This is a genomic window from Nocardioides marinus, assembly GCF_013408145.1.
Taxonomy (GTDB): Bacteria; Actinomycetota; Actinomycetes; order Propionibacteriales; family Nocardioidaceae; genus Nocardioides; species Nocardioides marinus.
Genome location: NZ_JACBZI010000001.1, coordinates 2,403,862 through 2,632,654, shown reverse-complemented (window position 1 = coordinate 2,632,654; position 228,793 = coordinate 2,403,862). Strand labels below are relative to the sequence as shown.

The following is a 228,793-nucleotide window of genomic DNA, read 5'->3' as shown; positions in this document are numbered from 1 at the left end:
GAACCCAGGAACCGTGCGGTGCCCTCCGACGCGCTCCAGGCGACCTTCCACGACTGGACCCGTGACCACGCGCCGCTCGTCCTCGCGGCCGACAGCCGCCGTCGCCTCGACCACGAGGTGCGGCTCTCGCGGATGTCGGCCGACGTGCTGCGTCTGTCCAACGCCCGCTTCGGCTCCTCGGCGGACCTGCTGCAGGCCTGCCTCGAGGTCCTGCGTCTGGCCCTCGACGGGGCCGTGGCGTGGTCCCACCTGCTGACCGACGACACCTGGCGCCGGGTCACCGACGAGGACGTGGTGGTGCCGGACGGCGTGAACCGCGACTTCGGCCGCTTGCTGCTGCCCGCAGTGGAGCGGCTCCTCGAGCTGGAGGCCACGGCGGTCTTCGCGGGGGACAGGTTGGCGGGCCCGCGCGAGGTCGTGGAGCCGCTGGCGGCCCTGGTGGGGCCCTGGCTGGAGCAGGAGGGCCACCCGCAGCTGATGGTCCTGCCGCTGGGGGCGGGCACGGAGCTGCTCGGCTTCGCCGCTCTCGCCAAGCGTGCCGAGGCGCCCCAGTGGACGGACCTGGAGATCGCCGCCGCCCACCAGGTCGCGGGCGACCTCGGCGTCGCCGTGCGCAACCGGCAGTACGAGGAGCAGCGCACGGCGATGAGCGAGCTGAAGCGGACCTTCGTGGCGACGCTGGTGCACGAGCTGAAGAACCCGGTCACGTCGATCAAGGCCCACTCCGAGCTCCTGGGGTCCCTCGTCGCCGGCTCCGAGTCGGGCCTGCGGTCGGTGCGGGCGCTCCAGCGGGCGGGCGACCAGTTCGAGCGCACGGTCCGTGACCTCCTCCTCTTCGCCCGGTACGACGACGCGTCGGTCGCCCTGGACCTGGCGCCGGTCCGGCTGGGAGAGGTCCTGGCCGAGAGCGTCGAGCTCTTCGTGGCCGAGGCGGAGTCCCAGGGAGTCTCGCTGGTCGCCGACGTGTCCCTCGGCGAGGACGTGGTGGAGGCCGACCGCACCGCCATGGAACGGCTGGTCAACAACCTCGTCGGCAACGCCGTGAAGTACACCGATGCCGGCGGGGTGGTCTCCGTGGTGCTGCGCGAGAGCGACCAGGGTGACTGGAGCACCCGGGGGCTGGCCCTCGAGGTGGCCGACACGGGGATCGGCATCAGCGAGGACGACCTCGCTCACTTGTTCCGGGAGTTCTACCGCTCCTCGGACCCCTCGGCTCGATCCCGGCCGGGGACCGGGTTGGGGCTCGCGGTGGTGCAACGGATCGTCCAGCGTCACGGTGGCCAGATCGAGGTGGCCTCCGAGGTCGGTCACGGGACGACCGTGACCGTCCTGCTGCCCGTGCCGGTCTCCGACGGCGGCTCTCCCGAGCTGAGCGGGGGCGCAGGGGGTCCCGCGGCGATCGCGTGAGCGTCCGGTTCCTCACCGGGTTCACGAGCAGGGGACGACGCCCCGCGCGGCCGCCGCGTACCGGGGCGCGCGGGGGTGGCCGACGGCCGCGACGGCCAGCCCGGCGCTGATCATCTGCTCACCGAGGTCCGCGCCGTCGACGTCGAGGTACCCACCGAGCTCGTCGGTGGAGGGGTCGGCCAGGACGGTGAGGGCGATCTCGCGACCGGCGGCTGCGCGGTCCAACCACTTCTTGCCGTCGCGGTTCGTGTCGCAGGGCGTCGGCCCGAGTCCGAGCAACCGCAGACGACGTCCGTCGTCGAGCAGCACGCTGCGCGAGGACAGCACCCGTGCCACCCGCACCGGCGTCCGCTCGGAGGGGTCCGGTGCCGCTGCCGGCCCGACCGGAGAGGTCGGCTCCGTGGCCGCGGTGGCGGTGGCGGTGGCGGTGGTGGTCGGCGTACCGGCGGAGGTGGGGTTGGAGCCGCCGAGGGTGACGGCGAGGGCGGAGCCGGCACCGACGGCGAGGCCGACCAGGGCAGCGGCGACCGGCAGGCCGACCCATCGGACCGGACCGACCGTCGGCGCCGTCGCCGACACCACCCCGGCCGTCCCGGCCAGCTCACCGCCCCACGCGCTCCCGGTCCAGTAGCGCAGCGGGGCCCGGTGCTCGGGGTGCGGGTACCAGCCCGGTGTCGCGGTCCCCTCGGTCCAGTCGGCGCCGTTCCAGTAGCGCAGTGCGCCGGGGTGGTGCGGGTCCGGGTACCACGCCGGCGCCGCGGCGTCCTGGCGCGGTGCGTCGTGGGGGGTCTCGGGCACCCCGCCATGATGTCGGGTCCCGGGCGGTGGCGTACGCCGTTCCGGGCCTCGGCCCGGGTAGGCGGCCCAGCGACTAGGGTCGTGCCATGTCCGAGGCGCCCGTCACGCGCGACCCCGACCTGCCGCCGGGGAAGTCCGCCCGCACCCGTGCGGCCCTGCGCGACGTGGCGCTCCAGCACTTCGTGGAGCACGGGTTCGACCGCGCCAGCGTGCCGGCGATCGCGGCCCAGTGCGGTGTCACCGAGCGGACCTTCTACCGCCACTTCGCGACCAAGGACGAGGTGCTCTTCGGGGACCTCACCACCCGCCTGGAGTGGTTCCGCAGGGCGTTGCGCCAGCGGCCGGCCGAGGAGGACCTCCGGGAGTCGGTGCGCCACTCGCTGGCCTCGGCGCCCATCGACCTGCGGCTCATGGTCGAGATCGCCCGACTCCGCTCGGAGCTGCTGAGCCCCGAGCGGATCGAGCGCGTCTTCCGTGACCGCCAGGGGGCGATGGCCCGCGAGGTCCGTGAGGTGCTGGTCGAGCGGGGTGTGGACGAGCTCGCCGCCGCCGTCCGGGCCGAGGTGCTGGCGGGAGCCGTGTTCGCCGCCCTGGCGGTGTGGACCGAGGGACCGGGGCCCCACGACGTCGCGGCCCTCGGCAGGCTCACCGCCGAGGCGCTCGAGCAGGTGCGCGGCGCGCTGTAGCCGGCGTCAGCCGGCGGTGGTGCCGCGGCACTGGTACTTGCTGCCCTCCAGCGCCTTCCACGTGCTGCCGGTCCACGTGATGAAGCGCCAGCAGTCGCCGATCCGCTTGGCGCTGACCTTCTGCGGCGAGTGCAGGCCGTTGCTGGTCCACCCGTCGACCGACCCCATCGCCTCGATGAGCGTCTCGCGGCTCAGGTCGCCCCCCAGGCTGGCGGCACGCTGGACGAACAGGCGCGTGGCCGACCAGGCGAAGAGCCCGAAGAAGCCCGGGTCGCTGCCGGGGCTGACCCGCTCCAGCCACTGCAGGTAGAGCTGCATCTCGGCGTTGGACCGGGCCTCCTCGAAGGGCAGGAAGTTCACGAAGACGACCGTGCCGACCACGGCGTCGCCGCCGGTCTCGGTGAAGTTGGGGCTGTAGGCCGTGGGGTCGAGCAGGTAGAGCTCGGGCTTGAAGTCCTGCTGGGCCATGGCCTGCGCGAGCCGGCCGAAGAACGGGTTGGCGCCGACGAACTGCACCGTCTCCACCCCGCGCTCCTTCATCGCCTGCACGTACGGCGCATAGTTGAACTCCGCGGTGGAGACGCTCTGGACGTAGACGAACTTCATCCCGCGCTTCTCCATGTGCCGGACCTGCGCGGGGCCGTTCTCGGTGGCCGCGCCACCCTCGAGGTAGAGCATCGCGGCCTTCTGGCCGCCCCCGTGGTTGCGCATGATGTAGTCCGGGACCGCGTTCTGGAACTCCTCGGGCCCGGCCGGCTGTGCGGCGTAGCAGATGGTGCACGCGGTGCGCTGCTTGGTGGTCGTGATGGCGCGTACGTCGGGCAGCCCGCACTGCTCGGTGGTGGCCGCGCCGCCGGAGTCGAACGCCGACATCGACCCGACCATGGCGAACACGTCGTCGCAGGCCCGGGCCGCCGCCTGCTGGTCGGCCGACCCGTCGGTGCGGGTGTCGTAGGTGACCAGCTCGAGCTTCCGGCCGCAGATGGTCGAGCCGGAGGCGTTGAAGTAGGCCACGAAGGCCTGCGTGGCCTTCTGGGACTCCTCGAAGAGCCCGGGCACCGGTCCGCTGATGTCGGTGGCGTTGCCGATGGTGATCGAGTCGGAGTCCAGGCCGGTGTCGTCGGCGAGGCCGGAGCAGTCGACGCCCTTGTCGGTGCCCCCGGGGTCCGGGGCCCGCGGACCGGACGGTCCGGCGCTCCCACCGCCGTCGCCGCCGGTTCCGCCGGTCCCACCGCCGCTGTCGCCGGACCCGGAGCCGGTGCCGTCGGTGCTGCCCGAGCCGGTGTCGGTGGAGCCGCCGCCGTCGGTGGCGATGCCCCCGCCGTCGACCCCCGTGGGACCGGTGCCGGACCCGGTGGCACCGATCGCCGTGCCCGACCCGCCGCCGGCCAGGGCGACGGTCTCGGGCGCGACGGTGCTGCCGCAGGCGGCCAGCACGAGCGCGGCCACCGCGGTCGAGGCGGTGAGCATCGCCGTCCGGGTGGGGCCGCTCCGGCGCCTGGTGCCCGTGGTGCTCATGACCCCGCCGCCGGGACCGGACCCACGTCGAGCGTGACCGACTCCCACGCGTCGATGGAGGCGGAGAGGTCGGCCAGCTTGGCGCGCGTCGCCTGCAGGACGTCCGCCCCGAGGAGCAGCCGTAGCGGCGGGACGTCGAGGCCGACCAGCATCAGCACCGCCTCGCCCACGCGGCGCGGGTCGCCGGGCAGGTGGTCGGCGAACTGCTTGATGAGGTCCTTGCGGACGCCCACGTCGCCGGCGTACGCGTCGATCGGCGCGGCCGCCTCCTTCATCGAGCGCGTGGCCCAGTCGGTGCGGAAGCCGCCCGGCTCGACGGCCAGGACCTTGATGCCGAGGGGGCCGACCTCCTTGGCGAGGGCCTCGGTGAGCGCCTCGAGGGCGAACTTGGTCGAGGAGTAGTAGGCGTTGGGCGGGTTGGCCACCAGCCCGGTCATCGAGGAGATGTTGACGACGTGCCCGGCACCCCGCTCGCGCATCTGGGGCAGCACCGCCTTGATCATGTCGACGGCGCCGAAGTAGTTGGTGTCGAAGAGCCTGCGCACCTCGGCGTCGTCGCCCTCCTCGACCGCCGAGAGGTAGCCGTAGCCGGCGTTGTTGACCAGGACGTCCACGCCGCCGAAGGCCGCGTCGGCGGCGGCCACGGCCGCGCTGATCGCCGAGCGGTCCGTGACGTCGAGGGCCTGCGCGACCGCGAGGCCCGGGAACTCCGCGACCAGGTCCTCGACGTCGGCGGTGCGGCGGCAGGTGACCAGCACCTGGTGCCCCGCCTCGAGCGCGCAGCGCGCGATCTCGCGGCCGATGCCGGTGGAGCAGCCGGTGACGAGCCAGCGCGTCATCGGTTCCCTCCCTCGGCCGGTCCCTCCGGCAGCCGCCGCAGGTACGCCGCCCGGCGGGTGGCCAGCTGCTCGGCGCGTTCCCCGGGGGACAGGCGGCGCAGGTGCGGCACCTCCCGGTCGAGGTCGGCGAGGTCGACGACCCGTCCGGTGGCGGCGAGGTCGGGGCGCGGCCCGCCCTCGGGGAACTCCGCCATCCGCAGCGTGAGGATGCCCTCGCGCAGCCCGTCGGTGTCGAGCCAGTTGTGGACCCCGGGGTCCTCGGGCGAGAGCACGTAGGTCCAGGTCCCGTCGGCGTTGGGCTCGGACTGCGCCCGGTTGAGGCTCCCGGTGCGGTCCACGATCTCCAGCGTGGTGCCCCAGATGTTCGACAGCGGGACGGTGAAGTACTCCGCGCCGCCGTCGCTGACGTCGATGACGAAGGCCTGGCCGGGCTCGAGGTCGAAGCGCCCCGCGACGTACACCTGGCTGCGCATGGCGCCGGTGTGGTCGGCCGACCAGGCCAGCGAGAAGTGGTTGGGGGGCAGCTTGTAGGTGCCGTGGGAGAGCTTCCCGGTGAAGTCGGCGAAGTGCGCCATCATCGCGGCGGTCCGCTCGGCCTGCTCGTCGAGGCTCCACCGGGGGCGCGAGGGGGCGGGGCCGAGGCGGACGACCTCGAAGGAGTTGGGGTCGTCGCGCTCCCAGTCCAGCAGGACGTCGCGGACGTAGAGCTCGTGCGCGGTGGCGTCGGAGCGGATGTGGTTGGGCCGATCGCCGGCCGGGTCGCTGTCGATGGTGACCACGAAGCTGCCGTCGGGCTCGACGTGCATCCGGCGTCCGTCGAGGACGTCGACGGTGCCCATGTGCTGGTTCCACAAGGTGAAGTAGTTCTCGGTCATCCGGCCCTCGCCGACGCGGCCGCGCAGCTCGTAGCGCTCGTCCCCGGAGATCGGCACGACGCGGTAGACGGTGTCGGGGTTGTCGATGCCCCACCGCGAGCCGGGCACGCGGTGGCCGTCGACGCGGTGGGCGAGCCGGGTGATGCAGGTGACCTGCGGGTGCAGCGGGTCGGAGTTCGAGGACCACATCGCCGCCGAGAACATCACCTCCTCGAAGGCGGCCTCGAAGCGGTCGAGCATCGCGGGCGAGGCCTTGGCCCGGCCCAGCCAGGTGTCGGCGACGGCGGCGTGGGCGGCCCGGACGACCGGGTGCCGGACCAGCTCCAGCGCGGCCAGCTCCTGGGCGTGCTGGGCGGGAGTGGCGACGGGGTGGGTCCCGAGCGTCGTACCGGCGGTGGCCGTGGGGGGAGGCGTCATGCGGGGACGCTAACAGTGATCGGGGTCACATGTCAGTACTGACAAAAAGGATTCTCCCGCGCGAACCGCTCCGCGATGGCCGCCGGGGTCAGTCCGAAGTCCTCGGCCGTGTACGCCGGGCGGCGCGGGTCCGGTGGGCGCCGGTCCAGCCAGGCGCGCATGGAGGCCTGCGCCCGGTCGGTGAGGTGGGTCCCGAGATCGTCGTGCACCCGCGCGACCTGGGGCCAGGGGTCGGCCACCACGGCACGGAAGGCGATGTCGGTGACCCTCGGTGCGGTGGCGTCCCGCGCCCAGCGCTCACGGGTGTCGAGGGCGCGGTCGTGGGTCCATCCCATCCGCTCCAGCCACTCGCGGCCGATGCGCTGCGGGTCGACCGTGTCGCTGTGCATGCGGTGCAGCACGGTGTTCAGGCTCGCCCCCGAGGGAATCGTCTCCTGCGGGTCGCGGTGCAGGTGTACGAGGTGCAGGCCGGGGAAGCGGGCGCGCAGGGTGTCGAGGTAACCCAGGTGGGCGGGCGTCTTGAGGACCCACCTGCCCACGGGCTCGCCGCGCAGGCGCTTCTGCCACTGCAACAGCTGCAGCACCAGGTGCAGGTGGTCGTAGGCGGGGGTGAGGTCCTGGGTGTCGAGCCACGCCCGGTAGTCGGGGACGTGGGCGCCGGACTCGGGCACGTGGGAGAGGAACGCGTCGGCGAGGAAGACGATCTCCTCCTCGGCCTCCAGGGCGTGCATGGGGTGGATCGCGAAGAGCTCCGGTGCGTGCTCGCGCGTCTGGGCCTCCCGGGCCAGTCCGCGTTCGATGCGCGGGGCGGGGTCGGCCGGATCGGTGTCCAGCGGGGGAGCGGCCTCGAGGACCTCCCAGCCCGCCGCGGCGCAGCGGGCGGGGTCGGCCGCGAGCAGTCGCTGCACGAGCGTCGTGCCGCTGCGCATCATGCCCACGACCACGATCGGGTCCTCGACGCGCTCGGTGAGGATCTCCGGGTGGCGGCGCACCCACTCCTGCGTGCGCAGGCGGGTGCGCAGCGAGTGGACGAGTCCGGCGCGCAGGATCCAGCGACCCACCTCCGACAGCGGCGCTGCGTCGTACGCCGCACAGAGCACCCCGAGCGGTTCGCGGAACCCGGTGTCACCGAGGTCCTCGACGCCCTCCTTACGGCGGGCCTCGGCGACCAGGGTGTCGACGTCGAACGTCAGTACTGACATGTCGGCACCCTATGCTGCCGGCGTGCCCACCAGCAGCGCTGACAGCGCCCGCCAGATCGAGAACCTCCTGCACACCTACGCCGAGCTCATCGACGCCGGTGACCTCGACGGCGTGGCCGACCTCTTCGCGCACGGCCGCATCCACGGCGAGGAGGGCGGCGGTCCGGAGACGGTCTTCGAGGGCCGGGAGGGGGTGCGCAAGCTCTACGGCTTCAGCACCCGGATCTACGAGGACACCGGTACGCCGCGGACCAAGCACGTGACCACCAACGCCATCATCGACGTCGACGAGGAGTCCGGCACCGCCTCCTGCCGCTCCTACTTCACCGTCCTGCAGGCCACCGACGCCCTCGCGCTGCAGCCGATCATCGCCGGCCGCTACCGCGACACCTTCCACCGCCCCGACGGCACCTGGTGGTTCGAGAGCCGCACCATGCACGTCGACCTCGTCGGAGACCTCTCGCACCACCTGAAGTGGTAGCCGAGAGGTCGCTGGCGCACGGTCAGCGCAGCGCGTCGACCCCGGTGAGCTCGGCCGACCAGGCCCAGAGGCGAGCCGCCTCGGCCGGGTCGACGGCCCAGCGTCGTACGCCGTGGTCGCCCAGGCCCTCGCCGTCGACCAGCGGCGCCACCTCGCAGTCCTCGAGGTAGGCACCCGCTCGGTCGGTCAACAGGTCGGAGGTCGCGGCGAAGGCGGCCGTGGCCGCGCCCTGCTCGGGGGTCTTGAACGACGGGACGACGAGGTTGCCATCGGCGTCGGTGAGCAGCACGTCGTCCAGGTCGGCCTCGGTGAGGTGCTTGCCGAGGTCGGTGAGGATGGCGCCGGGGTGCAGTGAGTACGCCGCCACGCCGCTCTCCGCGAGGTGGACCGCGAGCAGTGCGTTGGCCGACTTGGACTGCCCGTAGGCGCGCCACTTCGCGTAGTCCTGCTCGAACATCGGGTCCTCCCAGTGCATCCCGCCGTGGTGGTGACCGAGCGAGGACACGCTCACGACCCGGCCGCCCGGGACGAGGTGGGGGAGCAGCCGGTTGACCAGCGAGAAGTGCCCGAGGTGGTTGGTGGCCAGCTGCAGCTCCCATCCCTCGGGCGTCCGGGTCTCGGGGCAGGCCATCACGCCGGCGTTGAGGACCAGCAGGTCCAGCGGCCCGTCGAGCGCCTCGGCGAGGGTGGCCACCGACTGCTGCTCCGACAGGTCGAGGGCGGCCACCGTGGCGCCGGGGACGTCGGCGAGTGCCTCGCGGGCCACCTGCGGTCGACGCGCGGGCGCGAGGACCTCGGCCCCCGCCTGGGCCAGCGCGCGCACCAGGGCGAGCCCGATGCCGGCGTACCCGCCGGTGACGAGGGCGCGCGCGCCGCTCAGGTCGACGCCGGAGAGCACCTCCTCGGCGGTGGAGGTCGCACCGAACGGCGAGCCCACCGGCCGCTGCCGCAGGGACGGGATGTCAGCACTGACGTCATGGGTCACGAGGGCCCACCTTGGTGGGTCCGCATGCGCGAGGGCAACCCCTGGGATGGTGTCCGGGTGTGGCACCCCCGGCAGGACTCGAACCTGCGACCAAGTCATTAGAAGTGACTCGCTCTATCCAGCTGAGCTACGGAGGCTGGGCGCGCCAAGGCTATCTCCCAGATGCCGGGACCACGGTGACGGGGAGCGCGGTCCGGAGTCGGCGACGGTAGTCTTCGCCCGTGGACGAGATGACGACGACGCCGGGCCGCCGGCTGCGGTTCCTCGTCGTCGACGACACCGACGACATCCGCGAGGTCATGACCCGGATGGTCGAGCGGCAGGGCCACCTCGCCGACCAGGCCGTCGACGGCGTCGAGGCCGTCGAGGCGCTGCAGCAGACCCGCTACGACCTGATGCTGCTGGACCTGTCGATGCCGCGGATGACCGGCGAGGAGGTCGTGCGCTGGGTCCAGCAGCACCCCGAGCACGCCGTCGGGCTGCGGGTCGTCGTGGTCAGCGCCTGGGCCGGCGACAAGCGTCCGGTGCTCCAGGAGCTGGGCATCACCGACGTGCTGCCCAAGCCGTTCCGGCGCCAGCAGCTCGAGCAGCTCATCGCCGAGTCGCTCTGAACGCAGCCGCGACGCCGCGCCCGCCCGGAGGTCGACACGGCCGGTCGGACGGCCTGAGCCGGTTCTTTACCCCATCTCCCGGTGGACGTGGTCACGACGATGTCAGCAGGGGTATCCTGCGCTGGCCGGTCGGGGAGGGAGGCCGCCCGGCCCGGGTCGCCCGGTCTCGGGGGCTCGGACGACCAGTGCGCAAGGGAGGTATGTCCATGCTCGCGAAGCTCCGTGCACGACGGGCCGCTCGACAGCTGTCCGCGGTCTACGCGTGGCGCCCGACCCCCTGAGGTCGGCCACCACCACGGACGACACCGCGGCGATCGGGCGCCTCGGTGCCGTCCTCGCGGCTCGCGGCCGTCCCGGCCCGGTCGCCCTCGGGCCGCACGGTCCCCACCTCGTGACCTCGGTCGCCGACACCCGTCGCGTGCTGACCGACGCAGAGGTCTTCCGGTTCCCCGTCGACGTGACCCGCCGCGCCACGACCGGCGAGCACGCCATGGTCGCGCGGCTGCGCCCCGAGCAGGTCGCCCGCGGCACGCGGACCTTCGAGGCCGAGCTGTCCCGCGCCACGACCGGCTGGGACGGCGGTGGTGCCGACGACGCGATGGAGGTGCTGCGCCTCCCGGTGGCCCGCTCCACCACCGATGCGGTCCTGGGTCCCCTCGAGACCATGTGTCGTGACCACGTCGCCGACCTTGTCCTCGACTGGGTCGACTCCCTGGCCCCGATCATCGCCGCCACCCGACCGCCGCGACGCTGGTCCCGCGCGCGCCGCGAGGAGCGACGCGCTCGCACCGCGCTGGAGCGCAGCCTCGAGGACCTGCGGGTCGAGCAGCCGACGGTCAGCGCCGTCGAGCTGGCCGCCGGGGTGCAGGTGCCGATCGCCGCCGGGGCCTGGCTGCTGGTGCTGCTGGCCCAGCACCCGCAGGCGGCGGCCGCTGCCCGCAGGCACGACCTGGCCGTCGAGGTCGCGTGGGAGACGCTGCGGCTGCGGCCACCCACCTGGGTGACGGCCCGGATGACCGCGCGCTCGGTGAGCCTCGAGCGCGGCACGCTGCCCGCCCACGCGGTGGTCCTGGTCAGCCCGCTGCTGCTGGGTCACCTCCCCGACCTGCTGCCGTCGGGCTCCGCCGGGCCCGAGGTCTTCGACCCGCAGCGGTGGGTGGGCGGGGACGTCCGTCCGGGCTCGTGGCTGCCCTTCGGTGCAGGGCCGCACGCCTGCCCGGGGCGCAGCCTGGGGCTGGCGCAGCTCACCGCCTTGGCCCGGTGGGCGGCGGATCGGCATGTTGTGCTGACGGAGCCCGCGCGCATCGACCAGACTAGGGGCATCTTCCCCTCCCCGGCGCTGCTGCGCTGCGGGGCGGTTCCTTCATCCCCCGAGGAGTGATGTGCCCCCCGCACCGGCTGAGGGTCTCCAGGAGCTGACGGACGACGTCGGCGTCTCCGCCGAGGCCGCGGCCCTGTCCCGACGGCTGCTGGTGGCCGAGGAGTCGGTCTCGGGTGCGTGCGAGCTCATCGCCACGCACTTCCTGGGCTCCGAGGAGGTGGAGATGGTCGTGGTGGCCCTGACGCTGACGCCTCCGGCCGACCGCGAGGCGTGGCTGCACCTCGGTGACCGGGTGTGGTTGCGGGAGTGGGTGTGCCCGGGGTCCCCGTGCCACTCGGTCCCGCGCGGTGAGGGTCCCGAGGGGGCCCTGACCATGCCCTACGTCTCCCAGCAGGCGCGCGACGAGATCGTGGCGGTCCCCGACCGCGACCTGCTGCCGCCCGAGGGGGCGAAGGACCGGGACGAGCTCGAGCAGTGCGATACCGCGGCGATCGTGACCTGCGCGCTCCAGCGCGACGCGATCATGTACGGCAGTCTCTCCATCGGCCGCAGCACGCCCGGGCGCTGGTCGGCGCAGCTGCTGGCCGACTACCGCCTCATCGTCGCGACGCTCGCCGCCCGCCTCGCCTCCCAGCACAGCCGACTACTGCTCACCGACGCGCTGGCCAACGGCGACCAGGCACGACAGCAGCAGCAGCAGTTCTTCGCCACCGTCGGCCACGAGCTGCGCACGCCGCTCTCCACGATCATCGGGTACGCCGAGCTGCTGACCGACCAGGCGGAGCGCCAGCCTGCCGGGGAGTTCGCCGAGGAGGTCGGTCGCGACGCCGGCCACGTCCTCACCGCCTCCGAGCACCTGCTGGCCGTCGTCGAGGACCTCCTCGGCACCGGCCGGCTGCTCGGCTCCGAGGACTCCCGCCGGGCCGTCGAGGTGGCCGGCGCCGTGGCCGACGTCCTGCACTGGCACCGGGTGCCGGCCGACCGGCACGGGGTCACGGTCGCCAGCGTCGTACCCGACGGGTTGACGGTGCTGGCGCGTCCCGCCGGTCTGCGCCAGGTGCTGACGAACCTGGTGGGCAACGCCATCGTGCACAACCGAGCCGGGGGCACCGTCGAGGTCGGTGCCCAACCCCTGGTGGGGGAGGGCGGTCAGTCGCGGGTGCGGGTGACGGTCCGCGACACCGGTCGCGGGCTGAGCCCCGTGCAGCTGCGTTCGGCGTTCGAGCCGTTCGTGCGCTTCGCCGGCCCGTCGGTCAAGGGCACCGGCCTGGGCCTGCCCCTGGCCCGCACCGTCGCCGAGCGGGACGGCGGCGAGATCGGTGCGGTCTCCACGCCGGGTGAGGGCTCGGTCTTCTGGGTCGACCTGCCCGCCGGCTGACGGGCCGTCGGGTCAGCGGATCCGCTGACCCATCCACGCCTCGACGGCGTCGGCGGTGCGCGGCAGGGACGCGGAGAGGTTCTCGTAGCCGCCGGCGGTGACGAGGATGTCGTCCTCGATGCGGATGCCGATGCCGCGCAGCTCCTCGGGGACCAGCAGGTCGTCCTCCTGGAAGTACAGCCCCGGCTCGACGGTGAGGACCATGCCCTCGGCCAGCGTGCCCTTGGCGTAGGCCTCGGGAGCGGCCTGGCCGCAGTCGTGGACGTCCATGCCGAGCATGTGGCTGGTGCCGTGGAGGGTCCAGCGTGCGTAGGTCTTGTTGTCGTCGGCCAGCGACTCCTCGGCGCTGACCGGCAGCAGCCCGAGGTCCTCAAGGCCGTGGGCCAGCACCCGCATCGCGGCGCGGTGCGGGTCCTGGAAGGCGGCACCCGGGCGGACCGCCTCGATGCCGGCCTCCTGGGCCTGCAGCACCAGCTCGTAGAGGTCGCGCTGCAGCGGGGTGAAGGTGCCGTCGACGGGCAGGGTGCGGGTGACGTCGGCGGTGTAGAGGTTGTGGCCCTCCACGCCCATGTCGACCAGGACGAGCTCACCGGGGGTGATCGCGCCGGAGTTCTCGATCCAGTGCAGGGTCGTGGCGTGCTTGCCGCCGCCGACGATGGAGTCGTAGCCGATGTCGTTGCCCATCGTGCGGGCGCGGCGGAAGAAGGTGCCCTCCAGCCAGCGCTCGCCGTAGCGCAGGACGTTGTCCCAGTCGGCGACGGCGTCCTCGAAGCCCAGCGTCGTCGCGTCACACGCCGCCTGCAGCTCGTCGACCTCCCACGCGTCCTTGACGAGCCGGAGCTCGGAGGCCACCCGCGCGAGGTCGCCGTCGGTGGTCAGGTCGCGGGTCTTGGTCGAGGTGGAGCCCAGGCGTGCCTCGAGCTCGTCGACGTGCCGGACCTCCAGGCCCAGGGAGTCGGAGATCTCCTTCAGCGAGGGCCGGCGCCCCGCCCACAGCTCGCCGTACTGCCGGTCGCGGAAGAACTCGTCGGTCTCGCGCGAGGACCGCGGCCGGGCGTAGAGCACGCCCTCGCCGTCCTCGACCACGAGCACGGCGTCGGAGGTGAGGTTGCCGGAGAAGTAGGCGTGCGCGGTGTCGGCGCGGAAGCGGTAGTCGGTGTCGTTGGCGCGCACCTTGTAGGTGCCGGCCGGCAGCACCAGTCGCTCACCGGGGAAGGCCTCACCGAGGCGGGCCCGCCGCTGCGCCGCCAGGTCGGCGACCGGGTGCCGGGGGAGGTCGAGCTCGCGGTCACCCCAGCCGGTGCGCATGAAGGCGGCGTAGGCCTCCGGCACCGCCGGGTCGTGCGACTCGGTCCGGGGCTCGGTCTGCGGGTCCTCGCTCATGGCGCCACTGTACGTCGGCGCCTGCGACTGGGGTGAGGGGCGCGGGTCGACGGCCGATAGGCTCGTGGCCATGGTCAGGACACGTCGCCAGGGAGTCGCGTTCACGGTCGTGGTGACCGTGCTCGTGGCCCTCGGGGCCCTGCCCATGCTGCTGATCCTGGCCCTCGCCGGGGCTCCCGGCTCGGTGCTGCTGGCCACCGTCCTCGCGGCCCTCCCGGTGGGGCCGCTCGTCGGCTGCTACCTGTGGCTGGACCGGTACGAGCCCGAGCCGAAGTCGCTGCTGGCCCTGGGCCTGCTCTGGGGCGGGTTCGTGGCGACGGCGGGCGCGCTGCTGGTGCAGGGCATCGGCGGGCTGGTGATCGGCGTGAGCGAGGTGGCCAGCCTGGCGATCGTCGCCCCCCTCACCGAGGAGGCCGGCAAGGGCGCTTTCCTGGTGCTGCTGCTGTGGCTGCGGCGCGCGGAGCTCGACGGCATCCTCGACGGCATCGTCTACGCCGGCATGGTCGGCATCGGGTTCGCCTTCGTCGAGAACATCCTCTACCTCGCCGCGGCCTACGACGGCACCGACGGGATGGGGCCGGGCGGCACCGAGGCGGTCACCGCGACGTTCGTCGTGCGCTGCCTTTTCAGCCCCTTCGCCCACCCGCTGTTCACCACCTTCATCGGCATCGGGGTCGGCATCGCGGTGACCAGCCGCTCCGGCGCCGTCCGGTTCCTGGCCCCGCTAGGGGGATACGTGCTGGCGGTGCTCGCGCACGGACTGTGGAACGGCTCGACCGTCTTCGGTCTCGGGAGCTTCGTCGTGGTCTACCTGGTGCTGATGGTCCCGGCGCTGGTGGGCATGTTCGCGCTGGCCTTCTGGGCCCGGCGTGCCGAGCAGCGGATGCTCGGGGCGGCCCTCGGGGACGCCGCCCAGCGCGGTCTGCTCCCCGCCACCGACATCGGCTGGGTCGTCGACCTGCGGGCCCGACGCACGGCGCGGGCCTTCGCCCGACGGCACGGTGGGCGGGAGGGCGAGCAGGCGATGCGGGTCTACCAACAGGCAGCGATCGAGCTCGGATTCCTGCATCATCGCTACCTGCGCGGCACTCCTCCGCCAGACTTCGCGGTGCGCGGCCAGGAGCACGTCCTCCGGATCAGTGCCGTGCGCCCATCCATCGCTTTCCCCGGACAGGTGGTCCCGACCCGCATGAGTGCCCGATGAGCGCCCGCCACGAGGCCTCGACCGACGTCGGCGCCGGTGACGCCCAGATGATCACCGCGCTCGTCCGTCTGCGGGGTGCGCTGCAGGCTGCCACCTTGCCGCTCGACCTGCCCGGCGTGGAGGAGGTGCGCACCTCCCACGGCGAGATGGTCGACCAGCTCGAGGACTACGTCATCCCGCGCGTGATGACCGTCGACGCCCCCCTGCTGGCGGTGGTCGGCGGGTCGACCGGTGCCGGCAAGTCGACGCTGGTCAACACCCTGGTCGGGCACCGTGTCACCGCGTCCGGCGTGCTGCGACCCACGACCCGCTCGCCCGTGCTGGTCCACCACCCCGACGACGGCCACTGGTTCGGCCAGGACCGGCTGCTGCCGGACCTGCGCCGGGTCGAGCACGCGACCAACGACCCCGACTGCCTGCAGCTGGTCGCCTCGGAGACGATCCCCCAGGGGCTCGCGGTCCTCGACGCACCCGACGTGGACTCCGTCGACGAGCAGAACCGTGCGCTGGCCGCCCAGCTGCTGGCGGCCGGCGACCTCTGGCTCTTCGTCACCTCCGCCGCCAGGTACGCCGACCAGGTGCCGTGGACCTTCCTCAAGCAGGCCGCCGACCGCTCGACCGCGGTGGCGATCGTGCTGGACCGCACCGCTCCCGAGGCCGTCCACACCGTCTCCACGCACCTCGCCCGCATGCTGGCCGCGCGCGGGCTCAAGGACTCCCCGCTCTTCGTCGTCCACGAGGGCGCCGTCGACGACGAGGGCCTGCTGCCCGCGGCGAACGTCGCGGAGGTCCGCGGTTGGCTGGAGTCGCTGGCCGAGGACTCCGGTGCCCGCTCGGCGGTGGTCAAGCAGACCCTCGACGGCGCGATCCGCTCCCTCACCCACCACGTGCACCCCGTCGCCGACGCGGCGGCGGCCCAGGTCGAGGCCGCCGAGCACCTGCGCCGCCTCAGTGACCAGGCCTACTCCGACGCGCTGGCCCGCGCCCTGCAGGCGACCTCGGACGGCACGCTGCTGCGGGGGGAGATCCTCGCCCGCTGGCAGGAGTTCGTCGGCACCGGTGAGCTGCTGCGCTCCCTGGAGACCAAGGTCGGCTGGCTGCGGGACCGGGTCGTGGGTGCGGTCAAGGGCAAGCCCGCCCAGGCCGAGCGGGTGACCGTCGCGGTCGAGTCGGGTCTGGAGCTGCTGGTGCTCGAGCACGCCGAGGAGGCCGCGGAGGCCGCGGAGCGGGCCTGGCGCCAGCTCGAGGCCGGCGTGAGCCTGCTCGCGACCGGTGGGCCGGACCTCGGCCGAGCCTCGCGCGACCTGCGCCGACGTGCCGAGCGCGCGGTCCGCGAGTGGCAGGGCGACGTGCTGGAGATGGTCCGTGCCGAGGGGGAGGGCAAGCGCACCACCGCCCGGTTCCTGGCGCTGGGCGTCAACGGCCTGTCCGTGGCGCTCATGGTCGTGGTCTTCTCCCACACCGCGGGTCTCACCGGGGCCGAGGCCGGCATCGCCGGTGGCTCCGCGGCGCTGGGCCAGAAGCTGCTCGAGGCGGTCTTCGGCGACCAGGCCGTGCGCGGCATGGCCGAGCGCGCCCGGCAGATGCTGGAGGAGCGGGTCACGGGCCTGTTCGCCACCGAGCAGGCGCGATTCACCGCGCTGGTCGACGGCCTGGGCCTGAGCAGCGACGCCCCCGAGGCGCTGCGCGCGGCGGCCCGTCGCGTCGACGACGTGCGCTTCTCCAGCGCCCAGCGCGAGCACTGAGCCCGGCGACCCCCTAGGGTGTGGGCCAGCACCACGACGGGTCGAGCGGGTTGGGGGATCATGACGTCCTTGCTGGAGGGGGCCAAGAAGCTGGTCACCCGGGGCACTGACACCGGGGCCCGGCTCGAGGGCCTGGGTGTCGCCGCCGAGGCGGCCCGGGGTCGCCTCGACGACGAGCTGGTCGACCGCGCCGCGACGGTGGTCGAGCGCGGCACCAGCCGGTTGCGGCTCAGCGCCCACCACACGGTCGTCGGGATCGCCGGGGCCACGGGCTCGGGCAAGTCCTCCACGTTCAACGCCCTGACGGGCCTGGAGCTCTCCGCCGTCGGCGTACGCCGCCCCACGACGTCGTGGGCGACCGCCTGCGTCTGGGGCACCGAGGGGGCCGGCGAGCTCCTGGAGTGGCTCGGCATCCCGCCGCGGCACCAGACCACCCGGGACTCCATGCTCGACACCCGCCGCGAGAGCAACGCGCTCGAGGGCGTCGTGCTGCTCGACCTCCCCGACCACGACTCCACCGAGGTCGCCCACCACCTCGAGGTCGACCGGCTGGTCGCCCTCGCCGACATGTTCGTGTGGGTGCTCGACCCGCAGAAGTACGCCGACGCGGCCATCCACGACCGCTACCTCGCGCCCCTGCGCACCCACGCCGACGTCATGGTCGTGGTGCTCAACCACATCGACACCGTCCCCGAGGACCGTCGCGACGCGATGGTCGACGACGTCCGGCGGCTGCTGGCCGCCGACGGCATCCCGGACGTGCCGGTGATGCCGGTCTCGGCGCGCCACGGCATCGGCATCGACCGGTTGCGGAGCGAGATCGAGCAGCGGGTGGCCGACAAGCGGATGACCGCGGGGCGCATCGAGGCCGACGTCCGTGCCGCGGCCGCCGAGCTGCGCGCCGCCGCCGGTGACGCCCCGACCCGTGCCCTGTCCGAGGAGCGGGTCGCGGCCCTGGAGTCCGCGCTCGCCCGAGGCGCCGGCGTGCCGGCGATCGTCGAGGCGGTGGAGCGTTCCACCCGGTGGCGCGCCGGGCGCGCCACGGGATGGCCGCTGGTCTCCTGGGTCGGTCGGTTCCGACCGGACCCGCTGAAGAAGCTCGAGATCGACCTGGGCGCCGACTCGAAGGCGCTGCGCGGGCAGGGCGGCTCCACCCCGCAGGCCACCGCCGTGCAGCGGGCCACGATCGACGCCGAGGTCCGCTCGCTCGCCGACGACGTCTCCGAGGGGCTCGCGCCACCGTTCGCCGAGTCGGTCCGACGCGCCTCCACCGCGCGGCTCCCCGAGGTGGGGGACCGGCTCGACGACGCGCTGCGTGCCGTCGACCTCGACGCCGAGCGGCTGCCCGTGTGGGCCGGTGGCGTGCGGGTGCTGCAGTGGCTGCTGGTGCTGGCGGCCCTGGTCGGCGGGGCCTGGAGCATCGCCGCGATGGTCTCCGGCGGCCTCGGCGACCTGCCGCGGGTGGCCGGGATCGCGCTGCCGCTGGTGCTGCTCGGCGGCGGTGTGCTGCTCGGCGTGCTGCTGGGCCTGGTCTGTCGTGGGCTGGTCTCCGCGACCGCACGCTCGCGGGCGTCCGCCGCCGACACCAGGCTGCGCGCGGCCGTCTCGGAGGTCGCCGCCGAGCTCGTGGTCGCCCCCGTGCAGGCCGAGCTGACGGCGTACACCGCGCTGCGCACGGGCCTGGACCGCGCCCTGGCCTGACGTCGGGCACGCCCGGCACCACCGGGCACCATCGGGTACGCCTAGTCGCCGGCCCGCCCACGAGCCGCGGACCGTCCACAGCGACTGCTCGCGACGTGGTCGCCCCCAGGCTGCTGCCGCTGCGGCCCGTGCCGTCCCGGTCCGCGGCAGGCTCTGGCCCGTGGGGACGCCCGTCCCCGAGGAGGAGGACGCCGTGCTCAACGACACCCTGGTGACCATGGAGGGATGGCTCGGCAGCAACGTCACCGTCCGCCAGGCGGGTGGGGCCAGCGTGGCCAGCTTCCGGCTGGCCGCGACCCCGCGCCGCTTCCACGCCGCGAGCGGGCAGTGGAGCGACGACACCACGCAGTGGTTCACCGTCAACGCCTGGCGAGCGCTGGGGGAGGGCTGCGCCGCCTCCCTGCGACGCGGCGACCCGGTGGTCGTCGTGGGTCGGCTGCGGGCCTCGACGTGGACCAACGCGCAGGGGGTGCAGATGACCTCCTTCGAGGTCGACGCCCAGGTGGTGGGCCACGACCTCAACCGTGGCACCAGCGAGTTCACACGCACCTCGCGCCCGGCCGGCGAGGAGGGGCAGGCCGCCTGAGTCCCGGTCGGTGCCCGTGGGTAGGCTCGCGGACCATGGCGGAATATGTCTTCACCCTGCGCAACGTCCGCAAGGCCCACGGTGACAAGGTCGTCCTCGACAACGTCACCCTGTCGTTCCTGCACGGCGCCAAGATCGGCGTCGTCGGCCCCAACGGCACCGGCAAGTCCACGCTGCTGAAGATCATGGCCGGCCTGGAGCACGCCAACAACGGTGACGCGATCCTCGACCCCGAGGCCACCGTCGGGATGCTCCAGCAGGAGCCGCCGCTGACCGAGGGCACCACGGTCCTGGAGAACGTCCAGGAGGCGGTCGGCGAGATCAAGGCGAAGATGGACCGGTTCAACGAGATCGGCGAGCTCATGGCCGAGCCCGACGCCGACTTCGACGCCCTGATGGCCGAGATGGGCGACCTGCAGACCGACCTCGACAACGCCAACGCCTGGGACCTCGACTCCCGCCTCGACCAGGCGATGGACGCGCTGCGCTGCCCCCCGCCCGACGCGATCGTCGACACCCTCTCCGGTGGCGAGCGCCGTCGCGTGGCGCTGTGCAAGCTGCTGCTCCAGCAGCCGGACCTGCTGCTGCTCGACGAGCCCACCAACCACCTCGACGCCGAGTCGGTGCAGTGGCTGGAGGGGCACCTGGCCAGCTACCCCGGTGCCGTCCTCGCGATCACCCACGACCGGTACTTCCTCGACAACGTGGCCCAGTGGATCCTCGAGCTCGACCGGGGCAAGACCCACCCCTACGAGGGCAACTACTCCACCTACCTGGAGACCAAGAAGGACCGCCTCAAGATCGAGGGGCAGAAGGACGCCAAGCGTGCCAAGATGCTGGAGAAGGAGCTGGAGTGGGTCCGCTCCAACCCCAAGGCGCGCCAGGCCAAGTCCAAGTCCCGTCTCGCGCGGTACGAGGAGATGGCCGCCGAGGCCGACCGGATGCGCAAGATCGACACCTCCGAGATCAACATCCCCGCGGGTCCGCGCCTCGGTGACGTCGTGCTCGAGGCCAAGGAGCTGACCAAGGGCTTCGACGGCCGCACCCTCATGCACGACCTGTCGTTCTCGCTGCCGCGCGCCGGCATCGTCGGTGTGATCGGCCCCAACGGCGTCGGCAAGACCACGCTGTTCCGGATGATCACCGGCAACGACGAGCCCGACGAGGGCGCCCTGGACGTCGGGCAGACCGTGAAGATCTCCTACGTCGACCAGAGCCGTGGCGGTATCGACCCGAACAAGAACGTCTGGGAGGTCGTCTCCGACGGCCTGGACTTCATCAAGGTCGCCAACTTCGAGATGAACTCCCGGGCCTACGTCGCCTCGTTCGGCTTCAAGGGCCCGGACCAGCAGAAGAAGGCGGGAGTGCTCTCCGGCGGTGAGCGCAACCGTCTCAACCTGGCGCTCACGCTGAAGATGGGCGGCAACCTGCTGCTGCTCGACGAGCCGACCAACGACCTCGACGTCGAGACGTTGTCCTCGCTCGAGGACGCGCTGCTGGACTTCCCGGGCTGCGCCGTGGTCACCTCCCACGACCGGTGGTTCCTCGACCGCGTCGCCACCCACATCCTCGCCTGGGAGGGCGACGACGAGGACCCGGCCAAGTGGTTCTGGTTCGAGGGGAACTTCGCCGCCTACGAGGAGAACAAGATCGAGCGGCTCGGCGCGGAGGCGGCGCGGCCGCACCGCGTGACGCACCGGCGGCTCACGCGGGACTGACGGTCCGGCTGTTCCCGCCAGCGACTGGGTCTCGACACGCGGGTCGCGACCTCGTCCCTCGGTCGCGCCGCTCGCTCGACCACCATCAGATCCGCTGAGAGGCTCCGCCTCTCAGCGGATCTCCGCCTCGGGGTGACCGGCGACCAACCGGTCGGCGACGGCGTCGAAGACTCGTGCGACGGCGCGGAAGTCCTCGGGGTCGGCGAGGTCGACGAGGTGGGCACGCACGCCCCGCACGTGGACCTGTGCTGCCCGCTCGAGGAGCGTGCGACCCTCGTCGGTCATCACGCACACGATGCCCCGTCCGTCCTCGGGGGAGGTGGTGCGTCGCACCAGCTGCGCGCGCTCCATGCGCGCCACCGTGTGGGTGACCCGGCTGCGTGAGTGCGCCAGGGCGTCGGCCAGCTGGGCCATCCGCACCCGACCGTCGCGTTCGGAGAGCCGCACGAGGATCTCGTACTCGGTCAGCGACAGGTCGAAGGCCCGGCGCAGGTCCGCGTCGAGACGGTCGAAGAGCAGCGTGGTGCCGAGCACGAGCGATCGCCAGGAGCGTTGCTCGTCCTCGCTGAGCCAGCGGGTCTCGGCGGAGAGGTCGGGCGTGGGCACCCGCGTACTTTACGCGGCTGCCCACCCCGATCAGCCCAGCCGGGGCCGGTCGGGCGTGAGCCCGACCGGCCCGGCGCGGCGCTGCGGGGGAGGCAGGGTGTCGGTCAGGACAGGCGCTCGAGGATGAGCGCCATGCCCTGGCCGCCGCCCACGCACATGGTGATCAGGCCGGTGGTCTTGTCGTGCCAGTCCAGGCTGTTGAGCATCGTGTTCTGCAGGCGGGCACCGGTCATGCCGAACGGGTGGCCGACCGCGATCGCGCCACCGTTGACGTTGAGGCGGTCGATGTCGATGCCGAGGTCCTGGTAGGAGGGCACGACCTGGGCGGCGAAGGCCTCGTTGATCTCGACGAGGTCGATGTCACCGATGCTCATGCCCGCGTTGGCCAGCGCCTTCTTGGTGGCCTCGACGGGACCCAGACCCATGATCTCGGGGGAGAGGCCCGAGACGCCGGTCGACACGACGCGCGCGAGCGGCGTCAGCCCGAGCTCGGCGGCCTTGGTGTCGCTCATCATGACCACGGCGGCGGCACCGTCGTTGAGCGGGCAGCAGTTGCCGGCGGTGACGACGCCGTCGGGGCGGAAGACGGGCTTCAGGCCGGCGATGGCGTCGTAGGTGACGCCGGCGCGCGGGCCGTCGTCGGCGCCGACGACCGTGCCGTCGGCCAGCGTGACCGGGGTGATCTCGCGGGCCCAGAAGCCGTCGGCGATCGCCTTCTCGGTGAGGTTCTGGGAGCGGACCGCGAACTCGTCGAGCTCCTTGCGGTCCAGGCCGCGCAGGGTGGCGACGTTCTCGGCGGTCTGGCCCATGGCGATGTAGACGTCGGGGACGAGGCCGTCCTCGCGCGGGTCGTGCCAGGCGCCGGCCGCGTTGCCCAGCTCGGCGGTCTTGTTGGTGCGCTCCTGGGCCTCGGCGAAGACCGGGTTCTTGGTGTCGGGCCAGTGGTCGGAGGTGCCCTTGGCGAAGCGGGACACGGTCTCGACGCCGGCGGAGACGAAGATGTCGCCCTCGCCGGCCTTGATCGCGTGGAACGCCATCCGGGTGGTCTGCACCGACGACGCGCAGTAGCGGGTGGTCGTCGCGCCCGGGACCTCGAGGCCCATGAGCGTGGTGACGATGCGCGCCATGTTGTTGCCGGACTCGCCGCCGGGCAGGCCGCAGCCGAGGTAGAGGTCCTCGATCGTGGTGGGGTCCAGCGCCGGGATCTTGTCGAGGGCGGACTGGATCGCGAAGGCGGCCAGGTCGTCGGGGCGGAAGTCCTTCAGCGAGCCCTTGTTGGCACGCCCGATCGGCGTGCGGGCGGCGGAGACGATGACTGCTTCGGGCATGCGGGGATGCTCTTCTCTGTGGGGTGGCTCCGGACCGGCTCACACTAGCCTGGGAGCATCGCCGGTGTGAGACACGTCTACGAGTGCCCGGTGCGGTGGGCGGACCTCGACGCCCTGGGCCACGTCAACAACGTGGTCTACGTCGACTACCTGCAGGAGGCGCGGGTCGACATGTTCCGCAGCCACCGGGTCGAGCTGATGGGCCAGGAGCTGGTCGAGGGCCTCGTCGTGGCCCGGACCCAGGTGCGCTACCGCGAGCCGCTGCTGTTCCGCTTCGAGCCGGTGCGCATCGAGTGCTGGGTCACCGAGATCCGCGCCGCCTCCTTCACCCTGGCCTACGAGGTCCACGACGTGCACCCGGACGGGTCCCGCACGGTCTACCTCACCGCGACGACCGAGCTGACGCCGTACGTCTTCGCCGAGGAGCGGCCGCGACGGCTGACCGCGCAGGAGAAGGCGGTCCTCGAGGGCCACCGCGACCCCGCCGCGCAGGCGCCCGAGCGGTCGCCGGGGCCCACGCAGCCGCGACGCTCGGAGGTGGGGCACTACCCGGTGCAGGTGCGGTTCAGCGACGTCGACGTCTACGGCCACGTCAACAACGTCAAGTACTTCGAGTACCTCCAGGAGGCGCGCATCGCGATGATGGGCCGGCTCTGGGACGAGGTCCCGGGCTCCGCGGAGCGCAGCGCGCTGGTCGTCGCCCAGGTCGACGTGGACTACAAGGTCCCGATCCTGCACCGGGCCGCGGCGTACGACGCGTGGACCTGGGTCAGCCACGTCGGCTCGTCGTCGCTGGTCATGGAGACCGAGATCGTCGACGGCCAGGGTGCGGACGGGGAGGTCCTGCTGGCCCGGGCCCGGGTGGTGCTGGTCTTCTTCGACCCGGCCACGGGCCGGCCGCGCAGGCCCGGGGACGACATCCGCGCCCCGCTGCTCGAGGTCATGTCTCCATCGTGTTGACCATGAACTGGGCGGCGTGCGTGACGTAGTCCCAGAACTGCTGGTCCTGCTCCGGCGGCAGCGCGACCTCGTCGAGGGCGTCGCGGAAGTGGCGCAGCCAGTGGTCGCGCGCCGTGGGGTCGACCGGGTACGGCGCGTGGCGCATCCGCAGCCGCGGGTGCCCGCGCCGCTCGCCGTAGGTCGTCGGGCCGCCCCAGTACTGCATGAGGAAGAGCCGGAAGCGCTCCTCGGCAGGGCCGAGGTCCTCCTCGGGGTACATCGGGCGCAGCACCTCGTCACCGGCCACACCGGCGTAGAAACGCGCCACGATGCGGGTGATGGTCTCCTCGCCGCCGATCTCGTCGTAGAAGCTCACCGGTCCATCATGCCGACGGGGCGGTGGCGCCTCACACCCGGCGTGGAAGAGTGGTGATGACCGCAGGGCCACGCCCTGACCCACGCACCCCCAGGAGATCACCTTCATGGCCACCACCCGCACCGCGAAGACCACGTGGCAGGGCTCCCTCGCCGAGGGCGCCGGCAGCGTGGAGCTGCAGTCCTCCGGCGTCGGCACCTTCGACGTCTCCTGGCCCTCGCGCTCGGAGAAGGCGAACGGCAAGACCTCCCCCGAGGAGCTGATCGCGGCCGCGCACTCCTCCTGCTTCTCCATGGCCCTCTCGGCCGGGCTGTCCAAGGCCGGCACGCCGCCGACCACGCTGGAGACCAGCGCCGAGGTCGAGCTGACCGTCGGCACCGGCATCACCGGCATCAAGATCACCGTCCGCGGCACCGTGGAGGGCATCACCGAGGAGCAGTTCGTCGAGGCCGCCGAGGGCGCCAAGGCCAACTGCCCGGTGAGCAAGGCGCTCGCCGGCACCACGATCACGCTGGACGCGGCGCTCGCCTGAGGCGACCGACCACGCACGAAGGGCCGGCCCCCGCACGGGGGCCGGCCCTTCGGCGTACGGCGGTGGGCCGCTGGGTCAGCGGCTCAGGCGTCGTCGGTCTCGCGGGCCTCCTTGGCCGCGACCTCGGCCGCGGCGGCGGTCTCCTCGCGGTGCCACACGACCCGCTGCGCGAAGGGGATCTCGATGCCCTCGGCGTCGAAGCGGGCCTTGATCCGCTGTCGCAGCTCGCGGGCGACGGCCCAGTTCTGCAGGGGCGCGGTCTTGACCATGATCCGCAGGTCCACGGAGTCCGCGCCGAGCCCCTCGACGCCGGTGACCTCGGGCTGCTCGATGAGCAGCTCGCGGAACTCGTCGTCGTCCCACATCGACTCGCCGACCTCGGCGAGCACCTTCTTGGCGTGCACGACGTCGGAGTCGTAGGCGATGCCGACGTCGATGACCGCACGCGACCAGTTCTGCGACAGGTTGCCCACGCGCAGGATCTCCCCGTTGGGGACGTACCAGACGGTGCCGTCCAGCGACCGCAGCCGCGTGACGCGCAGCGACACGGCCTCGACCGTGCCGATCGCCTCGCCGACGTTGACCACGTCGCCGACGCCGAACTGGTCCTCGAAGATCATGAAGATGCCGGACAGGAAGTCCTTGACCAGCGACTGGGCGCCGAAGCCGAGCGCGAGACCGACGATCCCGGCCGAGGCGATGATCGGGGCGATGTTGACCCCGACCTCGCTGAGCATCATCGTGCCGACGATCGCGATCAGGAGGCCGGTCACGATCGACTTCAGCAGGCTGCCCATCGTCTGCGCACGCTGGACCCGGCGTGCCTGGGTGATGGAGTCGCGAGCGGCGACCTCCTGCTCGGCCTTGCTGGAGCGGCCGCGGGAGAAACGGGGGACCCGGGTGGGCAGCACGCCGTCCTCGGCGCGGTTGACCAGCCGGTCCACGAGCCGGTGGAGCAGCCAGCGCACGACCAGTCCGACCAGGAGCAGCCCCAGCAGGGCGAGGGGCACCCCGATCAGGACGTCGGCAGCGCGGGCGAGGGTCTCGTTCCCGGTCCGGTCGAGGACCTGGGAGCACCACCACTCGTCGTCTGTGCAGGTGACGGCTTGGGAGAACATGCCGGCCAGTAAACCGGGGGAGAGGCGAGGAATCGAACCACCCCGGGCGTGGGTGCGGTGTCGCGCCCGTCACGTTCGGCGGCCATGGGCGGCGGACCCGACGAAGAGGTGGGCCACGACGCACTATCCTGGCGCGCGTGACCTCGCAGCTCGCCCTCTCCGCCCGTCGCGTCCTCGCCGCGCTCCTGGCCCTCGGCGCCACCGCCCTGACCGCGGTCTCGCTCGCGGTGCTCACCGCAGCGCCTGCCGCCGCCGAGGTGCCTTCCGGCTGGTCCGACCCCGACCCCGTGGACCCCGTCCACGTGCTGCTGGTGGCCGTCGGGCTGCCGCTGCTGGGCGCCCTGATCATCACCGCCATGGTCTACGGCCCGCCGCTGGCCCGCGGCGAGCGGGTGGCCCCGGGCGCGCCGGAGGTCGAGAACCAGTGGCTCGGTGGCCCGCGCAAGGCCACCGGCGAGCTCGCCGGTCCCGACGGCCAGGACTCCCAGGCCGGGGGTGCCAGTGGCCGCTGGTGACCCCTTCACCGCCTCCGAGCGGGCCCAGCTCGACGCGACCATCCGGCGCGCCGAGCAGACCTGTCGTGCGGAGATCTCGGTCTTCGTCGGCAACGCGGAGGGCGAGGACTCCCGCGCCTTCGCCACCCAGCTGCACAACACCCTGGTCGCGCCCTCGCGCAGCATCCTGGTGATGGTCGACCCGACCCGCCGGATGCTCGAGGTCGTCACCGGTGCCCACGTGCGCCGTCACCTCAGCGACGCCGAGGTCGAGATCGCGGTCCTGCACATGCGCACCGACTTCGCCGCCGGCGACCTCGCCGGCGGTCTGCGCCGCGGCATCGAGATGCTCGCCGAGCACGCTCGTCCCCCGCGCACGCTGCACGCCGGCTGAGCCCGCCCCCGAGCGAGAGAGCCCCCGCACCGACCGGTGCGGGGGCTCTTCGCTGTGGTCGTCGTCGGTGACCGCGTCACCGGGTCTCGACACGCGGGTCGTGACCTCGTTCCTCGGTCACGCCGCTCGCTCGACCACCGACGACCGGTCCGCTACGCGTCCCGGTCGCAGGCCTGCGCGGCGAGCGCGCGCTGGGCGTCGGCCAGGCCCTCGCGCACGTAGCGCTGGGCCGGCACCGGGGCGTCGGTCGTGGCCAGCCACGACTCGACCTGCTCCACGAGCGCCGGTGAGGCCAGCGGCGTCGGGAAGAGGTAGCCCAGGGCGACCGAGGCGCGGTGGGTGCCGAGGTGCTCCCAGGCCTGCTCGCCTGCGGTGAGGTACTTCTCGACGTACGGCGCCAGCAGCTCCTCCTGGCCGGTGCGCACGAAGGAGAACACGATCGAGCGGGCGGTCTCGTTGGGCGTGGACTCGTCGAGCACCGCGAGCCTCCAGGCCTCGGCCTTGGCGTCGGCGTCGGGCTGGGCGGCGCGTGCCGCGGCGGCGTGCTCCTGGCCGGAGATGGTGGAGTCCTCGGCCAGCTCGGCCTCGATGCGGTCGCCGGCGCGGCCGGCAGCGGCCAGGGAGGTGATCAGCGACCAGCGCAGGTCCTGGTCGACGGCCAGTCCGTCGAGCTGCTCGGTGCCGTCCAGCAGCGCCTCGACGAAGGCCAGCGCCTCCTCGGAGCGGGCCGCGCCGGCGTAGGAACGCACGAACGTCAGCTGGTGGTCCGAGCCGCCCTCGGCGGCCAGGGCCAGCTCGCGCAGGCCCTGCTCCCACCGGGACTGCAGGGCGTCGCGGCCGGCGGGGTCGGAGTAGAGGTTCACCGCGGTGGCGGCGGTGGCGGGGATCCGCGAGACGCCCCACGCGTCGGTCTCCTGGCCGATGTTGGCCAGGACCAGCTCGGCGTAGTCGGTGGCCGGCATCTCGGCGTCGCGGGTCATGTCCCAGGCCGCACCCCACACCAGGGCGCGGGCCAGGGAGTCGTCGAGCTTGGAGAGACCCTCGATCGCGGTGGTGCGCGAGCGCTCGTCGAGGCGGATCTTGGCGTAGGCCAGGTCGTTGTCGTTGAGCAGCAGCAGGTCGGGCTGGGTCTCGCCGACCAGCTCGCCGATCTCGGTCAGCTCGCCCTCGACGTCGGTCTCGACGTAGCGGGTGCGCACCAGCGACCCCGACGCGTCGTAGGAGTAGCAGCCGATGCCGATGCGGTGCCGGCGCAGCGTCGGCCAGTCCGGGTGGGCGCTCTGGCGCACCGCGACCCGTGAGTAGGCGCCGTCGGCGTCGAGCTCGATCTCGGGGGTGAGGGTGTTGACCCCGGCGGTCTGCAGCCACTCCTGGGCCCAGCCGGTGAGCTCGCGGCCCGAGGCCTTCTCCAGCGCCGCCAGCAGGTCCTTGAACTCGCTGTTGCCGAACGCGAAGTCCTTGAAGTACTGCCGCAGGCCGGCGATGAAGTCCTCGATGCCGACCCAGGCCACCAGCTGCTTGAGCACCGAGGCGCCCTTGGCGTAGGTGATCATGTCGAAGTTGACCTCGACCGCGTGCAGGTCGTGGTTGTCGGCCGCGATGGGGTGCGTCGACGGCATCTGGTCCTGGCGGTAGCCGGTCTGCTTGCGCGCGTTGGCGAAGCCGGTCCACGCGTCGTCGTACTCCGTGGCCTCGACCTCGGCGTGGTAGCAGGCCCACTCGGCGAACGACTCGTTGAGCCAGAGGTCGTCCCACCACTTCATGGTCACCAGGTCGCCGAACCACATGTGCGCCATCTCGTGGAGGATCACCGAGGCGCGGAACTCGTAGAACGAGCGCGGCTGACGCGAGCGCGGGAGGTACTCGTCGCGCAGCGTCACGGCGCCGGCGTTCTCCATCGCGCCCATGTTGTACTCCGGCACGTAGAGCTGGTCGTACTTGCCGAACGGGTAGGGGAAGTCGAAGAGCTCCTCGAAGAACTCGAAGCCCTGCTTGGTCAGCCGGACGATCTCCTCGCGGTCGCGCTCGAGGTACTCCACCAGCGACTGACGGCAGAAGTGGCCCAGCGGGATGGTGCCGTGCTTGCCCTCGTAGACGTCCTGGACCTCGTGGTACTCGCCGGCCACGAGGGCGGTGATGTAGGTCGACATCCGCTCGGTCGGCTCGAAGGCCCACAGCGCCTTGCCGTCCCCGAGCGGGGTCGGCTCGGGGGTGGGGGCGTTGGAGACGACCTTCCAGTCCTCGGGTGCGGTGACGCGGAAGCGGAAGACGGACTTGAGGTCGGGCTGCTCGAAGGTGGTGAAGACGCGGCGGGCGTCGGGCACCTCGAACTGGCTGTAGAGGTAGACGCGGCCGTCGACCGGGTCGACAAAGCGGTGCAGGCCCTCCCCGGTGTGGGAGTAGGCGCAGTCCGCGCGCACGACCAGCGTGTTCTCGGCGGCCAGGCCGGTCAGGGTGATGCGGCTGTCGGCGTACGCCGTGGCGGGGTCGATCGACTCCCCGTTGAGGGTGATCTCGTGGACGACTGCGCCGACGAGGTCGGCGAAGGTCTCGGCACCGGGCTCGGTGCAGGAGAACTCCAGGGTCGTGGTGGAGGCGAAGGTCTTGTCGCCGGTCGTGAGGTCCAGGTCGATGGAGTACGACGTGACGTCCAGGAGGGCGGCGCGGGTGGCGGCCTCGTCCCGGGTGAGGTTGGTTCCAGGCATGGCGCCGATCATGTCACCGCCTGTCGAGCGGTTTCCCAGCGGCGGGTGGCACGGGGCTCAGGGGGCGCACGGGACTGCTGTGACCAATGTGAAAATTTGGTCACGGTCGGCGTGTCGGTGCTTGACATGCGGTTTACTCACGGCTCGTGACCAGGATCCGTGGCCTGATCGGCGTGTCGCTCACGACTCTTCTCCTCCTCGTGGGCCTATCATTCGCGCCCTCGGCCACGGCGGGGCAGGTCGCCCTGTGCGACGGGTACTCCGGGTGCGCCGACAAGGGCTACGGCAACCGTGGCTACCGCGCGAACAACGACCGCATGTGGTGGCGGATGTACACCGGTCACAACTGCACCAACTACGTGGCCTACCGGATGGTGCAGAGCGGGATGTCCCCCGAGCGTCCCTGGGACGGCGGCGGCAACGCCTCCAACTGGGGCCACGCGATGTCGCGGATCACCGACGACACCCCGATGGTCGGCTCCGTGGCCTGGTGGGACAGCCACCAGGGCTACGCCGGCTCCAACGGCCACGTCGCCTACGTCGAGGAGGTGGTCTCCAACCGCGAGATCATCGTCTCGGAGGACTTCTGGGGTGGCGACTTCCACTGGCGCCGCATCACCAAGGGCGACCGCTACTGGCCCACCGGGTTCATCCACTTCAACGACCGCGAGGTCGAGGCGACCGAGCAGCCCACGATCACCGGCGACGCCGCGGTCGGGGAGACGCTGCGCGCGAGCGCGGGCAGCTGGACGCCCTCGGCCGACGAGAAGCTGCAGTGGTACGCCGCCGGCAAGCCGATCCCCGGAGCGACCGAGCCCACGTTCACCCCGACGCCGGCGCAGCGCAAGACCCGCCTGAGCGTCGTCGTCACCGCCCGCAGCAAGGGCTACGTCGACGGCATCGCCTCCACCCCGCGCAGCCGCAAGGTGCAGCCGGGGACCCTCGTCGCGGCGGCCGCGCCGGCCCTCGAGGGCACGGTGCGCGTCGCCGAGACGCTCACGACGAGCCGCGGGGCCTTCGAGCCGGCCGCGGACTCGACGACCGTGCAGTGGCTCGCCGACGGCGAGCCGATCGAGGGCGCGACCGGCAACCGTCTCAAGCTCACACCCGGGCTGATGGACGCCAGGATCACCTCGCGGGTCACGGCCGTGCGCGAGGGCTACCACGACCTCGTGGTGACCTCCCCGGCCACCGAGCGCGTCGCCCCGGGCCGGATCGTGCTCGACGAGCCGTGGAGGCTCGGCGGCAACCCGGCCCGCGGCGAGCGGCTGGAGGTCGAGCCGGGGACCGTGGTCACGCCCGAGGACGCCGAGGTCACCTACACCTGGCTGCGCGACGGCAAGCCGGTCGACGGCCGCGACGGTCTGCGCTACCGCCTGGGCACCGCTGACGTCGGTCGCCTCGTGGCGGTGGAGGTCGAGGTCAGTCGCCGCGGCTACGCCACGCAGACGCAGGTGCTCGAGGCGGAGCACCGCACGACGACCACCTCGCGCACCACCGCCGAGGCCCGGGTCAAGATGGTCGACAAGGGCACCCGCCGCAAGCCCGACGTACGCCGTCACGTGGTGCTCGACCTGCTGGTCGAGGCCCGCGGCGTCGACGGTCCGGCCGGGCCCGTGGTGGTCAAGGTCGACGGGCGCGAGGTCGAGACCAGGGTCGAGGGCGGCGCCGGGAAGGTGAAGCTGCGCAACGTCGAGCCCGGCAAGCACCGGATCCGGGTGGTCTACCTCGGCACCGAGGTCATCGGGCGCTCCCGCGACGTGGTCACCGTCCGGGTGCCCCGCGACGTCCCCGCCGAGGACGGGTCGGACACCGGCAAGGACTAGGCAAGGACCAGGCGAGGAACAGGCCAGGAATAGGACCGTGGTCCGGTTCGGTTGGCCCTGGCATGGACAAGGCTGACTTCTGGTTCGACCCGCTGTGCCCCTTCGCCTGGATCACCTCGCGGTGGATCCTGGAGGTCGCAGAGGTCCGTGACGTCGAGGTGTCGTGGCACCAGATGTCGCTGGCCTACCTCAACGAGGACAAGGACATCCCCGACGACTACCGCGCGATGCTGGCCGACGCGTGGGGCCCGGTGCGCGTCGTGCGCGCGGCCATCGAGGAGGGCGGCGACGACGTGGTCCTGCCCCTCTACACCGCCATCGGGACCCGTGCCCACACCGACGGTCGTGGGGCGACCAGGGAGGTCGTGGCCGAGGCGCTGGCGGAGGTGGACCTGCCCGCCTCGCTGCTCGACGCGTGGGACGACTCGTCCTACGACGACGCGATCAAGAAGTCCCACCACGCCGGCATGGACCAGGTCGGCGACGAGGTCGGCACCCCCACCATCGCCGTCAACGGCACCGCCTTCTTCGGGCCCGTGCTGACCTCGATCCCGCGCGGCGAGGAGGCCGGGAAGCTGTGGGACGGTGCCGTCCTGCTCGCCGGCTACCCGCACTTCTTCGAGCTCAAGCGCTCACGCACCGCCGAGCTCGACTTCAGCTGACCTCTCGCCGAGCCGGCGCACCCTTCCGTACGACGTGCACGGAAGGGTGCGCCGGTTCGGCCTGCCTGGACCCGTGCGGGGCGACTCAGAGGTCGAGGGCGGCCCGGTGCTCGGGCAGCGCTGAGACCCGGAGCTCGGCGAGCACCCGCTCCACCCGCTCGCGGACCCTGCGGTGCTCGGCGCCCCAGTGGGCGATGTCGGAGAGGGCCTCGCGGACCGCCTCGTCGGTGGCGGGTGAGCGCAGCACCAGCCGCGGCACGCCCTCCTCGTCCAGCCGCACCGGCCAGGTGCCCGGCGCGGTCAGCATCCGCCGCAGCAGGTCGTGCAGCTGGTCGAGGACCTGCACGGCGGTGGTGGGGTCGTTGACCCCGGGCGAGAGCGCGCGCTCGGCCACGTCGACCAGGCGTCGTACGCCGTAGCCGACGTCCTGCTCCATGCTGCGGTCCGCGACCAGCGACACCCGGCACAGCAGCGACTCAGGGTCCTGCGCCGGTCGGCCGTGGACGGCCAGCAGGGGGCTGCCCTCCACCACGAAGTCCCCGAGCGGCACCAGCACCTCCACCCGCGCCTCCTGCGCCCGCGCAGCGCGGACGAGCGGGATGACGTCGATCCGGTCGAGGTAGCCGCTGCGGGGGGCGACGAGCACGTGCGGGCCGGGCAGGTCGGGCAGCGCCGGCCGCTCGACGGGCCAGCCCGAGTGCTGCCCCTCGTCGAGCAGCGCCCGGCAGTCCCGGGCGGTGCGCTGGAGGATGCTGGCGACGCCCACGGACGTGGTGATGCGGTGGATGAAGGCCAGGAACATCGCCACGGCCACCAGCACCAGCACGTAGGCCAGGCTGACGCCCAGCTGCGGGACGTCCTGCCCCTCGGCGGCTCGCTCGACCGTCCCGTCGACCGAGCGCAGCACGGTGAGGGCGTAGACGAACGAGGCCGCGAAGGCCCCGAGCGTGTGCTGGGTCAGGCGGTCCTCCAGGAAGGTCCGCAGGACGCGTGGGGAGTACTGGCTGGCGGCCAGCTGCAGCACCACCATCGTGATCGAGAAGACCAGGCCGGTCACCGAGATCATCGCGCCGGCGATGGTGGACAGCACGCTGCGCGCCCCGTCGACACCTCCTGGGAACAGCAGCGGCACCCGGTCGACGAGCCACGTGAGCTCGACGTAGGGGAGCGCCAGGCCCAGCCCCAGCGCCATCAGGCACCACGTCGCCGGCACCACCCAGAACGGCCGCAGGACCGCCGCGAGCCGCCGGACGGGGCGTGAGGCGCGCCAGCCACCGAGACTGGAGACGGCCGAGACCGGGAGGGGTACGACGGTGGGCTGCATGGGTCGACCCTGCCGCACCCGACCGGGTGGGTGACTCACCCGCGCCGGTCGACACCTGTGACCGGTGTGACGCATGATGGAGGTGATGTCTCGGCGTCTCGCTCTTCCCCCCGTCCACCGCCGCCGCCTCCTGGGCGGCGCGGCCGCCCTCGGTGCTGCTGTGACGGTGCCGCTCGCCGCTCGGGTCTCCGCCGAGACCGGCTCAGCGCGACTGCCCGCCGACGAGGTGCCGCTCGAGGCGCCTCGCTCGGCCGCCCGCGGCTCGGACAGCACGTGGCGCACCGGGCCGATGGACACCGAGGCGTTCGCGCTGGTCGGCCTCACGTGGGACGCCGGGGCGAGGACCCCGACCCGGGTGCGGGTGCGCACGCGGCAGGCGGGCTCCTGGACCTCCTGGCGCACGCTGCCGCTCCTCACCGACGGGCCGGACACGAGCACCGCCGAGGGCCGGGCCGCGCGGCGGGGCACCCAGCCGCTGTGGGTCGGGTCGGCGGACGGCGTGGAGGTCTCCCTCGGCGGCGCGAGACCCGACGGGCTGCGGCTCTCCCTCGTCGACCCCGGTCGGGACACCGCGGCAGCTGCCCGCGCCGGTGCCGACCCCGGGGAGGACCCCACCGACGAGCCCAGTGACGAGCCCAGTGCCACGACCTCGCCCACGGCTGACCCGGGCGAGGACCCGGCGGTCGAGCCGACCGACCCGACGGGGGAGCCCACGACCAGGGCGAAGGTCCGTGCCCCGCAGCCGGACCTGCGCAGCCGCAAGGACTGGGGCGCCGACGAGTCGTGGCGCGACGGCAAGCCCGTCCTGTGCCGCACGATCCAGCAGGTCCACGTGCACCACACGGCCTCGGGCAACGACTACTCCCGCCAGGACGTCCCCGCCCTGATCCGCTCGTTCTACCGCTACCACACGCGCTCGCTGGGGTGGTCCGACATCGGCTACAACTTCCTGGTCGACCGGTTCGGCCGGACCTGGGTGGGCCGGGCCGGCGGGCCCAGCCGACCGATCCGCGGCGCCCACACCCTGGGCTTCAACCACACCTCGGTCGGCATCGCCGTGATCGGCAACTACGAGTCCGCGGCAGCCGTGGACCGCATCGTCACCGCCGTCGTCCGGCTGGCCGCCTGGAAGCTCGACCGCTACGACCGCAAGCCGCGAGGGCGCACCCGCGTCTACAGCCACGGCTCGGACAAGTACCCCAAGGGCTGGGTGAAGCTGAAGGTCATCGACGGGCACCGCGACACCAACGACACCGCCTGCCCGGGCGACCGCCTCTACGCCAAGCTCCCCGAGATCCGCCGACGCACGCACCTCCACGTCAAGCGCTGGAGCTGAGCCGGCCCGGCCCCGAACCGACCCGGCGCGAGCCGGGAGGCGGTCGGGACCGGCCTCAGCCGCTGGCGGCGGCCGCGCCGCCGGCCACCGCAGCGGTCGCAGCGGCCGCCGTGATCGCGGCGACCGCGTCGCGCACCGCCTTCGCGGCCCACTCGCCGTCGTCCATCTGCTCGACCAGCTTCTTCCCGCGCTTGCGCACCTCCGCACCGGGCAGCCCCTCGCGGTCCACGACCTTGTGCGTCAGGTCGACCGCCGAGAGCAGTGCCACCAGGGCCACCGTCCGAGGGTCCGGGGTGAGGCCGCGCACCAGGAGGTCGCCGAGACGCCGGCGTACCTCCTGCTCGTGGGCGGCGTCCTCGGCGGGCCAGCGCGTGGTCGGGAAGAGGCCGAGCACCCGGTGCTCCTCGCGACGCACGAGCCCGCGCTCGACCAACCGCTCGGTGAGGTCGTCCTTCAGGGGCTTGCCGATGCGGTTGACGAGGTCCTGGGCCGAGCGCGGCTTGGCCGCCACCTCGTCGTACGCCGCAGCCAGGACCGGGTCCGCGGGCCGCCGGCCGGCCACGGGGTGGACCCGCGCGGTGTGCCAGAAGCCCCGCTTCTCCTCGACGTCCACGGCGCCGCCCAGGGCGAGGTCGGCGAGCACCGCGCCGCCCAGCAGCGGGCGCAGGTGGGTCTGTCGCACCGCTCCCGTCTCGTCGTCGAGGAGCAGGAGCATGAGGTCCTCGGCGAGCAGCAGGTCCATGTCCCGACCCTGCCCCATGACCACCGGCTCGGAAACCGGTCGTGGGGATCCCTAGGATCGTGGTCATGAGCAGAGTCCTGTCCGCCGTCGCCTGGCCGTACGCCAACGGCCCGCGCCACATCGGCCACGTGGCCGGTTTCGGCGTGCCCTCCGACGTCTTCAGCCGGTACATGCGGATGGCGGGCCACGACGTGCTCATGGTCTCCGGCACCGACGAGCACGGCACCCCGATCCTCGTCACGGCCGACAAGGAGGGGAAGACCGCGCGCGAGCTGGCCGACGACAGCAACCGCGTCATCGTCGAGGACCTCCAGGGCCTGGGGCTCTCCTACGACCTGTTCACCCGCACCACCACCGGCAACCACTACCGCGTGGTGCAGGAGATGTTCTCGACCTGCCTGCGCAACGGCTACATGGTCGAGCAGACCTCGCTGTCGGCGATCAGCCCGTCCACGGGCCGCACCCTGCCCGACCGCTACATCGAGGGCACCTGCCCGATCTGCAAGTACGCCGACGCGCGCGGCGACCAGTGCGACAACTGCGGCAACCAGCTTGACCCCACCGACCTGCTCGAGCCGCGCTCGAAGATCAACGGGGAGACCCCACAGTTCGTCGAGACCCAGCACTGGTTCCTCGACCTGCCCGCCGTCGCCGACGCGCTGGGGGAGTGGCTCGACGGCCGCGAGGCCTCGGGCACCTGGCGGCCCAACGTCATCAAGTTCTCCCAGAACATCCTCGAGGAGATCCGTCCGCGCGCCATGACGCGCGACATCGACTGGGGCATCCCGGTCCCGGGCTGGGAGGACCAGCCCAACAAGCGCCTCTACGTCTGGTTCGACGCGGTCATCGGCTACCTCTCGGCCTCGATCGAGTGGGCCCGTCGTCTCGGTGAGCCGGAGAAGTGGCGCGAGTGGTGGAACGACACCGACGCCGAGGCGTTCTACTTCATGGGCAAGGACAACATCGTCTTCCACTCCCAGATCTGGCCCGCCGAGCTGCTCGCCCACAACGGTGCCGGTGCGCGCGGCGGCGAGCCCGGCTCGTACGGCGTGCTCAACCTGCCCACCGAGGTCGTCTCCAGCGAGTTCCTCACCTTCGGCGACGCCCAGTTCTCCACCAGCCGCGGCCACGTGATCTACGTCCGCGACATGCTCGAGCGCTACGGCCCCGACCCGCTGCGCTACTTCATCTGCGCCGCCGGCCCGGAGACCTCCGACGCCGCCTTCACCTGGGCCGACTTCGTCACCCGCAACAACTCCGAGCTCGTCGCCGGCTGGGGCAACCTGGTCAACCGCACCGCCACGATGGTCGCCAAGAACTTCGGCGAGGTCCCCGCGGCCGGCCCGCTGGAGGACGTCGACGAGACGGTCCTGGCCACCGTCCGCGGCGGCTTCGAGTCCGTCGGCTCGCTCATCGAGCGGCACCGCCTGCGCGCCGCGATCGCCGAGGCGATGCGGGTGGTCGGCGAGGTGAACAAGTACCTCACGGTCACCGAGCCCTACAAGATGAAGGACGACTCCCAGCGCGAGCGGCTGGGCACGGTCCTGCACGTGGCGCTGCAGTGCGTCAGCGACTGCAACACCCTGCTCGCGCCGTTCCTGCCGCACGCCGCCAACAAGGTGCACGCCGTGCTCGGCGGCGAGGGCGACCTGTTCCCGATGCCGGTCATCGAGCAGGTCGAGGAGCTCGAGCCCGACAGCGGCGCCGGCCTGACGTCGTACCCCGTCATCACCGGCGACTACTCCGCGACACCGCGCTGGGAGTCGCGCCCCGTCGTCGTCGGCACCCCGATCGCCAAGCCGACGCCGGTGTTCACCAAGCTCGACCCGTCGGTCGTCGAGGAGGAGCTCGCCCGCCTGGGGTGAGCCCGCGAGAGCGAAGTGTGGCGTTCCGGATCAACCAGGTTGATCCGGAACGCCACACTCTTGTCGACGTCCACCTCCTGGTGCTGTCCTGCGACGAATCCGGCGCATCGTGCTCGGGCCGGGGCAGGTGCTCGGCTTCGGCAACCGCCGCCCGTCCCCCCGGCTGCGTCCTCGGCTAGTTTCTGCGCATGGCCGCCGAGATGTACCTCCCGCGCTTCTTCATCAAGCAGCGCTTCGCGATGACGACCAACCGCTACGAGATCGTCGCGGCCAACCCGGACGGCAGCGAGGGCCCGCTGATGGCGGTCGCCCAGCAGAAGCGGCTGGCCTTCAAGGAGGAGGTCACCTTCTACACCGACGACTCCAAGCAGCGCCCGGTCTTCAGCTTCAAGGCGCGCAAGAAGCTCGACCTCAACGCCGGCTACGACATCTACGACGAGAACCGCCGCCAGATCGGTTTCTTCCGCAAGGACTTCGGGGCCAGCCTGCTGCGCTCGACCTACCACGTCGAGGGCCCCGGCTTCGCCGGCACCGGCCAGGAGCGCAGCCAGGGCGTCGCGATCCTGCGCCGTTTCATGGACCTGCCGTTCCTCACCATCCACTTCGACTTCACCGGCGCCGAGGGCACGCCGCTGATGAGCTCGGAGCGGCAGTTCAAGCTGCGCGACCGCTACACGATCGACGTCCCCGACCAGCGCGTCGACTTCCGGGTCGCGGCGGCGATCGGTGTCGGTCTCGACGCGCTGATGCAGCGCTGAGCAGGGGCGCGGGATGCTGCACCCCCAGGCCCGCCGGGCGGTCGACGCCGCCGCAGGCGAGCAGAAGGTCTTCGACGAGGGCTTCGACATCGAGGCGTCGCGTCTGGCCGCCCGGGCGGAGGCCGCCGCGCAGCCCCGCGTCCCCGTGGCCGAGGTCCGCGACGTCGACGCCGGGGGAGTGCCCTGCCGTCTCTACCGCCCCGACGGCGCGGCACCGGGTGTCGTCGTGCACCTGCACGGGGGCGGCTTCGTCTTCCACGACGTGGACGTCCACGACAACCTCGCGCGCTCGCTCGCGGTGCGCTCGGGCCGGGCCGTCCTCAGCGTCGACTACCGCCGACCGCCCGAGCACCGCTTCCCGGCCGCGCCCGACGACGTCGACACCGTCCTGGCCTGGCTGGCCGACCAGGCCGAGCACGAGGGACTGGCCGGTCCGGTCGGCCTGCACGGCGACTCCGCCGGCGGCAACCTCGCCCTCGTCGCAGCGCTGCGCAACCCGGGCCGGGTGCAGGCGCTCGCGCTGGTCTACCCCTTCCTCGACCCCACCGCCGGCTTCGACTCCTACCGCACCGCCGCCGACGGCTTCGACCCCCGCGAGGCCGCCTGGTACTGGCAGCAGTACGCCGCCTCGCCCGACGACCTGCGCCACCCCGACCTCGCCCCGCTGCTCAGCGAGCGGCTGCACACGCTGCCGCCCACCCTGGTCACGACGGCCGAGCACGACCCGCTGCGCGACGAGGGGGAGTTGCTGGCGGTGCGGCTGGCCGAGGCCGGTGTCACCGTGACCGCCACCCGGTACCTCGGGCAGGTGCACGGCTTCTACCGCCACCCCGACCAGTTCGACGCGGCGACGCCGATGCTCACCGCGGTCGCCGGGTTCCTGGCCGACCACCTGGGCTGAGCCGCCCCGGTCCCGACGGGTCACCCCTTCGGGCGGTGCACGTCACACCGTTGCCGGTTCCGGGCCCGGCACGCGGCTCTGCCAGGATGCGGGCCATGCGCGTCCACCTGGGTTCCGACCACGCCGGCCTCGACCTGAAGAACCACCTCGTCGCCTGGCTCTCCGAGCACGGCTACGAGCCGGTCGACCACGGACCCTTCGTCTACGACGCGCTCGACGACTACCCCGTCTTCTGCCTGCGCGCCGCCGAGGGCGTGGCGAAGGCCCGCGCGGCCGGCGGCGACGACCTCGGTGTCGTGATCGGCGGCTCCGGCAACGGTGAGCAGATGGCCGCCAACAAGGTCGAGGGCATCCGCTGCGCCCTGGTGTGGAGCGAGGACACCGCGAAGCTGGCCCGCGAGCACAACGACGCCCAGATGGTCTCCGTCGGCGGTCGCATGCACTCCCTGGAGGACATGACCCGTTTCGTGGAGCTGTTCCTCGCCGAGCCGTTCAGCGGCGACGAGCGGCACGTGCGCCGCATCGGCCAGCTCGACCACTACGACCGCACCCGCGAGCTGCCCCCGCTGCCGGAGTCCGCGATCGGGCTCGGTCCGGACGCCTGACCCGTGCCCGAGGGGCACACCCTCCACCGGCTCGCCGGTGAGCTGAGCGCGACCTTCGCCGGTCGCGTGGTGCGCGTCACCAGCCCGCAAGGGCGCTTCGCCGAGTCTGCGGCGCTGGTCGACGGGTCGGTCCTGGCCGGTGCGGAGGCCTGGGGCAAGCACGTGTTCATCGCCTTCCCCGAGGACCGGTTCGTGCACGTCCACCTCGGGCTCTACGGCACCTTCCTCGTGCACCCCGCGGTGCAGGAGGTCCCCGCACCCGTCGGGCAGGTCCGGATGCGGCTCGGGGCCGGAGCGCCCGGCGCTGCGTCGTACGCCGACCTGCGCGGCGCCACGACGTGCGCGCTGCTCACCGGGGCCGAGCGCGCGGACGTGGTCGCGCGTCAGGGCCCCGACCCGTTGCGGGCCGACGCGGACCCGGACCTCGCGTGGGAGCGGATCCGGCGCAGCCGGTCGCCGATCGGGGGCCTGCTGATGGACCAGAGCGTGCTGGCGGGCGTGGGCAACGTCTACCGGGCCGAGGTGCTGTTCCGGCACCGGCTGGACCCGATGCGCCCGGGGCGCACGCTGCGCGCCTCGCAGTGGCGGGCGATGTGGGAGGACCTGGTGGTCCTGATGGCCGAGGGCGTGCGCACGGGGCGGATCGACACGGTCCGTCCCGAGCACACCCCGGAGGCCATGGGGCGGCCGCCGCGCCGCGACGACCACGGCGGTGAGGTCTACGTCTACCGCCGTCACCAGCAGCCCTGCCACGTGTGCGGGGCGACCGTGCGCACCGCCGAGCTCCAGGGCCGCAACCTGTTCTGGTGCCCCCGCTGCCAACCGCGCTTCCGCTCCCGGGCGGCGTCGTGAGCCCTAGGATGAGCCGCACCCCAGCCAGGCGCACCCGAAGGACCCTCACATGAGCCGCTACCACGCACCGGGGCGGTTCCGAGAGCACCGCACCGTGATGCTGCTCGGACTGCTCGCGGCCCTGGTCGTGGCGGGCGTCGCGGCGGCACCCGACCTCACGCCGTTCTCCTCGCTGATGATCCCGCTGCTGCTGGGCAGCATCGTGCTCAACCCCCGCCAGCTCCCGTGGTTCGTCGTCTGGGTCCTCGGGATGCTCACCATGGCCCTGACCTTCCAGGAGACGATCACCGTGCGCACCGCCGGAGCGGCCGCGGTGCAGTTCGTGATGTGCGTGATCGTGCTCGCGACCGCGTTCCGGCGCTCCCGGCTGGGTGTGGCGGGCTTCACCGGCGAGTCGATGTTCGTCGACCTGCGCGACCGGCTGCTGCGCCAGGGCCGGATGCCGCAGCTGCCCGAGGGCTGGCACGTGGAGTCCGAGCTGCGCTCGGCCTCGGGCACGCGCTTCGCCGGCGACTTCGTGGTCGCGACCTACCTCGAGGACGACGTGCGTCTCGAGCTGGTCGTCGTCGACGTCTCGGGCAAGGGCGACGAGGCCGGCACCCGGGCCCTGCAGCTCTCGGGCGCCTTCGGCGGGCTGCTGGGGTCGGTGGGTCCCGAGATGTTCCTGGCCTCGGCCAACGACTACCTGCTGCGCCAGGACTGGGCGGAGGGCTTCGCCACCGCGGTGCACCTCTCGTTGCTGCTCGACACGGGGGACTACGAGATCCGCTCCGCGGGTCATCCGCCCGCCGCGCTGCGGGCCGCCGGCTCGGGTCGCTGGGCGGTCCTGCAGTCCGCCGGGGCCGTCCTCGGGCTGCTGCCGGCCGCCGAGTTCATCACCGCCCGCGGACGCCTGGAGCACGGCGACGCCCTGCTGCTCTACACCGACGGGATGGTCGAGGAACCGCGTCGCGACCTGGAGATGGGCCTGGACCGGCTGCTCGGCGAGGCCGAGAAGCTGCTGCGCGGCGGCGTGGTCGGCTCGGCCGCCCGGCTCGTGGAGCAGCTCGGCTCGCGTGATGACGACCGCGCGGTCGTGGTGGTCCACCGCCGCTGAGCGTGCCTGCCGGCTGGTTGCCGGACGGTTCCCGGGCGCTCGTGGCGCGGGGACGGGGCGCGGCCCCGTTTGGGGTGCGGACACGGGCCTGTGGCAGGATTCCAGCGTCGCGGATGTAGCTCAATGGTAGAGCCCCAGTCTTCCAAACTGGCTACGCGGGTTCGATTCCCGTCATCCGCTCCAAGGGGCTCCGCAGGGTCGCGACGGCGGTCGGGCGGTGCCCGCTTGGCGGGGCGTAGCGTAGTGGCTAGCGCGCCTGCTTTGGGAGCAGGAGATCGCAGGTTCGAGTCCTGTCGCCCCGACAGCCTCACCTGAGAGTCCCGCACGACCCAGCCACGCCCAGCACCAAGCCAGCAGCAGACCAGCAGCACCTGCACGATCCACCGATCCCCTAGGAGAAACCTGTGAAGAGCGCCGTCGAGACCTTGAGCCCGACCCGGGCCAAGCTGACCGTCGAGGTGCCCTTCGAGGAGCTCAAGCCGAGCCTCGACGCGGCGTACAAGGCCATCGCCCAGCAGATCAACATCCCCGGCTTCCGCCGCGGCAAGGTCCCGCCGATGGTCATCGACAAGCAGGTCGGCCGTGGTGCCGTCCTGGACCAGGCCATCAACGACGTGCTCCCCAAGAAGTACGTCGAGGCGCTGCAGGCCAACGAGCTGGAGCCGCTGGCCCAGCCCGAGGTCGAGGTGACCCGCCTCGAGGACAACGACGTGCTGGAGTTCACCGCCGAGGTGGACGTCAAGCCCACCATCGAGCTGCCGGCCTACGACGGCCTCGAGGCCTCGGTCGACGACATCGAGATCAGCGACGAGGACGTCGAGGAGCAGGTCACCGCCCTGCGCCAGCGCTTCGGCACCCTGACCGACGTCGAGCGCCCGGCCGCGGACGGCGACTTCGTCGTCCTCGACCTCAAGGCCATGCAGGACGGCGAGGTGCTCGAGGGCGCCGAGATCACCGGCACCTCCTACCAGGTCGGCCGCGGCGGCATGATCGACGGTCTCGACGAGGCCCTGGTCGGCATGAGCGCCGGCGAGGAGAAGACCTTCTCCAGCCAGCTCGTGGGCGGCGACCTCGTCGGCCAGGACGTCGAGGTCCAGGTCGCGGTCTCCCAGGTCCAGGAGCAGGAGCTCCCCGAGCTCGACGACGACTTCGCCCAGCTCGCCTCGGAGTTCGACACCGCCGAGGAGCTCGTGGCCGACGTCCGCGTCCGTCTCGGCAACGGCAAGCGCCTCGAGCAGGCCGCGGCCGCCCGCGACGCCGTCCTCGAGGCCCTCCTGGAGAAGGTCAGCATCCCGCTGCCCGAGACCCTGGTGACCGAGGAGCTCAACGCGCGCCGCCAGAACATCGAGCAGCAGCTCGCGATGGCCGGCATCACGATGGCCAAGTACCTCGAGGACGAGGAGCAGACCCAGGACGAGTTCGAGGCCGACCTCGACCGCCGGGTCCGCGACGCCGTCGCCGCGCAGTTCCTCCTCGACGAGATCGCCAAGAAGGAGGAGCTCGGCGTCGACCAGCAGGAGCTCTCCCAGCACCTGGTGCGTCGCGCCCAGCAGTCCGGCCAGGACCCGCAGTCCTTCGCCAACCACATGTTCGAGCACAACCACATCCCCGACCTCGTGCAGGAGATCCTGCGCGGCAAGGCCCTGGCCACGATCGTGGAGTCGGCCGTGGTCAAGGACGCCTCGGGCAACGTGGTCGAGCTCAAGGGCCTGCAGCCCGACGGCACCATCGCCGACGTCTCCGACGAGGAGCCCGCGGAGGCCGCTGCCGAGACCGAGACCGACGGGGACGAGGAGAAGGCCGAGGCCTGATCCACCGCCGTACCCCTCCCACGGCCCGCCCGGACTGCTCCGAGCGGGCCGTGGGCTTTCGCGGGGGGTGTGTGAGGTCTGACTGATGTCGGTCAGACCTTCGCGTGCGCGGTCGAACCTTCGACCGCGCACCCACAGGTCGAGCGGACATCAGTCAGACCTCACACCCCATTCGGTGCACAAGCGTGCACTGAATGACTATGCTGCCGGGGTGACCACCGCACCCGGCCCCACCGTCCTCGACGCCGCCTCGCTGCTCTGCGAGGTGGCCGACGAGCTCGTCGTCCGTACCGTCCGTGACACCCACACCGCCTGGACCGACCGGATCCACGGCGTGGGCCGGCTCGCCACCGGGGCCACGGGCGCCTCGATGGGAGAGCGGGTGCACCGCGGGATCGCGGGGGCGGTGTACGCCGGCCTCGGCGGCGGGCTGCGGCTCGCCTCGACCGGCCTCGACCGCGTCGCGGCCACGGGTGTGGGGCCGCGCCTGGAGGACACCCGCGAGGGGCGCTTCGTCTCCTCGGCGGTCAACGGCCTGATCGGCGACCGGCTGCTGCGTGAGCGCCCGCAGATGGCCATCGCGATGGCGGTGCGGCACGAGGGGCGCGACGTGGTGCCGGACGGGCCCGGCCTCGCGGCGGCCTTCCCCGAGCCGACCGGCCGGCTCGTGGTGTTCCTCCACGGGTTGTGCGAGAACGAGTCGTACTGGCGGCGCCACCGCGAGCGCACGGGTTCGACGTACGCCGAGGCCCTGGCGGCGCGCGGGTGGACGCCTGTCATGCTGCGGGCCAACACCGGCCTGCCGCTGCGCGAGAACGGCGCTGCCCTCACCGGCCTGCTCCAGCAGGTCGTCGAGGCCTGGCCCGTGCCGGTCGAGCGCATCACCCTGGTGGGCCACTCCCTCGGGGGGCTGGTGATCCGTGCCGCCGGTGCCGTCGCCGCCGACGCGCCGGAGCCGTGGACCTCGCGGGTCACCGACGTCGTCACCCTGGGGACCCCGCACCTCGGCGCGCCGATCGCGTGGGGGATCGGCCACGGCAGCCGCGGGCTCGGGCTGCTCCCGGAGACCGCGGCCTTCGGTCGACTGCTGGACTGGCGCTCGGCGGGCGTGCACGACCTCGTAGCGGGGCTGGCCGAGGACGTGCCGCCCCTGCCGCACGCGCGCTACCGCCTGGTGGCGGCCACTCTCACCGACTCCCAGCGGCACCCGGTCGGCGACCTGGTGGGCGACCTGCTGGTCCGCCCGCGCTCGGCCTACGGACGGGACCGGCGTGGTCGCAGCCTGTTCCCGGACGCCGACGTGCTGCACGTGGGTCGCACCGACCACTTCGGCCTGCTCAACCACCCGCAGGTGCACACGGCGCTCGTGCAGTGGTTGGCCTGAGGCTCTGCGGGGGCGGCGAGCGCCCGCGCACGGGGAGCGGTGGGCGCAGGCGGGGCGGGGCGAAATCCGCTGTCGGCGAACAGGCCCTGATTGTCCGTGGAACTGTCCCCGGCACGGGCTAGGGTCCTTGACGTGAACCCGAACTCCGCATCCGCTGCCCGCAGCGCCGAGCACCTCCCCACGATGGGTGGTGGCGCAGGTCTGGGCGTCCTCGACGACCACATCTACCAGCGACTGCTGCGCGAGCGCATCGTGTTCCTCGGCTCCGAGGTGCGCGACCAGAACGCCAACGCGATCTGCGCCCAGCTGCTGCTGCTCTCGGCGGAGGACCCCGAGGCCGACATCTTCCTGCACATCAACAGCCCCGGTGGCTCGGTCGACGCCGGCATGGCGATCTACGACACGATGAACTACATCCCCAACGACGTGGCCACGGTCGGCATGGGCCTGGCCGCCTCGATGGGTCAGTTCCTGCTCTGCGCCGGCACCAAGGGCAAGCGCTACGCCCTGCCGCACGCGCGGATCATGATGCACCAGCCCTCCTCGGGCATGGGTGGCTCCGCCTCCGACATCAAGATCCAGGCCCAGCAGTCGCTGCACATCAAGAAGGTGCTGCTGGACCTGATCGCCGAGCACACCGGCCAGCCGATCGAGCAGGTCGTGGCCGACGCCGACCGCGACCGCTGGTTCACCGCCGACCAGGCGCTCGAGTACGGCCTGGTCGACCAGGTCATCCGCAGCGCCCGCGAGGCCGCCGACGAGGGCCGCCCGGCCCACTCCAAGTGACGAGAGGCCCCAGATGAACTACTACATCCCCCAGTGGGAGGAGCGGACGTCCTACGGCATCCGCCGTATCGACCCCTACGCGAAGCTCTTCGAGGAGCGGATCATCTACCTCGGGACGCCGATCTCCGACGACGTCGCGAACGCCGTGATCGCCCAGCTGCTGTGCCTGCAGTCGATGAACCCCGACCAGGAGATCAGCATCTACATCAACAGCCCCGGTGGTTCCTTCACCGCGCTGACCGCGATCTACGACACGATCAACTTCATCAAGCCCGACGTGCGCACCGTGTGCCTGGGCCAGGCCGCCTCGGCCGCGGCGATCCTGCTCGCGGCCGGCACCCCCGGCAAGCGCATGGGTCTTCCGAACAGCCGGATCCTGATCCACCAGCCCTACACCGAGGGCACCTTCGGCCAGACCTCCGACATCGAGATCCAGGCCAACGAGATCATCCGGATGCGCGAGCTGCTGGAGAAGATGATCAGCGACCACAGCGGCCGCCCGATCGAGGAGGTCAGCCGCGACATCGAGCGCGACAAGATCCTCACCGCCACCCAGGCGGTCGAGTACGGCCTGATCGACTCGGTGCTGGAGTCCCTCAAGACCCCGGCGCTGGCCTAAGGACGCTCAGCCTCGGGCCGATCGGAGGACCGGGACCTCGTGTCATCCGCGCCACAGAGCGCGTGCGGGGGGTACCGTCAGATGGTCGGCCCGGGCGGGCAGAGCGCTCCAGCACGACCCTCGCCCTCACGGGCCCACGACCGAGCAGCACCAGAGCAAGACCAACGACCCGGCGCACCTGGCCGGGACGCACAGGGAGGATGACCGCAGTGGCACGGATCGGTGACGGCGGTGACCTGCTGAAGTGTTCCTTCTGCGGCAAGTCCCAGAAGCAGGTCAAGAAGCTCATCGCCGGCCCCGGCGTCTACATCTGCGACGAGTGCATCGACCTGTGCAACGAGATCATCGAGGAGGAGCTCAGCGAGGGCGCCGAGGTCAGCCTCGAGGAGCTGCCCAAGCCGCGCGAGATCTTCGAGTTCCTCAACTCCTACGTCATCGGCCAGGAGCAGGCCAAGAAGTCCTTGGCCGTCGCGGTCTACAACCACTACAAGCGCGTCCAGGCGGGGCTGCAGCCGGTCAGCGGCAAGCACTCCAAGGACGAGCAGGTCGAGGTCGCGAAGTCCAACATCCTGGTCATCGGCCCCACGGGCTGCGGCAAGACCTACCTGGCCCAGACGCTGGCCCGGATGCTCAACGTGCCCTTCGCCATCGCTGACGCCACCGCGCTGACCGAGGCCGGCTACGTCGGCGAGGACGTCGAGAACATCCTGCTCAAGCTGATCCAGGCCGCCGACTACGACGTCAAGAAGGCCGAGACCGGCATCATCTACATCGACGAGATCGACAAGGTGGCCCGCAAGGCGGAGAACCCCTCGATCACCCGTGACGTCTCCGGTGAGGGCGTCCAGCAGGCACTGCTGAAGATCATCGAGGGCACCACCGCCTCGGTGCCGCCCCAGGGCGGGCGCAAGCACCCGCACCAGGAGTTCATCCAGATCGACACCACCAACATCCTCTTCGTGGTGGGTGGCGCCTTCGCCGGTCTCGAGCACATCATCGAGCAGCGGGTCGGCAAGAAGACGCTGGGGTTCACCGCCGAGGTCAAGAGCGAGGCCGAGCGCAGCGAGGCCGACCTGCTGGCTCTCGTGCGCCCCGAGGACCTCACCAAGTTCGGGTTGATCCCCGAGTTCATCGGCCGCCTGCCCCTGATCGCGAGCGTCTCCAAGCTCGACCGACCGGCGCTGGTGCAGATCCTCACCGAGCCCCGCAACGCGCTGGTCAAGCAGTACCAGAAGCTCTTCGACCTCGACGGCGTGGAGCTGGTCTTCACCGACGACGCGATCGACGCGATCGCCGACAAGGCGATGGAGCGTGGCACGGGTGCGCGCGGGTTGCGTGCGATCATCGAGGAGGTCCTGCTCCAGGTGATGTACGACGTGCCCTCCCGCGGCGACGTGGAGAAGGTCGTCATCTCCGGCGCGGTCGTCTCCGGCGAGGCCGCTCCCGAGCTGGTGCTGCGCGAGTCGGAGACCAAGAAGCGCAAGTCGGCCTGACCCGACGCTCCGCGCACCACTGGGACAGGTAGTCCGAACGGACTACCTGTCTAGTCATCTCGGGCTGTCTAGCCCGGTCGATTGCCGACGCCGGGCGTGTTCGCGCCACACTGGTCACCACACACTCGGGACGTGGAGGAGTGCCAGGCATGGACGAGAAGCCGTTGCGGCTGCTCTCCGAGCTGCGCTCACCCCAGCACCGCCCGCCGATGCTGGCCTTCCTGCTCGTCGCTGCGGCCTGCACGGTCGTGATCGCGACCGGCATCCGCTTCGACAGCGTCAGCAGCTTCGTGAACCCGTTGCCACGCTGGCTGTACGGCGCCATCGCCGACCTCGCCACCGACGACGATCCCTCCCTTCGCGCCGTGCAGGCCGGCTCGGTGATCGAGCCCGAGGAGTCCCCGGAGCCGTCCCCGAGTGCATCGTCGACGCCCGGGCCCACTGCGGCACCGCCGACGTCCGCACCGGCGGCCACCGGACCGCGCAAGGACGCGTCCCAGGGCAAGGGCGGCCACACGAAGGCCCAGGGGAAGGGCAAGGCGAAGGGCAACGGGAAGAGCGAGGCGAAGGGGAAGGGCAAGGGCACGCCGCACGGCGCGGGCACCGGCTCGTCCTCGAGCAACGGCAAGGCCAAGGGCCACGGCAAGGCCAAGGGCCACGGTGCGTCGGCGAGCCCTGGGAAGAGCTTGAGCCACGGCAAGTCGAAGGGCCCCGGCAAGTCGAAGGGCCACGGCAAGTCGAAGGGCCCCGGCAAGTCGAAGGGCCACGGCAAGTCGAAGGGCCACGGCAAGTCGAAGGGCCACGGCAAGTCGAAGGGCCCCGGCAAGTCGAAGGGCCACTCCCGCCACTGAGTCGGACCACGGAGTGCTCGGTGCACCAGGTGCACCGAACACTCCGTGATCTCGGGGGGCGACCTCACGGGGCGGACCCGACAGGCCCGCCCAGCGACGTACGTCGTCAGTCGGGCTGGACGGCCAGCTCGGCGTCGACGGACAGCTCGCTGCCCTCACCGGGGGTGAAGACGAGGTCGCCGGTGATGCGGCCGCTGCGACGCAGGTCGCCGGCGGCCTTCTCCGCGGCCGCCACCACGGCCTCGGGGCCGCTGACCTCGACCCGGGCCAGCTCCGCGCGCATGCTCACCTTGGCCTGCGACTTCGCACCGCGGATGCCGATGAGGGCGGCGGCCACGGCGTCGAGCACCGAGGGGTCCGCGGCCGCGGCGGAGCCCAGGTCGAGCTCGGTGGGCCAGGCGGCGCGGTGGATGGAGCCCTCCTGCCACCACGACCAGACCTCCTCGGTGACGTAAGGCAGGAACGGCGCGAGCAGCCGCAGCTGGACCTCCAGCGCGATGGCGAGGGCGGCCTTGGCCGACGCGGTGGCCGCGCCGCCGTCCTCGTCGTAGGCGCGCTCCTTGACCAGCTCGAGGTAGTCGTCGCAGAACTCCCAGAAGAACTTCTCGGTGGTCTCCAGGGCGGTCGTGTAGTCGTAGGCCTCGAACGCCTCGGTGGCCCGGCGAACCACCAGCGCCAGCCGGCCCAGCAGGGCGCAGTCGACGGGCTCGGAGACCTCGAAGGCGTTGGTCTGCGTGGCGCCGACGTTGCCGAGGACGAACTTGGAGGCGTTGAGCACCTTCATCGCCAGCCGGCGGCCGACCTTCATCTGGGTCTCGTCGAAGGGGGAGTCCAGGCCGGGGCGGGCCATCGCGGCACGCCAGCGCACGGCGTCGGCGCCGAACTTGTCGAGGATCTCGGTCGGGACGACCACGTTGCCCTTGGACTTCGACATCTTCTTGCGGTCGGGGTCGAGGATCCAGCCCGAGAGCATGGCGTGGCTCCACGGGACCTGCCCGTGCTCGAAGTGGGCGCGCACGACGCGGCTGAACAGCCAGGTGCGGATGATGTCGTGGCCCTGGGTGCACAGGTCCATCGGGAAGACCCGCTCGAAGAGGTCCGGGTCGTCCTCCCAGCCGCCCGCGATCTGCGGGGTGAGCGAGGAGGTGGCCCAGGTGTCCATCACGTCGGGGTCCCCGATGAAGCCGCCCGGCTTGCCGCGCTGGGCCTCCTCGTAGCCCTGGGGGGCGTCGGTCGAGGGATCGACGGGCAGCTGCTCCTCGCGGGGGAGGAGCGGGTGGTCGTAGTCGGGCTCGCCCTCGGCGTCGAGGGGGTACCAGACGGGGAACGGGATGCCGAAGAAGCGCTGGCGCGAGATCAGCCAGTCGCCGTTGAGGCCGCTGACCCAGTTCTCGTAGCGGTGCTGCATGTGCGAGGGCAGCCAGGTGATCCGGTTGCCCTCCTCGACGAGCTCGTCGCGCAGGGCGGCGTCGCGGCCGCCGTTGCGGACGTACCACTGGCGGGTCGCGACGATCTCCAGCGGCTTGTCGCCCTTCTCGAAGAAGTTGGCCATCCGCTGGGTGGGCTTGGGCTCGCCGTCGAGGTCGCCGCTCTCGCGCAGCATCGTGACCATCTCCTCGCGGGCGGAGAAGACGGTCTTGCCGGCCAGGCGCTGGTAGGCCTCGTCGGCGGCGGCCAGCCACTCGGGTGTCTCGCGGGAGAGTCGGCCGTCGCGGCCGATGACCGTGCGGACCGGCAGCTGCAGCTCGCGCCACCACGTGACGTCGGTGAGGTCACCGAAGGTGCAGCACATGGCGATGCCGGCGCCCTTGTCCATCTCCGCGGCCGGGTGCGCCACGACCGGGACCTCGACGCCGAAGACCGGCGAGGTGACCGTGGTGCCGAAGAGCGGCTGGTAGCGCTCGTCGTCGGGGTGGGCGATCAGCGCCACGACCGACGGGATCAGCTCGGGACGGGTCGTCTCGATGTGGATCGGGGTGCCGTCAGGGCGGTGGTAGGCGACGCGGTGGTAGGCGCCGGCGTAGTCGCGCGCCTCGAGCTCGGCCTGGGCCACGGCGGTCTGGAAGGTGACGTCCCAGAGGGTCGGCGCCTCCTGGAGGTAGGCCTCGCCACGGGCGAAGTTGCGCAGGAACGCGCGCTGGCTGACGGTCTGGGCCTTCTTGCCGATGGTCGTGTAGTGCTGCTTCCAGTCCACCGAGAGACCCAGCGTGCGCCAGAGCTGCTCGAAGACCTGCTCGTCCTGCTCGACGAGCTCCTCGCACAGCGCGATGAAGTTCGGTCGGCTGATCGGGACCTGCTTCTTCGGGTCCGGCTTGGCCGGCGGGGTGAAGTCGGGGTCGTAGGGCAGCGAGGGGTCGCAGCGCACGCCGTAGTAGTTCTGGACCCGACGCTCGGTCGGCAGGCCGTTGTCGTCCCAGCCCATCGGGTAGAACACCGACTTGCCGCGCATCCGCTGGAAGCGGGCGACGAGGTCGGTGTGGGTGTAGGAGAAGACGTGGCCGACGTGCAGGCTGCCGCTCACGGTCGGCGGCGGGGTGTCGATGGAGTAGACGTTCTCGCGCGGCTGGGTGCGGTCGAAGGCGTAGGTGTCCTGCTCCTTCCACCGCTGCGACCAGGCGGCCTCGAGGCCCTCGAGCGCAGGCTTGTCCGGTACGACGACGGCACGCTCGGGCGTGCTCGTCGGTTCGGTGGCCTGCTGCGGGGTCTCGGTCATGCGGAGAATCCTATGAGCCGCCCCCGTGGCTGCCGAAACCAGTTCGCCCAGAGGTGGGTCCGGCCTGGCCGAGTGGGGTGCTGGTGACACGCTTTCCGTGACCTGCGCACTCCAGAGGAAATGGGGATGTCGATGTCCTCGCGTCGCCGTACCGTCCGCCCATGACCCACCGCGTCGAGCAGACCACGGACCCGGCCGCCTTCCTGGCGCTCGCCGGCGAGCACCTGGCCGCGGACCCGGTGCTGAGCACCGTGGTGTCGACCACCCTCGGGCGCGCCGTCGATGACCCGCAAAGGCCGGAGCACCCGCGCTGGTGGGCGGCGGTGCTGGACGGCGATCATGTGGTGGGCGTGGGGATGCGCACGGCGCCGTTCCGGCCCTACCCGCTCTACCTGCTGCCGATGTCCGAGGACGCGGCCCGCGCACTGGGAGGTCACCTCGTGGCCACGGGTGAGGACGTCGCCCACGCCAACGGCGCCCGCGCGTCCGTCGAGGTGGTGCTCGGCGTCCTGGCCGAGGCCCGGGGCGGTGGTGCCCGGGTGCTCGAGCACGACCGGCTGTGGGAGGCGACCCGGGTCGTCGCGCCCACCGGCGTACGCGGCTCGTCGCGGCGCGCGACCGAGGCCGACCTGGACCTGGTCACCGCGTGGTGCCAGGCGTTCATGCCCGAGGCCGACCGGCAGGCCGGGCGCCCGCCGCGCGAGGGGGAGGGCGAGCACCTGGACCGGGAGTGGGCCGCGGACCGCGTGGGTCACGGGCTGGTGTGGCTGTGGGAGGTCGACGGCGAGGTCGTGCACCTGACCGCGCACAGTGCCACGTCCTTCGGGGTGTCGCGCATCGGGCCGGTCTACACGCCGGCCGAGCACCGCGGGCACGGGTACGCCGCTGCGCTGGTCGCCGAGGTGACCGATCGGATCCTGGCGGCCGGTGACCGGGCGTGCCTGTTCACCGACGTCGACAACCCGGTCAGCAACGGGGTGTACGCGCGGATCGGCTACGAGCCGCAGACCGAGATGGTGCGGATGGAGCTCGTGGAGGCGGGTGCGCTCACCACACCAGGACCGGCTTGACGACCTTCCCGGCCAGCACGTCGGCCACCGCGGTGTTGATCTCGCTGAAGGGGTAGGTCGTCACGAGCGGGTCGAGGTCGAGCGTGCCCTCGGCCCGCATCTGGATCATCCGCGGCACCATCTCGCGGGGGTCGGAGTCGCCCTCCAGGCTGCTCATCAGCCGCTTGCCGCCCTGGAGCAGGTCCGTGGCGTCGACGGGGTACTCGTCGGCGCCCAGTCCCAGCGCGACCAGCGTGCCGCGGCTGCGCAGCCCCTGCAGGCCCTGCTTGACCACGGCGGGGACCGCGGTGGTGTCGATCGCGTAGGACGAGCCGCCCCCGGTCAGCTCGCGCACCGCCGCGACGACGTCCTCGGTGGCGGAGGCGTCGAGGGTGGTGGCGCCGAGGCGCTCGGCCTCGGCGAGGCGGGAGGCCTGGAGGTCCACCGCGACCACGGTGCCCGTCCCGGCTGCCACGGCGGCGGCCACCGCGGCCAGGCCGACCGCGCCCGCGCCGTACACGACCAGGGAGTCGTCGGCGCCGGGCTGGAGCACGTTGAGGACCGTGCCGACGCCGGTCTGGTAGCCGCAGCCGAAGGGGGCCAGGCGGGTCAGGTCGAGCTCGGGGTCGACCACGACGCAGCACTCGGCGCCCACGAGCGCGTGCTGGGAGAAGCTGGACTGGCCGAAGAAGGAGCCGAAGACGGTCGCCCCGTCGCGGCTCATCGTGGTGGAGCCGTCCAGCCGCATGCCGAAGTAGTTGAGCAGCAGCGTCTGCTCGCAGTAGGCCGGGATGCCCTCCTGGCAGGGGGAGCACGCCTGGCAGGAGTTGAAGGAGAGCACCACGTGGTCGCCGACCGCGACGTTCTCGACGCCGGGGCCGACCTGCTCCACGACGCCGGTGCCCTCGTGACCGAAGACGTTGGGGAACATCTCGGCGGGCAGGAACGAGCGCATCGTGATGTCGGTGTGGCACAGGCCGGCGGCCACGATCCGCACGAGCACCTCGCCCTCGCGGGGGTCGTCGAGCTCCACGTCGACCAGCTGGAAGTCCTTGCCCGGCGCCTCGACCAGCGCCACCGTCGTCTGCATGCCAGCAATCTAGGGCCCGCCGGCACGATGTAGAACACGTTTCAGGAATCGGGGGTGTGGTGGGCCCGAACCTAGACTGGGTCCGCCATGAGTGAGCCTCCCGTGACCAGCCCGTCGTCCCCCCGTCTCGCCAAGTCGATGGCCGAGGTGGAGGACGCCCTTCTCTCGCGCTGGCCCGAGACCCGCCTCGAGCCGTCGCTGGACCGCATCCGCGCGTTCACCGAGCTGCTCGGGGAGCCCCAGCGCGCCTACCGCGCGGTCCACCTCACCGGCACCAACGGCAAGACCTCCACCTCCCGCATGGTGGATGCGCTGCTGCGCGCGCTCGAGCTGCGCACGGGTCGCTTCACCAGCCCGCACGTGGAGCGGATGAACGAGCGGATCAGCGTCGACGGCGAGCCGCTGGACGACGAGGCGTTCGTGCGCGCCTTCAACGACATCGCGCCCTACACCCACATGGTCGACGACGACCAGCCGCACCCGCTGTCGTTCTTCGAGACCGTCGTGGGCATGGCGTACGCCGCGTTCGCCGACGCGCCGGTCGACGTCGCGGTGGTCGAGGTCGGCATGGGCGGCTCGTGGGACGCCACCAACGTCATCGACGCCGACGTCGCCGTGGTGCTGCCCATCGCGGTGGACCACGCCAAGTACCTCGGGGGTACGCCGGAGGCGATCGCCTCGGAGAAGTCCGGGATCATCAAGGCCGGCTCGGTCGTGGTGTCCGCGGCCCAGGACCCCGGCGTCGACGCCGTGTTGGTGGCGCGCGTCGCCGAGGTCGGCGCCACCCTTCTCCGCGAGGGCGTCGACTTCGGTGTCTCCGCCCGCAACCCCGCCGTGGGCGGGCAGATCGTGACCCTCGAGGGGCTGCGCGGCCGCTACGAGGACGTGTTCCTGCCGCTCTACGGGGCCCATCAGGCCCAGAACGCCGCGATCGCGCTCGCGACGGTGGAGTCGCTCGTGGGTGGCAGCGAGCCGCTGGACGGCGAGCTGGTGGCCGCCGCCTTCGCCGACGTCACCTCGCCGGCCCGCCTCGAGATCGTGCGCCGCAGCCCCACGGTGATCCTCGACGCCGCCCACAACCCCCACGGAGCCGCGGCCGCCGCTGCCGCGCTGGAGGACTCCTTCACCTTCGACCCGCTCGTGGGGGTGCTCGGCGTGATGGCCGACAAGGACGCCGAGGGCCTGCTCGTGGCCCTCGAGCCGGTCCTGGCGCACGTGGTGGTCACGCAGTGCTCGACCGACCGCGCGATGCGCGCCGAGACGCTGGCGGAGACCGCCATCGACGTGTTCGGCGAGGAGCGGGTCACCGTGGTGCCGCGCCTGGCCGACGCCATCGAGGCAGCCGCGACGCTGGCGGAGGCCGGCGAGTCGGTCTCGGCCAGCATCGGTGCCGGGGCAGTCCTGGTCACCGGCTCGGTGGTCACGGCCGGCGAGGCGCGCACCCTGCTCACCCGCAACCGCCGTCAGCCGGGGACGGGGGCGCGCCCGTGAACCGCTCGCCCCGTCGCGGCATGTGCGCCGCGATCCTCTCCCTGGAGGCGATCACGCTCGGGCTGTCCACGCCCGTGCTGCTCACCCTCACCGACGTGTCGGTCCCGGTCGGTCTCGCCGTCGGGCTGGGCCCCGCGCTCGTCGCGCTGCTGCTGGCCGGCGCGCTGCGCAGCGAGGGCGCCTACCGGGCGGGCTGGGTCCTGCAGGGCGTCGCGATCGGCCTGGGTGTCCTGGTGACGATGATGTTCTTCCTGGGCGCGGTCTTCGGCCTGCTCTGGGCCACCGCGGACCTGCTCGGTCGCAAGATCGATCGCGAGCGCGCCGCCGCCTACGCCGCCCTCGAGGACTCCTCGGCCCCCGACCCCGCCACCGACTGAGCCCACGCCGAGCCGGCGTATCAATACGCCGGCTCGGCACGCACCGGGACGGGTCGCCCGCGGACGGCCGAGACGAGCAGGTCGAGGGCACGGTCGAGCTCGTCGTCGGTGCAGCCGCCGAACCCGACGACCAGGCCGGTGAGGTCCGAGGTGCGGGTGTAGTCCGAGAGCAGCGGCACGTCGAAGCCGCCGGCGCGGGCCCGCTCGTGGGCCGTGACGGCGAGGTCGGGCGGGAGCAGCACGGTGGCGTACATCCCGGCCGGGGTCCCCTCCAGCCACGGCCCCAGGGCGTCGGCCACGCGGGCGGCACGACGGGCGTAGGTGCGCCGCGCCGAGCGGACCAGCCGGTCGACGTACCCGTCGCGCAGCAGCGCCCAGAAGGCCCGCTGGACCGGCCAGGACGCGGTGTCGTGCGTGAGCGACCGGTGCCGGTCGACGGCCTCGCGCACGCCCGGCGGCACGACCATCCAGCCCAGGCGCAGGCTCGGCGCCACCGCCTTCGACGCGGTGCCGAGGTAGGCCACGACGTCGCGGTCCAGGCTCGCGAGCGCGGGGATCGGCGCGACGTCGTAGCGGAACTCCGAGTCGTAGTCGTCCTCCACGACCACCGCCCCCGCGCGCCGCGCGGCGTCGAGCAGCGAGAGTCGGTCGGGGCCGGACATCGGTGGGCCGAGGGGGTGCTGGTGCGCCGGGGTGGAGTACGCCGCCGCCGACCCCGTCAGGTGGTGCACCGGCGAGCCCGCGGGGTGGTCGACGACGTCGCGCCCGCTCGCGCGGATCGTCTCGACAGCGGCGCGGTAGCCGGGGTCGTCGACCAGGACCGGACCCGGGGGCAGCCCCGCCAGCAGGTGCCGCAGCCCGTCGGTGGTCCCGGCGGTGACCCGCACGTCGTCGGCGTCGACGGCCAGGCCCCGGGTGCGGGTGAGCCGCTCGGCCAGCGCCTCGCGCAGCACGGGCATGCCGCGCGGGTCGTCGTAGCCGCGGGGGCCGGGGGCGTGGCCGACCTCGCGCCACGCTCGGCGCCAGGCGTCGGAGTGGCGCGGGTCGATCCAGGGGGTGCCCGCGTCGAGCCGGACGAGCGACCTGCCCGGTGTCGGGCCGGGCGAGGGGACCGTGGTGCGCACGGGGCCCGGAGCGCGGTCGGCGGCGACGTACGTCCCGGAGCCGTGGCGGCCCTCGAGCCAGCCCTCGGCGACGAGCTGGGCGTAGGCCTGCTCGACGACCGAGCGCGCCACGCCGGCGTCGCGGGCCAGGGCGCGGGAGGAGGGCAGCCGGTCGCCGCGGTGCAGCCGCCCGCTGGTGACCAGGTCGCGGATCGCCCCGCTGACCTGGGTCCCGAGGGGCACCTCGGAGCCACGATCCAGGGCGAGGGGGAGGACATCCACGACTGGCCTGCCGATCTGATCAGGAAGTGGCCCTGGTCGACAGGCCACTGGGGTCGTCAGGATCGTCTCATGACCACCGCTGCGCCGCTCTCTCCCACGCCCCGCACCACGCTGACCCGCAGCCGCGAGCGCGCGGCGACCGATCGGGCCGAGCTGGCCGACGTCCTGCGCGAGACGCTGGTCGCGCACCTGGGCGTCACGGTCGGTGGGGGCGACGAGGCGCACCCGGTGGTCCTGCCCGTTGCGATCGCCGTCGATCTCCACGGTCCCGACGAGGGCGGCTCGCTCTACCTCCACGGCTCGGTGGCGGCCGGCTGGCTGGCCTCGGTCCGTGACCGGACCGTCTGCGTGACCGCCACCCACCTCGACGGCCTGGTCGCGGCCCGCTCGGGGTTCCACCACTCGATGAACTACCGCTCGGCCGTCGTCATCGGCCGCTGCCGCGTCGTCGAGGACCCCGCCGAGCGGGCGCGCGCACTCGACGCCGTGGTCGACCACATGGTTCCGGGACGCTCGGCCACGCTGCGGCCGCCGACGCGCAAGGAGCTGGCGGCCACCGCGGTGCTCGCGGTGCCGCTGGCCGAGGCCTCGGTCAAGCGCCGGGCGGGTGGCCCGGTCGACGAGCCGGAGGACGTCGACGCCGGGGGATGGGCCGGCGTGATCCCGATGCAGACGGTCGCCGGCGCGCCGGAGGCCGACGCGTGGTCGCCGGACGAGGTGCCCGCCGACGTGGCCGACCGCGCGCGGGCGCTCGGCGCTCGGTAGCGTGGCGCCCATGACGACGTCCACTGAGCGCTCCCTGGTCCTGGTCAAGCCCGACGGCGTACGCCGCGGCCTGACCGGCGAGATCGTCCGCCGGATCGAGGCCAAGGGCTACACGCTGGTCCGCCTCGAGCTGCGCACCGCCACCCGTGAGCTCCTCGCGGCCCACTACGCCGAGCACGAGGGCAAGCCGTTCTACGAGCCGCTCGTGGAGTTCATGCTCTCGGGCCCCGTCGCCGCGATCGTGATCGAGGGCGAGCGCTGCATCGAGGGCTTCCGCTCGCTGGCCGGCACCACCGACCCGACCGTCGCCGCCCCCGGCACCATCCGCGGCGACCTGGGCCGTGACTGGGGCCTGGCGGTCCAGCAGAACCTCGTGCACGGCTCGGACTCGCCCGAGTCCGCCGTCCGCGAGATCGGCATCTGGTTCCCGGAGGGCAGCTGACCCGGCGGAGCCGGGTCACCGTGGCCCGAGGGGGTTGAGGAGGGCGCGGACAGCCGCCCGTCTCGAAACCCCGAGGCCTGATCCGCCCCGCATCGCAGTGACCTGACGCCGAACCGGCGTATCAATACGCCGGCTCGGCGCGAATTTCCGGTCACACGCGTCACTCCAGCCACCGGCGTGGCGCGCGGTTTCGGCGTACGCCGCTCCTTACCCTCGACCTCAGGGTCGGACGGGAGCGTGCGCGCGTGACGACCTGCCTTCCCCGGCACAGGTTCGCGCACGAGGCGGCGGCGAGCACCGATGGCGAACAGCTTCTTCGGCCGGGACATGGCCGTGGACCTCGGCACCGCCAACACCCTCGTCTACGCCCGGGGCCGTGGCGTGCTGCTCGACGAGCCGAGCGTGGTGGCGCTGCACTCCGGCACCGGCGAGGTTCTCGCCGTGGGCCACGAGGCCAAGCGGATGCTGGGGCGCACCCCCGACTCGATCACCGCGATCCGTCCCCTGAAGGACGGGGTCATCGCCGACTTCGAGGCCACCGAGCAGATGCTGCGCTGGTTCATCCAGCAGGTGCACCGCCGGCGTGCCTTCGCCAAGCCGCGGATGGTCATCTGCGTCCCCAGCGGGATCACCGCGGTCGAGCAGCGCGCGGTGAAGGAGGCCGGCTACCAGGCCGGCGCCCGCCGGGTCTACATCGTCGAGGAGCCGATGGCCGCCGCGATCGGCGCCGGGCTCCCCGTGCACCAGGCCACCGGCAACATGGTGGTCGACGTCGGCGGCGGCACCACCGAGGTCGCCGTCATCAGCCTCGGCGGGATCGTCACGAGCCTCTCGATCCGCACCGCCGGCGACGACCTCGACAACGCGATCGTGGCGTGGATGAAGAAGGAGTACTCCCTGCTCCTGGGCGAGCGGACCGCCGAGGAGGTCAAGATGACCCTCGGCTCGGCCTTCCCGCTGCCCGACGAGCCGGAGGCCGAGATCCGCGGCCGCGACCTGGTCTCCGGGCTGCCGCGCACCGTGCTGGTCTCCAGCGCCGAGGTGCGCCAGGCGCTGGAGGAGCCGCTGCACGCGATCGTCGACGCGGTGCGCACGACCCTCGACCAGACCCCGCCCGAGCTGGCCGGCGACATCATGGACCGCGGCATCGTGCTCACCGGCGGCGGCGCCCTGCTGCGCGGCCTCGACGAGCGGCTGCGCCACGAGACCGGCATGCCCGTCCACGTCGCCGAGGACCCGCTGACCTCGGTGGCGATGGGCGCCGGGAAGTGCGTGGAGGAGTTCGAGGCGCTCCAGCAGGTGCTGGTCAACGAGCGGCGGCGCTACTGATGGCCCTGCTCGAGCGCACCGGCCGCGACGGCCGGGCCGCCGCGTCGCCGCGCCGCCTCGGCTCGCTCACCGCGCGTCGCGAGCGTCGGGAGCGCCGCTGGCACCTCGGCCCCGACCTCGAGCGCCAGCAGCGGCCCAGCCGTTCGCTCCTGGTCGCCCTCGGCCTGGCCAGCGCCACCTTGATGACCCTCGACCTCACCGCCAACGGTGCGGCGCTCGACCCGGTGCGCGGTGTCGTCGCCGACGTCGTCGGCCCCGCCCAGGCGGGTGCCAGCGCGATCGTGCGGCCAGTCGTCGGCGTCCCCGACCTGCTGCGCACCCACTCCTCGCTGCGCGCGGAGGTCGCGGCGCTGGAGGAGGAGAACACCGCGCTGCGCGCCGAGCTGGGCAGCGCCGCCTTCCAGCGCAACCGGCTGGCCGCCTACGACTCGCTCACCGCCGCCGCCGAGGACCTCGGCTACAGCCTGGTCCCCAGCCGCGTGGTCGGCTGGGGCCCCGCGCAGTCCTTCTCCAGCACCGTCACCATCGACGCCGGCACCGACGCCGGCGTGCGGCCCGACATGACCGTCGTCAGCGGCGCCGGTCTCGTGGGCCGGGTCGTCTCGGCCGGGCGCACCACCGCGACGGTCCTGCTCATCACCGACCCGTCCTCCACCGTCGGCGCCCGCGTCGGCGACACCATGGACATGGGCTTCCTGCGCGGTCGCGGCGTCGTCGGCGACGAGGGCCGTCTCGACCTCGAGCTGGTCGACCGCACGGCCGTCCCGGCCCGCCAGGACTCGGTGGTGACCTGGGGCAGCGACGGGGGAGCGCCGTACGTCGCCGGTGTGCCGATCGGGCGCGTCACCCACGTCTACTCCTCGCTGCGCGAGACCGCCCAGCGCGTGGTCGTCGACCCGTACGTCGACTTCGGCTCCCTCGACGTCGTCGGCGTCGTCGTGCCGACCGGCACCGTCTCCGACCGGGCCCTGGTCGGGCCCGACGGCGAGCTGCGGGAGGCCGGTCGATGACCACCGCCCGCTCCCTGGCCGCCGCGGCGGCCGTGCTGCTGGCCCTGCTGCTGCAGGTCTCGCTCTTCCCCCACGTCGCCTGGCAGGGCGTGGTGCCCAACCTCGCGCTGCTGGTCGTCGTCGCCGGTGCCCTGACCCGTGGCCCGCAGTTCGCGATGGTCGTCGGCTTCGCCGCGGGTGCGTTGATCGACCTGGCCCCGCCGGCCGACCACGTCGCCGGGCGCTGGGCGCTGGCCCTCACCGTCGTGGGGTACGTCGCCGGGCGGGTGCGCAGCGAGTCCAGCCCGACCGCGACGACCGTCGTGGGCACCGTCGCCGCGAGCTCCTTCGTCGGCACCTCCCTCTTCGCCATCACCGGGCTGCTCGTGGGCGACCTGTCCGTCGGGGTCGGCGAGCTGCTGCTGGTGATCGGTGTCGCCGTGCTGTGGGACGTCGTGCTCACCCCCTTCGTGTTGCCGCCGCTCATGGGGCTCTTCCGCCGTCTCGAGCCGGCCCGGGTCACGTGAGCGCCCGATGAGCCGCCCCTCCGACGTGGCAGCCGGGGCCCACCGCACCCGGCTGCGGATCGTGGTCCTGCAGGCGCTGGTGCTCAGCCTGTTCGCGACCCTGCTGGGCCGGCTCTACTTCCTCCAGGTCGTCTCCGGTGAGGAGTACACCGTCCAGGCGGCCTCGCAGTCGGTGCGCGACATCGTCGAGCAGCCCCAGCGCGGCCTGATCGTCGACGACATGGGACGCCCGCTGGTGACCAACCGGCTGGCCTGGGTCGTCTCGGTCGACCGCACCCTGCTCGGCAAGCTGCCCGGCCGCGATCGTCGCGAGCTGCTCAGCCGCGTCAGCACCGCCACCGGCGTGGGCGTCAAGCAGCTCGAGCGCCGCCTGGTCACCTGCGGCGACGAGGGCGCGGTGACCGGCGTGTGCTGGAACGGCTCGCCCTACCAGCCCGTCCCGGTCGCCAGCGACGTGGAGCGCGAGGTCGCCCTGCGCATCCTCGAGCAGCCCGAGGACTACCCGGGCGTGCTGGCCGAGCAGCAGAGCGTCCGGGCCTACCCGCGCCCCTACGACGTCAACCTCGCCCACGTCCTGGGCTACCTCAGCCCGGTGACCGCCGAGGAGCTCGAGCAGGCCGAGGCCGACGGCGAGGACTCCGTCAACGGCGCCTCGGTCGTGGGCCGCGCCGGCGTCGAGAAGCAGTACGACGCATGGCTGCGCGGCCTGCCGGGCACCCAGTCGGTCGCGGTCGACTCGATGGGCCGCGTGCTGGGCGACGACTCGGCCGTGGAGGCCCGCCCGGGCGACACGCTGGTCACCTCCATCGACGCCAAGGTGCAGTCGGTGGTGGAGCAGCAGCTGCTGCAGACGATCCGCACCGCCCGGCAGACCCGGGACACGGTGACCGGGCGCAACTACGCCGCCGACTCCGGCGCGGTCGTGGTGCTCGAGGCCGACACCGGACGGGTCGTGGCGATGGCCAGCCACCCGACGTACGACCCGGAGGTGTGGGTGGGCGGCATCTCCGACGACGAGCTGGCCCGGCTCTACTCCGAGGCCGCCGGCACCCCGCTGCTCGGACGCGCCACCCAGGGCCAGTTCGCGCCGGGCTCGACGTGGAAGCCGTTCATGACCGCCGGCGCGCTCACCCACGGCTACTCCACCGACACCCGCCTGAACTGCTCCAGCGCGTTCCGCGTCGGCAACCGCGACTTCAAGAACTACGAGTCCGGGGCCTACGGCTACATCGGCTTCGACAAGGCGCTCGAGGTCTCCTGCAACACCTTCTTCTACCGGGTCGGCTTCCACTACTGGCAGAAGTTCGGCTCCGACGAGGCAGACGTGAAGGCCTTCGACCCGCTGGTGGAGGAGGCCAAGGACTTCGGCTTCGGCTCCCGCACCGGCATCGACCTGCCCGGGGAGGCCGCCGGCCGCATCGCCGACCGGCGCTGGAAGCGGGAGTACTACAAGTCGATGAAGGACTTCTACTGCGGCATCTCCGAGAAGCCGCAGGACTCCAAGACCTCCGACTTCGTCTACAAGTTCGCCTACGAGTTCTGCGTCGAGGGCTACGCCTACCGCGCCGGTGACGCAGCCAACTTCGCGATCGGGCAGGGTGACACGGTCGTCACGCCGCTGCAGCTGGCCCGGGCCTACGGCGCGCTGGCCAACGGCGGCACCCTCTACGCCCCGCGCGTGGGCAAGGCGATCGTCGGCCCCGACGGCTCGGTCATCGAGCGCATCGAGCCCAAGAAGGTCGGCACCGTCGACCTGCCCGCCTCGACGATCGGCTACATCGACACCGCGCTCAAGGGCGTCACCCGGCAGGGCACCATGGCCTGGCGGATGGGCGGCTTCCCGCTCGAGGAGGTGCAGATCCGCTCCAAGACGGGCTCGGCCGAGGTCTACGGCAAGCAGTCGACCTCCTGGGTCGCGTCCTACTCCGACGACTACGTCGTGGTGATGATGGTCAGCCAGGGCGGCACCGGGTCGGGCACCTCCGGTCCGGCCGTCCGGGCCATCTGGGAGGCGTTGTACGGCGTGGAGGGCGACGCCGTCCGCCCCGACCGTGCCGCCATCCCCGGGACCGTGCCGCCGGGCCGGCTGCCGAAGTTCCTGGCCGACGGCTCGATCCTCCCGCCGGCGCGGGAGAAGCGTTCGGCCGCGAAGAGGAGGGCGTCGCGATGACCACCATGGCCACGCGGACCGTCCAGGCGTCCCGCTCCGGCCGGCCCGCCGGCGTACGCCCCACCTCCTCGCTGGGCACCCGGCCGCTGCTGCGGTGGGGCGGCGTGGACTGGTGGCTGATGGCCGCGGTCTCCGGGTTGCTGGTCCTCGGCACGCTGCTGGTCTGGTCGGCGACGACCACCCGCGACGACCTGACCGGCGGCGACCCGCGGGCCTACCTCTACAAGCAGGTCACCAACATCGCGATCGGCCTGGTGCTGATGAGCGTGGTGCTGGTCGCCGACCACCGGTGGGTGCGGGTGGCCGCGCCGCTGGCCTACCTCGCCTCGGTCGGCGGGCTGGTGCTCGTGCTGGTCGCCGGCTCGACGATCAACGGCTCGCGGTCGTGGATCGTGGTGGGCGGGATGTCGATCCAGCCCGCGGAGCTGGCCAAGCTGGCCGTCGTGATCGGGATGGCGCTGGTGCTCGCGCACCGCGCCGCGGGTCGCTGGCGGCCCAGGGTCGGGCTCGTCGAGGTCGTGCTCATGCTCGGGATCGCGGCTGTCCCGGCCGTCCTCATCCTGCTGCAGCCCGACCTGGGCACGATGCTGGTGCTCACCGCCACCGTGACCGGGGTGCTCGTCGTCTCCGGGGCGCCGCGGCGCTGGCTGGCGCTGCTCGCCGGCGGCGGGGTGACTGCCGCGCTGGCCGCCGTGGCCGGGGGAGTGCTCAAGCCCTACCAGGTCGACCGGTTCCTGGCCTTCACCAACCCCGACCTCGACCCCCGAGGCGCCGGTTACAACGTCGAGCAGGCACGCATCGCGGTGGGCAACGGCGGCGTGTGGGGCCAGGGCCTCTTCGGGGGCTCCCAGACCCGTTCGGGCTTCGTCCCCGAGCAGCACACCGACTTCGTCTTCACCGTCGCGGGCGAGGAGCTCGGCCTGGTCGGGGCGGGGCTGCTCATCGCGCTGCTGGGCCTGGTGGTGTGGCGGGCGCTGGTGATCGCCACGCGCACCGACGACGTCTTCGGCCGGGTGGCCGCCGCGGGGATCGCCTGCTGGTTCGGTTTCCAGGGCTTCCAGAACGTCGGGATGTGCCTGGGGATCATGCCGGTCACCGGCGTACCCCTGCCGTTCGTGTCGTACGGCGGCTCCTCGATGTTCGCCGGGCTGCTGGCGATCGGGCTGCTGCAGAACATCCACCTGCGCGCCTCCGCTCCGCGCGCCTGAGGCGCGACCACGGGCGACCCCCTCGGGCGCGACCCGTGCGGCCTCAGGGCACGAGGGAGAAGAACAGGAACGTCGCCATCAGGGCCAGGTGCACCACGCCCTGGATCGGCTTGGCACGCCCGGGCACCACGGTGAGCGTGGCCACGACGACGGTGATGAACAGCAGCACGATCTGCATCGGCTCCAGCCCCAGCACCAGGTCGCCCTCGAGCCAGATGGAGGCCACCGCGATCGTCGGGATGGTCAGCCCGATCGAGGCCATGGAGGACCCGAAGGCGAGGTTGAGGCTGATCTGCACCCGGTCGCGGGCGGCGTTGAGGGCGGCGGCGATCGACTCGGGGGCGAGCACGAGCAGCGCGATGACCACACCGACCACCGCGTAGGGCAGCCCCAGCGAGCTGACGGTCGACTCGATCGTGGGGGAGAGCACCTTGGCCAGCCCCACGACCGAGACCAGCGAGACCAGCAGCAGCCCCACCGAGAGCAGCGTCTCGCCGTCGCCCGGCGGGTCGGCGTGCCCGTCGCCGTCGGCGTCCTCGACGTCGAACACGCCGGTGACCCGGCCCTGGGAGTCCGAGCGCACGGGCAGGAAGAAGTCGCGGTGCTGGACGGTCTGGGTGAACACGAACGCGCCGTAGAGCACGAGCGAGGCGACGGCCGCGAAGGCCAGCTGCGAGCCGGTGTACTCCAGGCCCGCCTCGGAGACGGTGAACCCCGGGAGCACCAGGCACACCGAGGCCAGCGCCACGACGGTCGACAGCGCCGCACCGCTGCCGGAGGCGTTGAACGCCACCACGCCGTGGCGCAGCGCACCGAGCAGCAGCGAGATGCCGACGATGCCGTTGAGCGAGATCATCAGGGCGGCGAAGACGGTGTCGCGGGCGTAGGTGGCGGCCCCGTCGCCGCCGCCGAGGGTCAGCATCACGATCAGCCCGACCTCGATGACGGTGACCGACACCGCCAGCACCAGCGACCCGAACGGCTCGCCGACCCGGTGCGCGACGACCTCGGCGTGGTGCACCGCGGCCAGCACCGCCCCGACCAGGACGACCGCGACCAGGGCCAGCAGGAGCGGCTGCTCGGTCTTGGGCCAGGTCACCGCGAGCAGCGCGACCCCGAGCACCGGCAGCGCCACGGTCCACTGGAAGGGGCCGCGTCTCGCCGGGGAGCTCATGCCCTCACCCTAGGGAGCGGTCCAACCCGCCGGTGCGGCCTGGCACGGTGGTGGCATGAGTGAGCAGCCGACCGTCGTCGTCACCGGAGCCAACGGCCTCGTCGGGTCCCACGTGTGCGCGGCCCTCGCGCAGCGCGGGGCCGCGGTCCGTGCCGTCGTACGCCGCAGCGGCACCGCCCCCGAGGTCGAGGGCGTCACCGAGGTCGTCGGAGAGTTCACCGACCCCGCCCAGGCCCCCGGGCTGGTCGAGGGGGCCGACGTCCTGGTGACCACGGTGCACCCGATGGGCACCGACCGGGCCACCCAGGAGCGGGTCGGTGTGGAGGGCACGACGACGATCGCCACGGCGGCCCGGGAGGCCGGGGTGGGGTTGCTGGTGCACGTCTCGACCGCCTCGGTCTACGACCGGCGCGCGGGGGTGGGCGACGTCGACGAGTCCTCCGACCCCGTGCCCGACGACGCCGGGGACTACCCCGTGACCAAGCGCGACACCGACGCCCGGCTCGAGGTGCTCGACGGTCCCACCCGGGTGCTGGTGCGCCCGCCGGTGATCCTGGGCCCGGGGGAGAGCTCGCTGTGGAACACCCTGCGCCCCCGCGAGATGGCCGAGGACCCCGCGCAGGCGCACGCCGTCCCGGACCTGACCTTCGCCTGGGTGCACGTGGCCGACCTGGCCCGGCTCGTCGCGGACCTGGCGACCGGCACGATCGTGGTGGGGGAGGACGCCGGGGCCGGCCCGGTCGCGGGTCGATGCACCGCGGTGAACGCCGCGGCGGGCGCGAGCACCTTCCGGCACTACCTCGAGACCGTCACCTCCGCGCTCGGCGTGGAGCCCACCTGGGACGACGGCCCGGCGTGGCAGGGCAGCGTCGTCTCGGAGCGGGCACGGGCCTGGGGCTGGAGGCCGGAGGTGACCCTGGAGGCGGCGATGGCCGAGCTCGTCGAGGGCCTGCCGCGGGACGTGCGTCCCACGTCACCGTCCTGAGCGGTTCCCGCGGCGCCGCACGACGGCGTACGATGGTTGTCGATGGCAACGAACACGTCCCCCGCGTCCTCGTCGACCCCCGAGTCGGGTGAGTACACCCACGCCCAGGTCCTCACGATCCTCTCCGGGCTGATGCTCGGCATGTTCCTGGCGTCCCTGGACCAGACGATCGTCAGCACGTCGATCCGCACGATCGCCGACGACCTCAACGGCCTGTCGGTCCAGGCCTGGGTGACCACGGCCTACCTGATCACCGCGACGATCACGACCCCGATCTACGGCAAGCTCGGGGACAACTACGGGCGCAAGAAGCTCTTCATGTTCGCCATCTCGCTGTTCGTGGCGGCCTCGGCGCTGTGCTCGTTCGCCGACTCGATGTACATGCTCGCGGCGTTCCGGGCCATCCAGGGCCTCGGCGCGGGCGGCCTGATGACGCTGGTGCTCGCCATCATCGGCGACATCGTCAGCCCTCGCGAGCGCGCGAAGTACACCGGCTACTTCATGGCCACCTTCGCCACCTCCTCGGTGCTCGGCCCGGTCCTCGGGGGCCTGCTCGCCGGGCGCGAGGAGATCCTCGGCGTCACCGGGTGGCGCTGGGTCTTCCTGGTCAACGTCCCCGTCGGCCTGATCGCCCTGGTGGTCGTCGCGCGCACCCTCAACGTCAGCGTCGAGCGTCGCGACGTCCGGGTGGACTGGTGGGGCGCCTCCGCCCTGGTCCTGGGCCTGGTGCCGCTGCTGACCGTCGCCGAGCAGGGCCGCGAGTGGGGCTGGGCCTCCGGTCTGGCGCTGGCCTGCTACGGCCTCGGGGTGCTGGGCCTGGTGCTCTTCGTGGTCGCCGAGCACGCGATGGGGGAGGCCGCGCTGATCCCGCTGCGGATGTTCCGCATCCGGGTGGCCTCGGTGACGATCGCGGCCAGCGTGATCATCGGGATGGCGATGTTCGGCGGCATCATGATCCTGCCGCTCTACATGCAGATCGTGCACGGGGCCAGCCCGACCAAGGCCGGCATCCTGATGCTGCCGATGGTCGCCGGCATGATGGCGGCCTCCATCAGCTCCGGCCGGGTGATCTCCCGCACCGGCCACGTCCGGCTCTTCCCGATCGTCGGCTCCGCGGTGATCGTCCTGGGGCTGTTCCTCCTCTCCTTCACCACCGCCGACACCCCGCTGCCGCTGGTCAGCTGCTCGATGTTCGTGCTCGGCCTCGGGCTGGGCTCGTGCATGCAGCCGCTGCTGCTCACCGTGCAGAGCGCGGTGCCGCCCACCGAGATCGGTGTCGCCACCGCGTCGGCCACCTTCTTCCGCCAGCTCGGCGGCACCCTCGGTGTCGCGATCTTCCTCTCGATCCTCTTCTCGACCGTCGGGCCCAACATCTCCACGGCGCTGGACGAGGCGGCCACCACCCCGGAGTTCCAACAGGGCGTCGCGCAGGTCGGGGGCCTGGACGAGAGCGTGGTCGAGGGCATCCAGGACGACTCCTCGGTGCTCGAGACGCTGCCCGACGCCGTGGCCCACCCCTTCCGGGTCGGGTTCGCGGAGTCCATGGACCTGGTGTTCCTCAGTGCCGCGGGTGTGGGCGTGCTCGCCTTCCTCATCCTGCTCCTGCTGCCGCCGGTGGAGCTGCGGGCCACCTCGGCCTCCGCGGCCCGGGCCTCCGACACCGCGGCGGCGGCCGCCACCCCCTCCCCGACCGGCACGCCCACCAGCACCCCGGCCGCGCCGCGCGAGTAGCCCGCGGGCGGTCGCGGACTGGGTGGCACGCCCGGCTGCGCCGTACATTGGTCCCTTGCCCTGACCGCACCCGAGCCGCCGAGGTGAGTCCATGTCCGCCCCCGCCGCCCTGCGCCGAGGACAGTCCGTCTTCGAGCTCCTCGAGCCGCACCTGCCGGGAGTCTCCAAGCCGATCCAGTACGTCGGCGGCGAGCTGAACTCCACGGTCAAGGACTGGGACTGCGGTGCCGGCTCCGAGGAGTCCGGCGGCCAGACCGTCCGCTGGGCGCTGATGTACCCCGACGCCTACGAGGTCGGCCTGCCAAACCAGGGCGTCCAGATCCTCTACGAGGTGCTCAACGAGCGCGACTGGATCGTCGCCGAGCGCACCTACGCGGTGTGGCCGGACATGGAGAGGGTGCTGCGCGAGCAGGCCATCCCGCAGTTCACCGTCGACGCCCACCGCCCGGTCGGTGACTTCGACCTCTTCGGGCTCAGCTTCTCCACCGAGCTCGGCTACACCAACATGATCAACGCGCTCGACCTCGCCGGCATCCCGCTGCGCGCCGCCGACCGCACCGAGGACCACCCGGTCGTCCTGGCCGGCGGCCACGCGGCGTTCAACCCCGAGCCGATCGCGGAGTTCCTCGACGCCGCCGTCCTCGGCGACGGCGAGGAGGTCGTCCTCGCGATCTCCGACATCGTCCGGGAGTGGAAGGCCGAGGACCGCCCCGGCGGTCGGGACGAGCTGCTGCGCCGCCTCGCGGTCACCGGCAACGTCTACGTCCCCCGCTTCTACGACGTGGTGTACGCCGAGGACGGCTCGATCGAGGCCGTCGTGCCCAACCGGCCCGGCATCCCGTTCCGGGTGCGCAAGCACACCCTGATGGACCTCGACGCCTGGCCCTACCCGGCCAAGCCGCTGGTGCCGCTGGCCGAGACCGTCCACGAGCGGTTCAGCGTCGAGATCTTCCGCGGCTGCACCCGCGGCTGCCGCTTCTGCCAGGCCGGGATGATCACCCGTCCCGTGCGTGAGCGCTCGATCGAGACGATCGGCGACATGGTCGAGAACGGCATCCGCAAGTCCGGCTTCGAGGAGGTCGGCCTGCTTTCGCTCTCCAGCGCCGACCACACCGAGATCGGCGACGTCGCCAAGGGGCTGGCCGACCGCTACGAGGGCTCGAACGTCTCGCTGTCGCTGCCCTCGACCCGCGTCGACGCCTTCAACATCACCCTCGCCAACGAGTTCTCCCGCAACGGCCGGCGCTCGGGGCTGACCTTCGCCCCCGAGGGCGGCTCGGAGCGGATGCGCAAGGTCATCAACAAGATGGTGACCGAGGAGGACCTCATCCGCACCGTCGCGACGGCGTACTCCCACGGCTGGCGGCAGGTGAAGCTCTACTTCATGGTCGGTCTCCCGACCGAGACCGACGAGGACGTGCTGCAGGTCGCCGAGCTGGCCAAGGCGGTCATCGCCAAGGGCCGCGAGGTCGCCGGGCACAACGACATCCGGTGCACGGTGTCGATCGGCGGGTTCGTCCCGAAGCCGCACACCCCCTTCCAGTGGGCCGCGCAGCTCGACGTCGAGACCACCGACGAGCGGCTCAAGCAGTTGCGCGACACCGTGCGGGCGGACAAGAAGTTCGGCCGCGCCATCGGCTTCCGCTACCACGACGGCAAGCCCGGCATCATCGAGGGGCTCCTCTCCCGCGGCGACCGTCGCGTGGCCCGCGTCATCGAGGAGGTCTGGCGCGACGGCGGCCGTTTCGACGGCTGGTCGGAGCACTTCTCCTACGACCGCTGGATCGCTGCGGCCGAGCGCGGCCTCGCTGGCACCGGCGTGGACCTCGACTGGTTCACCACCCGCGAGCGCGACTACGACGAGGTCCTGCCCTGGGACCACCTCGACTCCGGTCTCGACAAGGACTGGCTGTGGGGCGACTGGGAGGACGCGCTGGCCGTGGCCGACGGGTCGGCCGACGTCGAGGTCGAGGACTGCCGCTGGACCCCCTGCTACGACTGCGGCGTGTGCCCGGAGATGGGCACCGAGATCCAGATCGGTCCCACCGGCCAGCAGCTGCTGCCGCTCTCCGTCGTCTGAGGCCCCCGCCCGCCCGGCGGGCGGTGAGCCCTCAAGCGTCCAGGGTCGCTGATCGGTTGGCCACGCACCGCTCCCCGGGGCGCCGGCGGTCCGTTCCGTGCTCAGCGACGGGCGGCGGGCAGCTGGTCCTCGACGTACGCCGGACGCGCCAGCCGGACCGAGAGCCAGACCATCGGCAGCAGCGCCACCAGCAGGAAGGCCAGCGGGACGGTCCAGCCGTCGGTGGCGGCGTAGAGGCTGCCCACGACGAACGGCCCGGCCACGGCGATGAGGTAGCCCACCGACTGGGAGAAGGCCGACAGCGTGGCCGTGCCCTCCGCCGTCCGGGCGCGCAGCCCGATCAGGGTCAGCACGAGCGGGAACGTCGTGGTGCCGATGCCGGTGAGCAGGGCCCACAGCAGCGCCGGCTCGACCGGGTCGAGGACCAGGCCGACGTAGGCCACGGGGTAGCAGGCGGCGACGCCCAGCAGCAGCGCGGCCGGGTGCCGGGTGCGCACCAGGACACGGGGCAGCACGAAGGACAGCGGGATCGTCGTGCCCGTGAGCACCCCGACCAGCAGCCCGGCCTCGGTGGGGGAGAAGCCGGCGTCGCGCCAGAGCTGGGCGAACCACCCGAAGATCGCGTAGGCCTGCAGCGACTGCAGGCCGAAGTACGCCGCCAGGGACAGCCCCAGTGGGGTGCGGGCCACGTCGAGGAACCTCACGCGCGGCCCGGGCGGGGCAGGGGTCCGGTCGTGGCCGACCAGCAGGAGCCAGGGCAGGACCGCCACGGCGCCGAGCAGGGTCCAGGCGCCGAGGCCCCAGCGCCAGCCCTCCTCCACACCACCCCCGAGCGCGGTGCTCAGCGGGACGGTCAGCACGAGGCCGCCGGTGAGTCCCACCGCCAGCACCGTCGAGTACAGCGCGGTGGCCGGGCCGATCCGGTCGGGGGCGTGCAGCTTGACCAGCGAGGGGATCAGCACGTTGGCCAGCGCGGTGCCCGAGACCGCCAGCAGCGAGAGCAGCAGGAAGACCTCGGCGTTCCCCGTGACCGCGCGGGCGGCCAGGCCCACGGTGACGGCGACCAGGGCGAGCAGGGTGGCGCGGTGGAGTCCCCAGCGGGCGGCCGCGGCGGACGCGAGCGCGCCCACGACGGCGAAGGCCAGCACCGGCAGCGAGGTCAGCAGCGAGGTCTCCGCGCTCGACATCGCCAGCCCGTCGCTGACCTCCTCCAGCACCGGTCCGACGCTGACGGCGGCGGGGCGCAGGTTGACCGAGAGCAGCAGCAGGCCGACCCAGAACAGTGGCGAGGGACGACGGGTCACCGGCCGATGCTCGCACCTCCTCGGCGCCCGACCGGGTGGCGGGGCCGTTGGGTGCGCCGGGTGTCGACGCCCCGTGCCGCACTCCGGGTGTCAGTGCTTCCGGTGTCAGTGCTTCCGGTGTCAGTGCTCCCGGTGTCGGCGCCCCGGGGCAGGATGCGGGGCCATGGGCTCCCCGAGGCTGGTCGACGACGCAGAACGACGAGCGCGACTCGCGCGGCGCCACGCCCTGGCCCCCGGGCACCGGGCCGCCGACCCGGTCGGGGCGACCCGGTCCGTGGTCGTGCTGCACTCCACCGAGCCCGCGACCGTGCACCTGTCCGTGCACGCGCGGGTCGACGGGGTCACCCGTGCCGACGTCAGTGCCGCGATGGAGACCGAGCGCAGCCTGGTCAAGCAGCTGGCCATGCGACGCACGCTGTTCGTCTTCCCCCGGGACCTGCTGCCGGCGGCCTGGGGGAGCGCGGCCTCTCGCACCGCCGGCTCGGAGCGTGCGCGTCTGCACCGCGACCTGGTCGCCGCCGGGGTCGCCACCGATCCCGAGCGGTGGTTGGCCGAGGCCGGTGCCGAGGTGATCGACGCCCTCGACGGCGCCCCCGAGGGCCTCACCATGACCGAGCTGCGCGCGGCCGTCCCCACGATCGACGTGCGTGCCGACCTGGGCTCCTCCCAGCTCAACCCCGGCCGGATCCTCACGCTGCTCGGCGCCGAGGCCCGCGTGGTCCGCGGTGCCAACACCAGCCACTGGCGGGTCTTCCGGCCCCGCTGGCGCACGACGGGTTCCTGGCTCGGCGAGGTCCCGACCCCGCTCACCGCCGCCGAGGGGTACGCCGAGCTCGTCCGGCGCTGGCTGGCCCGCTTCGGCCCCGGAACCGAGACCGACCTGGTCTGGTGGCTGGGGGCGACCAAGGGGGCCGTGCGCGCGGCGCTGGCCGAGGTGGGGGCCGTCGAGGTCGGGGTCCCGGCCGATGGAGGCGCCGTCGCGCCGGCGTACGTCCTGCCCGACGACGTCGACCCGGCTCCCGCGGTCGAGCCGTGGGCGGCGCTGCTCCCGGTGCTGGACCCCACCGCGATGGGCTGGAAGGAGCGTGGCTTCCACCTCGGGCCACACGCGCCGGCCGTCTTCGACCGCAACGGCAACGCCGGCACGACCGCGTGGTGGGACGGGCGCGTCGTCGGCTGCTGGGTCCAGGACGACGACGGCACCGTGGCGGTCCGCCTCCTCGAGGACGTCCCGGCGCAGGGCAGGGCGGCGCTGCGGCAGGAGGCCGGTCGGCTCACCGGGTGGCTGGCGGGGGAGCGGGTCGGCACCGTCTACCCCTCGCCGGCGATGCGGTGCGACCCCGGGGACCTCACCTACCCTGTGCTGCGTGCGTGAGCAGCCCGAGCAGCAGGCCCCACCGGTCCAGCGACTGAGGATCCGGTACGCCAAGCGCGGCCGGTTGCGCTTCACCAGCCACCGCGACTTCTCCCGTGCCTTCGAGCGCGCGGTGTTCCGCGCACGTATCCCGATGGCCTACTCCTCGGGGTTCAACCCCCACCCGCGCATCTCGTACGCCGGTGCGGCGCCGACCGGCTCGGCCAGCGAGGCGGAGTACCTCGAGATCGCGCTGGCGCAGGTCGTCGACCCCGCCGACGTCCACGCCGAGCTCGAGCAGGCGCTGCCCCCGGGCCTGGACGTGCTGCAGGTGGTGGAGTCGCCCGGCGGGTCGCTGGCCGACCGGCTCGACGCCAGCCGCTGGACCATCGACGTCGCGAGCGCCCCGGACGTCACCGCCGCTGCGGTCGAGGGCTTCTTGGCCCACGAGAGCGTGCTGGTGGAGCGGATGACCAAGAAGGGGCTGCGTGAGTTCGACTGCCGCGCCGCGGTGGTCTCGCTGAGCGTCGCGCCGCACGACCGGGGAGCCCGGCTGGAGCTGGTGCTGCGCCACGCCACCATCCCCGCCGTACGCCCCGACGACGTGCTGCGCGGGCTCACCCAGACCTCCGGGCTGGAGGCGGGCTCGGCGCCGCTGCTCACCCGGCAGGCCCAGGGGCCCCTGGACCCGGAGACCGGCGAGGTCGGCGACCCGCTGGCCTGAGGAGCCGCTCGCCGGGGTCCTGCCTGCCGCGCCCGAGGTGCGCCGGAACACGGCCGCGACCTGTCGGGTGTGCGATACTCGCCACGGTCTCCGAGCGCTGCACGAGCCCGACGGTCACCCCAGTGTCCGACGGGAACGCGCGGCGGTCGACGACCCGACGACGTTCTCGCCGGTCCCGCGCAAGGGCCGGCACACCGAGGACAGGTCGTCGCCAGACCGCGACGCGGCCAGGCGGGTTCGGTGACAGCGAGCCGCCCTGTGGCCCTGCGACCGCGGCAGGCGAGGGCCGCCGAGGTGACGCACCGCCGGAGGAAGTCGCCGCCACAGACGAGACTTGCGCCCGGCCCTCGTGGTCGCGGCGATGGACCTGCCCGGACGCTGCGCATCCCACGCCCGGGCTGAGGAGCAGCACACATGCCCGACGAGTTCCAGGTCGGCGACGAGCCGATCACCCCTGCCGTCGAGACCACCGGCGACACCCCGGCCGAGCCCGCCACCGAGCCGCCCGCCGAGAAGCCGGCGAAGAAGACGGCGGCCAAGAAGACCGCCGCCAAGAAGACCGCTGCGAAGAAGCCGGCCGCCAAGAAGGCCGCGGCCAAGAAGCCGGCCGCCAAGAAGACCGCGGCCAAGGCCACGGAGCCGGCTCCCGACGAGCAGCTGCCCCTCGACGAGGGTGCTGCCGCCCCCGTCGAGGACGCCCCGGCGGCGGTGAAGAAGACCACCCGCACCCGCCGCACCACGACGAAGGCCGCCCAGGCGCCCGAGGCGACCCCCGACGGCCCCGCCGAGGCCGGTGAGCAGACCGAGCCCGCTCCGGCGAGGAAGGCCCCGGCCAAGCGCACGAGCAAGAAGCCCGCTGCCGAGCCCGCTGCCGAGCCCGCTGCGGTCGACGGTGACGCCGACGCCGACGGGGCGGCGAGCACGAAGCCGGCCAAGAAGGCCGCGGCCAAGAAGACCGGCTCGCGCGCCAAGAAGAGCGAGCCCGCCGCGGAGCAGGCCCCCGAGACCACCGAGGCGGCCGTCGAGGCGGAGGAGACCGAGCAGGGCGCCCCCGGCGGCGCTCCCGTCCCGCTCTTCCAGGCCCCGGACGCCTCCAAGGCCACCCGCGCCCGCAGGACCACGAAGTCGACGGAGGTCGAGGACGCCGCGCAGCCCGAGGGCGAGGACGCGGACGAGGACGACGAGGTCCAGGACGGCCCGGTCCAGGACGCCCAGGACACCGACGACCAGGACAGCGACGACCAGGACGGCGACACCGACGGCGACCAGGACGACGACGACCAGGACGGCGACCAGGACGGCGACCAGGACGGCGAGGGCGGCTCGTCCTCGGGCCGGCGTCGCCGGCGACGGGGTGGACGACGCCGCCGTCGCGGTGGCGGCGGTGGCGGTGGCGGTGGCCAGGGCGGCGACCAGCAGGGCCAGGACCGGAATCAGGACCACGACACCTCCTCCGAGGGCGGCGCCGAGGACGACTCCAAGGCCGAATCCAAGGACGGCGCCAAGGCCGATTCCAAGGACGGGACCAAGGACGGGGCCGGCTCCGAGGAGTCCGGCCAGAACGGTGGCCAGAACGGTGGCCAGCGCGGGGGCCAGCAGGGCGGCCAGCAGGGCGACCAGCAGGGCGACAGGGACGACCAGGGCGAGGGCTCGGGCAGCTCGCGTCGGCGCCGTCGGCGCCGCCGGTCCGGCGAGGGCGACGGTGACGGCGGGGACGACCCGACCAACACCGTGACCAGGGTGCGCAGCGCCCGCTCGGCCGAGGACCAGATCACCGCGCTGTCCGGCTCGACCCGCCTCGAGGCCAAGAAGCAGCGCCGTCGCGAGGGCCGCGAGGCCGGTCGCCGTCGCGCCCCGATCGCCTCCGAGGCCGAGTTCCTCGCTCGCCGTGAGTCGGTGGAGCGCGTGATGGTCATCCGCGAGCGCGAGGACCTCACGCAGATCGCCGTGCTCGAGGACAAGGTGCTCGTCGAGCACTACGTGGCCCGTGAGTCCCAGACCTCGCTGATCGGCAACGTCTACCTCGGCCGCGTGCAGAACGTCCTGCCGTCCATGGAGGCCGCGTTCATCGACATCGGCAAGGGCCGCAACGCGGTGCTGTACGCCGGTGAGGTCAACTGGTCCGCGCTGGGCCACAAGGAGGGCCAGCCGCGCAAGATCGAGTCGGTGCTCTCCTCCGGCCAGTCGGTCCTGGTGCAGGTCACCAAGGACCCGGTGGGTCACAAGGGCGCCCGGCTGACCAGCCAGATCAGCCTCGCGGGCCGGTTCCTGGTCTACGTGCCCGACGGCACGACGTCGGGGATCTCCCGCAAGCTCCCCGACACCGAGCGCGCCCGTCTCAAGGCCCTGCTCAAGGAGATCGTGCCCGACACCGCCGGCGTCATCGTGCGGACCGCGGCCGAGGGCGCCAGCGAGGAGGAGCTGACCCGCGACGTCGAGCGGCTCAAGGCCCGCTGGGAGGACGTCGAGAAGAAAGCCAAGGGCTCGGCCCCGCAGCTGCTCTACGGCGAGCCGGACCTGACGCTGAAGGTCGTGCGCGACCTGTTCACCGAGGACTTCGCCAAGCTCGTCATCCAGGGTGACGACTCCTGGTCGACGGTGCAGGACTACGTCCAGCACGTGGCCCCCGACCTCGCCGACCGCCTCGAGCGCTTCGAGCCCGCGGGCGAGGGGCGCGACGCCGGCAAGGACGTCTTCGCGACGTACCGGATCGACGAGCAGATCGCCAAGGGGCTGGACCGCAAGGTGTGGCTGCCCTCGGGCGGCTCGCTGGTCATCGACCGGACCGAGGCGATGACCGTCGTCGACGTCAACACCGGCAAGTTCACCGGCTCCGGCGGCAACCTCGAGGAGACCGTCACCAAGAACAACCTGGAGGCGGCCGAGGAGGTCGTGCGCCAGCTGCGGCTGCGCGACATCGGCGGCATCATCGTCGTCGACTTCATCGACATGGTCCTGGAGTCCAACCGCGACCTGGTGCTGCGCCGCCTGGTCGAGTGCCTGGGCCGCGACCGCACCCGGCACCAGGTGGCCGAGGTGACCTCGCTGGGTCTGGTGCAGATGACGCGCAAGCGGATCGGCACCGGCCTGCTCGAGGCGTTCAGCGAGAATTGCACCCACTGCCAGGGCCGCGGCCTGGTCGTCCACGACCACCCCGTGGACCCCAAGCGCGGCGGCGGTGACGACGACGACCGCGGTGGCCGCGGCCGCCGCTCGCGTGGCGGCAAGGGCAAGGGCGACCAGTCCGGCAACCAGTCCGGCGGCCAGGGCGGCAACCAGTCCGGCAACCAGGGTGGGCAGGCCTCGGCTCCCTCGCCCAAGGACGTCGCGGCGATGGCCCGTGCCGACAAGGCCGCTGAGGCCGCAGAGGCCGCCCAGGCCGACGGGGCCGTGGAGGCCACGTCGCAGGACGTGCCCGCGGACACGCCAGCCCGGGAGGACAAGCCCCAGGGCCGGGACCAGGGCCAGGGCGAGTCCCAGGGTCAGGGCCAGGGCAAGGGGCAGGGCAAGAACCAGCGCCGGCGTGGGCAGCAGGGCGCGGACGCGCCCGAGGCCCCGGCCGAGCAGGGCGGCCAGGAGCGTGCCCAGCAGCCCGTCGAGGAGCCCGTGGCCCCCGCGGCGGGTCCCGACTCCCCGTCGGCCCAGGAGTCGGCCCAGGAGTCGGCCCAGGAGTCGGCCCAGCATCCGGCCCAGGAGCCGGCCCAGGAGTCGGCCCAGCAGCCGGCCCAGCAGCCGGCCCAGCAGCCGGCCCAGCAGCCGGCCGGCAGCTCGGGGGTCGTGACACGGACCCGTCGCGCCGCGCGGCGTACGGCGCCGCTGACGACCGGCGAGGCCGCGGCCGTGGTCGTGGACCCCACGACCCAGCCCAGCGCTCCCGAGCCGGCGGCCCAGGCCCCGGTGGCAGCACCGAAGGTGGTCACCCGGACCCGTTCGAGCCGCTCCTCGCGGCCGGCCGGGGGGAGCCCGGTGCCGACGATGGAGCAGGCCGACGCCCCCGCGGGCGTGGGCGAGCCCCCGGTCAGCGGCACGGTCGAGCCGGGCACCGCCGAGACCGAGCCGGCAGGCGGCTCGACGGTGGAGCACGTGCCGGTCAAGCGCAAGGGGTCGCGCAAGCGGTGACGTTTTGCGGGCGCGACCCGCAGGTGCGTACTATTGACGTTCGGTGCGCCCGTGAGCGTGCTGTTTCTCCGTGCGGCCCCAGCGGCGTCGCCGACCTCCCTGGGGGAGGCACCGGCGCGGGCAGGTGCCCCGGACCCAGATCCCTGCAGTACCAGACGTAGACGAGTTCGACGAAGGAGACCGCGGTGTACGCGATCGTGCGCGCTGGCGCCACCCAGCAGAAGGTTGCCGTGGGCGACGTCATCGAGATCGACAAGGTCACCACGCCGGTGGGCGAGACCCTGACCCTCCCCGTGGTCATGGCCGTCGACGGTGAGACCGTCACCTCGACCGGGCTCGACAAGGCCGCCGTGACCGTCGAGGTCCTCGGCGCCACCAAGGGCCCGAAGATCGTCATCCAGAAGTACAAGAACAAGACCGGGTACAAGAAGCGCCAGGGTCACCGCCAGAAGTACACCCAGGTCAAGGTCACCGACATCTCCCTCTGACGCAGCCGGTCGGCAGCTCAGCGACAACTCGCGAAGGAACACATCCATGGCACACAAGAAGGGCGCGGCGTCCACCAAGAACGGCCGCGACTCCAACGCCCAGCGCCTCGGCGTCAAGCGCTTCGGCGGCCAGCTGGTCAACGCCGGCGAGATCATCGTCCGCCAGCGCGGCACCCACTTCCACCCGGGTTCGGGTGTGGGTCGTGGCGGCGACGACACGCTGTTCGCCCTGCAGGCCGGTGCCGTGGAGTTCGGCACCCGCCGCGGCCGCAAGGTCGTCAACATCGTCCCGGGCGAGTGAGCTGACGCTCCCCGAGCACCCCGGCCGCCACGAGCGGCCACCGACCAAGGGCGTCCCGACCACGGGGCGCCCTTCGTCGTTCCCGTCGTAGGACCCCGGTCCGCCCCGGGCCCAGCACACTGAGCCCGACCACCTCCAGCCGATCACACCAGGAGCACCTCATGGCACTGCCGACCTTCGTCGACCGCGTGACGCTGCACGTCAGCGCCGGGCGCGGCGGCAACGGCGTGGCCTCGGTGCACCGCGAGAAGTTCAAGCCGCTCGGTGGACCCGACGGCGGCAACGGCGGGCCGGGCGGCTCGATCATCCTGCGCGTGGACCCCGCGGTCACCACGCTGCTGGAGTACCACCACAGCCCCAAGCGTCGCGCCGAGCACGGCGGCCACGGTGCGGGCGGCCACCGCAACGGCGGCCACGGGAAGGACCTCGTCCTCTCGGTGCCCGACGGCACCGTCGTACGCAACCGTGACGGCGAGCTGCTCGCCGACCTCGTCGGCGCCGGCACCGAGCTGGTCATCGCCGAGGGCGGCCGTGGCGGTCTCGGCAACGCCGCGCTGGCCTCGGCCAAGCGCAAGGCGCCGGGCTTCGCGCTCCTCGGCGAGCCCGGCGACGAGCTCGAGGTCGTCCTGGAGCTGAAGGTCGTCGCCGACATCGGCCTGGTGGGCTTCCCCAGCGCCGGCAAGTCCAGCCTCATCGCGGCGATGTCGCGGGCGCGGCCGAAGATCGCCGACTACCCGTTCACCACCCTGGTGCCGAACCTCGGGGTGGTCACCGCCGGCGAGACCGTCTTCACCGTCGCCGACGTCCCCGGCCTCATCGAGGGCGCGAGCGAGGGCCGCGGACTGGGCCACGACTTCCTGCGGCACGTGGAGCGCTGCGCCGCGATCGTGCACGTCATCGACACCGCCTCCATCGAGCCGGGCCGCAACCCGCTCGACGACCTCGACATCATCGAGAACGAGCTGAGCCGGTACGGCGGTCTCGAGGACCGGCCGCGCCTGGTGGCGCTGAACAAGATCGACGTCCCCGACGGGCGCGACATCTCCGACATCACCATCGAGGACCTGCGCTCGCGCGGCCTGCGGGTCATCCCGGTCTCGGCGGCCTCCGGTGAGGGCCTGAAGGAGCTCACCTTCGCGATGGCCGAGATCGTGGCGGCCTCCCGCACCGAGAAGCCCGTCGTCGAGGCCCAGCGCATCGTGCTGCGTCCGGCGGGCGCGGACGGCGCGGACTTCACCGTCATCGAGAGCGACGAGGTGCCCGCCGAGCCCGGTCATCGCGGCTGGCGGGTGCGCGGCACCAAGCCCGAGCGCTGGGTGCGGCAGACCGACTTCAGCAACGACGAGGCCGTGGGCTTCCTCGCCGACCGCCTCAACCGGCTCGGGGTCGAGGACCGGCTGCTGCAGCTCGGCGCGATCGAGGGCGACACCGTCCTGATCGGCCGGGACGAGAACTCCGTGGTCTTCGACTTCAAGCCGGGGATCGAGGCCGGCGCGGAGATGCTGGGCCGTCGCGGCGAGGACCAGCGCTTCGACGACCGCCGTGACGCCTCGCGTCGTCGCCGCGACATCGACGCCGCGATGCCCGAGCGGCAGGAGGGCGAGACCCGCGCCGACGTGGCCCGCCGCCTGGACGTCGAGCGCCGCGGTGCGGCCGGCCCCACGTCGTACGACATCGGCGGCGAGGACGATCCCGACCTGCTGGGGGCCCACGAGGCCGAGCAGGCGCGCGAGTGGGCCGAGGACGACCCGGAGGGCCGGGGGTGACCCTGCGCCGGGAGGTGACCGAGGCGCGCCGCGTCGTCGTCAAGGTCGGCTCCTCCTCGCTCACGACCGCGGCCGGTGGCATCGACCCCGACCGCGTCCGCTCGCTCGTCGACGTGCTCGCCGCGGCCCGCGAGCGCGGTGTCGAGGTCGTGCTGGTCTCCTCCGGCGCCATCGCGGCCGGGCTCGCACCGCTCGGCCTGGCCCGGCGCCCCCGCGGCCTGGCGGCCCAGCAGGCGGCCGCCTCGGTGGGGCAGGGGCTGCTGGTCCACCGCTACACCGAGGAGCTCTCCCGGCACGGACTGGTCGCCGGCCAGGTGCTGCTCACCCTCGACGACGTGACCCGGCGCGCGCACTACCGCAACGCCCACCAGACGCTCGCCCAGCTGCTCGAGCTGGGCGTGCTGCCGATCGTCAACGAGAACGACACCGTCGCGACCTCCGAGATCCGCTTCGGCGACAACGACCGCCTGGCCGCCCTGGTCGCCCACCTGGTGCACGCCGACCTGCTGGTGCTGCTCTCCGACGTCGACGGCCTGTACGACGGTCCGCCGACCCGTGAGGGGGCGCGCCTGCTCGACGAGGTGCGCGACGAGACCGACCTCCAGGCCGTCTCCATCGGCTCGGTGGGAGCGGCGGGCGTGGGGACCGGCGGCATGGTGACCAAGGTCGAGGCCGCCCGGATCGCCACCGGTGCCGGCATCCCGGTGGTCCTGACGTCGGCCGAGCGGGCCGGCGAGGCCCTGTCCGGCACGGGCGTGGGCACGTTGTTCCACGCGACCGGTCGCCGTCGTCCGACCCGGCTGCTGTGGCTGGCGCACGCGACGGAGTCGCGCGGCGCACTGCACCTGGACGCCGGCGCCGTGCGCGCCGTGGTCGATCGGCGCGCCTCGCTGCTGGCGGCGGGCCTCACCGGGGCCAGCGGCAGCTTCGTGGCCGGTGACCCCGTCGACCTGGCCGGTCCCGACGGGACCGTCGTGGCCCGCGGCCTGGTCAACTTCGACGCCGAGGAGGTCCCGGCGCTGGTCGGGCGCTCCACCGCCCAGCTCAAGGAGGAGCTCGGCGCGGCCTACGAGCGTGAGGTCGTGCACCGTGACGACCTGGTGCTGCTGACGCCGTAGCCGCCGAGCCGGCGCATCCTTCCGTCGCGCCACACCGGTGCGACCGCCCGCCCGCCGCGGTGGGTCCGCCGGCCCAGGTCGGCCGGAGCTCCCCGCGCACTACCCTGGACCCGTGCGCCCTCTCCTCCCCGCCGTCGCCGCCGCCCTGCTCGCCCCGCTCCTCCCGGTGCTGGCCGCCGCTCCTGCCGGAGCGGCCAATGACCAGGACCCGAGGATGGTGGAGCGGACCACCGTCTACACCTGTGCCTCCGAGGTGCTGGGCTCCGGTGACTTCGAGACCTTCGTCCGCGTCCAGCTGCCGCGGACGGTCACGGCCGGCAAGAAGATGGCCGCCCGCCCGATCGACTTCTCCATCGTCGTGCCGGAGGAGATGACCCAGACGATGCGCGACTACGGCGTCGAGGAGGTCTCCGGGCGCTCCGACGACGCGACGTACAAGGTCGGCACGAAGAAGCGGAAGATCCGCCGCCTCGAGCTCCCGTCCACCGAGGTCCCGGCCGAGGGGCTGCTCGTCCTCGAGGGCACCGGCACCGCGCAGGCGGTGCGGCTGAAGAAGATCGACACCTACCCGGTCAAGCTGCCCGGCAGGTTCACCGCGACCATCACCGTGACCGGGTCGTTCTCCATGTCCGACGAGCTCACCTGCCGCATCGCCAAGGGCGCGAAGACCAAGATCGGCAGCGTGCGCGTCGTCCCGTGACTGGGGGCACCGGCCGGGACGCTGGCTGGGAGTGACCTGGCCCGGCGCCGTACGCTGGGCGGCGCCATGACCGACCCCGTCTACCTCGACCACGCCGCCACGACGCCGATGGTGCCGGAGGCTCTCGAGGCGATGGTCGAGCAGCTCGGTCGCACCGCCAACCCGTCCTCGCTGCACGCCTCGGGCCGCGCCGCGCGCCGGGCGGTCGAGGAGGCCCGGGAGCGGGTCGCCGCCGCGCTGGGGTGCCGTCCCGGCGAGGTGGTCTTCACCTCCGGTGGCACCGAGGCCGACAACCTGGCCCTCAAGGGCCTGGCCTGGGCACGCCGCGACCAGGACCCGCGCCGCACGCGGCTGCTGACGACCGCCGTGGAGCACCATGCCGTGCTCGACCCGCTGGAGTGGCTCGAGGCGCAGCAGGGCTACGCCGTGGAGCACCTCGCCGTCGACGCCGACGGGCGGCTGGACCCGGCCGCGCTGGGGACGGCGCTCGCCGAGCCCGCGTCGGTGGGCCTGGTCTCGGTGATGTGGGCCAACAACGAGGTCGGCACCCTCCAGCCGCTGCAGCGCGTGGTCGCCGCGGCGGGGGAGCACGGCATCCCGGTGCACACCGACGCCGTGCAGGCCGTGGGCGCCGTGCCGGTCGACTTCGCGGGCTCCGGGGTCGACGCGATGACGGTCTCCGGCCACAAGGTGGGCGGCCCGCACGGGGCGGGTGCGCTGGTCGTGCGCCGCGACCTCCCGGTGGCCCCGCTGCTGCACGGCGGCGGTCAGGAGCGCGACGTGCGCTCCGGCACCCTCGACACCCCCGCGGTCGTGGGGTTCGCGACCGCCCTCGACCTCGCCGTCGCCCGGCAGGCCGAGCACGCGGCCCACCTCCGCGCCCTGCGCGGCCGCCTGGTCGACGGGCTGCGGAAGGTCGTGCCCGACGTGGTGCTCAACGGGCCCGGGCCCGACTCCGTGCCCGGCTGGGACCGCGCGCGGCTCCCCGGCAACGTGCACGTCTCCTTCCCCGGGTGCGAGGGCGACTCCCTGCTGATGCTGCTCGACGCCCGTGGCATCGAGTGCTCGACCGGCTCGGCCTGCTCGGCCGGGGTGCCGCAGGCCTCCCACGTGCTGCTGGCCATGGGCCGCGACGAGGACGAGGCGCGCAGCTCGCTGCGCTTCACCCTCGGCCGCACCTCCACCGAGGCCGACGTCGACGCCGTGCTCCACGCGATCGGCCCGGCCGTCGAGCGCGCTCGCGCGGCGAAGCTGTGAGGGGGCTGCGATGAAGGTGCTGGCCGCGATGTCCGGCGGGGTCGACTCCGCCGTGGCCGCCGCACGTGCCCACGAGGCCGGCCACGACGTGACCGGGGTGCACCTGGCGCTCTCGCGCAACCCCGCGTCGTACCGTTCCGGGGCCCGCGGCTGCTGCACCATCGAGGACAGCAACGACGCGCGTCGCGCCGCCGACGTCATCGGCATCCCGTTCTACGTCTGGGACCTCTCCGAGCGGTTCCACGCCGACGTGGTCGAGGACTTCATGGACGAGTACGCCGCCGGGCGCACCCCCAACCCCTGCCTGCGGTGCAACGAGAAGATCAAGTTCGCCGCGGTGCTCGACCGGGCGCTGGCGCTCGGCTTCGACGCCGTCGCCACCGGCCACTACGCGATCCTGCGCGAGGGCGCCGACGGCCTGGTGGAGATGCACCGCTCGGTCGACGCCGGCAAGGACCAGTCCTACGTGCTCGGCGTGCTCGACCAGCACCAGCTGCGGCACTCGCTCTTCCCGCTCGGGGACACCCCCAAGGCGCAGGTGCGCGAGGAGGCCGCCCGGCGCGGGCTGCTGGTCGCCGACAAGCCCGACAGCCACGACATCTGCTTCGTCGCCGACGGCGACAACGCCGGCTGGCTGCGCGAGAAGCTGGGGGAGCGCGCGCCCAACCACGGTGGCGTCATCGTCGACGACGAGACCGGCGAGGAGCTCGGGCGCCACGACGGCACCTACGGCTACACCATCGGCCAGCGCAAGGGCCTGCGCATCGGCACGCCCGCGCCCGACGGGAAGCCCCGCTTCGTGCTCGACATCGAGCCGGTCGAGGGCACCGTGCGGGTGGGGCCACGCGAGCGGCTGGCCGTCCACGGCCTCGAGGGCATCCGTCCGCGCTGGTGCGGCACCGTCCCCGCGTCGGACACCTGGGGGGACTGCACCGTCCAGCTGCGGGCGCACGGCGACGAGCACCGCGCGCGGCTGCGCGTCCACGACGGTGGCGAGTCGGTCAGTGTCGAGCTGCTCGACCCGGCGTACGGCATCGCGCCCGGCCAGGCCGTCGTGGTGTACGACGGCAGCCGGGTCGTCGGCTCGGCCACGATCGCCTCCACGGACCGCTCGCCGGTCGGGAGCGCGTCATGACCCGGGCGAGCGGTGTCGGCTCGATGCCGGGCGAGGACGCCGCTGCCTACGCCGAGGCCGTGAGGGCGGTGCTGGGCGAGCTGCCCGACCTGCCGCACGTGCCGGAGCTGCCCGGTCGCGGGGCGACCGCGTCGATGACCGGCCGGGCACTGGCGGTGCTGGAGGGGCTCGACGTCGACCTCCAGCCGTCCGGGTGGCGGCTCGTGGGCACCTCCGGGGCGCCCGGCGTCGACCACCGCCGCGCCCGGAGCCTCCTGGGCCAGGACCTCGACTGCGTGGAGGAGCTGACGCAGGGCTACGCGGGCACGTTCAAGACCCAGGTGGCCGGGCCGTGGACGCTCGCGGCGACCGTCGAGAAGCCGCGGGGCGACCGGGTGCTCTCGGACCACGGTGCGCGGCGCGACCTCGCCGAGTCCTTGGCCGAGGGGCTGCGCGCCCACATCCGTGACGTGCGGCGTCGGGTGCCGGGTGCCACCTCGCTGGTGGTGCAGGTCGACGAGCCGGCGCTGCCCGCGGTGCTGAGCGGGGCGGTGCCCACCGCCTCGGGCTTCTCCAGGCACCGGGTGGTGCACCCGCCGGAGGCCTCGGCGCTGCTGGAGACCGTGCTCTCGGCGATCGCCGAGGAGGGTGCCGAGCCGTGGGTGCACTCGTGCGCGCCGGGGGTCCCGTGGGGCCTCGTGCGCGGCGCCGGGGCGACCGGGCTGGTCGTGGACCTCTCGGTGCTCTCCGCGGCCGACCACGACACGGTCGCCGAGGCGCTCGAGGCCGGCGTGGCCGTCGCGCTCGGCGTCGTACCCACCACCGAGCCGGCGGGCGGCCTCACCGACACCGCCGTGGTGCAGCGCGTGGAGCGCTGGCTGGACATGCTCGGCCTGGACCCCGAGGCCGGCACCCTGCTCGTCGGCCCCGGCTGCGGCCTCGCCGGTGCGTCGACCTCCTGGGCCCGACGCGCGCTCCAGCTCTCCCGCCAGGTCGCCACCGCCCTCACCTGACCCTCGCTGGGGTGCCGAACCGGCGTATTGATACGCCGGCTCGACCCACCCAGGACGCCGAGCCGGCGTATTAATACGCCGGCTCGACGCGCTGCGGGCCCCAGAGACGCCGAGCCGGCGCGCCCTTGACGGAAGGACGCGCCGGCTCGGTGGTGGAGCGGGGCTGGTCAGACGTGGACGGCCGCGCCCTCGGGTGCGTCGTCTGTGGCCAGCTCGGTGTGCTTGACGTCCAGCAGCGCCCAGACCAGGGCGGAGGCCGCCCAGATCATGAAGGCGCCGACGAGGAACGCGGTGGTCGCGCCCTCGGCGAAGGACAGCACCGCCACCTCGCCGGGCTCCGCGCCCGACCCGCCGAGCTCGGCGGCCCGCTCCAGGATGAAGTGGGAGGCGACGGTCGACAGGATCGCCAGCCCCAGGGCGCCGCCGACCTGCTGCATGGTGTTGAGCACGCCGGAGCCGATGCCGGCGTCGGCGGAGGGGATGCCGTGCAGGGCCACCAGCGTCATCGGGACGAAGGTCAGGCCCATGCCCAGCGACATGGTGACGATGAACGGCATGATGTCGGTCCAGTAGTTCTCCTGGCCCGGCGTGAGGTGGGAGAACATGAAGAGGCTGAAGCCCGCGAGCAGCGTGCCGGTGCCGGTCAGGTAGCGCGGGTCCATCCGGGCGATCAGCTTCGAGGACGTGGTCGCGCCGATGATCATGCCGAATGCGAAGGGCAGGAAAGCGAAGCCGGTGCGCAGCGCGGAGTAGCCCATGACGTCCTGCACGTAGAGCGAGAGGAAGTAGAACATCGCGAACATCGCGGCCGGCGTCATCATCATCGACACGAACGCGACGGCGCGGTTGCGGCTGGCGAAGATCCGCAACGGCATGAGCGGGTGCTGGACCCGCGTCTCGAGCAGCACGAAGGCCACCAGGGAGACCACGCCGACGGCGAGGAACGCCAGCGCCACCGGGTCACCCCAGCCGTAGGGGGTGCCCATCGGGTTGACGGCCGAGACCGTGTCGGGGTCGGTGTTGCCGGTGCGGGTGATGCCGAAGACCAGCGAGAGCAGGCCGACGGTGCCGGTGATGGCGCCCGGTACGTCGAGCCAGCCCTCGTGGTGCTCGGAGTCGGGCAGCAGCCGCGGGGCGAGGAACGCCGCCGCGAGGCCGATGGGGACGTTGATGAGGAAGGTCAGCCGCCAGCCCCACTCGGGGTCGAGGTTGGTCAGCCAGCCGCCGAGCACCAGGCCGATCGCGGCACCGATGCCGGACATGGCGGCGAACACCGAGAACGCCCGGTTGCGCTGAGGGCCCGGCGGGAACGTCGTCGTGATCAGCGCCAGCGCGCTGGGGGAGGCCAGCGCTGCCGCGAGGCCCTGCACGCCGCGGGAGCCGAGGAGCATGGCCTCGTTCTGGGCGATGCCGCCGACGGCGGAGGCGAGCGCGAAGAGCGTCACGCCGATCATGAAGACGCGACGGCGACCGTAGAGGTCGCCCAGGCGGCCACCGAGGAGCAGCAGGCCGCCGAAGGCCAGGGCGTAGCCGGTGACGACCCAGCTGAGGTTGGCGAAGTCGATGTCCAGGCTGGCCTGGATCTTGGGCAGGGCGATGTTGGCGATGGTGCTGTCGAGCACCACCATCAGCTGCGCGGTGCAGATCAGCACCAGTGCCCACGCGGCGTGGCGGGGTGCCTTGGACGCGGAGTCGCGCGGCGCCTCGGGCCCGGACGCTGCCGGGTCGGTGGTCAGGTCGGTCACGAGGGGTCCTTCGGGTCGGTGGTCGTGGTGGGCGTGCCAGTTCCGGTGCCGGCGGCACGGGCGGCCGGGAGGATCACCGCGTCGATGACGCGGGTCACCAGGTCGGGGGTGGGCGGTTGGCCGATGAGGTGGGCGCGGTGCATGAGGATCCCCGCGAGGGCGGGCTCGAGCACCTCGAGGTCGGCGTCGGGGGAGACCTCGCCGCGGGCGGCGGCGCGCTCCCAGATGACGCGGGCCGTGGCGATCTTGGGTCCGACGACGACCTCGCGGAACGCCTCGGCGAACTCGGTGTCGGTGGTGATCGCGGTGATGATGCTGCCGAACAGGGCCGTCTGTCGCGGGCTCGCGAGCCCGCCCAGCCCGCAGTAGGCCTGTCGCAGGTCCTCGCGCAGGCTGCCGGTGTCGGGCGGCTCGGGGGAGGGGCCCTTGTCGTGCGCCAGCGCGTCGACGACGAGGCTGGCCTTGCCGTTCCAGCGACGGTAGAGCGTGGCCTTGGAGGCCTTGGCCGCCGTGGCGACGGCGTCGAGGGTCAGTCGGTCGTAGCCGACCTCGACGAGCACGTCGAGGGTCGCCTCGAGGATCTCCCGCTCACGGTCACCCTCCACCCGCGGACGGGTGGGGGAGTCGGCGGCAGGGGCCTCATGAGATCGGGCCTGGCGTGGCGTCATGCGTGGCCCTCCGTTCACCTCGATGAAACGAAACGGTTCCGTTCCATCCGGTGCCAACGATGACACACGCCGCCGACATTCCCGAGTCCGGCGGAGGTGTCTGGACCAGGGCCCCCTAGACGGTGGCGGTGGCCGCGACGCGCAGCACGCCGTCGACGGCGACGTCGTTCCACCGGTCCACGCGCCGCAGCATGTAGTGACCGACCCGTCCCATGTCGACGTACTCGGTGCTCGCCGCGACCCCGGCCGCGCGCACCAGGAAGGCGCGGGTCATCCGGGCCGAGGTGATCTTGTCGGCGACGCCGTGGGCGGCGACGACGTGCCGGCCGCGCAGGGCCCGGACCGGGTCGTCGGGCTGCCACCACGGGGCGAGGGCGACCACGCCCGCGACCTGCGGGTCGTCGGCGACGTACGCCGACGTGCGCGCGCCCATGGAGTGGCCCAGCAGCACCACCGGCACCTCGCCGTACGCCGCCCGGACCTGCTCCAGCGCCCAGCGGGCGTCCTCGCGCGGCCCGGCACCGTCGCCGTTCCAGCCGCGCACGCGGTAGCGCAGCAGCCAGCTGGCGATGCCCTCGGCGTGCAGCTGGGGGGTGATGCGGCGCTGGATCGCGGCCATCCGGTGCCACGACGCGCTGCGCGACCCCACGGGGTCGGTCGAGCGCTGCGTGCCGCCGTGCAGCATCAGCGTGACGGCGCGCGGAACGGCGCCCGGGTCCAGGGTCGGGTCGACGCGGGTCAGCGAGGGAGTGCTCACGTCCCCATCTTCGTCGCCGACCCCAGGTCCGGATGGGTGGCCGTCGGCCGGGGCGGCCGCACCCGGGCGCGGCGACGTGCCGGTCGACGTCCATCATGGACGCCGACCGGGGCGGCCGGTCACCGATGAGGGAGGGACGGCGGGTGCAGCACGAGGACGGGTCGGTCCCGACCTTGCGACGAGTGGTCCTGGTCGTGGCGCTGCTCAACCTCGGCTACTTCGCCGTGGAGCTCTCCGTCGCGCTGTCCGCCGGCTCCGTGGCCCTGCTGGCCGACAGCGTGGACTTCCTGGAGGACACCGCGGTCAACCTGCTCATCTTCGTGGCGCTGGGCTGGCCGATGGCGCGGCGGGCGGTGATGGGCAAGCTGATGGCGCTGCTCATCCTCGGGCCGGCGGCGTTGGCGGCCCTGCAGGCGGTACGACGCTTCGCCGAGCCGGTGCCGCCCGACGTGCTGCCCGTGGTGCTTGCCTCGCTGGGGGCCGTCGTGGTCAACGCCGTGAGCGCGTGGCTTCTGGTCCGCGTACGGCATGAGGGCGGCTCGCTGAGTCGTGCGGCGTACCTCTCGGCGCGCAACGACGTCCTGGTCAACCTCGCCATCATCGTGATGGCGCTGGTCACCCTCGGTACGGGGTCTGGCTGGCCGGACCTGTTGCTGGGGTGCCTGATCATCGGGCTGGCCCTGCACGCGGCGTGGGAGGTCTGGGAGGTCAGCGAGGAGGAGCGGCTGGCCGCCCGTGCGCTCGCCGGCGAGGAGCTGGGCTGAGCCCGGCCGCTCCCTCGCGGAGGCCCCGGGGTGGGGCCTGGCTGTCGATGGCGCCGGGCAGAATGCGGGCATGACCAGCTCGACCGACGCCGCGTCGCCCGACGCCGCCACCGACGCCGCGCGCGAGGAGCACAAGCAGCTCGTCGAGGAGGTCGAGGAGGCGCGCTGGCGCTACTACGTGCTCGACTCTCCCAGCATCGACGACGCCGACTTCGACCGTCGGATGCGTCGCCTGGAGGAGCTGGAGGAGGCGCACCCCGAGCTGCGCACCCCCGACTCCCCGACCCAGAAGGTCGGTGGTGCGGTCTCGACGGAGTTCACGCCGGTCGACCACCTGCAGCGGATGGAGAGCCTCGACAACGCCTTCTCCCTCGAGGAGCTCGAGGCCTGGCACGCGCGGTTGGGCCGCGACGGCGTGGAGTCGCCGGCGCTGCTGTGCGAGCTCAAGGTCGACGGCCTGGCCATCAACCTCCTCTACGAGGACGGCCGGCTCGTGCGCGCGCTGACCCGCGGCGACGGCAGCACCGGCGAGGACGTCACCCCCAACGTCAGGACCATCGACTCGGTCCCGCACCGCCTCACCGGCACCGACGAGTTCCCGGTTCCCGCGCTGGTCGAGGTGCGCGGCGAGGTGTTCCTGCCCACCGAGGCGTTCGAGCGGCTCAACGAGGCGATGACCGAGGCCGGCAAGCCGGTCTTCGCCAACCCCCGCAACGCCGCGGCCGGCTCGCTGCGGCAGAAGGATCCGCGCGTCACGGCGACCCGTGCGCTGGGCATGGTCTGCCACGGCCTGGGCGCCCGGGAGGGCTTCGAGCCGGCGGCCCAGTCCGAGGCGTACGCCGCGCTGCGTGCCTGGGGGCTGCCGACCTCCGACCGGGCGAAGGTGCTGGGCTCGCTGGCCGAGGTGGAGGAGTTCATCACCTACTACGGCGAGCACCGACACGACGTCGAGCACGAGATCGACGGCGTGGTCGTGAAGGTCGACGACGTCGCCGCGCAGCGCCGCCTGGGCTCCACGAGCCGAGCGCCACGGTGGGCGATCGCGTTCAAGTACCCGCCCGAGGAGGTCAACGCCAAGCTGCTCGACATCCGGGTCAACGTCGGCCGCACCGGCCGGGTGACGCCGTACGCCGTCATGGAGCCGACCCGCGTGGCCGGCTCGACGGTCGAGAACGCCACCCTCCACAACGCCCACGAGGTCAGGCGCAAGGACGTCCGCCCCGGTGACACCGTGATCCTGCGCAAGGCCGGCGACGTGATCCCCGAGGTGCTCGGCCCGGTGCTCCCGCTGCGCCCCGAAGGCCTCGCGGAGTGGGTGATGCCCACCGAGTGCCCCTCGTGCGGCACCCCGCTGGCCGAGCAGAAGGAGGGCGACAAGGACCTGCGCTGTCCCAACCACGAGGCCTGCCCGGGGCAGGTCCGCGAGCGGCTCTCCTTCGTGGCGGGGCGCTCTGCCTTCGACATCGACCACCTCGGCTACGAGGGCGTGGTCTCGCTGCTCGAGGCCGGGGTCGTGATGAACGAGGGCGACGTCTTCGACCTCGACGAGGCCAAGCTGCTGCGCACCGACCTCTACACCCGCGCGGCCAAGAAGTCCGAGCAGGAGGACGACGCGGGGGAGCGCGTGCTCAACGCCAACGGGCGCGCCCTGCTCGGCAAGCTCGCCGACCGCTTGGACGTCCCGTTGTGGCGGGTGCTGGTCTCGCTGTCGATCCGGCACGTCGGCCCGACCGCCGCCCGGGCCCTGGCCCAGGAGTTCGGCTCGATGGCCGCGATCCGGGAGGCCACCGAGGAGCAGCTGGCCGCCGCCGAGGGCGTGGGGCCGACCATCGCCGAGGCGGTCACCGCGTGGTTCGAGGTCGACTGGCACTGCGAGATCGTGGAGAAGTGGGAGCGCGCCGGCGTGCGGATGGCCGACGAGCGTGACGAGTCCACCCCCCGCACGCTCGAGGGGCTCACGATCGTGGTCACCGGCAGCCTCGTCGATTTCTCCCGCGACTCCGCCAAGGAGGCGATCCTGAGCCGTGGCGGCAAGGCGGCCGGCTCGGTGTCGAAGAAGACCGACTACGTCGTCATCGGGGAGAACGCCGGTTCCAAGGCCGAGAAGGCCGAGCAGCTCGGGGTGCCGATCCTCGACGAGGACGGCTTCAAGGCGCTGCTGGAGTCCGGCCCGACCACGGAGTGAGCGCGCCCGGCTCCTAGGATGAGCCGCATGCCCGAGATCTCCCGAGACGAGGTCGCCCACCTGGCGACCCTGGCCCGGATCGACCTGTCCGACGCCGAGCTGGACCACCTGGCTCCCCAGCTGTCGGTGATCCTCGAGTCGGTCGCCTCCATCAGTGGGGTGGCCGGCGCCGACGTGCCGCCGACCTCGCACCCGATGCCGCTCACCAACGTCTTCCGCGAGGACGTCGTCGTGCCCGGCCTCACCGCCGAGCAGGCGCTGGCGATGGCACCGGCCGCCGAGGAGCAGCGCTTCGCCGTGCCGCGGATCCTGGGGGACGAGCAGTGAGCGACACGACCCAGACGACCCGCCGCACCGCGGGCGACCTGGCCGCGGCGCTGGCCGCCGGCGAGACCACGTCGGTGGCCCTGACCCAGGCCCACCTCGACCGGATCGCGGCCGTCGACGGCTCCGCCGATGCCGGCGTGCACGCCTTCCTGCACGTCGACGCCGAAGGGGCGCTGGCCGCGGCCGTCGCCTCCGACGAGCGCCGCGCCGCCGGCGCCCCGCTGCACGCCCTGGACGGCGTGCCGGTGGCGGTCAAGGACGTGCTCACCACCACCGGGCTGCCCACCACCTGCGGCTCGAAGATCCTCGAGGGCTGGATCCCGCCCTACGATGCGACCGTCGTGCGCCGCCTCAAGGACGCCGGTCTGCCGATCCTGGGCAAGACCAACATGGACGAGTTCGCGATGGGCTCCTCCACCGAGCACTCCGCCTACGGCCCCACCCGCAACCCGTGGGACCTCGAGCGGATCCCGGGCGGCTCCGGTGGCGGCTCGGCCGCCGCGGTGGCGGCCTTCGAGGCCCCGCTGGCCCTCGGCACCGACACCGGCGGCTCGATCCGCCAGCCCGGCGCGGTCACCGGCACGGTCGGGGTCAAGCCGACGTACGGCGGGGTGTCGCGCTACGGCCTCGTCGCGATGGCCAACTCCCTGGACCAGGTCGGCCCGGTCACCCGCACGGTCCTCGACGCCGCGCTGCTGCACGAGCTGATCGGCGGCCACGACCCGCTCGACTCCACCTCGGTCGACCAGCCGGTCCCGGGCCTGGTCGAGGCCGCCCGCCAGGGCGCCACCGGTGACCTGACGGGCCTGCGCGTCGGCGTGATCACCGAGCTGCAGGGCGAGGGCTACCAGGCCGGCGTGCTGGCCCGCTTCCACGAGTCGCTGGAGCTGCTGACCGCGGCCGGGGCCGAGGTCGTCGAGGTCTCCTGCCCGAGCTTCGTGCACGCGCTGGCGACCTACTACCTGGTGATGCCGTGCGAGGCGTCCTCGAACCTCGCCAAGTTCGACGCGATGCGCTACGGCATGCGGGTGCTGCCCGAGGGCGTGGACGCCCCGTCGGCCGAGCAGGTCATGCGCGCCACCCGCGACGCCGGCTTCGGCGACGAGGTCAAGCGCCGCATCATCCTGGGCACCTACGCGCTCTCCAGCGGCTACTACGACGCCTACTACGGCACCGCCCAGCGGGTGCGCACGCTGATCTCGCGCGACTTCGAGGCCGCCTTCGGCCAGGTCGACGTGCTGGTCAGCCCCACGGCGCCGACCACGGCGTTCAAGCTGGGGGAGAAGCTCGACGACCCGCTGGCGATGTACCTCAACGACCTCGCCACCATCCCCGCCAACCTCGCCGGCGTCCCCGGCATCTCGTTGCCCAGCGGGCTGGCCGACGAGGACGGCCTGCCGGCCGGCTTCCAGGTCCTCGCCCCGGCGATGGCCGACGACCGCCTCTACCGCGTGGGCGCCGCCCTCGAGGCCGCGCTGCACGACCGGTGGGGCGGTCCCCTCCTGGACAAGGTCCCTGCGCTGGAAGGTGTGGCCCGATGAGTGCGACCACCGAGACCCTCGTGCCCTTCGACGACGTGCTGGCGGCCTACGACCCGGCGCTGGGCCTGGAGGTCCACGTCGAGCTCAACACCGCCACCAAGATGTTCTGCGGCTGCCCGGCGGCCTTCGGCGGGGAGCCCAACACCCACGTGTGCCCGACCTGCCTGGGCCTGCCCGGCGCGATGCCGGCGGTCAACGGCAAGGCCGTGGAGTCGGCGATCCGCATCGGTCTCGCGCTGAACTGCGACATCGCCGAGTGGTGCCGCTTCGCCCGGAAGAACTACTTCTACCCGGACATGCCGAAGAACTTCCAGACCAGCCAGTACGACGAGCCCATCGCGTTCGACGGCTACATGGACGTGGAGGTCGACGGGGAGACCTTCCGCGTGGAGATCGAGCGCGCGCACATGGAGGAGGACACCGGGAAGTCCACCCACGTCGGTGGCGCCACCGGACGCATCCACGGCGCCGACTACTCCCTGGTCGACTACAACCGCGCCGGCATCCCCCTCATCGAGATCGTGACCCGCCCGATCCTCGGCGCGGGGGAGAAGGCGCCGGCCGTCGCCCGGGCCTACGTGCAGCAGCTGCGCGACCTGATCGTGGCCCTCGGCGTCTCCGAGGCCCGGATGGACCAGGGCAACCTGCGTGCCGACGTGAACCTCTCGCTGTCGCCGAAGGGCAGCGGCGTGCTCGGCACCCGCACGGAGACCAAGAACGTGAACTCCTTCCGCTCCGTCGAGCGGGCGGTGCGCTTCGAGATGCAGCGGCACGCGGCGATCCTCGACAAGGGCGAGGCGATCTTCCAGGAGACGCGGCACTGGCACGAGGACACCGGGATCACCACCAGCGGTCGCCCGAAGTCCGACGCCGACGACTACCGCTACTTCCCCGAGCCCGACCTGGTGCCCGTGGCGCCGTCGCGCGAGTGGGTCGAGGAGCTGCGCGGCACCCTCCCGGAGAACCCGGTCGAGCGCCGGGCCCGCCTCCAGGAGGCCTGGGGCTTCACCGACCTCGAGATGCGCGACGTCGTCGCTGCCGGGGTCGTGGAGGCCATCGAGGAGACCGTCGCCGAGGGTGCGGCCCCGCAGGCCGCCCGCAAGTGGTGGCTCTCGGAGCTCTCCCGCCGCGCCAACGACGCCGGCGTCGAGATCACCGAGCTGGGCGTCACCCCCGCCCAGGTCGCGGCCGTGCAGAAGCTCGTGGACGACAAGGTGGTCAACGACAAGCTGGCCCGCCAGGTCTTCGACGGCCTGCTCGCCGGCGAGGGCACGCCCGCCGAGATCGTCGAGAAGCGCGGCCTGGCCGTCGTCTCCGACGACGGTGCGCTCTCGACCGCCGTGGACAACGCCATCGCCGCCAACCCCGACGTCGCCGACAAGATCCGCGACGGCAAGGTCGCCGCCGCCGGCGCCCTGATCGGGGCGGTCATGAAGGAGATGCGCGGCCAGGCCGACGCGGCCCGGGTCCGCGAGCTGATCCTGGAGAAGCTCTCCTGACCACCAGGGCGTAGGCTGCCGCCGACACCCATCCACACGCGCCCTGCTGGGGGAAGCCGGTCCGAGTCCGGCGCTGACCCGCAACCGTAGGCGCGCCCCAGCCGGGGCGCGTGAGCCGGAGCACCCGCAAGGCGACGTACCCCCACACACGCTGTCGAGGAACGCAGCGGGGGACGCGGCCCGTGCCGTGCCCTCCCGCTGAGCAGCGGAGAGGACACCTCGTGAAGCACACCATCCTGCGCGGCGCCGTCGCGCTCACCGGCACCGCGGCGCTCGCGCTCGGCACCATCGCCCCGGCCGACGCCGCCCGCGCCGGCGTCCGCGAGGAGAAGAAGGCCGTCCAGTGGCTGGCCGGCGAGCTCGGCGAGGGCGACCTGCTGGTCAACGAGCAGTACGACTTCACCGACGTCGGCCTGAGCATCGATGCCGGCCTCGCGCTCAAGGGTGCTGAGCGCAAGGGCGCCGTCGCCCGCGACATCGCGGCCGCCGCGGCCGGTCAGGTCGCGTCCTACACCCAGGGCGGGGAGTTCGACGAGGGCGCGGTGTACGCCGGCGCCACGGCCAAGCTGGCCGCCTACACCCTCCTCGTCGGCGGTGACGCCACCGACGTCGACGGCACCGACCTGGTCGCCCAGCTCGAGGGCGTCACCACCGACGAGGGCCCCTCCGCCGGGCGGATCGTCGACCAGAGCGCGTACGGCGACTACGCCAACACCATCGGTCAGTCCTTCGCGGCGGTCGCGCTCTCGCGCGCCGGCTCCGCCGACGCCGACGCCGCCGTCTCCTTCCTGCTGCAGCAGCAGTGCGAGGAGGGCTACTTCCGGCTCCCGCTGACCGCTGACGCCGACGCCGAGGACCAGACCTGCGACGGTGCCGAGGGCCAGCCGAGCGTGGACACCACCGCGCTCGTGCTGAACCAGCTGCTCGAGGTCGATGGCGGCGCGGACGTGACCGCTGCGGTCGACGCCGCCGCGGCCTGGCTCGGCAGCGTCCAGAAGGACAACGGCTCGTTCGGCACCGGTGTCGACGGCGAGGGTGCCAACACCAACTCCACCGGCCTGGCCGGCTGGGCGCTCGGTGCGGTCGGCTCGTGCGGCAAGGCCCGCAAGGCTGCTCGCTGGGTGAAGAAGTTCCAGGTCGCGAGCAAGCACTCCGAGACCCAGCTGGACCAGGAGATCGGCGCGATCGCGTTCGACCGCGCGGCCTTCAAGGCCGGCAAGACCGACGGCATCACCGTCGAGACCCGCGACCAGTGGCGCCGGGCCGCCACGCAGGCCGCGCCGTCGCTGCAGAACCTCTCGAAGGCCACGTGCAAGCAGTGAGCCTGATCGCACGCGCGGTGGTCGTCGCCCTGGCGACGGCCACCGTCGTGCTGCCCCTCGGAGGGGTGGGCGCCGGGTCCGCCACCGCGGCCACGTGTGCGGCGGGCGGTGGCGTCAGCGTCGTGGTCGACTTCAACTCCCTCGGCGGCGGTGTGCAGACCGCGTGCGTGGCCGGGGGCGGCGGTGGCAAGGCCCCTGCACTCTTCGACGCAGCAGGGCACACCCTGACCCGCGTGCGCACCCAGCCGGGCTTCGTGTGCCGGGTCGACGACCTGCCCTCCGCGGAGCAGGAGGCGTGCCAGAACACCCCGCCGGCCGACGCCTACTGGGGCCTGTGGTGGTCCAACGGCACGTCGGGGACCTGGACCTACTCCACCGTCGGCGTCGACGGGCTCACCATCCCCGACGGCGGCTCCGTCGCCCTGTCGTGGGACGACGTCGACGGCTCCGCGCCGCCGAGCGCCACACCGCCGAAGGCAGCGGCGTCGAGTCCGAGCAGCGCCCCGGCGAGCAGCCCGACCGCCTCGCCCACGAAGAAGGCCACGCCCACCTCGGGTGGCGGTGGCTCGTCGAGCGGGTCGTCGCCCTCCGTCGCGGGCTCCTCGAGCGCGACGACGGGACCCAGCGCCACGAGCACCACCGACGGGTCGGCCACGAAGCGCCAGCGCGCTCGCAAGGGTCGTGACTCCGACGAGGCGACCGCGAGCGCCACGGCCACCGACTCGGCGACCCCGGAGGTCGAGTCGTCCGCGGACGCCTCCGCGGAGCGTCGTACGACGCAGGCGGCCGGGGCCGAGCCCGACGGCCTGCCCGTGTGGGTCGCGCCGGTGGCCCTGCTGGTGCTGGCCGCGGGTGGCGGCGGCGCCGTCTGGCTGCGCCGGAGATCTGCGTCGTGAACGCCGCGGTCACGAGCCTGCGCACCGCCCGCCTGCCACGCGACCTGCACCCGGTCGCGTGGTGGGTGTGGGCGCTCGGGCTCGCGGCCGCGGCGTCGATGACGACCAACCCGTTCTCCCTGCTGCTGCTCGTGGGCGCCGCGGCGGTCGTGGTGGCCGCGCGTCGCTCCGACCAGCCGTGGTCGCGCTCCTTCCGGATCTACCTGTGGCTGGGCCTGGCGATCGTGGTGCTGCGGGTGGTGTTCCGGCTGCTGCTCGGCGGCGGCTACCCGGGCACCGTCGTTCTGGACCTGCCGGCGATCCCGTTGCCGGAGTGGACCACCGGCATCACGCTGCTCGGGGCGATCACGCTCGAGTCGATCCTCGCCGGCCTCTACGACGGCATGCGGCTGGCCGCGATCGTCGTGTGCGTGGGCGCGGCCAACGCGCTGGCCAACCCCAAGCGGCTGCTGCGCTCGGTGCCGCCGGCGCTCTACGAGGTCGGAGCGGCCATGGTGGTCGCGGTGACGGTGCTGCCCCAGCTGGCCGACTCGGTGCGTCGGGTGCGCGCCGCCCAGGGCCTGCGGGCCGGGGCGGGTGGGCGCGTCCGAGGGGTGCGTCGCTTCCTGGTGCCGGTGCTGGAGGACGCGATCGACCGGTCGATGGCGATGGCCGCCGGCATGGACGCGCGCGGCTACGGCCGGGCGCCCGGCCTGGACCGGCGGGCCCGCGTGCGCACCGGTGCCCTGATGATCATCGGTCTGTGCGGCACCTGCCTGGGCACTTACGCGGTGCTCGACCGCACCGCCCCGCGCTACCTCGCGCTGCCCGTGCTCCTGCTCGGCGTGGGCCTGGCCGTGCTCGGGCTGGTCAGCGCCGGGCGCCGGGTCGAGCGCACCCGCTACCGCCCCGACGCCTGGCAGTGGCCGGAGTGGGTCGTCGCCGGGGCCGGCGTCCTGACCGCCGCGCTGTGGGTGTGGACGGCCCGGACCCAGCTGGCCATCTCCTACCCGGCCCTCGACGTGGTGCCGGTGATCGGCCTCGGCGTGCTCGCCGGCGTCGCCGTGGCGCTCGCGGGTGGCCTGGCCGCGCCGCCGCCGGCCTCCCCACCGGTCCCTCGGGGGCGGCTGGCCCGTGAGCAGGCCGAGGCGGTGGCCGCATGAGCGCGCCGGTGCTCGAGCTGCGGGGCGTCCGGTTCGGCTACCGCGCCGGGCATGCCCCGGTGCTCGCCGACGTCGACCTCGTCGTGGAGGAGGGCGAGCTGGTGCTGCTCTCCGGGCCCACCGGTGTCGGCAAGTCCACGCTGCTCGGCGTCGTCGCCGGTCTGGTGCCCCGCTTCTCCGGGGGCGTGCTGGCGGGCGACGTGCTGCTCGAGGGCGAGAGCGTGCTGCGCCGCCCGCCCCGCGACCGTGCCCACGTGGTGGGCTACGTCGGCCAGGACCCCGCGCTGGGCTTCGTCACCGACACCGTCGAGGAGGAGCTGGCCTACGGCATGGAGCAGCTCGGCCTCCCGGCCGCCACGATGCGACGCCGGGTCGAGGAGACCCTCGACCTGCTCGGCATCGCCGACCTGCGCGCCCGCGACCTGCGCACCCTCTCCGGCGGCCAGCAGCAGCGGGTCGCCATCGGCGCCGTGCTCACCATGCACCCCCGGCTGCTGGTCCTCGACGAGCCGACCTCGGCCCTCGACCCCACCGCGGCCGAGGAGGTGCTGGCCACCCTCACCCGGCTCGTGCACGACCTCGGGGTCTCGGTGCTGCTGGCCGAGCACCGGCTGGAGCGGGTGGTGCCGTTCGCCGACACGATGTGCCTGATGACCGGCGACGGGCGGGTCCAGGTCGGCGCCCCCGTCGACCTGCTGGCCTCCTCCCCGGTCGTGCCGCCGATCGTCGAGCTCGGGCGGGCCGCGGGCTGGAGCCCGCTGCCGCTCAGCGTGCGTGACGCCCGGCGGCGGGCTCGGGGGTTGGGCGACCGGCTCGCGGCGGCCTCCCCGGCCCCCGCGGCGCCGCCTGCCGACGCGGACGCTGACGGCCTGCGGGCCCGCGGGGTCACCGTGGTCCACGGCCGGGAGGTCGCCGTACGCTCCGTCGACCTGACGCTGCCCGCCGGCCGCGTCACCGCGCTGATGGGGCGCAACGGCTCCGGCAAGTCCTCGCTGCTGTGGGCGCTGCAGGGCACGGGTGCGCGCTTCGCCGGGACGGTGGAGGTACGCCGGGGCGAGACCGTCGCCGACCCTGCCGAGCGGCCCGCGGCGCAGCGACGTGCCCTGGTCGGGCTGCTCCCGCAGAACGCGGCGGACCTGCTCTACCTCGAGACCGTCGCCGAGGAGCTGGACGCGGGCGACGGTGGCGACGGCTCGTGCCGGGAGATCCTCGACTCGCTGGTGCCCGGCGTGCCCGACGACGCGCACCCGCGCGACCTGTCCGAGGGCCAGCGGCTCGCGCTGGCGCTCTCGCTGGTGCTGGCCGCCCGGCCCGGTGTGGTGCTGCTCGACGAGCCGACGCGTGGGCTGGACTACGCCGCCAAGCGGGTGCTGGCAGGGACGGTGCGAGACCTGGCGGCCGAGGGGCACGCGGTGCTGGTGGCCTCCCACGACGTGGAGTTCGTGGCCCAGGCCGCCGACGACGCGCTGGTGCTGGCCGACGGCGAGGTCGTGTCCCGTGGGCCGGCGCGAACGGTGGTCGCGGAGTCGCCGGCCTTCGCCCCGCAGGTCACCAAGGTGCTCGGCCCGCCGTGGCTGCGGGTCGACGAGGTGGTCGCCGCGCTGGAGACGGCGTGAGCGGGGGCGTCCCCGATCTGCGGGTCGCGGCCGTCCCGCTGTCGCGGCGCTCGCTGGCGGTGCTGGGGCTGGCGTCGTTCGCCGGCCTCATGATGCTGGTCTGGCCGCTGCTGCTGCGGGTGCCCGAGGGCACCCGGGTGGACCCGCCGTTCCTGTTCCTCGCGCTGCTGCCGGTCGTGGTCGCGGTGGTGCTGGCCGAGGTCACCGAGGGTGGCCTCGACGCGCGGGTCCTGGCGCTGCTCGGGGTGCTGAGCGCCGTCAACGCCGTCACCCGGGCGATCTCCCCGGGGCTCTCGGGCGTGGAGCTGGTCTTCTTCCTGCTGATCATCTCCGGGCGGGTGCTGGGGCCCGGGTTCGGCTTCGCGCTGGGGTGCACGTCGTTGTTCGCCTCGGCGCTGATGACCGCCGGGGTCGGGCCGTGGCTGCCGTACCAGATGCTCATCTCGGCCTGGGTCGGCATGGGCGCCGGGCTGCTGCCGCGGGCGCGGGGGCGCCTCGAGATCGTGCTGCTGGCGGCCTACGCCGTGGTGGCGGCGTACCTCTTCGGGGCGCTGATGAACCTCTCCAGCTGGCCCTTCGCCCTCGGCATCGCCGTGCCCGGCCACGAGGGCGAGCTGTCCTACGTGCCCGGCGCGCCGCTGCTGGAGAACCTCCACCGCTTCGGCGTCTACACGCTGCTCACCTCCACCGGCGGCTGGGACACCATGCGCGCGATCACCAACGCCGCTGCCGTGGTCATCCTCGGCCCCGCTGTCCTGGCCGTGCTCCGTCGGGCCGCGCGGCGGGCGACGGTGGTGGGGACGGTGGCCGAGCCGGCAGGTTCATCGGCCGGCCGATGAACCGTGCCGAGCGTGCTCAGGGCCGGATCTGCAGGATCTTGTCGTCCCCGTCGACGGGGGAGCCCCGACCGTCACGGTTGCTGGTGGTGACCCAGAGCGTGCCGTCGGGCGCGGCGACGACCGAGCGCAGCCGCCCGTGGTCGCCGACGAAGAAGGCGCGCGGCTTGCGGGCCTTCTTGCTCTTCACCTCGACCCGCCACAGCCGCTGGCCCTTCAGGGCCCCGAGCCACAACCGGCCGTCGGCGTAGGCCAGGCCAGAGGGGGAGGCGTCGTCGGTGGCCCAGGTGACCTGGGGGTCGACGTAGCCCTGCTTCTTCCCGCCCTCGCCCTCGACCGCGGGCCAGCCGTACTCGCGCCCGGCGGTGATCAGGTTGAGCTCGTCGAAGCGGTCCTGGCCGAACTCCGAGGCCCACAGCTTGGTGCCGACGAAGGCCAGCCCCTGGATGTTGCGGTGGCCGAGCGTCCACACGGGGGAGTCGGGGTCGGGGTTCCCGGGCGCGGGGTCGCCGTCGGGGGTGATCCGCAGGACCTTGCCGCCCAGGTCGTCGGGGTCCGCGGCGCGCGGCGGATCGCCGGCCTCGCCGGTGGAGACGTAGAGGTAGCCGTCGGGGCCGAAGACCAGCTGGCCGCCGTCGTGGATGAACCCGTTGGGGATCCCGGTCAGCACCGACTCGAGCTCGCCGAGCCGCTCGCCCTCGAGCACGCCGCGCACCACCCGGTTGTCGGTGGGGGTGGTGAGGTAGAGGTAGACCAGCCCGTCGTCGTCGTACGACGGTGACACGGCCACCCCGAGCAGCCCTCCCTCGCCCGCGGGCGCGGCGGCGTCGACCGTGGCGACCTCGACGACCTCGTGCTCGGGTCCGCGCAGCAGCAGCACGCGCGTGGAGTCCCGCTCGGTGACGATCGCGTCGCCGTCGGGCAGGAACGCGATGCCCCACGGCACCTCGAGACCGGTCGCGATCGTGCCGACGAGCTCGGGCGGCCCGGACTCCTCGCCGGCGTCGGTCGGGTCGTCGGTCGGGTCGTCGGTCGGCGACCCGGTGGCTGCGGTGCTGGAGGGCGCGCTGGTCGGCACGGGCAGCGGGGTGCCGGTGGCGGTCGTCTCGATGATCGTGACCGTCGAGGTGCTGCCCTCCTGCAGGCAGCCGGTCAGCGCGAGCGGCAGCACCGCGGCGGCAGCGACGCCCCGGCGCAGGCGGGTCACGAGACCTTCTCGAGCAGCTCCAGCAGCAGCGCGTGGACCTCCTCGGGGCGTTCGAGGCCCAGGAAGTGGCTGCCCGGCAGCTCGACGTAGGTCGCACCCTCGATGCGGTCGGCGGCGGTACGCATGTCGCGCGCGCCGGCCAGGACGTCCCAGCGGCCGGCGACGAACGTCGCCGGCACCCGGATGTTGCGCAGCGAGACACGCCCGTGCTCGGAGGTGCGCAGCGCGAGGTGGAAGTACCAGTCCAAGGGGGTCGTCAGGAACTCGGTGATCGCCGTGGCGGTCATCTCGGGGTCGCGGACCGGCAGCATGAAGCCGCTGTGGCTGAGCAGGTCCACCGCACGCTTGCCGATGGGCAGCCGCCGGGCGATGGGGGTCAGGGCCCACCCGGCGTGCTTGGCGGCGCGGGCGGCGTTGATCGTGAGCGTGCGGGAGACGACGTGCGGCAGGTGCAGCGGGCCCAGCATCGTGGCGAAGGTGTCACCGGGGACCCCGGCGACGGCGAAGAGGCCCGAGACCCGCTCGGGGTGGCGGAAGGCCAGCTCGAACATCGTGTTGACGCCCATCGACCAGCCCATGAGCACGGCCCTGGCCACCCCGAAGTGGTCCATGACCGACAGCCCGTCCTCGACGAACTCCTCGATCCCGCAGCGCTCGGGGTCCTCGGGCCGCTGGGAGCCGCCGGTGCCGCGGTGGTTCCAGGAGACGACCCGGACCTCGCAGGCGGGGTCGAGCAGTGCCGGCCAGGTCCACGGGTTGGTGCCCAGGCCGTTGCAGAGCACCACCGTCGGCCCCGGCTTGGTGCCCTCGGGGTCGTTGGTCCACGCCCGCAGGCGGGTGCCGTCGTCGGAGAGCACCTCGTGGAAGGTGACGGAGGAGGTCGTGACCGCTCGGTCCGCGGAGGTCGGCATGCCGCGATTGTGCCCGAGACCGAGCCGGGGTGGGGGCGCTGCTCAGCCGTGGGCGGTGTGACCCGGGTGACCCCCAGGATCAGCCTGCGCGCGACCGGGGCCGTCGGACGGCTGCGGCTCGTGCCCGGCGAGGGCGTCGAGCCGGCTCTGCTCGGTGGCGGGGGCGGGGACCCGGGCGGCGAGGAACTCCTCGACCTCCTCCCGCTCCGCGCGGCGCACCGCCAGGGCGGTACCGGCGACCATGGCGTTGCGGCACGCCGAGCGCTGGGAGTCGACCGCCCAGCGCTGCACCGAGGTGAGCACCGAGCCCGGCAGCCGTGAGCTGAGGGCCTGCCACGCCGAGCCGGACACGCTGCGGGTCGTGGTGAGGACCGTCAGGCGGGGCGTCGCGGCGGACGGCGGCGTACGGGGTGCCTCGGACTGCATGCGGGACGACTCCTCGGGGGACAGCAGGGAGCCAGTGGGTGGGGCCATCGGCGGGTACGCGACCCACCCTAGGTCGTGAGAGTGCTCTCACAAGGGCGCGCGTGTGACGTCTCCGTGAACGGGTCCGCTTCCGGCCATGAGCAGCCGGCTCGGCGGGGGCGGGTCAGTCCCGGAGCACGGCCTGCTGGCCGCTGCGGGTCGCGCCGACGCTGGCGACGACGACGCAGGCGATGGCGGCGTACTGCGGGGGCCCGAGCAGCTCGCCGAGCACGGCGATGCCGGCCAGCGCGGCGGCGGCCGGCTCCAGGCTCATCAGGATCCCGAAGACCCCGGGGGAGAGGGTGCGCAGCGCGACCAGCTCGCAGCTGTAGGGGATCACCGAAGACAGCACCCCGACGGCGGCGCCGACCAGCAGCACCCACGGGTCGAGCAGGTCGGTCCCGCCGATGCCGACGGCGAGCGGCGTCAGCAGCACGGTCGCGACGACACTGGCGACGGCCAGGCCGTCCAGCCCCTCCCAGCGGCGCCCTGTGCGCGCGCTGAGCAGGATGTACGCCGCCCACGCTGCGCCCGCGAGCAGGGCGAACCCGACCCCGGCGGCATCGAGGTGGTCGCCGTCGAAGCCGAGCAGCAGCACCCCGGCTCCCGCGAGGAGCACCCACAGCAGGTCCCGCGGACGTCGGGACCCGAGCACCGCGAGCGCCAGCGGACCGATGAACTCGATCGTGACCGCCACCCCGAGCGGGATGCGCGCGAACGACTGGTAGATCGCCCAGTTCATCAGGCCCAGGCTGAGACCGAACGCCACCACCACCGCCCAGTCCTCGCGGCTGCGGCCGCGCACCCGCGGCCGCAGGACCGCCACGAGCACCAGCACGCTGGTGGCCAGGCGCAGCCACACGATCGTGGTCGGCGCGACGTCGTCGAACAGCGACTTGGCGAAGCCGGCACCGAGCTGGACCGAGGCGATCCCGATGAGCACGAGCCAGACGGGTGACACCGTCGGTGCCGAGGTGTTCGATGAGTTCGGCCCGGTCACCGGGTCAACCTAGGTGATCACGACACGTGGACGACGGACGGGAGGCAGCCGTGAGCAGCACGGTGCTGATGGTGGGGACCCGCAAGGGTCTGTGGGTCGGACGCTCGGACGAGGCCCGCCGGGAGTGGGAGTGGAGCGGCCCGCACAGCGACATGGAGGAGGTCTACTCCTGCCTGGTCGACACCCGCGGGGGCACGCCCCGCCTGCTGGTGGGCGCGTCGTCGTCGTGGCTGGGCCCGCAGGTGCGGATCAGCGAGGACCTCGGCGCCACCTGGCGCGACGCCGAGCAGGCGCCGCGCTTCCCCGACGACGTCGACGCCTCGGTCGAGCGGGTCTGGCAGCTCGCGGCCGGTGCGCAACCGAGCGTGGTGTGGGCCGGCACCGAGCCGGGGGCGATCTTCCGCTCCACCGACGGCGGCGAGACCTACGCCCTCGAGCGCAACCTCTGGGACCACCCGCACCGCGCCGAGTGGGGCGCGGGCTTCGGCGGGCAGGCCTTCCACACCGTCCTCCCGCACCCGGAGGACCCCGCGTCGGTCACCGCTGCGATCTCCACCGGCGGGGTCTACCGGACCACCGACGACGGCGCCTCGTGGCACCCGCGCAGCCAGGGCATCTCCGCGATCTTCCTGCCCGAGGGCCAGCAGTTCCCGCCCTACGGGCAGTGCGTGCACAAGGTCGCCCGCCACCCCTCCCGTCCCGAGCGGCTCTACGTGCAGAACCACGGCGGGGTCTTCCGCTCCGACGACGAGGGCGGCTCCTACACCTCCATCGCCGACGGCCTGCCCTCGGACTTCGGGTTCCCGATGGTCGTGCACCCCCACGAGCCCGACACGATCTACACCTTCCCGCTCGGCGGCGGCGAGGGGCGCTACCCGGTCGGCGCGAGGGCCCGGGTGTGGTGCTCGCGCGACGCCGGCGACACCTGGGAGGAGCTCGGCGCCGGGCAGCTGCCCGACAGCTTCTACGTGGGAGTCATGCGCGACGCCATGACGGTCGACGACCACGCCACGGCGGGGGTGTACGTCGGCGCGCGCAACGGGTCGGTGTGGGTCTCGCCCGATGCCGGGGAGACGTGGCTCTGCGCCGTACGCGACCTGCCGGACGTGATGTGCGTGCGCGCCGCCGCGGTCTGAGCCGCCTCCACGCCGAGCCGGCGTATTGATACGCCGGTTCGACCCGACGGCCAGGCCGAGCCGGCGTATTGATACGCCGGTTCGGCAGTCCCGGTCAGTCCTGGAGGCCGAAGGCGGGTGGGTCGGTGGGCGGGGGACCGGCGAGCTCCGGGGCCTCGTCGGCCATCGGGATCGGCTCCGGCACGCCGGCGGTGATCTTCGAGCCGTCGGCGCGCGTGCCGCCGAGCTGCGGGTGCTCGTCGAGCTCGTGTCCCAGCCGGGTGCCGGCCGCGCCCCCCTCGCCGAGAGGTACGACGAGGGGCTCGTCGGCGTGCACGACGTGCTCGCTCCCGCGCACGCTCACCGGGACCCCGCCGGTGCCCGCGACCACGGTGAACGTCATCGAGTCCGCGGCCAACCGCACCCGGACCCGCGAGTCGCGCCACACCAGCGCGAACGTCAGCTGGTCGAACGCGTCGGGCAGTCGCGGGTCGAAGCTCAGCCGACCGCCGCGGTCGCGCATCCCGCCGAAGCCGCAGACCAGCGCCGACCACACACCGCCGGTCGAGGCGATGTGCATGCCGTCCACGGTGTTGCCGTGCAGGTTGGCCAGGTCGACGTACAACGCCTGCCGGAAGTACTCCCACGCCTGCTCGTGGTAGCCGACCTCGGCCGCCATCACGGATTGCACGACCGCCGACAACGTGGAGTCGCCGGTGGTGATCGGGTCGTAGTACTCGAAGTCGGCGCGCTTCTCCTCCGCGGTGAACCGGTCGCCCTGGAGGAACAGTGCGAGCACGACGTCGGCCTGCTTGAGCACCTGGAACCGGTAGATCACCAGCGGGTGGTAGTGCAGCAGCAGGGGTCGCAGCTCGTCGGGGGTGCGGGAGAGGTCCCAGACCTCACGGTCGAGGAAGAAGTCGTCCTGGGGGTGGATGCCCAGGCCCTCGTCGAAGGGGATGTGCATGCCCTCGGCGCAGCGCGCCCACTCCGCGACCTCGTCGTCCTCGAGGCCCAGACGGGCGCAGATCTGGCGGAAGTCGACCGGGTGGTCACGACGGATCCGCTCGACGGCGGCGACGGCCTGCTCGAGGTTGTGCCGGGCCATCACGTTGGTGAACAGGTTGTTGTTGACGACCGTCGTGTACTCGTCGGGGCCGGTGACGCCGTGGATGTGGAAGGTCGGCGTGCCGTTCTCGCGCCAGAAGCCGAGGTCGGCCCACATCCGGGAGGTCTCGACGAGGATGTCGATGCCGTGGCGCAGCAGGAAGCCCACGTCGTCGGTGGCGGCGAGGTACTGCGTCAGCGCGTAGACCACGTCGGCGTCGATGTGGACCTGGGCGGTGCCGGCGGCGTAGTAGGCCGAGGCCTCCTCGCCGTTGATCGTGCGCCAGGGGAACAGCGCGCCCTTCTGGGCCATCTCCGCGGCCCGGTGCCGCGCGGCGTCGAGCATCCGGGAGCGGAAGTGCAGGAGGTTCTTGGCCAGCGCCGGCTGGGTGTAGGTGAGGAACGGCGCGACGTAGATCTCGGAGTCCCAGAAGTAGTGGCCCTCGTAACCGGACCCCGTGACGCCCTTCGCGGGCACGCCCCACTGGTCGGCGCGGGCGGATGCCTGCGCCAGGGAGAACAGGTTGAACCGGATCGCCTGCTGGGTGGCGCGGGCCTCGTCGTCGGAGCGCTCGGAGAGCGTGTCCACGTCGGCGGCGTCCCAGAACGCGTCGAACCACGCGCGCTGCTCGGCGACGGCGTCACCGATGCCCTGGCGGGCGGCGCGGTCCAGGGTGCGGTCGCAGCGGTCGGCCAGCTCGCGGACCGGCACGCCGCGCGAGGAGTGGTAGGCCACGACCTTCTCCAGCCGCACCGGGCGGCCCTGGTCGGCCTGCACCCGGTAGACCATCTTGGCCAGGTCGTCGTCGTGGCGGACCACGACGTCGGCGTCGTCGTGGGTGTGCAGCGTGTGGTCGGCCGCGACGGCGATCGTCATCTTCGAGGAGGCGCACTGGTAGCCCAGCAGCATCCGGTCGTCCTCGACCTGGCTCATCCGCGGCAGCAGCACCCGGTGCTCGAAGCTGCCGGCCTTGCGCGGGTCCACGCCCTCGCCCATGGCCGCCGACGCGTCGTGGTACTCGTCGGTGCCGTCCTGGCGGTTGAGCAGCTGGGAGGAGATCACGATCGGGGCGTCGCCCTCGAGCATGGTGACCTCGAGGGTGAGCAGCGCCAGGTGGCGCTGGGTCATCGAGACCATCCGGGTCGAGTCGACCTTGACCCGCTTGCCCGACGGGGTGCGCCACACCAGGGAGCGGCGCAGCACCCCGTCCCGGAAGTCCAGGATGCGCTCGTAGTGCTCGAGGTCGGCGGTGCCGAGGATCAGCGGCTCGTCGTCGACGTAGAGCTTCATCAGCTTGGCGTCGGGGACGTTGACGATCGTCTGGCCGGTGCGCGCGAAGCCGTAGGCGGCCTCGGCGTGCCGGATCTCCCACGTCTCGTGGAAGCCGTTGACGAAGGTGCCGTGCGCGTAGGCGTCACGACCCTCCTCGGGGTTGCCGCGCATCCCGAGGTAGCCGTTGGCCACGGTGAACAGCGTCTCGGTCACCCCGAGGTCGTGGTGGCCCGGGGTGCGCTCGACCAGGCGCCACGGGTCGACGGGGAAGCGGCTGCGGTCCATCGGGTCGCCGAGGACCGGCCCGCGGCTCACTGACCGGCCCCGTCGGTGGCGGCGGGCACCAGCTCGACCAGGTCGGAGACGACCACGTCGGCCCCGGCGTCGCTGAGCACGTCGCGGCCGGCCCCGCGGTCGACGCCGACGACGAGCGCGAAGCCCCCCGCCGCACCGGCGCGTACGCCGGAGACCGCGTCCTCCACGACCACGGCCGCCTCCCGGGGGACCCCCAGGGCGTCCGCGGCGTGCTGGAAGGTGTCGGGTGCGGGCTTGCCGGGCAGGCCCTCGGCGGCAGCGACGCGACCGTCGACGACCGTCGAGAAGCGGTCGGACAACCCGGCGGCGTCCAGCACCGCGGGGGCGTTGGCGCTCGAGGAGACGATCGCCAGCGGCGTACCGAGGTCGCGCAGGTGGTCGAGCAGGGCGACGGTGCCCGGGTAGGGGTCGACGCCGTCGCGCTCGAGCACGGCGTTGAAGGCGTCGTTCTTGCGGTCGCCGAGGCCCTGCACCGACTGCGGGTCGCCGGACTCGGGCAGCGAGATGCCGCGGGAGGCGAGGAAGTCGCGGACGCCGTCGTAGCGGGGCTTGCCGTCGACGTGGGCGAAGTAGTCGGCGTCGGTGTAGGGGGAGCGGTCGTCGGCCGGGCCGTCGTAGGCGGCCAGGAACTCGTTGAACATCTCCGCCCACGCACGCATGTGCACCTCGGCGGTGGGGGTGATCACGCCGTCGAGGTCGAAGAGCACGGCGGCGTGGTCGGGCCAGGTCACCGTCGGGGGTGCGGCAGGGGATCCAGTCACCCGAAGAGGCTAGGGCGTCGGTGCGCACCCGCGCAGCCGGAGGGTTGAGACGTGTCGAAAGCGTGAGAGCCGTCGCACGTAGGCTTTCCCCCATGACCGGACCCGACAGCACCCCCGACCTGAAGCCCCGCTCCCGCGACGTCACCGACGGTCTCGAGCGGGCCGCGTCGCGAGGGATGCTGCGGGCCGTAGGCATGGGCGACGACGACTGGGAGAAGCCGCAGATCGGCGTGGCGTCCAGCTGGAACGAGATCACCCCCTGCAACCTCTCGCTCGACCGGCTGGCCAAGGCGGTCAAGAACGGCGTGCACGCCGCCCAGGGCTACCCCCTGGAGTTCGGCACGATCTCGGTCTCCGACGGCATCTCGATGGGCCACGAGGGCATGCACTTCTCGCTGGTCTCCCGCGAGGTCATCGCCGACTCCGTCGAGGTGGTCATGAACGCCGAGCGCCTCGACGGCTCGGTGCTGCTGGCCGGCTGTGACAAGTCGCTGCCCGGCATGCTGATGGCCGCCGCCCGGCTCGACCTGGCCAGCGTCTTCCTCTACGCCGGCTCGATCATGCCCGGCCAGGTCGACGGCAAGGACGTCACCATCATCGACGCCTTCGAGGCCGTCGGTGCGTGCCTGGCCGGCAAGATCAGCCGTGACGAGGTCGACCGGATCGAGCGCGCGATCTGCCCCGGCGAGGGCGCCTGCGGCGGCATGTACACCGCCAACACGATGGCCGCCGTCGGCGAGGCGCTGGGCATGTCGCTGCCCGGCTCGGCCGCGCCGCCGGCCGTCGACCGCCGCCGCGACGGCTTCGCCCACCGCTCCGGCGAGGCCGTGGTCAACCTGATCGCGAAGGGCATCACCGCCCGCCAGATCATGACGATGGAGGCCTTCGAGAACGCCATCACCGTCGTGATGGCGCTGGGCGGCTCCACCAACGCCGTGCTGCACCTGCTGGCCATCGCCCGCGAGGCCGAGGTGCCGCTGACCATCGACGACTTCAACCGCATCGGCGACAAGGTGCCGCACCTGGGCGACCTCAAGCCGTTCGGCAAGTACGTCATGAACGACGTCGACAAGATCGGCGGCATCCCCGTGGTGATGAAGGCGCTGCTCGACGCCGGTCTCATGCACGGCGACGCGCTCACCGTCACGGGCAAGACGCTGGCCGAGAACCTCGCCGACCTCAACCCGCCGGCCCTCGACGACGACGTCATCCGTTCGCTCGAGCGCCCGATCCACAAGACCGGCGGCCTGACGATCCTCAAGGGCTCGCTGGCCCCCGACGGGGCCGTGGTGAAGTCCGCCGGCTTCGACGAGACCGTCTTCGAGGGCACCGCCCGGGTCTTCGACGGCGAGCGCGCCGCGATGGACGCGCTGGCGGCCGGCAAGATCGTCGCGAACGACGTCGTGGTCATCCGCTACGAGGGCCCCAAGGGCGGCCCCGGCATGCGCGAGATGCTCGCCATCACCGGTGCCATCAAGGGCGCGGGCCTCGGCAAGGACGTCCTGCTGCTCACCGACGGCCGCTTCTCCGGGGGCACGACCGGTCTCTGCGTCGGCCACGTCGCCCCCGAGGCCGTCGACGGCGGCCCGATCGCCTTCGTCCGCGACGGCGACAAGATCACCCTCGACGTCCTCAACCGCACCCTCGAGGTCGAGCAGGGCGAGGACTGGGACTCCCGCAGGGAGGGCTGGGCCCCGAACCCGCCGAAGTACACCAAGGGTGTGCTCGGCAAGTACGCCAAGATCGTCTCCTCCGCCGCGCACGGCGCCGTCACGGGCTGACGGGGACGCCGGACGAGGACAGGCACAACCACGGCCCGACCCTCCAAGAACCCGCGTCTGCCCAGGTCAGGCGTGCGCGGCGACGGAGGGTCGGTCCTTGCGCCTGTTTTCGTACGAGCGGCCGTCAGCGGACGACGTCGAGCACCTGCAGCGTGACCCCGTTGGCGTAGGCCGCGTGCTCGACGAGCTCGAGCTTCACCGTCTCGCCGGAGTCGGCGAAGAGCCTCTTGCCGGCGCCGAGGACGAGCGGGAAGACGAGCAGGTGCAGCCGGTCCACGAGCCCGGCGGCGAGCAGCCCCTGGGACAGGGTGGCCGACCCGTGGACGTAGATCGGCCCCTCGCCCTCGTCGGTGCGCGCCTTGAGGGCCGCGACGTCGTCGAGGGACCGCAGCACGTGGGTGTTGGTCCAGTCCGAGCCCTGGAGCGTCGAGGAGACGACGTACTTCGGCATCGCGTTGTAGGCCTCGAACTCCTCCATCGACGGCCACACCGGCGCGAACTCGTCGTGGGAGACGCGGCCGAGCAGCAGCGCGCTGGCCTCCTCCTGCTCGCGGCCCTTGATGTCGTAGGCGGCCTCCTCGAACGGGACCTCCGAGAAGGTCCAGCTGGGGTCCTCCACGACGCCGTCGAGGGTGATGAACTCGGTGACGATCAGCTTCCTCATGTCCGCATCAGACCAGCCGGCACCGACGGACTCATCGGTGGGCGCCTCACCACGTGTCGACCGGACGTCCGCTGCCGACCAGCCGACCGTCGCGATCCGCGGCGTCGAGCAGCCGCACGAGCACCCCGCGGGTCTCGGCGGGGTCGATGACGTCGTCGATCTCGAAGTGGCGCGCGACCTCGAGGGCGGTCGAGCTCGCCTGGGCGTACGCCGTGAGCTCCCGCACCCGCGCCTCGCGCTCGGCCTCGTCCTCGATCGCCTCGAGCTCGCGGCGCATCGAGAGCCGCACCGCTCCCTCGAGCCCCATCGCACCGAGGTGCGCACCGGGCCAGGCCAGCGTCATCAGCGGCTCGTGGGTGCTGCCGCCGAGCATCGCCTGGGCGCCGAGGCCGTACCCGCGACGCAGCACCACCCCGATCAGCGGCACCTCCATCCGCGCGGCGGCGACCAGCAGCCGTGAGGTGTGCCGGACCAGGCCGGTGCGCTCCGCGTCGGCGCCGACCATCATCCCGGGGGTGTCGACCAGCGAGACGACCGGGAAGCCGTGGGCGTCGCACAGCTGCAGGAACCGGGCGGCCTTGTCGCCGGCGTCGGCGGTGATCGCGCCGGCCCAGTGCCGGGTGTCGTTGCCGAGGACGCCGACGGTGCGGCCCTCGACGCGCCCGAGCGCGGTGAGCAGCTCGGGGGCGAAGGTGGGTCGCAGCACCGTCACCGAGTCCTCGTCGCACAGCGTCTCGACGATCGGCAGCAGCTCGTAGGCGGTGCGCTCACCCTCGGGCACGGCGTCGCGCAGGGCGCTCTGGTCCGGTGCGGTCCAGCTCGACGACCGCCCGAGGAAGTAGCCGATCAGCTCGCGGGCGGTGCCGACCGCGTCGTCCGTGGTCACGTCGACCACGCCGTTGGCCTCCATCACCTCGATCGGACCCACGTCGGCGGCCGCCACGTCCCCGAGCCCTCCGCCGGCGATCATCGCGGGCCCGCCCATGCCCAGCGAGGCACGCTCGGTGGCGACGATGAGGTCCGAGCAGCCGGCGATGACGGCGTTGCCGGCGAAGCAGTTGTCCTCGACCACCGCGATCCGCGGCACCCGCCCGGAGAGCCGGGCCCACGCCGCGAACGTCGTCACGTCGAGCGCCGAGACCAGGGGGATGTCGGTGTCGCCCGGTCGGCCGCCCCCGCCCGCGGCGAAGAAGACGGTGGGCAGGCCCAGCCGCGAGACCACGTCGATGAGCCGGTCGGTCTTGCGGTGCCCGCGCATCCCCTGGGTGCCGGCCATGACGAGGTAGTCGTAGGACATGACGGCCACCTGGTGGCCCTCGATCGTCGCGAGCCCGCCCACGATCCCGTCGGCCACGCTGCGGTCCAGGAGCTCCTCGAGCGGACGGCGCTGGGACTGGGCCGCGGTCACGAAGCGCCCGTACTCCACGAACGAGCCGTCGTCGACCAGCGCCGCGACGTTCTCCCGGGCGGTGCGGCCGCCGCGCGCGTGCAGCCGCTCGACGGCGTCGGGGCGGGCGGAGTCCTCGGTCAGGGCCCGCCGCGCGAGCACCTCCAGCAGCTCGGGGCGGATGCTCATGCCGGGAGCATGCCAGCAGCCCCGCGCCCCCTCGGGTAGACATGCGCCGTGAGCACCCAGCCCGGCCCAACCGCCCCCGACGCCGCCGCCCCCGACGCCGCCGCCCTCGACGCCGCCGACCCGCTGGCGCACCTGCGGGAGCGGTACGTCGGCAGCGAGACGCCCCTGGTCTACTTCGACGGCAACTCGCTGGGCCGGCCACTCCGGGTCACCGCCGAGCGGCTCACGACCTTCGTCGAGGCCGAGTGGGGCGGGCGGCTGATCCGCGGGTGGGACGAGTCGTGGATGGAGCTGCCGCTGGTCGTCGGCGACGAGATCGCGGCCGCCTGCCTGGGGGCGGCGCCCGGCCAGACCACCGTCGGGGACTCCACGACCGTGCTGCTCTACAAGGCCTTGCGCGCGGCCTGCGCGCTGCGGCCCGGGCGTCACGAGGTGGTGCTGTGCCGCGACGACTTCCCGACCGACAGGTACGTCGCCGCGTCGGTCGCCCGGGAGCTCGGGCTGACCCTGCGGTGGGTCGAGGTGGACCCGGCCGCCGGGGTGTCCACCGAGGACGTGGCGGCCCAGCTCTCCGGCGACACCGCCGTGGTGCTGCTCAGCCACGTCGCCTACCGCTCGGCGTGGCTGGCCGACGCCGAGGCGATCACCCGCGCCGCCCACGACGTCGGCGCGGTCGTGCTGTGGGACCTCTCGCACTCGGTCGGCTCGGTGCCGCTGGCCCTCGACGAGTGGGGCGTCGACCTGGCCGTCGGCTGCACCTACAAGTACCTCGGGGGCGGCCCCGGGTCGCCCGCGTTCGTCTACGCCGCCCAGCGGCACCACCACGTGCTCGACCAGCCCGTGACCGGGTGGATGGGGCACGCCGACCCGTTCGCGATGGGGCCGGACTGGGCACCCGCCCCGGGCATCCGCCGGATGATCTCGGGCACCCCGCCGGTCGTCGGGATGCTGGCGCTGCGTGACACCGTCGCGACGATCGCCGAGGTCGGCATGACGGCGGTCCGGGCCAAGTCCGTGTCGCTGACGTCGTACGCGATCGAGCTGGCCGACGCGTTGCTCGCGCCGCTCGGTGCCCGAGTGGCCTCGCCGCGCGACCCGGCACGCCGGGGCGGGCACGTCACGGTCGACCACCCCGCGATGCGCGAGGTCGTGGCCCGGCTCTGGGAGCGCGACGTCATCCCGGACTACCGCGACCCCGGTGGCCTGCGGGTCGGCCTGGCCCCGCTGTCGACGTCGTTCGCGGAGGTGGAGGCGGGAATGCGCGCGGCCGCCGAGGTGCTGGCCTCCTCGTGAGCACCCACGACGGTGGTCGAGCAGCGAGCGCCACCGAGCGCGCGTCGAGACCGCCCATCCCCGGCGAGATCAAGGTCCTGATCGCCTCGGCGTTCGTCATCGCGATCGGCTTCGGGCTGATCAGCCCGGTGCTGCCGGCCTACGCCCGCAGCTTCGACGTCGGGGTCGCCGCGGCGTCGGTGGTCGTGTCGATCTTCGCGTTCTTCCGCCTCCTCGGCGCGCCCGGCTCCGGCGTGCTGGTCGCGCGGCTGGGGGAGCGGTGGGTCTACATGACCGGGCTGTGCGTCGTCGCGGCCTCCTCGCTGCTGACCGCGGTGGCGCAGACGTACTGGCAGCTGCTGGTCTTCCGGGGCATCGGCGGACTCGGCTCGACGATGTTCACCGTCTCGGCGATGGCGCTGCTGGTGCGCCTCGCGCCCCCGACGATGCGTGGTCGCGTGTCGTCGGCCTACGCCAGCTCCTTCCTCATCGGCGGCATGCTCGGCCCGGTCCTCGGGGGCCTGATGGCCGGCTTCGGCCTGCGCGTCCCCTTCGTCGCGTACGCCGTCGCGCTGGTCGTCGCGGCGCTGGTGGTCGGGGTCAAGCTGTCCGGCGCGAGCCTGCGTCCCGACCCGACCGCGACCCCCGCCCCGCCGATGCGACTGGGCGAGGGGCTGCGCGACTCGGCGTACCGCGCGGCGCTGGCCTCGGCGTTCGCCAACGGGTGGGCCAACTTCGGCGTGCGCGTGGCGGTGGTGCCGCAGTTCGCGGTGGCGGTCCACGACGAGACGTGGGTGGCGGGCGTGGCCCTGGCGGTGGCCGCGGCCGGCACCGCCTCGAGCCTGCAGTTCTCCGGGCGCGTCGCCGACACCGTGGGCCGCAAGCCGATGGTGGTGCTCGGCCTGGCCGTCACCTCGGTGACGCTGGGGCTGATGGGCTTCAGCGAGAGCCTGCTGGTGCTGCTCGTGCTCTCCGCGGTGTCCGGCTTCGGTGCCGGCATGGTCAACCCCGGCCAGCAGGCGACGGTGGCCGACGTGATCGGCAACCAGCGCAGCGGCGGGACGGTCCTGAGCACCTTCCAGATGGCCCAGGACGGCGGCGCGATCCTCGGGCCGGTGCTGATCGGGCTGGTGGCCGACCGGTGGGGCTTCGAGGCTGCCTTCGTGGTGACCGGGTTCGTCAGCCTCGCGGCCCTGCTGCCGTGGCTCGTGGCCCGGGAGACCCTCCAGAAGGAGTCGCCCGAGCAGCCAGCCGACGGTCCAGCCACCCGATGAGGGCCATCACGCCGACGATCAGCACGGTGATGACGAGCGAGGTGAGCGCCACGGAGAGCGCGCCCTCCTCCGCCACGTCGAGGAACGGGTAGGGGTACCACCCGCTCACCGCCCCCACCACCAGGGTCCACACCAGCCAGGCCACCGGCCACACCATCGCCAGCGCCCCGCTGCGCGGGTCCGTGCGCGGCCGCGGCCCCACGAGCAGCCAGGACAGCACCGCCAGCAACGGCACGGCGACGTGCAGCAGGGTGTCGGCCAGCCACGAGGCGCCCTCGAGGTCGAGCAGGGGCCGCAGCAGCACCGCGTGCACGAGCGCGGTCACGGTGATCCCGGTGAGCCCGGCCAGCCGCAGCACCCGCCAGCCGCGGCCGTCGCGCCCCGGGTCGGCCGCGAGGGTCCAGGCGCCGATCGCCACCAGCAGGTTGGACTGGATCGTGAAGTAGCTGAAGTACCGCGCCACGGCGGTGGCCGTGGGTGGTGCGTTCGTCTCGTCGAGGACCGCCTCGCCGTTGACCACCAGCACCAGCTGGAGGACCAGCGCGGCGGTGGCGACCACGGCGGTCGTCAGGTGCAGCGGTCGGGCGTACGTGCTCATGGGGGCTCCTTCGCGGCGCGGCGGTGGCACCGGGAGGGGCCGCGCCGGACCAGACGCTAGCGCCCGGTGCACCCGGGGCGGGGGAGGTGCTGGCGCGCCCGGCCCGCGACCGGCAGGGTGGAGGCGTGGAGCAACGACTGAGCTTCGTGACGCTGGCGGTGCGCGACGTCGCCGCCGCCCGGGCCTTCTACGTCGACGGGCTCGGCTGGCAGCCGACGTACGACGGCGAGGACGTGCTGATGGTGCAGGTCGGTGAGCGCCTGGTGCTGAGCCTGTGGGACCTCGCCGCGTTCGAGGCCGAGGTCGGGCCGGCGGCCGAGGGGCCCGCACCGATCACCCTGGCCCACAACGTGGCGACCCGCGAGGAGGTCGCGACCGTGATGGCGCAGATGGTGGCCGCTGGCGCCAGGCGGCTCTCCGGCCCCGAGGAGCGCGAGTGGGGCGGCTTCACCGGGTACGTCGCCGACCCGGACGGCTACCGCTGGGAGATCGCCTGGAACCCCGGCCCCCTGGGCCAGCAGGTGCTGCCGGCCGGGCAGGAGGTGCGCCCGTGATCGCCCCGGCTGACCGGCACGTGCTCACCGAGGCCGAGGTCGACGCGGCCGTGCAGGACGGGCTGGGGGACTGGCGCCCGCTCTTCGGGGTGCTGGCGGCGCGCTTCGAGACCGGCGACTTCACGACGGGTGCGCGGCTGGTGGCCGAGGTGGCGGGGCTGGCCGACGCCATGGACCACCACCCCGACGTCGACCTGCGCTACGGCGCGGTCGAGGTGCGCACCTGGAGCCACGACGTCGGGGGGATCACCCGGCGCGACCTGCGCCTGGCGGCGGCGGTCTCGCAGGTGGCGGCGGAGCTGGAGGTGGGCGCCGTGCCGGGTCGACTGCAGTCGGTGGAGTGGGCGCTGGACACCTGGGACCTCGCGGAGGTCAAGCCGTTCTGGGCGGCGGTGCTGGGCCTGGAGGAGCACGACGACGAGGCCGTCGACCCCGGCGGACGCTGGCCGTCGGTGTGGTTCCAGCCGACAGAGCAGCACGTGGCGGCCCAGCTCGGCGCGCCGCGCCAGCGCTGGCACGCCGACGTCCGGGTCCCGCCCGAGGCGGTCGAGGAGCGGATGGCGGCGGTCCTCGCGGCCGGCGGCCGGCTCGTCAGCGACGACCAGGCGCCGGCGTACTGGGTGCTCGAGGACGCGCAGGGCAACCGCGCCTGCCTCACGACGTGGCTCGGCCGGGGGCCGGGCCCGGCGGCCTAGGGTCTGGACGGGTCTCGAGGGGTCTCGACGCCCGCTCGCTGGCGCTCGCTGCTCGACCACCGGGGCCCGCTCGTTGGCGCTCGCTGCTCGACCACCGTGGCGCGCTCGCCAGCGCTCGCTGCTCGACTCCGGCAGGTTCACATCGCGGGACGCTCGTCCCACATCGTGGGACGAGGGAGTCCGGCGGATGACGTGGGTGGACGGGCGGGATACCTTTGCGACATGCGCCAGGACCTTCTCGTACGCACGCGACGCGTGGGCTGAGACCGACCCCGTCCGGCCAGCGCGTCGTCCCCTCGTAGCCTTCAGGGCCGAGGGGCTTTTTTGTGGGGTCAGCCCGGTGGCCCGCCGGTCGCCAGGGCGCAGACAGGAGCAGTGAGAGGAAATGAGCAGGTCATGAGCGAGATCACCGGCGCGCAGAGCCTGGTCCGGTCGCTGGAGGCGGCTGGGGCCGACGACATCTTCGGCATCCCCGGCGGCGCCATCCTCCCGGCGTACGACCCCCTGATGGACTCCTCCATCCGCCACATCCTGGTCCGCCACGAGCAGGGCGCCGGCCACGCCGCGCAGGGGTACGCCGCTGCCACCGGCCGGGTCGGCGTCTGCATGGCGACCTCCGGCCCGGGCGCGACCAACCTGGTCACCCCGATCGCCGACGCCTACATGGACTCCGTCCCGATGGTGGCGGTCACCGGCCAGGTCGGTGCCTCGATGATCGGCACCGACGCCTTCCAGGAGGCCGACATCCGCGGCATCACGATGCCGATCACCAAGCACAACTTCCTGGTCACCGACCCCGCCGACATCCCGCGCACGGTCGCCGAGGCGTTCTACATCGCCTCCACCGGTCGCCCCGGGCCGGTCCTGGTCGACGTGGCCAAGTCGGCGCTGCAGTCGATGACCACGTTCCAGTGGCCCACCGAGCTCACGCTTCCCGGCTACCGCCCGGTGACCAAGCCGCACTCCAAGCAGATCCGCGAGGCCGCCCGGCTGATCCTCGAGGCCCGCAAGCCGGTGCTGTACGTCGGCGGCGGCACGATCCGCTCCGGCGCGAGCCGCGAGCTGCGGGTGCTGGCCGAGCTCACCGGCATGCCCGTGGTCACGACGCTGATGGCGCTGGGTGCCTTCCCCGACAGCCACCCCCAGCACCTCGGCATGCCGGGCATGCACGGCACGGTGGCGGCGGTCGCGGCGCTGCAGAAGAGCGACCTGATCATCAGCCTGGGCGCCCGCTTCGACGATCGCGTCACCGGCAACCTCGACTCCTTCGCCCCGCACGCGCAGGTCATCCACGCCGACATCGACCCGGCCGAGATCGGCAAGAACCGCCACGCGGACGTCCCGATCGTGGGCGACTGCCGCGAGGTCATCTCCGACCTGGTCGTGGCGCTGCAGGCCGAGCAGGACGCCGGCCACACCGGCGACTACGAGCAGTGGGTGGCCTGGCTGGCCGGCCTCAAGCAGCGCTACCCGCTGGGCTACGAGCCGCCCGCCGAGGGCCTGGCTCCGCAGTACGTCATCCAGCGGCTCAGCAAGATCGCCGGCCCCGAGGCGATCTACACCTCCGGCGTCGGCCAGCACCAGATGTGGGCCGCGCACTTCGTGGACTACGAGAACCCGCGCACCTGGATCAACTCCGGCGGCCTCGGCACGATGGGCTTCTCGGTCCCCGCGGCGATGGGCGCCAAGGTCGGCCGCCCCGACGCGACGGTGTGGTCCATCGACGGCGACGGCTGCTTCCAGATGACCAACCAGGAGCTGGCCACCTGCGCGATCGAGGACATCCCGATCAAGGTCGCGGTCATCAACAACGAGTCGCTCGGCATGGTGCGCCAGTGGCAGACGCTCTTCTACAACGAGCGCTACTCCAACACCAACCTCCAGCGCCACGGCGGCCCGGTCCGCATCCCCGACTTCGTCAAGCTGGCCGACGCCTACGGCTGCGTGGGCCTGGCCTGCGACAGCCCCGACGACGTCGACGCCACGATCGAGAAGGCGATGGAGATCGACGACGTGCCCGTGGTCGTCGACTTCCGGGTCCACCGCGACGCCATGGTGTGGCCGATGGTGGCCGCCGGCACCAGCAACGACGAGATCAAGTACGCCCGGGACCTCGCGCCCGAGTGGGAAGAGGACGAGCTCTAAATGACCAAGCACACCCTCTCCGTCCTCGTCGAGGACCAGCCCGGTGTCCTGACCCGGATCGCGGGCCTGTTCTCCCGGCGCGGCTTCAACATCGAGAGCCTGGCCGTCGGGCCGACCGAGCACGAGGGCATCTCCCGGATGACCATCGTGGTCAACGTCGACCAGTCGCCGCTGGAGCAGGTGACCAAGCAGCTGAACAAGCTGGTCGAGGTCATCAAGATCGTCGAGCTCGACCCGACTGCCTCCGTGCACCGCGAGCTGGTCATGGTCAAGGTCGCCGCGACCGCGGAGAACCGCGGCGAGGTCCTCGACACCGTCCAGCTCTTCCGCGCGAAGGTGGTCGACGTGGCCCCCGACGCGGTGACCGTCCAGATCACCGGCAACGCCGGCAAGATCGCCGACTTCCTGCGCATCGTGGAGCCCTTCGGCATCCGCGAGCTCGTGCAGTCGGGCATGGTCGCGATCGGCCGGGGCTCCCGGTCGATCTCCGAGCGCTCCCTGCGCCCGGTCTCCGTGCCCGCGCCGACCGCTGTCGGCTCCTGACCCCACCTCCACCGACCTCCACCGACGCAGCACCCCAACAAGAAGGAGAAGCCCTCGTGGCTGAGATGTTCTACGACGACGACGCCGACCTGTCCCTGATCCAGGGCAAGAAGGTCGCCGTGATCGGCTACGGCAGCCAGGGTCACGCCCACTCGCTCTCGCTGCGTGACTCCGGTGTCGACGTCACCATCGGCCTGCAGCCGGGCTCGAAGAGCCGCGCCAAGGCCGAGGCCGAGGGCCTGAAGGTGATGACCCCCGCCGAGGCTGCCGCCCAGGCCGACGTGGTCGTGATCCTGGCTCCCGACCAGCACCAGCGCAAGCTCTACGCCGACGAGATCGAGCCCAACCTGCAGCCCGGCAACTCGCTGGTCTTCGGCCACGGCTTCAACATCCGCTTCGGCTACATCACCGCCCCCGAGGGCGTCGACGTCTTCATGGTCGCCCCCAAGGGCCCCGGCCACCTGGTGCGTCGTGAGTACGTCGACGGCCGCGGCGTCCCCGTGCTCGTCGCGGTCGAGAAGGACGAGACCGGCGACGCCTGGCCGCTGGCGCTGTCGTACGCCAAGGGCATCGGCGGCCTGCGGGCCGGTGGCATCAAGACCACCTTCACCGAGGAGACCGAGACCGACCTGTTCGGCGAGCAGGCCGTCCTGTGCGGTGGCGCGTCGCAGCTGGTGATGTACGGCTTCGAGACCCTCATCGAGGCCGGCTACCAGCCCGAGGTCGCCTACTTCGAGTGCCTCCACGAGCTCAAGCTCATCGTCGACCTGATGTACGAGGGCGGCATCGCCAAGCAGCGCTGGTCGGTCTCCGACACCGCCGAGTTCGGTGACTACGTCTCCGGTCCCCGCGTCATCGACGAGCGGGTCAAGGAGAACATGAAGGCCGTCCTCGAGGACATCAAGAACGGTGCCTTCGCCGAGCGCTTCATCACCGACATGGACAACGGCTCCCCGGAGTTCACGAAGTTCCGCGAGCAGGGCGAGCAGCACCCGATCGAGAAGACCGGTCGCGAGCTGCGCAAGCTCATGGCCTGGGTGAAGAGCCACGACACCGACTACGTCGAGGGCACCGCCGCCCGCTGACGCTCCCCGCCGAGCCGGCGCATCCTTCCGGCCGAGCCGGCGCCACCTCGCGCAGCACCACGAGAGCCGAGTCCCTCCCGGGGCTCGGCTCTCGTGCGTCGTACGCCGGCGGCCTGCAACCGGAGGCTCTGCCGTGACCCCCTTTCACTGCACACCCTCCGGTCCGAGCACCGCCCTCCACAGCACCGGCCGCGAGCCCTCCGTGCGGCGTCACGCCCGCGCACGATCGGGACATGGACGCGATCGATCGGCTGCTGCGCCGCCAGGCCGGGGTGGTCTCACGACGACAGGTGCTGGCCGCGGGCATGAGCGAGGTGCTCGTCGCGCGACGGGTGCGCCGTCGCGAGTGGGTGCGGGTGGGTGACGGGGTCTACGTCGACCACACGGGTCGTCTCTCGACGGCGCAGGAGGAGTGGGCCGCTCTGCTGCTCCACCCGGGGTCGGTCCTGGCCGGTCGGTCGGCCCTGCGCGCCGGCGGGTCGCGTGCCGGCTGGTCGTGCGGCGGCGACGGCTGGGACCGGGAGCGCCGCGTCGTCGAGATCGCCGTGCCGCACGGCCGCCGTCTCGATGCCGTGCCCGGGGTCAGGGCGGTGCAGCTGCGGGGTCTCGATGCCGCAGCCCTGCCCCGGGCCTCTCCGCCCCGCCTGCGGGTGGAGCACGCCGCCCTCATGGTCGCCTCGCGTGCTCGCGGCGACGACGAGGCCGTGGCGGTGCTCGCCGACGTGGTGCGGGAGGGCCTGACCGTGCCGGCGAGGCTGGAGGACGTGCTGGTCGAGCAGCGCAGGCTCCCGCGTCGGCGGCTGCTGCTCGACGTCGTGCGTGACGTCGAGTCGGGGGCCGAGTCGCCTCTGGAGCGTCGCTACCTGCGAGACGTCGAGCGTCGGCACGCACTGCCGCGTGGCGTCCGACAGGCGTGGGACGCGGTCGCGGGTCGTGCGGTGTTCCGGGACGTGCGCTATTCGGCGTACCGGACGAACATCGAGCTGGACGGGCGGCTGGGCCACAGCCGGGCCCTGGACCGCTGGGCGGACCTCGAGCGCGACCTGGAGGCCGCCGCGCGCGGCGACGTCACGCTGCGCATCGGATGGCAGCAGGTGCTCGAGCCCTGCCGCCTGGCCGTCACGGTCGGCGGTGTGCTGGCGCTGCGCGGGTGGACGGGCCCGCCCACGGCGTGCGGTGCGGCCTGTGGCATGCGACCGGAGGGTGTGTCGTGAACCCCTCTCACGACACACCCTCCGGTCCGGCATCGGGCGGCTACTTCACCTCGGAGCGCAGCATCCGCCAGGAGCCGACGGCCAGCGGCAGCACCAGCCACAGCAGCGAGGTGACACCGAGCTGGGCCCAGTACTCCCCGGTGTTGCTCCAGCCCTCGAACAGCGCGCCCTGGGTGTAGTTGAAGTCCACCCACGGCTGCAGGTCGGCGAACCACTCCTGCGCGGCGGCCAGGGTGAAGGTCAGCCCGGTCAGCACGTAGACGTAGACCAGGTAGCCCACCAGCGCCGCCGGCGAGGAGCGCAGCACGACGCCGAGCATGAAGCCGATCAGGACGCCGAGGACGTTGGCCAGCACGATCGCGGCGAAGTCGGAGACGCTGATGTCCCACACCACGTCGGTGCCGTTGAGGGCCGAGCCCACGAGGTTGCCGACCGCGCCGACGACGGCGGCGACGGCCATGCCGACGACCGCGACGGCGACGGCGTTGACCGTCTTGGCGGCCAGGACGCGGCCGCGGTGCGGGACGAGCGTGAAGGTCGTGAGCCCGGTGCGCTGGCTCCACTCGGAGGTCACCGAGAGGATCGCGATCACCGGGAGGATGATCGCCATCGGGATGCCGACGGCGCCCGCGAAGGACCCGTAGGTCACCTCCTCCTCCGGGGCCCACAGCACGACCGCGGCGCTGGCGAGCACCGAGAGGATCGCCACCGACGCCATCAGCCACAGGCCGGAGCGGGTGTCGAACATCTTGCGCATCTCGACCTTGAGCAGCCGGGCGAAGGGGATGGGCGGCGGGGCCGGGCGGTCGGCGTACGACGAGGTGGTCGGCGTGCTCGGGGAGCCGGCCGGGACCGAGGTGGTGGTCAGGGTGGTCATCAGGCGGCCTCTCGCTGGGTGTCGGCGGTGAGCTGGAGGAACATCTCCTCGAGACCGGCGCCGTCGGCGGCGCGGAGCTCGAGCAGGGGGAGCCGGGCCTCGAGGGCCACCTGGCCGGTCACGGCGAGGGAGGCGTCGGTGCGCAGGCCGGCGGTGGGGTCGGCGGGGTCGACCCGCTCGACGGTCCAGCCGGCCTGCTGGAGGGCGGCGGCCAGGGCGCCGACCTCGGCGGCACGCACCAGGGTGCGGTCGTCGTGGAGCAGCTCCTCCTTGGTGCCCTGCGCGACCACGCGACCCTGGCCGATGACCACGATGTCGTCGGCGATGACCTCGATCTCGTGCAGCAGGTGCGAGGAGAGCAGCACGGTGCCGCCGCGCTCGGCGTGGCCGCGCAGCAGGTCGCGCATCCAGCGGATGCCGGCCGGGTCCAGGCCGTTGGCGGGCTCGTCGAGGACCAGCACCGCAGGGTCGCCGAGGAGGGCGGTGGCCAGGCCGAGGCGCTGGCGCATGCCCAGGGAGTAGTCCCGGACGCGGCGCTTGGCCTCGTCGTCGGTGAGCGAGACGAGGTGGAGCATCTCCTCGACCCGAGCACGGGGCAGGCCCATAGTCTCCTGGGCGACCCGCAGCACCTCGCGGCCGGTGCGGCCCGCGTGCTGGGCGGAGGCGTCGAGCAGGACGCCGATCTCGCGGCCCGGGTCGGGCAGGTCGGCGTACCGGCGGCCCAGGACGGTCGCGGTGCCCGTCGTGGCCGGGGTGAGGCCGCTCAGGATGCGCAGCGAGGTGGACTTGCCGGCGCCGTTGGGGCCGAGGAACCCGGTCACGCGCCCGGGGAGGGCGGTGAACGAGACGTGGTCGACGGCGAGGTGCTCGCCGTAGCGCTTGGTCAGCTCGAGGAGTTCGATCATGGCACCGAGCCTGGCGTGGGGAGGGGGCCCGGCACATCGGGGAGCGACTCGGACCCGGCCCCCGGTCCGACCCCGAGACGACCCTGACCTTCACCACTTCTTCACCTCAGGGGCGGAATGGCCGTCCGAGCGGGTCGGTTGGACCCTGCGTGAAGGTCGAGATCTGGAGTGACGTCGTGTGCCCGTGGTGCTTCGTGGGGAAGCGCCGCCTGGAGGCCGCGCTGGCCGACTTCGAGCACGGCGAGCAGGTGGAGGTCGTCTACCGGTCCTTCCAGCTCGACCCCTCCGCCCCGCAGCACGGCCACGAGCTGACCACGCCGGTGCTCGCGCGCAAGTACGGCCGCAGCGAGGCGGAGATGCGGCAGATGCAGCAGCAGCTCACCGACCTCGCCGCCGAGGAGGGCCTGGCCTTCCGGTTGCAGGAGACCCTGCACACGCGCACCATCGACGCCCACCGACTGCTGCACCTCGCGCTCGCGGAGGGCGGCCCCGCGCTCCAGGCCACCCTCAAGGAGTCGCTGCTCTCGGCGTACTTCGAGGACGCCCAGGACGTCGGGGACCACGTCGTGCTGCGCCGCGAGGCGCTGTCGGTGGGCCTGGACGCCGAGCGGGTCGACGAGGTGCTGTCGGGTGAGGAGTACGCCGACGCCGTGGTCGCCGACATCGACGCCGCCATGGACCTCGGCGTGAGCGGTGTGCCGTTCTTCGTCGTGGGCGGGCGGTACGCCGTGTCCGGTGCCCAGCCCACCGACGTGTTCGCCCGGGTGCTGCAGCAGGCCTGGGAGGAGTCCCGGCCCACGGTCGAGGTCGTCGCCGGCGGGGACGCCGACGTGTGTGGTGTCGACGGCACCTGCTGACCGCCGGGCCGTGCTCCGGCCCACCGCACTGTGAGACAGGGCACCCTTAGTGAGGCAAGGCTTACCTATGCCTTACGGTGGTGCTTGTGCTGGGCAACTTCCTGATCGGACTGCGTGAGGGCCTCGAGGCCGCGCTGGTCGTGAGCATCCTCGTGGCCTACCTGGTCAAGAGCGACCGACGCCACCTGCTGCCGCGGATCTGGCTCGGCGTGGGGCTCGTCGTGGCCCTCTGCGCGGCGATCACCGTCGGGCTCGGCCTCCAGTCGCGCCAGCTCACCTTCCAGACCCAGGAGCTGGTCGGCGGGGCGCTGTCCATCGTGGCCGCGGCCTTCGTCACCTGGATGATCTTCTGGATGGCCACCGCGGCCCGCACCATCGGCGCCACGCTCCGCGGCCAGGTGGACCAGGCCGCCGGAGGCAGCGGGTGGGCGCTCGTCCTCGTCGCCGTGCTCGCGGTCGGCCGCGAGGGCCTCGAGACCACGCTGATCCTCTACAGCAACACCCGCCAGGCCACCGGCGGAACCGCGGGGGAGCAGACGGCCACCCCGATCCTGGCCGCCCTGCTCGGCATCGCCGTGGCCGTGCTCCTGGGCTACCTGCTCTACCGCGGGGCGATCAGCATCGACCTGACCCGGTTCTTCACCTGGACCGGGGTCCTGCTGGTCTTCGTCGCCGCCGGCGTGCTCGCCTACGGCTTCCACGACCTGCAGGAGGCCGCCCTGCTGCCCGGCCTGCACTCCTACGCCTTCGACGTCTCCGACGTGATCGGCCCCGGCACCTGGGTCGGCACCCTGCTCAAGGGCACCCTCAACCTCTCCCCGCAGACCACTTGGCTCGAGGCCGCCGTCTGGCTGCTCTACGTCGTGCCCGTCCTGGCCCTGTTCTTACGCCGCGTGCGCCGCCCCCGCCTCCCGGCCGGTGCGCCCGCCGCCGCCTGATCCCGCCCCGACCGCTCCACCACACCCGCTGCCACGAAAGGCATCCCTATGCGCTCGACCCTGCTCCCCACCCGTCCCGCCCTGGCGGTCCTCGCCGTGCTCGCCCTGCCCGTGCTCGCGGCCTGCACCGAGAGCACCGACACCGCCGGCGACGGTGCCGGCGGCGACGCCCGCACCGTGGCGGTGACCTCGTCGGAGGACGCCTGCGAGCTCTCGGCGACCGAGGCCCCCTCCGGCACGCTGCGCTTCGACGTCTCCAACGCCGGGTCGCAGGTCACCGAGTTCTACCTGCTCGACGCCGACGGCCTGGCCATCAAGGGCGAGGTCGAGAACGTCGGCCCACAGGCCACCCGCCAGCTCGTGCTGAACCTCCCGGCCGGCGACTACACCACCGCGTGCAAGCCGGGGATGACAGGCGAGGGCATCCGGGCCGCCTTCACGGTGACCGACTCCGGCGAGGAGGTCGAGGTGTCCGCGGACGAGCAGGCGCTGGTGGAGCAGGCGCTGACGTCGTACGCGACCTACGTGCGCGACCAGTCCGACCAGCTCCTCGAGCGGACGCGCGAGTTCGTCGACCTCTACGAGGCCGGCGACGACGACGCGGCCCGCGAGCTCTACCCGCTCGCCCGCGTCCACTGGGAGCGCATCGAGACCGTCGCCGAGTCCTTCGGCGACCTCGACCCCAAGATGGACCTGCGCGAGGCCGACCTCGAGCCCGGCCAGGAGTGGACCGGCTGGCACCGGATCGAGAAGGACCTGTGGCCCGAGCGCGCCGAGGGCTACGCCCCGCTCGGCGACGCCGAGCGCGAGGAGTTCGCCCAGGACCTGCTGGCCAACACCGAGAAGCTCGACGCGCGCATCCAGCAGCTCGACTTCACCGTCGACCAGATCGCCAACGGCTCGCGCGGGCTGCTGGAGGAGGTCGCGACCGGCAAGGTGACCGGCGAGGAGGAGTACTGGTCGCGGACCGACCTCTACGACTTCCAGGCCAACGTCGACGGCGCCCGGGTGGGCTTCGAGGGCGTCGCGCCGATCCTCGAGACCAAGGACCCCGCCCTGGCGACCGAGCTCGACGACCGCTTCGCCGAGCTCGAGGCGCTGCTCGACCAGCACCGTGTCGGTGAGGACGGGTTCGTGTCCTACGACGAGCTGTCGCCGGCCGAGGTCAAGGAGCTCGCCAACGCCGTCAACGCGCTGTCCGAGCCGCTGTCGCGGCTCACCGCAGCGGTCCTGGCCTGAGCCGGTCGTCATGGCAATGGGTCTCTCGCGTCGTGGGCTCCTCGGGGGCATCACCGCCGGGCTGGCCGGTGGCGGTCTCGCGGCCGGGGGGTACGCCGTCGGGCGCTCGCCCGCGGACCCGGCCGGGTCCGCGGGGTCGGTCGCAGGGTCGGCAGCGGGGTCGGTCGCGGCGTTGTACCCCTTCCGCGGCGTGCACCAGGCCGGCATCACCACGCCGGCGCAGGACCGTCTGCACTTCGCGGCCTTCGACGTCATCACCGAGGACCGCGCGGCGCTGGTCGACCTGCTGCGCCGCTGGACCGAGGCGGCCGAGCGGATGACGCAGGGACTCGACGCCGGGCCGATCGGCGCGGTCGGGGGTGCGACGAACCTCCCGCCCGACGACACCGGGGAGGCGATCGGCCTGCCGCCCGGCGGGCTGACCGTCACCATCGGGTTCGGGCCGGGGCTCTTCCGCGACGCCGAGGGGCGGGACCGCTTCGGGCTGGCGGACCGGCGGCCCGAGGTGCTGCGCGAGCTGCCGCACTTCCCGGGCGACACGCTCGACCCGGCCCGCTCCGGCGGGGACCTGTGCGTCCAGGCCTGCGCCCAGGACCCCCAGGTCGCGGTGCACGCGATCCGCAACCTGGCCCGCATCGGCTTCGGCACGGTGGCGGTCCGATGGAGCCAGCTCGGCTTCGGCCGCACGTCGACGACCTCGACCGCACAGGAGACACCCCGCAACCTCTTCGGCTTCAAGGACGGCACCGCCAACGTGAAGGCCGAGGAGACCGCGGCCCTCGACGAGCACGTGTGGGTGGGTGCGGGGGAGTCGCCCGGCGACTGGCTGGCCGGCGGCTCCTACCTCGTCGCGCGCCGGATCAACATGACCATCGAGGTGTGGGACCGCCAGCCCCTGGGGGACCAGGAGGACTTCATCGGCCGCACCAAGGGCACCGGCGCCCCGCTGTCGGGCGGGGAGGAGCACACCGCGCCCGACCTCGACATGCCCGGCAGCAACGGGACGACCGTCATCGCCCAGGACGCCCACGTGCGGGTGGTGCACCCCGACCTCCACGGCGGGGCACGGATGCTGCGCCGCGGCTACAACTTCGTGGACGGCACCGACGCCCTGGGCGGGCTCGACGCCGGGCTGTTCTTCCTCGCCTACGTCCGCGACCCCGACACCCACTTCATCCCGATCCAGAGCGCGATGGCCCGCCACGACGCACTGATGGAGTACCTCAAGGTCACCGGGTCGGCGCTGTTCGCCGTCCCGCCGGGCACGCGCGAGGACGGGTTCGTGGGTCAGTCGTTGTTCGCCTGAACCGGGTCGACGGGGGGCTCGTCGAGGTCCAGCACCCGGTCCACGCCGACCTCCTCCAGGAACGCCGCGTCGTGGCTCACGACGACCAGCGCCCCGCGGTGGGCCGCGAGGGCAGTCACCAGGGCGTCGTACGACGCGAGGTCGAGGTTGTTGGTCGGCTCGTCGAGCAGCAGCAGCTGGGGTGCCGGGTCGGCCAGCAGCAGGGTCGCCAGCGTCGCGCGGAAGCGCTCCCCGCCGGACAGGGCGGGCACGGCCTTGTCGCCGTCGGCCCCGCGGAACAGGAAGCGCGCGAGCAGGGCGCGGACCTGCGTCGGGCTCGCGCCGGGGTGGGCCGCGTGCACGTTCTGCGCCACCGTCATCGACTCGTCGAGCAGGTCCAGCCGCTGGCGCAGCAGGGCCGTGGGGACGTGCCGGTCGACCCGGCCGGCGCTGGGCGCGAGCTCCCCGGCCAGGGTGTGCAGCAGCGTGGACTTCCCGCTGCCGTTGCGGCCCACGACGGCCACCCGGGCCGGCCCGGCGAGGTCGAGGTCGACACGACGACCGGTGCGCAGCACCAGCTCGTGCGTGGTGAGCACCCGGCGCCCGCGGGGGACGGTCGTGCCGGGCAGGTCCACCCTGATCGCGGCGTCGTCGCGGACCGCGAGCTCGGCGCTCTCGAGCCGCTCGCGGGCCCGGACGAGCCGGTCGTCCTGCCCGCTGCGCAGGGCGCCCTCGGCCTTCTCGGCACGGTTGCGCAGGAAGTCCCGCGCGGCCTTGACCGTGTTCGGTGCGTCGCGACGGGCGATGCGGTGCCGGGCGGCGAGCAGCTGCTCGGTGGTGCGCAGGTCGCGTCGCTGCCGTCGTACGTCGGCTCGCGCGACCGCCACCGCGTGGTCGGCCGCCTCGCGCTCGGCGGCGACCTGCTGGGCATAGGCCGACCAGCCGCCGCCGTACCAGCTGACCCGGGTGGGGCCCTGCCGGGGCGTGCGCAGCTCACCGATCCGGTCGACCCGCTCCAGCAGCTCGCGGTCGTGGCTGACCACCAGCAGGGTCCCGGGCCAGGAGTCGACCACCCCATGCAGGTGGGCCCGCGCCGACCGGTCGAGGTTGTTGGTCGGCTCGTCGAGCAGCAGCACGTCGGGCCGGGCCAGCAGCAGCCCGGCCAGCGCGAGCCGGACGGCCTCGCCGCCGGAGACCTCGCCGACCCGGCGGTCGAGGAGCTCGCCGGGCAGTCCCAGCTTCTCGAGCTGGGCGTGGGCCCGCTGGTCGACGTCCCAGTCGTCGCCGACCGCGTCGAAGTCGGCCTCGTCGACTGAGCCGGACTCGATCCGGCGCAGCGCTCGGCGGACCGGGCCGAGGCCCAGGAAGTCCTCCACCGGTTGCGCGGTGTCGAGTGCGAGGTCCTGCGGCAGCAGGCCGACCCGTCCGGTCGTGGTGACGTGCCCGGCGGTGGGTGCCAGCTGTCCGGCGGCCAGCCGCAGGACGGTGGACTTGCCGGAGCCGTTGGCGCCGACGAGGCCCGAGCGTCCGGGCGGCACGAGCAGGTCGAGACCCCGCAGCGTCACGGTCCCGTCGGGGCGGACGAGGTCGAGGGCGTGCAGCGCGAGCGCGGGGGTGGGCAGGGGAGAGGACATGTCGCTCCGGGGTGTGGACGTCGGGCGACCCGGCCGCGTGCCTGCGGTCGGGTCGGGGGCGGCGTACTCACACGAGCAACGGCGACTCCTGCCGGGAGGGGGTGGGACGACGCCACGCTAGGAGCGGCCGCGCCCCCGCGCCACCTGTTTTCGTCCGGCTCAGCGGTCCCAGTGGTGCCAGGTGCCCTCGGAGACGACGTGGGTCCGGCCGTCGGCGACCACGACCGCGCTGCGGTCGTCGAGGACGTACGCCGGCGCCGACACGCGTCCGAACCAGTCCTGCGCCTCGGCCAGGGAGTTGCCGGGCTCGCCGTCCGGGGCCAGGTGCGGGAAGAGCGCGAAGTCGACCAGCCCCAGGGTGTCGCTCGCGCCGGAGGGTGGGCGCCACTGGACGAAGTCCTCGCCGACCTCCGGGGTCATCACCATGCTGCCGGCGCTGAGCCCGACCCAGACGGTGTCCTCCAGCTCGGGCAGCAGGTCGAGGAGGCCCGACTCACGCATCCAGTGCGCGAGGTAGAGCACGTCACCGCCCGCGACCACCAGGGCGTCGACCTCGCGGACGCGCGGCACCCACAGGTCGGGGTCGAGGGAGGGCAGTGCGGTCAGCTCGAGCAGGCCCATGGACGCCCACCCGAGGTCGACCATCGGGTTCTGCTCCCGGCCGGCGACGAACCGCCACGGCTTCTCGCCCATGCCGACCCAGGGGTGGGCGTACATCGCGGTGGGGATGCACAGAGCAGTGCTCTGCTCCACCGGCTGGCCCAGCAGCCGCACGAGCTCCTCGCGGATGCTCGGCACGCTCACGCCGCCTGAGGTCAGCAGCAGCTTCATGGTCCCTCCTCGGGTCGTGGTGGTCGCCAGTGTGGACCAGGCCACCGACCCTGACTCATCGCCGTCGCCGTCGCCGTCGCCGTCGCCGTCGCCATCGCCGTCGGCCGGGAGGCGCGGTGCCCCCCGGCCGACAGCGGCCTCAGGCGCGGACGGTGTCGAACCAGCCCGCGAGCGCCGGGACCCGCCGCAGCACGAGCTGGTCGAGCAGGAGCACGACCACGAGGGAGATCCCGAACAGCGGGAGGAAGACCCCCAGGGCCACCAGCGCGACCACGAGCAGCGGCGACGAGCGCAGCGGCATCCGGCCGCGCGGTGCGCCCAGGCGGCCGGCCCCGCGCGGGCGGCGACGCCACCACATCAGCGGACCCGTGACGCACATCGCGATGATCGCCAGGCACATCAGGGCCGCGCCCCAGAAGGACCAGAGGCCGAACGACCTGCCCTCGTGGAGACCGATGCCCTGGGAGACGACCTTGGCCAGCAGCGGGTAGTCGTCGAAGCCGTAGGCCGAGACGACCTGGCCGCTGTAGCGGTCGACGTGCACCGTGCGCTCGTCGGACGGTGCGTCGAAGGCGTAGCCGATGACCGAGTAGACGCCCGGTTCGGCCGGGTCGTCCGAGGGCAGGGCCACGGTGAGGGGATGGCGCAGCCCCTCGCGGTCGGCCACGGCCAGGGCCGTGTCGAGGTTCGCCACGGGGCCCTCGTGGCCGCTGGGGTCCGAGGTGGGCACCTCCGCCTCACCCATGGCCCAGGGCACGTCGCCCGCGTGGCTGTGCGGCAGGGACTCGTCCAGCGTGGACGTGGGGTCGGAGACGGCTCCCGGGTCCAGGCTCCACATCGAGGTGCCGTTGTCGGTGGCCAGGGTCTGGACCCTCTCGCCCCACACGCCGGTCCAGGGGAGGCCGGAGACCAGCAGGTAGAGCAGACCGACGCCGGCGACGAGTCCGATGGAGGCGTGCCGGGAGCGCAGCCGGGCCCCGGGGCGACCCGCCGCCCGCCGGCGACGCCGCGCTGTGCGGCCGCGCCAGAACAGGTAGTACCCGGTCAGCGCCATGACCACGGCCCAGCACGCTCCGAGCTCGATGACGGCGTCGCCCAGGCGACCGGCCATCAGCTCCCCGTGCAGGCGCACGGCGTACCCGGACAGCGTCGTGTCCGGGTCGAGGGAGCCGAGCACGGTGCCGTCGTAGGGGTCGACGTACACGTCCCGGCCGGCGCCGTCGGCGGTCGTGACCGAGAAGCGGGTCGGCTCGTCGGCCGCGCCGGGCTCGGTGACGGAGACGACCGTGGCGTCCGGGAAGGCCTTCCGCACGGCGTCGAGCTGGGTGGTGGGCGTCTTGGTGGTGGCGGCCGCCTGCGCGTCAGCGGGCACGTCGACACGCATGAGGTCGGCGTGCAGGAGCGGCTCGAGCTGGAAGCGGAACAGGTAGATCAGCCCGGTCCCCGCCAGCAGCAGCAGGACCGGGACGACCAGGAAGCTGGCGAAGAAGTGCCAGCGCCACGCGGCCCGGAGCAGTCCGCCCCGGCCGGCCGGCTGGTCGGGGCGGCGTGGCTCGGGGGTGGGGTCGGGTGTGGGCAGGGGTGGGTGGAGCGAGGTGGTCACGGGAGGCCTCCTGGGTCTCCTCGGGCAGGGCGCGGTCGCGCCCGGGCGGTCGGACGGCCCCGGCTGCGCGGTGCGCCGGGGCAGGACGGAGTACGCCGCCGGCGACCCGGGCCGGGTCGTGGGCGGCGCGCGGCGACCGTCCGGGTCCGTGCGTCAGCGGGGCGTGCCGGGGCGGACGGTCAGACGAGGACCGGTGGCCCGCGGCGGGGCAGCGGGCCACGGCGCCACAGCGCCCGTGGGGCCGGGCGGACCGGCGACCAGCCGACCGGTGCGCTCGTGCGGTGCGTGGGCAGCACGGGGACCGGGCCCACGGCCCGCACGGCGACGTGCGCGCGACGGGCCGTGAGCCGCACGAACGACCAGGCCGCGCGCTCCCCGACGGCCAGCCAGCAGCCCACCAGCGCGGCTGCCAGGAGGTGGGCGGCCATCATCGGCGCGTGGGCAGCGATGTCGGTGACCAGGTGCTGGACGGGCAGCGCCGCCGAGAGGCCACCGCCGGTCTCGGCGGCGGTGTAGGCGTCGTGGAGGGACCCGACGCGGCGGCCCTCGACGAGGGGGAGCGAGGCGGGGCCGGGCCCCGCGTGGACGGCCCGGGTCGGGTCACCGACGTGGCCGCCGGTGCTGCTGAGGACCACGTGCACGGCGGCCTGTCCACCGACCAGCAGCGCCGCGCAGCGCAGCGCGGAGACCTGCCGGGCCAGCGCCGGCGTACAGGCCACGACCGTCGAGGCCACCAGGGCCGTGACGACCCACGGTGCGGGGAGCAGCCCTCCGGCGCTCACGTGTCCGGCGGTGCCGAGCAGCACCACCAACGATCCGACGAGCAGGGCGCGCGACCACAGCAGCGCGCCGGTGACCCGTGGTTCCACGGGCGGAGTGTTCCACAGGTGCCGGGTCAGGCCGGCGTGGCGTCCTCGATGCTGATCAGCACCACCGTGTCGGCGTACGAGAGACCCTTGCGGCCCTGGGGGCCGACCTTGGCGAGCAGCTTGGTGATCGTGGTCATCACGCCGTACTTCGCGCGGACCTTGGCGCTGACCTCGTCGAAGGCCGCCCCCGACCGGACCATCTCGGCGGTGCCCTCGAGCGCGGTGGAGCCGGCGGTGACGCGACCACGGGCGTCGGAGGGCTGGACCACCACGCGGGCGGTGTGCGCCAGCCGCTTGGTCTTGCCCGAGCCCATGGAGGTCCAGAAGCCGACCCGACCGTCGTCGACCGGCACCACCCACACGGGGCTGGTCACGGGCTCCCCGGTGCGGCGGAAGGTGGTGAGGGCCATGTACTTCCCGGCCGCGAGGTCGTCCCTGGTGGTGGCGCCGGAGCTCATGCGGTCAGCCTCACAGCATGCCGCGGTCCTCCGCTACCCTGAGCGACGGCACAACGTGGTGCACCTGATCGTCCGGCCAGTCCGCCCGCACCACCGAGGATCGAGGATCCCGTGCCACCGCGCCAGCCCGTCGTGCTCATCGCCGACGCCCTCAGCCCCGCCACCGTGGCGGCCCTCGGCGACGGCTTCGACGTGCGCCACTGCGACGGCACCGACCGCGCCGTGCTGCTCGCCGCGGTCGCCGACGCCGACGCCCTGATGGTGCGCTCCGACACCCGCGTGGACGCCGAGGTGCTCGCCGCGGCGCCCCGGCTGCGCGTCGTCGCCCGCGCCGGCACCGGGCTGGACACCATCGACGTACGGGCCGCGACCGCTGCCGGCGTCATGGTCGTCACCGCGCCGACCGCCAACCTCGTCTCGGCGGCCGAGCTCACCGTCGGGCTGCTGCTCGCGGCCGCCCGCCACATCCCGCAGGCGCACCAGGCCCTGCGCGAGGGGGAGTGGGAGCGCAGCCGCTTCACCGGGACCGAGCTGGCCGGCAAGACCGTGGGCGTGCTCGGCCTGGGTCGGGTCGGTGTCCTCGTGGCGCACCGGCTGGCGGCGTTCGGGATGCAGGTCATCGCGCACGACCCGTACGTCTCGGTCGGCCGCGCCGCCCAGCTGGGCGTGCGGATGGTCGACCTCGACACGCTGCTCACCACGGCGGACGTCATCACCGTCCACCTGCCGCGCACCCCCGAGACCCGTGGCCTGGTCGGTGCCGAGGAGCTGCGCCGGGTCAAGCCCTCGGTGCTCCTGGTCAACGCCTCCCGCGGCGGCATCGTCGACGAGGTCGCGCTGCACGCGGCGCTCAAGGAGGGCCGCGTGGCGGCCGCCGGGGTCGACGTCTTCGCCGACGAGCCCTGCCCCGACTCGCCGTTGCTGGACCTGGACACCGTGGTGGCCACCCCCCACCTGGGCGCCAGCACCCACGAGGCGCAGGAGAAGGCCGGGCTCGCCGTCGCTCGCTCGGTCGTGCAGGCGCTGGCCGGTGAGCTCGTGCCCGACGCGGTCAACGTGCACGGCGGCCTGGTCGCCGAGGCGATCCGCCCCAGCATCGGGCTGACCGAGAAGCTCGGGCGGGTCTTCACCGCCGTGGCCGGCGGGGTGGCGCAGTCCCTCGACGTCGAGGTGCGCGGCGAGATCGCCGACCACGACGTGAAGGTGCTCGAGCTCGCCGCGCTCAAGGGGGTCTTCGACGAGGTCGTCGAGGAGCCGGTGTCGTACGTGAACGTGCCCCTGGTCGCCGCCGAGCGCGGCACCGCCTGCCGCCTGGTGGTCGAGCGGGAGAGCCCCGACCACCGCAACCTGGTCACGCTGCGCGGCACGTTGGCCGACGGCCGCCAGGTCGCGGTGGGCGGCACGGTCGTGCACGGGCGCGAGCGGCTGGTGGAGGTCGACGGGTACGACGTCGACCTGGCCCTCGCCGAGCACCTGGCCTTCTTCGTGCACCGCGACCGTCCCGGCATGGTCGGGACCGTGGGCGGCATCCTCGGCGAGGCCGGGGTCAACATCGCCGGCATGCAGGTCGCCCGGCGCACCCCCGGCGGCGACGTCCTGGTGGTCCTCGAGGTCGACTCCGCCCTCGACGGCTGCCTGCTGCACGAGATCGCGCTGGCCACCGAGTCCAGCCGGGCCTGCGCCGTCCACCTGCCCTGACCCTCTCCCAGGGCCGAGCCGGCGTATTGATACGCCGGTTCGGCGTCACGGCTGGGTCGAGTCGGCGTATTGATACGCCGGTTCGGCGGGGTGGGTCAGGCGACGAGGACCCGGCCGGAGCCCGGGCGGCCGGGGCGGGTGCGGGTCGGGGAGGCGGGGAGGTCGGACCAGACGGCCGCCAACCGCTCGACCGCGCCGACCAGCTCGTCGGCCGGGCGGGTCCAGGGGATGCGCACGAAGCGGTCCAGCCCGCCCTCCGCGGCGAACAGCGGCCCGGGCGTCACGCCCACCCCGACCCGCTCGGCGGCGTCGGCCAGCCCCACGGCGCTGCCGGAGGGCAGGGCGCACCACACCGCGAGCCCGCCACCCGGGCGGACCCACCGCCACGCCGGCAGGTGCTCGGCGAGCGCGGCGAGCAGTGCCTCGCGCTGCTCCCGCAGCCGCGTGAGCTGGTCGGGCAGGACGGGCCCGGCGGCGAGCAGCCGGGCCAGCACGAGCTGCTCGAGCACCGGCGTGCCCAGGTCGAGGCTCAGCCGCGCCCGTGTCAGCTGCTCGGCCATCCCCGGCGGCACCCGCACCCAGCCCAGCCGCAGCCCGCCCCAGAAGGCCTTGCTGGCGCTGCCGATGGTGATCGCACCGGGGGAGTACGCCGCGAACGGCCGCGGCATCTCCTGACCGTCCAGCGCCAGGGCCTGCAGCGACTCGTCCACGACGGCGACCGTGCCGGCGGCGCGCAGGTGGCCGGCGTACTCCTCGCGCTGGGCGTCGCTCATCAGGTGCCCGGTGGGGTTCTGGAAGTCCGGCACGAGGTAGGCCAGCGCCGGGCGGACCTGGCGCAGCTGGGCGCCCACGGCCGCGAGGTCCCAGCCCTCGGGGTCGACGGGCGCGCCGATGAGCCGACCGCCGGCGTTGCGCAGCGCGAGCGTGGCGTTGGGGTAGACCGGCGACTCCACGAGCACCCGGTCGCCGCGCCGGGCCAGCGCCTGCGCCACGATCGCGGCGCCCGAGAGCGCCCCGGGGGTGATGATCACCTGGGCGGGGTCGGTGGGCAGCCCGCGCTCCTCGAACCCGCGGGCCACCTCGGCCTGCAGGTGGGGGAGCCCGGTGGGGAAGTACCCGTGCCCACCGAGGTACGCCGGCAGCTCGCCCACCGCCTCGGCGTAGGCGTTCGCGAGCCCGGCCGGGGCCATCGGGGCGGCGCAGCCGAGGTCGATCCCGTCGGGGTGGCCGACCGCGAGCTGGTCGGGCGTCAGGGCGCGGTCGCGGGTGCGGGCCCGCCCGCCGGGCACCCGGGTGAAGGTGCCGGCGCCCTGCCTGGCCACGGCGTACCCGGTCTCGCGCAGCTGGGCGTAGGCGCGGGTGACCGTGGTCCGCGAGACACGGAGGGCGTCGGTCAGCTCGCGCTCGCTGGGCAGCCGGACGTCGGTGCCGATCCGGCCGTCCCCGATGGCCAGCACGAGAGCGTCGGCGAGACCGGCGTAGGCGGGGGAGCGGTCGAAGCCGTCGACCAGGGCGGCGACCCGGGCCGCCGAGACCGACCCCAGGGGGCCCGGGGGCGTGACGGAGCTGGACTGGGGCATGCAGTCCACTGAACCACGATTGGCTATCGAGGAACAGTCCAATGTGCCGCACCATGGAGCCATGACCCTGCTCGCCGACCTCGGGCCCCTCGCACAGCTGCGCGCGGGACGCCTGCCCCGTCGTCTCGTCCAGCTCTACGCCGGGCTGCTGCTCTACGGCGTCTCGCTCGCGATGCTGGTGCGCGCCGGCCTCGGCGCGGCGCCGTGGGACGTCCTGCACCTCGGGCTGGCGACCCACCTGCCCCTGACGCTCGGCCAGGCGCTGATCCTGACCAGCGTCGCCGTGATGGTCCTGTGGATCCCGCTGCGCGAGGTCCCGGGGCTCGGCACGATCTCCAACGCGATCGTGATCGGGCTGGCGGCCGACGCGACGCTCGCGGTGCTCGACCGGCCCGACACCCTGGCGGTGCGGGGCGTGCTGATGGTCGCCGCCGTGCTACTCAACGGCCTGGCGACGGCCGCCTACATCGGCGCGCAGCTCGGTCGCGGGCCGCGCGACGGCCTGATGACCGGGCTGCACCGGCGTACTGGCCTGTCCATCCGGCTGGTCCGGACCTCCCTCGAGGTCACCGTGGTCGTGATCGGCCTGCTGCTGGGCGGCACGGCGGGCCTCGGCACGGTGCTCTACGCCCTCGCGATCGGCCCGGTCACCCAGGCGCTCCTGCCCCCGCTCGTGGTCACCCTTCCCGCCGAGAGGTCACCCGTGCGCGGTCGAGAGGTCACTCCCGCACGCGGCGCGTAGGCATCAGCGCTTGGTGGCGATGATCGTAGAGGCGTCGGGGGCGACCATGACCTCCACGGCGGTGAAACGCTCGTCGGTGAGCCACTGCTCGCGCAGGGTGTCGACGCGGCCGTAGGTGATCGGCGGCCACTGCTCGCAGGGCGTGAAGTCGTCGAGCACCACGATGCCGCCGTCCTCCACGAGGTCCGCGATCGCGTCGACGCCCACCTCGCCGGGCTGGCCGGAGTCGAGGAGGAGCAGGGAGTAGGGGCCGCGGTCCAGCAGCGTGGACCAGTCAGCGGCCAGCACCTCGACCAGCGGGTCGTCGGCGAAGATCTCGGTCGCCGCCCTCGCCAGCTTCGCGTCGAGCTCGGCGGTGACGATCCGCGCCTTCTCCCCGCGTACGCCGGAGCGCAGCCAGGCCGTGCCGACCCCGCACCCGGTGCCGAACTCCGCCATCGTGCCGTCGCGGGTCGCGGCCAGCATCGCCAGCAGCCGACCGGTCTCGTTGCGGCAGAACGACACGTAGCCGGAGCGACGCGAGACCTCGAAGGCGCGCTCGACGACGGCGGGCAGGTCGGGTGGGGCACTCACCGACCCAGTCTTTCATCGCGGGACGCAGATCCCACATCGTGGACGGATTCCGGAATCCGGTGGTCAGCGTCCGGTGCGCGACCTAGGCTCGCCTCATCATGCGGAGCATCTTCGTACTTATCGAGTGCCGCGGCGAGGCCCAGCAGGCGTGACCTGCGAGTGAGGCCCCCTCGCCGCGGTGGTCGGCGTCGGTGCGCATCCGGTCTCACACCCCTCTCCTTCGAGAGCAGCCCCGTGACACCTCGGGTGCTCCTCGGCTCGAGATGACTCCGCGGCGGGTACGCCGGCGCAGCACGCGCGACCCGCTCCTGGTCGGTCCCGACCGTCCGTGCGATCCACGGACAGCTGTCCCCACCGCGGCGTCATCCCCGGTCGACGGCGCATCCCGCGCCCACCGTCCGGGGACCCGACACATCCGACACACGCGAGACCTGGAGACAGCGATGTACGACATGTACCCCGAGTGGGGCCCGGCCGCCCACAAGCCCGAGAACCCCCGCAGCCGTGAGGCCCTGCAGCGCGCGCTCGACCTGCGGGACAACGGCGGCGAGCGCCCCGACGACAACTAGCGTTCGCCCCATGACTAGTCCCGACACCACCGCCTCGAGCCCCGCCCAGGGCTCGGTCCAGCTCGCCGTCATCCCCGGCGACGGCATCGGTCAGGAGGTGACCCCCGAGGCCCTGAAGGTGCTCGAGGTCGCCGCCCCGTCGGGCGTGAAGTTCGAGCAGACCCGCTACGACCTCGGCGCCGAGCGCTACCTCGCCACCGGCGAGGTGCTGCCCGACTCCGTGCTCGGTGAGATCCGCCGGCACGACGCCATCCTCCTCGGCGCGGTGGGCGGCAAGCCCAACGACCCGAACCTGCCCCCGGGCATCCTCGAGCGCGGGCTGCTGCTGCGGCTGCGCTTCGAGCTCGACCACTACGTCAACCTCCGCCCCTCGCGCATCTTCCCCGGCGTCACCTCGCCGCTCTCGGAAGCCGTGCTCAAGGGCGAGGAGGTCGACTTCGTGGTCGTCCGCGAGGGCACCGAGGGCCCCTACACCGGCAACGGCGGCGCGCTGCGCGTCGGCACGCCGGCCGAGGTGGCCACCGAGGTCAGCGTCAACACGGCGTACGGCGTCGAGCGGGTCGTCCGCGACGCCTTCGCCCGCGCGCAGAAGCGCCCGCGCAAGAAGCTCACCCTGGTCCACAAGACCAACGTGCTCGTCCACGCCGGCTCGGTGTGGTGGCGACTGACCCAGCAGGTCGCCGCGGAGCACCCGGACGTCACCGTCGACTACATGCACATCGACGCCGCGATGATCCACATGACGACCAACCCGCAGCGCTTCGACGTGATCGTCACCGACAACCTCTTCGGCGACATCATCACCGACCTCGCCGCCGCCATCACCGGCGGCATCGGGCTGGCTGCCTCGGGCAACGTGAACCCCGACCGCACCGCCCCCTCCATGTTCGAGCCCGTGCACGGCTCCGCGCCCGACATCGCGGGGCAGCAGAAGGCCGACCCCACCGCGGCGATCCTCTCGACCGCGCTGCTGCTGGACCACCTCGGTCACCCCGAGGCCGCGGCCACCGTCGAGCGTGCCGTGCTGGCCGACCTCTCCGAGCGCGCCGAGGCGGGCGACACCGCCCCTCGGCGTACCTCCGAGGTCGGCGACGCCATCGCCGCGCGCGTAGCCGGCTGACGCCGCTGGGCGGTGAGTGTTCAACCGTTCCGCTGACCGGACCGGTTGAGCACCCACCGCTCCCGGCGGCGTGCGCGCATCAGCGGTGAGCTGTCAACCGTTCCGCACCGTGGATCGGTTGACCACTCACCGCTCCACCGGCCTGCCCCGACGCGACATCGAAGGAACTACCGTGTCCCCCATGCAGATCAGCACCACGCCCTCGAGCAGCCCCGTCAGTGACGAGCGGCTGGCCGAGATCCTCGCCAACCCCGGCTTCGGCAACCACTTCACCGACCACATGCTCACGGTCGAGTGGACCCCCGCCGACGGCTGGCACGCCGCGCGCATCGAGCCCTACGCGCCGCTCTCGATCGACCCCGCGGCGGCGGTCCTGCACTACGCGCAGGAGACCTTCGAGGGGATGAAGGCCTACCGCCACGACGACGGCTCGATCTGGTCCTTCCGCCCCGAGGAGAACGCCAAGCGGATGGTCCGCTCCTCCCAGCGCCTCGCACTGCCCGAGCTCCCCGTCGAGGACTTCGTGGCCTGCGTCGACGCGCTGGTCGAGGCCGACCGCCGCTGGGTCCCCGAGGGTGGCGGCGAGAAGAGCCTCTACGTCCGGCCGTTCATGTTCGCCTCCGAGGTCTTCCTCGGCGTCCGGCCGGCCCAGCACGTCACCTTCATGGTCATCGCCAGCCCCGCCGGTGCCTACTTCAAGGGCGGGGTCAAGCCGGTGACGCTGTGGCTCACCGAGGAGTACACCCGCGCCGGGCGCGGCGGCATGGGTGCCGCCAAGACCGGCGGCAACTACGCCTCCTCGCTGGTCGCCCAGCAGGAGGCGATCGCCCAGGGCTGCGACCAGGTCGTCTTCCTCGACGCCCAGGAGGGGGAGTACGTCGAGGAGCTCGGCGGCATGAACCTCTACTTCGTCCACCGCGACGGGCGGGTCGTCACCCCCGAGACCGGCACGATCCTCGAGGGCATCACCCGCGCCTCGATCATCGAGCTGCTCGGGAAGATGGGCCACCAGGTCGAGGAGCGGAAGTTCTCCATCCAGGAGTGGAAGGACGGGGTCACCTCCGGCGAGATCACCGAGATCTTCGCCTGCGGCACGGCCGCGGTCGTCACCCCGGTCGGTGAGCTGAAGTGGGACGGCGGATCGGCCCCGGCCGCTGCGGCCGTCGAGGCCGACGACGCGCTGTGGACGCGGGTCCGCAGCCAGCTCGTCGACGTGCAGTTCGGCCGCGCCGAGGACTCCTTCGGCTGGATGCACCGCATCTGCTGAGCCCCACCGCGGGCCGGACCCGCCCACGCCGGCGCGCCGCGCCGACCTCGGTGACGGATCGGCCGCGGCCTCGTTGTTGAATACGCAGGGGCACGCACCGCGGCGTACCCCGACCTCGCCCGCCCACGACGCCCAGGGAGCACCGACGTGTGGACACGACGCGGCCTGCTGACCACGGGCGGGGTGGCGGCCATCCTCGGGACGACGGGTACGGCCCTCTCCGGCGCCGTGGACGTGTCCGGCCCGCCGGACTTCACCTTCGTCTCGATGCCGGACTTCCTCAACGCCGACGTCGCCGACCTCTCGGGCCTCCCGACCTGGGACGGCGGGATGAACTCCCACAACCAGTGGTGGCAGCTGGCCATCGACTCCTGCCTGTGGGCGGTCGGTTCGCACAACCCCGACGCCGTCTTCGTCGCCGGTGACCAGGTCGAGGGCCGCTGGAACGTCGACACCGACGACCGCCGGATCTTCGGGCAGGTCAGCCAGGGCACCGACGAGGTCAGCCTGGCGATGTGCCGCAGCGCGATCACGCAGGCAGGGTCGGTCTACTACAGCGAGTACAAGCGGCTCTTCGCCGAGCGCGGCATGCCGCTCTACCCGGCGCTGGGCGACCACGAGATCCTCGACGACCGCAGTGGCCGGATCAACGACCGCTGGTCGCCGAAGGGCTCGCACAAGGGACGTCCCGACAACCGCTACTACCTCGTCGATCACGCCAAGTCGGTGTGGGCCGACCACTTCACCCGCACCCCCGAGGGACGGCCGGTCCACCGCAAGCGCCCCAAGGGCAGCCAGCACGAGTTCACGGCCTACGCCGAGTCCTTCGGTGACGTCTTCACCCTCATCACCGTCGACGTCTTCCACCGGCACGAGGCCGGCGTGCGGCTCGGTGTCTTCGACGACCAGCTGCGGTGGATGAAGAAGCAGATCCGCAAGGCCAAGAAGAAGGGGCACGTGGTGGCCGTCCAGGGCCACATCCCCGCGCTCGGTCCCTACCGCGTCTTCGCCTCGGGCAACCTGCACATGCCCGAGGCCGAGAGGTCCAGCTTCTGGCGGGCGATGAAGCGCACCGGTGCCGACTTCTACCTGTGCGGCGAGGTCCACGACGCGACCGTCGTCCAGCAGGGCTCGCGCCAGCCGGTGCAGGTCAGTCACGGCTGCACCTACCGCTTCGGCTTCAGCTACCTCGTCGGCAAGGTCTGGGACAACGGCCGGGTCACGCTGGAGTACTACGAGCTGCCGCAGGTCTCGCAGAGCGAGGAGCTCGGCATCTGGGCCACCGACCACGCCAAGCTCGCCCCGAACCGGATCAGCTACACGATGCCGCAGCTGCGCGGTCAGCTGGAGTGGCACAAGGGCGTGGTGCTCAGCCGCACCGAGAAGCTCGGCGTCTACGACCCCGACAATGACCCCTACGCCTACGAGAAGCCGCCGTACGGCCTGCTCGGCCGGGCCCGCAAGGCACCGCGCCCGGGTCCCTCCTCCTGAGCCCCCGTGACCCGGCGAGGGACCTCGCCTGCGCCGATCGGCCACCTGCGACTCGTATCCTCGCCGGGTGACGACCCGCCCGCGTGAGGAGCCCGACGTGCTCGTCGGGGGCTACCGCCTGCTCGCCAAGATCGGCGAGGGTGGCATGGGCGTGGTCCACCTCGCCCGCCGCGACGACGGCCAGCGGGTGGCGCTGAAGGTGCTGCGCCCGCACGTCGTGGGGGACGACGACGGCCGGGCCCGGCTGGAGCGCGAGGTCGACTCGCTCTCGCGCGTGCACAGCCGTTGGGTGGCCGAGATCGTCGACGCCGACCCGTGGGCGGCGGTGCCGTGGATCGCCACCCGCTACGTCCCCGGTCTCTCGCTGCACGACCACGTCCTGGAGGAGGGGCCGGTCCGCGGCGCGGACCTGTTGTGGTTCGCCGGTTGCCTGGCCGAGGGGCTCGACGCCGTGCACGCCGTGGGCGTGCTGCACCGCGACGTGAAGCCCTCCAACGTGCTGATGGAGGGGCGGACCCCCATCCTCATCGACTTCGGCCTCGCCAAGCTGGCCGACGACCCGCGGATGACCCAGACCGGATGGCTGATCGGCACCCCGGGCTACCTCGCGCCGGAGATCCTGCACGGCGACGACGCCACCGAGGCCTCCGACGTGCACGCCTGGGCCGCGACCGTCGCCTACGCCGGCACCGGCCGTGCCCCCTTCGGGCGTGGCCCGTCGGCGGCGGTGATGGACCGGGTACGCCGCGGGGAGCACGACCTCTCCGGCCTGACCGGTGACCTCGCGCGGGTCGTGGCCGCCGCGCTGGACCCGGAGCCGGGCAACCGCCCCGAGCTGTGGGAGGTCCTCGACTGGCTGCGCCCCCAGACGACCCGGGTGCGTCGCGTCGTCCCGCCCCCGCCGGTCCCGGTGGAGCGGGTCGAGCCGGACGAGACCCGGCCGTGGCGACCGGCCGCCACGCCGTACGAGACGACCGAGGTGGCCGAGCAGGACGAGACCGACCTGCTCGGGACGGACCCGTTCGAGGGCGACCTCGAAGGGGAGTGGCCCGACGAGCGCGACCCCGGCTCCGTCCACGGGACCCGCGTGCTGCCGTGGGACGACCAGCAGGGCTGGCCCGAGGACCCGCCCGAGCCCCGGACGCCGCTGCTCGAGCGGGCCAGGCGGGCCCTTCTTCTGGCGGTCCTGGGCGGCGCCGCGACGGCCGGGGTGGTCGCCGTGCCGTTGCTGGTGGTCACCTCGCTGATGCTGCTGGTCTGGCTGCTGCGCAGCGGCTCGATCGCCGCCGGCACCGTCGGCGCCCGACGCCAGGAGCGGGGGCGGCGCTGGTGGGACGGGCCGCGGCTGCTGCTGGGTGCCCCGTGGGACCTGGTGCGGTCGATCCCCTCCACCCTGGTGCTGCAGCTGTGGTCCCTCGGGCTGGCGCTCGCGGCGGGCCTGCTCTGCTACGCGGTGGCCCTCGACGTCCCCTCCACCCTGGCCGTCACCGGTGCGGTGCTGGTCGGCTCGCTGTGGTGGGGGCCGGGTGGGAGCCGGGTCCGCTCACCGGTCGGCCGGGTGGTGCGGCCGCTGTCGGCCACGCTCGGGGTGTGGGCGGTGTCGCTGGCCCTCGTGGCGGTCGCGGGCGCGGGAGCGGCGTACCTCGCCCTCGACGGCGTGGACTGGACGCCGCTGGAGGGCCGCCCCCTCAGCGGGGTCACGGTCCCGGCGCTGCAGCGCTGACCGCGGGTCCCCGGCCGGATGCTGGGACATCCGTCCCACGATGCGGGCGTGCGTGGTTCACTGGGTGACGTGCAGCACCACCGCATCATCATTCGCTAGCGCGACGAGCACCGCTCGCCGCGCCACCTCTCGTCCGCGAGAGGTTTTTTTGTGCCCGCACACCAGCACCGCCCCCGAGGAGAAGCCCTGATGGACCTGCACGGCGCGTTCCACGTCTACGACACGACCCTGCGCGACGGCGCGCAGCAGGAGGGGCTCAACCTCTCCGTCGCCGACAAGCTGAACATCGCGCGGCAGCTCGACGGCCTGGGGGTCGGCTACATCGAGGGGGGATGGCCGGGCGCGAACCCCAAGGACACCGAGTTCTTCCGCCGCGCGGCCGAGGAGCTGGACCTCCAGCACGCCAGGCTGGCCGCGTTCGGCGCGACCCGCCGGGCCGGCGTCGCGGCGGCCGACGACCCGCTGGTCGCCGCGCTGCGCGACAGCGGTGCCTCGGTCGTGACGCTGGTCGCGAAGTCCCACGACCGGCACGTCGAGCTGGCGCTGCGCACCACGCTGGAGGAGAACCTCGCGATGGTGCGCGACACGGTCTCCCACCTGGTCGCGGAGGGACAGACGGTCTTCCTCGACGCCGAGCACTTCTTCGACGGTTACCGCGCCAACCGGCCCTACGCGCTGGAGGTGCTGCGCACGGCGTACGAGGCCGGCGCGGAGGTCGCCGCGCTCTGCGACACCAACGGCGGCATGCTGCCGACCTGGGTCGGCGACGTCGTGGGCGACGTGGTGTCCAGCACCGGTGGCCGGGTCGGCATCCACTGCCACAACGACACCGGCTGTGCCGTCGCGAACTCGCTGGCAGCCGTCGACGCGGGCGCCACGCACGTGCAGGGCACGATCAACGGGTACGGCGAGCGCACCGGCAACGCCGACCTCATCTCCGTCGTCGCCAACCTCGAGCTCAAGCTGGACCGCCGGGTGCTGCCGCAGGGCCTGCTCGCGGAGGCGACCCGCATCGCCCACGCGGTCGCCGAGGTCACCAACGTGCCGCCCGCGTCGCGCCAGCCCTACGTCGGCACGTCGGCGTTCGCGCACAAGGCCGGCCTGCACGCCAGCGCCATCAAGGTCGACCCGAACCTCTACCAGCACATGGACCCGGCCGGTGTCGGCAACGACATGCGGCTGCTGGTCTCGGACATGGCCGGCCGGGCGTCGATCGAGCTGAAGGGCCGCGAGCTCGGCTTCGACCTGTCCGGCGATCGTGACCTTGTTACCCGGATCACCGAGCGGGTCAAGGTCCTGGAGTCGCGCGGCTACACCTTCGAGGCGGCCGACGCCTCCTTCGAGCTGCTGCTGGTCGAGGAGGTCGAGGGCCACCGCCCGTCGTACGTCGACGTGGAGTCCTGGCGCGTGATCACCGAGACCCAGGCGGGGCCGGGCGCGGAGGCGTTGTCGGAGGCGACGGTCAAGCTCACGGCCGCCGGGGTGCGCTACGTCGTCACCGGCGAGGGCAACGGCCCGGTCAACGCCCTGGACCAGGCGCTGCGCCAGGCGATCGGGCAGGCCTACCCCGAGGTCGCCAAGCTCGAGCTGATCGACTACAAGGTGCGCATCCTGGACCAGGGCCACGGCACCGACGCCATCACCCGGGTGCTGATCGAGACCTCCGATGGCGAGTCCTCGTGGTGGACCGTCGGTGTGGGCCACAACGTCGTCGAGGCCTCGTGGGAGGCGCTGCTGGACGCCGTCACCTTCGGGCTGCGCCGCCACCACCGCTGACCGCGCCACGCCGCCGCTGTCGGCGCTCGGGCGCATGATGGGTCGATGACGACCTACCGGGACACCGAGGACTTCGTGGGCGCGACCTTCGTCGACGCCAGCTTCAAGGGCGCACGTATGCGCGAGGCCGACCTGCGCGGCCTGACCGTGCGCAGCTCCCTGCTCGACGGCCTCGACGTCGACAGCCACGACCTGTCCTTCGGGACGCTGGTCGTCAACGGTGTCGACGTCGTGCCCCTGGTCGAGGCCGAGCTCGACCGACGCTTCCCCGGGCGGGCGCTGAGCAGGTCGACGACCCCCGAGGGACTGCGCGATGGCTGGGTCGCGGTGCAGGCCGCGTGGCGTAGCACGACGGAGGGGACCCCGCGGGAGCGGTGGGACGACCACGTCGAGGACGAGTGGTCGCTCGCCCAGACGTTGCGGCACCTGGTGCTGGCCACCGACTGCTGGTTGCGCGGGGCGATCCAGCGGCACGAGCAGCCCTTCCACGAGATCGGCCAGGTCTTCACCGGCGCGGAGGAGATGGGCTTCGACACCTCGATCTTCCGCGACGAGCCGCCCTCGCACGACGAGGTCCTCGAGGTCCGCGCGGAGCGTCAGCAGATGGTGACCGACTTCCTCGCCACGGTGACGCCCGAGCTGCTGGCCGAGGAGCGGTCCGACCCCTGGGGCGGGGGTGACGACGGGGCCGGTGACGCGTGGCGTCCGACCGTGGGCGACTGCCTGCGCACCATCCTCGAGGAGGAGTGGGCCCACCTGCGGTACGTCCGTCGCGACCTCGCCCTGCTCGACTGACGCGGCGGCCGACGCCGCTGAAGTCCTGCGGCGCGGGGCGGGGTGAGGTCAGGATGGAGGGGTGCGCGTTCCCCACGTCCTCGCCCACGCCCGGGTGCCCGCCGGTCTCCTGGCGGCCCTCCTGATCTCTCTGGGGGTGGCCCCGCTGGTCGGTCCGGCGGCCCCCGGTGCCGCCCACGCGGCCGGTGGGCCGGCCCTGTCCGCCGAGGACGGGTGGCAGGACGAGGTGGAGCGCGCGGTCGCGGATGCCGTCTCGGCCGAGCTGCCCGGCTCCGGTGCGCCCGGCGTGGCCTGGGCGGTCGTCGAGGGGGACGAGGTCGTCACCGGCGCGAGCGGGGTGATCCGCGCGGGCGGGTCCGACCCGGTGACCGCGGACTCGCCGTTCGTCCTGGGGTCGATCTCCAAGAGCATCACCGCCGTCGCCGTGCTGCAGCTCCAGGAGGCCGGTCGACTCGACCTGGACGACGAGCTCGGCGAGCACCTGCCCGCCTTCCGGGGCACGACGGCGGGCTCGGTCACGCTGCGGGAGCTGCTCAGTCACACCAGCGGCTGGTCGACGGCCCAGGGCAACGCCTCGCACGCGTACGCGGAGGGTGAGGAGGACGAGCTGGCGCGTCGGGTGGCGGCCCTGGCCGACGTCGACCCCGCGCACGCGCCGGGGAAGTGGGAGTACTCCAACACCAACTACCAGCTGCTCGGCCGGGTCGTGGAGGTCGCCGGCGCGGAGTCCTTCGAGGACTACGTGACCGAGCACGTCCTGGACCCCCTCGAGATGTCCGACAGCTTCGTCTCCGACGGGCGGGTCCACCCCGAGATGGTCACGGGGCACCGGCCGTGGTTCTGGACCAAGCGGCCGATGCCCTCCGATCGTCCGACCCAGCGACTCACCGCGCCCCAGGGCGGGGTGGTCGCGAGCGCGCGCGACGTCGCCCGCTACCTGCAGGTGCTGATGAACGGCCGTGACGACGTGCTCAGCGCCGAGGACAAGGCGCTGATGATGCGCTCGGCGGGTCCGGCGTCGCCGTACTACGGCCTCGGGTGGGTCGTGGACCGCGACACCGTGTGGCACACCGGCACCAGCCCGGGGGTCGAGACGCAGGCGACGATGGTGCCGGCCCGACGGCGCGGCGTGGTGGTGCTCGTCAACGCCGGCAGCGGCACCGGCTTCGCCGAGACCACGCGACTGCGGGAGGCGGTCACCGCCGCCGGGCTGGGGCGCGAGTACGTCGGGCCCGGCCGTCGCTGGGGCCAGCAGGTGCTGTTCGTCTCGCTCGTGCTCCTGCCGCTGGGCTACCTGGTGAGCATGGCGTGGGCGTGGCGGCACCGGGAGCAGCTGCGCCGCAAGCGCCGCCAGGGGTTCTCCGGGCGGTTCAGCCTGTGGTTCCCGCTGCTGACGACCGGGGTGGCGGCCTGGGTGATGCTCGTGCTGGTCCCGGGGCTCTACGGGAGCCCGATCCGCAACATCCTGCTCTTCTCGCCCGACCTCGGGCTGCTGCTCGTCTCGGGTGCCGCAACGGGCGTGGCGTGGGCGGCGCTGCGGCTGCTGCTGGCCCAGGTCGGCCGCCCCGCGCCGGCGACCGCCGGCCCGTAGGGCGACGGCTCAGCGGCGACCGGTCACCCGGCGGGCGAGGTCCTCCCAGCCGGTGAGCAGCCGCTCCACGGGGAATCCGCCGGCCTGCTGGCGCTCGATGATCGGGACCTCCAAGGGGGCCAGCAGGGCCGTCGCCAGCAGCGGCAGGTCGCCGTCGACCCCGAGCTCGGAGAGCAGGTGCTGCACGTGCAGCGCGGTGAAGGAGTAGGCGCCGGCCGCACGGGAGCCGGTCGCCCCGGCGGCCCGGATCAGGTCCGCGTGGAGGAGCGTCGTCTCCAGACGCGAGCGGCCGAAGGCCAGCAGCCGGTCCCAGGGATCGGCGCCGGGGCCCAGCGGGGGAGGACCGGAGATGACCGAGGCCTGCCAGGCGGTCTCGGAGAAGTCCAGGACGGCGGCCATCAGCCCCTCGCGCGACTCGAACCGCCGGAAGACGGTGCCCTTCCCGACGCCGGCCGCCGCGGCGACCGCCTCCATCGTCACGCAGCCCACGCCGCGCTCCTCGACCAGCCGACGCGCGGCGCACAGCAGCGCCTCACGGTTGCGCGCGGCGTCCGCTCGCTCGACCGGGGGCTGGTCGGCCATCGGGAGCAGGAGCGGGTCGGGCACGGGCGCCAGCCTAGTCAGCACGCTCGGGCGCGGGGTGGGAATAAAAACGGACCCGGGTCCGTTTAGCCGTCGATCGTCCCTGACCCCTCCGGAGGAGCTTTCCATGACCACTCGTGTCGCCGTCCTCGTCGGCAGCCTGCGCGCCGACTCCGTCAACCGTCGCCTGGCCGAGATGCTGCGCGACCAGGCCCCGGAGGGTGTCGAGCTGCACCTCGTCGACGGCCTGGGTGACCTGCCGTTCTACAACGAGGAGATCGACACCGACGACGCCGCCTCCGCGGTGCTGGCGCTGCGCGAGGCCGTCGCCTCGGCGGACCGGGTCCTCGCCGTCACGCCCGAGTACAACGGCACCATGCCGGCGGTCCTCAACAACGCGCTGGACTGGCTCTCGCGCCCCTACGGCGCCGGCGCCATCGTCGGGAAGCCCTTCGGCGTCATCGGCACCACCCCCACGCCGTACGGCGGCAAGTGGGCGCACGCCGACGCCGCGCGCTCCGCCGGGATCGCCGGTGCCCGGGTCGTGGAGTCGGTCGTGGTCTCCCAGCCCGGCGTCGAGGTCGACGTGCTGACCGACCCCGAGGTCCGGGAGCGCCTGCTCGACGCGCTGCGCCTGCTCGTCGAGGCCGAGCCCGCGCCCGTCGCCGCCTGACCTGCTGCTCCTTCCCGCCGAGCCGGCGTATCAATACGCCGGTTCGGCGTCCGGTCCGGCCCTACATTGGGAGCGTGAGCGAGATCGCCGCGCCCCAGGGGCCCCTGCCGCCCGCCGGATCCCCGCAGCCCGCGGGGTCCCCGGAGCCCGGGCAGCCCCGGACCTGGGACATCGTTGCCACCACCGTGGAGCTGATCGTCCTGGCGCTGGCCGGGATGGTGTCGTCGTTCGCGGGCCTGATGCTGGTCATGGCGTCGGACTCCTGCGGCACGGGCACCACCGAGTGCAGCACCCGGATCATCCTGCTCGGCGTCGGCCTGGCCGTCGTCGCGCCCTGGGTGGCGCTGCTGGCGATGGGCACGTGGGCGGTCGTCCGCCTGGTCCGGCGCAAGATCGCCTGGTGGGTGCCGCTGCTGGCGGTCCCGCTGTGGGCGCTGGTCTTCGGGCTGGGCGTCGCGGTCACCTTCGCCGGCGTCAGCTGATCGAGCCGGCGTATCAATACGCCGGCTCGGCAGGACGGGTGGGCTAGCGTCGCCGGCATGGCCGAGCTGCACGACCTGACCGCACTCGAGCAGGGCGCCGCGGTCGCGGCCGGGGAGGTGTCGCCGGCCGAGCTTGTCGAGCACTACCTCGAACGCATCGACCGCCTCGACGACGTCGGCGCCTTCGTGACGGTCACGGCCGACCTGGCCCGCGAGCGGGCCCGGTCGCTCGCACCGACCGGCCGGCCGGCCCCGGGCGAGGGTCCGTTGCGCGGCGTACCCACCGCGATCAAGGACCTCAACCTCACCGCCGGGGTCCGCACCACCTTCGGGTCGGCCGCCTACGACGACTTCGTCCCCGAGGTCTCCGACGGCGTGGTGCTGTCGATGGAGGCCGCCGGGCTGGTGAGCCTGGGCAAGACCGCGACCCCGGAGTTCGGGTCGCCCTGCTACACCGAGCCCGACGGCCGCCCGCCCAGCGTCACTCCGTGGGACCGCACCCGCACCGCCGGCGGCTCCTCGGGTGGAGCCGCCGCCGCGGTGGCCGCCGGGCTGGTGCCCGTCGCCCAGGGCTCCGACGGCGGTGGGTCGATCCGCATCCCCGCATCGTGCTGCGGCCTGGTGGGGTTCAAGCCGTCCCGCGGGCGGATCAGCGGCTCCCCGATGTACGGCGACCCCGTCGGCCTGGCCACGGCCGGACCGATCGCGCGGACCGTCCGTGACGCCGCCGCCCTGCTCGACGTGCTGGCCGGGCGACGCCCGGGCGACCCGTACTTCGCGCCGCCCGCCGGCCCGTTCCTCGACGCCTGCGAGCGCGAGCCCGGACCGCTGCGGATCGCCCGCTTCGTCGAGCCGGTCATCGCCGAGGCCGAGGTCCACCCCGAGGTGCGGCGGGCCTGGGAGGACGCCTCGCGGTTGCTGGAGTCGCTCGGCCACACCGTCGAGGACATCGAGGTGCCGCTGGGCCACGACGCGGTGCCGGTCTTCGAGACGTGCTGGGCCGTGCTGACCGCGTTGTCCCCGGCGCCGCCGGGCCGCGAGCACCTGCTGCGGCCGCTGACCAGGTGGCTGGGGGAGCGCGGGCACGCGCTGAGCGCGCCGGAGTTCGGGCTGGCGATCGGCGCGATGCGACGGCACGCGGCCGGGGCGCTCGAGTCGCTGGCGGCGTACGACGCCGTCCTGACCCCGACCCTGGCGACCCCGCCGGTGCCGGTGGGCGCGCTGCGCGACGACGAGCACCCCGAGCGGGACTTCGAGGGGCAGAAGGCCTTCACGCCCTGGACCTCGGCGTGGAACGTCACCGGCATGCCGGCGGTCTCGCTGCCGCTGCACCAGACCCCCGACGGGCTGCCCGTGGGGGTCATGCTCGCCGCCCGGCCCGCCGAGGACGCGCTGCTGCTCTCGCTGGCCGCCCAGGTCGAGGCCGCCGCCCCCTGGCACGACCGGCGCCCGCCGGGCTGGTGAGCGGTGAGTGGTGGACCGACCGCGGCGCACCGACGGTTGAGGACCCACCGCCCCCGGGTCGGGCCCGGCGGCCGGCGGTGGCTGGTGAGCCGTCCGGCGAGCCGGAACGGTTGAGGGCCCACCGCGCCGCAGCCGCCCCTGGCGTCAGTCCCCGAGCCCCCGGGCGGCCAGCGCGTCGCCCTGCTCGTGGGCACGGGCGACGACCCGCACCACGAACGGCGTGAGGTAGACCCGCGGGTGCCGGCCCAGCCCCCGCGCCCGGGCGGCGTCCCGGGTCTCCAGGGCCAGCGCCAGCGTGCCGGGCAGGGCGCCGATCGCCAAGGAGATCGTCAACGCGACCCGTTCGGGGTCGACGCCGACGCGCCGGAGCGGTCGCACCGCCCGCACCAGCGTGTCGAGCATGGCGTTGACCGGCGTGGTGGCACTGACGGTGATGGCGGCCAGCGCCAGGGCCACGAGGTCGACCAGGGTCTCCACGGCCTTGGCCGGGCCGTCGATCCACCACTGCAGGCCGGCCGCGACGACCGCGAGCACGAGGATCGCGCGGGTCGCCCGGGCCAGGGTCGCCAGGCGTACGCCGCCGACGGCCGCCGCGAGCAGCGCGATCCCCAGGAAGACCGGTGCGGCCACCGCTGAGCGGGTCAGCACCACGGTGAGGCTGAACGCCGCCAGCCCGAGCAGCTTGGGCCCGGTCGGGCAGCGGTGCAGCCAGGAGTCCCCGGGCTGGTGGACGCCCACCAGCAGCGGCGAGCTCACGCCTGGCCCCGGTCCACGGCGTCGACGTACGCCGCCACGCCCGCCGGCCCGTCGGCGTCGGCGACCACGCGGCCACCCGAGACGACCAGCACCCGCTCGCAGCGGGCGGCGAGGTCGAGGTCGTGGGTGAGCAGGACCAGCTGCTGGGGCAGGGCCATGAGCAGGTCGCCGACGCGGCGGGAGTTCGCGAGGTCGAGCAGCGTGGTGGGCTCGTCGGCGACCACGACGGCGGGGTCGGTGGCCAGCACCCCGGCCAGCGCGAGGAGCTGGCGCTGGCCGCCGGAGAGGTCGTGGACGCTCTGGTGCGCCTGGGCGGCGAGCCCGTGCTCGGCCAGCACCGCCAGGGCCCGCTCCCGGCGACGGGCAGGGTCCCGTTCGAGGCGCCGCAGGGACAGCTCGACGTCCTCGACGCAGGTCGGCATGACCAGCTGCGCGGCCGGGTCGGTGAAGCAGAAGCCCACGCGCCGGCGTACCTCCGCACCCCGGCGGCCCACGTCGAGCCCGTCGACCAGCACCCGGCCGGTGGTGGGGGAGACCAGCCCGTTGAGGAGACGGGCGAGCGTGGACTTGCCCGACCCGTTGGCACCGACGATGCCGATGCGTTGCTCGGTCAGCCGCAGCGAGGTCGGGTGCAGCAGCGCCTTCTCGCCGGTAGCCCCCGAGCGGGGTTCCGACCCGGCCGGAACCGGGACCGAGACCCCCGCGCCGTCGAGCTCGAGGAGGGGCACGCTCAGCTGCTGGCGGTGCGCGGTGCGCGCGCGGTCAGCAGCCGCGGGAACGCGCGGTGCACCTCGGCGGCGATCAGCGCGACCATCGTGGTCTTCAGCAGGTCGCCGACCCAGTACAGGACGTCGATGCGGAACGCCTCGGCCACCGACATGTCCAGGGTGAGCATCAGCCCGACGATCCCGGCCGGGTGGATGACCAGGATGCTGCCGGCGATCGAGCACAGGAAGACCACCGCCGCGCGGGTCTTGCCGCGCTCACCGGCGAGGTAGGTGACCAGCAGGCCCGCCACGAGGGCGGCGACCGGGAAGGAAATCAGGTAGCCGGCGCTGGGCTGGGTGAAGGTGCCCAGGCCCGAGGTGTGCTCGGCGAAGACCGGCAGGCCGATGGCGCCGAGCGCGAGGTAGAGCAGCACCGCGAGGAAGCCGCGGACCGGGCCGAGCAGGCAGCCGGCCAGCATCACGCCGAAGGTCTGCAGGGTGATGGGCACGCCCGCGCCGCCGACCGGGATGGCGCCGACGTAGGCCAGCGCCGAGATCAGCGCCGCGAAGGACGCGATCAGCGCGAGGTCGGTGGTGCCCAGGCGGGGGCGTCGGGTCGGCTCGTCGGCCCGTACGGCGGTGGGCTGGCCGGCGGTGGGCTGGCCGGTGGACTCGGCAGTCATGGGGGCTTCTCCTCGGTGGACCGGTGCGTCGCCGCGTTCCGAACGGGCATGGACGGCATGAACACTGTTCAGGACGGCTCGGTCACCCTAGGCGCACCCCGCTAGCGTGCGGGGTGCCGTCCCACCACCCGAGGAGACACTGTGTCCTGGACCACTGCCGACATCCCCGACCAGTCCGGGCGGGTCGCGCTGGTGACCGGAGCCAACGGGGGTCTCGGCCTGGAGTCGGCCCTGGCGCTGGCCGGCGCGGGCGCCCACGTCGTGATGGCCGCCCGCGACCAGGCCAAGGCCGGTGCGGCCCGCGAGCGGATCCTCGCCCAGCACCCGGCCGCCTCGCTCGAGGTCGTGGAGCTGGACCTCGGCTCGCAGGCGTCGGTGGCCCGGGCCGCCGAGCAGGTGCTGGCCGCGCACGACCGACTCGACGTGCTGATGCTCAACGCGGGTGTGATGGCTTCGCCGAAGGCCACCACCGAGGACGGGTTCGACGCCCAGCTGGCCACCAACGTGCTCGGCCACTGGTCGTTGGTGTGCCTCCTCGCGCCCCTGGTCGTCGCCACGCCCGGCGCGCGCGTCGTGACGTTGAGCAGCATCGCGCAGCACCAGGGCCGTGCCCTCGACCCGGCCGACCCGCACATGGCCGGTGGCTACAAGCCGTGGCAGATGTACGGCAACACCAAGCTCGCCGCGCGTCACCTCGCCGTGGGGCTGCAGGAGCGGTTCGAGGCCGCCGGGGTCGATGCGATCGCGGTCGCCGCACACCCCGGCCTGACCAACTCCGACCTGCAGGCCACCACCCACGCCCTCGGTGGCGCCGGGTGGCAGGGGCCGCTGTGGGACCGCCTGTCGAGCTGGTTCGGGATGAGCGTCCCGCGCGGTGCGCTGAGCCAGCTACGGGCGGCCACCGACCCCGCGGTGCGGGGCGGCACGCTCTACGGCCCGCTGCTGGCGATGGCCGGCCGCCCCGTCAGACGGCCGCTGGTGCGGCCCGGGTCGGCCGGCGCCGTACGCCGGTTGTTCGAGGTGTGCGAGCGCGAAACCGGCCTGGCGCTGGACCTGTCGGGCGCCTCCCCGGCCGGCCGCTAGGGTCGCCGGCGTGAGTCGCACCCGGGAGGACCTCGTCGCCGTCGCCCTGCGCCTGCTGGACGCCCACGGGCTGGCCGACGTCTCGATGCGCCGGGTGGCCGGTGAGCTCGACCTGCAGCCGAGCGCGCTCTACCACCACGTCGCCTCCAAGCAGGAGCTGCTGGGAGCCGTGGCCGACGAGGTGCTGCGCCGCGGCGCCCGCCCGCGCGGGGCTGTCACCTGGGACGAGCGCGTCGTCGAGGTGGCCCACGAGCTGCGCGACGCGATGCTGGCCTACCGCGACGGCGCCGAGCTGGTCTCGACCGTCATCGCCTTCGGGCTCGGCGCGACCCAGCCGTTGGAGGACCTCACCGCCGCGCTGGGCGACTCCGGGCTCGACGAGTCGCTGGTCCCCACTGCCGCGCGCACCGTCCTGCACCTCGTCCTCGGCCACACGATCGAGGAGCAGACCCACCTGCAGGCCGGCTCCGCCGGCGCCATCGACGCCGACCCGCTGCCGGCCGACTTCGGCACCGGCCTGGGGTTCGTGGTGGACGGCATCCGCGCGCGGGTGGCTGAAGGTTCGACCGCGATGTGAAAGGTCTGACTGACATCAGTCCAACCTTCGCGATGGCGGTCGAACCTTCGACCGCGAACCCGAAGGTCTGACTGACATCAGTCAGACCTTCACCAGCCCGTCAGCCACCCCGGAGCCGCGGCGGTGAACTCCTCGCGCCCCAGGGCGCCGGCGCCGGCGGGCACCACCCCGAGCAGGGGTACGCCGGTGACACGCGGCAGGTCCTCGCGGTTGCAGGTCTCGGCCAGGCCGGGGGAGTCGGGCCACGATCCGATGACGAGTCCCCGGACCGGGACCCCGCGGGCCTGCAGGGCCCCGACGGTCAGCTCGGTGTGGTTGAGGGTGCCCAGTCCCGCGGCGCAGACGACGACGACCTCCACGTCGACGGCGCGCTCGACCAGCCAGGCCGCGAGGTCGAGCAGGGTGCCGCCGTCGGTGTCGAGCCGCACCAGCAGGCCGCCGGCGCCCTCGACGACGACCGTGTCGTGGAACTCGGTGTGCACCTTGAGCCGGTCGGCGTGCTCGGCGACCGTGGGCAGCGTGACGCCGGCGCGGCGGGCGGCGGTCTCGGGCGCGAGCGGCTCGTCGAGCGCGGCGTGCTCCTGCACGGCGCAGCCGGTGAGCCGGTGCACCTCCTCAGCGTCGCAGTCGCCGTGGGCGATCCCGGTCTGCACGGGCTTGACCACGACGACCTGCTCACCGCGCGTCGCCAGCACCGACGACAGGGCCGCCGTCACGATGGTCTTGCCGACGCCCGTGGACGTGCCGGTCACCACGACCACCCGGCCCGGCCGGCTCACCGGTGCTCCTTCACGACCGCGACGAGCGTCTCGACGGCCCGCGTCCACGCGTCCTCGGGCACCCCGGCCGACACCGTGACCCGCAGCCGGGAGATCCCGTCGGGCACCGAGGGGGGACGGAAGCAGCCGACCCGCACCCCGGCCTCGAGGCACGCGTCGCGCGCGGCGACGGCCACCTGTGGTGAGGGCATCGGCACCGACAGCACCGCGCCGTCGGGGGGCTCGACGCCCAGCACCGCGGCGAGGTCGAGCACCCTCGACCGCACGCACGCGGCCAGCGAGGGGTCGGCGCGCGCGATCCGCAGCGCCTCCAGCGCTGCTCCCGCGGCGGCGGGGGCCAGCGCGGTGTCGAAGATGAACGGCCGGGCCCGGTTGACCAGGTGCTCGACGACCGCCGGGGTGCCCAGCACGGCACCGCCCTGCGAGCCGAGCGCCTTGGAGAGAGTGGCGGTCACCAGCACGTGAGGGAGCCCGGCGAGCCCGAGCCGCTGCACGACCCCGGCCCCGTGCACGCCCAGCCCGTGCGCCTCGTCGACCACCAGGAGCGCGCCGGCCTCCTCGCAGGCGCGCGCCAGCTCGACCAACGGCCCCTCGTCGCCGAGGACGGAGTAGATCGACTCGGCCAGCACCATCGTCCGCTCGCCGGGGGCCGAGCTGGCCAGCGCCTCCACCACCGCGGACACCGAGTTGTGCGGGGTGATCGTGAGCCGCGCCCGCGACAGTCGCGCCGCGTCCACGAGCGAGGCGTGCACGTGGGCGTCGGAGACCACGTGGCAGTCGCGGCCGACCAGCCCCGTGACGACGGCCAGGTTGGCGGCGTACCCGGTCGAGAGCACCAGCGCCGCGTCGTGGCCGGTCCACGCGGCGAGCTCGGCCTCGAGCTCGGCGTGCAGGTCGAGCGTGCCGGTGACCAGGCGCGAGGCGCCGGCCCCGCCGCCCCAGGTCTCGGCCGCCGACGCAGCAGCGGCCCGCACCCGCGGGTCGCGCGCCAGGCCGAGGTAGTCGTTGCCGGCCAGGTCGATGACGTCGTCGTCCGCGGGCCGCGGCACCAGCCAGCGGGTCAGCCCCGCGGCCTGGCGGGCGGCGGCCTCCTCGGCCAGCCAGGAGGACCAGCTCACGCGACAGTCACCGCCTCGGCCACGCCCCCGCAGACCAGCGCGACGTCGGCCTGCGAGGTGACGTAGGGCGGCATCACGTAGACCAGGTCGCGGAACGGCCGCAGCCACACGCCCGCGTCGAGAGCGGCCTGCGTCGCGCGCGGCACGTCGACCGCGTGGTCGAGCTGCACGGCACCCACCGCCCCCAGCACGCGTACGTCGACCACCCCCGCAGCATCGCGCAGGGGTGCGAGGCCGGCAGCGAGACCGTCCGACACGCGGGCGACGTCGGCCGCCCAGCCGCGCGTCTCCAGCAGCTCCAGCGACGCCAGCGCCACCGCGCAGGCCAGCGGGTTGCCCATGAAGGTCGGCCCGTGCATCAGCACCCCGGACTCCGACGCGGACAGGTCGTGGGCGACGCGCGAGGTGCACAGCACCGCCGCGAGCGTGAGGTACCCACCGGTCAGCGCCTTGCCCAGGCACAGCACGTCGGGCACCACCCCGGCCGCCTCGCAGGCGAACATCGTGCCCGTGCGTCCCAGCCCGGTCGCGACCTCGTCGAGCACCAGCACCAGGTCGTGCTCGTCGGCCACCTCGCGCAGCACCCGCAGGCACGCCGGCGGGTAGGTCCACATGCCGCCGGCGCCCTGCAGCAACGGCTCGACCACGATCCCGGCCAGCTCGTGCGCGTGCTCCTCCGCCAGCCGTCGTACGCCGGCTGCCCACGACTCCACCTCCGCGTCCGTCGCGGTGGCGGCCGGCGGCCGGTCGGCGAAGACCTGCTGCGGCAGCACCCCGGCGAACATCGAGTGCATGCCGCCCTCGGGGTCGCACACGGCCATGCAGCCGGCGGTGTCGCCGTGGTACCCGCCGCGCACGGTCAGCATCCGCGAGCGCCCCGGCCGGCCGCGACCGCGCTGGGCCTGCAGCGCCATCTTCAGCGCGACCTCGACCGACACCGAGCCGGAGTCGGCCAGGAAGACGTGCTCGAGCCCGTCGGGCGAGATCGAGACCAGCCTCTCGGCCAGCCGTACCGCGGGGGCGTGGGTCAGCCCGCCGAACATGACGTGCGACATCCGCCCCGCCTGGTCGGCCAGCGCGGCGTCGAGCTCGGGCACGGCGTACCCGTGCACCGCCGACCACCACGACGCCATGCCGTCCACGACCTCCTGCCCACCTGCCAGCCGCAGCCGCACCCCGGCCGCCGACTCCACCACGCGCACCGGCGACGGGTCGGTCATCGAGGTGTAGGGGTGCCACACGTGGGCGCGGTCGTAGGCCAGCAGCGCGGGCACGTCGGTGGGGTCGAGGGGGCTCATCGCGGGGTGAGCCTACGGCGCGGCACGCCCGCGGACTGAACACTGTTCAGGATCCGGCTCGACCGGGCTACGCTCCCGCTTCGTGACTGCTGCTCCCGTGACCCCGGACCTGACCGAGCCCGCCATCCTCAGCCGCGCCCGCACCCAGGTGCTCGAGAACGGCGAGGGCCTCTCCTACGAGGACCTCGTCGAGGTGCTGCGGCTGCCCGACGAGCACGTGCCCGCGCTGCTCGGGCTCGCCCACGACGTGCGGATGCGGCACTGCGGCCCCGAGGTCGAGGTCGAGGGCATCATCAGCCTCAAGACCGGTGGCTGCCCCGAGGACTGCCACTTCTGCAGCCAGTCCGGCCAGTTCACCTCTCCCGTGCGCTCGGTGTGGCTCGACATCCCGCAGCTGGTGCAGGCCGCGAAGGAGACCGCCGAGACCGGCGCGACCGAGTTCTGCATCGTCGCCGCGGTCCGCGGCCCCGACGAGCGGCTGATGTCGCAGGTCCGCGACGGTGTGAAGGCGATCCACGACGCGGTCGACATCAACGTCGCCTGCAGCCTCGGCATGCTCACCCAGGAGCAGGTCGACGAGCTCGCCGCGATCGGCGTGCACCGCTACAACCACAACCTCGAGGCCGCGAAGTCCTACTTCCCGAGCGTCGTCACCACGCACTCCTACGAGGAGCGGTGGGAGACCTGCCAGATGGTCCGCGACGCCGGCATGGAGCTGTGCTGCGGCGGCCTGGTCGGCATGGGCGAGACCCTCGAGCAGCGCGCCGAGCTGGCCTCCCAGCTGGCCGAGCTCGACCCCCACGAGGTCCCGCTGAACTTCCTCAACCCGCGCCCCGGCACCCCGTTCGGCGACCTGTCGACCATGGACGCCCAGGACGCGCTGCGCACCATCGCCGCCTTCCGCCTGGCCATGCCGCGCACGATCCTGCGGTACGCCGGTGGGCGCGAGCTCACCCTCGGCGACCTCGGCACCCGCGAGGGTCTGCTGGGCGGTGTCAACGCCATCATCGTCGGCAACTACCTCACCACCCTGGGCCGCGACCCCGACGAGGACCTCGCGCTGCTCAGCGAGCTGAAGATGCCGATCCGCGAGCTGGCGAAGACCCTCTAGTGACCCAGCCAGTGACCCGGCCAGTGACGCAGCCCGGCCCCACCTGCGGCCACTGCGGTCAGGCGCTGACCGAGCCGCACCCGCGGTGCGAGCAGATGCTCGCCCTGGAGCCGCCGCGCTTCTGCACCCACTGCGGTCGGCGGATGAAGGTCCAGGTCACCCCGCGTGAGTGGGCCGCCACCTGCGTGGAGCACGGCACCCTCTCCGGCTGAGGTGGAGCCCGGCCGGGTCTGTCGGCCATCCGACGAACCCGGCGCCACCTAGGGTCAGTCCACGATCGCGCCGGACAGCTCGGCCAGCAGCACCGCGCCGGCGAGGTCCAGCCGTGTCTCGGCGAGCTGCGCCTCGCGCAGGTCGACCCCCTCGAGGGTCGCGCCCCGCAGGTCGGCGCGCCTGAGGTCGGTCTCGCGCACCAGCGCACCGCCCAGCCCGCAGTCGCGCAGCACCGCCCCGGACAGGTCGGCCAGCGACAGGTCGGCGTCGCGCAGGTCGAGCCCGGTCAGGTCCTGCCCGGAGAGGTTCGCGCCGCGCAGGGAGACCCCGCGCCACTGACCACCCACCACGCGCAACGGTCGGGTCGTGCACCGCTCGAAGGCCGAGCCGCTGAGCTTGCAGCCCTCCCACGTGGAGTCGAAGAGGTTGCACCCGCTGAAGGTGCAGGTGACGTAGGCCGTCGACTCGTGGACCGAGGCGTTGAACGCGCACCGCTCGAAGCGGCAGTCGGTGAAGACCGACCCACGGATCGTCGCCTCGGTGAGGTCCACATCGGTGAACGTGCACGAGGTGAACCGGGCACCGACCAGCTCCTCGGCGTACCAGTCCTCGCCGCGGTGGGTCGTCCCGGTCTCCTCACGCACGGACGCCACGCTATCCAGCCGCGGACCCGCCATCGGGGACGGCTCGGTGCAGCGGGTTGTCCAGCTCACCGGCGTACAGGAACGACGAGGCCTGGTCGGAGAGGTCGACCATGTGGCGGGCGTCGCGCAGCTGCAGCCGGTTGAGGCAGGAGTGCCGGAACGTCGGTCGCTGCAGGGCGTAGTCGGCTGCGGCCGACGACAGCTCCGGGTGGTCGGCGGCGTGCCGCTCCAGGCAGCAGGCCACCTCGTCCCAGAAGTCGGCCACGGGCAGCACGCCGTCGCGGTCCCAGGTCGCGGCCAGGTGGCGCAGCACGCCGTCGACGACGTCGGTGAGCACCGCCAGGCACCGATCGTCGTCGTCGACCTCCGCGCGCACCCGCTCCACCTCCGGCGGCAGCACGCGGGTCTGCGAGAGCACCGCGACCTCCTCCCCGAGGTCCTTCATCACGCAGCGCACGGGGGCCTGGTCGCGCAGCACGAGCAGGAGGTTCTCCCCGTGCGGCATGAACGCGAGGTCGTGGGCCAGCAGGCAGTGGACGACGGGGCGCAGGTAGGCGTCCAGGCACCGGCCCAGCCACTCGCGCGGGGTAAGCCCGGAGGCCTCGACCAGCGCGGTGGCGTAGGAGTCGCCTGCCGGGTCGCGGTGCAGCAGGGAGGCGAGGGTGACGATGCGCTCACCGTCGCCGACCGCGCCCACCGGGCTCTCGCGCCACAGCGCCGCGAGCATCTTGCGCTGCGGCGCCCCGGGCGCGGCGCGGTGGTAGACGTCGCCGGTGTAGCCGACGGCTGCGACCTCCCGCAGCACCGAGAAGCCCAGCCGCTGCAGCGCCGGGTCGCCGGCCACCAGCCGGGCCACCCAGTCACTGATCGCCGGCGTCGCCTCCATGTACGCCGGGGACAACCCGCGCACGAAGCCCATGTTCTGGATGGCCAGCGCGGTCTTCACCTGCGGTCGGCACGGATCGTCGAGGTCGGCGAAGGTCCGGATCGACTGCATCGCCTGGTGACGCGACGTGCCCTCGCCCAGGACGACCAGGTCCCGTCGCGCCACGTCGGGGGCGAACGTGACGGCGACCTTGCGGTCCCACTGCCAGGGGTGGACGGGCATCAGGAGGTGGTCGGCGGGATCGAGGCCACGTCGGCGCAGCCGGTCGTGCATCAGCTCGACCTCGGAGCCCAGCCCGGTCGCGTAGAGCCCGTCCTCGGTCCAACCCTCGCCGAGCGTGAGCCGGGCGCGGTCGCGCCGCACCGCCAGCCACAGCAGCCGCACCGGCGCGGCGGCGTCGGGGGAGTAGGCCTCGTGGTCGGCCAGGCCGAAGCCGATCCGCCCGCGGTTGGCCAGGAAGCCCGGGTGCCCCTCGGTCATCGCGGCCTCGACCTCGCCGTGCGAGGCCGTCAGCAGCGAGGCTACCGGCGGCCCCGGGTGGGCCAGCTGCCAGCAGGTCCACGCCAGGGTGGCGGCCAGTTCCTCGAGGTAGACGGCGACCAGCTCGCCGCGCAGCCCCAGCGCATCGGCGTGCTCGACCACGAGCTCCTGGACGTCGAGGTCGACCGCCGCGCCGTCGACCTCGCGGGTCACCGACCCGGGGTCGACGTCCCAGTGCTCCAGCGGCAGGACCCTCGCCGCGAAGCGGTGGCTCGACGTCGGCCCGTCCACGCGCCACCGGCCGGGCCCGTCCGGGACGGGCACGAGCAGCCGCTCGTGGCACAGCTCGGAGAGCGCCTTGGTCACCAGCCGTCGCTGGGCGGCGCCCAGCAGGGCCGGGCTCAGGTGCGGCGCCGGGTCGGCGTCGCGCCCGGAGGTGGCCAGCCAGTCCTCGCGGGTCAGGAACGACAGCGCCGCGGTCTTCTCCGGCAGCTCGACGGTGCGGGCGACGACGAAGCCGGCCTCCTTGTTGAGCCGGGCGATCGCATCGTTGCCGACGTCGGGCTCGACGACGACGCGGCGTACGGACTCCTCGGCGAAGCAGTGCTCGAGCACCGCGGCGAAGACGGCGCGGGTGAGCCCCGAGCGCGGCGGCCCCTCGGGGGGCGCGACGAGCACGTGCATGCCCAGGTCGCCCTCCCGCACCTCCGGCAGCCCGGCGAGCGGGGAGTGCGCCGGGTCGTAGGTCTCGGCGAGGAATGTCGGCTCGCCGTCGACGCGGCCCAGCCACGCGTGATGGGTGCTCGACGCGCTGATGCCGGAGTACTCCAGCGCCACCTCGTCGGCGGACGCCTCGCCCATCTGCCAGTAGACCGACCGGGGGTGGGTGACCCAGCGGTGCAGCAGCCGCACGGTCGCCCCGTCCAGGGCGAGCGGCTCGATCGTGGTCCTCATGCGGAGACCTCCTGGGGCTCGTGCGTCGGGTGCGCGCGCAGGTGCTCGGGCACGCCGAAGGTCTGGGTGGCCACCCGCTTCTCGACCGGGTAGGCCTCGCGACCGGTGACGGCGTTGAGGATGGTGGCGCTGCGGTGCGCGCCCATGCCGAGGTCGGGGGCGACGAACCCGTGGGTGTGCTCCTCGGCGTTCTGCACGAAGACCTCGCGGCCGGTGACGTCGACGGCGTACGACGCGTCCGCGCACGGCCGGCCCTCCGCGTCGAGCCGCAGGCGGTCGCGGATCCCCTCGACGAAGTCGGGCAGCTGTGCGCGGTAGCCCGTGCCGAGCACCAGTCCGTCGGTGCGCAGCGCGAAGTCCTCGCCGGTCTCGTCGTGGTGGAGCGCGAGGTCGTAGGCCGTGCCGTCCCAGGTGGCGCCGGTCAGCGCCGTGTTGGTGACCAGGGTGGTGCGGGGGCCGTGGCCCTGGACCCGCAGCCGGTAGTGCAGGTCGGAGATCGCGTCGACGAGGTCGCCGCTGATGCCCTTGTAGAGGCTGCGCTGCTCGCGCAGCAGCCGCGCGCGGGTGGCGTCGGGGAGGCCCTGGAAGTAGGTGGAGTACTCCGGGGAGGTCAGCTCGAGGGTGAGCTTGGTGTACTCCATCGGGAAGAAGCGCGGGCTGCGCGTGAGCCACACCAGGTCGTAGTCGTGCTCGGGACCGGCGGCCAGCAGGTCGTGGTAGACCTCGGCGGCGCTCTGGCCGCTGCCGACGACGGTGATGGTGCGGCACTGCTGCAGCTGCTCGCGGGCGGGCAGGTAGTCCGCGGTGTGCACCGCCGGGCCGCCGGCGGCCCGGACACTGTCGGGCAGCGCCGGTCGCGTGCCGACGCCCAGGACCAGCCGCCGCGCGTGCCAGGCGTGGCCGGCAGCCGTGGTCACGGTGTAGACCCCGTCGGGCCCCCGCTCGACGCCCGTCACCCGCTGCCCGAGGCGCACCGACGGCAGGCGCTCCGCGACCCAGCGGAGGTAGTCGTCGTACTCGCTGCGCAGCGGATAGAACGACTCGCGCACGTAGAAGGGGTAGAGCCGCTCGGTCTCCTTGAGGAAGGCCAGGAAGGACCACCGGGAGGTGGGGTCGGCCATCGTCACGAGGTCGGCCAGGAACGGCACCTGCAGCGTCGCCTCGGGCAGCATCATCCCGGGGTGCCAGGACACCTCGTCGCGACCCTCGAGGAACACCGCGTCGACGTCGGGCAGCGGGTCGGCGAGCGCGGCCAGGCCCAGGTTGAAGGGGCCCAGGCCGATGCCGAGCAGGTCGTGGACCGTCATGCCGCCTCCGTCCCGAGCAGGCCGTCCGCAGCAGCGACGATGCCGTCGACCACCGACATCACGTCCTCGACGCCGGCCATCGGGTTGAGCAGGGTGAGCTTGAGCCAGCGGCGGCCGTCCACCACGGTCGCGGCGACCACGTGCTCGCCGCCGTCCCAGAGGGCGGCGCGCACCCGCGGCACGAGCGCGTCGACCATGGCGGGGTCGAGCCCGGGAGCGACCGGGCGCAGCAGCAGGGTGCTGAGCTCGGGTGCGGCCAGCACCTCGACGCGGTCGTCCTCGCGCAGTCGCTGGTGGGCTGCCTGCGCCAGGTCGACGACCGCGTCGACCAGCTCCCCGACCGCGTCGGCGCCCATCACCCGCAGGGTCAGCCACAGCTTGAGCGCGTCGAAGCGCCGCGTGGTCTGCAGGCTCTTGTCGACCTGGTCCGGTCGGCGGGTGGCGAGCCCGCCGCCGTCGGCGGGGTTGAGGTAGTCGGCGTGCGCCGTCACGTGCCGCAGGTGCGCGCGGTCGCGGACCAGCACGGCGCTGCACGAGACCGGCTGGAACCACGTCTTGTGGAAGTCCACCGTCACCGAGTCGGCGCGCTCGATGCCGTCGAGGAGCTGTCGGCGCCGACGGGAGACGAGCAGCCCACCGCCGTACGCCGCGTCGACGTGCAGCCACGCCCCGTGCTCGTGCGCGAGGTCGGCGGCCGGGACCAGCGGGTCGATCGCCCCGTGGTCGGTGGTGCCGGCGGTGGCGACGACGGCCATCGGGACGGCGCCCTCGGCCTCCACCCGAGTCAACGCGTCGGCCAGTGCCTCGGGACGCATCCGGCGACGGTCGTCGACGGGGACGGCCATGACGGCGTCGGGGGAGAGGCCCAGCAGCCGGGCGGACCGCTGGACCGAGTAGTGCCCGTCGGCCGAGACCAGCACCCGCAACCGGTCGAGGTCGGCCCCGGTCCGCGTGCGGACGTGGTCGCGTGCCAGGTGCAGGCCCTGCAGGTTGGACTGGGTGCCGCCGGAGGTGAAGACCCCGTCGGCGGCGGGCCCGAGGCCCGCCCGCTCGCAGACCCAGTCGACCAGGTGGCGCTCCACGAACGTGCCGCCGACGGACTGGTCGAAGGTGTCCAGGCTGGCGTTGACGCCGCTGACGAGAACCTCGGCGACCAGCGAGGGGATGAGGACCGGACAGTTGAGGTGGGCGGCGTAGCCGGGCTCGTGGAACCACACGGTGTCGTCGAGCCAGACGCGGTCGAGCTCGGCGAGGGCCTGGGCCGTGCAGCCGAGGGGTGCGTCGAGGTCGACGTCGCGCACCGGCTTGGCCGCGCGCTCGGGGTCCAGGCCGGTGGCCGGCCCGCGGACCCGGCCGAGGGCCGTGCTGAGGTGGTCGACGGCCAGACGCGTCGCGGTGGCGTACTCGCCGACGTGGGCCGGGTGCAGCACGTGCCGCAGGAGGGTAGGGGTGGGTGGCACCGAGAATCCTTCCGAGATGGATTAGGTAAGGCTTACCTAAACGCACCTCGAGCAGGGGTGCAAACGCCCGCCCGGATCGCGGACGTGCTCGAGAGCAGGAGGAGGAGAGGAGTCAGGCGGCGACGAGCACGGCGCCGCGCTGCACCAGCGAGCGGGCGGTGGGGAAGTCCAGGCCGTACCCGACCAGCAGGCGGTAGACCGCCATCTCCCGGGAGTCCTCGTGCTGCTGCGGGACGCCGCCGCCGTCGGCCCACCAGGTCCAGATCTCGGTGAGGGCGCGGGGGTCGCGGACGACGTGGCCGAGCAGGTGGCCGTCCAGCCGCACGGCGAACTCGTCGCGGTGCGCCACGGCGTCGAGTCGCAGCAGGTGGGTCATGTCACACCCATCGACCCCACCCGGCCGGACCTGAGGGATCGGGTCAGCCTCCGACGAACTCCTCGATCGCGGCACAGATCTCCTGCGGCCGGGTCATCGTCGGCACGTGCCCGACCCACGGCATCGTGACCAGGCGGGCGTCGGGGACCAGCCGCGTCAGCTCACGGCCGAACGGGTAGGGGACGATCAGGTCCGCGGTGCCGTGCACGACCAGGGTGGGCACGGTGATCCGACGTACGACCTCGCGCTGGTCGCTCCCCGCCAGCACCGAGAAGAGGTGCCGGGCCGCGTCGGGATCGGCCTGTCGCAGGAACGACAGCCCCCAGGGGCGCACGGCCCGTCCGCCGCGTTCCGGTGCGGCCATCCGGACGAACATCCGCAGGGTCAGGTCGTAGCGCCACCCCAGGGCGGCGCCGAAGGCGCGCAACGGGGGAGTGCGGGGGAATCGAGCCGCCCCGGCCACCACGACCAGGTGGCTGAACCGCTCCGGAGCGGCGACCGCCGCGCGCTCGACGACGAGCGAGCCCATCGACTCCCCGGCCAGCACGCAGCGCTCGACGCCGCAGTGGTCGAGCACGGCGAAGAGGTCGTCCACCATCGCCGCCAGGCTGATCTCGTCGACGGGTGCGGAGTGCCGACCGCTGCCGCGGTGGTCGTAGGCGATGACCCGCCAGCCCTGACGGCTCAGCTGCTCGGCCTGCAGCTTCCACAGCTCCCAGTTGCCGATCCAACCGCCGTGGGTCACCAGCACGCGCGGCCCGTCGCCGGTGTCCACGAGGTGGGTGAGGTGGCCGTTGATCTCCGTCAGCACACCTGAAGGTAAAGCCGGTGGACCCTCTCGACCAGGTGGGTCAGACCAGCAGCGCGTCGCACGCCTCGACCAGGCGGGCGCGCAGGGGAGCGCCCCGCTCGGCGAACGCGGCCTGTGCGGCGGCGTAGGTCCGCTTGCCCTCGGCGGTCTCGATGCGCACCGGCTCCAGCCCGAGGTCGGCCAGGTCGTACGGCGACGCGCGCATGTCGAGCACGCGGATGTCCCACGCCAGCTCGAAGCAGTCGGCGACCAGGTCGGAGGGCACCATCGGGCTGAGCCGGAAGGCGTGCTTGTAGAGGTCCATCCCGGAGTGCAGGCAGCCCGGCTGCTCGAACTCCTCGCGGTCCTTCGACCCCGGGCTCAGGGTGTTGAGCGGCCGGGCGGAGGGGGTGAAGAAGCGGAACGCGTCGAAGTGCGTGCAGGTGATCCGGTGCCCCTCGACCACCTCGTCGGTGCCGCGCTCGCCGAGCCGCAGCGGCCACTCGTGCCGGGTGCCGTGCTCGGAGGCGCGGTGCACCATCGCCCACTCGTGCAGCCCGAAGCAGCCCAGCTGCGCCGGCCGCGACGCGGTGGCCACCAGCAGCCGTCGGATCGCCTCGACGAGCGGGCGCTGGGAGGCGACGTACGCCGGGTCCACCTCGACTCGTGCCCCTGAGCGGGCGTCGGCGTCGGCGGGTCCGCTGGTCGAGCAGCGAGCGCCATCGACGGCGGGTCCGGTGGTCGAGCAGCGAGCGCCAGCGAGCGTCGTCGAGACCCGGTAGCCCTTCCAGCCCGCGTGCTCGGGCGCGTCCTCGAGCGCTACGCCGACACCTGGGTGCCAGCGCCGCAGCTGCGCGGGCCGCTGGGAGTAGTAGGTGAACAGGAAGTCGTGGACGGGATGCTTGACCCGGGCCTCGCGGCGCTCGAGGTGCGGCCGGACGAACCGGTCCACGCGCGCGGCGTGCGCCTCGGCGAGCGGCTCCCACTCCGCCCGCGACAGCACCGTGCCCACCTGCATGGGTCCCACGGTAGGCGCGACGCGCGCCCGTGCAGGAACCGACGACGTACGCCGCCGGGCTGGTGTTGACTGGCGCACATGGTCGACCGGCGAGCCCAGCTGCTGTCCGCGACTGCCCACCTCGAGGCGCCGCTCGGGATCGTCGACGACGACGCACTGGTCGCGAACGCCGACGACCTGGTCCGACGCGCCGGGGGAGTGCCGATCCGGGTCGCGACCAAGTCGGTGCGGGTGCGTTCGGTGGTGGAGGAGGTGCTGCGCCGACCGGGGTTCGCCGGCGTGATGACCTACTCGCTGGCCGAGTCGGTGTGGCTCGCCGACCTCGGCCACGACGACGTGCTGCTGGCCTACCCCTCCGTGAGCCGTGCATCGCTGCACGACCTCGCCGCCGAGGAGCAGCGGCTCGCGGCCATCACGGTCATGGTCGACTCCACCGACCACCTCGACCTCGTCGACGCCGTCCTCGGGGCCGGCCGCCCCACGATCCGGGTCTGCCTCGACGTCGACGCCTCGCTGCGGCTCGGCCCGATCCACCTCGGCGCCCGCCGCTCGCCGGTGCACACCGTCGAGGAGGCCGAGCGGCTGGCACGCGCGGTGGCCGAGCGTCCGGGCTTCGCGCTGGTGGGGCTGATGTTCTACGACGCCCAGATCGCCGGGGTCCCGGACTCCTCGCCGGCGGTGCGGCTGATGAAGCGCCGCTCCGCCGCCGAGCTGGTCGACCGGCGGGCGACCGTCGTCGCCACCGTCGGCCGGCACGCGGAGCTCGAGATCGTCAACGCCGGCGGCACCGGCAGCCTGCACGTCGTCGGCGGGGACCCGGTCCTCACCGAGCTCACCGCCGGCTCCGGGCTCTTCGCCCCCACCCTCTTCGACGGGTACGCCGGCTTCAGCCCCCGCCCCGCGGGGTACTACGCGCTCGACGTCGTGCGCCGTCCGGCGGCGGACCTCGCCACGCTGTTCTCCGGGGGCTTCATCGCCTCGGGCCCGACCGGCGCGAGCCGCGCCCCCACGCCGGTCTGGCCCGAGGACCTGGCGCTCACGCGCGCCGAGGGCGCCGGTGAGGTGCAGACCCCGGTCCGCGGGGCCGGTGCCGGCGCGCTGGCGGTCGGCGACCGGGTGCTGCTGCGGCACGCGAAGGCGGGGGAGATGTGCGAGCGGCTGGCCGAGGTCGCCCGGGTCGACGCGGACGGGACCGCGCGCGTGGTGCCGACGTACCGCGGCGAGGGGAGGGTCTTCGGATGAGCATCACCGGGAACACCTGGCGCAACTGGAGCGGCAGCGTGCACTGCACCCCGCAGCGGCTGGCCGCCCCCACCTCGACCGCCGAGGTCGCGCAGGTGCTCGCCGAGGCCGTCCGGGACGGGCTCACCGTCCGCCCGGTCGGCTCGGGCCACTCCTTCACCCCGCTGTGCGCGACCGACGGGGTGCAGCTGCGGCTCGACGGCATGTCCCGGCTGCTCGGGCACACCCCCGACGGGCGGGTGCGGGTGCACGCGGGGATGTCGCTGCGCACCCTCAACCGTGAGCTGGACCGGCTGGGCCTGGCGCTGCCCAACCTCGGCGACGTCGACCCGCAGACCGTGGCCGGCGCGATCGGCACCGGCACCCACGGCACCGGTGACCGGTTGCACGGCATCGCCAAGGCCGTCGTCGGGGTGCAGCTGGTGACGGCGTCGGGCGACGTGGTGGAGGTCGACGAGAAGCACCCGTGGTTCGGTGCGGTGCGGGTCTCCCTGGGCGCGCTGGGCATCGTCACCGAGGTCACCCTGCAGTGCGTGCCGGCCTTCCTCCTGCACGCACGGGAGGAGCCGATGCCGCTGCCGGAGGTCCTCGAGCGGCTGCCCGAGCTCGTCGGCGGCAACGACCACTGCGAGTTCTACTGGTTCCCCCACACCGAGAAGGCGCTGCTCAAGCGCAACAACCGCGTCCCCGAGGGCACCGAGCCCGCGCCGATCGGCCGGCTGCGCGGCCTGGTGGACGACGAGCTGCTCAGCAACGGCGCGTTCGAGGTGCTCAACCGGGTCGCCCACGCCCGGCCCTCGCTGGTGCCGCGGATCAACGCCTTCTCCGGCTCCGCCCTCTCGGCACGGGAGTTCGTCGCGCCCTCCCACGAGGTCTTCGTGTCGCGGCGCCGGGTCCGCTTCCACGAGTCGGAGTTCGCGATGCCGCGGGCGGCGCTGCCGGAGGTGATCGCTGCCCTGCAGCGGTGGTTCGCGACCAGCGGCGAGCACGTGTCGTTCCCCATCGAGGTGCGCTTCACCGCCGCCGACGACGTGTGGCTCTCCACGGCCCACGAGCGCGAGAGCTGCTACGTGGCGGTGCACACCTACCACCGCCAGGACCCCGCGTCGTACTTCGCCGCCGCCCAGGAGGTCTTCGTCGCCCACGACGGCCGACCGCACTGGGGCAAGCGGCACACCCTCGACGCGGCGTACCTCTCGCGGGCCTACGCGCGCTTCGACGACGTCCTCGCGATCCGCGACGAGGCCGACCCGCACCGACTGCTCACCAACGACCACCTCACGCAGGTCCTGGGCGACTGAGATCGGCGACTGAGGTCCGCAGCCGCTGACTCGATAGGGTCGAGCGGTGCGCATCGCGAGATTCACCACGGGCGAGGACCCGCAGTACGGCGTCGTGACCGGCGACCTCGACGAGCACGGCCAGCTGGGCGAGGACGCGGTCATCGTGGCCCTCGCCGGCGACCCGTTGTACGTCGGCGTCAAGCTGCTCGAGCAGGAGCACCGCCTCGAGGACGTCCGGCTCCTCGCACCGGTCCTGCCCCGCAGCAAGGTCGTCGGCATCGGCCGCAACTACGCCAAGCACGCCGCCGAGCTCGGCAACGACGTGCCCGACGAGCCGCTGATGTTCCTCAAGCCCAACACCTCGGTGGTCGGCCCGGGCGACCCGGTCTTCCACCCCCGCCAGACCCAGGACCTGCAGTACGAGGGCGAGCTGGCCGTCGTCATCGGCCGCATCTGCCGCGACGTCCCGCCCGAGAAGGCGACCGACGTCATCCACGGCTACACCATCGCCAACGACGTCACCGCCCGCGACCTGCAGCGCAGCGACGACCAGTGGACGCGGGCCAAGGGCTTCGACTCCTTCTGCCCGCTGGGCCCCTGGGTCGAGACCGACCTCGACCCGCAGGCCTTCGCCGACGGCCTACGCGTGCGCACCTACCTCAACGGTGACGTCGTCCAGGACGGCTCGACGGCCGACATGATCTTCGACGTCCCGACCCTCGTCGCCCACGTCAGCAGCGTGATGACCCTGCTGCCCGGCGACGTGATCCTCACCGGCACCCCCGAGGGCGTCGGCCGCATGCACGTCGGCGACGAGGTCGAGGTCGCCATCGACGGCCTCGGCGCGCTGACCAACACCATCAAGGAGCGCTGAACCCCGTGACCGACAGCACCACCACCCAGGCGCCCGCCACGCCGGTCAGGGTCCGGATGGCCCCGTCGCCGACCGGCTCGCCGCACGTCGGACTGGTCCGCACCGCGCTGTTCAACTACGCCTTCGCCAAGCACGCCGAGCTGACCGGCCGTGGCGGCACGTTCGTGCTGCGCATCGAGGACACCGACAAGGAGCGCTCGACCGAGGAGTCCTACGCCGCGATCCTCGAGCTGTTCCGCTGGCTCGGCCTGACCTGGGACGAGGGGGTGGAGGTCGGCGGCCCGTACGGCCCCTACCGCCAGTCCGAGCGGGGCGAGCTCTACCGCGACGTGCTCGCGAGCCTGCGCGCGTCGTCTTACACCTACGACTGCTACTGCACCACCGACGAGGTCGAGGCGCGGCGCAAGGAGTCCGGCTCCAAGGTGATGGGGTACGACGGCTTCTGCCGCGAGCTCTCCGAGGAGCAGCGCATCGCGTTCGAGGCCGAGGACCGTCGGCCCATCGTCCGCTTCCGGATGCCCGAGGGCTCGATCACCTGGGACGACCTGGTGCGCGGCGAGGTCACCTTCGAGACGCAGTTCGTCCCCGACTTCGCGCTGTGCCGCGCCAACGGCGACCCGCTCTACACGCTCACCGCGCCGGTCGACGACGCGACCATGCACATCACCCACGTCCTGCGCGGTGAGGACCTGCTCTCCTCGACTCCGCGCCAGATCGCCCTGTTCGAGGCGATGAAGGCGATCGGCGTCGCCGAGACCACCCCGGCCTACGGTCACCTGCCCTACGTGATGGGGGAGGGCAACAAGAAGCTCTCCAAGCGCGACCCGCAGGCGCACGCACTGGCCTACCGCGACCAGGGGTTCGTCCCGGAGGGCCTGCTCAACTACGTGGCCCTGCTGGGCTGGGCGATCGGGGCCGACCGCGACGTCTTCTCGCTCGAGGAGATGGTCGAGGCCTTCGACATCGCCGACGTCAACGCCAACCCGGCGCGCTTCGACCTGAAGAAGGCCGAGGCCATCAACACCGCCCACCTGCGGATGCTGCCGGTCGAGGAGATCACCCACCGCGCGCTGCCGTTCCTCAAGGCCGCCGGCGTGGTCAGCGACCCGGTCCGCGACGCCGACGCCCAGCTGCTGGAGCTGGCGATGCCGCTGGTCGCCGAGCGGGTCAACAAGCTCGCCGAGGTCGCCGACATGCTCGGGTTCCTCTTCGTCGACGAGGCCGACTTCACCCGCGACGAGGCCGACGTGGCCAAGCTGCTCGACGAGACCGGTCGCGGGGTCGTCAAGGCCGCGCACGACGCCGTCGCCGCGCTCGGCACCTGGTCGACCCAGGCCATCCAGGACGCCCTGCAGGCCACGTTGGTCGACGAGATGGGCCTCAAGCCGCGGGTGGCCTACGGCCCGGTCCGCGTCGCGATCACCGGCCGCCGGGTCAGCCCGCCGCTGTTCGAGTCGATGGAGCTGCTGGGGCGCGAGCGGTCGCTCGCCCGCCTGGCCTCCGCTCTCTGACCGAGGAGCGCGACGTGCTGGCCTACCACCGCCTGCTCACCGCCGGGCGACCCTCGCGCTGGTGGGTGCTGCTGGGCGTCGCCCTGGTCGTGGTGTTCTTCCTGGTCGCGCAGACGGTGGCGGCCGGGGTGATCGCCGCGGGGCTGATCCTGGGCGGGCTGCCCACCGACGTCGCGCTGGACCGACTCTCGGGCACCGACGAGGTCACGCCGTCGTTCCTCGCCCTGGTCAACCTCGGCTGGGCCGCGGCCATCCCCGCCGTCGTGCTCGCCGTGTGGCTGGTGCACGGCCTGCACCCCGGCTGGGCCGTCTCCGTCGTACGCCGGGTGCGGTGGGGGTGGTTCGCGACCTGCCTGGGCCTCTCGCTGGTCGCCCTCGTCGCGACGCTGCTGGTCTCGGCGGTGCTGCCGGCCCAGGGCAACGGTGCGGAGATCACCGGTGAGCTGAACTCCTGGAGCCGGACGATGCGCGACTTCCTGCTCGTCGTCGTGCTGCTCACCCCGTTGCAGGCGGCGGGGGAGGAGTTCGCGTTCCGCGGCTACCTCACCCAGGCCGTCGGCACCCTGGTCCCCTCGCGACTCGTCGCGGTGGTGGTCCCGGCGCTGCTGTTCGCCCTGGCCCACGGGGCGCAGGACCCGCCGGTCTTCGTCGACCGCTTCGCCTTCGGCCTCGTCGCGGGCTTCCTGGTGCTGGCCACCGGGGGGCTCGAGGCGGGCATCGCGATGCACGTGCTCAACAACCTGCTGGCCTTCGGCATGGCGCTGGCCTTCAGCGACATGACCTCGGCGATGAACCCCTCCGGCGGGACCTGGTGGAGCCTGCCCGTCACCTTGACCCAGAGCCTGGTCTACCTCGGCGTCGTCTTGTGGGTGGCGCGCAGGCGGGGGATCGCCACCGAGGGCACGCCCGCCCCCTGGGGCGCTCCGCGCCGGCCCGCCGGGCCGCCCCCGCCCCCCTCCGAATTGGTCGGCCCCGACCCTCGCGTGTAAGGTTCCCGTCGGTCCTCAGGGCTGCGGAAGCAGGTCGCGAGGTACCCCCTTGGGGTATGGTGTAATTGGCAACACGGCTGATTCTGGTTCAGTTGTTCTAGGTTCGAGTCCTAGTACCCCAGCAAGTGACCACCCAGGTCAGGGCGGCTCCGCGAGGAGCAGGCCCCGATTTGATCGGGACGAAAGCTCAAGGCTAGAGTTCCACCGGTCGCCAGGGAGCCGAGAGGCTGCCGAAGCGCACAACTCAACACATGCTCCGTTCGTCTAGTGGCCTAGGACGCTGGCCTCTCACGCCGGAAACACGGGTTCGAATCCCGTACGGAGTACGTCACACGAAGCGCCCCGATCCTCACGGATCGGGGCGCTTCGCCGTGGTGGGGTCACCGCAGGGATCGTCAGGCCCCTCGGGCTCCCAGCAGGTCAGCCGGGTCGCTCGACCTGCGCGGCCAATCGCTCGGGCGCCTGGATGCAGTAGGAGTCGGTCAGCAGCTCGGCCAGCTCGGCCCAGTCGGTGCGCTCGTCGATCAGCAGCCCGACGACGTCGCTGCCCCAGGAGGCCTTGAAGTACGGGTCGCCCAGGTGGGCCAGCGCCATCACCTCGTCGGGCTCGGCGCGGAACATGATGCGGAACAGGCCGTCCTCGCCTCCGAAGACGTGCGCGACCGTGGCCGACCCGACCCGCCAGCGGGTGCCGACCCAGGCCGGCTCGGCCCGGCAGCGGGGGAAGGCACCGAGGACGGCGTCCACCCGGCGTACCCACTCCTCGGGGACCTCCGGGCGCTCCTTGCGACGACTCACCGGGTCAGCGTGGCACGGGCCGCCGACGTCCGTCCGGGAGCGGTGAGTCCTCAACCGTCCGGGGACGTCCACGGGGTGATCACGCACCGCTGCCCGACCCGGGCCAGTGGGAGCGGTGAGTCCTCAACCGATCCCGCGTGCGGAGCGGGTGACCACTCACCGCTGTCCCGGCGCCGCAGGCTCCTCAGCCGCAGAGGCCGTTGGCCAGCGCCTCGGCGCGCTGCTTCTCCTGCTCGGCCGCCTCGTCGGGGTCGACGGGTTCGGTGGCGGTGGCGCTGGGGTCGGCCGAGGAGGTGCCGACGGGGTCCTTGGCGGTGATGGAGCGTCGGCCGAGCTTCTTGGTCAGCGACTTGTCCTTGGCCACCCGCTTCCACAGCTTGTCGGCCTTGTCGGACCACACGAGCCGGTTGGGGTCGGGGGCGTAGGCCTCGTTGGGCACGGTGACGAACTCGATGCTGCCCAGCCCGGTGTCGCGGAACTGCAGGGCGAGGTCGACGAGGTCCTGGATGGAGCCGAGCTCCTCGTCGACGGTGATCGAGCGGGTGGCGGCGGAGAGGAAGCTGTAGACGCGGTCGGGTCGGGTGAGGGTGCCGGCGGAGACGACCTTGTTGATCATCGAGGCGATGAACGCCTGCTGGCGGCGCATCCGGCCGATGTCGGAGTTGGCGGACAGGACGTAGCGCTCGCGGACGTAGTTGAGCGCCTGACGACCCTCGAGGGTCTGGGTGCCGGCGTCGAAGAAGATGTTGTGGGTGGGGTCGGAGACGTCCTTGGGGATGCAGACCTCGACGCCTCCGACGGCGTCGACCATGTCGACGAAGCCGTTGAAGTCGACCGTCACGTAGTGGTCGATGAGCACGCCGGTCAGCTGCTCGACGGTCTGGATGGTGCAGGCCGGGCCACCGAGGGCGAAGGCGGTGTTGAACATCTCCAGGTCGCCGCCGGGGATCACCCCGCCGTCCTCGTCCATGCAGTCGGGACGGGTGACCAGGGCGTCACGGGGCAGCGAGATGCCGTAGGCCTCCTGCCGGTCGGCGGAGACGTGGACCAGCAGCGTCGTGTCCGAGCCGCCGCCACCGGCCTCGCCGTCGATCGCGCACCCCTCGCAGGAGCGGTCGTCGGTGCCCATCACCAGGATGTTCAGCGGCTCCTTCGGCCCCTCGACCTCCTCCTTCTCGGGGCGGTCGGTGAGCATGCCGGTGACGTCCTGGGAGCGGATGTCCCCGTCGAGGTGGCGGTAGGCCAGGGTGACGGCTGCGGCGGTCAGGAGCGCCAGCAGGACGTGCGTGAGCAGCACGACGCGTACGACGATCCGCCGGTGGGAGTGGTCGACACGCAGGTGCTCTGGCACCCCATGATCTTCCACCAGGGGTGGTCGCCGCGCCCGCACCCCCGGGGAGGACGGTGCGTCGTCCGGCCGGGAGGTGCCGCACGGCCGTGTCCGATTCCCGCCAGAGTCGGTCGGTGGCGACGGGCATGATGGAGCCATGAGCACGACGACGAGCCCCCTGGACCCCGTGTCCTGCTACGCCGCCGTCAGCTCCCGCGACCGCCGCTACGACGGGGTGTTCTACACCGCGGTGCGCACCACCGGCATCTACTGCCGGCCCTCCTGCCCGGCACGGACCCCCGCGGCGGCCAACGTCACCTTCCACGCCTCGGCCGCCTCCGCCCAGGCCGCCGGCTACCGAGCGTGCAAGCGCTGCCTGCCCGACGCCACCCCCGGCAGTCCCGAGTGGGACGTCCGGGCCGGGGTCGCCGGTCGCGCCATGCGGCTGATCGCCGACGGAGTGGTGGACCGGGAGGGCGTGGAGGGCCTTGCGCACCGGGTCGGCTACACCCCGCGCCACCTGGGCCGGGTGCTCACCGCCGAGCTCGGGGCCGGCCCGCTCGCCCTCGCGCGGGCACGACGCGCGCAGACGGCCAGAGTGCTGGTCGAGACCACCGACCTCCCGCTGGCCGACGTGGCGTTCGCGGCCGGCTTCGCCTCGGTGCGCCAGTTCAACGACACCGTCCGCGAGGTGTACGCCGCCAGCCCCAGCGCCCTGCGCGCGCGCCGGTCCCCGGCCGGCCGCGCTGCCGAACCCGCCGTCGAGGGGAGGCTCACGATGCGCCTGGCGGTGCGGACCCCGTTCGCCGCGACCGCACTGCTGGACTTCCTGGCCTACCACCTCGTCCCGGGCGTGGAGGTCGCTGGCCCGGGCTGGTACGCCCGCACCCTCGACCTGCCGCACGGACCCGGCACCCTGCGCCTGCACCTCGACCCGGCGCTCGACGACCTCGAGGCCGGCCGCACCGCCCAGGTCCCGGCCACCTTCACCCTCGCCGACCTGCGCGACACCGCGGCCGCGGTCGAGCGGGCCCGGCGACTCGTCGACGCCGACTGCGACCCCCTCGCCGTCTCGGCGCACCTCGGAGCGGACCCGCTGCTCGCGCCCCTCGTGGCCCGTCACCCGGGGCTGCGGGTGCCCGGACAGGTCGACGGCGAGGAGACGGCGCTGCGCACCGTGATCGGGCAGCAGGTCTCGGTCACCGGCGCCCGGACCGTGGCCGGTCGGATCGTCGCGGCGCACGGGACCCCGGTCGAGACCGGCGTACCCGGTCTGACGCACCTGTTCCCCCGCCCGGGCGTCGTCGCCGGCCTCGACCCCGAGAGCCTCCCGATGCCCCGGGCACGCGGGCGTGCCCTGGTCGGGCTCGCTGCCGCCCTGGACGGGGGAGAGGTGGCCCTCGACCGCGGGCCCGAGCGCGATGCCGTGCGGGCGCGGATGCTGGACCTGCCGGGCATCGGTCCGTGGACGGCCGACTACGTGGCGATGCGGGCGCTGGCCCACCCCGACGTCTTCCTGCCCACCGACGTGGGCGTGCGCACGGCGCTGACCCGGCTCGGCGCCGACCCCGCCGAGGCAGTGGCGGCCAGCGGGCGCTGGCGACCCTGGCGCTCCTACGCGCTGCTCCACCTGTGGCAGACCCTCATGCCGCCCACACCCGACCAGACCCCCACCACGCACGAGCCCACGGAGGAGCGCTGATGTGGACCGAGACCCCGAGCCCGATCGGGCCGCTGCGGATCGTCGAGCGCTACGGCGCGATCACCGCGATCGAGTTCTCCCCCTACGCCGCGGGGGACGGCCGGCCCCGCGGTGAGCGACAGGACGACCACCCGGTCCTGGCCGAGGCGGTGCGCCAGCTCGCTGCCTACTTCGACGGCACGCTCACCGACTTCGACCTGCCGCTGGCGCCCGTGGGCAGCGACTTCCAGCAGCGGGTGTGGGAGCAGCTGCGCGGCATCGGTTACGGCGAGACGGCGTCGTACGGCGCGATCGCGCTCCGGCTGGGCATGACCAACGCCGCGTCCCGCGCGGTCGGCCTCGCCAACGGCCGCAACCCGATCCCGATCGTGATCCCCTGCCACCGCGTGATCGGTGCGAACGGCACCCTCACCGGGTACGCCGGCGGGCTGGAGCGCAAGCAGCTGCTGCTGGACCTCGAGCGCAACGATGCGTTGTGGTGATCGCGGACGCGCCAGGGGACGCGATCGTCGGTGGTCGAGCAGCGACCGCGGCTGAGGGACGAAGCCGCGACGGAGCGTGTCGAGACCCGGTGAGGTGACCGCCGACCTGCCTCTATGCCGACTGGCCGTCCGCGGCCGCGCGCCGCAGGGACTCCGAGAGCCGCTCGGCCGCGGCCATGACCGCGGGGGCGTGCATCCGCCCCGGGGTGCGGGAGAGCCGCTCGAGCGGGCCGGAGACGGAGACCGCCGCGATGATCTTGCCGCTGGGGGAGCGGACCGGCGCCGAGACCGACGCCACGCCCTGCTCGCGCTCGCCGACCGACTGGGCCCAGCCGCGGCGCCGGATGCCGGAGAGGGCTGCGGCGGAGTAGGCGGCGTTCTGCAGCCCACGGTGCATGCGCTCGGGGTCCTCCCAGGCCAGCAGCACCTGGGCGGCCGAGCCGGCCCGCATCGTCAGCTGGGTGCCGACGGGGATCGTGTCGCGCAGGCCCGAGGGGCGCTCCGCGGCCGCCACGCAGACGCGGTGGTCACCCTGGCGGCGCCACAGCTGGGCGGACTCGCCGGTGATGTCGCGCAGCCGGGCGAGCACGGGGCCGGCGGTGGCGAGCAGCCGGTCCTCGCCGGCGGCGGCCGAGAGCTCGGCGAGGCGCGGGCCGAGCACGAAGCGGCCCTGCATGTCGCGGGCGACGAGGCGGTGGTGCTCGAGCGCGACCGCGAGCCGGTGTGCCGTGGGACGGGCCAGACCCGTCGCGCTGACAAGGCCCGCCAGGGTCGCCGGACCCGACTCCAGGGCCGTCAGCACGATCGCCGCCTTGTCGAGAACGCCCACTCCACTGCTGTCCATATGGCAATACTGATGTCTCGGGGAATGGGATGGCAAGCACTGTGACGCGTGCCTCACCAGACTTTGCCTTCGCGACATGCGTCTCGCATGGTGGGAATCGTGTCTCACGAACTGGGATCTTGGGCGTAGCATCGACACGTCGAACCGCCCGGCCGTCATGTCGTCGGGCCGGACGGACACCACCGAACCACGCGGCCACGAAGGAGTGCGTCATGGGCAGGACCCTTGCCGAGAAGGTCTGGGACGAGCACGTCGTCCGATCGACCCCGGGGGAGCCCGACCTCCTCTACATCGACCTGCACCTCATCCACGAGGTCACCTCCCCGCAGGCCTTCGACGGCCTGCGGCTGGCCGGGCGTCAGGTGCGCCGCCCCGACCTCACCCTGGCCACCGAGGACCACAACGTCCCGACCCTGGACTGGGACAAGCCGATCGCCGACCCCGTGTCCCGCACGCAGGTCGAGACGCTGCGCAAGAACGCCGCCGAGTTCGGCGTCCGGCTGCACCCGCTCGGCGACATCGACCAGGGCATCGTGCACGTCGTCGGCCCGCAGCTCGGCCTGACGCAGCCGGGCATGACGATCGTGTGCGGCGACAGCCACACCTCGACCCACGGAGCGTTCGGCGCGATCGCCTTCGGCATCGGCACCTCCGAGGTCGAGCACGTGCTGGCCACCCAGACCCTCATGCAGGCCAAGCCCAAGACGATGGCCGTTACCGTCAACGGGTCCCTGCCCGACGGGGTCACCGCCAAGGACCTCGTGCTGAACCTGATCGCCCACACCGGCACCGGCGGCGGCCAGGGCTACATCGTCGAGTACCGCGGCCAGGCCATCGAGGAGCTCTCGATGGAGAGCCGCATGACGATCTGCAACATGTCGATCGAGTGGGGCGCCAAGGCCGGGATGATCGCTCCCGACCAGACGACCTTCGACTACATCGAGGGCCGCCCCGAGGCGCCGAAGGGTGCCGACTGGGACGCCGCCGTCGAGCACTGGAAGAGCCTGCGCACCGACGACGACGCGAGCTTCGACAAGGAGATCGTGCTCGACGCCTCGACCATGACCCCCTTCGTCACCTGGGGCACCAACCCCGGCCAGGGCGTGCCGCTGGGCGCCAGCGTCCCCTCGCCCGACGACTTCGAGGACGCCTCCGACAAGGTGGCCTGCGAGAAGGCGTTGTCCTACATGGGCCTCGAGGCCGGGACGCCGATGCGCGAGGTGCGCGTCGACACCGTCTTCGTCGGCTCCTGCACCAACGGCCGGATCGAGGACCTGCGCCTGGCCGCCGAGGTCATCAAGGGCCGCAGCGTTGCCGAGGGCACCCGCCTGCTCGTCGTCCCCGGCTCGGTCCGGGTCCGCCTGCAGGCCGAGGAGGAGGGCCTCGACGTGATCTTCAAGGAGGCCGGCGCCGAGTGGCGTGGGGCGGGATGCTCGATGTGCCTGGGCATGAACCCCGACACCCTCAGCCCGGGGGAGCGCAGTGCGTCGACCTCCAACCGCAACTTCGAGGGCCGGCAGGGCAAGGGCGGTCGCACGCACCTCGTGTCGATCCCCGTCGCCGCCGCCACCGCCGTGCGCGGCACCCTCTCGTCCCCCGCTGACCTGGACTGACCGGACCGATCGGAGCTCTGTGATGGAGAAGTTCACCACCCACACCGGGGTCGGCGTGCCGCTGCGCCGCAGCAACGTCGACACCGACCAGATCATCCCGGCGGTCTACCTCAAGCGGGTGACGCGCACCGGCTTCGAGGACGGCCTCTTCGCAGCCTGGCGCGGCGACGACGACTTCGTGCTCAACGACCCGGCGTACGCCGGTGCGTCGGTGCTCGTGGCCGGTCCGGACTTCGGCACCGGCTCGTCGCGCGAGCACGCGGTCTGGGCGCTGATGGACTACGGCTTCAAGGTCGTGATCTCCAGCCGCTTCGCCGACATCTTCCGCGGGAACTCCGGCAAGGCCGGGCTCGTCGCCGCCCAGGTGGACGAGAAGGTCGTGCAGCGGTTGTGGTCGGTGCTCGAGGAGCAGCCCGGCGCGAGCATCACCGTCGACCTGGAGTCCCGCACCGTCAGTGCCGGTGAGGGCGAGGGGCGCGTCGAGGACTCCTTCGACATCGACGACTACACGCGCTGGCGCCTGCTGGAGGGTCTCGACGACATCGGCATCACGCTCGGGCACGACGAGGACATCGCGGCGTTCGAGGCCACGCGTCCGAGCTTCAAGCCCGTCACCATGTGAGGTCGACACAGGTGGGCTGAGGCCCTCGTCCTACGGCGAACCCTGCTGAACCGACGCCGCGATCATCGTGAGGAAATCACGAAGTTCGCGGCGTTGGTCATTGTGAGCCGGGCCACGAATCCCTAGCGTGCATGGGAAGTCCGAGCGCGTGCTCGGCGCACCGAGGTTTGCACGAAGGGAAATCCTGTGAACAAGACCCAGCTCATCGACGCGCTGTCCCAGCGCTTCGAGGGGAACAAGAAGGCAGCTGCCCACGCGCTCGAGTCCGTCCTCGACACCATCACCCGTGAGGTCGCGAAGGGGGAGAAGGTCGCCATCACGGGCTTCGGCTCGTTCGAGAAGAAGGTCCGCGACGCCCGTTGGGTGCGCAACCCGCGCACCGGCGAGCGGATGAAGGCCAAGAAGACCGCGGTCCCGAAGTTCACTCCGGGCCAGGACCTGAAGAACGTCATCTCCGGCGCCAAGAAGCTGCCGAAGCTCACGGTGGCCAAGGCCGGCTCGGCGGCGAGCGCTGCCGCGGCTCCTGCTGCCAAGGCGGCCAGCGCGGTGAAGAAGGCGGCCCCTGCCAAGAAGTCTCCTGCCAAGAAGGCCCCCGCCAAGCAGGCACCGGCCACGAAGGCGCCCGCGAAGAAGGCGCCCGCGAAGTCGGCAGCGCCGGCGAAGAAGGCCCCTGCGAAGAAGACCACCACCGCGGCGAAGAAGGCGCCGGCCAAGAAGGCGCCCGCGAAGAAGGCTCCTGCCAAGAAGGCGGCGCCGGCGAAGACCGCGACCGCGGCGAAGAAGGCGCCGGCCAAGAAGGCGCCCGCGCAGAAGGCTCCTGCCAAGAAGGCGGCGCCTGCGAAGACCGCGACCGCGGCGAAGAAGGCGCCGGCCAAGAAGGCGCCCGCGAAGAAGGCTCCTGCCAAGAAGGCGGCCGCCAGCTCCTGAGTCCCCGGTCCACGCCTACGGGGCCCGTCCGCAGCTGCGGACGGGCCCTGTCGTGTGTCTGGGCTCGTGTGTCTGGGCTCGTGCGTCTGGGCGTGGTCGCCCGGCCCCGCGGCCCGGCGGCTCGGGGGATGGTGATCTCAGAACAGCCCGAGTGCGTCCAGGACCCGACGGGTGTGCTCGCCGACCCCGAGCGCTGCGGCCGCCTGCAGGTCGGGCAGGTCGTCGACGTCGCGGCGCAGCGTCGTCAGCTCGCCGAGGACCTCGCCCGCACCGGCGTCGAGGTGCGCGCGGCGGGAACCCTCGCCGTACCTCGGGTCGAAGTGCTCCCAGGGTGCGGAGTAGAGCGTCGTCCCGATGCCGGCCGCATCGGCGACGAAGCCGGCCCGCTCGCCCGAGATCCGGGGGTCCTCGAGTGCTGCGTCGAGATCGTCGGGGTCCAGGGCAGGCAGGTCGGCGCACAACGCCACGGCTCGCAGTGCCGGCCACCGACGGCGGGCCTCGGCCGCGGTCTGGCGCAGGGTCGCGTTGAGGTCGGAGGAGTCACCGTCGGGGATGCAGGGCGCGCCGGTGGCGGCCAGGGCGGCTGAGAAGCGGGCGTCGTCGGTCGCGACCAGCACCGCACCCACGTGCCGGGCGGCCAGGCACGCGGTCACGGTGTCCAGCGCGAAGGCCGCGGCCAGCTCCTCGCGTGCACCGTCGGCGAGGCCGACCAGTCGTGACTTGCCGCGCGAGGGCGGCTTCACGGGCACCACGACGGCGTACGTGGGGCCCGTCGGAGCATGGGGGGTGTCGGACATCACCCCCATCCTCCCAGGCGCTGCGGACCGCCCGGGCAGGGTGTTCGGCACGCGACCCCGGCCTGTCGTGGCGTCGGTCACCTCCCGAGTAACCTGCGCGGGTGACAGTGCGGAACCTGCAGCAACGACGAGGGTGGGCCTTCTCCCTCGGCGTCGGCATCATCAAGCCCCTGCTCCTGGCGACGACGACCCACGACTGGCGACACGGCGAGCGGATCCCGGCCAGCGGTGGCTGCGTCCTGGCGATGAACCACATCTCACACCTCGACCCGCTCACGGCCGCGCACATCGTCTACGACCACGGTCGGCTGCCGCGATACCTCGCCAAGGCCGGCCTGTTCAAGAACTCCTTCCTGCGTCGCTTCCTCACCGCAGCCGGGCAGATCCCCGTCGAGCGGGAGGGCAGGGGCGCCGTCGCGTACGCCGCCGCCGTGGAGGCCGTCCGTCGCGGTGAGTGCGTCGTGGTCTACCCCGAGGGCACCATCACCCGCGACCCCGACATGTGGCCGATGACCGGCAAGTCCGGGGCGGCACGGATCGGTCTGGAGACCGGGGCCCCGGTCCTCCCCGTGGGGCAGTGGGGCGCGCAGCAGCTGCTGCCGCCGTACTCCAAGCGGCCCCACCTGGTCCCGCGCAAGCGGGTCACGATGTCGGTCGGCGAGCCCGTCGACCTGGACGACCTGCGCGAGAAGGAGCTGACCCCCGAGGTGGTCAGGGAGGCGGCCGACCGGATCCTGGCCGCGATCACCGCGCAGGTGGAGGAGATCCGCGGCGAGGATGCGCCCGCCGAGCGCTACGACATGCGAGTGTCGGGGGACCCCTACAAAGATCGCCACACGTCGGATCGCAAGAAATCGGATGGCAAGAAGTCGGATCGCAAGGACGAGGACAGGAAGTCGGCATGAGTGAGTTCGGCAAGGTCGCGGTGTTCGGAGCGGGGTCGTGGGGCACCGCGTTCTCCATCGTGCTGGCCGACGCCGGCAACGACGTCACCATCTGGGCGCGCCGCGACGAGGTGGCCACGGCCATCAACGAGCGGCGCGAGAACGCCGACTACCTGCCCGGTGTCGAGCTGCCGCCGAGCGTGCGCTCCACCCACGACGTCGAGGCAGCGCTGGACGGTGCCGACCTCGTGGTCTGGGCGACCCCGTCGCAGTCCTTCCGGGAGAACCTGCGCACCTGGGCGCCGCACGTGCACCCCGACGCCGTGATGGTCTCGCTGATGAAGGGTGTCGAGCTCTCGACGCTGAACCGGATGAGCGAGGTCATCGCCCAGGAGACCGGGGCCGGGGCGGAGCGCATCGCCGTGATCAGCGGACCCAACCTGGCCAAGGAGATCGCCCGGCGCGAGCCCGCGGCCGCGGTGGTCGCCTGTGCCGACGAGGACGTCGCCACCCGCCTGCAGCAGCGGGTGCACAGCCCCGCCTTCCGTCCCTACACCTCGGTCGATGTCCTGGGCTGCGAGCTCGGTGGCGCCTACAAGAACGTCGTCGGTCTCGCGGTCGGCATGGCCGTGGGGCTCGGCTTCGGCGACAACACCACCGCCTCGATCATCACCCGCGGGCTGGCGGAGACGGCGCGGCTGGCGATGAAGCTGGGCGCCAACCCGCTGACGCTGATGGGTCTCGCGGGGCTGGGTGACCTGGTCGCCACCTGCTCCTCGCCGCTCTCGCGCAACCGCACGTTCGGCGAGAAGCTCGGGCAGGGCATGACCACCGAGGAGATCTACGCCAGCACCCGTCAGGTGGCCGAGGGCGCGAAGTCCTGCTCGTCGCTGCGCGCACTGGCCGAGCAGTCCGGTGTCGACGCGCCCATCGCGACGTACGTCGACGACGTCGTCGCCGGCCGCCTCACCGCCCAGGGGATGATGGACGCCGTCCTCGCCCGCGACACCAAGCCCGAGACCGCCTGAGCGCCGAACCGGCGTATTGATGCGCCGGCTCGGCGGGCCGGATGGGTCGAACCGGCGTATTGATACGCCGGCTCGGCGGTGGGGGGTCAGTCCGTGAGGCCGTCCAGGGCTCGGGAGAGGTCCTCCCAGAGGTCCTCGACGTCCTCGACGCCCACGGAGAGACGGACCAGGGCGTCGGAGACCGTGGTGGGCTCCGACTTCCAGCGGCGGCGCCTCTCGAGGGTGGACTCGACCCCGCCGAGGCTGGTGGCGTGCACCCACAGCCTGGTCTTGCGCGGCAGCAGGTCGGCGGCGAGCGCGCCGGCCGCCAGCTCGACGCTGACGATCGCACCGAAACCGGGGTAGCGGACCCGCTCGACCGCGGAGTGCTCTCCGAGGCGGCGGGCCAGCTCGGTGGCGTTGGCCTGGGCGCGCTCGACGCGCAGGTGCAGGGTGCGCATGCCGCGGACCGCGAGCCAGGCCTCGAGGGTTCCGGGCACGGCCCCCAGCAGGTCACGGCGCTGCTTGAGCACGGTGAACAGCTCGTCGTCGCGGGTGACCAACGCGCCCAGCAGCGCGTCGGAGTGACCGGCGAGGTACTTGGTCGCCGAGTGGACGACCAGGTCCGCCCCGAGGTCGAGCGGACGCTGCAGGAGCGGGGTGGCGAAGGTGTTGTCGACGACGACGTACGCCCCCGCTTCGTGGGCCGCCGCGCAGATCCGCTCGATGTCGGCGACGTCGAGGTTGGGGTTGGTGGGCGACTCGATCCACACCAGTGCCACGTCCTCGTCGCAGGCCGCGACGACCGCGTCGGTGTCGGCGATGTCGATCAGCTTCGAGCGCAGCCGCCCGCGCATCTCGAGGTCGGCGATCTGCGACAGGCTGCCCTGGTAGGCGGCGTCAGGCGCGAGCACCAGCGCGCCCTGTCCCACGAGGTCCAGCACGACGGAGACCGCTGCCAGGCCGGAGGAGAACGCCAGCGCCCGTCCGCCCTCGAGCTCGCCGAGCACCTCTTCGAAGGCCTGCCAGGTGGGGTTGCCGTAGCGGCCGTACTCCCGATCGCCGCCGGCCACGTAGGTCGAGGCCATCGTGATCGGGGTGTTCAGCGGCTGGTCCACCTCGTGCGGCGGGCGCCCCGAGGTCACCGCGACCGTGGACGGGCGCAGGTCGGTCGTGGGGGCGTCGGGCAGGGAGTCGTCGGCCATGCGCACACACTAGGGTCGGCCGGGTGATCGCCCTCAGCCTGGCCCTGGTCGCCGACATCGTGGACGGGGAGCTCGCCGGCACGACCGCCGACACCGCGCCCGTCGTGGACGGCCCGGTCGTCATCGACGGGCGCGAGGCCGCACCCGGCAGCCTGTTCGCCGCCTTCGTCGGCGAGCGCGTCGACGGCCACGACCACGTCCACCAGGCCGCGGCGGCCGGTGCCGTCGCCGTGCTCGGCTCCCGGCCCACCGAGCTGCCGACGGTCGTCGTGCCGGACGTGCGCGCCGCCCTCCAGCGCCTCGCGTCGTACGTCGTCAGCCGGGTCCGCGAGGAGGGCGACCTGACCGTCGTGGCGCTGACGGGCTCCCAGGGCAAGACCTCGACCAAGGACCTGCTGGCGGCGGTGCTGGGCCGGTCGGCGGCCACGGTCGCGACCCGGGGGTCGTTCAACAACGAGCTGGGCATGCCGCTGACCGCGCTGCGCGTGGAGCCCTCGACCCGGTTCCTGGTGCTCGAGATGGGTGCCCGCGGGATCGGTCACATCGCCGAGCTCACGGGGCTGGTGCGCCCCGACGTGTCGGTGGTGCTCAACGTCGGGCAGGCCCACCTGGGCGAGTTCGGCTCCCGTGACGCGATCGCGCAGGCCAAGGGCGAGCTGGTCGAGGCGCTGACCGAGGCCGGCACCGCCGTCCTCAACGCCGGCGACGAGCGGGTCTCGGCGATGGCCTCCCGCACCGTGGGTCGGGTGGTCTCCTTCGGTGACGTGCCGGCCGCCGACGTGCGCGTGAAGGGGCTCACGCTGGACCGGTTGGGCCGACCGTCCTTCCGGCTGGTGAGGGGCGAGGAGCAGGCGGAGGTGTCGCTGCGGCTCGTCGGGGCGCACCAGGCCCTCAACGCCGCGGCCGCGGCCGCGGTCGCACTGGCCTGCGGCGTCCCCCTCGCCGAGGTCGCCACGGCCCTGTCGGAGGTCGAGACGCTGTCGCAGTGGCGGATGGAGCTTCGTGAGCTCGACGGCGGCGTGATCGTCCTCAACGACTCCTACAACGCCAACCCCGACTCCGTCCGCGCGGCCCTCGACGCGCTCGCCGCGATCGGTGCCGACGCCGACGTGCGGCGCACGATCGCGGTGCTCGGCGAGATGAAGGAGCTGGGGGAGACCCACGACGAGGAGCATCGTGGGGTCGGCGCCTACGCGGCCGGGCTCGGCGTCGACCACGTGGTCGTCGTCGGCGAGGCCGCCCGCGGCATCCACGAGGGCGCGGGCGGGGCCTCCCACCTGCTTCCCGACAACGCCGCGGCCATCGCCTGGCTGGCCGAGCACGTGCGCGAAGGTGACGCGGTTCTCCTCAAGGCCTCCCGTGGCGCGCGCCTCGACGAGGTGGCCGCGACCCTCCAGTAGCGTCCGGCCCATGACCGACAGCCCCTCCCGCAAGGTGCGCGTGGCCCTCGTCTTCGGCGGCCGCTCCGGCGAGCACTCGATCTCGGCGGCGACCGCGGCCGGGGTGATGAAGGCCATCGACCGCGAGAAGTACGACGTGCTCCCGGTCGGCATCACCAGGGACGGCGAGTGGGTGCTGCCGTCGGTGGACGCCGCGCGCTTCGAGCTCACCGCGGGTGCCCTGCCCGAGGTCACCCCCGAGGTGGGGCGTGAGATCGCCGGGCTGGCCGAGGCCGGCCCGGTGGACGTCGTCTTCCCGCTGCTGCACGGCCCGTACGGCGAGGACGGCACGATCCAGGGGCTGCTCGAGCTCGCCGGCCTGCCCTACGTCGGCGCCGGGGTGCTCGCCTCGGCGGTCGGCATGGACAAGGCCTACATGAAGCTCGTCTTCGCCGGTCACGGCCTGCCCGTCGCCCCGTACGTCGTCGTCAAGCCGCGCGAGTGGGAGGAGAGCCCGTCGGCCGTGGTCGACCGGGTCCAGGCCCGGCTCCGCTTCCCGGTCTTCGTGAAGCCGGCGCGGGCCGGCTCCTCCCTGGGCGTCACCCGGGTCGACGACCTCACCGGCCTGTCCGAGGCGATCGAGGAGGCGCGGGTCCACGACCCCAAGGTGCTCGTCGAGCAGGGCGTCGAGGGACGCGAGATCGAGTGCGCGGTGCTGGGCGGCCGCGCCGGTGCGGCGCCGCGTGCGTCGGTGCCCGGGGAGATCGTGGTCGACCACGACCAGGCCGGCTTCTACGACTTCGAGTCCAAGTACCTCTCGGCCACCCACGCCCGCACCGACGCCCCCGCCGACCTGCCCGAGGCGGTCGCCGAGCGGGTGCGCGAGCTGGCCGTCGAGGCCTTCGAGGCGATCGGGGCCGAGGGCCTGTCGAGGGTGGACTGCTTCGTCACCCCGGACGGCGAGGTGCTGCTCAACGAGATCAACACCATGCCCGGGTTCACCCCGATCTCGATGTACTCCAAGATGTGGGAGGCCAGCGGGCTGCCCTACACCGAGCTGGTCGACGAGCTGATCCAGCTCGCGCTGGAGCGCCCGACGGGGCTGCGGTAGGGCTCAGCCCAGGACGCCCCGCACCAGGTCGAGGGTGACCTGGCCCAGCGAGGTGCCCGACAGGGTGCAGGCGAAGGGCATCACCGAGGTCTCGGTGGCGCCGGGGGTGATGGCGGTCTCCAGCACGACGAACGAGCCGTCGGGGGAGACGATGAAGTCCGAGCGTGAGAGGTCGGACAGCCCGAGCACCCGGTGCGCCTCGCAGGCGGTCCGGCTCAGCTCCTCGAGGACCTCCTCGGGGAAGGCGGGCTTCTCCAGGGAGACGAACTCGGCGGTGTAGCGCGCGGAGAAGTCGAACTCGTGCCCCTTCTCGTAGTAGACCGCCACCGGGGTCAGCGCCCGCACGCCGTCGGCGTCCTCGACGCAGACGACGCTGACGTCCACCCCGTCGTGGAAGCGCTCGATGAGGGCGTCCTCGCAGTAGGCGTAGGAGCGCACGAGGGCCGAGGGCAGGGCGCCCATGCCGTCGACCCCGGTGACGCCCAGGGCGCTGCCGCAGCGGGTCGGCTTGACCACGACCCGCTCACCGAGGCGGTGCATGACGTGCTCCATCAGGGCGTTGGCGCCGATGTCGCGGAAGGTCTGCGCGGACAGGCCCACGCTCTGGGGGACCGCGATGCCCTCGCGGCGCAGCAGCTCCCGGGCGGTCGCCTTGTCCCAAGCCACGCGGCAGGCACGGCTGCCCGAGCCGACGAACGGCAGGCCGATGAGTTCGAGCAGCGTCTGGATCTCGCCGTCCTCGCCGAACTGCCCGTGCAGGGCCGGCACCGCGGCCACGACCTTGTCCTGCTCCAGGCGGGTGAGCAGGTTGCGGTCGAAGTCGTAGGCCTCGGCCTCGACGCCGAGCTGGCGCAGCTCGCGCACCAGGTTGCGACCGCTGGCCAGGGAGACGTCGCGCTCGTGGCTGAGCCCGCCGGCGATGACGGCGACCGGACCGGGCAGCTCCTCGTGGGTGGTGCTCATGGCAGCAGGGTCCCACAGGGCCCCGACGCTCAGCGACAGCGGCTGACGCGCTCGAGGTGCTCGGTCACCGGGTCGGCGAGCGCGGACAACACCTCCAGCGAGCGCTGGCCCCGCTCCTCGGGGGCGAAGACCACGGCCACGCGGGGGCGGACGCCGATGGCAGTCGCGGTGACGGGTGAGTCGGGGTCGGCCAGCTCGTCGGGGTCGATGAACCACCCGACGCCGCGCACCTCGTCGCACTCCGAGGTGGCCTCGAGCGTGGCCGGCTCCGGCGCCCCGCAGGTCACCAGCGCGTCGGCCGCGGTCGACGGCAGGTCGTCCAGGAACGCCGCGCACGCGGCCCGCTCCTGCGCTCCGAGAGGCTCGGCGTCGACCGGCTCCACCGCCGGCCCCGAGCAGCCCGCGAGCAGCAGGGCGACCGTGCACGCGACGACGCCCCGGCTCCGCAGGGAGCCGGGGCGTCGGACGCGTGGAGCGCCCAGGAGGGGGCTGCTCAGATGTGGACGACGGGGCACGTGAGCGTGCGGGTGATGCCGTCGAGGTTCTGCACCTTCGAGACGACCAGCTTGCCCAGCTCGTCGACGTTGCGGGCCTCGGCGCGCACGATGACGTCGTAGGGGCCGGTGACGTCCTCGGCGAGGGTCACGCCCTTGACCTGGGCGATGGCGGCGGCGACCTCGGCGGCCTTGCCGACATCGGTCTGGATCAGGATGTAGGCCTGGACGACCATCGTTGTCTCCCTCTGGGTCGGTTGCGCGGCGACGCTGCCGCGGACACGTCACCCGGATGTGTCGGTCAGCAACCTACCCGCAACCGCGGCCCGGCACGACAGCGGCCGGTGTCCCCGGACCGCACCCCGGGTGGTGGGATGGGCCCATGTCGGACGCACCCCAGCCCCGCCCCGAGGACCCGACCGTCGAGCAGCTCGGCGAGTTCGAGCTCATCGACGCCCTCACCGCCAGCTTCGAGCAGGGGGAGCAGGTGCTCGTGGGCCCCGGCGACGACGCCGCGGTGCTGCGGATCCGCACCGGCCACGTGGTGGTCTCCACCGACATGCTGGTCGAGGGACGCCACTTCCGGCGTGACTGGGTGCCGGCCCGCGACGTGGGTCACCGGGCCGCCGCGCAGAACCTCTCCGACATCAACGCCATGGGCGGCCGGGCGCACAGCCTGACCATCGGCATGGCGGTGCCTGCCGACCTGCCGGTGGCGTGGGCCACGGAGTTCGCCGAGGGCTTCGCCGAGGAGTGCCGCGCGGTCGGCGCCAGCGTGGTCGGGGGAGACGTCACGCGCGGCGACCAGCTGGTCGTCTCCGTCACGGTCCTGGGCGCGTGCACGGTCGCGCCGGTGCTGCGGGGCGGGGCCGAGGCCGGCGACGTCCTGGCCCTCGCCGGTCGCCAGGGCTGGGCCGCCGGGGGGCTCGCGGTCCTGGGCCGCGGCTTCCGCTCGCCCCGGGTGCTGGTCGAGGCCTACCGACGGCCCGCTCCGCCGTACGACGCGGGGCCGGAGGCCGCCGCGGCCGGTGCCACCGCGATGATCGACGTCTCCGACGGCCTGCTGTCCGAGGCCGGGCACCTGGCCCGGGCCTCCGGCGTGCGCATCGACGTGCGCACCGAGACCCTGGAGGTCCCCGAGCCGCTGCACGCGGTGGCCGCCGCGACCGGGTCCGACCCGCTGCGCTACGTCCTGGGGGGAGGGGACGACCACGCCCTGCTGGCGACGTTCCCCGACGCTGGGAGCGTGCCCGCGGGGTGGACGGTCATCGGCGCGGTGTCGCAGGGCGAGGGTGTCACCGTCGACGGCGCGCCGTACGACGGCCCCACGGGGTGGACGGCGTTCTGACGGGGACGCGCCGGCTGACCCGTCGACCGGTGGTCGAGCGACCCGCGGCCGGCCGCAGGCAAAGAAGAAGACCGCCACCCCTCCAGGTGACGGCCTTCCCTGCATGCTCCGTTGGTCTGGGGTCGTCCTCAGACCGGTGGCGCGGCTCGCGTCAGCGCGAGACCTTGCCGGCCTTGAGGCAACCGGTGCAGACGTTCATCCGCTTCGGGGTGCCGTTGACCACGGCACGCACGCGCTGGATGTTGGGGTCGAAGCGGCGCTTCGTGATCTTGCGCGACCACGGCCGGTTGTTGCCGAAGCCAGGCTTCTTGGCGCAGATGTCGCAGACGGCAGCCACCGTGAACTCCTGAGGATCGATGTGTTGGAACGAGTCGAGAGGGCCCGAGCAGCCGCAGCGCAGTGACGCAGCCGGCCGGGCAACCGCACAAGAGTATCGCCACACCCCTCGATCACCGAATCGACGTCGGGGCGGCCCACTACTCTCGGGGCCGTGCCCGACCCGCGACACGACCAGCCGACCCCCACGATGCCCGACGGCGTCGAGGTGCTGCCCCGGGGGGTGAGCCTCGAGGGAGTCCTGCGCTTCACCGAGGTCGCGGCCCGAGCCCTGGAGGCCGCCCGTGAGGAGATCGACGCGCTCAACGTCTATCCCGTCCCGGACGGCGACACCGGCACCAACATGTACCTCACGATCGCCGCCGCGAGGGACGCCGTGGAGACGGCGGTCGCCGAAGCGGGTGGGCCGGCGGAGTGCGGCGTCGGTCCGGGCCTGGCGGCGCTGGGCCGCGGGGCGCTGCTCGGAGCGCGCGGCAACTCCGGGGTGATCCTCAGCGAGATGCTGCGCGCCCTGGCCCGTCGCCTGGCCGAGGCCGGGCCCGAGGACCGCGCCGCCGCCGTCATGGCCGACGGCATGCGGCTGGCCGCCGATGCGGCGTACGCCGCCGTGGGCACGCCGGTGGAGGGCACCATGCTCACCGTGGCCCGTGCCGCGGCCGAGGCCGCCGGTGAGGTCGCGGTCGACCCGGCGGCCCGCACCCGCGACGTGCTGACCGCGGCGGCAGCGGCCGCCCGCGAGGCGCTGGCCGCCACGCCCCAGCAGCTCCAGGTGCTCGCCGACGCCGGTGTGGTCGACGCCGGTGGACGCGGGTTCAGCGTCGTCCTCGACGCCGCCGAGACCGCCCTGACCGGTCGGGTGCCCCCGTCGGTGCGCACCGGTCTGGGCAGCCACCAGATCCCGGTGCCGGTGCTCCCGCCCCGCGCTGCCGCCGACGTCGGGGGTGCCGGTGCCTCCGGCGGCGACCTGAGCGAGGACGGTCCCTCGTACGAGGTGATGTACCTCCTCGACGCGCCCGCCGAGCGCGTCCCGCCCCTGCGCGAGAGGCTGGCCGGGCTCGGCGACAGCCTCGTGGTGGTGGGGGACGAGCCGCTGTGGAACGTCCACGTGCACGTCGACGACGTCGGTGCGGCCATCGAGGCCGGCATCGAGGCCGGCCGGCCCCACCGCATCCGGGTCACCCACTTCGCCGAGCAGGTCGCCGAGCAACGTGCGGCGACGGCTCCCCGCTCCGGCCGCGCGGTCGTCACCGTCGCCGCCGGGCCGGGGTTGGCCGCGCTGTTCACCGAGGCGGGCGCCGTCGTCGTCGAGGGCGGCCCCGGCCGCCGACCCTCCACCGGGGAGCTCCTCGAGGCGATCACGGGGTGCGGCGCGCAGGAGGTCGTGGTGCTGCCGAACGACCCCGACTCGATGCGGGTCGCCCAGGTCGCGGCCCACACGGCCCAGCAGGACCTCGGCGTCCGGGTCGTGGTGGTCCCGACCTCGGCCCAGGTCCAGGGCCTGGCGGCACTGGCCGTGCACGAGCCGGGGCGCGCCTTCGACGCCGACGTGGTGGAGATGACCGCGACCGCTCGGCACGCGCGGCACGGTGCGGTCACGATCGCCGCGCGGACCGCCATGACGATGGCGGGTCCGTGCGAGCCGGGCGACGTCCTCGGGGTGGTCGAGGGCGACTTCGCCGTCGTGGGCGACGACCTCGACGCCGTCGCGGCCCAAGTGGCCGAGCGCCTGCTCGGCGGCGGTGGTGAGCTGGTGACCGTCGTCTCCGGCGCCGAGGACGTCGACGGCGCCATGGCCCAGCGCCTCGCCGCCTGGGTGGAGGAGCACCGCCCGCACGTGGACGTGGTGGTCTACGAGGGCGGTCAGGAGCGCTACCCGCTGCTGCTCGCCGTCGAGTAGCCGACCGCCACCAGCCCGACGAGCCAGCCAGAGCAGGAGAAGCGACCGTGATTACCGTGGACTCGCCGGTGCAGACCGTGCTGGGCGATGCCAAGAAGAAGATGGTCGACGCCGTGGTCGACGGCCTCGGGCTGCGCACCGTCGGCGACCTGCTGCGCCACTTCCCGCGCAAGTACGTCAAGACCGGTGAGCTCTCGGAGGTCGGCAGCCTGCACGAGGGGGAGATGCTGGTCGTGGTGGGGCGCATCCGCGGCAGTCGTCGGCACACCTACACCGACCGCCGCACCCAGCGCCGCGCCTTCCGGGTCGAGGCGGTCCTGGAGACCGACGGCCCGCCCCTGACGATGACCTTCTTCGCCAAGGCCGAGCACATCGCTGCCTGGCACGAGCGCCGGCTCGCGCCCGGCCGTCGCGGGATCTTCCAGGGCAAGGTCGGGCGCTTCCGCGACACCTGGCAGCTCACCAACCCGCAGATGGTGCTGATGGGCACGCCCGGCGAGGACGCCGCCCAGCTCTCGCTGGAGACCCTGGGCGACCTCTACCCGATCTACCCGCTCTCGGCCGGTGTGGAGTCGTGGGACCTGCAGCGTGCCATCTCCTTCGCGCTCTCCGTGGTCGAGGACCTGCCCGAGCTGCTGCCTGCCCCGTTGCGCGAGCGCGAGGGCCTGCTCGACGTGCGGCAGGCGCTGGAGTGGGTGCACCGCCCCGAGGACCACGGCCAGGTCACCCGGGCCCAGCAGCGCTTCCGCTTCGAGGAGGCGCTGACCACCCAGCTGGTGCTCGCGCGGCGACGGCGCGCGCTGCAGGCACAGGGCGCGCGACCGCGCACCGGTGGCGGCGGGCTGCTGGCCGCCTTCGACGAGCGACTGCCCTTCGAGCTCACCGACGGGCAACGGCAGGTCGGCGCCGAGATCGAGGGCGACCTGGCGCGCCCGCACCCGATGAACCGTCTCCTCCAGGGTGAGGTCGGCTCGGGCAAGACGTTGGTCGCGCTCCGGGCGATGCTGCGGGTCGTGGACTCCGGGGGACAGGCCGCCCTGCTGGCCCCCACCGAGGTGCTGGCCCAGCAGCACCACCGCTCGCTCACCGCGATGCTCGGTGACCTCGCCGCCGGAGGGATGCTCGGTGGCCACCCCGAGGCGACCGCCCTCGAGCTGCTGACCGGCTCCATGACCAAGACCCAGCGCACCGCACCGCTGCTGCGGCTCGCCTCCGGCGAGGCCGGGCTGGTCGTCGGCACCCACGCGCTGCTGGAGGACGTCGTCCAGTTCGCCGACCTCGGCCTCGTGGTCGTCGACGAGCAGCACCGATTCGGGGTCGAGCAGCGCGCGGCGCTGACCGACAAGGCCGGTGCGCCACCGCACGTGCTGGTCATGACCGCGACCCCGATCCCGCGCACCGTCGCGATGACCGTCTTCGGCGACCTCGAGACCTCCGTCCTCGCCGAGCTGCCCGCCGGCCGGGCACCGATCCAGACGACCGTCGTGCCGCTGGTCGACGCGCCGCACTGGGTCGAGCGCGTCTGGCAGCGGGCCCGCGAGGAGGTCGAGAAGGGTCACCAGGTCTACGTGGTCTGCCCCCGCATCTCCGGCGACGTCACCGAGCAGGGGGAGGGGGACGCGCCGCCCGTGGAGGGGGAGTCGCGGCCCCAGCGTCCGCTCGCCGCTGTCGAGGAGGTGGCCGCCGAGCTGGCCGAGGGGCCGCTCGCCGGGCTGCGCGTGGGGTTGCTCCACGGCCGGCTGCCGGCCGAGGAGAAGGACCGCACGATGCGGGCCTTCGCCGCCGGCGAGATCGACGTGCTGGTCTCCACCACCGTGATCGAGGTCGGGGTCGACGTCGCCAACGCCACCACGATGGTGCTGCTCGACGCCGACCGCTTCGGCGTCTCCCAGCTCCACCAGCTGCGTGGCCGGGTCGGCCGTGGAGGGCTGCCCGGGCTGTGCCTGCTCGTCAGCCACGCCGAGACCGGCAGCCCCGCCCGCGACCGCCTCGACGCGGTCGCCGCGACCACGGACGGCTTCGAGCTCAGCCGTGTCGACCTCGAGCAGCGTCGTGAGGGCGACGTGCTCGGAGCGTCGCAGTCCGGGTTCCGTTCCAGCTTGCAGAACCTCCGGGTCCTGCGCGACGAGAAGACCATCCTGCACGCCCGGGAGGTCGCCTCCCGCGTCCTCGACGAGGACCCCGACCTCGCGTCGCTGCCGTTGGTCCGCGACCTGGTGCTCGACCTCGAGGAGTCGGTGCGCGCGGAGTTCGCCACCCGCTCCTGAGCCGGACGTGCCTCGTCCGCGCCCCTAGGGTGTGGGGCCATGACCCGGATCATCGGTGGCAGTGCGGGAGGGCGACGACTCGAGACACCGAGGGGTGAGGCGACCCGCCCCACCAGCGACCGGGTCCGCGAGGCGCTGTTCTCGGCCGTGGAGTCGTGGTGCGGCACCCTGTCAGGCCTGCGCGTCCTGGACCTGTACGCCGGCTCGGGGGCGCTCGGGCTCGAGGCGTGCAGCCGCGGCGCCGACCACGCGCTGCTGGTCGAGAGGGACCGGCGTACCGCCGCGGTCATCACCGCCAACGCCCGCACCCTGGGCCTGCCCGGTGCCCGGGTGGTGGCCGCGGCGGTCGGCACGGTCCTGGCATCGGCCCCGGACCGGCCCTACGACCTGGTGCTGGCCGACCCGCCGTACCCGCTGCCCGCCGAGGAGGTCGACGCCGACCTCGAGGCCCTGGTGGAGCACGGCTGGCTGGCGGGCGACGCGCTGGTCGTGGTCGAGCGTGGGCGCCGCAGCCCCGAGCCGTCGTGGCCGGTCGGCTTCACCGCCCAGCGCCGCCGCAAGTACGGTGAGACGACCCTGTGGTCGGCCGAGTGGCCCGGCCCGCCGATCCAGCCGGAGGAGTAGCGCGTGCGCCGAGCCGTCTGCCCGGGGTCCTTCGACCCGGTCACCAACGGTCACCTCGACATCGTGGGGCGTGCCGCCTCCCTCTTCGACGAGGTGGTCGTCGCCGTCGGTGTCAACAAGTCCAAGTCCAGCAGCCGGCTGTTCTCCTCCGACGAGCGCATGGACATGCTGCGCCGCGCCTGCGCGCCGTGGGAGAACGTCCGGGTCGAGGGCTTCACCGGGCTGTTGACCGACTTCTGCGTCGAGCACGACATCCAGGCGATCGTGAAGGGACTGCGCGCGGTCAGCGACTTCGACTACGAGCTGCAGATGGCGCAGATGAACGCCTCGCTCACCGACGTCGAGACCGTCTTCGTGCCCACCAGCCCGGAGTGGTCCTTCCTGGCCAGCAGCCTGGTCAAGGAGGTCGCGACGTACGGCGGCGACGTCTCCACCCTGGTCCCCGACTTCGTCCACGAGCGTCTGGCTGAGAGGATCGCCGAGAACGCCGCGAAGAACGCCGCCCGGGGCTGACCACGCAGGAGCCTGCTCCAGCGCTGACCTGCCCCGACGTCGTTTTGTCGCCCACCCGCACGACCGTTACGCTTCTACGCGATCTGTTGTGCCCGGACCCGGAAGTGATCATCTGACCAGCCTGGACCCGAGAGCGCCGCTCGTGCTCGACACCCGCGAGCTCGGCCGCCGCCCGGGGTCCCAGCGTGAGGTGTCACTGACGGTGCCGGCCCCAGCGGATCTGGGTATCGACGTCCTCCGTGTCGCCGAGGGCTCGCCGGTCGAGCTGGACCTGCGACTCGAGGCGGTCATGGAGGGAGTCCTGGTCACGGGCACGGCGCGAGCCGCGCTCGAGGGCGAGTGCGCGCGGTGCCTGGAGCCGATCCACGACGACGTCGAGGCGCGGTTCCAGGAGCTGTACGTCTACACCGAGCACCAGACCTCCCACGACGAGGACGACGATGTCAGCAGGCTGCAGGACGACCTGGTCGACCTGGAGCCGCAGCTGAGGGACGCGGTGGTGCTGGAGCTGCCGTTCCAGCCCATGTGCGAGCCGGACTGCCCCGGTCTGTGCCCCGAGTGCGGGGCGCGGCTGGCCGAGGACCCGGACCACTCGCACGAGGCGCCGATCGACCCCCGGTGGGCCGGACTGGCAGACCTCCAGCAGGACCCCGACCAGCACTAGACCCACCCGCAGGACCCGCAGCCCCGCAGGCCCTGCAGCAGAGCCCGACCAGCAGAGGTGGGCCGGATACCCGGCCCCGGTACAAGGAGAGAACAGTGGCTGTCCCGAAGCGGAAGATGTCGCGCAGCAACACCCGGCACCGTCGTTCGGCCTGGAAGACCAGCGCCCCGACCCTGGTGACCTGCGCGAACCCCGCGTGCGGTGCCAAGCACCTCCCGCACCGTGCGTGCGGCGAGTGCGGCCAGTACGGCGCCCGGTCCGACCGTCGTCAGGTCCTCTGAGCACCCCCGCTGCCCTGACCGGCACCATCGACGACTACAGCGGGCTGCGCTCCGCGCTCGGGGACCCCGTCCTGGACCCCGAGCTGCTGGAGCGCGCCCTCACGCACCGTTCCTACGCCTACGAGAACGGCGGTCTGCCGACCAACGAGCGCCTGGAGTTCCTGGGTGACTCGGTGCTCGGCGTCGTCGTGACCGAGACGCTCTACCGCACCCACCCGGACCTCTCCGAGGGCCGGCTGGCCAAGCTGCGGGCGGCCGTGGTCAACGCGCGCGCCCTGGCCGAGGTGGGTCGCACCATCGGGCTCGGCCAGCACATCAAGCTCGGTCGGGGCGAGGAGGCCACGGGCGGGCGCAACAAGGCCTCCATCCTCTCCGACACCGTGGAGGCGGTCATCGGGGCGGTGCACCTCTCCGGTGGAGGTTTCGAGACCTCCGCCGAGGTGGTCCACCGACTCTTCGACCCGCTCATCGAGGCCGCCTCGGCCATGGGAGCGGGCCTGGACTGGAAGACCTCCCTGCAGGAGCTCTCCGCCGAGCACGGCCTCGGCGTCCCGGAGTACGTCATCGAGGACTCCGGCCCCGACCACATGAAGACGTTCACCGCCAAGGTGCGCGTCGGTGAGCAGCTCTACGGCAACGGCACCGGCCGGTCGAAGAAGGAGGCCGAGCAGGCCGCCGCCGAGACCGCCTACGGCGAGATCGTCGCGCAGCGGGGCACCGTCGCGGCGGCCCACGCAGCCTCCGACGCCGCCTCCGACGCAGCCACCGACGCCTCCTCCGGTCACGCCGGCCACTCCGGCTGAGCCCTCGGTGCCCGAGCTCCCCGAGGTCGAGGTCGTCCGCGCCGGCCTCGAGCGCCACGTCGTCGGCGCCCGCGTGGTCGCCGTCGACGTCCTGCACGAGCGGCCCGTACGCCGGGACCCGCGCGGTCCGCAGGGCTTCGCGCTCGCCCTGGCCGGCCGACGGATCACCGGGGCCCGTCGCCGCGGGAAGTACCTCTGGCTGCCCCTGGACGACGGTGACGCTCTGCTGTGCCACCTCGGCATGAGCGGCCAGATGCTCGTCCAGCCCGCCGACGCCGAGCCCGAGAAGCACCTGCGGGTCCGGCTGCGCCTGGAGGGGGCGGCGCAGGGCCGGCACCTGCACTTCGTGGACCAGCGGATGTTCGGCGGTCTGCTGGTCTCCACCGGTGGAGCGGTGCTGCCGCCGGAGATCGCCCACATCGGCCGCGACCCCCTCGACCCGCTCTTCGACCTCGACGACGTGGTGGCGCGGGTGCGCCGTCGCGGCTCGGGCATCAAGCGCCAGCTGCTCGACCAGACCCTGGTCTCGGGCGTGGGCAACATCTACGCCGACGAGGCGCTGTGGCGGGCCCGGATCCACGGTGAGCGTCCCGGCGACCGGCTCACCCGCGCCCAGGTGGTCGAGCTGCTCGGCCACGCCCGCGACGTCATGACCGACGCGCTGGCCCAGGGGGGCACGTCCTTCGACGCCCTCTACGTCAACGTCAACGGGGAGTCGGGCTACTTCGACCGCTCGCTGCACGCCTACGGCCGGGAGGGCGAGCCCTGCGACCGGTGCGGGAGGGCGGTGCGGCGCGTGGCCTTCATGAACCGCTCGTCGTACTTCTGCCCCGGCTGCCAGCCGGTCCCGCGCGCCACCCGGCGCCGCTCGTAGGGCCGACCTCCGCCCGGACCAGCCAGCCCACTCCTGCCGACACCTAGCACACCGGTCCAGCGCCCCGCTGCGCGGGTTTGACCGGACGCGTGTCCAGTGCGATTCTGATAGACGGCCCGGATCCCGGGCCGACACCCCTCCCACCATCCTCCGGAAGGTCTTCCCCATGGCCAAGGCGCTGATCGGCTACCTGAACAGCGACCTGCGGGACCCCCGTCTCGCCGCGGACAACGCGCGACTGCGCAACCGCGTCAGCGAGCTCGAGGCCCTCGTCTCGAGGCTCGCCGCCGAGAACGACCGGCTGGTGGCCGCCCAGGCCGCCGACCTGATCGCGCCTCTCGAGCCGCGCCAGGAGATGCAGCCCGCCTGACCGCGAGCACCCCGCGTGACCGCGGGGGCCTCTCCTCGTTGGTCGGTGCGTGAGACTCCTGCGCACCACCGCTGACCCTCGCCGCCCCTCGACGACCCGCCGGGTCCTCGCGGCCCTCGCGTCGACGGCCCTGCTGGCTCCCGTGGCCGGCGTGGCGCTCGCCGCTCCGGCCTCCGCGCACGGGGGCAAGGACCGCATCGCCCGGCTCGCCGGGGCGGGCTCGGCCAGCGCCGGGCTGATCATGTCCGAGAACATCGAGCAGGTCGGCGAGAACCCCTCCCAGGTCGCCATCTCCGGGTGCTTCATGCACACGGCGCCGGTCTTCGTCACCTCGGGCGTGGACTCGGTGCGGGTCTACGACGTGAGTGACCCGCTGAGCCCCACGCTGACCGGCGTGCTGCCGCAGGCACTGTTCGAGAACGAGGCGATGACCTGCGGCGAGCGGCGCACCCGCGACGGCGTACGCCGCTTCGCGCTCATCGGCGTCGACCTGGTCGCCGCCGCCCCCACCGACCCCCAGCACGTCAACGTGGGCGGCGGGGAGCTGATCGTCGTCGACGTCACCGACCCGACCGACCCCACCATCACCGCCCGCGCCCCGGGCCTCACCAGCACCCACACCGTGGCCTGCGTGGACGGCGTCCAGTGCCGCTACGCCTACTCCGCGGGTGGCCGCGGCTCCTTCTCGGTCTTTGACCTGCGCGACCTCGACGCCCCGAAGGAGGTCGACGGCGACCGTGCGGCCGACGGGCTCCAGCCGTTCACCTCGCCCACCGGCGGGCACAAGTGGAACTTCGACGCCGCCGGCGTCGGCACCCACACCGGGTACGAGGGTGCGTCGATGTGGTCGACGAAGAAGCCGGGGCGCCCGCGCCTGCTGGCCACCACCGGTGCGGCCGGCGCCGGGGACGACCCGGCCTTCGAGGGCTGGAACGACTTCATCCTCCACAACTCCTTCCGCCCGCACGCCGAGCGGTTCAAGCCGAACCGCAAGCCGTCGCTGAAGCGCGGGAACGTCCTCCTGGTCACCGAGGAGGACTACGAGCAGACCGACTGCGCCCTGGCCGGCTCCTTCCAGACCTGGTGGGTCAAGCGGCTGAACGGCAAGCCGGGCAGCATCGTCCCGCTGGACAAGGTCGAGCTCGCCGACCTCGGCACCTACCCGCTGCCGGTCGGCGCGTTCTGCTCCAGCCACTGGTTCGACTACCGCCCCGGCGGCCTGGTCGCGGTGGGCTTCTACGGCGGCGGCACGCAGATCCTCGACGTCAGCGACCCCCGCGAGATCACCTCCCACGCCAGTGCGGTGTGGGGTGCCTCGGAGGTCTGGGACGCCATGTGGGTGCCGGTCTACAAGGACGGCGAGCAGACCAAGCGGCGCACCAACATCGTCTACGCCATCGACCTGCTGCGCGGGCTGGACGTCTACGCGGTCGACGTCACCGGCCCCGGGGCGGGCTCCTCGGTGCAGCTGGCCTCCTCGGTGGCCGTGCCGCAGCGCCTGGGCTCCAGCGCGACGCCGCTGGTGCTGGTCGGTGCGGCCATGGTGATGGTGCTCGTCGTCGGTCGGCTGCGACGCCGGCTCGTCCCCGCCTGAGCGGACCCCCATCCCGCCGAGCCGGCGTATCAATACGCCGGCTCGGCGCGGGAGTGGGTCGGTCCAGGGGGCTCACCACCCCCGCCCTCACCGTCACAGGCACCGTCACAGGCACCACGACCCGGAAACTCGGAGGCGTCACGGCGTCGTGAGGGCTAGCGTCTCGACCTCGTGAGCAGGTCGGTGGTGCGGCGCGCGGGTGCGCGGACGGTCGAGGTGGTCGCGCCGGCACGGCTCGGCACCGACTTCCGGTGGCTGCTGTCGTCGGTGTGGGTCGGCAACCTCGGCGACGGGCTGGCCATCGCGGCCGGGCCGCTGCTGGTGGCCCAGCAGACCGACTCGCCCTTCCTGATCGCCCTGGCCGCGACCCTGCAGTGGCTGCCCAAGCTGCTCTTCGCCCTCCCGGCCGGGGTGGTGACCGACCGGGTCGACCGGCGCGCGCTGGTGATCGCGGTCGACGTGGTCCGCGTCGTGGTCCTGGGGCTGCTGGTCGCCAGCATCCTCACCGGGACCGTCTCCATCGCCGTGGTGCTGGCCGCCCTGTTCCTGCTCGGCACGGCCGAGACCTTCGCGGACAACGCCTCGGGCACGTTGCTCCCGATGCTGGTCCACCGTGACGACCTGGCGGTGGGCAACGCCCGCATCCAGACCGGGTTCATCACCGTCAACCAGCTGGCCGGCCCCCCGCTGGGTGCGGCGCTCTTCGCCGCCGGCAGCACCCTGCCCTTCGTCGCCCAGGGCGTCCTGGTCCTGGCGGCGGTCGCCACGATCGCCCGGGTCCGGCTGCCGGAGCACGGCCGCGAGCACGGAGCGAGCAGCCGGGTGCTGCACGAGGTGGTCGAGGGCTTCCGGTGGGTGGCGCACCACGCCGCGGTGCGCACCCTGGTGCTCACGCTGATGATCTTCAACCTCACCTTCGGCGCCGCCTGGTCGGTGCTGGTGCTCTACGCGACCGAGCGGCTCGGGCTGCACGCGGTGGGCTTCGGGCTGATCACGACGGTGGGGGCGGTCGGCGGACTGATCGGCACCGCGGCGTACGGCTGGATCACCCGGCACGTCAGTCTCGGTGACCTGATGCGCATCGGGCTGGTGGTCGAGACCCTGACCCACCTCGGGCTGGCGCTGACCACGGACCCGGCCGTGGCGCTGGCGATCTTCTTCGTCTTCGGGGCGCACGCGTTCATCTGGGGCACCACCTCGATCACGGTGCAGCAGCGGGCGGTGCCCACCCGGCTGCAGGGCCGGGTGTCGAGCGTGAACCTCGTGGGGTGCTTCGGCGGGCTGGTCCTCGGGGGCCTGCTGGGCGGGGCGCTGGCCCAGGCGTACGGCGTGACCGCGCCGTTCTGGTTCGCGTTCGGCGGCTCCGCGGTCTTCCTGGTGCTGCTGTGGGGCCAGCTGTCCCACATCGCCCACGCCGACGAGCAGCCCCGGGACGAGGCGCCGGCGGGAGTAGGGTGAGCGCGCCGAGCGGCTCCTGAGGGGCCGCGGCGCCCGAGCCAGCCGCCCAGCCAGTCGACGGGGAAGGTCCCGCGTTGTACCTGAAGAGCCTGACCCTGAAGGGGTTCAAGTCCTTCGCGTCCTCCACGACGCTGCAGCTCGAGCCCGGCATCACCTGCATCGTCGGGCCCAACGGCTCGGGCAAGTCCAACGTGGTGGACGCCTTGGCCTGGGTGATGGGCGAGGCCAGCGCCAAGAGCCTGCGCGGCGGGAAGATGGACGACGTCATCTTCGCCGGCACCTCCGGTCGCCCGCCGTTGGGCCGGGCCGAGGTGCTGCTGACGATCGACAACTCCGACGGCGCGCTGCCCATCGAGTACGCCGAGGTGACGATCAGTCGCACGATGTTCCGCTCCGGGGGCTCCGAGTACGCCATCAACGGGAGCCCGTGCCGGCTGCTGGACGTCCAGGAGCTGCTCTCGGACTCCGGCATCGGCCGCGAGATGCACGTCATCGTCGGCCAGGGCCAGCTCGACACGATCCTGCACGCGACGCCGGAGGACCGCCGTGGCTTCATCGAGGAGGCCGCGGGCGTCCTCAAGCACCGCAAGCGCAAGGAGAAGGCGCTGCGCAAGCTCGACGCGTGCGAGGGCAACCTCACGCGTCTGAACGACCTGCTCACCGAGATCCGTCGTCAGCTCAAGCCGCTGGGCCGGCAGGCCGAGGTCGCCCGCCGCGCCGCGACCGTGCAGGCCGACGTGCGTGACGCCCGGGCCCGCCTCCTCGCCGACGACCTCGTGACCGCGCGCACCGCGCTGGAGCAGGAGATGGCCGACGAGTCGGTGCTCGTGGCCCGGCGCGAGGAGGTCGAGGCCGCGATCGCCGCGGCCCGCGAGAGCGAGGCCGCCCTCGAGGCCGCCCTGCGCGAGGACCTGCCCGCGCTCTCCGCGGCCCAGGACACCTGGTACTCCCTCTCCGGCCTGCGCGAGCGGCTGCGCGGCACCCAGTCGTTGGCGGCCGAGCGGATCCGCAACGCCGCCGGCAGCAACGTCGTGGAGACCGCCAGCGGGCGCGACCCCGACGCGCTGGAGGCCGAGGCCGACCGGGTCGCTGAGCAGGAGACGCAGATCGCCGCGGAGGTCGACGCCCACCGCGCCGCCCTGGACGCGGCCGTCACCGCGCGCAAGGCCGCCGAGGACGCCGCCGCGGAGGAGGAACGCCGCATCGCCGGGCTGCAGCGCGCCGCAGCCGACCGGCGCGAGGGCCTGGCCCGCCTGCACGGCCAGGTCAACGCGCTGAAGTCACGCGCCGCCGGCGCCGACGAGGAGGTCGAGCGCCTGCGGCAGGGCCGCGAGGACGCCCTGGCCCGCGCCGAGAGGGCGCAGCTGGCCTTCACCACCCTGGAGACGAAGGTCGCCGGCCTCGACGCCGGCGAGGAGGGCCTCGACGCGGAGCACGAGCAGGCCGTCGCGGCGCTCGACGACGTCGAGGAGCGGCTGGCCGCGATGCGCGAGCGCGCCCAGCAGGCCGACCGCGACCGGCACAGCCTCACCGCCCGCAAGGAGGCGCTGGAGCTCGGCCTGACCCGTAGGGACGGCGCCGGAGCGCTGCTGGCCGCCGACGACCTCGAGGGCGTCCTCGGCTCGCTGGCCGCGCTGCTCACGGTGCGCCACGGCCACGAGGCCGCGGTCGCCGCCGCGCTCGGGACCGCCGCCGAGGCCGTCGCCGTGCGCGACGTCGCCGCGGCGCTGGCGGCGCTGGGACACCTCGAGGGCAACGACCTCGGGCGGGCCGCCCTGCTGCTCGCCGACGGCCCGGCGCTGCCCCCGGCGGGGGAGTGGCCCGCACTCCCGGCCGACGCGACCTGGGCCGTCGACGTCGTCGAGTGCCCCGGCGAGCTGCGCGCGGGGCTCACCTCGCTGCTCGACCGGGTCGCGATCGTCGCCGACCTGCCCACCGCCCGGTCCCTGGTCGAGCAGCACCCGGAGGTCACCGCGGTGACCACGGCCGGGGACGTCCTCGGCGCCAGGTACGCCGCCGGCGGCTCCGGCCAGCAGCAGAGCCTGCTGGAGATCCAGGCCGCCGTCGAGGAGGCCGACACCGCCCTGGCCGAGGCCGTGGCGGCCGGCGAGCGCGCCGCGTTCGAGACCAGCCGGCTCGAGGCCGAGCGGCACGAGGCCACCAAGCGTGTGGACGTCGCCCTGGCCCGGCTGCACGAGTCCGACGCGACCCTGGCCGCCGTCGCCGAGGAGCTGGGCCAGCACGGGTCCCAGGCCCGCGCCGCCCGGGGCGAGGCCGAGCGGCTCGAGCAGGCGATCGCCCGGGCCGAGGAGGCCCGGGTGCAGGCGGTCGCGGGGCTCGCGGAGCTCGAGGAGCGGCTGGCCGCGGCCGAGGACACCCCCGAGGAGGAGCCGGACACCGGCGTACGCGAGGAGCTCGCGGAGCGCGCCCGCCAGGCCCGGCAGGCCGAGATGGACGCGCGCCTGGCGCTGCGCACCTCCGAGGAGCGCGCCCGGGCCCTGCACGGTCGCGCCGACGGCCTGCGCCGCAGCGCGGCCAAGGAGCGTGAGCAGCGCGCCCAGGCCGCCGCGCGTCGGGAGCGGGTGCTGCGCGAGGGCCGGGCGGCCGAGGCGGTCTCGGCGGCCGTCGGCTTCGTCCTGCACCGCCTGGAGGCGTCGATCCAGCAGGCCGCCGACGCCCGCGCCGAGGTGGAGGAGGCCCGCCGTGGGCGCGAGGAGCAGCTGCGCACGGTGCGCGGGCAGCTCCGCGAGCTCGCCAAGGAGCACGAGGAGCTGGTCTCCTCGGTGCACCGCGACGAGGTGGCCCGCACCCAGCAGCGGATGCGCATCGAGCAGCTCGAGAACCGCACGCTCGAGGAGCTGGGTCTCGAGCCCGACGCCCTCGTCGCCGACTACGGCCCCGACCAGCTGGTGCCGGTGCAGGGCGACCGGGGCGACCAGGAGGCCGCGAGCGACCCCGAGGGCACCGATGTCGAGGAGCAGACCCCCGAGGCGGTCCCCTTCGTCCGCGAGGAGCAGGTCAAGCGGCTCAAGGCCGCCGAGCGGGCGCTGTCGATGCTGGGCAAGGTCAACCCGCTGGCGCTCGAGGAGTTCTCGGCGCTGGAGGAGCGTCACCAGTTCCTCTCCGAGCAGCTCGACGACCTGCGTCGCACCCGCAAGGACCTCCTCGAGATCGTCAAGGACGTGGACGACCGGGTCGAGCAGGTCTTCCGTGAGGCGTACGCCGACGTCGAGAAGGCCTTCGACGCGACGTTCTCGCGGCTCTTCCCCGGTGGGGAGGGCAGGCTGGTGCTCACCGACCCCTCGGACATGCTCACCACCGGCGTCGAGGTCGAGGCAAGGCCGCCGGGGAAGAAGGTCAAGCGGCTCTCGCTGCTCTCCGGCGGGGAGCGCTCACTGGTGGCGGTGGCCTTCCTGGTGGCGCTGTTCAAGGCGCGCCCGAGCCCGTTCTACATCCTCGACGAGGTCGAGGCCGCGCTCGACGACACCAACCTCGGCCGGCTGCTGGAGATCTACGAGGAGCTGAGGGAGAACTCCCAGCTGCTCGTCATCACCCACCAGAAACGGACCATGGAGGTCGGCGACGCCCTCTACGGCGTGACCATGCGCGGCGACGGCGTCTCCGCCGTCATCAGCCAGCGGCTGCGCGACACCGAGCCCGTCTGACCTCGGGCCGACCCGGCCCATCGACCCACCCACGAGCACGAGAGGCGCTGCCCCATGCCCCGTCCCCGCCCCACCCGCGACGAGTACGTCGCCTGGCGCACCGTCACCACCCGCTGGCGCGACGACGACGCCTACGGACACCTCAACAACGCCACCTACTACGAGCTGTTCGACACCGCGGTCAACGCCCACCTCTACGAGGCCACGGGGGTCGACGTGCGCTCGCTCCCGCAGATCGGCGTGGTCGCGGAGACCTCGTGCCAGTACTTCCGCGAGATCGGCTTCCCGGAGCCGATCGAGATGGGCCTGGTCTGCGACCGGCTCGGCACGTCCTCGGCGATCTACCGCATCGGGCTGTTCCAGGGCGACGGCGACGAGGCGGCCGCCGAGGGCCGCTTCGTGCACGTGTACGTCGACAACACCGACCCCGCCCGTCCGGTGACCCCGATGCCCGACGTGATCCGCGCCGCAGTCGCGCCGCTGGTGCGTGGGGAGGCGGGGTCCTGACCGGACCTGTGGCACGGTGGCGGGCGTGCTGACCATCCTCATCGCCATGCTCGGGATCGTGGTGACCGCCGGCCTCGTGCTGTTCTACGTGGCCTTCCCGCACCGGGGCGAGACGCCGACCTCCGGGGAGTGGCTCGGGTCCGCGATGACCCGCGCCGCCGACCGGCTGCCCACCCTCGACGAGACCGACGGCGACGCCGCCGTCCGACCGCGTCCGGAGCCCGGAACCCGCAGCTGAGCCGCCCCACGCGCGCCGGTCCCACCCGCCGGTTCCGGGAGGTCCCCGGGCCGGTGGTTGGATGGCGCCCATGAGCTCCGTCGCGTTGCTGGTCCTCCTTGTCGCCGTCGTCGGCATCGCCCTCGTGGCGCTGGTCGTCGGCCTGCTCGTGTCCGGGCGACGCAAGCCCGCGCCGTTGCCGGACACGCACTCCGACGTCCTCACCACCCCGCCTGCGGACCCCGAGGCACCGACCGAGCTGAGCGCGCCGCCGGTCACGATCGAGCCGGAGGTCGAGGAGCCGCCGACGGCCCCGGAGCTGGAGCGGCCCGAGGGCACCGCCTCGCGGCTGGTGCGCCTGCGCCAGCGCCTGGCCGGGTCGCAGGGCTCACTGGGCCGCGGCCTGCTCGCCCTGCTCTCGCGCGACCGTCTCGACGAGGACACCTGGGAGTCGATCGAGGACACCCTGCTCACCGCCGACATCGGTGTGGCGCCCACCCAGGAGCTGGTCGAGCGGCTGCGCACCCGGCTGCGCGTGGAGGGCGAGGGCGACCCGCGCACCGTGCTGCGCGAGGAGCTCGTCGCGCTGGTCGACCCCGACCTGGACCGTCGACTCCAGGTCAGCGGCGAAGACGGCACCCCCGGTGTCGTCCTGGTCGTGGGCGTCAACGGTGCCGGCAAGACCACCACGGTCGGCAAGATCGCGCGCATCCTCGTCGCCGAGGAGCGCAGCGTCGTCCTCGGTGCCGCTGACACCTTCCGCGCCGCCGCGGTGGAGCAGCTGGCCACCTGGGGCGAGCGCGTGGGCGTCGACGTGGTCCGCGGCGAGGAGGGGGCCGACCCCGCGAGCGTCGCCTTCCGGGCCGTCCAGAGCGGTGCCGAGCGCGGTGTGGACACCGTGCTGGTCGACACCGCCGGCCGGCTGCAGAACAAGCAGGGCCTGATGGACGAGCTGGGCAAGGTCAAGCGGGTCATCGAGAAGCAGGCCCCGGTCACCGAGGTGCTGCTCGTCCTGGACGCCACGACCGGCCAGAACGGCCTGATCCAGGCCCGGGTCTTCTCCGAGGCCGTCGCGGTCACCGGCATCGTGCTGACCAAGCTCGACGGCTCGGCCAAGGGCGGGATCGTCGTGCAGGTCCAGCGTGAGCTCGGCGTCCCGGTCAAGCTCGTGGGCCTGGGGGAGGGCCCCGACGACCTCGCACCGTTCGACGCGGGCGCCTTCGTCGACGCGCTGCTGGGCTGAGCACCGCCGCTTCCACCGCGGCGCCGGCCGCAAACCCCTCCACCGCTCCCGTCATCCACATGTAACACGGGAGGCGCACCTGTTGCGCTCCGGAAACAAACGGGGCGGAGCGAGGAAACCTCCGGCCTGTTTGGTCGAGTCAACGAATGGGGCGCACCCCCTCCCGACAGCGCTGTCGCGCGGCCTCGGGTGCCGTTCCCCCCGTACAGATTCCCCTGGAGGTTTTGTGGACGGCTACTCCGCCTTCATGCTGGTGGCGACAGCCTGGGTCCTGATGATGACCGCACCTGCTCTGGCCCTCTTCTACGGAGGCATGAGCCGGTCGAAGTCAGTGCTCAACATGATGATGATGTCCTACGTGTCGGTCGCCGTGGTCGGCATCGTCTACGTGCTGTGGGGCTGGTCGATGTCGTTCTCGACCGGCCTGGCCGGCGGGTTCTTCGCCGACCCGTTCGAGCTGTTCTTCCTCGACGGCCTCGGCGGCGGCGACTACGTCGCCGTCGCGTTCCAGATGACCTTCGCGATCATCACCGCGGCCCTGATCTCGGGTGCCGTGGCCGACCGCGTCAAGCTCTCGTCGTGGGTCGTGTTCCTGCCGCTGTGGGTCACCTTCAGCTACTTCCCGATCGCGCACATGGTGTGGGGCGGCGGCTTCATCGGTGAGCACTTCCCGGCTCAGGACTACGCGGGCGGCACGGTCGTCCACATCAACGCCGGTGTCGCCGGCCTGGTCCTGGCGCTGATCATCGGTCGCCGCATCGGCTTCGGCAAGGAGCCGATGAAGCCGCACAACCTGCCGCTCACCATGATCGGTGCCGGTCTGCTGTGGTTCGGCTGGTACGGCTTCAACGTCGGCTCGATCGTCTTCGCCGGTTCCACCGAGGAGGAGATCGTCGCGCAGTTCGTCAGCGAGACCGGCGTCACCTTCCTCAACACCACCATCGCCACCATGGCCGCCATCATCGGCTGGCTGGTCGTGGAGCGCCTGCTGCACGGCAAGGCCACCTCGCTCGGCGCCGCCTCCGGCATCGTGGCGGGCCTGGTCGCCATCACGCCGGCGTGCGGCGCGGTCGACCTGGAGGGCGCCATCGCGATCGGCGCGATCTCCGGTGCGCTGTGCGCCTGGGCCGTGGGCCTGAAGTTCAAGCTGAACTTCGACGACTCGCTCGACGTCGTCGGCGTGCACCTGGTCGGCGGCATCGTCGGCACCGTGCTGATCGGCCTGTTCTCCTCGGCCAACGCCCCCGGTGGCGTGGACGGCCTGTTCTACGGCGGCGGGATCGACTCGCTCGTCGACCAGGTCATGGCCGCCCTGATCGCCATCGTCTGGTCCGGTGTCATGACCGCGATCGTCGCGCTGGCCATCAAGTACACGATCGGGTGGCGCGTCACCGACGAGGCCGAGGTCGAGGGCATCGACTCCGACCAGCACGGCGAGGGCGCCTACGACCTGCACACCAGCCTGTCCGGTGGTGGCTCCAGCCTGCTCGCGACCAAGACGGAGGCCTGAAGATGAAGCTCGTGACCGCGGTCATCAAGCCGCACAAGTGGGAGGACGTCCGCGAGGCCCTCGAGACCTTCGGCGTCACCGGCATGACCGTCTCGGAGGTCTCCGGGTACGGCCGCCAGAAGGGTCACACCGAGGTCTACCGCGGTGCGGAGTACGACATCGCGCTGGTCCCGAAGATCCGCATCGAGATCGTGGTCGAGGACGCCGACGCCGAGGACGTGGTCGGCATCATCGTCAAGACCGCGCAGACCGGTCGGATCGGTGACGGCAAGGTGTGGCTGAGCCCCGTCGAGAGCGTCGTCCGCGTGCGGACCGGCGACCGCGACGCGGCCGCTCTCTGAGCCCCTCACCGCACGACTCCGGTGCCCCGGCGGCCGCTGCCCAGCAGTGGCCGCCGGGGCTCGGTGCTGCACTCGTTTACACGACTGAAACATCGCGAGCGGGCGGCCGTAACACCCGCTCCTGAGGGTGGTCGCCCATGACCTCCCTCCTCACGACCCCGCTGGCGGCGGCCGCGCTGGACACGGGCGACACCTCGTGGCTGCTCGTCTCGACCGCGCTGGTCCTCCTGATGGCCCCCGGTCTCGCGCTCTTCTACGGCGGCATGGTGCGCTCCAAGAGCGTGCTGAACATGATGATGATGTCCTTCGGGGCGCTCGCCGTGGTGGTCGTGGTCTGGGCCCTCGTCGGCTACTCTGTCGCCTTCGGCGACGACGTCGCGCTCGGCCTGTTCGGCGATCCGTTCCAGCACTGGGGCCTCGGCGACCTGCTGGACGGCTCGGCGAACGGTGACAGCACGGTGCCGATGCTGCTGTTCGCGGTCTTCCAGGGCCTGTTCTGCGTCATCACGGCGGCGCTGGTCTCCGGCGCGGTCGCCGACCGTGCCCGGTTCGGGGCCTGGATGGTCTTCGTCGCGGTGTGGACGGTCCTGGTCTACGCCCCGGTGGCGCACTGGGTCTTCGACCTCGACGGGGACGGGGAAACCGGCGGCTGGCTGCTCAACGACGTGGGACTGCTGGACTACGCCGGGGGTACGGCGGTGGAGGTCTGCTCCGGCGCCTCGGCCCTGGCGCTCGCGCTGGTGGTGGGTCGGCGGGTCGGGTTCGGCCGCGACCCGATGCGCCCGCACAACCTGACCCTGGTGATGCTGGGGGCCGGCCTGCTCTGGTTCGGCTGGTTCGGCTTCAACGCCGGCTCCGCCCTGGCCGCCGGCCAGGACGCCGCGGCCATCCTCACCGCGACCCTGATGGCCGGTGCCGCGGGCACGCTGGGCTGGCTGGCCGTGGAGCGGGTGCGCGACGGCCACGCGACCTCGCTGGGCGCGGCCTCGGGCCTGGTGGCGGGCCTGGTCGCGATCACCCCGTCGTGCGGTTCGGTGTCCCCGGTCGGGGCGATGGTGGTGGGTGCGGTCGCGGGTGCCGTGTGCGCCGTGGCCATCGGCCTGAAGTACCGCTTCGGCTACGACGACAGCCTCGACGTCGTCGGCGTCCACTTCGTCGGCGGCGTGGTGGGCACCATCGCGATCGCCTTCCTGGCGACCTCGGCGGCGCCCACCGGGGTGGACGGTCTGCTCTACGGTGGCGGGGTGGACCTGTTCGGACCGCAGCTGCTCGGCGTCGGCGCGGTGGCGGCGTACGCGTTCGTCGTCTCGGGCATGCTTGGCCTGGCGATCGACCGGCTGATGGGCTTCCGGGTCGACGAGGAGCACGAGATCAGCGGCATCGACCTCGTGGTCCACGCCGAGAACGCCTACGACCTGCACGCGACCGCCGGGGCGCGCTCCAGCGGCACCGGTGTCCTCAACATCAGGGACGAGACCAAGGAAGGTGGGCCGAGCTGAGATGAAGCTCGTGACCGCGGTGATCAAGCCGCACAAGTGGGAGGACGTCCGCTCCGCCCTCGAGGCCGCCGGCGTCGCCGGCATGACGGTCTCGGAGGTGTCGGGGTACGGCCGCCAGAAGGGCCACACCGAGGTCTACCGCGGTGCGGAGTACGACATCGCCCTGGTCCCCAAGATCCGGGTCGAGATCGTGGTGGGTGACGAGGACGCCGACGCCGTCGTGGAGGCGGTCACCCGCAGCGCCGCCACGGGTCGCATCGGTGACGGCAAGGTCTGGGTGAGCCCGGTCGAGACCGTCGTCCGCGTGCGGACCGGCGACAAGGACAGTGCTGCACTGTGACCGCCCAGGACCGTGCCCAGCGCACGGTCGACGCCGACGCCCTGTGTGCGAAGGCCTACGAGGCCGCCGGCGGCGGTGAGGTCGGCTGCGCACTGATCGCGGTCGGTGGCTACGGCCGCGCCGAGCTCGCCCCGCACTCCGACCTCGACGTCGTGCTGGTCCACGACGACGACGTCGACCCCGGGGAGGTCGCCGCCCAGGTGTGGTACCCCCTGTGGGACTCCGGCCTGACCATCGACCACAGCGTGCGCCGCCTCGACGAGATGGTCGCCGCCGCCGACGCGGACCTGAAGGTGGCGCTGGGCCTGGTCGACATCCGGCACCTGGCCGGGGACCCCAACCTCACGCTGCGGCTGCGCACGACGATGCTGGCGCACTGGCGCCAGCAGGCCCGCGAGCGGCTGCCCGCGCTGCGTGAGCTGGTCCGTGCGCGTCACGAGCTGATGGGCGAGCTGGCCCACCGCTCCGTGCCCGACCTGAAGGAGTCCGAGGGCGGGCTGCGTGACGCGACCGTCCTCAAGGCCCTGACCGCCACCTGGCTCGTGGACGTACCGCACATCGAGCTCGAGCAGAGCCGCCAGGCCCTCCTGGACGTGCGCGACCTCGTGCAGGGCGCCGCCGGCCGCTCGACCGACCGGATCAACCCCGAGATGTGGAGCGAGCTGGCCACCGGGCTCGGGCTGCCCGACGCCCGCAGCGCCCAGGTCCACGTGCGCACCCTGGGCCGCCGCATCACCCATCTCTCCCGGCTGACCTGGCGCCGGGTGGAGGACTACCTCAAGCGCCCCGTGTCGGCCCGGACGGCGCGTCGCCCGCAGCTGGTGCCGGTCGCCCCCGGCGTGGCGCTCTCCCGCCACGAGATCGTCCTCGACGCCAAGGCCCGTCCCTCCGAGGATCCGGTCCTGCTGCTCCGCGCGGCGGCCGCCGCCAGCGAGCTCGACGTGGTGCTGGCGCCGCCCACGGCCGCCCGGCTGGCCCGTGAGACCCCGCCGATGCCCGACCCGTGGCCCACCGAGGCCCGCCAGCAGCTGGTGCGGATGCTGGCCGGCAAGGGGCTGCTGCACGTCTGGGAGACCCTCGAGGAGACCGGGGCGGTCAACCGCCTGCTGCCGGAGTGGGAGCGGATCCGGCTGCTGCCGCACGCCTCGGCGATCCACCGCTTCACCGTCGACCGGCACGTGGTCGAGACCTGCCGCGAGGCCGCCTCGCTCATCCGGCACGTCGGCCGGCCCGACGTGCTCATGGTCGCGGCGCTGCTCCACGACATCGGCAAGGGCAGCCTGACCGAGCACAGCGTCGCCGGCGAGCCGCTGGCCCGCGAGATCGCGACCCGGATGGGCTTCGAGCCCTCCGCGGTCGAGCTGATCGCCCGCCTGGTCCGGTGGCACCTGCTGCTCTCCGAGACCGCCACCACCCGCGACCCCGACGACCCGGCGACCGTGGAGCGCGTGGCCAGCCGGATCGGCAGCACCGAGGCGCTCTCGCTGCTCACCGCGCTCACCGAGGCCGACGCCAAGGCCGCCTCGGCGCAGGCCTGGTCGGCGTGGCGCTCGGGCTTGGTGCGCGACCTGTCCCGCAGGGTCCGTGCCGCGCTCGACAGCGGCACCAACCTGCCCCCGGTGGTCATGGAGGAGGTCGAGATCCCGCGCGAGGTGCGCAACGGGGAGATCTCGGTCCACGTCGAGCACACCGCCGACGGCTCCCGGGTCACGGTCGTCGCCCCGGACCGGGTGGGTCTGCTCGCGGACTTCGCCGGGATGTTCGCGCTCCAGCGCATCGCCGTACGCGCCGCGCGGATCTGGGCCCAGGACAGCTTCGGCGTCTCGATCTGGGAGGTCGCCGACCCCCAGCTCGACGCCGGCTTCGTCAAGGACAAGTACGACGCGATCGTCGACGGCCGGGTCGACCCGGCCACCCGCCTGCGTCCTGCCGACGCCTCCGAGCTCGCCCCGATCGTCGAGGTGCGTGCCGACGCCTCGGACCTCGCCACCGTGCTGGAGGTGCGGGCGGCCGACCGCCCCGGCGTCGTCTACCTCGTGTGCGCCGCCCTGGCCCACCTCGACGTGGCCGTGCGCTCGGCGCACGTCGACACCCTGGGTCCGCAGGCCGTGGACGTGTTCTACCTGCAGGAGGCAGGGGCCGGGGTGCTGTCGGAGACCAGGGCAGCCGACGCCGCGCACGCGGTCCGGGCAGCACTGTCCGGTCAGGGCGTCGACCAGGGGCGGACCCCGGGTCGTTAGGCTGGGCCGGTGTTCGCCACCCTCTCCGACCGCCTCGCCGACACCTTCAAGAACCTCCGGGGGAAGGGCCGGCTCTCCGAGGCCGACATCGACGCCACCGCGCGCGAGATCCGCATCGCGCTGCTGGAGGCCGACGTCGCGCTGCCGGTGGTCAAGGAGTTCGTCGCTGCGGTCAAGGAGCGCGCCCGCGGCGAGGAGGTCAGCGGTGCGCTGAACCCCGCGCAGCAGATCGTCAAGATCGTCAACGAGGAGCTCGTCAACATCCTCGGCGGGGAGACCCGTCGGCTGCGCTACGCCAAGACCGGCCCCACCGTCATCATGCTCGCCGGTCTCCAGGGCGCCGGCAAGACGACGCTGGCCGCCAAGCTCGCGCTGTGGCTCAAGGAGCAGGGCAAGACCCCGCTGCTGGTGGCCTGCGACCTCCAGCGCCCCAACGCGGTCAACCAGCTGCAGGTCAACGGTGAGCGCGTCGGCGTCCCGGTCTTCGCCCCCGAGCCCGGTAACGGGACCGGCGACCCGGTCGGTGTCGCACAGGCCTCCATCGAGGAGGCCAAGCGCAAGCTGCACGACGTCGTGATCGTCGACACCGCAGGCCGCCTCGGCGTCGACGCCGAGCTCATGCAGCAGGCCGCCGACATCCGTGACGCGGTCCGGCCCGACGAGGTGCTCTTCGTCGTCGACGCGATGATCGGTCAGGACGCCGTCACCACCGCCCAGGCCTTCCTCGAGGGGGTCGGGTACGACGCCGTCGTGCTCACCAAGCTCGACGGTGACGCCCGTGGCGGCGCGGCGCTGTCGATCGCCTCGATCACCGGCAGGCCGGTCATGTTCGCCTCCAACGGCGAGAAGCTGACCGACTTCGACCTCTTCCACCCCGACCGGATGGCCTCGCGCATCCTCGACATGGGTGACGTGCTGACCCTGATCGAGCAGGCCGAGAAGACCTTCGACGCCGAGCAGGCGATGAAGGCGGCGGAGAAGCTCTCGGGCCGGGGCGGGGAGTTCACGCTCGTGGACTTCCTGGAGCAGATGCAGCAGGTCCGCAAGCTCGGCTCGATGTCGAAGATCATGGGGATGCTGCCCGGGATGGGGCAGTTCCGTGAGCAGCTGGAGAACTTCGACGACCGCGAGATCGACCGCATCCAGGCGATCATCTACTCGATGACGCCGGCGGAGCGGATCAACCCCAAGATGATCGACGGTTCCCGTCGCCAGCGCATCGCCAAGGGGTGTGGACGCACCGTCACCGAGGTCAACCAGCTCGTCGACCGGTTCTTCGAGGCGCGCAAGATGATGACCCAGCTCGCCAAGGGCGGCGGGATGCCGGGGATGCCCGGCATGCCGGGGATGCCCGGGATGGGCGGTGGCAAGGGCCGCAAGCCCAAGCAGCCGCCGAAGAAGGGCAAGGGCGGCAAGCGCGTCTCCGGCAACCCGGCCAAGGCCGCGCAGGCCGAGAAGGCGGCCAAGGAGAAGGCCGCCTCGGCCGGTGGGAACCCGTTCGGTGCTCCCGGGGGCGACGAGGTCGACTACGAGAAGGCCGCCGCCGAGCTGAACCTCCCGAAGGACTTCTCGAAGTTCTTGAAGTGAGCAGCCGGGGGAGCGCAGCGAGCCCGGCGTCGTGAGCGAAGGTCGAGCAAGCGCCACGCCCGAGCGTGCGAGGGCGTGACGCGCGGGTCGAGACCCGGTGAGACGAAAGGCAACCCGATGGCTTCGGTGCTGGTCGTCGACGCCGCCAACGTGGTGGGCGCGCGACCCGACGGCTGGTGGAAGGACCGTGCCGGTGCGGCGCGCCGCCTCCACGAGCAGCTCCTGGTCGCCGACGTGCCGGGCGAGGAGGTCGTGCTGGTCCTGGAGGGCGCCGCCAAGGGCGGGGTGAAGGCCGGCCGCGACGCCCACGTGCGCACGGTCCACGCCCCGAAGGACGGCGACGCGACGATCCTGGCCGAGGCACGCCGTGCCGCGGAGAAGGGGCGCTCGGTCATGGTGGTCACCGCCGACCGGGCCCTGGCCGCCAACGTCACCGGTGCCGGGGCGCTGGTCGTCGGCCCGTCCTGGCTGCTGGACCGCCTCTGAGCTTGGATTCACCGATTCTCGCCTGCTGCGCGACACCAACTGGGCACGCTGGCTGCGTTGCCGACGCTCGACGGGCATCCAGCAGGCCTTCGCGCCGGGCGCCTTGCCAGCGCACCCATCTGGTGCCGCTCGCGACGGCGACCATCGGTGGATCCATGCTGACCCGCGTACGGTGCGGCCCATGAGTGCGCTGAAGTTCTCCGGGCCGGTGCTGGGCGAGCAGGGGGAGGAGGTGCGCGACCTCTACGTCGTCGACGGACGCATCACCTTCGAGCCGCAACCGGGTGCCGAGACCGCGGGACGGGGCTGGATCGTCCCGGGCCTCGTCGACGCCCACAACCACCTCGGTCTCGAGGACGGGGGAGCAGTGAGCGAGAAGGACACGCTGGCCCAGGCGTTGGCCGACCGCGACACCGGCGCCCTGCTGCTGCGCGACTGCGGCTCGCCCGCCGACACCCGGTGGGTCCAGGAGCGCGAGGACCTCCCGCGGCTGATCCGCGCCGGGCGGCACATCGCCCGGACCAGGCGCTACATCCGCCACTACGCCCACGAGGTCGAGCCCGCCGACCTGCCGGCGTACGTCGTGCAGGAGGCGCGGCGCGGTGACGGCTGGGTCAAGCTCGTGGGGGACTGGATCTCCCGCGACGCCGGGGACCTCGCGCCGTCCTTCCCGGCCGAGGCCTTCGCCGCGGCCATCGAGGCCGCGCACGCCGAGGGCGCCAAGGTCACCGCCCACTGCTTCGGGCGCGAGGTGCTGCAGGGGCTGCTCGACGCCGGCATCGACTGCCTCGAGCACGGCACCGGCCTGTCGGTCGACCAGGTCGAGCAGATGGCCGCCCAGGGGGTCGCCCTGGTGCCGACGGTGCTGCAGACCGACAAGTTCCCCGTCTTCGCCGAGCAGGGGCGCGAGAAGTTCCCGGCGTACGCCGACACGATGGAGTCGCTGCACGCCCGCCGTCGCGAGGCGCTGATGGCCGCCCACGAGGCCGGTGTCGCGCTCTACGTCGGCTCCGACGGGGGCGGGACGGGGCGGCACGGCTTCTTGTGGGAGGAGGTCCGGGCGATGCACGAGATGGGCATGCCCGCGGCCGAGGTGCTGGCGGCGGCGTCCTGGCGGGCCCGGGAGTGGCTGGGCTTCGCCGGCCTGGAGGAGGGCGCGGAGGCCGACTTCGTCGTCCTCGACCGTGACCCGCGAGCCGACCTGTCGGTGCTGGCCGAGCCCGAGCGCGTCGTGCTGCGCGGCAGCGTCGTCGCAGCCCGCTAGGCAGTCCTCCGGGTCGACGGCCGCCCGATTTCGGGTCCGCAGGGGCCCGTGGCATCATTTCCGGCTGAGTCCTGCCCGGTGGGAACCCTCTCACTCCCGCCCGTGGCAGAGCCCGCGAGGCACGCGTGCCCGGTCCCCACCTGGTTCCCGTGCGCCTCACCACCTTCCACCATCGAGGAGACACCACAACCGTGGCCGTCAAGATCCGTTTGAAGCGCCTGGGCAAGATCCGGGTGCCGCAGTACCGCATCGTCGTCGTCGACTCCCGCAAGAAGCGCGACGGCAGGGTGATCGAGGAGATCGGCAAGTACCACCCCAAGGAGGACCCGTCGTACATCGACGTCGTCTCCGACCGGGCGCAGTACTGGCTCGGTGTGGGCGCGCAGCCCTCCGACGCCGTGGCCGCCATCCTCAAGATCACCGGCGACTGGCAGAAGTTCAAGGGCCTCCCGGGCGAGGAGGGCACCTTGAAGGTCAAGGCCCCCAAGCGCGACAAGCTCGAGATCTTCAACGAGGCCCTCAAGGAGGCCGACGGCGACGCCGCCGCGGCCACCACCAAGAAGGCCAGCAAGAAGGCCGAGAAGGTCGAGGAGCCCAAGGCCGAGGAGACCCCGGCTGAGGAGCCGAAGGCCGAGGAGCCCAAGGCCGAGGAGACCGCCGAGGCTCCCGCCGGCGACGACAAGGCCGAGGCCTGAGCGCCATGCTCGCCGAGGCGCTCGAGCACCTGGTGCGCGGCATCGTCGACAACCCCGACGAGGTCAGCGTGCGCGACAAGCAGCTGCGCCGCGGGTCGGTCCTCGAGGTCCGGGTCCACCCCGACGACCTCGGCAAGGTGATCGGTCGTGGCGGTCGCACCGCGAGCGCGTTCCGCACCGTGGTGAGCGCGCTGGCCGGCAAGGGCGGTGCGCGCGTCGACTTCGTCGACGTCGACCGTCGGCGTTGACCGGCCCGTAGTCCCACGCACCGACCCGCCAGAGATCCTCTGGCGGGTCGGTGCACATTGGTCGGTGCACGCTCATGGGTGCACGCTCATGGGTGCACGTCCAAGAGCTGCACCCAGCGCAGCACCCGAGAGAAGGAGTCCCCGTGGAGGGCATCGAGGTCGTCGTCGGCCGGATCGGCAAGCCGCACGGCATCCGCGGCGAGGTGACGGTCGACGTGCGCTCCGACGAGCCCGACCGACGCTTCGCGGACGGGGCGCGGCTGCGCGCCCAGGCACCCCGGGACGCGGCCGCGGTCCCGGCGTACCTCACCGTCGCGCGCACGCGCTGGCACCAGGGCGTGCTGCTGGTCGCCTTCGAGGAGGCGGGGGACCGCAACAGCGCAGAGACCCTGCGCGGCACCGTGCTGCACGTGACGCTGGACCCCGACGAGACCCCCGAGGACCCCGAGGAGTTCTACGACCACCAGCTGGTCGGCCTGGCCGTGCACGACCTCGACGGCAGCGTCATCGGCACGGTCACGGGCCTGGTCCACGGCGGGGCCCAGGACCTGCTGGCGGTCCGCGCCACCGACGGCCGCAACACCCTCGTGCCGTTCGTGAGCGCCCTGGTCCCCGAGGTCGACGTGGCCGGCGGGCGGGTCGTGGTCGCCGACCGCCCCGGCCTGGTGGCGCCGCTGCCCGAGGACGACTGAGCCCCGTGCGCCTGGACTACCTCACGATCTTCCCCGAGTACCTCGACGCCCTGCGGCTCTCCCTGCCCGGCAAGGCGGTCGACAAGGGGCTGCTCGAGCTGCACGTCCACGACCTGCGCACCTGGACCCACGACCGGCACCGCACCGTCGACGACACGCCGTACGGCGGTGGGGCCGGCATGGTCCTCAAGCCCGAGCCGTTCGGCGAGGCGCTCGACGAGCTCGCCGTCGACGGGGCGACGGTCGTGGTGCCCACGCCCGCCGGCCGGCCCTTCACCCAGCCGCTGGCCCGCGAGCTGGCCACCCGCGAGCGGCTGGTCTTCCTGTGCGGGCGCTACGAGGGGATCGACCAGCGCGTGCTCGACCACGTCGCCACGCGCGCCGAGCTGGTCGAGGTCTCCCTGGGCGACTACGTCCTCAACGGGGGAGAGGTCGCGGCGCTGGCGATGACGGAGGCGGTCGTGCGGCTGCTGCCCGGCTTCATGGGCAACGCGGCCTCGCTGGTCGAGGAGTCCCACGAGTCGGGCCTGCTGGAGCACCCCGTCTACACCAAGCCGGCCGCCTGGCGCGGCCACGAGGTGCCGCCGGTGCTGATGTCGGGCAACCACGGCGCCATCGCCGCCTGGCGCCACGACCGGGCGCTGGCGCGCACTGCGGAGCGCCGCCCGGACCTGCTCCCCGCCACGGCCGTCGCGTCGGAGTGGGTGGTCGAGCCCGCCGTGCGGGCCGACGCCGGGGAGCTGTGGACCCTGCAGCGGGCCTGCTGGGTCACCGAGGCCGTCGTCAACGACGAGCTGCGGATCCCGGCGCTGCACGAGGAGCTCGACGACGTCGTGGCCGGGCTGGGGGAGTGGCGCACCTGGGTGGTCCGCGTCGACGGGCGCCTGGTCGGGTCGGTGCGCGCGCGGACCACGGCGACCGAGCGTGGCGAGGTGTGGGAGATCGGCCGGCTGATGGTCGCCCCCGACCTGCGCGGCCGCGGGCTGGGACGGGTCCTGCTGGAGCACGCCGAGCAGGCGGCGCCCGGGTCGGCGACGGCGTACCGGCTGGTGACCGGGGCCCGCAGCGAGGCCAACCTGCGGCGCTACAAGCGGGCCGGCTACCGGGTCGTGGAGGTGCAGGACGGACCGGCGGGCCCCGCGGTGCTGGTCAAGCGGATTTCTGCCCGCTGAGACGCCTGTGGCACACTCGGTGGCTGGCCAGAGTCGGCCGAAGGGTCGCTCCGAGGAACGCACGGAGGACCTGCGTCGGGCCCCTGCCACAGGGGGAGCCCCACGCCGCCGGCCACGACGACCTGGCCCACACCTGAACACACACCTTCCGTACCGCGGCTGACCTGTGGCACTCGCGAGGAGAACCATGAGCAACGTGATCGCCGATCTCGGCACCGCCATCAAGCGCGACGACGTCCCGGACTTCCGCGCCGGCGACAGCATCAAGGTCCACGTCAAGGTCGTCGAGGGCAACCGCTCGCGCGTCCAGGTCTTCCAGGGCGTCGTGATCCGCGTCCAGGGTGCCGGCATCGGCCGCACCTTCACCGTCCGCAAGGTCTCCTTCGGCGTCGGCGTGGAGCGCACCTTCCCGCTGCACTCCCCGATCTTCGAGAAGATCGAGGTCGTCACCCGTGGTGACGTGCGTCGCGCCAAGCTCTACTACCTGCGCAACCTGCGCGGCAAGGCTGCCAAGATCAAGGAGCGCCGCGAGTCCTGACCCGGACCCGCGGTCACGGGAGGGTCGCTGCCGGCGTCCCGACGACCGGTCCTTAGACTTCCCGCGTGACCACAGACGACGAGCCCACGACCGCGAGGTCCGTGGGCTCGTCGCATTCCCGGGGCCTGCCGCTGTGGGCGGAGACGCTGGTGCTGCTCGGGTCGGCGGTCGTGCTGGCCCTGGTGATCAAGACCCTGCTGCTGCAGGCCTTCTACATCCCGTCGGTCTCCATGGAGCCCGGGCTGCAGGAGGACGACCGGATCCTGGTCGAGAAGTGGTCGGGCTGGTTCGGTGGGGAGCCCGAGCGCGGCGACGTGGTCGTCTTCGAGGACCCCGGCGGCTGGCTCATCGCCGGTGAGGTCAGCGAGCCGGGCAACCCGGTCAGCTCCCTCCTGGGCCGGGTCGGGCTGCTGCCGACCGGTGGGCACCTGGTCAAGCGCGTCATCGGCGTGCCGGGCGACGTCATCGAGTGCTGCGACTCCGAGGGCCGCATCACCGTCAACGGGGTCGCCATCGACGAGGACGCCTACGTCCTGGAGGACAAGGCCGCCCAGTGCCGGGGGCCGATGACCGGCAGCTGCGACTGGAGCGCCGGCCCGGTGCCCGAGGGCACCGTCTTCGTGATGGGCGACAACCGGGTCAACTCCGCCGACTCCACCGTGCACATGTGCCTCGAGGGCGAGACCGAGTGCGTCCCGGGTGACGAGTTCGTGCCGACCCAGCTGATCACCGGGCGGTTGTGGCTGCGGGTGTGGCCGTTCTCGGCCTTCGGCGGTCTCGAGGGCACCGACGCCTTCGACGACGTGCCCGACCGCTCCGACGACGCCCCCGAGGCGTCCTAGGGCCCCGGACAGTCGTGTCCGTCCTGCCCCGGGGAGCCACGGTCCGGCGTGATGCCGGGCCCTACGGCTACGAGCGCGCGCTGCGCCGTCACGGCGTCACCCACGTCGCAGGTGTCGACGAGGCCGGTCGAGGGGCGTGCGCGGGGCCCTTGGTCGCCGGGGCCTGCATCCTCCCGGCGGGGCGTTCGGGCATCGTCCCCGGCCTGGCCGACTCCAAGCTGCTCACCGCCGCGGCCCGTGAGCGCTGCTACGACCAGGTCGTGCGCCGTGCGCTGGCCTGGTCGGTGGTCGTGGTCTCCCACGAGGAGTGCGACCGAGTCGGGATGCACGTCGCCAACGTGGAGGCGCTGCGCCGCGCGGTGGCCCTGCTGCCGGTGGCCCCGGAGTACGTCCTGACCGATGGGTTCCCCGTGGACGGGCTCGGCGTCCCCGGGCTGGCCGTGTGGAAGGGCGACCGGGTGGCCGCGTGCATCTCGGCGGCGTCGGTGATCGCCAAGGTCACCCGCGACCGGTTGATGGACGACCTGGACGCCCAGTGGCCGGCGTACGACTTCAGGACCCACAAGGGCTACATCACCGAGACCCACACCGCGGCGCTCACCGAGCACGGCCCCTCGCCCGTGCACCGGATGCGCTTCGTCAACGTGCGGCGTGCCGCGGGACTGGAGTCCTGATGCCCACGCGGTCATGGCCGGGGCACTAGAGTCGCCGACGTGAGCGCCGAGGACCTCGAGAAGTACGAGACCGAGATGGAGCTGACGCTCTACCGGGAGTACCGCGACGTCGTCGGGATCTTCAAGTACGTCGTGGAGACCGACCGCCGCTTCTACCTGTGCAACCAGGTGGACGTGAAGGCGCGCACCGAGCAGGGCGACGTGTTCTTCGAGGTCTCCATGAGCGACGCCTGGGTCTGGGACATGTACCGTCCCGCCCGCTTCGCCAAGAACGTCAAGGTGCTCACCTTCAAGGACGTCAACGTCGAGGAGCTGCAGGGCTCCGACTTCGACCCGCCCAAGCCCTGATCCGCGCGCTCCTCGCCCGCCCCGATCGGCAGTCCCGACGCCACGCCTGAGCGTCGTTCGGGTCGATCGTCTAGCCCACCTGGGCCATATCGCGTCACGAAGTGCTGACGCGCGCGTCTGGTGTTCGTAGGTTAGAGGCGGGAGAGAGAGCCGTCTCGGGTTCGATCGCGAGGTGGAGGCATGGGGTTCCGGCGTCGGGAGCGCGGGGAGCGGGGAGCAGCGGCGGTGGAGTTCGCACTCATCGTTCCTCTGCTGCTCATGCTCGTCTTCGGCATCATCCAGTACGGCTACATCCTCAGCTTCCGCCAGGCACTGAGCCAGGGCGCCGCCGAGGGGGCTCGCGCCGCGGCCGTCGCGCCCGCGTCCTTGACGACGGCCCAGAAGCAGACAGCGGCGACCGACGCGGTCCAGCAGGCGCTCGGCAGCTACGGCGTCACCTGCGGCACCGCCGTGATGACCTGCGCGGTCACCCTCATCCCGTGCCCGCAGGCGACCGGCAAGACCTGCGCCCAGGTGGCCTTGACCTACGACTACGACGCCCGACCGCTCATGCCGAAGGTGCCGCTCGTGCCCGTGCCGGGCTCGCTGACCTACACCGCGGTCGCGGAGGTGAGCTGAGGTGCTGATGGCACGACTCCGTCGCAAGCGGGGTGAGGACGGCGCCGTCGTCCCGATGGTCGCCATCTTCCTCACCCTGCTGATCACGATGTCCGCCTTCGCCGTGGACCTGGGCATGCAGCGAGTGGCCCGCCGCGACATGCAGGCGCTCGCCGACGTCATCGCGCTCGACATGGTGCGCCAGCTCGACGGCCGCAGCCATGCGGTCATCAAGGCCGCCGACGGCTGGCAGAGCGGTCTGCGCAGCAGCATGTACAACAACCTGCGCTCCACCGGCGTGCAGTACGCCGACATCTCCAGCCAGCAGCACCAGGAGAAGCTCACCGCCACGGTGGCCGGCGAGCCGCTGCAGGTCGTGGTGGAGATGGGCTACCTCGACGCCTCCGGCGGCTTCACCAGCGTGCCCTACCCGACGGTGCCCACCGCGGTGCGCGTGACCGCCAGCACCAGTGTCGACTTCTCGTTCGCCCCCGGCAGCGGCGGCGCCAGCCGGACCGCGGTCGCCGAGACCCGGTCCAACACCTGCTTCAGCGTCGGCTCCTTCCTGCTGGGCCTGGACACCAGTGCGGGGACCCTGACCTCGCTGCTCAACCCGATCCTCGGCGACACCAGCCTCACCGCGGTCAGCTACCGGGGCCTGGCCAACGCCGACGTCTCGTTGCTGGAGCTCATCGAGGCGCCGAGCCTGGACGTCGGGACGCTGGACGGGCTGCTCTCCGCCGGCGACATCACGGTCGGCGACCTCATGCTGGCCAGCGCCGAGGCGCTGCAGAACCGCGGGGACTCCGACAGCCTGGCCGCAGCGACCCTGCTCAACCAGCTCGTCAGCACCACGGTGGTGGGCAACGTCGTGGTCGACATCGCCGACATCATCGACCTCACCACCGCCGGGGACGGAGCCCTGGACGCGGACCTGAACGTGCTGGACCTCATCGGTGGTGCGCTCACGGTCGCCAACGGAAGCAACTTCGTCGGCGTCCCGGCGCTGAACCTCTCGCTGCCCAACCTGGCGAACGCCACCTCGAGCGTCTCCATCATCGAGGCGCCCCACCTCGCGTGCGGTGGTGCGGGCGCGGAGGCGAGCACCGCCCAGGTGCAGGTGAACGCCTCGGGGACGGTGGGCAGGACCCTGGCGATCCCGTTGGGCGGCACCGTGACCATCGGTGGACCGTTGTCGCTGTCGGCCATGCTCGGGTCCGCGACCGCCACGCTCGGCGACGTCAGCTGTGACCCCAACATCATCCCGATCACCACCGACACCGCCCTCAGCTCGCTCAACCAGTCACTGAGCCTGGGCGTCACCGGCAACGACATCGGGATCGGTAGCAACGTCGCGGGTGTCCCCGGTCTGCTCACCGTCGACATCTCCTACACCCAGATGGTCTCCGCGACCCTCGGCAAGGCCGCCGTGACGGGTCAGGACCTCGTCTGGGACATCCCCACGACCGACACCTACGACACCGTCAAGCAGACGACCTCGACGTCGAGCGCCCTCCCGGCCGCCACCCTCTACGCCCCCGGCTCGCTGTCCATCACCGACCTGCGCATCGGCGGGGTGCCGATCGGATCGATCCCCCTGCTCGGCTCGATCGTGCAGAACCTCGTCATCAACTCGGCGACGACGCTGGTCAACACCCTGATCGGTAGCACCGGCCTCGTGGGCACCACGGTGTCCGCGCTGGTCTCGACCACCGTGAACCCCCTCATCACCAGCCTCAACGGAGTGGTCGGCCAGCTGGCGGGTGCGCTCGGCCTCGACATCGCCGGGGCCGACGTGGCCGTGCGACCGACCGCGGTCTGCAACGCGCCGGTCCTGCGCGGCTGAGCCGGCCCACGCCGACGGCGGGCCGACGGGGGAGACATCCCGCGAGATCGGGCGTTCGCCGGACACGTGGGCTCCACCTGACCCAGACTGGTGGTCTGGACCATCCGCGTCAGGGAGGGCGTGGAGGTCGGGTGTTCTCGGGAGGAACAGATGGTGCTGCTCGCACCTGTACGTCGATGTGCTCGCTGGACGCGCCGGCACCGCCCCGGCTCGCGCCCTGTGGCGTGGGGTCGCTCGGCTCGGTGGACGGACCCCGCTCGGGGAGATTCCTCTCAGGAGTCGCCGGGAGCGGTCGATGGGGCTCTCGGGGAGATCCTCAGGAGGTGCTGGACCGTGCGAGACGTCACGACGTCGCGCCCTCGGGGCGCTGCCCGGGAGCGGGGAGCCGCTGCCGTGGAGGCCGCGCTGGTCCTCTCCGCCCTGCTGCTGCCGCTGCTGCTGGGCGTGATCACCTGGGGCGACTACTTCTTCCGGGCCCAGCGGGTCGACACCCTCGCGCCCGCGGTACCGGTCGGGGGAGTGGCGGGCGAGTTCACCTGCCAGGGCCTCAAGGACACCGTGGCCGCCACCGTGGTGGGGGTCGTGCAGGACCTCGACCCCAGCCTCGCCGGCATCGCCGTCGGTGACGTGACCGTCAGCGTGGTCGAGGTGCTCCCCGACGTGGGTGTCACCGTGGACATCCACATCGAGACCCCGCTGGTCGGCGGCCTCGCCTCGCTGATCCCGCTGCCGGGCGGCGGCTCCATCGTGACCGACTTCAGCCAGCGGCTGCAGGACGTGACCGTCTCGGACGTGATGTGCGCATGAGGCGCGACGACAGCGGCGCCATCGCCGTCCTCACCGCCCTGACCAGCGTGGTGCTGATGGTCGTCGCGGGGCTCGCCGTCGACATCGGGAACACCTGGGCCCGTCGGGGCCAGCTGCAGGTGCAGGCCGACCGGGCTGCGACGTACGCCGCGCAGTTCCTGCCCGCGGACAGCGACGCCGACCGCCTCGAGCTGGCCAAGGGGGTGGCCTTCTACCTCGCCTGCCACCCGGTGCTCGGGCAGCGCCAGCTCGACCCGACCATCCCCTCCTGCCCCGCCGACCCCTCGTCGACGACCCTGGACGTGTACGCCCAGGACCTGCTCGACGAGGACATGGTCACCTTCCCGGTGCGCAACCAGGTCAAGGTCGTGACGCCCTGGGCCCGCGTGGACTACGGCTTCGGGAGGGCCATCGGCGCTGAGGGCTCCACACAGCGCAAGAGCGCGACGGCCAAGGTGACCTCCCCGGGGATGCTGTCGCCGATGGCGCTGTCGCTGGACTGCCTCCTCAACGTCGGTACCAACGTCCTGGGCGGTGCCGGCGTGCCCTTCGGCTACATCTCCACCACCCACCAGGGGGGCGGGAGCCCCAGCGTCACGACCACCTGGCCCAGCGGCATCACCTACGTCAACGACCCGAACCTCAACGGCATCGCCCCGGGCCGCATCACCCAGCAGCTGCTCGGGACCCTGCCCACGGTGCAGGTCAGCGGGAGCCGGTGGCCGATGTTGACGGCCAACCAGCGCTACCGGGTCGTCTTCCGGCAGGGCTCGGGGCTCACCGCCCTGACCCAGGAGGTCGGCGGCAGCCTGGTCCTGGACGCTGGCAACAACCCGCGGCGGGTCGGACACATCCCGGTGGTGGTGCCGGCCCTGGTGGCTGCCACGACCGGCACCTGGCAGGTCAAGGTCGTCGTGGAGAACCTCGTCGCGAGCGTCCCGGTGAGCCGGACCTACTCCTCGGACACGTCCACGTTCGACGTCGACGGGCTCGTCACGCCCACGCCCGTCTCGTGCGGACGCCTGCTCAAGAGCCCCCGGGCAGGCACCCAGGCCAACATCAACTTCGTCCACAACCTGCAGGAGGGCATCGACCACCTCCTCGACCAGCACCCCAGCCTGGTGTCGATGGGGTCGACCCTGGACTCGCTCACCCTGGCGCAGCTCCAGACCCTGCTCGGTCTGACCGAGTGCTCCGGCACCGACGTCAAGGACACCAACGGCGTGCAGCCGGGGCAGACGCCCACCTGCGTGGTCACCAACATGAGCAACGCCTACGAGGCGGGCTTCACCCCCGGGATGATCGGCGCGGAGGGCCGGCTGGCCTGCACCTCCGACCACCCCTGCCGCCCCGGGAAGTCCTTCAGCCTCAACGGGGTCAGCATCAACAACGACGTCTTCGGCGACTTCGTGACCAACCCGTCCCTGCTGAGCGCCGACACCTTCTTCAACCTCGACAGCTACCTCGACACGAGCCTGCCGGTCGTGACCCCGCAGTCGAACCTCTCGCGGGAGATCTACAACAGCCACCGGTTCATGTGGGTGGCCGTGGTCTCCACCGCCGGCGCGGTGTCCGCCGTGCAGGCCGGGGACTACCCGATCGTCACGTTCCGACCGATCTTCATCACCCAGTCCTCCATCCTGAGCGGGACCACCCCGCTGCTGGACAGCGGGCTCCTGACCGCTCTGGTCCCCACGGTGTCCACCGCGCTGTCGCTGCTCGACACCGCGATGCGGACCCTCCTGCAGCCTGGGCTGACGGACCAGAACGGGCTCATGGTCGACTCCGGCAACAAGCTGTCGGCCGTGCGGTTCATGACCATCGCCCCCGATGCCCTTCCCGCGGTCCCGGTCGACTACGCCGGGCCCGAGGCGGAGTACCTCGGGGTCGGCCCTCGCATCATCAGGTTGGTCGAGTGACCGGCCCGAGCACGAGGAGCCGGCGGCGCAGCGACCGGGGGAGCGTGGTGGTCGAGTTCGCCCTGGTCGTGCCGCTGGTGGTGCTGGTGGTCCTGGCGGTCGTCCAGTACGGCTACCACTACTGGGCGATGCAGACCGCGTCGGCCACCGCACGGGAGGCGGCTCGCCGCCTGATCGTCGGCACGGATCCGGTGTGCACGGTCACCGAGGCGCAGGCTCGGGCGTCGGGGCCCGCGGTGGGGAGCACGGTGCCCAGCGTGGTCTACGCCTACGACAACGCCGGGAACACCGCCGAGCGGGGGGCACTGGTGACCGTGACGGTGACGATCCAGTCCCTCGACGTCGGGCTGGTCCCGCTGCCGTCGGGTGGACTGGTCACCCAGACCGCCAGCAACCGGGTCGAGAACGTGCCGATCGACCCGTTGCTCTGCCAGTAGCGGCCCGCCCGGCGTCCACAGCCCACCCGCACCGCGAGGTCCTCCACCGGACACCCGGCAGCGACCCCGAGCACGGTCGGTGTCGACCACCCTCCTGGCAGGAGGTGGGCGATGACCCAGGAGAGGAACGCGCTCGGCGCGTACGGAGAGCGGGTGGCCCAGGCGCACCTGGTGGCCGCCGGTCTGGAGCTGCTCGACCGCAACTGGCGGTGCAGCGAGGGCGAGCTGGACCTCGTGCTCCGCGAGGGCGACGTGCT

The 228,793-nt window shown here is 73.1% G+C and carries 209 protein-coding genes, 5 tRNA genes and 1 pseudogene (2 of these 215 running past the window's edge); 151 read left to right on the top strand and 64 right to left on the bottom strand.

Going from position 1 to position 228,793, the window contains the following annotated elements:
* On the top strand, positions 1-1,407 hold the 3' portion of the coding sequence (locus BKA05_RS20335; RefSeq protein WP_179531711.1) for an ATP-binding protein. It extends 426 nt beyond the left edge of the window; 1,407 of the gene's 1,833 nt are visible here — the last part of the coding sequence; its start codon lies off the left edge, out of view; it ends in the stop codon at positions 1,405-1,407.
* Positions 1,408-1,428: 21 nt separating this feature from the next.
* Here BKA05_RS20335 and BKA05_RS12445 read toward each other — a convergent pair whose 3' ends face one another.
* Entirely contained in the window at positions 1,429-2,205 is a 777-nt protein-coding gene (locus BKA05_RS12445) for a DUF2510 domain-containing protein (protein WP_179531710.1), read from the bottom strand.
* 86 nt (positions 2,206-2,291) lie between these two features.
* On the opposite strand from BKA05_RS12445, the gene BKA05_RS12440 reads away from it, so the two are divergent.
* The gene (locus BKA05_RS12440) at positions 2,292-2,891 is read left to right on the top strand and encodes a TetR/AcrR family transcriptional regulator (protein WP_179531709.1); all 600 of its coding nucleotides are present in this window, start codon (positions 2,292-2,294) and stop codon (positions 2,889-2,891) included.
* Positions 2,892-2,897: 6 nt separating this feature from the next.
* On the opposite strand, the gene BKA05_RS12435 is transcribed toward BKA05_RS12440, so the two are convergent.
* From BKA05_RS12435 to BKA05_RS12420, 4 genes are read right to left on the bottom strand one after another with little or no spacing between them, the layout of a single operon-like run.
* Positions 2,898-4,409 (bottom strand): ABC transporter substrate-binding protein, encoded by a 1,512-nt coding sequence (locus tag BKA05_RS12435; protein WP_179531708.1) that lies wholly within the window; start codon positions 4,407-4,409, stop codon positions 2,898-2,900.
* A complete protein-coding gene (locus BKA05_RS12430; RefSeq protein WP_179531707.1) occupies positions 4,406-5,248 on the bottom strand; it encodes an oxidoreductase in 843 nt (280 codons plus the stop codon). The genes BKA05_RS12435 and BKA05_RS12430 overlap by 4 nt, the downstream gene beginning before the upstream one ends.
* Positions 5,245-6,540: a hypothetical protein gene (locus tag BKA05_RS12425; protein ID WP_179531706.1), complete on the bottom strand. Its 1,296-nt coding sequence runs from the start codon at positions 6,538-6,540 to the stop codon at positions 5,245-5,247. The genes BKA05_RS12430 and BKA05_RS12425 overlap by 4 nt, the downstream gene beginning before the upstream one ends.
* A 32-nt stretch (positions 6,541-6,572) precedes the next feature.
* A complete protein-coding gene (locus BKA05_RS12420; protein WP_179531705.1) occupies positions 6,573-7,742 on the bottom strand; it encodes a sulfotransferase family protein in 1,170 nt (389 codons plus the stop codon).
* 22 nt (positions 7,743-7,764) lie between these two features.
* Between BKA05_RS12420 and BKA05_RS12415 the strand changes: the two genes are divergently transcribed.
* A complete protein-coding gene (locus BKA05_RS12415) occupies positions 7,765-8,223 on the top strand; it encodes a nuclear transport factor 2 family protein (protein ID WP_218842398.1) in 459 nt (152 codons plus the stop codon).
* Positions 8,224-8,245: 22 nt separating this feature from the next.
* Here the strand turns inward: BKA05_RS12415 and BKA05_RS12410 are convergent, their stop codons facing one another.
* Together BKA05_RS12410 and BKA05_RS12405 are read right to left on the bottom strand one after the other, a co-directional pair.
* The gene (locus BKA05_RS12410) at positions 8,246-9,208 is read right to left on the bottom strand and encodes an SDR family NAD(P)-dependent oxidoreductase (protein ID WP_343045656.1); all 963 of its coding nucleotides are present in this window, start codon (positions 9,206-9,208) and stop codon (positions 8,246-8,248) included.
* A 60-nt stretch (positions 9,209-9,268) separates the two neighbouring features.
* Positions 9,269-9,345, bottom strand: a tRNA-Arg gene (locus BKA05_RS12405).
* Between the two features lie 93 nt (positions 9,346-9,438).
* Here BKA05_RS12405 and BKA05_RS12400 point away from each other — a divergent pair.
* The 3 genes from BKA05_RS12400 to BKA05_RS20325 all read left to right on the top strand — a co-directional run bounded on the left by BKA05_RS12400 (position 9,439) and on the right by BKA05_RS20325 (position 12,518).
* A complete protein-coding gene (locus BKA05_RS12400; protein ID WP_246290260.1) occupies positions 9,439-9,819 on the top strand; it encodes a response regulator in 381 nt (126 codons plus the stop codon).
* A 262-nt stretch (positions 9,820-10,081) separates the two neighbouring features.
* The gene (locus tag BKA05_RS20330; protein WP_179531702.1) at positions 10,082-11,200 is read left to right on the top strand and encodes a cytochrome P450; all 1,119 of its coding nucleotides are present in this window, start codon (positions 10,082-10,084) and stop codon (positions 11,198-11,200) included.
* Position 11,201: 1 nt separating this feature from the next.
* Entirely contained in the window at positions 11,202-12,518 is a 1,317-nt protein-coding gene (locus BKA05_RS20325; RefSeq protein WP_179531701.1) for an ATP-binding protein, read from the top strand.
* 12 nt (positions 12,519-12,530) lie between these two features.
* Here the strand turns inward: BKA05_RS20325 and BKA05_RS12385 are convergent, their stop codons facing one another.
* Positions 12,531-13,901: an aminopeptidase P family protein gene (locus tag BKA05_RS12385; protein WP_179531700.1), complete on the bottom strand. Its 1,371-nt coding sequence runs from the start codon at positions 13,899-13,901 to the stop codon at positions 12,531-12,533.
* Between the two features lie 70 nt (positions 13,902-13,971).
* On the opposite strand from BKA05_RS12385, the gene BKA05_RS12380 reads away from it, so the two are divergent.
* From BKA05_RS12380 to ettA, 5 genes are all read left to right on the top strand, one after another.
* On the top strand, positions 13,972-15,105 hold the full coding sequence (locus BKA05_RS12380) for a PrsW family intramembrane metalloprotease (RefSeq protein WP_179531699.1): 1,134 nt from the start codon (positions 13,972-13,974) through the stop codon (positions 15,103-15,105).
* Positions 15,102-16,850: a dynamin family protein gene (locus tag BKA05_RS12375; protein WP_246289796.1), complete on the top strand. Its 1,749-nt coding sequence runs from the start codon at positions 15,102-15,104 to the stop codon at positions 16,848-16,850. The genes BKA05_RS12380 and BKA05_RS12375 overlap by 4 nt, the downstream gene beginning before the upstream one ends.
* A gap of 60 nt (positions 16,851-16,910) precedes the next feature.
* Positions 16,911-18,551 (top strand): GTPase, encoded by a 1,641-nt coding sequence (locus tag BKA05_RS12370; RefSeq protein WP_179531698.1) that lies wholly within the window; start codon positions 16,911-16,913, stop codon positions 18,549-18,551.
* Between the two features lie 160 nt (positions 18,552-18,711).
* Positions 18,712-19,137 (top strand): single-stranded DNA-binding protein, encoded by a 426-nt coding sequence (locus tag BKA05_RS12365; RefSeq protein WP_179531697.1) that lies wholly within the window; start codon positions 18,712-18,714, stop codon positions 19,135-19,137.
* A 35-nt stretch (positions 19,138-19,172) separates the two neighbouring features.
* The gene (ettA, locus tag BKA05_RS12360) at positions 19,173-20,855 is read left to right on the top strand and encodes an energy-dependent translational throttle protein EttA (RefSeq protein ID WP_179531696.1); all 1,683 of its coding nucleotides are present in this window, start codon (positions 19,173-19,175) and stop codon (positions 20,853-20,855) included.
* A 111-nt stretch (positions 20,856-20,966) separates the two neighbouring features.
* Here ettA and BKA05_RS12355 read toward each other — a convergent pair whose 3' ends face one another.
* Together BKA05_RS12355 and BKA05_RS12350 are read right to left on the bottom strand one after the other, a co-directional pair.
* Positions 20,967-21,461: a MarR family transcriptional regulator gene (locus BKA05_RS12355; protein WP_179531695.1), complete on the bottom strand. Its 495-nt coding sequence runs from the start codon at positions 21,459-21,461 to the stop codon at positions 20,967-20,969.
* A gap of 104 nt (positions 21,462-21,565) precedes the next feature.
* Positions 21,566-22,789: an acetyl-CoA C-acetyltransferase gene (locus BKA05_RS12350; RefSeq protein WP_179531694.1), complete on the bottom strand. Its 1,224-nt coding sequence runs from the start codon at positions 22,787-22,789 to the stop codon at positions 21,566-21,568.
* Between the two features lie 66 nt (positions 22,790-22,855).
* Between BKA05_RS12350 and BKA05_RS12345 the strand changes: the two genes are divergently transcribed.
* Entirely contained in the window at positions 22,856-23,749 is an 894-nt protein-coding gene (locus BKA05_RS12345; RefSeq protein ID WP_179531693.1) for a thioesterase family protein, read from the top strand.
* On the opposite strand, the gene BKA05_RS12340 is transcribed toward BKA05_RS12345, so the two are convergent.
* A complete protein-coding gene (locus BKA05_RS12340; RefSeq protein WP_343045655.1) occupies positions 23,730-24,104 on the bottom strand; it encodes a globin in 375 nt (124 codons plus the stop codon). The genes BKA05_RS12345 and BKA05_RS12340 overlap by 20 nt on opposite strands.
* A 106-nt stretch (positions 24,105-24,210) precedes the next feature.
* On the opposite strand from BKA05_RS12340, the gene BKA05_RS12335 reads away from it, so the two are divergent.
* On the top strand, positions 24,211-24,636 hold the full coding sequence (locus BKA05_RS12335) for an OsmC family peroxiredoxin (protein ID WP_179531691.1): 426 nt from the start codon (positions 24,211-24,213) through the stop codon (positions 24,634-24,636).
* Between the two features lie 83 nt (positions 24,637-24,719).
* On the opposite strand, the gene BKA05_RS12330 is transcribed toward BKA05_RS12335, so the two are convergent.
* Positions 24,720-25,754 carry a mechanosensitive ion channel family protein gene (locus tag BKA05_RS12330; protein WP_179531690.1) on the bottom strand — a complete coding sequence of 345 codons (1,035 nt, stop codon included), beginning with the start codon at positions 25,752-25,754 and terminating at the stop codon, positions 24,720-24,722.
* A 137-nt stretch (positions 25,755-25,891) separates the two neighbouring features.
* On the opposite strand from BKA05_RS12330, the gene BKA05_RS12325 reads away from it, so the two are divergent.
* Both BKA05_RS12325 and BKA05_RS12320 read left to right on the top strand, forming a co-directional pair.
* Positions 25,892-26,269, top strand: a complete 378-nt coding sequence (locus BKA05_RS12325; RefSeq protein WP_179531689.1) for a hypothetical protein — start codon at positions 25,892-25,894, stop codon at positions 26,267-26,269.
* Complete coding sequence (locus tag BKA05_RS12320) at positions 26,256-26,642, top strand: TPM domain-containing protein (protein WP_179531688.1); 387 nt, start codon at positions 26,256-26,258, stop codon at positions 26,640-26,642. The genes BKA05_RS12325 and BKA05_RS12320 overlap by 14 nt, the downstream gene beginning before the upstream one ends.
* 152 nt (positions 26,643-26,794) lie before the next feature.
* Here the strand turns inward: BKA05_RS12320 and pepN are convergent, their stop codons facing one another.
* Positions 26,795-29,347, bottom strand: a complete 2,553-nt coding sequence (pepN, locus tag BKA05_RS12315) for an aminopeptidase N (protein ID WP_179531687.1) — start codon at positions 29,345-29,347, stop codon at positions 26,795-26,797.
* 146 nt (positions 29,348-29,493) lie between these two features.
* Between pepN and BKA05_RS12310 the strand changes: the two genes are divergently transcribed.
* Together BKA05_RS12310 and BKA05_RS12305 are read left to right on the top strand one after the other, a co-directional pair.
* Entirely contained in the window at positions 29,494-31,173 is a 1,680-nt protein-coding gene (locus tag BKA05_RS12310) for a CHAP domain-containing protein (protein ID WP_179531686.1), read from the top strand.
* A 62-nt stretch (positions 31,174-31,235) separates the two neighbouring features.
* Positions 31,236-31,835 (top strand): mycothiol-dependent nitroreductase Rv2466c family protein, encoded by a 600-nt coding sequence (locus tag BKA05_RS12305; protein WP_179531685.1) that lies wholly within the window; start codon positions 31,236-31,238, stop codon positions 31,833-31,835.
* 85 nt (positions 31,836-31,920) lie between these two features.
* Here the strand turns inward: BKA05_RS12305 and BKA05_RS12300 are convergent, their stop codons facing one another.
* The gene (locus BKA05_RS12300) at positions 31,921-33,159 is read right to left on the bottom strand and encodes a DUF2254 domain-containing protein (RefSeq protein ID WP_179531684.1); all 1,239 of its coding nucleotides are present in this window, start codon (positions 33,157-33,159) and stop codon (positions 31,921-31,923) included.
* Between the two features lie 85 nt (positions 33,160-33,244).
* Between BKA05_RS12300 and BKA05_RS12295 the strand changes: the two genes are divergently transcribed.
* Complete coding sequence (locus BKA05_RS12295) at positions 33,245-34,495, top strand: N-acetylmuramoyl-L-alanine amidase (protein WP_179531683.1); 1,251 nt, start codon at positions 33,245-33,247, stop codon at positions 34,493-34,495.
* Positions 34,496-34,550: 55 nt separating this feature from the next.
* Here BKA05_RS12295 and BKA05_RS12290 read toward each other — a convergent pair whose 3' ends face one another.
* Positions 34,551-35,237, bottom strand: a complete 687-nt coding sequence (locus tag BKA05_RS12290) for a GOLPH3/VPS74 family protein (protein ID WP_179531682.1) — start codon at positions 35,235-35,237, stop codon at positions 34,551-34,553.
* A gap of 65 nt (positions 35,238-35,302) precedes the next feature.
* Here BKA05_RS12290 and metG point away from each other — a divergent pair, with 65 nt between their 5' ends.
* The 14 genes and pseudogenes from metG to BKA05_RS12220 all read left to right on the top strand — a co-directional run bounded on the left by metG (position 35,303) and on the right by BKA05_RS12220 (position 48,258).
* The gene (metG, locus tag BKA05_RS12285) at positions 35,303-37,102 is read left to right on the top strand and encodes a methionine--tRNA ligase (protein ID WP_179531681.1); all 1,800 of its coding nucleotides are present in this window, start codon (positions 35,303-35,305) and stop codon (positions 37,100-37,102) included.
* Positions 37,103-37,290: 188 nt separating this feature from the next.
* Positions 37,291-37,860, top strand: coding sequence for an LURP-one-related family protein (locus BKA05_RS12280; RefSeq protein ID WP_179531680.1), 570 nt, complete (start codon positions 37,291-37,293; stop codon positions 37,858-37,860).
* A 13-nt stretch (positions 37,861-37,873) separates the two neighbouring features.
* Positions 37,874-38,761, top strand: a complete 888-nt coding sequence (locus BKA05_RS12275) for an alpha/beta hydrolase (RefSeq protein ID WP_179531679.1) — start codon at positions 37,874-37,876, stop codon at positions 38,759-38,761.
* Positions 38,762-38,856: 95 nt separating this feature from the next.
* Positions 38,857-39,366 (top strand): ribose-5-phosphate isomerase, encoded by a 510-nt coding sequence (locus BKA05_RS12270; protein WP_179531678.1) that lies wholly within the window; start codon positions 38,857-38,859, stop codon positions 39,364-39,366.
* Between the two features lie 3 nt (positions 39,367-39,369).
* On the top strand, positions 39,370-40,218 hold the full coding sequence (locus tag BKA05_RS12265) for an Fpg/Nei family DNA glycosylase (protein WP_179531677.1): 849 nt from the start codon (positions 39,370-39,372) through the stop codon (positions 40,216-40,218).
* Between the two features lie 49 nt (positions 40,219-40,267).
* The gene (locus tag BKA05_RS12260; RefSeq protein ID WP_179531676.1) at positions 40,268-41,314 is read left to right on the top strand and encodes a PP2C family protein-serine/threonine phosphatase; all 1,047 of its coding nucleotides are present in this window, start codon (positions 40,268-40,270) and stop codon (positions 41,312-41,314) included.
* 109 nt (positions 41,315-41,423) lie between these two features.
* A tRNA-Gly gene (locus BKA05_RS12255) sits at positions 41,424-41,497 on the top strand.
* Between the two features lie 46 nt (positions 41,498-41,543).
* A tRNA-Pro gene (locus BKA05_RS12250) sits at positions 41,544-41,616 on the top strand.
* 102 nt (positions 41,617-41,718) lie between these two features.
* Positions 41,719-43,125, top strand: coding sequence for a trigger factor (gene tig, locus BKA05_RS12245; protein WP_179531675.1), 1,407 nt, complete (start codon positions 41,719-41,721; stop codon positions 43,123-43,125).
* Between the two features lie 211 nt (positions 43,126-43,336).
* Positions 43,337-44,509 (top strand): alpha/beta hydrolase, encoded by a 1,173-nt coding sequence (locus BKA05_RS12240; RefSeq protein WP_179531674.1) that lies wholly within the window; start codon positions 43,337-43,339, stop codon positions 44,507-44,509.
* 183 nt (positions 44,510-44,692) lie between these two features.
* On the top strand, positions 44,693-45,295 hold the full coding sequence (locus BKA05_RS12235; protein ID WP_179533177.1) for an ATP-dependent Clp protease proteolytic subunit: 603 nt from the start codon (positions 44,693-44,695) through the stop codon (positions 45,293-45,295).
* A pseudogene (locus BKA05_RS12230) lies at positions 45,237-45,914 on the top strand (ATP-dependent Clp protease proteolytic subunit); the annotation flags it as partial. The gene BKA05_RS12235 and the pseudogene BKA05_RS12230, both read left to right, overlap by 59 nt.
* A 209-nt stretch (positions 45,915-46,123) precedes the next feature.
* Entirely contained in the window at positions 46,124-47,407 is a 1,284-nt protein-coding gene (gene clpX / locus BKA05_RS12225; RefSeq protein ID WP_343045653.1) for an ATP-dependent Clp protease ATP-binding subunit ClpX, read from the top strand.
* A gap of 149 nt (positions 47,408-47,556) precedes the next feature.
* Entirely contained in the window at positions 47,557-48,258 is a 702-nt protein-coding gene (locus BKA05_RS12220; protein WP_179531671.1) for a hypothetical protein, read from the top strand.
* A 106-nt stretch (positions 48,259-48,364) separates the two neighbouring features.
* Here the strand turns inward: BKA05_RS12220 and valS are convergent, their stop codons facing one another.
* Positions 48,365-50,971, bottom strand: coding sequence for a valine--tRNA ligase (gene valS, locus BKA05_RS12215; RefSeq protein ID WP_179531670.1), 2,607 nt, complete (start codon positions 50,969-50,971; stop codon positions 48,365-48,367).
* A gap of 161 nt (positions 50,972-51,132) precedes the next feature.
* Between valS and BKA05_RS12210 the strand changes: the two genes are divergently transcribed.
* The gene (locus BKA05_RS12210; protein WP_179531669.1) at positions 51,133-52,041 is read left to right on the top strand and encodes a GNAT family N-acetyltransferase; all 909 of its coding nucleotides are present in this window, start codon (positions 51,133-51,135) and stop codon (positions 52,039-52,041) included.
* Here the strand turns inward: BKA05_RS12210 and BKA05_RS12205 are convergent.
* Complete coding sequence (locus BKA05_RS12205) at positions 52,019-53,110, bottom strand: NAD(P)-dependent alcohol dehydrogenase (RefSeq protein ID WP_179531668.1); 1,092 nt, start codon at positions 53,108-53,110, stop codon at positions 52,019-52,021. The genes BKA05_RS12210 and BKA05_RS12205 overlap by 23 nt on opposite strands.
* Positions 53,111-53,197: 87 nt before the next feature.
* On the opposite strand from BKA05_RS12205, the gene BKA05_RS12200 reads away from it, so the two are divergent.
* Positions 53,198-54,601, top strand: a complete 1,404-nt coding sequence (locus tag BKA05_RS12200) for a bifunctional folylpolyglutamate synthase/dihydrofolate synthase (RefSeq protein ID WP_179531667.1) — start codon at positions 53,198-53,200, stop codon at positions 54,599-54,601.
* Positions 54,598-54,978, top strand: coding sequence for a DUF4233 domain-containing protein (locus BKA05_RS12195; protein ID WP_343045652.1), 381 nt, complete (start codon positions 54,598-54,600; stop codon positions 54,976-54,978). Before BKA05_RS12200 ends, BKA05_RS12195 begins: the two co-directional genes overlap by 4 nt.
* A 20-nt stretch (positions 54,979-54,998) precedes the next feature.
* Here the strand turns inward: BKA05_RS12195 and BKA05_RS12190 are convergent, their stop codons facing one another.
* Positions 54,999-56,363 (bottom strand): aminotransferase class I/II-fold pyridoxal phosphate-dependent enzyme, encoded by a 1,365-nt coding sequence (locus BKA05_RS12190; protein ID WP_179531666.1) that lies wholly within the window; start codon positions 56,361-56,363, stop codon positions 54,999-55,001.
* A 69-nt stretch (positions 56,364-56,432) separates the two neighbouring features.
* On the opposite strand from BKA05_RS12190, the gene BKA05_RS12185 reads away from it, so the two are divergent.
* From BKA05_RS12185 to rodA, 7 genes are all read left to right on the top strand, one after another.
* On the top strand, positions 56,433-57,128 hold the full coding sequence (locus tag BKA05_RS12185; RefSeq protein WP_179531665.1) for a pyridoxamine 5'-phosphate oxidase family protein: 696 nt from the start codon (positions 56,433-56,435) through the stop codon (positions 57,126-57,128).
* A 10-nt stretch (positions 57,129-57,138) separates the two neighbouring features.
* Positions 57,139-57,570, top strand: a complete 432-nt coding sequence (ndk, locus tag BKA05_RS12180) for a nucleoside-diphosphate kinase (RefSeq protein ID WP_179531664.1) — start codon at positions 57,139-57,141, stop codon at positions 57,568-57,570.
* Between the two features lie 300 nt (positions 57,571-57,870).
* Entirely contained in the window at positions 57,871-58,899 is a 1,029-nt protein-coding gene (locus BKA05_RS12175) for a rod shape-determining protein (RefSeq protein WP_179531663.1), read from the top strand.
* Positions 58,899-59,909, top strand: a complete 1,011-nt coding sequence (mreC, locus tag BKA05_RS12170) for a rod shape-determining protein MreC (protein WP_179531662.1) — start codon at positions 58,899-58,901, stop codon at positions 59,907-59,909. Before BKA05_RS12175 ends, mreC begins: the two co-directional genes overlap by 1 nt.
* On the top strand, positions 59,906-60,415 hold the full coding sequence (gene mreD / locus BKA05_RS12165) for a rod shape-determining protein MreD (protein ID WP_179531661.1): 510 nt from the start codon (positions 59,906-59,908) through the stop codon (positions 60,413-60,415). Before mreC ends, mreD begins: the two co-directional genes overlap by 4 nt.
* A 7-nt stretch (positions 60,416-60,422) precedes the next feature.
* Positions 60,423-62,585 carry a penicillin-binding protein 2 gene (gene mrdA, locus BKA05_RS12160; RefSeq protein ID WP_179531660.1) on the top strand — a complete coding sequence of 721 codons (2,163 nt, stop codon included), beginning with the start codon at positions 60,423-60,425 and terminating at the stop codon, positions 62,583-62,585.
* Complete coding sequence (gene rodA, locus BKA05_RS12155) at positions 62,582-63,793, top strand: rod shape-determining protein RodA (RefSeq protein WP_246289795.1); 1,212 nt, start codon at positions 62,582-62,584, stop codon at positions 63,791-63,793. The genes mrdA and rodA overlap by 4 nt, the downstream gene beginning before the upstream one ends.
* A gap of 43 nt (positions 63,794-63,836) precedes the next feature.
* Here the strand turns inward: rodA and BKA05_RS12150 are convergent, their stop codons facing one another.
* A complete protein-coding gene (locus BKA05_RS12150; protein WP_179531659.1) occupies positions 63,837-64,967 on the bottom strand; it encodes a calcium:cation antiporter in 1,131 nt (376 codons plus the stop codon).
* 55 nt (positions 64,968-65,022) lie between these two features.
* Here BKA05_RS12150 and BKA05_RS12145 point away from each other — a divergent pair, with 55 nt between their 5' ends.
* From BKA05_RS12145 to BKA05_RS12135, 3 genes are all read left to right on the top strand, one after another.
* On the top strand, positions 65,023-65,952 hold the full coding sequence (locus BKA05_RS12145) for an NAD-dependent epimerase/dehydratase family protein (RefSeq protein ID WP_179531658.1): 930 nt from the start codon (positions 65,023-65,025) through the stop codon (positions 65,950-65,952).
* A gap of 42 nt (positions 65,953-65,994) precedes the next feature.
* A complete protein-coding gene (locus tag BKA05_RS12140) occupies positions 65,995-67,683 on the top strand; it encodes an MDR family MFS transporter (protein WP_179531657.1) in 1,689 nt (562 codons plus the stop codon).
* A 91-nt stretch (positions 67,684-67,774) separates the two neighbouring features.
* Positions 67,775-69,763, top strand: a complete 1,989-nt coding sequence (locus BKA05_RS12135) for a TIGR03960 family B12-binding radical SAM protein (protein ID WP_179531656.1) — start codon at positions 67,775-67,777, stop codon at positions 69,761-69,763.
* A gap of 101 nt (positions 69,764-69,864) precedes the next feature.
* Here BKA05_RS12135 and BKA05_RS12130 read toward each other — a convergent pair whose 3' ends face one another.
* A complete protein-coding gene (locus BKA05_RS12130; protein ID WP_343045651.1) occupies positions 69,865-71,067 on the bottom strand; it encodes an MFS transporter in 1,203 nt (400 codons plus the stop codon).
* A 163-nt stretch (positions 71,068-71,230) separates the two neighbouring features.
* Between BKA05_RS12130 and BKA05_RS12125 the strand changes: the two genes are divergently transcribed.
* From BKA05_RS12125 to BKA05_RS12075, 11 genes are all read left to right on the top strand, one after another.
* Positions 71,231-72,442: a winged helix DNA-binding domain-containing protein gene (locus tag BKA05_RS12125; RefSeq protein WP_179531655.1), complete on the top strand. Its 1,212-nt coding sequence runs from the start codon at positions 71,231-71,233 to the stop codon at positions 72,440-72,442.
* Complete coding sequence (locus BKA05_RS12120; protein WP_179531654.1) at positions 72,435-73,145, top strand: TIGR03936 family radical SAM-associated protein; 711 nt, start codon at positions 72,435-72,437, stop codon at positions 73,143-73,145. Before BKA05_RS12125 ends, BKA05_RS12120 begins: the two co-directional genes overlap by 8 nt.
* 414 nt (positions 73,146-73,559) lie before the next feature.
* Positions 73,560-77,264: an Rne/Rng family ribonuclease gene (locus BKA05_RS12115; protein ID WP_179531653.1), complete on the top strand. Its 3,705-nt coding sequence runs from the start codon at positions 73,560-73,562 to the stop codon at positions 77,262-77,264.
* Between the two features lie 185 nt (positions 77,265-77,449).
* The gene (gene rplU, locus BKA05_RS12110) at positions 77,450-77,752 is read left to right on the top strand and encodes a 50S ribosomal protein L21 (protein ID WP_179531652.1); all 303 of its coding nucleotides are present in this window, start codon (positions 77,450-77,452) and stop codon (positions 77,750-77,752) included.
* A 46-nt stretch (positions 77,753-77,798) separates the two neighbouring features.
* Complete coding sequence (gene rpmA / locus BKA05_RS12105; RefSeq protein WP_179531651.1) at positions 77,799-78,053, top strand: 50S ribosomal protein L27; 255 nt, start codon at positions 77,799-77,801, stop codon at positions 78,051-78,053.
* Between the two features lie 161 nt (positions 78,054-78,214).
* Positions 78,215-79,819: a GTPase ObgE gene (gene obgE, locus BKA05_RS12100; protein ID WP_179531650.1), complete on the top strand. Its 1,605-nt coding sequence runs from the start codon at positions 78,215-78,217 to the stop codon at positions 79,817-79,819.
* Positions 79,816-80,937, top strand: a complete 1,122-nt coding sequence (gene proB / locus BKA05_RS12095) for a glutamate 5-kinase (protein WP_179531649.1) — start codon at positions 79,816-79,818, stop codon at positions 80,935-80,937. The genes obgE and proB overlap by 4 nt, the downstream gene beginning before the upstream one ends.
* A 112-nt stretch (positions 80,938-81,049) precedes the next feature.
* On the top strand, positions 81,050-81,637 hold the full coding sequence (locus BKA05_RS12090; RefSeq protein WP_179531648.1) for a DUF6801 domain-containing protein: 588 nt from the start codon (positions 81,050-81,052) through the stop codon (positions 81,635-81,637).
* 66 nt (positions 81,638-81,703) lie between these two features.
* The gene (locus BKA05_RS12085; protein WP_179531647.1) at positions 81,704-82,894 is read left to right on the top strand and encodes a cysteine desulfurase family protein; all 1,191 of its coding nucleotides are present in this window, start codon (positions 81,704-81,706) and stop codon (positions 82,892-82,894) included.
* A gap of 10 nt (positions 82,895-82,904) precedes the next feature.
* Entirely contained in the window at positions 82,905-84,029 is a 1,125-nt protein-coding gene (mnmA, locus tag BKA05_RS12080) for a tRNA 2-thiouridine(34) synthase MnmA (RefSeq protein ID WP_179531646.1), read from the top strand.
* Positions 84,026-85,021: a uroporphyrinogen decarboxylase/cobalamine-independent methonine synthase family protein gene (locus BKA05_RS12075; protein ID WP_179531645.1), complete on the top strand. Its 996-nt coding sequence runs from the start codon at positions 84,026-84,028 to the stop codon at positions 85,019-85,021. Before mnmA ends, BKA05_RS12075 begins: the two co-directional genes overlap by 4 nt.
* Before the next feature lie 167 nt (positions 85,022-85,188).
* On the opposite strand, the gene BKA05_RS12070 is transcribed toward BKA05_RS12075, so the two are convergent.
* The 3 genes from BKA05_RS12070 to BKA05_RS12060 form a co-directional block, all read right to left on the bottom strand.
* Positions 85,189-86,766 (bottom strand): MFS transporter, encoded by a 1,578-nt coding sequence (locus BKA05_RS12070; RefSeq protein ID WP_343045650.1) that lies wholly within the window; start codon positions 86,764-86,766, stop codon positions 85,189-85,191.
* Complete coding sequence (locus BKA05_RS12065) at positions 86,763-87,434, bottom strand: TetR-like C-terminal domain-containing protein (protein ID WP_179531644.1); 672 nt, start codon at positions 87,432-87,434, stop codon at positions 86,763-86,765. Before BKA05_RS12065 ends, BKA05_RS12070 begins: the two co-directional genes overlap by 4 nt.
* Positions 87,435-87,549: 115 nt before the next feature.
* The gene (locus BKA05_RS12060) at positions 87,550-88,191 is read right to left on the bottom strand and encodes an alpha/beta hydrolase (protein ID WP_343045649.1); all 642 of its coding nucleotides are present in this window, start codon (positions 88,189-88,191) and stop codon (positions 87,550-87,552) included.
* A 143-nt stretch (positions 88,192-88,334) separates the two neighbouring features.
* On the opposite strand from BKA05_RS12060, the gene BKA05_RS12055 reads away from it, so the two are divergent.
* The 10 genes from BKA05_RS12055 (at position 88,335) to BKA05_RS12010 (ending at position 100,322) form a co-directional block, all read left to right on the top strand.
* On the top strand, positions 88,335-88,955 hold the full coding sequence (locus BKA05_RS12055; RefSeq protein WP_343045648.1) for a cation efflux transmembrane domain-containing protein: 621 nt from the start codon (positions 88,335-88,337) through the stop codon (positions 88,953-88,955).
* A gap of 70 nt (positions 88,956-89,025) precedes the next feature.
* A complete protein-coding gene (gene ligA / locus BKA05_RS12050; protein WP_179531642.1) occupies positions 89,026-91,140 on the top strand; it encodes an NAD-dependent DNA ligase LigA in 2,115 nt (704 codons plus the stop codon).
* A 27-nt stretch (positions 91,141-91,167) separates the two neighbouring features.
* Complete coding sequence (gene gatC / locus BKA05_RS12045; RefSeq protein ID WP_179531641.1) at positions 91,168-91,467, top strand: Asp-tRNA(Asn)/Glu-tRNA(Gln) amidotransferase subunit GatC; 300 nt, start codon at positions 91,168-91,170, stop codon at positions 91,465-91,467.
* Positions 91,464-93,008 carry an Asp-tRNA(Asn)/Glu-tRNA(Gln) amidotransferase subunit GatA gene (gatA, locus tag BKA05_RS12040; RefSeq protein WP_179531640.1) on the top strand — a complete coding sequence of 515 codons (1,545 nt, stop codon included), beginning with the start codon at positions 91,464-91,466 and terminating at the stop codon, positions 93,006-93,008. Before gatC ends, gatA begins: the two co-directional genes overlap by 4 nt.
* Entirely contained in the window at positions 93,005-94,507 is a 1,503-nt protein-coding gene (gene gatB, locus BKA05_RS12035; protein WP_179531639.1) for an Asp-tRNA(Asn)/Glu-tRNA(Gln) amidotransferase subunit GatB, read from the top strand. Before gatA ends, gatB begins: the two co-directional genes overlap by 4 nt.
* Before the next feature lie 221 nt (positions 94,508-94,728).
* On the top strand, positions 94,729-95,829 hold the full coding sequence (locus tag BKA05_RS12030; RefSeq protein WP_179531638.1) for a hypothetical protein: 1,101 nt from the start codon (positions 94,729-94,731) through the stop codon (positions 95,827-95,829).
* Positions 95,826-96,725, top strand: coding sequence for a hypothetical protein (locus BKA05_RS12025; protein WP_179531637.1), 900 nt, complete (start codon positions 95,826-95,828; stop codon positions 96,723-96,725). The genes BKA05_RS12030 and BKA05_RS12025 overlap by 4 nt, the downstream gene beginning before the upstream one ends.
* Positions 96,722-97,867, top strand: a complete 1,146-nt coding sequence (locus tag BKA05_RS12020; protein WP_343045647.1) for a CbiQ family ECF transporter T component — start codon at positions 96,722-96,724, stop codon at positions 97,865-97,867. The genes BKA05_RS12025 and BKA05_RS12020 overlap by 4 nt, the downstream gene beginning before the upstream one ends.
* Entirely contained in the window at positions 97,864-99,483 is a 1,620-nt protein-coding gene (locus tag BKA05_RS12015; RefSeq protein WP_179531636.1) for an ABC transporter ATP-binding protein, read from the top strand. The genes BKA05_RS12020 and BKA05_RS12015 overlap by 4 nt, the downstream gene beginning before the upstream one ends.
* Entirely contained in the window at positions 99,480-100,322 is an 843-nt protein-coding gene (locus tag BKA05_RS12010) for an ECF transporter S component (protein WP_343045646.1), read from the top strand. Before BKA05_RS12015 ends, BKA05_RS12010 begins: the two co-directional genes overlap by 4 nt.
* Positions 100,323-100,338: 16 nt before the next feature.
* Here BKA05_RS12010 and BKA05_RS12005 read toward each other — a convergent pair whose 3' ends face one another.
* The 4 genes from BKA05_RS12005 to BKA05_RS11990 form a co-directional block, all read right to left on the bottom strand.
* On the bottom strand, positions 100,339-101,526 hold the full coding sequence (locus BKA05_RS12005; RefSeq protein ID WP_343045645.1) for a PQQ-dependent sugar dehydrogenase: 1,188 nt from the start codon (positions 101,524-101,526) through the stop codon (positions 100,339-100,341).
* Complete coding sequence (locus BKA05_RS12000) at positions 101,523-102,437, bottom strand: alpha/beta fold hydrolase (protein WP_179531635.1); 915 nt, start codon at positions 102,435-102,437, stop codon at positions 101,523-101,525. The genes BKA05_RS12005 and BKA05_RS12000 overlap by 4 nt, the downstream gene beginning before the upstream one ends.
* Before the next feature lie 42 nt (positions 102,438-102,479).
* Positions 102,480-102,911 carry a hypothetical protein gene (locus BKA05_RS11995; RefSeq protein WP_179531634.1) on the bottom strand — a complete coding sequence of 144 codons (432 nt, stop codon included), beginning with the start codon at positions 102,909-102,911 and terminating at the stop codon, positions 102,480-102,482.
* Between the two features lie 115 nt (positions 102,912-103,026).
* Positions 103,027-103,902 (bottom strand): EamA family transporter, encoded by an 876-nt coding sequence (locus BKA05_RS11990; RefSeq protein WP_179531633.1) that lies wholly within the window; start codon positions 103,900-103,902, stop codon positions 103,027-103,029.
* Between the two features lie 50 nt (positions 103,903-103,952).
* Here BKA05_RS11990 and BKA05_RS11985 point away from each other — a divergent pair, with 50 nt between their 5' ends.
* Positions 103,953-105,038, top strand: coding sequence for a WD40/YVTN/BNR-like repeat-containing protein (locus BKA05_RS11985; RefSeq protein WP_343045644.1), 1,086 nt, complete (start codon positions 103,953-103,955; stop codon positions 105,036-105,038).
* Positions 105,039-105,132: 94 nt separating this feature from the next.
* Here BKA05_RS11985 and BKA05_RS11980 read toward each other — a convergent pair whose 3' ends face one another.
* Positions 105,133-107,682, bottom strand: a complete 2,550-nt coding sequence (locus BKA05_RS11980) for a glycoside hydrolase family 65 protein (RefSeq protein WP_179533167.1) — start codon at positions 107,680-107,682, stop codon at positions 105,133-105,135.
* A gap of 26 nt (positions 107,683-107,708) precedes the next feature.
* Positions 107,709-108,473: an HAD family hydrolase gene (locus tag BKA05_RS11975; RefSeq protein WP_343045643.1), complete on the bottom strand. Its 765-nt coding sequence runs from the start codon at positions 108,471-108,473 to the stop codon at positions 107,709-107,711.
* Between the two features lie 92 nt (positions 108,474-108,565).
* Between BKA05_RS11975 and ilvD the strand changes: the two genes are divergently transcribed.
* A complete protein-coding gene (ilvD, locus tag BKA05_RS11970) occupies positions 108,566-110,254 on the top strand; it encodes a dihydroxy-acid dehydratase (RefSeq protein WP_179531632.1) in 1,689 nt (562 codons plus the stop codon).
* A gap of 124 nt (positions 110,255-110,378) precedes the next feature.
* On the opposite strand, the gene BKA05_RS11965 is transcribed toward ilvD, so the two are convergent.
* Together BKA05_RS11965 and BKA05_RS11960 are read right to left on the bottom strand one after the other, a co-directional pair.
* Positions 110,379-110,918, bottom strand: coding sequence for a dihydrofolate reductase family protein (locus BKA05_RS11965; RefSeq protein ID WP_179531631.1), 540 nt, complete (start codon positions 110,916-110,918; stop codon positions 110,379-110,381).
* Positions 110,919-110,964: 46 nt separating this feature from the next.
* A complete protein-coding gene (locus BKA05_RS11960; protein ID WP_179531630.1) occupies positions 110,965-112,494 on the bottom strand; it encodes an acyl-CoA carboxylase subunit beta in 1,530 nt (509 codons plus the stop codon).
* A 48-nt stretch (positions 112,495-112,542) separates the two neighbouring features.
* Here BKA05_RS11960 and BKA05_RS11955 point away from each other — a divergent pair, with 48 nt between their 5' ends.
* Both BKA05_RS11955 and BKA05_RS11950 read left to right on the top strand, forming a co-directional pair.
* Positions 112,543-113,787, top strand: a complete 1,245-nt coding sequence (locus BKA05_RS11955) for an aminotransferase class V-fold PLP-dependent enzyme (protein WP_179531629.1) — start codon at positions 112,543-112,545, stop codon at positions 113,785-113,787.
* Positions 113,784-115,040 (top strand): MFS transporter, encoded by a 1,257-nt coding sequence (locus tag BKA05_RS11950; protein ID WP_179531628.1) that lies wholly within the window; start codon positions 113,784-113,786, stop codon positions 115,038-115,040. The genes BKA05_RS11955 and BKA05_RS11950 overlap by 4 nt, the downstream gene beginning before the upstream one ends.
* Here BKA05_RS11950 and BKA05_RS11945 read toward each other — a convergent pair.
* Positions 114,946-115,638, bottom strand: coding sequence for a Pr6Pr family membrane protein (locus BKA05_RS11945; RefSeq protein ID WP_179531627.1), 693 nt, complete (start codon positions 115,636-115,638; stop codon positions 114,946-114,948). The two genes, BKA05_RS11950 and BKA05_RS11945, sit on opposite strands and share 95 nt — an antisense overlap.
* 125 nt (positions 115,639-115,763) lie before the next feature.
* Between BKA05_RS11945 and BKA05_RS11940 the strand changes: the two genes are divergently transcribed.
* From BKA05_RS11940 to BKA05_RS11915, 6 genes are all read left to right on the top strand, one after another.
* The gene (locus tag BKA05_RS11940; protein ID WP_179531626.1) at positions 115,764-116,192 is read left to right on the top strand and encodes a VOC family protein; all 429 of its coding nucleotides are present in this window, start codon (positions 115,764-115,766) and stop codon (positions 116,190-116,192) included.
* Positions 116,189-116,887: a 4a-hydroxytetrahydrobiopterin dehydratase gene (locus BKA05_RS11935; protein WP_298754759.1), complete on the top strand. Its 699-nt coding sequence runs from the start codon at positions 116,189-116,191 to the stop codon at positions 116,885-116,887. The genes BKA05_RS11940 and BKA05_RS11935 overlap by 4 nt, the downstream gene beginning before the upstream one ends.
* A 396-nt stretch (positions 116,888-117,283) precedes the next feature.
* Positions 117,284-119,032: an acetolactate synthase large subunit gene (locus BKA05_RS11930; RefSeq protein WP_179531625.1), complete on the top strand. Its 1,749-nt coding sequence runs from the start codon at positions 117,284-117,286 to the stop codon at positions 119,030-119,032.
* Positions 119,033-119,575: an acetolactate synthase small subunit gene (ilvN, locus tag BKA05_RS11925; RefSeq protein WP_179531624.1), complete on the top strand. Its 543-nt coding sequence runs from the start codon at positions 119,033-119,035 to the stop codon at positions 119,573-119,575.
* A gap of 56 nt (positions 119,576-119,631) precedes the next feature.
* On the top strand, positions 119,632-120,660 hold the full coding sequence (gene ilvC, locus BKA05_RS11920) for a ketol-acid reductoisomerase (protein WP_298757689.1): 1,029 nt from the start codon (positions 119,632-119,634) through the stop codon (positions 120,658-120,660).
* Between the two features lie 233 nt (positions 120,661-120,893).
* Entirely contained in the window at positions 120,894-121,874 is a 981-nt protein-coding gene (locus BKA05_RS11915; protein WP_179531623.1) for a type IV toxin-antitoxin system AbiEi family antitoxin domain-containing protein, read from the top strand.
* 40 nt (positions 121,875-121,914) lie between these two features.
* Here the strand turns inward: BKA05_RS11915 and BKA05_RS11910 are convergent, their stop codons facing one another.
* On the bottom strand, positions 121,915-122,751 hold the full coding sequence (locus tag BKA05_RS11910) for an ABC transporter permease subunit (RefSeq protein ID WP_179531622.1): 837 nt from the start codon (positions 122,749-122,751) through the stop codon (positions 121,915-121,917).
* Positions 122,751-123,656, bottom strand: a complete 906-nt coding sequence (locus BKA05_RS11905; protein WP_179531621.1) for an ABC transporter ATP-binding protein — start codon at positions 123,654-123,656, stop codon at positions 122,751-122,753. The genes BKA05_RS11910 and BKA05_RS11905 overlap by 1 nt, the downstream gene beginning before the upstream one ends.
* Positions 123,657-123,805: 149 nt before the next feature.
* Here BKA05_RS11905 and BKA05_RS11900 point away from each other — a divergent pair, with 149 nt between their 5' ends.
* The 4 genes from BKA05_RS11900 to efeB all read left to right on the top strand — a co-directional run bounded on the left by BKA05_RS11900 (position 123,806) and on the right by efeB (position 127,996).
* Entirely contained in the window at positions 123,806-124,513 is a 708-nt protein-coding gene (locus BKA05_RS11900) for a DsbA family protein (RefSeq protein ID WP_179531620.1), read from the top strand.
* A gap of 86 nt (positions 124,514-124,599) precedes the next feature.
* Positions 124,600-125,451, top strand: a complete 852-nt coding sequence (gene efeU / locus BKA05_RS11895) for an iron uptake transporter permease EfeU (RefSeq protein ID WP_179531619.1) — start codon at positions 124,600-124,602, stop codon at positions 125,449-125,451.
* A 48-nt stretch (positions 125,452-125,499) separates the two neighbouring features.
* Entirely contained in the window at positions 125,500-126,690 is a 1,191-nt protein-coding gene (gene efeO, locus BKA05_RS11890) for an iron uptake system protein EfeO (protein WP_179531618.1), read from the top strand.
* A 10-nt stretch (positions 126,691-126,700) separates the two neighbouring features.
* Positions 126,701-127,996: an iron uptake transporter deferrochelatase/peroxidase subunit gene (gene efeB / locus BKA05_RS11885; RefSeq protein WP_179531617.1), complete on the top strand. Its 1,296-nt coding sequence runs from the start codon at positions 126,701-126,703 to the stop codon at positions 127,994-127,996.
* On the opposite strand, the gene BKA05_RS11880 is transcribed toward efeB, so the two are convergent.
* The 5 genes from BKA05_RS11880 to BKA05_RS11860 form a co-directional block, all read right to left on the bottom strand.
* Complete coding sequence (locus BKA05_RS11880; RefSeq protein ID WP_179531616.1) at positions 127,978-129,609, bottom strand: ABC-F family ATP-binding cassette domain-containing protein; 1,632 nt, start codon at positions 129,607-129,609, stop codon at positions 127,978-127,980. The two genes, efeB and BKA05_RS11880, sit on opposite strands and share 19 nt — an antisense overlap.
* Positions 129,610-129,768: 159 nt before the next feature.
* The gene (locus tag BKA05_RS11875; RefSeq protein WP_179531615.1) at positions 129,769-130,440 is read right to left on the bottom strand and encodes a Type 1 glutamine amidotransferase-like domain-containing protein; all 672 of its coding nucleotides are present in this window, start codon (positions 130,438-130,440) and stop codon (positions 129,769-129,771) included.
* Positions 130,441-130,579: 139 nt separating this feature from the next.
* Entirely contained in the window at positions 130,580-132,043 is a 1,464-nt protein-coding gene (locus tag BKA05_RS11870; protein ID WP_343045642.1) for a PepSY-associated TM helix domain-containing protein, read from the bottom strand.
* Positions 132,044-132,222: 179 nt separating this feature from the next.
* A complete protein-coding gene (locus BKA05_RS11865) occupies positions 132,223-132,912 on the bottom strand; it encodes a hypothetical protein (RefSeq protein ID WP_179531614.1) in 690 nt (229 codons plus the stop codon).
* A 26-nt stretch (positions 132,913-132,938) separates the two neighbouring features.
* Positions 132,939-133,370, bottom strand: a complete 432-nt coding sequence (locus BKA05_RS11860) for a PPOX class F420-dependent oxidoreductase (RefSeq protein WP_179531613.1) — start codon at positions 133,368-133,370, stop codon at positions 132,939-132,941.
* Between the two features lie 111 nt (positions 133,371-133,481).
* On the opposite strand from BKA05_RS11860, the gene serA reads away from it, so the two are divergent.
* Positions 133,482-135,068, top strand: a complete 1,587-nt coding sequence (serA, locus tag BKA05_RS11855) for a phosphoglycerate dehydrogenase (protein ID WP_179531612.1) — start codon at positions 133,482-133,484, stop codon at positions 135,066-135,068.
* 95 nt (positions 135,069-135,163) lie between these two features.
* On the opposite strand, the gene yczR is transcribed toward serA, so the two are convergent.
* Positions 135,164-136,648, bottom strand: a complete 1,485-nt coding sequence (gene yczR, locus BKA05_RS11850) for a MocR-like transcription factor YczR (RefSeq protein WP_179531611.1) — start codon at positions 136,646-136,648, stop codon at positions 135,164-135,166.
* Positions 136,649-136,709: 61 nt separating this feature from the next.
* On the opposite strand from yczR, the gene yczE reads away from it, so the two are divergent.
* Positions 136,710-137,390, top strand: a complete 681-nt coding sequence (gene yczE / locus BKA05_RS11845; RefSeq protein ID WP_179531610.1) for a membrane protein YczE — start codon at positions 136,710-136,712, stop codon at positions 137,388-137,390.
* Positions 137,391-137,393: 3 nt separating this feature from the next.
* On the opposite strand, the gene BKA05_RS11840 is transcribed toward yczE, so the two are convergent.
* On the bottom strand, positions 137,394-137,963 hold the full coding sequence (locus BKA05_RS11840) for a class I SAM-dependent methyltransferase (protein WP_179531609.1): 570 nt from the start codon (positions 137,961-137,963) through the stop codon (positions 137,394-137,396).
* Between the two features lie 443 nt (positions 137,964-138,406).
* Between BKA05_RS11840 and BKA05_RS20070 the strand changes: the two genes are divergently transcribed.
* From BKA05_RS20070 to BKA05_RS11805, 8 genes are all read left to right on the top strand, one after another.
* Positions 138,407-138,532, top strand: a complete 126-nt coding sequence (locus BKA05_RS20070) for a hypothetical protein (RefSeq protein ID WP_281364580.1) — start codon at positions 138,407-138,409, stop codon at positions 138,530-138,532.
* A 10-nt stretch (positions 138,533-138,542) separates the two neighbouring features.
* Positions 138,543-139,652: a 3-isopropylmalate dehydrogenase gene (locus BKA05_RS11835; RefSeq protein ID WP_179531608.1), complete on the top strand. Its 1,110-nt coding sequence runs from the start codon at positions 138,543-138,545 to the stop codon at positions 139,650-139,652.
* Between the two features lie 181 nt (positions 139,653-139,833).
* Positions 139,834-140,919 carry a branched-chain amino acid aminotransferase gene (locus tag BKA05_RS11830; protein ID WP_179531607.1) on the top strand — a complete coding sequence of 362 codons (1,086 nt, stop codon included), beginning with the start codon at positions 139,834-139,836 and terminating at the stop codon, positions 140,917-140,919.
* A gap of 147 nt (positions 140,920-141,066) precedes the next feature.
* A complete protein-coding gene (locus BKA05_RS11825; RefSeq protein ID WP_179531606.1) occupies positions 141,067-142,410 on the top strand; it encodes a metallophosphoesterase in 1,344 nt (447 codons plus the stop codon).
* 67 nt (positions 142,411-142,477) lie between these two features.
* Positions 142,478-144,133, top strand: a complete 1,656-nt coding sequence (locus BKA05_RS11820) for a protein kinase domain-containing protein (RefSeq protein WP_179531605.1) — start codon at positions 142,478-142,480, stop codon at positions 144,131-144,133.
* Positions 144,134-144,322: 189 nt separating this feature from the next.
* Positions 144,323-145,909, top strand: a complete 1,587-nt coding sequence (cimA, locus tag BKA05_RS11815; RefSeq protein WP_179531604.1) for a citramalate synthase — start codon at positions 144,323-144,325, stop codon at positions 145,907-145,909.
* A 45-nt stretch (positions 145,910-145,954) separates the two neighbouring features.
* Positions 145,955-146,704, top strand: coding sequence for a DinB family protein (locus BKA05_RS11810; RefSeq protein WP_179531603.1), 750 nt, complete (start codon positions 145,955-145,957; stop codon positions 146,702-146,704).
* A 61-nt stretch (positions 146,705-146,765) separates the two neighbouring features.
* Positions 146,766-148,295, top strand: a complete 1,530-nt coding sequence (locus tag BKA05_RS11805; protein WP_218842397.1) for a serine hydrolase — start codon at positions 146,766-146,768, stop codon at positions 148,293-148,295.
* Positions 148,296-148,304: 9 nt separating this feature from the next.
* Here the strand turns inward: BKA05_RS11805 and BKA05_RS11800 are convergent, their stop codons facing one another.
* Positions 148,305-148,901, bottom strand: coding sequence for a TetR/AcrR family transcriptional regulator (locus BKA05_RS11800; RefSeq protein ID WP_343045641.1), 597 nt, complete (start codon positions 148,899-148,901; stop codon positions 148,305-148,307).
* A 103-nt stretch (positions 148,902-149,004) separates the two neighbouring features.
* On the opposite strand from BKA05_RS11800, the gene BKA05_RS11795 reads away from it, so the two are divergent.
* The 3 genes from BKA05_RS11795 (at position 149,005) to BKA05_RS11785 (ending at position 151,496) form a co-directional block, all read left to right on the top strand.
* Complete coding sequence (locus BKA05_RS11795) at positions 149,005-149,550, top strand: NADPH-dependent FMN reductase (RefSeq protein WP_179531602.1); 546 nt, start codon at positions 149,005-149,007, stop codon at positions 149,548-149,550.
* A 74-nt stretch (positions 149,551-149,624) separates the two neighbouring features.
* Positions 149,625-150,032 carry a DUF6264 family protein gene (locus BKA05_RS11790; RefSeq protein WP_179531601.1) on the top strand — a complete coding sequence of 136 codons (408 nt, stop codon included), beginning with the start codon at positions 149,625-149,627 and terminating at the stop codon, positions 150,030-150,032.
* Positions 150,033-150,089: 57 nt separating this feature from the next.
* Complete coding sequence (locus BKA05_RS11785) at positions 150,090-151,496, top strand: amidase (RefSeq protein WP_179531600.1); 1,407 nt, start codon at positions 150,090-150,092, stop codon at positions 151,494-151,496.
* 144 nt (positions 151,497-151,640) lie between these two features.
* On the opposite strand, the gene BKA05_RS11780 is transcribed toward BKA05_RS11785, so the two are convergent.
* From BKA05_RS11780 to BKA05_RS11770, 3 genes are read right to left on the bottom strand one after another with little or no spacing between them, the layout of a single operon-like run.
* Positions 151,641-152,252, bottom strand: coding sequence for a CbiQ family ECF transporter T component (locus tag BKA05_RS11780; protein ID WP_179531599.1), 612 nt, complete (start codon positions 152,250-152,252; stop codon positions 151,641-151,643).
* A complete protein-coding gene (locus tag BKA05_RS11775) occupies positions 152,249-152,980 on the bottom strand; it encodes an ATP-binding cassette domain-containing protein (protein ID WP_179531598.1) in 732 nt (243 codons plus the stop codon). The genes BKA05_RS11780 and BKA05_RS11775 overlap by 4 nt, the downstream gene beginning before the upstream one ends.
* Before the next feature lie 2 nt (positions 152,981-152,982).
* On the bottom strand, positions 152,983-153,642 hold the full coding sequence (locus BKA05_RS11770; RefSeq protein ID WP_179531597.1) for a biotin transporter BioY: 660 nt from the start codon (positions 153,640-153,642) through the stop codon (positions 152,983-152,985).
* 141 nt (positions 153,643-153,783) lie between these two features.
* On the opposite strand from BKA05_RS11770, the gene BKA05_RS11765 reads away from it, so the two are divergent.
* Both BKA05_RS11765 and BKA05_RS11760 read left to right on the top strand, forming a co-directional pair.
* Positions 153,784-154,725 carry an SDR family NAD(P)-dependent oxidoreductase gene (locus BKA05_RS11765; protein WP_179531596.1) on the top strand — a complete coding sequence of 314 codons (942 nt, stop codon included), beginning with the start codon at positions 153,784-153,786 and terminating at the stop codon, positions 154,723-154,725.
* Between the two features lie 10 nt (positions 154,726-154,735).
* Positions 154,736-155,302: a TetR/AcrR family transcriptional regulator C-terminal domain-containing protein gene (locus tag BKA05_RS11760; protein ID WP_179531595.1), complete on the top strand. Its 567-nt coding sequence runs from the start codon at positions 154,736-154,738 to the stop codon at positions 155,300-155,302.
* Between the two features lie 89 nt (positions 155,303-155,391).
* On the opposite strand, the gene bioD is transcribed toward BKA05_RS11760, so the two are convergent.
* The 3 genes from bioD to BKA05_RS11745 are packed head-to-tail and all read right to left on the bottom strand — an operon-like array spanning position 155,392 to position 158,497.
* Positions 155,392-156,081, bottom strand: a complete 690-nt coding sequence (gene bioD / locus BKA05_RS11755) for a dethiobiotin synthase (RefSeq protein WP_179531594.1) — start codon at positions 156,079-156,081, stop codon at positions 155,392-155,394.
* Positions 156,078-157,199, bottom strand: a complete 1,122-nt coding sequence (locus tag BKA05_RS11750; protein WP_179531593.1) for an aminotransferase class I/II-fold pyridoxal phosphate-dependent enzyme — start codon at positions 157,197-157,199, stop codon at positions 156,078-156,080. The genes bioD and BKA05_RS11750 overlap by 4 nt, the downstream gene beginning before the upstream one ends.
* Complete coding sequence (locus tag BKA05_RS11745) at positions 157,196-158,497, bottom strand: adenosylmethionine--8-amino-7-oxononanoate transaminase (protein ID WP_179531592.1); 1,302 nt, start codon at positions 158,495-158,497, stop codon at positions 157,196-157,198. The genes BKA05_RS11750 and BKA05_RS11745 overlap by 4 nt, the downstream gene beginning before the upstream one ends.
* Before the next feature lie 82 nt (positions 158,498-158,579).
* Here BKA05_RS11745 and bioB point away from each other — a divergent pair, with 82 nt between their 5' ends.
* Together bioB and bsaP are read left to right on the top strand one after the other, a co-directional pair.
* Positions 158,580-159,608 carry a biotin synthase BioB gene (bioB, locus tag BKA05_RS11740; protein WP_300577867.1) on the top strand — a complete coding sequence of 343 codons (1,029 nt, stop codon included), beginning with the start codon at positions 158,580-158,582 and terminating at the stop codon, positions 159,606-159,608.
* Between the two features lie 11 nt (positions 159,609-159,619).
* Positions 159,620-159,820 (top strand): biotin synthase auxiliary protein BsaP, encoded by a 201-nt coding sequence (gene bsaP, locus BKA05_RS11735; RefSeq protein WP_218843133.1) that lies wholly within the window; start codon positions 159,620-159,622, stop codon positions 159,818-159,820.
* Between the two features lie 54 nt (positions 159,821-159,874).
* On the opposite strand, the gene BKA05_RS11730 is transcribed toward bsaP, so the two are convergent.
* The 7 genes from BKA05_RS11730 to BKA05_RS11700 all read right to left on the bottom strand — a co-directional run bounded on the left by BKA05_RS11730 (position 159,875) and on the right by BKA05_RS11700 (position 167,736).
* The gene (locus BKA05_RS11730; protein ID WP_343045640.1) at positions 159,875-160,465 is read right to left on the bottom strand and encodes a pentapeptide repeat-containing protein; all 591 of its coding nucleotides are present in this window, start codon (positions 160,463-160,465) and stop codon (positions 159,875-159,877) included.
* 10 nt (positions 160,466-160,475) lie between these two features.
* The gene (locus BKA05_RS11725) at positions 160,476-162,785 is read right to left on the bottom strand and encodes a GNAT family N-acetyltransferase (protein WP_179531589.1); all 2,310 of its coding nucleotides are present in this window, start codon (positions 162,783-162,785) and stop codon (positions 160,476-160,478) included.
* Positions 162,782-164,092, bottom strand: a complete 1,311-nt coding sequence (locus BKA05_RS11720; RefSeq protein WP_179531588.1) for a lysine N(6)-hydroxylase/L-ornithine N(5)-oxygenase family protein — start codon at positions 164,090-164,092, stop codon at positions 162,782-162,784. Before BKA05_RS11720 ends, BKA05_RS11725 begins: the two co-directional genes overlap by 4 nt.
* On the bottom strand, positions 164,089-165,552 hold the full coding sequence (locus tag BKA05_RS11715) for a pyridoxal phosphate-dependent decarboxylase family protein (protein WP_343045639.1): 1,464 nt from the start codon (positions 165,550-165,552) through the stop codon (positions 164,089-164,091). The genes BKA05_RS11720 and BKA05_RS11715 overlap by 4 nt, the downstream gene beginning before the upstream one ends.
* A 112-nt stretch (positions 165,553-165,664) precedes the next feature.
* Complete coding sequence (locus tag BKA05_RS11710) at positions 165,665-165,928, bottom strand: hypothetical protein (RefSeq protein ID WP_179531587.1); 264 nt, start codon at positions 165,926-165,928, stop codon at positions 165,665-165,667.
* 43 nt (positions 165,929-165,971) lie between these two features.
* On the bottom strand, positions 165,972-166,739 hold the full coding sequence (locus tag BKA05_RS11705; protein ID WP_179531586.1) for an alpha/beta fold hydrolase: 768 nt from the start codon (positions 166,737-166,739) through the stop codon (positions 165,972-165,974).
* A gap of 40 nt (positions 166,740-166,779) precedes the next feature.
* Complete coding sequence (locus BKA05_RS11700) at positions 166,780-167,736, bottom strand: 3-methyladenine DNA glycosylase (protein WP_179531585.1); 957 nt, start codon at positions 167,734-167,736, stop codon at positions 166,780-166,782.
* A 78-nt stretch (positions 167,737-167,814) separates the two neighbouring features.
* Between BKA05_RS11700 and BKA05_RS11695 the strand changes: the two genes are divergently transcribed.
* From BKA05_RS11695 to BKA05_RS11665, 7 genes are all read left to right on the top strand, one after another.
* Positions 167,815-168,978 carry an alanine racemase gene (locus BKA05_RS11695; RefSeq protein ID WP_179531584.1) on the top strand — a complete coding sequence of 388 codons (1,164 nt, stop codon included), beginning with the start codon at positions 167,815-167,817 and terminating at the stop codon, positions 168,976-168,978.
* Positions 168,975-170,279 carry a D-arabinono-1,4-lactone oxidase gene (locus BKA05_RS11690; RefSeq protein WP_179531583.1) on the top strand — a complete coding sequence of 435 codons (1,305 nt, stop codon included), beginning with the start codon at positions 168,975-168,977 and terminating at the stop codon, positions 170,277-170,279. Before BKA05_RS11695 ends, BKA05_RS11690 begins: the two co-directional genes overlap by 4 nt.
* A 46-nt stretch (positions 170,280-170,325) precedes the next feature.
* Positions 170,326-171,135, top strand: a complete 810-nt coding sequence (locus BKA05_RS11685; RefSeq protein ID WP_179531582.1) for a fumarylacetoacetate hydrolase family protein — start codon at positions 170,326-170,328, stop codon at positions 171,133-171,135.
* 56 nt (positions 171,136-171,191) lie between these two features.
* Positions 171,192-172,646 (top strand): glutamate--tRNA ligase, encoded by a 1,455-nt coding sequence (gltX, locus tag BKA05_RS11680; protein ID WP_179533158.1) that lies wholly within the window; start codon positions 171,192-171,194, stop codon positions 172,644-172,646.
* Between the two features lie 14 nt (positions 172,647-172,660).
* Positions 172,661-173,635: a CPBP family intramembrane glutamic endopeptidase gene (locus BKA05_RS11675; protein WP_343045638.1), complete on the top strand. Its 975-nt coding sequence runs from the start codon at positions 172,661-172,663 to the stop codon at positions 173,633-173,635.
* A gap of 50 nt (positions 173,636-173,685) precedes the next feature.
* Positions 173,686-173,757 (top strand) — tRNA-Gln (locus BKA05_RS11670).
* Positions 173,758-173,888: 131 nt separating this feature from the next.
* A tRNA-Glu gene (locus tag BKA05_RS11665) sits at positions 173,889-173,961 on the top strand.
* Positions 173,962-174,055: 94 nt separating this feature from the next.
* Here BKA05_RS11665 and BKA05_RS11660 read toward each other — a convergent pair.
* Positions 174,056-174,433 carry an MmcQ/YjbR family DNA-binding protein gene (locus BKA05_RS11660; RefSeq protein ID WP_179531581.1) on the bottom strand — a complete coding sequence of 126 codons (378 nt, stop codon included), beginning with the start codon at positions 174,431-174,433 and terminating at the stop codon, positions 174,056-174,058.
* 184 nt (positions 174,434-174,617) lie between these two features.
* Positions 174,618-175,784, bottom strand: a complete 1,167-nt coding sequence (locus tag BKA05_RS11655; protein WP_179531580.1) for an LCP family glycopolymer transferase — start codon at positions 175,782-175,784, stop codon at positions 174,618-174,620.
* Between the two features lie 136 nt (positions 175,785-175,920).
* On the opposite strand from BKA05_RS11655, the gene BKA05_RS11650 reads away from it, so the two are divergent.
* Positions 175,921-177,465: a DNA-3-methyladenine glycosylase 2 family protein gene (locus BKA05_RS11650; RefSeq protein ID WP_179531579.1), complete on the top strand. Its 1,545-nt coding sequence runs from the start codon at positions 175,921-175,923 to the stop codon at positions 177,463-177,465.
* Positions 177,465-177,947, top strand: a complete 483-nt coding sequence (locus BKA05_RS11645; RefSeq protein WP_179531578.1) for a methylated-DNA--[protein]-cysteine S-methyltransferase — start codon at positions 177,465-177,467, stop codon at positions 177,945-177,947. Before BKA05_RS11650 ends, BKA05_RS11645 begins: the two co-directional genes overlap by 1 nt.
* A 112-nt stretch (positions 177,948-178,059) precedes the next feature.
* Here BKA05_RS11645 and BKA05_RS11640 read toward each other — a convergent pair whose 3' ends face one another.
* On the bottom strand, positions 178,060-178,791 hold the full coding sequence (locus BKA05_RS11640) for an IclR family transcriptional regulator (RefSeq protein WP_179531577.1): 732 nt from the start codon (positions 178,789-178,791) through the stop codon (positions 178,060-178,062).
* A 212-nt stretch (positions 178,792-179,003) separates the two neighbouring features.
* Between BKA05_RS11640 and leuC the strand changes: the two genes are divergently transcribed.
* The 3 genes from leuC to BKA05_RS11625 all read left to right on the top strand — a co-directional run bounded on the left by leuC (position 179,004) and on the right by BKA05_RS11625 (position 181,953).
* Complete coding sequence (gene leuC / locus BKA05_RS11635) at positions 179,004-180,404, top strand: 3-isopropylmalate dehydratase large subunit (RefSeq protein ID WP_179531576.1); 1,401 nt, start codon at positions 179,004-179,006, stop codon at positions 180,402-180,404.
* A gap of 22 nt (positions 180,405-180,426) precedes the next feature.
* Positions 180,427-181,026, top strand: coding sequence for a 3-isopropylmalate dehydratase small subunit (gene leuD, locus BKA05_RS11630; RefSeq protein WP_179531575.1), 600 nt, complete (start codon positions 180,427-180,429; stop codon positions 181,024-181,026).
* 186 nt (positions 181,027-181,212) lie between these two features.
* Positions 181,213-181,953 (top strand): HU family DNA-binding protein, encoded by a 741-nt coding sequence (locus tag BKA05_RS11625; RefSeq protein ID WP_179531574.1) that lies wholly within the window; start codon positions 181,213-181,215, stop codon positions 181,951-181,953.
* 137 nt (positions 181,954-182,090) lie between these two features.
* On the opposite strand, the gene cofC is transcribed toward BKA05_RS11625, so the two are convergent.
* A complete protein-coding gene (gene cofC / locus BKA05_RS11620) occupies positions 182,091-182,750 on the bottom strand; it encodes a 2-phospho-L-lactate guanylyltransferase (RefSeq protein WP_179531573.1) in 660 nt (219 codons plus the stop codon).
* A 101-nt stretch (positions 182,751-182,851) separates the two neighbouring features.
* Here cofC and BKA05_RS11615 point away from each other — a divergent pair, with 101 nt between their 5' ends.
* Both BKA05_RS11615 and BKA05_RS11610 read left to right on the top strand, forming a co-directional pair.
* Positions 182,852-183,655, top strand: coding sequence for a 1-acyl-sn-glycerol-3-phosphate acyltransferase (locus BKA05_RS11615; protein WP_179531572.1), 804 nt, complete (start codon positions 182,852-182,854; stop codon positions 183,653-183,655).
* Complete coding sequence (locus BKA05_RS11610; protein ID WP_179531571.1) at positions 183,652-184,662, top strand: NAD(P)H-dependent glycerol-3-phosphate dehydrogenase; 1,011 nt, start codon at positions 183,652-183,654, stop codon at positions 184,660-184,662. Before BKA05_RS11615 ends, BKA05_RS11610 begins: the two co-directional genes overlap by 4 nt.
* An 86-nt stretch (positions 184,663-184,748) precedes the next feature.
* Here the strand turns inward: BKA05_RS11610 and BKA05_RS11605 are convergent, their stop codons facing one another.
* The gene (locus tag BKA05_RS11605; protein ID WP_179531570.1) at positions 184,749-185,846 is read right to left on the bottom strand and encodes a trans-sulfuration enzyme family protein; all 1,098 of its coding nucleotides are present in this window, start codon (positions 185,844-185,846) and stop codon (positions 184,749-184,751) included.
* Between the two features lie 23 nt (positions 185,847-185,869).
* On the opposite strand from BKA05_RS11605, the gene BKA05_RS11600 reads away from it, so the two are divergent.
* Both BKA05_RS11600 and BKA05_RS11595 read left to right on the top strand, forming a co-directional pair.
* Positions 185,870-187,246, top strand: coding sequence for a UDP-N-acetylmuramoyl-tripeptide--D-alanyl-D-alanine ligase (locus tag BKA05_RS11600; RefSeq protein WP_179531569.1), 1,377 nt, complete (start codon positions 185,870-185,872; stop codon positions 187,244-187,246).
* A 10-nt stretch (positions 187,247-187,256) separates the two neighbouring features.
* Complete coding sequence (locus BKA05_RS11595; RefSeq protein WP_179531568.1) at positions 187,257-188,336, top strand: D-alanine--D-alanine ligase family protein; 1,080 nt, start codon at positions 187,257-187,259, stop codon at positions 188,334-188,336.
* Positions 188,337-188,339: 3 nt separating this feature from the next.
* Here BKA05_RS11595 and BKA05_RS11590 read toward each other — a convergent pair whose 3' ends face one another.
* The 3 genes from BKA05_RS11590 to BKA05_RS11580 all read right to left on the bottom strand — a co-directional run bounded on the left by BKA05_RS11590 (position 188,340) and on the right by BKA05_RS11580 (position 190,029).
* Positions 188,340-189,299: a D-alanine--D-alanine ligase family protein gene (locus tag BKA05_RS11590; protein ID WP_246289794.1), complete on the bottom strand. Its 960-nt coding sequence runs from the start codon at positions 189,297-189,299 to the stop codon at positions 188,340-188,342.
* Positions 189,300-189,328: 29 nt separating this feature from the next.
* Positions 189,329-189,682: a DUF3515 family protein gene (locus BKA05_RS11585; RefSeq protein WP_179531567.1), complete on the bottom strand. Its 354-nt coding sequence runs from the start codon at positions 189,680-189,682 to the stop codon at positions 189,329-189,331.
* A gap of 110 nt (positions 189,683-189,792) precedes the next feature.
* Positions 189,793-190,029, bottom strand: coding sequence for an Lrp/AsnC ligand binding domain-containing protein (locus tag BKA05_RS11580; protein WP_028636164.1), 237 nt, complete (start codon positions 190,027-190,029; stop codon positions 189,793-189,795).
* Positions 190,030-190,175: 146 nt separating this feature from the next.
* Between BKA05_RS11580 and BKA05_RS11575 the strand changes: the two genes are divergently transcribed.
* Complete coding sequence (locus tag BKA05_RS11575) at positions 190,176-191,141, top strand: thiamine-phosphate kinase (protein WP_179531566.1); 966 nt, start codon at positions 190,176-190,178, stop codon at positions 191,139-191,141.
* A gap of 151 nt (positions 191,142-191,292) precedes the next feature.
* Here BKA05_RS11575 and rpmB read toward each other — a convergent pair whose 3' ends face one another.
* The gene (rpmB, locus tag BKA05_RS11570; RefSeq protein ID WP_179531565.1) at positions 191,293-191,478 is read right to left on the bottom strand and encodes a 50S ribosomal protein L28; all 186 of its coding nucleotides are present in this window, start codon (positions 191,476-191,478) and stop codon (positions 191,293-191,295) included.
* A 153-nt stretch (positions 191,479-191,631) separates the two neighbouring features.
* Between rpmB and BKA05_RS11565 the strand changes: the two genes are divergently transcribed.
* The 37 genes from BKA05_RS11565 to BKA05_RS11385 all read left to right on the top strand — a co-directional run.
* Complete coding sequence (locus tag BKA05_RS11565; RefSeq protein ID WP_343045637.1) at positions 191,632-193,374, top strand: DAK2 domain-containing protein; 1,743 nt, start codon at positions 191,632-191,634, stop codon at positions 193,372-193,374.
* A 47-nt stretch (positions 193,375-193,421) separates the two neighbouring features.
* Positions 193,422-195,641: an ATP-dependent DNA helicase RecG gene (locus BKA05_RS11560; RefSeq protein ID WP_343045636.1), complete on the top strand. Its 2,220-nt coding sequence runs from the start codon at positions 193,422-193,424 to the stop codon at positions 195,639-195,641.
* Positions 195,642-195,680: 39 nt separating this feature from the next.
* Entirely contained in the window at positions 195,681-196,265 is a 585-nt protein-coding gene (gene rsmD / locus BKA05_RS11555) for a 16S rRNA (guanine(966)-N(2))-methyltransferase RsmD (RefSeq protein WP_179531564.1), read from the top strand.
* A 3-nt stretch (positions 196,266-196,268) separates the two neighbouring features.
* Positions 196,269-196,778 carry a pantetheine-phosphate adenylyltransferase gene (coaD, locus tag BKA05_RS11550; protein ID WP_179531563.1) on the top strand — a complete coding sequence of 170 codons (510 nt, stop codon included), beginning with the start codon at positions 196,269-196,271 and terminating at the stop codon, positions 196,776-196,778.
* A 142-nt stretch (positions 196,779-196,920) separates the two neighbouring features.
* Positions 196,921-197,442, top strand: a complete 522-nt coding sequence (locus BKA05_RS11545; protein ID WP_343045635.1) for a YceD family protein — start codon at positions 196,921-196,923, stop codon at positions 197,440-197,442.
* A 95-nt stretch (positions 197,443-197,537) separates the two neighbouring features.
* Positions 197,538-197,723 (top strand): 50S ribosomal protein L32, encoded by a 186-nt coding sequence (gene rpmF, locus BKA05_RS11540; RefSeq protein WP_179531562.1) that lies wholly within the window; start codon positions 197,538-197,540, stop codon positions 197,721-197,723.
* Positions 197,678-198,526 (top strand): ribonuclease III, encoded by an 849-nt coding sequence (gene rnc / locus BKA05_RS11535; protein ID WP_179531561.1) that lies wholly within the window; start codon positions 197,678-197,680, stop codon positions 198,524-198,526. The genes rpmF and rnc overlap by 46 nt, the downstream gene beginning before the upstream one ends.
* Before the next feature lie 7 nt (positions 198,527-198,533).
* On the top strand, positions 198,534-199,400 hold the full coding sequence (mutM, locus tag BKA05_RS11530) for a bifunctional DNA-formamidopyrimidine glycosylase/DNA-(apurinic or apyrimidinic site) lyase (RefSeq protein WP_179531560.1): 867 nt from the start codon (positions 198,534-198,536) through the stop codon (positions 199,398-199,400).
* Between the two features lie 166 nt (positions 199,401-199,566).
* Complete coding sequence (locus BKA05_RS11525) at positions 199,567-199,770, top strand: hypothetical protein (RefSeq protein ID WP_179531559.1); 204 nt, start codon at positions 199,567-199,569, stop codon at positions 199,768-199,770.
* Between the two features lie 49 nt (positions 199,771-199,819).
* Positions 199,820-201,364, top strand: a complete 1,545-nt coding sequence (locus BKA05_RS11520) for an LVIVD repeat-containing protein (protein WP_179531558.1) — start codon at positions 199,820-199,822, stop codon at positions 201,362-201,364.
* Positions 201,365-201,535: 171 nt separating this feature from the next.
* Complete coding sequence (locus BKA05_RS11515; protein ID WP_343045634.1) at positions 201,536-202,822, top strand: MFS transporter; 1,287 nt, start codon at positions 201,536-201,538, stop codon at positions 202,820-202,822.
* Between the two features lie 74 nt (positions 202,823-202,896).
* A complete protein-coding gene (smc, locus tag BKA05_RS11510; RefSeq protein WP_179531557.1) occupies positions 202,897-206,487 on the top strand; it encodes a chromosome segregation protein SMC in 3,591 nt (1,196 codons plus the stop codon).
* 54 nt (positions 206,488-206,541) lie between these two features.
* Complete coding sequence (locus BKA05_RS11505; protein ID WP_179531556.1) at positions 206,542-206,994, top strand: acyl-CoA thioesterase; 453 nt, start codon at positions 206,542-206,544, stop codon at positions 206,992-206,994.
* Between the two features lie 25 nt (positions 206,995-207,019).
* Positions 207,020-207,232, top strand: coding sequence for a hypothetical protein (locus BKA05_RS11500; protein WP_179531555.1), 213 nt, complete (start codon positions 207,020-207,022; stop codon positions 207,230-207,232).
* Between the two features lie 70 nt (positions 207,233-207,302).
* Positions 207,303-208,454: a signal recognition particle-docking protein FtsY gene (gene ftsY / locus BKA05_RS11495; RefSeq protein WP_179531554.1), complete on the top strand. Its 1,152-nt coding sequence runs from the start codon at positions 207,303-207,305 to the stop codon at positions 208,452-208,454.
* 226 nt (positions 208,455-208,680) lie between these two features.
* Complete coding sequence (locus tag BKA05_RS11490) at positions 208,681-209,964, top strand: ammonium transporter (protein WP_343045633.1); 1,284 nt, start codon at positions 208,681-208,683, stop codon at positions 209,962-209,964.
* 2 nt (positions 209,965-209,966) lie between these two features.
* Positions 209,967-210,305 carry a P-II family nitrogen regulator gene (locus BKA05_RS11485; RefSeq protein WP_179531553.1) on the top strand — a complete coding sequence of 113 codons (339 nt, stop codon included), beginning with the start codon at positions 209,967-209,969 and terminating at the stop codon, positions 210,303-210,305.
* A gap of 137 nt (positions 210,306-210,442) precedes the next feature.
* The gene (locus BKA05_RS11480) at positions 210,443-211,804 is read left to right on the top strand and encodes an ammonium transporter (protein ID WP_179531552.1); all 1,362 of its coding nucleotides are present in this window, start codon (positions 210,443-210,445) and stop codon (positions 211,802-211,804) included.
* Position 211,805: 1 nt separating this feature from the next.
* A complete protein-coding gene (locus BKA05_RS11475; protein ID WP_179531551.1) occupies positions 211,806-212,144 on the top strand; it encodes a P-II family nitrogen regulator in 339 nt (112 codons plus the stop codon).
* Entirely contained in the window at positions 212,141-214,384 is a 2,244-nt protein-coding gene (locus tag BKA05_RS11470; protein WP_179531550.1) for a [protein-PII] uridylyltransferase, read from the top strand. The genes BKA05_RS11475 and BKA05_RS11470 overlap by 4 nt, the downstream gene beginning before the upstream one ends.
* A 9-nt stretch (positions 214,385-214,393) precedes the next feature.
* Positions 214,394-215,971, top strand: a complete 1,578-nt coding sequence (gene ffh / locus BKA05_RS11465) for a signal recognition particle protein (protein ID WP_179531549.1) — start codon at positions 214,394-214,396, stop codon at positions 215,969-215,971.
* A gap of 117 nt (positions 215,972-216,088) precedes the next feature.
* Positions 216,089-216,457 carry an NYN domain-containing protein gene (locus BKA05_RS11460; protein ID WP_179531548.1) on the top strand — a complete coding sequence of 123 codons (369 nt, stop codon included), beginning with the start codon at positions 216,089-216,091 and terminating at the stop codon, positions 216,455-216,457.
* A gap of 181 nt (positions 216,458-216,638) precedes the next feature.
* Positions 216,639-217,721 carry an amidohydrolase family protein gene (locus tag BKA05_RS11455; protein WP_179531547.1) on the top strand — a complete coding sequence of 361 codons (1,083 nt, stop codon included), beginning with the start codon at positions 216,639-216,641 and terminating at the stop codon, positions 217,719-217,721.
* Positions 217,722-217,912: 191 nt separating this feature from the next.
* Positions 217,913-218,416, top strand: coding sequence for a 30S ribosomal protein S16 (rpsP, locus tag BKA05_RS11450; protein ID WP_179531546.1), 504 nt, complete (start codon positions 217,913-217,915; stop codon positions 218,414-218,416).
* Between the two features lie 5 nt (positions 218,417-218,421).
* The gene (locus tag BKA05_RS11445; RefSeq protein ID WP_179531545.1) at positions 218,422-218,664 is read left to right on the top strand and encodes an RNA-binding protein; all 243 of its coding nucleotides are present in this window, start codon (positions 218,422-218,424) and stop codon (positions 218,662-218,664) included.
* 143 nt (positions 218,665-218,807) lie between these two features.
* Entirely contained in the window at positions 218,808-219,356 is a 549-nt protein-coding gene (gene rimM / locus BKA05_RS11440; protein ID WP_343045632.1) for a ribosome maturation factor RimM, read from the top strand.
* Positions 219,357-219,361: 5 nt separating this feature from the next.
* Complete coding sequence (trmD, locus tag BKA05_RS11435) at positions 219,362-220,528, top strand: tRNA (guanosine(37)-N1)-methyltransferase TrmD (protein WP_179531543.1); 1,167 nt, start codon at positions 219,362-219,364, stop codon at positions 220,526-220,528.
* A gap of 187 nt (positions 220,529-220,715) precedes the next feature.
* Positions 220,716-221,066 carry a 50S ribosomal protein L19 gene (rplS, locus tag BKA05_RS11430; RefSeq protein WP_179531542.1) on the top strand — a complete coding sequence of 117 codons (351 nt, stop codon included), beginning with the start codon at positions 220,716-220,718 and terminating at the stop codon, positions 221,064-221,066.
* A gap of 65 nt (positions 221,067-221,131) precedes the next feature.
* Positions 221,132-221,908 carry a signal peptidase I gene (lepB, locus tag BKA05_RS11425; protein ID WP_343045631.1) on the top strand — a complete coding sequence of 259 codons (777 nt, stop codon included), beginning with the start codon at positions 221,132-221,134 and terminating at the stop codon, positions 221,906-221,908.
* 14 nt (positions 221,909-221,922) lie between these two features.
* Entirely contained in the window at positions 221,923-222,582 is a 660-nt protein-coding gene (locus BKA05_RS11420; protein ID WP_179531541.1) for a ribonuclease HII, read from the top strand.
* A gap of 39 nt (positions 222,583-222,621) precedes the next feature.
* Complete coding sequence (locus BKA05_RS11415) at positions 222,622-222,930, top strand: DUF2469 domain-containing protein (RefSeq protein WP_179531540.1); 309 nt, start codon at positions 222,622-222,624, stop codon at positions 222,928-222,930.
* A 180-nt stretch (positions 222,931-223,110) separates the two neighbouring features.
* A complete protein-coding gene (locus tag BKA05_RS11410) occupies positions 223,111-223,548 on the top strand; it encodes a TadE family protein (RefSeq protein ID WP_179531539.1) in 438 nt (145 codons plus the stop codon).
* Positions 223,549-223,555: 7 nt separating this feature from the next.
* Complete coding sequence (locus tag BKA05_RS11405; RefSeq protein ID WP_179531538.1) at positions 223,556-225,373, top strand: pilus assembly protein TadG-related protein; 1,818 nt, start codon at positions 223,556-223,558, stop codon at positions 225,371-225,373.
* Positions 225,374-225,706: 333 nt separating this feature from the next.
* Positions 225,707-226,180 (top strand): TadE/TadG family type IV pilus assembly protein, encoded by a 474-nt coding sequence (locus BKA05_RS11400; protein WP_218842396.1) that lies wholly within the window; start codon positions 225,707-225,709, stop codon positions 226,178-226,180.
* Positions 226,177-228,099, top strand: coding sequence for a TadE/TadG family type IV pilus assembly protein (locus BKA05_RS11395; RefSeq protein ID WP_179531536.1), 1,923 nt, complete (start codon positions 226,177-226,179; stop codon positions 228,097-228,099). The genes BKA05_RS11400 and BKA05_RS11395 overlap by 4 nt, the downstream gene beginning before the upstream one ends.
* Complete coding sequence (locus BKA05_RS11390) at positions 228,096-228,536, top strand: TadE/TadG family type IV pilus assembly protein (RefSeq protein ID WP_179531535.1); 441 nt, start codon at positions 228,096-228,098, stop codon at positions 228,534-228,536. Before BKA05_RS11395 ends, BKA05_RS11390 begins: the two co-directional genes overlap by 4 nt.
* Positions 228,537-228,647: 111 nt before the next feature.
* Positions 228,648-228,793, top strand: the 5' end (the start) of a protein-coding gene (locus BKA05_RS11385; RefSeq protein ID WP_179531534.1) for a YraN family protein. It continues 214 nt past the right edge of the window; only the first 146 of its 360 coding nucleotides appear in the window; it begins with the start codon at positions 228,648-228,650; its stop codon lies beyond the right edge, outside the window.

Bases quoted from the DNA above. Each gene is read 5' to 3' on its own strand.
- BKA05_RS12125 (WP_179531655.1), top strand. From the start codon at position 71,231: ATGGGCTCCCCGAGGCTGGTCGACGACGCAGAACGACGAGCGCGACTC.
- gatC (WP_179531641.1), top strand. From the start codon at position 91,168: ATGCCCGAGATCTCCCGAGACGAGGTCGCCCACCTGGCGACCCTGGCC.
- BKA05_RS12375 (WP_246289796.1), top strand. From the start codon at position 15,102: ATGAGCGCCCGCCACGAGGCCTCGACCGACGTCGGCGCCGGTGACGCC.
- pepN (WP_179531687.1), bottom strand. From the start codon at position 29,347: ATGCCTGGAACCAACCTCACCCGGGACGAGGCCGCCACCCGCGCCGCC.
- BKA05_RS12400 (WP_246290260.1), top strand. From the start codon at position 9,439: ATGACGACGACGCCGGGCCGCCGGCTGCGGTTCCTCGTCGTCGACGAC.
- BKA05_RS12440 (WP_179531709.1), top strand. From the start codon at position 2,292: ATGTCCGAGGCGCCCGTCACGCGCGACCCCGACCTGCCGCCGGGGAAG.
- BKA05_RS11605 (WP_179531570.1), bottom strand. From the start codon at position 185,846: ATGGCCGACGACTCCCTGCCCGACGCCCCCACGACCGACCTGCGCCCG.
- BKA05_RS11590 (WP_246289794.1), bottom strand. From the start codon at position 189,299: ATGAGCACCACCCACGAGGAGCTGCCCGGTCCGGTCGCCGTCATCGCC.
- BKA05_RS12205 (WP_179531668.1), bottom strand. From the start codon at position 53,110: ATGCAGACGACGGTGGCGCTGGTCGAGGCGCCGGGCAAGGACTTCCAG.
- ilvN (WP_179531624.1), top strand. From the start codon at position 119,033: ATGACCAAGCACACCCTCTCCGTCCTCGTCGAGGACCAGCCCGGTGTC.
- BKA05_RS11795 (WP_179531602.1), top strand. From the start codon at position 149,005: ATGACCACTCGTGTCGCCGTCCTCGTCGGCAGCCTGCGCGCCGACTCC.
- BKA05_RS12295 (WP_179531683.1), top strand. From the start codon at position 33,245: ATGTCTCGGCGTCTCGCTCTTCCCCCCGTCCACCGCCGCCGCCTCCTG.
- BKA05_RS11980 (WP_179533167.1), bottom strand. From the start codon at position 107,682: ATGGACCGCAGCCGCTTCCCCGTCGACCCGTGGCGCCTGGTCGAGCGC.
- BKA05_RS11645 (WP_179531578.1), top strand. From the start codon at position 177,465: ATGTGGACCGAGACCCCGAGCCCGATCGGGCCGCTGCGGATCGTCGAG.
- BKA05_RS12335 (WP_179531691.1), top strand. From the start codon at position 24,211: ATGGCCACCACCCGCACCGCGAAGACCACGTGGCAGGGCTCCCTCGCC.
- BKA05_RS12420 (WP_179531705.1), bottom strand. From the start codon at position 7,742: ATGTCAGTACTGACGTTCGACGTCGACACCCTGGTCGCCGAGGCCCGC.
- BKA05_RS12260 (WP_179531676.1), top strand. From the start codon at position 40,268: ATGAGCCGCTACCACGCACCGGGGCGGTTCCGAGAGCACCGCACCGTG.
- BKA05_RS12305 (WP_179531685.1), top strand. From the start codon at position 31,236: ATGGACAAGGCTGACTTCTGGTTCGACCCGCTGTGCCCCTTCGCCTGG.
- BKA05_RS11475 (WP_179531551.1), top strand. From the start codon at position 211,806: ATGAAGCTCGTGACCGCGGTGATCAAGCCGCACAAGTGGGAGGACGTC.
- BKA05_RS12275 (WP_179531679.1), top strand. From the start codon at position 37,874: ATGCTGCACCCCCAGGCCCGCCGGGCGGTCGACGCCGCCGCAGGCGAG.
- ettA (WP_179531696.1), top strand. From the start codon at position 19,173: ATGGCGGAATATGTCTTCACCCTGCGCAACGTCCGCAAGGCCCACGGT.
- BKA05_RS11575 (WP_179531566.1), top strand. From the start codon at position 190,176: ATGTCGGACGCACCCCAGCCCCGCCCCGAGGACCCGACCGTCGAGCAG.
- BKA05_RS11930 (WP_179531625.1), top strand. From the start codon at position 117,284: ATGAGCGAGATCACCGGCGCGCAGAGCCTGGTCCGGTCGCTGGAGGCG.
- gatB (WP_179531639.1), top strand. From the start codon at position 93,005: ATGAGTGCGACCACCGAGACCCTCGTGCCCTTCGACGACGTGCTGGCG.
- BKA05_RS11710 (WP_179531587.1), bottom strand. From the start codon at position 165,928: ATGACCCACCTGCTGCGACTCGACGCCGTGGCGCACCGCGACGAGTTC.
- BKA05_RS11835 (WP_179531608.1), top strand. From the start codon at position 138,543: ATGACTAGTCCCGACACCACCGCCTCGAGCCCCGCCCAGGGCTCGGTC.
- leuC (WP_179531576.1), top strand. From the start codon at position 179,004: ATGGGCAGGACCCTTGCCGAGAAGGTCTGGGACGAGCACGTCGTCCGA.
- ftsY (WP_179531554.1), top strand. From the start codon at position 207,303: ATGAGCTCCGTCGCGTTGCTGGTCCTCCTTGTCGCCGTCGTCGGCATC.
- BKA05_RS11700 (WP_179531585.1), bottom strand. From the start codon at position 167,736: ATGCAGGTGGGCACGGTGCTGTCGCGGGCGGAGTGGGAGCCGCTCGCC.
- rodA (WP_246289795.1), top strand. From the start codon at position 62,582: ATGACCACCATGGCCACGCGGACCGTCCAGGCGTCCCGCTCCGGCCGG.
- BKA05_RS12150 (WP_179531659.1), bottom strand. From the start codon at position 64,967: ATGAGCTCCCCGGCGAGACGCGGCCCCTTCCAGTGGACCGTGGCGCTG.
- rpmA (WP_179531651.1), top strand. From the start codon at position 77,799: ATGGCACACAAGAAGGGCGCGGCGTCCACCAAGAACGGCCGCGACTCC.
- BKA05_RS12145 (WP_179531658.1), top strand. From the start codon at position 65,023: ATGAGTGAGCAGCCGACCGTCGTCGTCACCGGAGCCAACGGCCTCGTC.
- BKA05_RS11640 (WP_179531577.1), bottom strand. From the start codon at position 178,791: ATGGACAGCAGTGGAGTGGGCGTTCTCGACAAGGCGGCGATCGTGCTG.
- BKA05_RS12135 (WP_179531656.1), top strand. From the start codon at position 67,775: ATGTCCGCCCCCGCCGCCCTGCGCCGAGGACAGTCCGTCTTCGAGCTC.
- BKA05_RS12000 (WP_179531635.1), bottom strand. From the start codon at position 102,437: ATGCCGACCTCCGCGGACCGAGCGGTCACGACCTCCTCCGTCACCTTC.
- mreC (WP_179531662.1), top strand. From the start codon at position 58,899: ATGGCCCTGCTCGAGCGCACCGGCCGCGACGGCCGGGCCGCCGCGTCG.
- BKA05_RS12185 (WP_179531665.1), top strand. From the start codon at position 56,433: ATGACCACCGCTGCGCCGCTCTCTCCCACGCCCCGCACCACGCTGACC.
- BKA05_RS11915 (WP_179531623.1), top strand. From the start codon at position 120,894: ATGGACGCGATCGATCGGCTGCTGCGCCGCCAGGCCGGGGTGGTCTCA.
- BKA05_RS11910 (WP_179531622.1), bottom strand. From the start codon at position 122,751: ATGACCACCCTGACCACCACCTCGGTCCCGGCCGGCTCCCCGAGCACG.
- BKA05_RS11965 (WP_179531631.1), bottom strand. From the start codon at position 110,918: ATGAGGAAGCTGATCGTCACCGAGTTCATCACCCTCGACGGCGTCGTG.
- BKA05_RS12350 (WP_179531694.1), bottom strand. From the start codon at position 22,789: ATGCCCGAAGCAGTCATCGTCTCCGCCGCCCGCACGCCGATCGGGCGT.
- BKA05_RS11505 (WP_179531556.1), top strand. From the start codon at position 206,542: ATGCCCCGTCCCCGCCCCACCCGCGACGAGTACGTCGCCTGGCGCACC.
- BKA05_RS12065 (WP_179531644.1), bottom strand. From the start codon at position 87,434: ATGACGCCACGCCAGGCCCGATCTCATGAGGCCCCTGCCGCCGACTCC.
- BKA05_RS12175 (WP_179531663.1), top strand. From the start codon at position 57,871: ATGGCGAACAGCTTCTTCGGCCGGGACATGGCCGTGGACCTCGGCACC.
- BKA05_RS11905 (WP_179531621.1), bottom strand. From the start codon at position 123,656: ATGATCGAACTCCTCGAGCTGACCAAGCGCTACGGCGAGCACCTCGCC.
- BKA05_RS11830 (WP_179531607.1), top strand. From the start codon at position 139,834: ATGCAGATCAGCACCACGCCCTCGAGCAGCCCCGTCAGTGACGAGCGG.
- cimA (WP_179531604.1), top strand. From the start codon at position 144,323: ATGGACCTGCACGGCGCGTTCCACGTCTACGACACGACCCTGCGCGAC.
- BKA05_RS12140 (WP_179531657.1), top strand. From the start codon at position 65,995: ATGGCAACGAACACGTCCCCCGCGTCCTCGTCGACCCCCGAGTCGGGT.
- BKA05_RS12075 (WP_179531645.1), top strand. From the start codon at position 84,026: ATGACCCGGGCGAGCGGTGTCGGCTCGATGCCGGGCGAGGACGCCGCT.
- BKA05_RS11525 (WP_179531559.1), top strand. From the start codon at position 199,567: ATGGCCAAGGCGCTGATCGGCTACCTGAACAGCGACCTGCGGGACCCC.
- BKA05_RS12435 (WP_179531708.1), bottom strand. From the start codon at position 4,409: ATGAGCACCACGGGCACCAGGCGCCGGAGCGGCCCCACCCGGACGGCG.
- BKA05_RS11995 (WP_179531634.1), bottom strand. From the start codon at position 102,911: ATGGCCCCACCCACTGGCTCCCTGCTGTCCCCCGAGGAGTCGTCCCGC.
- BKA05_RS11405 (WP_179531538.1), top strand. From the start codon at position 223,556: ATGGCACGACTCCGTCGCAAGCGGGGTGAGGACGGCGCCGTCGTCCCG.
- efeO (WP_179531618.1), top strand. From the start codon at position 125,500: ATGCGCTCGACCCTGCTCCCCACCCGTCCCGCCCTGGCGGTCCTCGCC.
- rsmD (WP_179531564.1), top strand. From the start codon at position 195,681: ATGACCCGGATCATCGGTGGCAGTGCGGGAGGGCGACGACTCGAGACA.
- mnmA (WP_179531646.1), top strand. From the start codon at position 82,905: ATGAAGGTGCTGGCCGCGATGTCCGGCGGGGTCGACTCCGCCGTGGCC.
- ligA (WP_179531642.1), top strand. From the start codon at position 89,026: ATGACCAGCTCGACCGACGCCGCGTCGCCCGACGCCGCCACCGACGCC.
- BKA05_RS12300 (WP_179531684.1), bottom strand. From the start codon at position 33,159: ATGCAGCCCACCGTCGTACCCCTCCCGGTCTCGGCCGTCTCCAGTCTC.
- BKA05_RS11445 (WP_179531545.1), top strand. From the start codon at position 218,422: ATGCTCGCCGAGGCGCTCGAGCACCTGGTGCGCGGCATCGTCGACAAC.
- BKA05_RS11610 (WP_179531571.1), top strand. From the start codon at position 183,652: ATGAGTGAGTTCGGCAAGGTCGCGGTGTTCGGAGCGGGGTCGTGGGGC.
- BKA05_RS11650 (WP_179531579.1), top strand. From the start codon at position 175,921: ATGAGCACGACGACGAGCCCCCTGGACCCCGTGTCCTGCTACGCCGCC.
- BKA05_RS11460 (WP_179531548.1), top strand. From the start codon at position 216,089: ATGGCTTCGGTGCTGGTCGTCGACGCCGCCAACGTGGTGGGCGCGCGA.
- BKA05_RS12085 (WP_179531647.1), top strand. From the start codon at position 81,704: ATGACCGACCCCGTCTACCTCGACCACGCCGCCACGACGCCGATGGTG.
- BKA05_RS11960 (WP_179531630.1), bottom strand. From the start codon at position 112,494: ATGAGCATCCGCCCCGAGCTGCTGGAGGTGCTCGCGCGGCGGGCCCTG.
- metG (WP_179531681.1), top strand. From the start codon at position 35,303: ATGAGCAGAGTCCTGTCCGCCGTCGCCTGGCCGTACGCCAACGGCCCG.
- ilvD (WP_179531632.1), top strand. From the start codon at position 108,566: ATGACCGGACCCGACAGCACCCCCGACCTGAAGCCCCGCTCCCGCGAC.
- BKA05_RS11945 (WP_179531627.1), bottom strand. From the start codon at position 115,638: ATGAGCACGTACGCCCGACCGCTGCACCTGACGACCGCCGTGGTCGCC.
- BKA05_RS11875 (WP_179531615.1), bottom strand. From the start codon at position 130,440: ATGAAGCTGCTGCTGACCTCAGGCGGCGTGAGCGTGCCGAGCATCCGC.
- BKA05_RS12425 (WP_179531706.1), bottom strand. From the start codon at position 6,540: ATGACGCCTCCCCCCACGGCCACCGCCGGTACGACGCTCGGGACCCAC.
- valS (WP_179531670.1), bottom strand. From the start codon at position 50,971: ATGACCGAGACCCCGCAGCAGGCCACCGAACCGACGAGCACGCCCGAG.
- BKA05_RS12290 (WP_179531682.1), bottom strand. From the start codon at position 35,237: ATGGACCTGCTGCTCGCCGAGGACCTCATGCTCCTGCTCCTCGACGAC.
- BKA05_RS11785 (WP_179531600.1), top strand. From the start codon at position 150,090: ATGGCCGAGCTGCACGACCTGACCGCACTCGAGCAGGGCGCCGCGGTC.
- BKA05_RS11810 (WP_179531603.1), top strand. From the start codon at position 145,955: ATGACGACCTACCGGGACACCGAGGACTTCGTGGGCGCGACCTTCGTC.
- BKA05_RS12115 (WP_179531653.1), top strand. From the start codon at position 73,560: ATGCCCGACGAGTTCCAGGTCGGCGACGAGCCGATCACCCCTGCCGTC.
- mrdA (WP_179531660.1), top strand. From the start codon at position 60,423: ATGAGCCGCCCCTCCGACGTGGCAGCCGGGGCCCACCGCACCCGGCTG.
- BKA05_RS11690 (WP_179531583.1), top strand. From the start codon at position 168,975: ATGAGCATCACCGGGAACACCTGGCGCAACTGGAGCGGCAGCGTGCAC.
- BKA05_RS12280 (WP_179531680.1), top strand. From the start codon at position 37,291: ATGGCCGCCGAGATGTACCTCCCGCGCTTCTTCATCAAGCAGCGCTTC.
- BKA05_RS12210 (WP_179531669.1), top strand. From the start codon at position 51,133: ATGACCCACCGCGTCGAGCAGACCACGGACCCGGCCGCCTTCCTGGCG.
- BKA05_RS11860 (WP_179531613.1), bottom strand. From the start codon at position 133,370: ATGAGCTCCGGCGCCACCACCAGGGACGACCTCGCGGCCGGGAAGTAC.
- BKA05_RS11880 (WP_179531616.1), bottom strand. From the start codon at position 129,609: ATGTCCTCTCCCCTGCCCACCCCCGCGCTCGCGCTGCACGCCCTCGAC.
- BKA05_RS11595 (WP_179531568.1), top strand. From the start codon at position 187,257: ATGACCGACAGCCCCTCCCGCAAGGTGCGCGTGGCCCTCGTCTTCGGC.
- BKA05_RS11770 (WP_179531597.1), bottom strand. From the start codon at position 153,642: ATGACTGCCGAGTCCACCGGCCAGCCCACCGCCGGCCAGCCCACCGCC.
- BKA05_RS12385 (WP_179531700.1), bottom strand. From the start codon at position 13,901: ATGAGCGAGGACCCGCAGACCGAGCCCCGGACCGAGTCGCACGACCCG.
- BKA05_RS11695 (WP_179531584.1), top strand. From the start codon at position 167,815: ATGGTCGACCGGCGAGCCCAGCTGCTGTCCGCGACTGCCCACCTCGAG.
- leuD (WP_179531575.1), top strand. From the start codon at position 180,427: ATGGAGAAGTTCACCACCCACACCGGGGTCGGCGTGCCGCTGCGCCGC.
- gltX (WP_179533158.1), top strand. From the start codon at position 171,192: ATGGCCCCGTCGCCGACCGGCTCGCCGCACGTCGGACTGGTCCGCACC.
- BKA05_RS12220 (WP_179531671.1), top strand. From the start codon at position 47,557: ATGGACGAGAAGCCGTTGCGGCTGCTCTCCGAGCTGCGCTCACCCCAG.
- BKA05_RS11410 (WP_179531539.1), top strand. From the start codon at position 223,111: ATGGGGTTCCGGCGTCGGGAGCGCGGGGAGCGGGGAGCAGCGGCGGTG.
- rplS (WP_179531542.1), top strand. From the start codon at position 220,716: ATGAGCAACGTGATCGCCGATCTCGGCACCGCCATCAAGCGCGACGAC.
- BKA05_RS11485 (WP_179531553.1), top strand. From the start codon at position 209,967: ATGAAGCTCGTGACCGCGGTCATCAAGCCGCACAAGTGGGAGGACGTC.
- BKA05_RS11745 (WP_179531592.1), bottom strand. From the start codon at position 158,497: ATGAGCCCCCTCGACCCCACCGACGTGCCCGCGCTGCTGGCCTACGAC.
- BKA05_RS11455 (WP_179531547.1), top strand. From the start codon at position 216,639: ATGAGTGCGCTGAAGTTCTCCGGGCCGGTGCTGGGCGAGCAGGGGGAG.
- yczE (WP_179531610.1), top strand. From the start codon at position 136,710: ATGACCCTGCTCGCCGACCTCGGGCCCCTCGCACAGCTGCGCGCGGGA.
- BKA05_RS12370 (WP_179531698.1), top strand. From the start codon at position 16,911: ATGACGTCCTTGCTGGAGGGGGCCAAGAAGCTGGTCACCCGGGGCACT.
- mreD (WP_179531661.1), top strand. From the start codon at position 59,906: ATGACCACCGCCCGCTCCCTGGCCGCCGCGGCGGCCGTGCTGCTGGCC.
- obgE (WP_179531650.1), top strand. From the start codon at position 78,215: ATGGCACTGCCGACCTTCGTCGACCGCGTGACGCTGCACGTCAGCGCC.
- cofC (WP_179531573.1), bottom strand. From the start codon at position 182,750: ATGTCCGACACCCCCCATGCTCCGACGGGCCCCACGTACGCCGTCGTG.
- BKA05_RS12380 (WP_179531699.1), top strand. From the start codon at position 13,972: ATGGTCAGGACACGTCGCCAGGGAGTCGCGTTCACGGTCGTGGTGACC.
- BKA05_RS12430 (WP_179531707.1), bottom strand. From the start codon at position 5,248: ATGACGCGCTGGCTCGTCACCGGCTGCTCCACCGGCATCGGCCGCGAG.
- BKA05_RS11725 (WP_179531589.1), bottom strand. From the start codon at position 162,785: ATGAGGACCACGATCGAGCCGCTCGCCCTGGACGGGGCGACCGTGCGG.
- yczR (WP_179531611.1), bottom strand. From the start codon at position 136,648: ATGCCCCAGTCCAGCTCCGTCACGCCCCCGGGCCCCCTGGGGTCGGTC.
- ndk (WP_179531664.1), top strand. From the start codon at position 57,139: ATGACGACGTCCACTGAGCGCTCCCTGGTCCTGGTCAAGCCCGACGGC.
- BKA05_RS20070 (WP_281364580.1), top strand. From the start codon at position 138,407: ATGTACGACATGTACCCCGAGTGGGGCCCGGCCGCCCACAAGCCCGAG.
- BKA05_RS12235 (WP_179533177.1), top strand. From the start codon at position 44,693: ATGGGTGGTGGCGCAGGTCTGGGCGTCCTCGACGACCACATCTACCAG.
- BKA05_RS12270 (WP_179531678.1), top strand. From the start codon at position 38,857: ATGCGCGTCCACCTGGGTTCCGACCACGCCGGCCTCGACCTGAAGAAC.
- BKA05_RS12330 (WP_179531690.1), bottom strand. From the start codon at position 25,754: ATGTTCTCCCAAGCCGTCACCTGCACAGACGACGAGTGGTGGTGCTCC.
- BKA05_RS12015 (WP_179531636.1), top strand. From the start codon at position 97,864: ATGAGCGCGCCGGTGCTCGAGCTGCGGGGCGTCCGGTTCGGCTACCGC.
- BKA05_RS11395 (WP_179531536.1), top strand. From the start codon at position 226,177: ATGAGGCGCGACGACAGCGGCGCCATCGCCGTCCTCACCGCCCTGACC.
- efeB (WP_179531617.1), top strand. From the start codon at position 126,701: ATGGCAATGGGTCTCTCGCGTCGTGGGCTCCTCGGGGGCATCACCGCC.
- BKA05_RS11480 (WP_179531552.1), top strand. From the start codon at position 210,443: ATGACCTCCCTCCTCACGACCCCGCTGGCGGCGGCCGCGCTGGACACG.
- BKA05_RS11580 (WP_028636164.1), bottom strand. From the start codon at position 190,029: ATGGTCGTCCAGGCCTACATCCTGATCCAGACCGATGTCGGCAAGGCC.
- BKA05_RS12200 (WP_179531667.1), top strand. From the start codon at position 53,198: ATGAGTGAGCCTCCCGTGACCAGCCCGTCGTCCCCCCGTCTCGCCAAG.
- BKA05_RS11720 (WP_179531588.1), bottom strand. From the start codon at position 164,092: ATGACGGTCCACGACCTGCTCGGCATCGGCCTGGGCCCCTTCAACCTG.